The sequence below is a fragment of the Gillisia sp. CAL575 genome (genome assembly GCF_000403785.1).
Taxonomy (GTDB): domain Bacteria; phylum Bacteroidota; class Bacteroidia; order Flavobacteriales; family Flavobacteriaceae; genus Gillisia.
Map to the genome: position 1 here is coordinate 57,672 of NZ_APHJ01000054.1, position 230,686 is coordinate 288,357.

A 230,686-nucleotide genomic window follows, 5' to 3' on the forward strand; every position below is an offset into this window, starting at 1 on the left:
TCTTAAACAGCGGACACCCTTCTCCATTAAGCGCAAACAGGGGTTATTGGTTTGGAAATAAACATTTTAGCCAAACTAATAAGTATCTAATTGATAATGAAATATTCCCGATTAAATGGTAATCTAAAATCTAAAACCAAGATTCACATTAAATTGTCCAACAACCGTTGGAGAATCATCACTAAATAAATTTCGTCCAATTCCGGTACTTAAATCTAGAAAGAAACCTTGTTTAGAAACAAATTTTCCACCTAAACCAAAGCCTAGAGCAAAGTCTGTGTAATTTTTCTTTTCACGATTGGAGTAGTAGATATCATCAACATAGTAATCATTATATTGAGAGTATTCACCAGACGAAATCATTGCGAGGCCATTTACGTAAAAGCCCCATGCAGTACGATCTCCAAAGAAATGTTTGTACTTTCCTGTTAGGGAAACATCTTTGTTAAAAGCATCACCAATGTCTTCATTATCTCTATCCAGCGCAAGAACGAAGGCTTCGACCGCCCAGCTAGAACTCTGATTAATTATACGTTCATAAGCAACATCCAGTGCTCCAAATGCAACCAAGTTGAGAGTTCCAATACTTAATTCATTTTTAGCGATGTCCCTTTTATATACTTCTTCCGAAGAAGTAGTTTTAGTAGTTTCAGTTTTTTCTTGAGAGAAACTTAAAAATGAAGAAATTATAAACAGGGGAAGTAGAAGCTGATTTTTCATGTAAGTCTTTAGAATTGGGATGATTTTTAAAAGACTACAAATTATAAATTAATTTAGAAACAGCGAGTTTTTCAGTAATTAAATTTAAATTTAATAAATGGGTTTGGATATTCTCAATCTCTTCTACTGTTAACTGGGATTCACTCCAAGAGGTAATATTTAACCATTCTTTAATATCCTCCGGTTTTTGATCATATCTCTTTGCTAGTATCGATTCAATTTCAGGTATCTCTTTAAAACTGATAGTCTTTGTATTTATTACTTTCAGCATTTCTCTAACTGCATCCTTTTTATTTTCTAAAACCTCTTCTCTAACTGCGATTACAAAACATGGCCATGGAGTAGGGCATTCCCCAACACGTCTAAAGGTACCATTGTCTACCAAAGGTTTTGTTGTGAATCTCTCCCACATAAAATATTGTGCAGTGTCTTGAGCAAGAGCATTTACGGCACCATCAATGTCTCCAACAATTTCAAATTCTAAAGATTTAGTATCCCATTTAAGCTTTTCAGCATTTATATAAGCCATTAGATGAGAACCAGATCCCATTCTGGAAATGGCTGCTTTAGTGTCTTTAAGCTCCTCTACAGATTTATAAGGAGAACTAGCATCTACGTGTATTCCCCAGATTAAAGGAGAATGCACATATGTTTGCACAATTTTAGAAGGATTCCCTGCAATGATATCTTTGATGATACCTTCAGTCAAAATAATGGCAACATCTATTTCCTTATTTCTCAATGCAGCATTCATCGCGCCAGTTCCTCCTGGAAAGCTGTGCCACTCGATATGTAAATGATCATATTTAAAATCTCCATCTTCTATAGCAAGATGCCAAGGAAGGTTGAAATGCTCTGGAACTCCACCAACTCTAAGTGTTCTCATTATTTACTGTGTTTGTGTTTTAAATATTCGTAAATCTCATATTGAGAACGAATTGCTTTTTCACCAGCTTTTTTCGCAACATAGTTATTTGATTCATTTTTATCCTGAATCCGTGCCTTTACATTGTCACTTAATTGAATTTTTAAAATATCCTTAAATTCTTGTGCGATATCTTCATCAAAAATAGGAGTAATAACCTCTATCCTTCTATCTAGATTTCTTCCCATCCAATCTGCACTTCCAAAAAATATTTGCTCATCCCCATTATTTTCAAAAAGATAGATTCTTCCATGTTCTAAGAATCGATCTATAATACTTGTAATATAAATATTCTCGCTCATCCCTTTAACTCCAGGGATAAGACTTGTAAACCCACGAATTAACAAGCGTATTTTTACACCGGCATTGCTGGCTTTATATAGAAGTTCGATCATTTCCTCGTCTTCCAAACTATTCATCTTTGCAACTATGGAAGCTTTTTTACCTTCCAATGCAAATTGAATTTCATTCATTATTAATTTGGTAAAATTTCTACGAGTAGAGAATGGAGAAATGAATAGGTGTTTTTCTCTGGGAACTATCAATTTCCCGTCTAAGACTTTAAAGATTCTATCCAATTCTTTGGTTACTCTTTTATCTGCAGTAAAAATTGCGTGGTCACAATAGATCTTGGAAGTCTTACTATTAAAATTACCAGTTCCAATGTATGCGTATCTTTTCGACTTCCCATTTTCACGTCTTTTTACTAACATGATCTTGGAGTGAACTTTTATTTTAGGATAACTATAAATGACTTTGGCTCCTTTTTCTTCAAACTTTCTTCCCCAAACTATATTATTAGCTTCATCAAATCTTGCTTTGGCTTCTACGAATATGGTAACCTTTATTCCATTTTCTATTGCCTTGATAAGGCTAGAGGTTAATTGAGATTCATCTGCAACTCTATACAAAGATATTTTAATTGCCTCTACATCTGGATCTGATGCAGCTTGCTCCAAAAATTTCTCTACATAATTAAAAGACATGAATGGGAAATGCAAAGACTGATCTTTCTGTGCTATAGCCTGAAAATAATCTTCAGTATTCCCCAAAACATTATGTTTCAAGGCAGGAAGCTCTTCAAAATGTAATTTCGGATTATTAGATGGGTCTGGAAATGAAAAGAAATCACTGAAGTTATGATATCTCCCTCCTGGCATCATATCAATCTTTCCAAGGTTTAGAAGTTTACGTAATTTCTTATGTACTACTTTATCTATATCTGCATCATAAAGCAACCGAGTAGCTTGTCCATCTGTACGTTGAGCCAAAGATGCATAAATTTTTTCAGCTAAAACTCCCTCAAATTCATCTTCAATGTAGAGTTCTGCATCTCGAGACATTTTTATTTCAAAGATCCCCGATACAGATTCTTTAGGAAAGATTTCGGGAATCATATTTCTAATAATATCATCCAGAAATGTGATTGTATTATTATTAAACTGAACGAATCGACCACACTCTTTAGTAGGAATATTAACAATGCCTAGTTTATTTTCATCTTTAAACGTAACCACAAAATATAGGACATTATTAGTAAGAAATAATTCAGAATCTTTATTGAGGTCAATGATCTCAGGCTTTAAAAATTCAGTAACCTTATCCTTATAATATTTTTTAGCATGCACATGTTGAGCCTCATCAAATACTTCAGACTCTATTAAATAGATTCCATTTTCAGCTAATTGAGGAATGATTTGTTCGTGAAAGATTTCCCCGAATTTGTTTTGCTGAAGTTTAACTTCCTCTAAAATTTGCTTGGTGAATTTATTAGGGCGTAGTGCTAGTTTTTTACGAATGCTCTTTTCAACTTTTTTAATCTGGCGCAATTGTGATACTCGTACTCTAAAGTATTCATCTAAGTTGGAAGAAAAAATAGCCAGAAATTTTAGCCTTTCATAAAGCGGATTTATATCGTCTTCAGCTTCCTGTAATACTCGTTCATTAAAACTCAACCAATTTAGGTCTCGATGTCTTAAACGAGTTTCTGTAGATGCTAGCATAGGGATGTTTTTTAACAAAAATACAAAGACTCAAATGCTCTCTTCTTTAATGTTCTGTTAAATAACTTATTCTATGGTAGCTATTTTATTTAATGCATCTATAATAAGTTTCTCTACCGTTCTCGTTGGATCTTTGCTAAATTCTCCAGTGGCTCTGTTAGCAACAATCGCATTTAATGATACTGCTCTATGTCCAAGTAGTTTAGATAAGCCATATATACCGGCAGTTTCCATTTCTAAATTGGTGATTCTTCGATCTTTATAATTAAAATGAGTCATTCTATCATTTAAATTTGGATTGCTAAGCGGCAACCTAAGCACTCTTCCTTGTGGAGCATAAAAGCCACAATTGGTTACAGTGATTCCTTTAAAATAATCCTTATCAAAATGGGAGAGTAGCGTAACATCTGCATTTACTACATAAGGAAGACCATTTTCTCTTGGTAGAATTAGATGTTCTAATAATAATTTTGAAAATTTAATATCTTGAATTTCCTCACTTTTATAAAAATGAAGTAAAGAATCAAAACCTACAGCAGTTTCAGAAACTAAAAAAGCATCTATAGGGATATCTGCTTGAATAGATCCAGATGTCCCTATTCTAATAATATCTAGAGAGGTGAGAGTATCCTTGACTTTTCTTGTTTTAAAATCTATGTTAACCAAGGCATCTAATTCGTTGAAAACGATATCTATATTATCTGTTCCAATTCCTGTAGAAATTACACTAATTCTTTTTCCCTTGTACACCCCAGTTTGTGTATGAAACTCTCTTTTATGAACTTTATGTTCTATAGTGTCAAAATGCTTAGTGACATGGCTCACTCTATCTGGATCGCCAACCGTTATCACTGTTGAAGCTAATTGGTTTGGTAATAAATTTAAGTGATAAATACTACCATCTTCATTTAAGATAAATTCTGAAGGTTTTAAAGTCATTCTATAATTTTAAAATATTGTGAGATTCGGAGTCATACAAGAAATCATACATTTTAACTCCGCCAAATGACTCCTTGTTTTTTAAATCTTGATAAAAATTGCGAGAACCAGCCAATGCTTCTTCTCCTGCCTTTGTTAGTATAAGCCTTTCATTTTTAAGAGTGTAAAACTGTTTTAACTTATCCAATAATCTTTGAACTTGCCTTTCCCCATATCCAAAATATCCTTGATACTGAATGGAATAACCAAGTAACTGGTTTAAACTAGTGATAGTATTCTCTTTAATTAATCGAAGAATATTCACTTCAATAGTGTTTAAGCCTGTTTTAGAATTTGGAAAGCGTTCTATATGAGTTCTTATACAACTAGATAAATATTCAAAATTAGACTTTTGCCTAATTAAGGCTTTTAATTTTAACGGATTCTCCTCATTATAGTACTGCCAGATCAAGTTGGCCATTTCTAGATCATCTTGATCTAAATGAATCTTTTGGTCAAAGTGATTTCTTAAATGCTTCAGCGATAGTTGAGAGAGTGGCATAAATTCTTTCTCTCCTTTCAGTTTTTTGCTACAAACAAGATATACAGGGATATCAATTTTATTTTCTAATAATCTGCTTATTGCTGAGATCATATTTATATGAGAGAAAAGATCAAATTCGAACCAAAGAATGATTTCATCGGTATCTTTTATAGAATCCAATTTTCGAACCTCTTTCAAAAATTTCTCTTCATATTCTGCAGGATCAATTTGGTAGTGCCGCTTTAAAAAAGTGGTTCGAAGCTTAGTGAACTCCGGAGTACCTAACTCATAAGTTGTTGGACCTTCACATAGCATTTCTCGCCAAACAACAATTTCCCCATCAATACCCAGCTCCAAAATATTATGTGCAAGGGTGTTTCCATTAGCAATATGTAATTGTCTAGGCATTTTATGAAGTTAAAAAAACATTAGTACTATTAAACATCGATCATCCGCCAACTCGTTTCACTCTATAACCATCTTGTTTTAAAAACTCCATGACCTTGTTTCTAACATCCCCCTGAATAATGATCTCATTATCTTTCACAGATCCGCCAACACCGCATTTCTTTTTTAATGCTTTTCCTAGAGTATTAAGATCTTCATCTTTCCCTTCAAAACCTTTGATAACTGTGACTATTTTACCACCGCGACCTTTATTGCTAAAATGTGCTTCTAAATGTTGATCTTTTGGTTCAGGGGTTTCAATCTGGTCCGAATCCGCATCTACATCAAAATCATTATCTGTAGAAAACACAAATCCGCCCAAATCCTCAAAGCCTAATTTCTTTTTGGCCATTACTTATTTTTTTATAAGCCCAATCTCAACAAGGCGCTGATGTAGAAATTCCCCAGCGGTAATATCTTCATGTTGTTTAGGATTGTTTTCATCTATACATTCTTCCAAGCAATTTAAAGGCATTTCGCCTCTTGGATGCATGAAAAATGGAATAGAATATCTTGGATTGCTCCATTGCTCTTTCGGTGGATTAACCACTTTATGAATTGTAGAGCGCAATTTATTATTAGTGAGTCTTTCCAGCATATCACCAACGTTTATTACCAGTTCGTCTTCTTCTGGAATAGCATCAATCCATTCCCCATCCTTTCTTAAAACTTGAAGACCTCCAGTAGAAGCACCCATTAAAAGAGTAATCAAATTAATATCTCCATGTGCTCCTGCACGTTCAGCTCCTTTTGGTTCTTCCGTAATAGGAGGGTAGTGAATAGGTCTTAAGATACTATTCCCATTACTAGCCCAATGATCAAAATAATGCTCATCTAATCCTATATAAATTGCTAATGCACGCAGTACATAAATTCCAGTCTTTTCCAGCATTCTATATGCTTCCATCCCGGTATGATTAAAGTCCATTAACTCTTCTACAATAACATTAGGAGGATAATTTTCTTTTAGATTAGCATCGGCAGTCGGTTCTTGTCCAAAATGCCAAAATTCTTTAAGATCTCCTTCTTTTTTACCTTTTGCATGTTCTTTTCCAAAAGATATATAACCTCTTTGTCCGCCTAAACCTTCAATTTCATAGCTTTTTTTGGTCTCCTCTGGAAGCTCGAAGAATGATTTCACTTCTTTATAAAGTTCCTCAACCAAGTCATCACTTAAAAAATGGTTCTTTAAAGAAACGAACCCAATCTCTTCATAGGCTTTACCTAATTCATCTACAAATTTTTGCTTGCGCTTTGCATCTCCAGAAAGGAAATCTGCTAAATCTACACTTGGTATATTATTCATTGCCATTTTAAGGTGTCTTTATCATAGTTTATAAACAAAGTTAAATAAAATTAACGGAGTATATATTTTTCTTTACAATAATAAGGAACTCATAAAATTAATTACATTTGAAGAACTAGATTTATTTTATGAAACCAGCAACCATAGAGTTTATACCTATAAATTTTCAAAATACCAATCTTCCAAATTCCACTTTATTAAAGTTATATAGAGGAATGCTTAAGCCTAGACTTATAGAAGAAAAAATGCTTATTTTAATTAGACAGGGAAAAGTGTCTAAATGGTTTAGCGGAATTGGTCAAGAGGCTATTTCTATTGGGGTTACCATGGCAATGCAGGAGGATGAATATATTTTGCCAATGCATAGAAATTTAGGAGTTTTTACCGCAAGAGAAATTCCACTTTTTAGATTGTTCTCGCAATGGCAAGGAAAAGCGAATGGATTTACCAAAGGAAGAGATAGGAGCTTTCATTTTGGAACTCAGGAATATAAGATAGTGGGAATGATCTCTCACTTAGGTCCTCAATTAGGGGTTGCAGATGGGATTGCTTTAGCGCATAAACTTAAGAATGAGAATAAACTCACTGCTGTTTTTACTGGAGAAGGAGGAACTAGTGAAGGAGATTTTCATGAAGCTTTAAATATTGCTTCTGTGTGGGATCTTCCAGTATTATTTTGTGTCGAAAATAATGGGTATGGACTATCAACTCCAACCACAGAGCAATATAGGTGTAAGAATATAATGGATCGCGGGATTGGTTATGGAATGGAAGCACATCAAATAGATGGGAATAATATCTTAGAGGTATTTACCAAGGTTTCAGAAATTGCAGAAAGTGTTCGTAAGAACCCAAGACCGGTATTGTTAGAATTTATCACTTTTAGAATGAGAGGTCATGAGGAGGCGAGCGGCACTAAATATGTTCCAGACGAATTGATGAATGAATGGGCTGCCAAAGATCCTCTTTCTAATTTTAAAGAATTTCTAACAGAAAATAATATTCTAAGTCAAGAGGTTAATAATAAATATATTAAAGACATTAAAGCTGAAATAGACGAGAATTTACAACTTGCTTTTGATGAAGAAATAATTGTTTCTTCTGAAAGTAAAGAATTAAATGATGTTTATCAAGAGTTTAAATATCAACATTTTGAAGAAAATAAAGAAGTTGAGAATATTAGATTTATAGATGCTATTGCTGAAGGTTTAAAGCAATCTATGCAGCAACACAAAGATCTTGTTTTAATGGGACAAGATATTGCAGATTACGGTGGAGTTTTTAAAATTACCGAAAACAGCTTAAACGATTTTGGTAAAGATAGGGTTAGAAATACTCCGATTTGTGAATCTGGAATAGTGGCTGCCGCTATGGGACTTTCTATCAAGGGAATCAAATCTATGGTGGAGATGCAATTTGCAGATTTTGTAAGCTCGGGTTTTAATCCTATTGTAAACTATTTAGCAAAAGTTCATTATAGATGGAATCAGCAGGCAGATGTAGTTATTAGAATGCCTTGTGGAGCTGGGGTAGGTGCAGGACCTTTTCATAGTCAGACAAACGAAGCCTGGTTTACTAAAACTCCGGGCTTAAAGGTTGTATATCCAGCATTTCCAAAAGATGCGAAAGGATTACTGAATACTGCTTTTAATGATCCCAACCCTGTCTTGTTCTTTGAACATAAAGCGCTCTATAGAAGCATTCGCCAAGAAGTACCTACAAATTACTATACAATTCCCTTTGGAAAAGCAGCTTTTATTGAAGAAGGAAATGAAGTTAGTATAGTTACTTATGGGGCAGCAGTACATTGGGCTATGGAAGCTTTACTGGAATTCCCAGATCTTAGTGTAGATCTTATAGATCTTAGAACCTTGCAGCCAATGGATATAGAAACGGTTTTCAGTTCTGTAAAGAAAACAGGTAGGGTACTTATTATAAATGAAGATTCAATCTTTGGAAGTATTGCTTCAGATATTGCTGCTCAGATCGCCGAAGAATGTTTTGAGTATTTGGACGCACCTATAAAACGATTAGGAAGTATGGAAACACCTATTCCTTTTACGCAAAACCTAGAGAATCAATACCTTCCAAAAAATCGTATTAATGAAAAATTAAAAGAATTAATGGCGTATTAGCAAAATAATAGCGTTAGGATTTAATATTTAAGATTCCTTAACAATTTTCTTGTTAAATTATTAATAATCTTTTGTTAGATGCTTATCCGTAGAGTAATTTAGCTTTAACTAATCATTAAACTACTATTATTATGGTACGACTTATTGTTATTTTCCTGATTATTGCACTAGTTGCTGCAATTTTTGGTTTTGGAGGAATCGCAGAAGGATCTGCAGACATTGCAAAAATTATCTTTTACATCTTTATTGTATTGCTTGTTATTTCTTTAATAAGCCGATTATTCAGAAGATAATTTAAGTATAACATATAAATCCAATCAGATAAAACTAATTTATCGGGTTGGATTTTTTCTAATCTTAAAAACAAATAAAAAAAGACCCTTATGAAAAAATTAATTTTTATACTTACTGCAGCACTTTTAATAGTTTCCTGTGGCCCTAGTAAAGTGGCCACTGAGGCTCGTAAAACCTTTAAAGGTGAATGGACGCTCAATTCTGTAACATATCCTAATTCTCAGGGTACTTTTGATGTAACCTTATTTAATGATGCTTCCGCAGCTTGTTTTAAAGGTAGTAATTGGACTTTCGTTTCCAATAATAATACAGGTACTTATACTACAACCGGGTCAGATTGTACTGCTGGAGAACGTTATTTTGTATGGTCAATAGATGAAGATAATACACCAAGTGGAACTTTTGACTTTTTATTGAAACCAACAGACAGTAAGTGGAACTCTACAACAGGAAATCAAGGATTTAGAATTAAATTAGTTTCATTAACTGAAACATCTATGACTTGGGAACAAACAGTAACTTTGGAAGGATCTCCATTTGTTATTAGAATGAATTTTAATAAACTTTAAAATAAAAATTATGAAAATAGGAATCAATAAATTTTTAGCTCTAGCATTTTCTGCAACCCTTTTATTTGGTTGTGAGGCTACTAAAAACGCTAATAATAAACAAAAAGGTGCAGTAATTGGTGCTGGTAGTGGAGCCGTTATAGGTGGAGTTATCGGAAACAATGTTGGTAAAGGAAATACCGCTTTAGGAGCCATTATTGGTGGAGTTGTTGGTGGTACTGCTGGTGGATACATCGGGAGTAGAATGGATAAACAAGCAAAGCAAATAGAACAAGAAATTCCTGGTGCTGAAGTTGAAAGAGTTGGTGAAGGAATTAATGTGACTTTTGATGAGAACAGTGGAATTTATTTTGATACTGAAAAGTTTAACATCAACGAGAAATCTAAAGAAGCCCTTCATAAACTAGTTGGAATTTTTAAGGAATATCCAGATACTGAAATTTTAGTAGAAGGACATACAGATGATAAAGGAGCAGATAGTTATAATTTAACCTTGTCTAAGAATAGAGCACAAGCCGTAACAAACTTTTTAGTAAGTGACGGAATTTCTAAAGGTAGATTTGACACTAAATGGTATGGGGAATCTCAACCTAAATATGATAATACAACAGTAGATGGAAGAGCGAAAAACCGTAGAGTAGAACTTGCTATCGTTGCAAATGAGCAAATGAAGAAGGAAGCTGAGGAAGCTACTCAGGAGAACTAAGACAACTCACAAATTCATACTAAATCCCGGTTAATCGCCGGGATTTTTTTATTTCCTTTTACTACCTTCAACAAGTGAAAAAAAAATCTATAGGAATTGTTGGTGGAGGTTTATCTGGTCTAGTAGCTGCGATACATCTTTCTAGAAACAATTTCCCTGTTACAGTATTTGAGAAAGATTCATATCCAAATCATAAGGTTTGTGGTGAGTATGTTTCCATCGAAATTGTTCCTTATTTAAAACAACTAGATATTAATTTATCAGATCTTAAGCCTGCACTTATAGATAAATTACAATTTAGCGACGTTACAGGAAAAACTGTAAATACCAAGTTACCTTTGGGTGGTCTAGGAATTTCACGTTATGCCTTGGATGAATTCCTTTATCTAAAAGCATTGGCATCTGGAGTTAATTTTATTCACGCTTTAGTTACCGATGTTACTTATACTAATGATGAATTTGCAATAACTACAAATAAAAACGAACCTTTTGAATTTAAGATTGTTTTAGGAGCCTATGGAAAGCGCTCTTTATTAGATAAGAAATTAGATAGGCAGTTTATAGATCAAAAGTCTGGCTGGTTGGCAATTAAAGGACATTATAAAAAGGATGGTTTTCCAGATAATTTGGTAATGCTTCATAATTTCAAAGGCGGGTACTGCGGATTATCCAAAACTGAAACTGGTGCTATTAATGTTTGTTATCTCGCCTCTTACAATAGCTTTAAAAAACACAAAGATCCAGTCAATTTCAAAAATGAGGTTTTAATGCAGAATCCACATTTAAGAGACTTTTTTCAAGAGGCAACCCCTTTATTTGAAAAGAACCTGAGTATTGCACAGATCTCTTTTGATAAGAAATCTAGCATACAAGATCATATACTAATGTTAGGAGATGCCGCAGGGCTTATCCATCCATTATCTGGTAATGGTATGGCGATGGCAATTCATAGCGCTAAGATCGCTTCAGAAGTAATTTTAAAATATTACGAAAATGAAACCTACACCAGAGAAGCTATGGAAAAGGAATATGAGAAAAATTGGAAAGAACAGTTTAGTTCCAGATTACGAATGGGTAATATTTTGCAAAATATTTTATTAAATCCACAGCTTTCAAACATCGTTCAAAAAATAATAAGTAGCTTCCCTTCATTGCTTCCAAAAATTATTTCAAAAACCCACGGAAACCCAATATTATGATTTCTATAAATACTTCAAAACGCAGTGAAGAAGCCGAGATCATGGACGATTTCGAATTAAAAGGGGAAGAATTAGAGCAGACCCTAACCGATCTTGAAAAGATAAATAAATGGTTGGGCGGTAATAAAATCACTCTTGAAGGAATTCGAATTCTTCTGAAGGATTTGCCAGAGAAAACTACAATTAGAATTGCAGATGTTGGTTGTGGTAGTGGAGCTGTACTTCGGGAAATTGCAAATTGGGGGAGAAATCAAAAATTCGACCTAGAACTTATTGGGATAGATGCGAATCCCTATGCTATTGAAATTGCAAGACGCAGATCTGATTATTATCCTGAAATTAAATTTGAAACCCTTAATATTTTTGGTGAAGAATACAAAAAGCAGGAGTATGATATTGTTCTCTGCACCCTAACGCTTCATCATTTTAAAGATGAAGAGATTTTGGAATTATTAAACATCCTTAAGGATCAGTCTCAATTAGGTGTTATTATCAATGATTTACAACGCAGTAAAACGGCTTACGTTTTATTTCAAGCCTTTTGTAAAGTTTTTATCAGTAATGAAATTGCAAGAAAAGATGGATTAACATCTATTCTTCGTGGATTTAAAAAAAATGACTTAAAAAAATTAGCCACAGAAATTTCGGCAAAAGAACATTACATAAAATGGAAATGGGCTTTCCGATACCGTTGGATTTTAAAAAAATAATCTTCTATGAGTGTAAGAATTATAAGTGTTCAAAAGGAACTCCCACAATATTTTAGAGAAACATCAGATATTATACCCTTGGTGGAAGAATGGTTAGATGACAAGGATGAAAGATTTAAAAGAAAGATCACTAAAATATTTGAAGGTGCCGGGGTAGACAAACGATATTCCATAATGGCGCCCGAGGAAGTGTTTATTGCCACTTCTTTTGAGGAAAAAAATAATATTTATGTTAGGGAAGTAAAGAAATTAGGTAAGAACGTACTAAAAGACGCTTTAGAAAAAAATGGCTGGAAACCAGAATCTTTAGATTTTATTATCACAGTAAGTTGTACAGGGATTATGATCCCTTCTTTGGATGCTTATCTTATTAATGAATTGCAACTCAATCAAAATATCACCCGACTTCCAGTAACAGAAATGGGTTGTGCTGCCGGAATTTCAGGAATGATCTATGCTCATAAATTTTTACAAGCCAATCCGGGAAAAAGAGCAGCTATAGTTGCCGTGGAAAGTCCAACAGCGACCTTTCAGTTAGGAGACTTTAGCATGGCTAATATGGTTAGTGCAGCTATCTTTGGAGATGGTGCAGCTTGTGTATTACTTTCTTCTGAAGAGGATGCCGTAGGGCCTAAGATCATTGGAGAAGAGATGTATCACTTTTTTGATGCTACTCATTTAATGGGCTTTCATTTAGCCAATTCTGGATTGCAAATGATCTTGGATGAAAGTGTTCCTGAAACAATTTCTAATCATTTTCCAGATATTATTTATCCTTTTCTGGAGAAGAATGGTAGTTCTATAGAAAAGGTGAATCACCTAATTTTTCATCCAGGCGGAAGAAAGATAGTACAAACAGTGTCTGATCTTTTTGGTATCTTAGGGAAGAATATAGACGATACCCGGGAAGTCCTTCGTCTTTACGGCAATATGAGTAGCGTAACCGTGCTTTACGTTTTGGAAAGATTTCTTAACAAGGAGATCCCAAAAGGAGAGCAGGGCTTACTTTTAAGTTTTGGCCCTGGGTTTTCGGCACAAAGAATCTTAATAGAATGGTAGCAGAATTTAAAGATCTTAATTACTGGGCACTGATCCTTGGAGGCAGTAGCGGACTTGGACTTGCAACAGCCCGAAAACTTGCCAAACATGGCATGAATATTATAATTATCCATAGAGATAGGAGGTCTGAGATCCCTGATATTGAAGAAGCATTTGAGGATATTAGAAATTCTGGTGTTCAGTTAGAAAGTTTTAATGTAGATGCCATACAGAGAGAAAAAAGAGAAGATCTATTAAAGGAAATTACTAGTATTTTAGGAGAGAAAGGTAAAATTAGAACTTTGGTACATAGCATTGCAAAAGGGAATTTAAAGCCTATGAGCGGCGAAGGTCCTTTTTTAGAAAATATAGATTTCCAGATCACTATAGATGCGATGGCTTTAAGTTTATATGATTGGACTGAAGCTGTGTATAAAGCAGGATTATTTGCAAAAGATGCTCGGGTTGTGTCATTTACCAGTGAAGGAAATAAGAAAGCTTGGGAGAACTATGCAGCTGTTTCTGCAGCAAAAGTAGTGCTGGAATCTATTACCAGAAGTATGGCTTTGGAATTTGCGAGATTTGGAATTAGAGCTAACTGTATTCAGGCGGGAGTAACCGTTACCAGATCATTTCAAATGATTCCGGGTAATGAAACTTTGAGAATGCATGCACTAAAGCATAATCCATTTAAGCGATTAACAGTTCCAAATGATGTTGCCAATGTCGTATATCTATTAAGTAAAGATGAAGCGAGTTGGATCACAGGAACTATAATTCCAGTAAATGGAGGGGAACATCTTAAATAAATCTCCTCATAAAAGAATTCTAACTAATTATTAATTGAAATACCGTTCTCCCAATTGAATTTTAATCATATAATATCTACACTTCCATATGCAAAACCATTTCTTTTTGTAGATAATATTTTACAGATAGATGAGCAGGGGTGTACTGGAACTTATCTATTTCCTGAGGATTCCTATTTTTACAAAGGACATTTCAAAAATCATCCGTTAACACCAGGTGTTCTCTTAACTGAATGTATGGCGCAGATTGGGGTGGTTTGTTTAGGAATTTTTTTGCTGAATAATTTAGAGGATGAAAGTAAATCAGAAATTGAAGATATTCAAATTGCGCTGAGTTCTACTCAAATAGATTTCTTTTTACCTATCTATCCAGGAGAACAAGTGAAAGTAGTCTCTAAAAAGGAATATTTTAGATTCAATAAGCTGAAATGTGGGGTGGAAATGTTTAATAACAAAAATGAATTGGTTTGCCGTGGAATGATTGCGGGAATGATAAAGAATTAAATTTCAAGAATCAAGATTCAAGAATCAAGACAAAAGATTAAAGAAGAAGCTTCATCAGAATTCAGGAAATTAATAATGGAAAAAAGAGTGGTAATTACAGGCTTAGGAATTTGTTCTCCCAATGGGACAAGCATTCCTGAATTCGAAACAGCACTTCGAATGGGAAAAAGCGGAATCACTTTTCATCCACAACTTAAAGAACTTAATTTTAGTTGCCAGATAGGAGGGAAGCCTTCTATTTCTGAAGAAAAAATCGCTGATTATTTTACTCCTTTACAACTACGTGGTTTGAACAGTAGCGGAATTGTTTATGGAGTTATATCAGGAACCGATGCCTTTAAAGATGCCGGGCTTGAGTTAGCGGAAGAGGATTCTCCGGATTGGGATACAGGAATTATTTTTGGAACTGGAATCTTGGGAGTAGATAAATTTAGGGAAGCCATTCATTTAATAGATGCAGGAAAAACCAGACGTTTAGGTAGTACTAGTGTAATCCAGACTATGGCGAGCGGCATAAGTGCTTATCTGGGAGGTATTTTAGGATGCGGGAATCAGGTGACTACCAATTCTTCTGCATGCACCACTGGAACTGAAGCTTTGTTAATGGGTTACGAACGTATTAAAGCAGGAAAAGCTAAGAGAATGTTAGTTGGTAGCTGTGGTGATGATGGCCCTTACGTATGGGGCGGATTTGATGCTATGCGAATTCTTCCCGGGAATTATAATGATAAACCTGAAGAGGCATCCAAACCTATGAGCACTCTAGCTTCAGGATTTGTTCCAGGAAGTGGAGCTGGAGCTTTGGTTCTAGAAGATTTGGAGTCGGCATTAGAGCGAGGAGCGAAGATATATGCAGAAGTATTAGGAGGAGAGGTGAATAGTGGAGGTCAGAGGGGAGAGGGAAGCATGACTGCTGCAAATAATGAAGCTGTACAACGCTGCATCACGGGTGCTATATTTAATTCAAAAATAAAAGCTTCAGAAATAGATAGTATAAATGGACATTTAACAGCTACAAGTAAAGATTCTGTAGAAATTAAAAATTGGGTAGAAGCATTAAATTTAAAAGATGATTTTCCTTATATCAATTCTTTAAAGGGAATGACAGGACATTGTTTAAGTGCTTCTGGAAGTATAGAATGTGTGGCAAGTGTGTTGCAATTAGATAAAGGATTTATTTTCCCAAATATTAACTGCGAAAAAATTCACCCAGAAATACTTGCTCTTATTTCTGAAGAAAGTATTCCGAGAGAAACAATTGAAAAATCAATCAACATTTTGGCTAAAGCGAGTTTTGGCTTTGGAGATGTGAATGCCGTGGTTATATTTAAGAAATATGTTTAATTCAAAATTTTATATTCAAGAATTCGTGTTTTTTGTTTAAATTTTTAAACCTTGAACTTTAGACTTGGAACAGCAATATTTTTAACTTTTCACTTCAAATAGATTATTATATTAGCCTCATGACAGATAAAACAATTTTAGAAAAAATAAAAAACATTGTAACTCCTTATGTTCAACGCAAAGAAGGGCTGGAAGATTTTAGCGATAGTACCGATTTTATATCAGATCTAAAAATAAACTCCGCCAACCTTGTAGATGTGATTCTAGATGTAGAAGATGAATTTAATATAGAAATAGATAATACTTCTATGGAAGGGATGCTTACAGCCGGAGATGCGAAAAGAATAATCTTAACCAAAATGGAGAATTGATAGGAAATGATATTATAGATCTTGAAATTCCAATCTCTCCAAATTGGAAGAGTCCTCGTTATTTGAATAAATTATTTGCTTCAGCAGAGCAAGAGGTTATAATTAAATCTGATAAACCGACGATAATACTTCGATTGTTCTGGTCCTTTAAAGAAGCAGCTTATAAGGCACATCAGCGCCGGTTTAATTTACCAAGGAAGTACAATCCATTAGATTTTCAGTGTGAAATCATTTCAGAAGAGAAAAATAATATCCAGGGAATTGTAAAAATTAAAAGTCAGACTTATTTCACTCTGTCAAAAATCACAGCAGTTAACATTCACAGTATAGCCACATTAGAAAAAAATGTCGCTATTAATTTCAAAATTTATCAAGATGAATTTTTTTTAAAAGACAAATTATTTGCCGAATATTCCTTACTTTTAAAAGAGTCAAAATATAATTTTAGGATTAAAAAAAATAAACATGACATTCCCCAATTGTTCAGTAATGATCTATTAACCAGTCAAGTATTTTCTCTTTCTCACCATGGAAGATTTAGTGCTTTTGCAATCTCGTTAATGAACTGCTAAATGCTCGTTAAACAATATTAAAGAGAATTGCTTTAGGGATCGCCCTTTGTAAATTTAATTATAATTTAAAACCAAAATATCTTATGAAGACAGTAGATAAAATGGAAGTTTTACACAGCCAAACCGCAGAATTTATTGAACAAGGAGAGATCGGGAAATTTTTAAAATTGATTCCAGATACTTTTATCATTAAAGGTAGCGAACAAGAATCCGGATTTAATCAAGGATATGCTATTAGACATATTAATAGAAAAGATATCCTTTTAATAGATGTTGTAGAAAAAGAAACACTTAAAGCTGTAAAGCAGCTGGTAACAGATGGATATACAATAAAAGGAATTATTCTTAGTAATTCTTCTGTTTATAAAAATGCCTATGCAGATCTTAAAACCTTATCTGAAGATGCTGGAGGAGCTCAAATTTTTGCCCACCCAAGAAATTCGATCAAGGATGATTATAATTTAAAGGATATCACTGCCAAGCAGGAGATAACTAAACATTTTGGATTAACAATATATGACTTGCCGGGTAATGGTGGTGGATCTATTTTAATCTATTCTGATATTAATGATGGAATGTTATTTACAGGTGAAGATGCGGTAGGATCTAGTTATTCTACAGATGAAAATACCTTTTCCAGGCCAACAATGGAAAGTAAAAATTCTGAATTTGGTCTTGCCGAAAGTTGGGGAGCCTTTGAAGAATCTTTTACTTATCTTTTTCCTTTACATGGGAAGCCAGGATTTAATTTAGAAGATGGACCACAAACAGATATTTTAAATAAACTTAGCAGGACACAGTCTTAGACTAAATTATAAAATTTTAAAAGGACTATTCCCGAAAGATTTTCGCATTAATCACAATTTTAGTTTTCTGTTTATTTTTTGAAAAGTAAAATTCCGGTAAATGTTTATGAAAATTTTTTCTCGAGTAGTCTTTTTATTTTCCGCAAAGTCTAAAACACTTAATCAGCATTTATATTAATCTTATTTATCTTCCTTTGCCTCTTCAGCCTCTTCCTTTGCTTCCTGCTTAGCTTCCTCGGCTTCATCTTCAGCTTTTTCTATCATAGGATGATCTTTTACACCAAATCCCACAATTAAAATAACATTAGAAATTGTTTCATAAAGCATAGTTACTATAGCTACAAAACCACCACCTAAAATGGCAGCCATTGCGAGACTTATATAGTAAATAATAGTGAACCAAGAACTTGGAACTTCTTCACTTTCAGTGATCGGTAGATTCAACATTAAGAACGTTATTACCGAGACTATAATAAGTATAGTTACAAACTTCGATATAGTTAACACGTGGCTATAGTGCACTTTAGTAAGTCTAGAATTCGATCCGGTACTCAAACTTAATAATGGTAGCATAAGGGCTAGAATAGTAGAAGATCCTAAGATCACAGTATTACAAAGCATATTAATTCCCGATAGGGAGGAAGACAGTAATTCTTTTGCTTCATATCCAGAAATCTCTCCCAAGATATAAGTTCCTGTTCCCATAATAAATGTGGAAACCACACCACCAACTATGGCTCGTTTCATAATAACATTCATACTCATTCTATTTTTTAAAATAATATTTAGCCTTATTATATTTTGAAATTGATTTTACAAAGCTATAAGATATTGTTAAACAGAAAGGAAAATCCATCTAAAAATGATATTTTCAAGTGTAAATTTTATACAAATGCAAAAACTAAATGTTACTCAAAAATTAATTAAGTCACATCTTTTAGAGGGCGAAATGACTGCTGGTAAAGAAATTGGAATTAAGATAGACCAAGCTTTATTGCAAGATGCCACAGGAACCTTAGTTCAATTAGAATTAGAGGCAATGAATCTAAAAAAGGCAAAGACGGAAATTGCGGTGCAATATGTTGATCATAATCTTTTGCAAACCGATTTTAAGAATGCAGATGATCATTTATTTCTTCTTTCTGCGGCACAGAAATTTGGATTGTGGTATAGCAGGCCTGGGAATGGAGTGAGTCATCCTGTACATATGGAGCGATTTGGAAAACCGGGAAAAACACTAGTAGGTTCAGACAGTCATAGTTGTGCTGCAGGGTCTATTGGTATGCTGGCTATAGGAACTGGAGGTTTAGATGTTGCAGCAGCCATTGCCGGAAAACCTTATTTCGTGAAAATGCCTAAAGTTTGGGGTGTTAAATTATCTGGGAAATTGCCAAATTGGGTCAGTGCTAAAGATGTAATTCTGGAAATGTTACGGAGACATGATGTTAAAGGTGGCGTTGGAAAAATTGTAGAATATTATGGAGAAGGTCTGAAATATTTAAGCGCTATGGATAGGCATGTAATTGCCAATATGGGAGCAGAATTAGGAGCAACGACAACCGTTTTCCCAAGTGATAATGAAACTAAAAGATTTTTAAAATCACAAGATAGAGAGGAAGACTGGACGGAATTATTAGCAGATGAAGGTTGTGAATATGATCTTCATGAAGAGATAATATTAGATGATCTTGTACCATTAATAGCCTTGCCTACTAGTCCGGGTAATGTTGTTCCAGTAACTGAAGTGGCTGGTAAGAAAATTAGTCAAGTAGTATTAGGTTCTTCTGCGAATCCTGGATTACGAGACTTTTGGATGGCTGGAGCCATTGTAAAAGACAAATCTGTGAACAGCGATGTCTCTTTTGATGTGAATCCAACTTCTAGGCAGACCATCCAGAATATGATAGATAACAAAGCCTTTGGAAATTTAATTAAAGCAGGAGCCAGGTTTCACCAATCCGGATGCATGGGTTGCATAGGAATGGGACAGGCGCCAGCATCAGATACCATCAGCTTAAGAACGATGCCAAGAAATTTTCCAAGTAGATCTGGAACAGAAGACGATATGGTACACTTATGCAGTCCAGAAACCGCAGCTGCTTCCGCATTAACAGGTGTGATCACCGATCCCCGTGATCTGGAAAAGTTATATAACATGAGCTATCCACAATATATTCAGCCAGAAATGGAAATTATAAATAAAGATATGTTAGTAGCTCCATTGGAAGATGGTTCACATATAGAATTGAAAAAAGGGCCAAATATCAAAAGCTTACCACACATAGACAAGTTACAAGATGATTATAATGTACCTGTACTTTTAAAAATGGGAGATAATGTCTCTACAGATGAAATTTTGAAAGCTGGGGCGGAGGTGCTCCCATTTAGAAGTAATCTACCCGAGATCAGCAAATATTCCTTTACCGTGATTGATGATACATTTTATGATCGGGCAATGCAGGCAAAAAAAGAATATGGTGGACACATTGTGGTTGCCAAAGAAAATTATGCACAAGGTTCTAGTAGAGAGCATGCTGCTCTAGCACCTAAATATTTAGGTCAGGTGGCAGTTTTGGCCAAGAGCTATGCAAGGATTGCATGGCAAAACCTAGTTAATTTCGGTATTCTTCCATTGGAGTTTATAGATATCGCAGATTATGATAAAATTGATCAAGGAGACATGGTTTCTTTTAAAGATTTGCCGAGCAACGTATTAGATAGAAAAGAGATCTCGGTGATTATTAAGAAAGAAAATGGCGAGACTTTAGAATTTCCAAGCAAGCATACTTTAAGCGATAGACAAATTAATATTCTTCTTAAAGGAGGAATTATCAATGAGTTTAAGGAGAAACTTGAAGCTAATGATTTGAATAACTAGATCAATCATTACAAATAGTTTTCTGAACAAAAATTTAAGTATAACTGGAAATTCAGAAACTAAGTTTTAATAAGAAAGAGGATATTGAGAGTCCGAAAAATCATTAATTAAAAAACAAAATCATGAAAATAGGAGTTATTGGAAGTGGAAATATTGGTGGAAATTTAGGTAAGCATTGGGCTAAAGCAGGGCATGAAGTATTGTTTAGCTCAAGACACCCCGAGCAATTAAATGATATTGTTAGAGAAGCTGGTGGGAATTCTAAAGCAGTTAGTATTGAGAAGGCGTTTGAAGCAAATGCAGACGTTTATTTACTGGCAGTTCCATTTAATGCTATAGATAGATTATCTGAACTATATGCAGGAGAATATGGTGGAAAAGTAATTATAGATGCCACCAATCCATATCCAGAAAGGGATGGTGCAATGGCTCAGGAAGTTCGAGATTCTAATAGAAATGCCTCTGAGTATACTGCTATGAAATTTAATACAGCGAAAACTTCAAAAGCATTTAATACTATAAAAGCGGATCATTTAAAGAACAGAGCTTTTAATAATACAGATAAATTGGCAATACCATACGCAGCACAAGATCACGAAAGCAAAGAAATTACTAGAAAGCTAATTGAAGACATTGGTTTTGATGCTGTTTATTTAGGAGACCTTACTAAAACAAAGATCATGGATCCAGATCAAAAAATTTACGGCCAATCTGTTGATAGACAGAAATTGGAAAATATGATATCTTAGTGAGAAATAAATGGTATAAACAAACTTAAGGAATCACTTTAAAAAGTTAGTAGTAACATTCTTTAAGGACCATTAAAGAATAAAGCAAAGAAGAAGTAGAAAAAGAACAGAAACAAAAAAATATTGATTCTGAACTGGAAAACTCTAAGGGCAAAGAAAGCGATGATGAGGCTAAGCCTCTTAAACATGGAGAAATATTAAATGAGTAGCTAGGGGTAGGAAACGCCGTATTTGGTAATAGTTCTGGGAGTATTTTATTCTGTTCCTTTACCGCAGGCCTAGAGATTGGTTTTAGCTTTTTGCTAATGTGTACATTGTTTACTTTCTTTAGTGGGGAAAGCTTGCTGAAGATACCATCTTTAAATTATTGACCTTTATGTATCCTGCCGGATTTATTATGATGATTTTGGGGAAATATTTACTTTTACCGAGCAAACTTCCTTATTAAGGCTGCCTGTTTTAAATAAAAACCAATTTATCACCAATCTCTTGAAATTATGGGGATTAGTGATCTAAGGAAATCTCGCTAGAGGATGCCTAATGGCTGCACTATTAATTTGGATTGGTTTTGCTTTAGGTATTTTTAGTCTTCATGCTGTTGAAAAAATAGCAAGTCATGTTACTTCTTATTCACCTATAATTATTTTGGTAAGTGCAATATTGGTTGGTTAGCTAATGGGTTTACTTTCTTGGCTACTAAGTTCAGCTAAAGATACCGTAAGCAGGATCATGTTGATTATAATGATCACAGGAATTATGGCCTTTACCAGTTTACATCACAGAATTGTCGGGAATGTAGATGTATTTGCGGGGCTGTTAAGTTCTTTAAAGATTAGCATTAGCGATTATATAATTTTTGAAAGTCTTTTTTAATTAGGAAATGCTATTGGAGGGGTTGTCTTTGTAGCTTTATAAAAATATTGAGCTTTCGTATATAATTTTGATTAATCAAATTTAAGAGCAAAAAAAAAGGTCTAAAATAATTAAATTTCAGACCTTTTATCATTCCTTTCAAAGGATTAATGTGTATTCATTTGTGCTTTACGTTTAGATAGTTGTCTATCCAGATCACTTACTGTTTCAGCCATTGCAGCTTCGAATGATGATTCGTTAGATTCTGCAAATACTTGTGGTCCCGGAACGCTTAATTTTATATTGCAAATAAATCCTTTTGGTTCCATACCATCTTGCTTCTTAAAGAAAACATCTGCACGAATTATCCAATCATATTTATTCTCTAATTTATCTAATTTTTTTTGAGTTAATTCTTCTAAACGCTCACTTTTAGTCAGTTGAACAAATTGAAATATAGCTTCCATATTGTTATTTATTTCAGTTAATAATTACTCTGTAAGAAACCCATTTTCTTAAACTTAAACAAGCCTTAAGCCTAGAATTAGCAAAGATTTATGATAGTTTTTATCGCTAAAATCTACAGTTTAAAATACCTCTAGGTAAGATTAGGGTGGAGGTTATTGGAAGATTGAATAAATACCTTTGTAATAGTAGGTTCCTGACTTTGTATCTCGTCACGAATTGCAAGCATAGTTTTCTCGGCTTCTAACAATTCCATACTATCTATTAGATCTATTTCTACAACCATCAGGATACTATCTGGACCAAAATGCATAGTTTGTGGTAAAGTCCAATCTTTAACACTTGGATGCTCTTTCATAATTTTTTCTACGGAAGCAATCACTGCGGGATTTGCACTTTCTCCTAATAATAAACCTTTACTTTCCTTAGCTAAAAAGGTGGCTACGACCAATAGTAAAACTCCAATAGATACCGAAGCAGCGCCATCTAAATAAGGATTTTGAAGCTGCTGAGAAAGGAAAACACCAATTAAAGCGATACTTAACCCAACAACAGCCGCAGCATCCTCAATGATTACCGCAAAGGTGGCAGCGTCTTTACTTTGTATTATATTTTTTATTAAATTTCCAGAGGAAGCTCGAGATTTATTAAAAGCCTTTAATGCGATATAAAGTGCAGTTCCTTCAAAAACCATGGCTGAGATAAGTACAGCATAATTCCAGGTTGGATCCTCAATAACGTGTGGATCTTGTAAAGCATGTATCCCTTCATAGATAGCAAATCCGCCACCTAATGCAAAGATCAGAACACTTACTACAAAACTCCAGAAATATACTTCTTTTCCATAACCAAAGGGATGCAAATCATCTGGTTCCTGCTTGGATCGTTTAATTCCTAATAAAAGCAGTAATCCATTTCCAGTATCTACCAAAGAGTGAATTCCTTCAGCAAGCATTGCAGAACTTCCTGTAAAGAAAGCTGCAAAAAATTTTCCAATTGCAATTAAGATATTAGCGCCTATTGCACCGTAGATAGCAATCTTAGAATTACCCGCCATAAAGCTTAGATTTTAGTGATTTGGTTAGGAATAGGAAAATTACAATAAATAGGTTAGAAGTAGGGAAGGGGCAACAATTTTTAAAGAATATTTAGGAATGTCTTACCTAGTAATAATTGAATGCTTTCATACGCTAAAGGCTAAATAAAAACCATAAACTGTTAATAAAAAGGTGCTTGTGTCGTATATTTATAATGCCGAAGTAGATAATTACTATTAAGAATTGAAAGCTCCGGCTCTAAATTCCAGAAATCATGAAAAAGCAAATATGTTTTTTATTTTTCATTTTAATAGCACATATAAGTGTAGCTCAGAAATTAGAAAAAATTAAAGGAGATAAGGAAGTGATTTCTGTCACCAATTCTATAGATAAGGAATTTAGCATTTTAGAGATCAGCAATAATTTAAAAGTTACACTCGCACAAAGTAATAAAAATAATTATGTACTTACAACAGACCAGAACCTTGCAGAGGTTGTGAGTGTAGAGGTAATCAATGGAGTTCTAAAGTTATATACCACAGCTAAGATCACTGGTAGTAAAAAATTAGAAATCTTTTTAAGTGTAAAGGAAATTTCTACTATTATTCTAAATGATGATGCAGAACTCGAAACCCAAGGTACTTTATCTTCCGATGAATTTAGTTTTACAGGAAATGAATCCACTAAATTCGATCTGGATATTAAATCTAAAAATGCAAGCTTTATTCTAACTAAAAATTCGGGAGGTAAAATTGATCTTAAATCTAAAGATCTGACCATAAATATTGGTGATCGTTCAGATCTAAAAGGAAAAATTAGTGCCGATAATTTAACGGCACAATTATCAAAGTCGGCACAGTTAGATGTAGACGGTAAAGTGAATAATGCCAATTTTAATTTAAAGAATTCTGCAGAATTAAAAGCTAAGAAATTGAAATCTGGAACAGCAATATTAAATTCCTCTAATAATACGGATATCTATATTCATGCAACTAAAAATCTAGTTATAGATGCCGATGGAAAAAGTAAGGTTTTTGTTTATGGCAACCCAAAGATCGAAATTAAAGGTTTTACGAACAGTTCTAGAATAATTAAAAAATAAATTATTTTCTTTAATCAATTCAGTTTAATATGGCAAAGATCCTTAAAGTGAAGGCTTCCAAATTCCCAGAGATCATAGAGGTTGGTGGAGATTCCACGATAATTCCTGTACATACAGAAATAGAATTTCATGCTATTGATCTACGATTGAATATGGATTACGTATTATATCTATATGCTTACGATATTCGTGGGAAAATTGATATTCCAATCCTTCTAAATAATTGGGACGATAGCAGTATTTCTTATATTCCACAAGAAACAGAAGATGATGTGCTTGGAAAGATTTGTGAGCATATATCTGCGAATAAAAAAGTTCAAACTGTAAATAGCAAGCTTAAATTAAAGCTAGGCATTCTAGATAATAACAAGCATTATGACCACAGACACCTAAAGATCTTTGCAGAGTTAATTCCTGCTGTAGGAGTAGCTTCCAAATGGAGTGAAGCCTTTGAAGCCGGAGTAGCACACTAATTAATTATTATCGATGAAAAATGAATACTGACAATTAATATTCTGTCTAGTTTTGGTAATAACAGTTATGTTTTAGAGAGTCTCAGTAGCTCGTTTCTCGTCTGCTTTTAGATAAATAATCAGGCCAATTGACAGTGCTGCGCATATTGAAAAACCAATAAACAGAGGCAAAGCTGTATCAGAAATAAACCTTCCAATAAAAATACTGATAGGAACTGCCATAATAGTAGAAATAAAACCGGTTATGGCAGCAGCGATTCCTGCAATGTGTCCTACTGGTTCCATAGCCATAGCGCGTAAATTTCCGAAGAGAAAACCAATACTAAAAAATTGAAGTGCAAAAAATAGGAACAAAACACGAACGTCGGGATTCGGGCTATTATAAAATAAGGCAACATATACCGCCGAGACTACAAAAAATGATACGAGGGCCGTGGTGATCAATTTTTCCATCCCAAACTTTATAACAAATATTCCATTGAGGAAAACAGCCGAACCTATAGCTATTGCCAGGCCGGCAAAAATGAATGGAAATTCATCCTTCAAATTATATTGATTCTGAAATATTTGCTGGGCACTACTGAGGTATACCATAAAAGATCCAGTAATAAACCCGGCAATAATGGTAAAACCAAGGGTCCTTTTATATTTTATGAGTTCTTTAAATTCACCTATAAAACCTTTTTTGGAAAAGCTTTTCTGGTTTTTAATTGATAAAGTCTCAGGTTGTCGTTTCCAAAACCACCACGAAACCAAAATACTTATGAGTACTTGTATATAGAATATCCCGCGCCAGTTGTATTGATCAAGAACAAATTTACCCAAAGCCGGTGCAACCACGGGAACCAATATAAAAACAACAGTTACAAAAGACATGATACGCGCCATATAATCTCCACTGTACATATCGCGGATAATGGCAATACTCATTGTTCTGGGAGCTGAAAGGCCAATTCCCTGCAAGATCCTTCCCGTAACCATCATTTCTAAACTAGTTGCATTTACACAGATGAAACTGGCAAGGATAAAGAGGGTAAAACCCATGTAAACAACGGGTTTTCTCCCTATACTATCTGAAATTGGACCAAAAATCAGAGGACCAAATCCAAGGCCAAGGAAGATCATCGTGATGAGCAATTGGTTATCCACAATTTCGGTAGTCCCAATTGTAATCCCAATAATATCTAAAGCTGGCAATAGAGCATCGATTGCTAATGCCACCACAGACATCAATGACGCCATAAGTGCCACAAATTCTAATTGCGAAGTCCGGATATTTTTTTGCATTGGGCAAAAATAATCTATTGAATTTAAAAAGCTGGAACTTAAAGTGTATAAAGGCTGAAGTATAATTAGAAAGCAAAAAAAACTTAGTTTTGAGTGAATGCTAAAGTCGATAAACTATTGATCTTATTTTCAACCAGAAAATTAAGGGATGATTTATTAAAGGATTTCAGATATTCCAAACTTTAAAAATCTTAAGCTTAATAATAATTAATATTATACGGTAGGTGGAAGAAGTAGAATAAGTCATCTCTTTTCATTTAATTAAAACCCGCAACGACAATGGAGAAAAGGACTTCTATGTATTCTATTTTACATAATATAAATTATAGTACACATTTGTATTATGAGTAAATGGCGAATAGCGCATTTTCTGCGCTATTTTACATAAATGCAGATATAGCGCCTTTAGGTCTATATCGTCAGCATTTATGTAACAGCCATTTTACGACCTAGATTTCTTATATAAACAATTATCCATCGCTTGCCAACCTGCCCGTACCGAAAAGGTGCATTCGGGCGGGCGCCAAAAAAAGCTAAGCTTTTAGATTCATTTAAAAATCGCGTATTCGATAATAATCCAGTAAGATTTTTTTCTACGCGATTCTCGTGAGTTTGCCGCAAAAGCTAAAAATAATATTATATGATAATTGCTTAGCACTTGCTCGTAAAGTCTTTCAAATTAACTTTTTTGATTTGAGCTGTATAATAACATTAGAACAGAAAAATGAAATTGTAACTACCAATGTTTGATTCCTTTCTTTTTTCCTTGATAAAAAGAGAAATCAACTTTAGGAGATTCACGAACTCCAATTAAATATTAACGCGTGAGCTAAACAAAAAAAATCAAGGCTGAACAAAACTTTGGAAACAACCCGCCCGAACGTTCCTTTTCGGTACGGGCGGGTTTACGGCTCAATCGCTACACTTTAGGAAACTTTTTTAGTAGTTAACCTTGCTTTGAAATTCTTTGATTATTTTGAATTGTTAAGAAACTGTATTGCCAGATCCCTAAAGCGCTTAACGCTCATTCACCTATTGTTTTAAACAAAGTTTTCTGAGGCCATTTTGCCAACGCTGCATATGGGTAGAAACGTATTGTTTCAAATCTGTAAATTGAAAAATATAATTCATGAAATCCAAGTAAAAATCAAGTCCTTACCCTATCTCCCATTGAGATTTGCGGCTAATTCTAAATCAAAGCTTTTAAGTTCTAATTTTATGAAATCATGTTCTTTCATTATTCATCATTCATTAGTACAAGATAATCCGTTAGAGTATCTATTATCTCATTATTTGAAAAAGTAAATTTTCCTTCTAGGAATTCTTTAATATTATTTTTAAATTCTTCTGTAGTTTCTACTTTATCAAGATATCTTTGTATATCTGTGCCATACTCTTTTTCAATTTCTTCTAACCATTCGTTTTCTACCCTATTTTTTTTACTAAGTCTATTTCTATATTCCGATAATTTCCAGACATTAAACATCATTTGTGAAAACGATTCTGCATTTTCGTTTATAGGTATAGTTTTTAGAGTTATATCGTTTAATGAAACCAACATTGAGTTATCAACGTATATTGGTATTGGGTTACCATAATCACTTTCTTCAAACTCTCCAGTATCGATAAAATTTTTGAATCTCTCAAAGAACACTTTTTGAACCCTAAAACCATTACTTATTGCTTGTGAATCTTGGATATTGATAAAATTAAAGAAATCGATTTCTGTAGAAGATAAATCTACTAAACCTTCAATTAGATATAAAGAGTCTTCTTCAAAATTCTCAGGGATTAATCCAGTTATACCAATTACTACTTCGCTTAAAGTTTCTGTTTCTATTACTCTATTTGGTAGGTGAAATGAAAAATATGATTCATTTTCAAATTCTTTAATTATATGATGTATTTCTTCTAATCTATTTTTATTATATGCTTCCCACCAGTTTCTTATTGTTGTCTTAGAATTAAATAATTGAGTTCTATTTGAATCGACAAAGTACAATACATAATATGAAACAGTAATAAGTAATCTATTATACCAATTTTGTTCTTCTATTTTTAAATTAGATATATCAGAATACATAAAAGAAGATTCAACTACTTTATCAAACGAATCTTGCATTAGTATAAGTTTGTGAAAAACAGCTTTTAAGTTTATAAATGCTACATTTCTGTCATTGTCTTTCTTGGGTTTAATTATGTTACCTAATTGGTTTAGAGTATTACTTAAAGATGAACACCAATCATTTATTGCTTTCTCATTTTCAGAAAATTGTCCTTTATCAAAATATTTTTTTTGATTGCCGGTTATATCCTTTTGTTTTGCTTAATAAATTCGATAAGGTTGTAATTTGCGCTATTAATCTATTTAAAGAGGACTTAAATTTAGATTGATTTCCTTCCATTGAAGATTCGAAATACCTAACACATATTTTCGCAAAATTCAATGATTCTTCTCTTAGCTTTACGTATTGATTTTGCCATTCGTAACTGGAAGATGAACGATACTTATCAAGAATTGTATTGTTCCATATTTGATTGATATGCACATCAAAAGTATCTACAATATTTGCATTAGGCATTGCTTTAATTGAGTTTTGCAGGACTATTTTATAGATTTCTTCATTTGGAAAAGGAAGAATAATAGCTTTAGTGTAATACTTACTATAAATGGGTAATAAACTAAAAACGGTTTGAATCCTATAAACGCTAAATTCATTAGCCTTGTCAGCATCTTTATCTAATAAATATTCTATATGTACATCTTTACCTTTTTCTCTTATAGATAAGGAATTGGTTTGCTTTTTTAATGTACTAATAATTAAGTTTTTATGTGTTTTGATGAACTTTAAATACTTTTTAGGATTTGAGATATTATAATAGCTGAAAAGTTCAGAAGCTTCATTTATATTTTCTTTCTCTAAAATCTCTAACAATTCATTTTCATTCAACTCAATTTTTAATGGTATAGAAACTGATAGTTGTTTAAACCATTTAATGAGAAAACCTAAACCCTGATAACTTTCAGTCTTATTCGAACAATTATCAATATGATTTGACAAATTATTAGCAAAGTTTACTATATCAGATTCTGTTATACTATATGGAGTGAGTTCTTCTGTCTTTTCCGAAAGAAAGTTTAAACCTGTTTGCTTTTCTCCTAATGATTCACTCAGGTCTTTTATTGTATTTAATTTCGTAAATGGCAATGTTTCAGTAATGAATAACTCTATACCACCGTGATTAAAAACTTCATCGAAAACTTCTTTATTTTCTGTCCAATATTGTAACGGTTCACTATGCATTAAACCGTCAATTGCATAAACCATTTCAGAAAATTTTTGTTTTGAAACAAGCTTAGCTAAATCATCATAAAATTCATCTTTTAATTCACTTTTTATAAGTGGGGAGATTGCAATAAAATAATCATAAATAAAATCCTCTGTAATTAACTTATATAGAGATAATAAAGTTTCTGTAATAGGTACGAAATTGTTTAAGATATCTACCAAATGTTGTGACCTTACAGGATGGAGTCCTTCAATAAACTCTTCTTCAAATCTTAAGTAGAATTCTTTTTCTAATTGTTTTAAAGCCTCTCCTCTATCAGTTGTAAATCCAATATTTTCTTGAATATGATTTATAAGTTTTATTGATTTAATTTTTAAATTTAAGACATCCGCAATAGAAATAATACGAAGAATTTCAATTTTTGAATTAGCATCATTCTCAGAGTTTAATTCTTTAATCTGCGTGTTCAATCGATTAGATATCATTTCCCCTTTGGTTAATAGATATACATATTCAATTAATAACCCTTTTGACTCAATTTTTTCCCATACAGATTGCCAGTTTGAAATCTCTAAATGTATTTTACCTCTTTTTTTTAGTTCTAAAAATATCTTCTTAGCTTCATTTATAGATAAACTTATATCTATAATTTTGATGCTTGTTTTAGATAAATCCAGCCCATATCGATACCAATCTACTTGACGAGTAGTTATTAGAAACTTAACAGGTAAATTATGTGTGACATCTATTAATTCGTGATATTTTGATAAGATGTTATTCAGTCCATCAATAACAATAATTGGTAATTCGCCAATTTGTACTCGAGATTTTATAAAATCAAACAAGCCAGAAATATTACTGTTTTCATTGCAATATTTTAATTCGTAAACAGAGTAACCTTTTTGTTTTAATTCAAAACTTGTTTGCCAAACTAAAGTAGATTTTCCTTGACCGCTTGAAGATTTAATTACTATTACACTACACTCATTTAGAGATTTTAAAATTTGATTATGCCACTCATTTCTTTTTACTGGTAAATTTTGAACTATATGAATTGGTCTTGCCGCTTTTCCTTCGTAATAATCATCCCTAACGATTGAGTTATCGTTACTATCAAAATCAATTTTTTGTATCCAATTATTTTCAATTGCAGGATTGGTAGGACTTTTTGAAAAAGAATCAGTTACTGATTGAAATATTCTTTTTAAATCTAAATACGTTATTGATGTACGTTCTTTTGAACAATTAAATGAACTGTAAAAAAGAGCTTTTAAATATTGATTTTCTGTACCTAAGTTGATGTTGAATTTTTCAAGTAAATGTTTATTACAACTTTCTATTAAATAGGATTCAGAAACCTTTACAAAACCAATGTTTCTTATAAAAAAATCAAAATTAATATCAGAAATATCAAATGATGAATCTTCAAATTTCTGTTTCCAAAAAGTAACAGTTTTATCGGTTATTTTTTTTATTACTATGTCATTGAAATTTCCTTTAGTTAATTTAAAGTTATAGACAAGTTTTAAATTACAGTTGGGATTAACTTTGAATGCTTCTAAGAAGTTTTGCAAAACTCCCATTTTCCAGAAACTACCTGCATCTATTGTGTTGATAGATGATTTAAGTTGTATGTATTGATTATTATCTATCTCAATTATATCCAAGTCTTCGATACCTTCTAAACGTATAGATTTTGAAAGATTTGAACTATCCAATTCATTTAAAAGAGTAAAACCAGAATAGAGTAATTGAAACCCTACTCCTCGAAAATTTATAGCACCTCCAGTTCTCTTAATAGCTAAGTTATTGAGTGCTATATTCAAATTCTCATCTATAGAATAGGGAATATTAATAGTAGGCTTTTGTTTTTTAATTTTTTGTTTTTTTTTCTTAGATTTTGACATTATGATTTCAAATTATACTCCGAATTTAATTTACTTACCACTTGTTTTTCTATCTATATTCTTTTCATTTTTGAAATCTAAACCAGTCTCATATTGTTTAACCAAAGTTTTCTGAGGCCAATTTGCCAATGCTCCAGCCAAATTATTATTCTATTTTACATAATAGAGCAAAATGTAATATTATTTATAATTTTGGAAAGAAAAATTGCATACCTCTAAAATCTCCATTGCCCTCACCAGTTATTCTATCGTAAGTATGTTGCTTTATTTGATATAATAATACCAGATCTTTATCCTCCATATATTTTTTTAATAGATCTGTTCTCAAGTAATCTAAATTTTGCCTAATTAGGTCAGGTTCTAAATATTGATATGATTTGAACGCTAAACTTCCATCTTCATTAATGATCTGAAAATCTTTAGCATTTGCTTTTAGATTTAAGTGTTTTCCAATATTTGGAGAAGGGATATTTCCGCTTAATGTTTTAAATATCTCAGAATTTGACTCCCACACATATTCAGTAGTTGTAGCTTCTATTGTATACGCAATGTGTTCTATTTCTCCATTATCATTCAAGGTTGGAATACTTTCTTCTGAAATTACTCCTTTTGGGATATTATCTGTCCAGTATAATTCTCCAAAATAGACGTGACTTAAGTAATCCTTTGTATCTAAATCGTGACTCCAATTAATCTCTTGATTAATAATATTTTTCACATTACTTATTATTTCATCTTTCTTTACTAAGAAGGATTCAATTAAAATAAAACTACGTACATCATACGATTCATCTAACTTTTGCTCTAAATATCCTTTTAATAATGTAAAGTTTCCTTCATTAAAATCTTGATTCCATACTAATTTTGATTCTTCATAAAATGACTTTCCAGTCCAAAGTTCATTATCATTTTTATGTTTAAACAAATCAACCTTAAATAATTTATCTCCATATATTATTGGCTTTGGATTACTCACTTCTATTTCAACATCACCTAATCTGTTATAAATTCTTTCATCTTCTTCACCACTCCAAACATTAAGTAAACCTTGGTTTAATAAATGACCGGCGTAATCAAAAAATGCAATCCAAGAATATTTTTTACCAAGTCTATCTAATTTACCTTCAAAACCATAAGGTTTATTCCCATAATAAAAATCATTTTCTTTTTTGTCAATAGACTCAAAATTATCCTTAGTGACATATCCAAGCTCAATGATTCGTTTATATATATTTGCTGTTGCTGTTAACCTATTATCTGGCCCAGTCTCTCCTCTCTCTTGAAGTCGTGGAATTGTATAATGTACAAAATCTCCTCTAAGAGGATCTGAATCAGAGCTATTATGCCAGCTATTCACAATACTGGCTACATAATTAGTATCATCTTCCGTGGCTTTTTGCCATTGGTCTTCAGGATTAAAATTGTAATTATTAAATGATTTTAATTCTTGATCTTCAAGAGAGAAAACCTCTTTATATAATGCTAAATCTACAATGTGTTTTAAACTGTCTATCACTATGTAATTAAAGGAAGGTGCCGCTGGAACGCTTCCAAATTGCAGATTATATATAGATTGAACTTGGTCTTTTAATAATCCATTAATAAAGTCAGTATCATTCTGTTTTCTTAAACAAACACCATAGCAAATAGCAGCTAAACGTTCGTAAATGTATGGTCTAGATACATTTGAATACTCAAAAATTTTATTAAAGATGAATTGAGGATTTTTAGTTGCATAATCTAGTAAAACAAGAGTTGCTTTATCTCTAAAGTTTCTCGAAGTAGATTCTAAAAGCCAAATAACTAGTTCTAGTTTTAATTTAATCGTCTCAATTTTATTCTCATCAATTTTATCATTGTCTTTAAAAAAATTATCTAAAAATTCATCCCAAGAATACCATCTATCAAAAATAAACCTGGTCCATATAAGATCAAATTGAAACTGAGGTAAATCTTTTAGTTGACCTGAGATGAAAAACATATTGAATGAACTCTTTGGATTTACAAAATTCCTCATTGATTCATCTAAAAGTCCTTCCCATCCTACTCTCTTCTTAAGAAAAGGTTTTAATTTTCTTGCAACATCTTCCTTTTCTTCTATTTCAGGATTTTGAAATAAAAACTCCCAAGTATAGTTTATTACTAACTGGTCTTCAGTATAATTAATTAAATCATCTTTTTTTCTTGAATATCCTATTACTAAAAATTTTAAAATATCTGTAACTAATTGATGGGTTTTGTTATCGTCTTCAATAGGATTATAATTTAAATAAGTTTTATAATATTCTGAATCTACTAAGTCTTTGGCATTAATAAATTCTTTTAAAATATTTTCAGCAATTAAATAACCTCCTATGTGTTGAAAAATATGAAGAACTCTTTCTTCCGAAAAACCAGGTATGTACTCTTTTAAAAATAATAATTCTTCATCAAGTAATTTAATCCCAATTGATTTAGACTCTAATATATCATCTATAGCCTTATTATCTGTTACCGATAAAAATTCATCGAAATCTAATGAGGCATCAAATTCAGTTTTAAATTTTTCTGATGAACGGTCTATTGCGTTTAATATTGGAGTTTTTGATGGTCTATCTAATAAACTTGCTACCTTTTCGCTTTGCGTTTCTACAAACAACCGTAGTATTTCCTCATAAGTATATTGCCCAAGTTGTATGGTTTTTGGGTTTAATTTTTCTGGATTTGTCATTTCACAAAAAACACCAAGAATTAGAGGCAATTCGAAAAAATCTAAATTAGGATTGTCTCTTCTTACCTCATTACAAATAATTTTATAATGGTCAAAGTAATTTTCAATTGCTTGTAATCTCTTTATATCATCTTCAAATCCTTCCAGCTGGAATATGTTTTTATTAAAACCCGTATTGAGATCTATTTTTTTTAGATAAGTTTCTCTACAAGTAATAACTAAAACAAGATTATTATATTGATGTATTCTATTGCACAATAATTCAAGGTTTTCAGCCCAAATAGTACTAAAACCTTGTAATAAGTTTGTGGTCTCATTTATGCCATCTATAATTATAATAGTTTTAGTATTTAATTTTTCTGAATAATCATTAATTTTAGCTAGTGAGTTTTCAAAGGTAATAGTGTCTGGAAGTTCCAAAATATTTTTAAAAGCAGCGTGTAAATTATTTTCTCCACTAAAGGAAGAGCCCGTTATAATAATAGATTTGAAACTTTCATTTGAAAGTATTCTTTCTAAATTTATTGAAAAATGAGTCTTTCCAATTCCGGCTTTTGCTTGAACAAGGTAAAAGTTATGGAAAATTTTATTTCTTAATATTTCTATTTGAGAAAATAAATATATTAAATCGTCATGTGCTCTATATGCTTTATAAATAAAATTATAAATACTTCTTTTTTGGTTAACTGTAAATGGCTTTCCATCTTCCTCTTTCTTAATAAACAGCTTAAGTCTCTCTTCATTTATGATCTCATTAATATTATCTACATTATAAGAAACTTCTAATAATTTTGGAATAATATAGTTTTTAACATCTTCAGTTTTGTTATTGTCTATTAATACATTTAATTCTTGAAAACTAGTTTTATAGGCTGGAAAACCATCTTTTAATTCAGTAAATTCTTTATAAGGAATAGAGGCTTCATCTAAAACTAATACATCTTGTATTGTATTTACTTTGAAAAGTTCATTAATTTCAGTTTCTAATTGATTAACACCGTTTATAGCTTCATCAACTTTTTCTTTTAAGACATGAAGTTGATTTTGAGAAAGTCTAATACTAGACAAAATATCTTCTTCAACCTTACTTTTAATATGTAAGTCTTTGTTGTATTTTGTACCAATTGATGATAGTTGATTTTTATTTATGTCTGAAAACCATTCATTTGTTGGTTCCCAATCAATATTTGAATAATTATTTTCAATTTTCAAAAAATTAATTTCTGATTTTACATCGATTAATACATTCCAATTCCATTCCCAAATCCAAATATTTTTCCATTGAAAATTGAAACCCTTATCCTTATTCCATTCTAGAATTGAAAAAAGTGTAATTAAATATAATTTAATTGAAATTGTTATAACAGAATAGCCTAATCCACCAGCAAAGAAAAGGTCGATTATTGTTCTAAAAAAAATTTCCCAACCTTCACCGTAATTAGTATTTACCCAATTAAAGAGCGAACTAAATTGAGCTTCTGTTTGAATACAAACTAACTCTGTAATTAATGATAAGGTAGCTATTTTTATTCCCCACCAGAATACTGATCTTTTTCTAAATTTATAGTCAATAAGCTTCTTTAAATAATAAAGAAACATTTCCCATAACTTAGACCCTATTTTCTTTAAAATTGATTTCATAAATTAAAACGTATTGATGGTTAGGTTATTGGAAGAATAGAATGACAGGGGTAATATAGAGAACTCTTTTTCACTTATATAAAAACAAATATATTAATATAAGTAAACCAAATAATCAAATCTCAATAATGTTTTATGTCTAACAGAAATATCTAAATAATTATCTCCATTCCATACACATTCCCACTTCGCTCCTATCCTTCGACAAGCTCAGGACCGCTTCGGGCAAAGAGTATTCCATTACATTTTTAAAGAAACATTCGAGAAGAAAAAAACAAAAGGCTTTGTAGTGTTAATTCCATCGCATCAGCTCGCTCCTTTTTCAAAAGGTCTACTGGACCTTTTTCATTCGGCCGTACCAAAGCAAAGCAACATAACGCTTAACATTATAACACACCCATATATAAAGAATAGCCACTGGTTAATTTACGTATAATACTATATTGAGCAGAATTATGATTAAGTATTTAAAATACTCGTTATCGATAGACATCATTTCAAAGCCGTTTTACTAGAAAGTTCTTGGATGTTATTCAATAACTATAACTTCAATATCTCATTAATATAACAAAAATGATACGAAGATCACGCCAATCATAGCAAGAGGTAATACAATAAAACTAAATATAAAGTAAATAACACTGGCCTTTAAAAATGACACCAGCCCATTGTTTTTATAAAAGTGACGTAAGGCTAGCGTTAGATAAATAACAAAAGAGACAAATACCAGCACATCAACCCAAATGGGAATATTTAGAAATGTATTCAACAAAATGAGTATACAAAAGGTGGTAAATAAGAAAGTGAAAAAATAAAAACTAAACACTAAATGATGTGCAAATTTGCCACGCCTCCAATAAAACAGCTTTAATAACAGCGCGAATAAGGGTAACATAAAGAACATTGCTATTGGAATGGTATCATAAAGTGACTGAAGAATTCCTCCACCTCTTTGCTCATATAATTTTAAAAGTTGAGAATAAAACTTCGTACTTAAAACTCCGGCATCTTTTTTCATTCCCATCGCCTCTAATTTTTCGGTTCTTGGAGCTTCACTTATAATCAACGAGTCTAAAAGCTTTTGTTTAAAATTTAAGTCCATTACTGGGATATTATGTCCGCCTTTCACCAAAGAGTCAATTTCTCTGATCTCCTCATCGGACATTCCAGTGTTTTCCTGATTTTCTTTAAGTGCTTTTTTAACTGCTTCCATACCCTTTGGATCAACTTTAACGGGTAAGGAATCAATAGACACTTCCGGATTAAATTCTTCCTTTAATGCTTTTGTTACTTTATTGTCTGCTTCTCGTATTGTAAAGGAGAAACTGAAAAAGAACACTACAGATATGAAAAGATAGAATTGTGCTGGATGCAAATAAGACAGTCGTTTCCCATCTACAAAACACCTGGCCAACACACCGGGTTTTGTCATTAAAGGAATAAAGCTTTTGAAAAACCGAGCATCTATAGAAAAGTAATTGCTAATAGTGTTCCTAAAGAGTACACCAAAAGTTAGGTTGTCTGCGGTTTCTTGTCCGCAATAAGGACAATAATCAAAGGAAGCATCGAAGGTTTCCTCACAGTTTTTACATTGATCTATATCTGCCATGTACTATGATTTCAATAAATTTACAAAATAAATAACTTGCGGTTTTATGTAGTTCATAAGCTTACTTGTATGCTGTCTTAATTATTTTATAGAGTTAAAAAGAATTGAACCTCATTTGTATAGGGTTTATCAATAATTTCTTTACTCATAATATGTAGGCTGAACAAGCTTTGCTTCCCTCCTATCGTCGTTAGGTAAAAAGAGTATTCAATTAAAATTGCAGAAGAAACTTTTGAGAAGAAAAAAATAAGAAAATTTGAGTTGTAAATCCCCATCGCATCAGCTCGCTCCTTCTTCAAAACGTCTTCTAGACCTTTTTCATTCGGCCGTACCAAATCGAAGAATGAGATTCGCGAACACCTCTAAAACAATATTATGCAGGATTATGATGTGTTCAGAAACTGTAAGTTATAATTCAATACTATGTAAATTATCCCGGTAAATTCTGTTTTAAAGAAACCTTTGTACTTGGGCACTTAAACATTCGTATTTTTGCATCTCCTTTAATTTTAATATTCTATAACAGCTATGTAGGAATTTTTAAAATAGGTGATTCTCTTCAACTTGGCGAGTAATCTACTAATCAATAACCTCGGGGCAAGCCCACGAGATATTTAGTGGAAGAAGATTTTTTTAATGATAACCTAAGGTTTTCAAACTTTCCTTTTCGTACGATGCGAGCATCGGGCCCTTAGAGATTAAACCCTCAATGAGGGATTAAAAAAAATAGAGACCCTTCTAAAAATGGAAAATGTATATCCAATAAAAAGAAAGTAAGACATTATGATACCTAAACTACATTATATATCTCAGGGAAACTCACCAAAAGAACATCTGGAGAACATCCAAAAAGCCTGTACTTCTGGTGTTGAACTAGTGCAATTAGGTTTGAAAAATGTTTCAGAAAAAGAACTTTTGAAATTAGCCAAAGAAGCTAGAGAAATAACCTCTCACTATCAAACCAGATTAATTATTAACGATCATTACAAAATAGCAAAAGAGGTTAAAGCAGATGGTGTACACTTAGAAAAAACAGACCCTTGTCCTACTAAAGTAAGAGCGCATTTATACACTTGGCAAATTATTGGCGCTACAGCAAATACCTTGCAAGATTGCGAAATATTAATTGATAAAGAAGTCGATTATATTTGTTTAAGCCCCTTTAGATTTACAACAGCCGAAGACAATTTAAGTCCGGTTTTAGGTCTAAGTGGTTATACTGCAGTTACAGAAGCCTTAAAAACTGAAACCCCAATTATTGGATGTGGAGGCATAACCACAGAAGATGTTAAAGACATATTAGAAACAGGTATTTCTGGAATTGCTATATCTGAAGAAATAACCCAAAATTTTGATACTATAAAAACATTTAACCTATTGCTAAACGCATCTTTAACAGAAGAGAAACGTCATTCATTCAAATAAAATAAGATCAATTTAGAATAAAGTTAAAAGTGAAATATCTTTAAAAAGGCTATATTTTATTTTTTCAATGCTTTCATTTGCTGAAACAATTCTTTGAACAATCCTCGAGCTATCAATACTTTCATGATCTCATTGGTTCCTGCATAAATTCTAGCTACTCTATTATCTGCATACATTCTAGCAATTGGGTAATCCCACATATAACCATAACCTCCAAATAATTGCAGGCATATATCTACTACTTTAGAGTGCATTTCTGTTGCTGAATACTTTGCCATGGAAGCGCTTTCTGCAGTGAGATTATGCTCTGATAATAATTTTGTACAACGATCTAAAAAAGCTTGGTGCATTTGGAGTTGTGTAGCACACTCAGCAAGTTTAAATTGTGTGTTCTGGAATCCGGCAATAGGTTGCTTAAAAGCAGTTCTTGTAGAAGTATATTCAATAGTTTTTTTAATGGCTCCTTCTGCCCCACCAATAGCGTTAAGTGCTACAATTAAACGTTCTCTGGCCAATTCGGTCATCATGATTTTGAAACCTGAACCTTCTTCTCCTAATAAATTCTCTTTTGGAACTTTTACATCATCAAAAAACAATTCACAAGTATCTTGGGCTTTCATGCCAATTTTCTTGAAAGGGATTCCCTTTTCAAAACCTTCAGAATCGCTTTCTATGATCAATAAAGACACGCCTTCTTTCTTTGTCCCAGGATTAGTTTTTACTGCTACTATAGACATATCACTCATAAAACCATTAGTAATGAAGGTTTTCTGCCCGTTTACCAAATAATAGTCGCCTTTATCTACCGCGTTCGTTGTGATTGCCTGCAAGTCACTACCACAGTTTGGCTCGGTCATACCAAGAGAAGTGATCATTTTTCCAGAAGCCATCTTAGGGAGATATTGTTGCTTTTGAGCTTCTGTTCCATATTTTAAGAGATATGGAGCAATAACATCTGAGTGTAATGAAAACCCTGGACCGCTGATTCCTTCTTTTGCCAGTTCTTCAATAAACAGGGCACTAAAGCTAAAATCTAGACCACTTCCACCATACTCTTCAGGCATATCGATGCAAAGCAAACCTAATTCTCCAGCACGTTCCCAGATCTCTCGGCTCACCATTCCATTTTTTTCCCACTCTTCTGTGTGATCCATAATTTCATTTTTTATGAAATCTTGAATCATCTTTTGGGTCATTTTATGTTCTTCTGAAGAGTAAATCTCGCGTTCCAATAATACATTTTGTAACATATCTTAAATTTTGATTGAATGGTTCATTTAAAATACGCTATTTCTTCCAGCTTTTATAAAAATCAGAATTAGTCAACATTTACATTCAGGCTAAATTCTGAACGAAACATTCTAGAACAATATAATATTAAATAGAAGTATGATAAAGAAAGCTTTGTAAGCTAGAAAATTATGAGGTATAGAGACTGCTCTTCTTGCTTTATACTTTAAGCTACCTGAGGTTTATTGAAATAATTTTGTATTAAATTCAATAGCTCATCTTTATTGATTGGTTTGGAAATATAATCATTACATCCCGCTTCAATTATCTTTTCTTTAATGCCAGACAGTGCCGATGCTGTTTGCGCTATTACAATCACATCTTTGTTGAACTCACGAATCTGCTTTGTGGCCTCATATCCATCTAACTGAGGCATTTGTATATCCATCAAAACTAAATTGATGTCGGGGTTATCTCGTGCAATTTCCACAGCCTCTATCCCTGTTTTAGCATGAAATATTGTAGCGCTACATTCTTTAACCATTGTAGATATTAACTTTGAAGATATATTGTCATCCTCTGCAATTAATAATATAAGATCTAATGCTTTAAGATCAGGACTGTTTGTATCTTCTTTTGAAGCTGAGATATTTTTGACAAGGGATTTTGTTAATTGTTTTGTATGATAGGGAATGGTAAAATAAAATGTAGAACCCTTCCCTACTTCACTTTCTACCCAAATTTTTCCACTAAGCATTTCCACATAGGCTTTAGAAATAGACAAGCCCAGTCCTGCTCCCTCTAATGCCATTTTATCTGATACATCTGCCTGTATAAAACGTTCAAATATTGCATTTTGTCTGTCTTTGGGTATCCCACCTCCTGTATCTTTTACGTAAAATTCTAATTCTCGGGGCTCGCTTTGAGTCTTTACTACATAGCCCAACTCGATGGTTCCATTTTCAGTATGTTTTATAGCATTCTTAACCAGATTGGTAAGTATGCCATAGATCTTTTCACTATCAGATTTAAAGAATGCTTTTTTATCAGAAAGCGAGTTATTGATTAAAAAACGGATTCCTTTCCCTTCAATCTGAGGTTTAAAAAAGGTGTGGACGAATTCAATTTGCTTATTAATATTGGATTCCTGAATATTAAGTTCCATTAAGCCCGATTCAATTTTTGAAATACTAACAATATCATTGATAATATTGAGCATTCTCCCTCCACTCTGCTTGATAATCCCAATATATTCTTGCTGCATTTCTCCAGACAGCTCAGGTTCTCGCAATAATTCAGCAAAACCAAGAATACCATTCATAGGGGTTCTTATCTCGTGGCTCATATTTGCTAGAAATGCAGATTTCAGCAAGTCACTATGTTCCGCTTTTTCCTTTGAAAGGACTAATTCTATGGCTCGTTTTTCTTTCTCTTCATTTTGAAAGACAAGTTCTTTATTTGCAATTATTAGCTCTGCTGCTCGTTTCGCTTTCTCTTCATTTTGAAAGAGAAGTTCTCTATTGGCAATAATTAATTCTGCAGCTCGTTTTTCTTTCTCTTCATTCTGAAAAATAAGCTCTTTGTTGGCAATTATTAATTCTGCTGCACGTTTCTCTTTTTCTATATTTTGAAATACAAGCTCTTTATTGGCTATTATTAATTCTGAGGCACGCTTAGATTTTTCTTTATTTTGAAAGACAAGTTCTATATTTGCAATAACTAATTCTGCTGCTCTTTTTGCTTTTTCTTCGTTTTGAAAGACGAGCTCTTTATTGGCAATAATCAATTCGGCTGCACGCTTGGATTTTTCTTTATTTTGGAAGACAAGTTCAATATTTGCAATAACCAATTCGGCTGCGCGTTTCTCCTTTTCTTCATTCATGAATTTAAGTTCCAGATTAGCAAATATTAATTCTGCTGCTCGTTTTGCTTTTTCTTCGTTTTTTAAAGACACCCCTTGAATAGCAATGATCAACTCCTGCTTTAGTTGCTTGCGTCTTTTATCATCAATATGTTTTATTGAGATTAAAAATTCTTGCTGTAATTTATTCAACTCATCTCGAATTTCTTTTCGAGATTTAATCTGATCACTCATGATAAAATTGTTTTGTAGGGTGTCCGCAATTAGTATTTATAATCTGGGATCGATCTACTTTCTAACTAGCATTATTATTAATGAAAACCGTTTATTGTTTTAAGAGCAGTTTTTTAGAAGCAGTATTCGTTGAAATATTTTAATGTAATCATTTCCCAAATTCTAATTTGTCATGATCTGCGATCCAATATTTCGCTATATTTTAATTTTAAAAATAAGACTAAGTATGATCTTATTATTATAGAATCAGATAGAGATTTTAGGAAAAAAAAAACTCTCTCCTAATAATTACTTAATCATTATAATTTACGTTAAATATATATTAAAAATATCCGAATTTATATTAGTTGTAATATATATCAAATAAACATAAAAATTTAGCTATAAGTACTTAATTAATTCACAAAAGCTCCTAAAATTCAGGTACTTCCAATGTAAATAATATGAGATACTCAATTAATTGATCACAATAGACCTGTTTAATATCTTATTATTAATAATTGACACAAAATTTTACGTTACAGCTGTTTTTTTTAAAATATCCCCTACAAACTTTTTAGGGCCTTTCCAGTCTCTTTGAGGTTCATTTAATTCAACTCCTTCATGATCTCTGCAAATAATTCATAAGATCGAATCCTGTCTTTCAAATCATAAATATTAGTCACTGCAATAAGCTCATCGGCTTTGGTCTGCTCTATAAAATCTTTTACCTGAGCTTTTACAGTGGCTTTACTCCCAATAAAAGAATACTTCAGCATTTGGTGTATTTGAGGATGATTTAATATCTCCTCCAATTCACTGGTCATTGCTGTTGGCGGTTGTACGTAATCTCTTTTTCCAGTGAATATTCCAACGATCATGCGAATCAATGAGGTATATAAACGTTGGGCTTCTTCGTCTGTATCTGCAATAATAATGTTCACTCCAGCCATCACATAAGGTTCTTTTAAGTCTTCTGAAGCCTGGAATTCTTCACGGTAAATTTTCATCGCATCCCATAAGTGAGTCGTTGCAAAATGACTAGCAAATGCATAAGGCAGTCCCTTTTTTGCGGCTAGATGTGCACTATCTGTACTAGAACCCAAAATATAAAGGGGAACTTCCACTCCTTCTGCTACCGTAGCACGAACCTTAGCACTTGCATTCTCTGCAGAAAAGTATTTTTCAATCTTATCCAATTCGGCAGGGAAAGATTGTGCTGCTTGCATAAAATCTGATCGAATTGCTTGTGCAGTATCTCTATCTGTTCCAGGTGCTCTCCCCAAGCCTAGATCAATTCTGTTAGGATATAAAGACGCTAAAGTGCCAAATTGTTCTGCAATGATCAATGGCGAATGGTTTGGTAGCATAATTCCCCCAGAACCAATGCGAAGTGTTTTTGTACCTCCAGCTAAATAACCAATAAGAACAGAAGTAGCGCTACTTCCAATATTCGGTGCATTGTGATGTTCTGCCAGCCAATATCGGGTGTATCCAGATGCTTCAGCATGTTGCGCCAATTCAAGTGCACCATTATAAGTTTGTTGTAAAGATTGACCTTGGGAGACCAAGGCTAAATCTAGTATAGAATATTTTGTATGTTGAGTTTTCATAAATGTATAATCTATTATAATATCTGTCTAATACTAGAATAAAGCTAGTATCAAATCGGATAATTATTTAAAGGGATTTTGAATAGTATTAATCGGTATAAACACCAACAAATTACATAAAAAGTGTGCTAATTAAACATTAAGATAAGCTTTCGAATATAATTCATAGATAAATTGAATAATACCTTAAATCTCAGTAAATTAAAGTTTTCATTAGCTGATTCTTGTCATTTTTTATAAAGTCTCAAGTTTGCATCTTTATACCTAAACCTTTAAAATAGTCATCTTATGCAATCAAATATGTCTTATTACCAAAGCAAAAGGGAATTCCGTCTATTCGTAACAAAATCCTTTCCAGATCTTATTAAACTAAAAAAAGAAGACGAGAAAAAATCTTTTAATCAATTAATACTAAAGATAATTCCCGAATTAAGAAATTATATAAATAGAAGACTGAATACGGCGATAAAAAAAGGACATTTCTCCAAAGGGAAATATAAAGCCGATGATTTTATAGATCAATTATTCATTGAAATCTATGATAACATTGATGAAGTTGAAAATGAAAAGGATTTTTATCACTGGTTATTTATAAAGACCAATACCTTGTTGGAAGATACTATTATAGAAGAAGAATTTGATGATCTTTTCTTTAGAAATATCGATGATTATTCCAAACCAGAATGGGTAGAAATGCAGGAAAAATATAGCACAGATGGTGGCGGAGATCTACTTATGATCGAGGAATTGGATGATATGTCTTACAATCATAATGACTATACCTTAAATCACGTATTTATTGAGGATAAGGAAAAAGCCATGATTGAAAAAATTGATAAACATCTAAGTAAAGAGCAACTTCAACATCATATTGAAATGGTGCTACATAATTTACCTCCGGCAATGCGCCAGGTATTTGAATTATTTACTAAAGAAGAGCTAGCTCTAGAAGAAATTGCGCAAATAAGGAATAATACACTAGAAGAAGTCCATCAACTTTTAAAAGATGCTAAGAAAGCCTTACAAGTAAGTTTATTCAACAGATATTCTGCAGAATAATAATCTTAGAATATAAATAGGTTCAACTAGCAAATCATTAAAGAAGTATAGTTCTTTCAGCCATAAGCATATTGTAAAAAGTTAAGTAAGCAATGCAAAAGCCTGCTTCGCAATTTCTAATTCTTCATTGGTGGGAACAACTAGTATTTTTACCTTTGAAGTACTGGAATTAATTTCTCGCAATTCTTGAGATCTCTCTTCATTTTTGGTTTGGTCCAATTCAATTCCGAAGAAATCCAGATCTCTACATGCAAGCTTCCTTATTAAGCTCGAATTCTCCCCAATTCCTGCGGTAAAAATAATGGCATCTACTCCGTTCATTACCGCGACGTAGGTGCCAATAAATTTTTTAATTCGATAGGCATTCATCTCCAAAGCTAATATGCATTCTGAATTTCCCTTTGCAGCTTCCTTTTCTATATCTCTTAGATCATTGGAGCCAGTAAGACCTTGCATTCCACTTTCTTTTGTAAGAAGAGTATTTACTTCCTCCAAACTATACCCCAAACTATCTACTAAATAAAATATAATGGAATGATCTATATCACCACTTCGTGAGCCCATAATGAGTCCGTTAGTAGGTGCGAAACCCATACTATGATCTATACTTTTTCCGTTTTCAATTGCTGTCATACTGCATCCATTGCCCAAATGAATGCTTATAATTTTAGATTTTTCTAATTGCAGATATTCAATCGCTTTTTCTGAAACATACTTATGACTTGTGCCATGAAATCCATAGACTTGAATATCTTGGTCTTCATACAGATTATTAGGAATAGCATATTTCCTGGCCTTTTCTGGAATTGTTTGATGAAATGCAGTATCAAAAACAGCAATTTGCTTTGCAAAAGGAAAATATTCTTCGGCTACATAGATCCCTTCAAGATTGCTAGGATTATGCAATGGTGCCAAAGGAGCATATTGCTGAATCTTTTGTTTCACCTCAGGAGTAACTAAAGCAGTATTAGAAAATGAATTTCCTCCATGTACCACACGATGTCCCACTGCCTGAATTTCTTTGATATTCGAAATAACCCCATTTTCAAGATCAAGCAGGAGATCTACAATTATCTGCAGCCCTTGTTTGTGGGTAGGTATTACATGTGTTTGCTTAAGATCTACAGACTTGGTTTTGTAATTAAGAACGGCATCAGTTTCACCTATTCGCTCCACCAAACCACTGCAAATCATTTCTTCGGAAGGCATTTGTATTAACTGAAATTTTATAGAGGAACTTCCAGAATTAATTATCAATATATTCATGCTTCGTTTTTATTTTGAACATCTTGTGCTTGTATTGCCGTAACAATAACCGTATTAAAAATATCGTCTACTGTACAACCACGGCTTAGATCGTTAACTGGTTTATTTAATCCTTGAATGATAGGTCCAATGGCGAGAGCTTTAGTTTCTCGTTGCACCGCTTTGTAAGTATTATTTCCCGTATTAAGATCTGGAAAAATAAAGACATTGGCTTGTCCCGCAACTTCAGAATCTGGAAGTTTTAATTTACCTACTTTAATATCTACCGCTGCATCATATTGTATGGGACCTTCCACCTTGAGATCTGGCCTTTTCCTTTTAACAATCTCTGTTGCTTGTCTAACTCGCTCCACATCTGCACCCACTCCCGAAGAACCAGAAGAGTAAGATAACATTGCTATTTTAGGATCTATTCCAAAAGCCAAACTTGTAGCGGCAGATGAAATGGCAATTTCAGCTAATTGCTCTGAGGTAGGATTAGGATTAATCGCACAATCTCCATACACAGAAACGCGATCTTCCAAAAGCATAAAAAATACGGAAGAAACAATGGAAGCTTCGGGTTTCGTTTTTATAAACTGAAGTGCCGGAAGTATGGTATGTTGTGTGGTATGAACTGCTCCCGAAACCATCCCATCTGCATCTCCCTTATAAACCATCATTGTACCAAAATAAGAAACATCTTCCATGAGATCATTAGCCATTGATATATTTACATTTTTATGTTTTCTAAGTTCAAAAAGGGTATTTGCATACTCCTCAAAATGTTCAGATTCTATTGGATCTATGATATTGATGCTGCTTAAATCCAGACCAATTTCAAGCATCGCAACTTTTTCTTCAATCTGTTTTTTGTCTCCAAGCAAGGTGATCTTTACTGCATCCAGATCGACTAAAAGTTTTGTAGCTCTTAATATTCGTTCGTCCATTCCTTCAGGTAAAACGATATGCTTTTTAATTGATTTTGCCTGATTTAATAAGTTGTACCTAAACATTCTAGGTGTAATTCCTTTTGTTTTGAATGTAATAAGTCTTTCTATCAACGCATCTACGTCTACATATTTGTCAAAGTCTTGGATGGAAGAAGTTATCTTTTGTGTATTCTCTGCATAGATCTGTGATTTTATATTCCCAATACAATTGGTGACAGAATAGGTTCCTCCTGTTACTGAAATAATAGGAACAATCTCTGATAATCCTTCAATAAGTTTTATAATTGAATCTTCCGGAATCAATCCGCCAGTTAGTAAAATTCCAGAGATAGATGGATAGTTATCAGAAATATGTGCTTGCAGGGCTCCTAGAATAATATCTGCCCTGTCGCCTGGCGTGATCACCAAGCCATTTTCTTTTAAGTGTTTAAGATAGTTAGGTAATTGCATAGCTCCCACACTAAAACTACCAGCCTGATTATTTATATAAGACTCTCCAAAAAGTATTTTTCCGTCCAGAACATCTATAATTTCTTTGATCGACGGAAATCCTAAAACTGGATTCAGCGGAATAGCATTTACAATAACTTCTGAAGGCAAGTGTTCTTTCAATTCAGAAATCACTAAATTTTGATTTTCTACTTCTACCTTATTCGCAATCACGCATAAGACTTCTACTCCTTTATCCTTAAAAGAATCGAAAGCCATTTGCAGGTTGCCCACAAGTTCATCCAAGGATTTTCCAACTCCACTAGCTAAAATAATTGCAGGGACATTTAGATTTTTGGCGATTAGCACATTTATATCAAACTCTATAATAGAGCCCTCACCTACAAAACTAGTACCTTCTACCAAGACAAAATCAAAGCGATCTTCAATGGCTTTATACTTTTCAATGATCCTTCTTATGATCTCTTCGTCTTTATTTTCATTTTTCATTTTAATAACCTCACTGCGTTTAAAAGCATAAGCATCATTAAAATTTATATCCAAATTAAAATACGTGGAGACTGTATTTATATGGTTATCGATCTCCCCTATCTTGAAATCGTCTATTATCGGCCTAAAATAGCCGACTTTTGCTGCCTTTCCCAATAGCGCTTGCATTAATCCTAAAGAGACAATAGACTTCCCGCTGTTGGGTTCTGTGGTGGTAATATAAATGGCTTTGTTTGTTGGTTTATCGGTCATAAACTAGTAACTAAATATTAATAATATCTGTTGGAGTTTTTACTAAAATAGTAATATCACCTCTTAAAGCAATAGGTTGATTCATAATTTCTGGATTGTGCTGGATCATTTTTATCCAATCGTCTGTAGAGAATTCATGATGTTCAAATTGTGAGGTATAAGCAGGGTGTTCTTGATTTACAAGATCTGCAACTTTAAGATTTAATTTATCGGCAAGCTCTGCAATTTGAGTTCCGGTAAGTTTTGTTTTTAAGAGATCTATTTCCTGAATAGGAATGCCTTCAGCTTTTGCGTAGGCGAGAGTTTGTTTTGCTCTTCCTGAATTTGAGTTATAATATAATGTGATCTGTCTTTTTGAAGTGGCTATTTCTCCCATAATCTATACTTTACTGAAATGTTGATCCAGATGATGTTTAAAATCTTGTTTTTAAACTTTCCAGATATTCCTGCATTCTCTCTAATTATATGAGGTTTTTTTGCAGGAAATTATCTTCATAGGATTTTGTTCAAGATACAATACATCTCAGTATAATCGGTTTTATTACTTGTGGTAAGTTGAGTTATTTCAGTTAAGATCTTTTCTAGCTTCTGTTAGATAGAAAATATTTTTAATTTGAATTTATGAGAAGTAAAAGTTTGAAAAGTGGCTGTAGTAATATTGAAGTAATCTTTAAAATCTAGTTAATTCCAATCCTAAACTTTGCTAAAATTAAAGAGGTCTAAAGAGATCATTTTTATCTTGTTTAAAAATTATAAAAAATGACTAAGAAAACAATATTAATTACAGGAGCAGGATCGGGATTAGGAAAAGGAACCGCATTGGGCTTAGCAAAAAAAGGACATAAAGTTATTGCAGGAGTTCATAAATGGGAACAAAAATCCAGATTGTTAGAAGTCATTAAGAAAGAAGGTTTAGAAGATAAGATCCAGATCATAAAATTGAATATTTTAGATCCTATGGATTGCCAGAAAGCATGGGAATACGATGTAGATATCTTGGTGAATAATGCTGGAATTGGCCATTCTGGACCAGTTTCTGAAATGCCTGTAGATCTTATTCGAGAAGTAATGGAAACTAATGTGTTTTCTACTCTGGAATTTGCACAACCTTTTATTAAGAAAATGGTTGAAAAAGGAAAAGGAAAATTAATTTTCGTTTCCTCAATTGCCGGACTTACTACATCGCCTTACTTGGGAGCTTATAATGCCTCCAAACATGCGCTTGAAGCTATTGTGCAATCTTTGAGAGATGAACTAACCCCAATGGGATTGTCTGTTGCAACTATCAATCCTGGGCCTTATGAAACTGGCTTTAATGATAGAATGTATGATAACTATGTACAATGGTTTGATGAAGATTACCATTTCACCCCTAAGAAGAAGATAGAAGCTGCAGCCAAAGAAATGGGAGAAAACCAGTTTGATCCTCAAGAGATGATAGATAAAATGGTAGAAGTGATCCCACAGGATTCACATGAATTTAGAACTATCTTACCAAAAAAGTTTGTGAAGATGTGTAAAGAATATCAAGAGAATCAATATAAGGTTAAATCTACTGATGTAGATCCATCGAAGAAATAAGGTTTATTTAATGTATTTAAAGATCCCGAGAAACTTAGGTTTCTCGGGATTTTTAATTTTCTCTACATTTTCACTCCAAAATTTGAATTAATTCTGAAATTGATGCAACAAAAAAACCACCCTTTCGGATGGCTTTTAAATATAAAATGATATAATCAATTATACCGGAATAGAATCCGTAATACTTCTACGGTCCCAGTTACGGTGTTGTGCCATACTTTTCTTAAATGCTTCTGGTTGCTCATTTAGATGAACAGCTTTATCCTCCATATGATCTTTTACAAAAGTAGCTTTTAACAAGCGCTCCCCTTCTCCATCGGCAGCAATCGCCTTACAATGTTTAAAGGCTTCGTTCACAAATTTGATGAACTTGGCTTGTTTCAATAAGGCATCTACAGATTTTTTTCCATCTGGAATATAAACTGCATCAAAAAGAACACTTTCTGTGGTCATGATTGCAGCATCTAACTTGTGTTTATTATCGTCAGAATCCTTAACTGTTCCACCATGTGGTGCAATCAGTTTAGCTTTGGCTCCTTCTTTCTCTAACATATCTTTCATCGCATTAAAGCTCTTCGCATCAAAACCATCTGCCAACAACACAGCTACCTGGCGGGTAGCAATACTATTAAACTTGGTATTTGCCTGGCTTAATGCGGGAGAAGCATCCAGATAATTTTTCTTAGGTCCCGGTTCGTGCTTCTTAGGATCTGCATCTGCACCAATAGCCTGATTAATTGGTTTCTGGATATTATTAGGAACTTTCATTCCTAATCCATCTGCTACTTTGCCGGCTAGATCTTCGTCTATTTGAGCAATAAGCCACAACATACGCTCCTTAATATGGTCATGCATACATTTACCCAACTCAAAAGTATAGGCTCCTGCTACATGCTCTTGTTCCCATGATGCTAAGCTTCGGTAAAAAAGTGCAGGTTGAGAGAAATGATCACTAAAACTTTCACTTCGACTACGGATCTTTTTAGCATCTATGCGCTCTTCATAAGAATGAAATGCACCTTCAGACATTTTAGCAAGATGAGGGCATCCTCCACTTAAAGAGTTTGGAAAATAAGCAGTTTGTCCTTTTGGAATACTCGCTTGCATTTGTCCATCCCGTTGATTGTTATGAATTGGAACTACGGGTTGGTTTATTGGAATCTGATGGAAGTTAGGAGTTCCCAATCTAGAGAGTTGTGTATCTCTATAAGAAAACAAACGGCCTTGCAAAAGTGGATCGTTAGAAAAGTCAATTCCAGGAACTATATGTCCTGGTAAGAAAGCTACCTGCTCGGTTTCAGCAAAGAAGTTTTCAGGATTTCTATTTAATACCATTTTCCCAACGATTGTCACAGGAACCATTTCTTCTGGGATCAGTTTTGTAGGATCTAATAGATCGAAATCAAATTTATGTTCATCTGCTTCAGGAACTATTTGTAAGCCTAATTCCCATTCCGGGAATTGTCCAGCTTCAATAGCATCCCAAAGATCACGACGGTGGAAATCGGCATCGGCTCCATTAATTTTTACTGCTTCTTCCCAAGTTACAGAATGCACTCCTAATTTTGGTTTCCAATGGAATTTCACAAAATGAGATTCATTCTTCTCGTTAATCAATCTAAAGGTATGAATTCCAAAACCTTCCATCATTCTCAAACTCCGCGGAATAGCACGGTCACTCATTGCCCAGATATGATTATGCAAGGTTTCTGTAGTTAGCGAAACAAAATCATAAAAAGTATCGTGTGCAGAAGCTGCCTGTGGAATTTCTTTATTTGGTTCAGGTTTTACAGAGTGAATAAGATCTGGAAACTTCATAGCATCTTGAATAAAGAAAATAGGCATGTTATTACCTACCAAATCCCAGGTTCCTTCTTCTGTATAAAATTTAACTGCAAAGCCTCGAACATCACGTGCCAGATCTGGAGAACCTTTAGAACCCGCTACTGTAGAAAAACGGACAAATACGGGAGTCCTTCTATTGGTATCGGTAAGTATCCCAGCTTTTGTGAATTCCGACATGTCTTTAGATAGTTCGAAATAGCCATGCGCACCACTCCCACGAGCGTGTACAATTCTTTCTGGAATACGTTCATGATCAAAATGTGATATTTTTTCTCTCAGTAGAAAATCTTCCAACAAAGTAGAACCTCGTTCTCCAGATTTAAGAGAGTTATTGGTATCGTTTACTTTAAGCCCTTGATTGGTAGTCATGGTGCTATCTTTCATTTCCCAATGATCCTTTTTTAGCTGCTCGATCTTTTTGGTTTCAGCATTATCTTGCTTCGATTTTTTTGCCATTATTATGGTATTTAGTGATTATGATATTTGCTTTTAGAATTCTAAATTTTTGATTATTCAGAATTTGCTACTAAAATTAATCATAAAACCAACTAAGGACAATCTTTTAAGAAGCTTTTAGGTTTTGAGTAGAATTTGGTTTTTTAGTCACACTTAAAAAACATATTATTAAGATTGAAATATAATATAAAATACTGATTTTAAATAAATTGGATTCAGTAAACAAGAAGATTTATTTTTTAAAAATGAGGGAATAATAATAAACCTTGCCTTTTAAATTGCTTGAAATTCAATGTTTAAAAGACACTAATTAGGAATTTTAGCCTACTGAGCTAATAGTTATTTGAAATGTGATATTTAGTACATCGTATTTTTATTCGCAAAAGTTTTAGGAATTTGTTGGATGGAATCCCAATGTTCACATTTTTTCCCTTTTTCATCAAAACGAAAAAAGTCCATAGTAACATATTCATCATAGTCTGGCCAAGTTTGGTGGGTATGTAAAGATTCCAGGTCACCTTCTGCAATGCATCGTAAAAATTCGATGGTTTTTTCAGGATACTCTTGTTGCATTCGGTCGAAATATGCTATAAATCCTTTAGTGCCATTAGCAACATTAGGATTATGCTGAATATAATCATCACCAATATATAATTCAATGGCCTTAGAAGGATTCCCTTCATAGGCCATTTTATAAAATGCGATGGCATTCTATTTATTTTCTTCTTAAATTAACTATTTTGAAACAGAGCCATCGAGTTATCAAAATCAAGATCGCTGCGCTACAAGAACCAAGAAACTAGATTTTTTTGTCTTAAATCTCGATTCTTGAATCTTGTTTCTTAAAAGTATCGATACTAAACCGGGGCAGAGCCTTGGGGAATTCTATCGATTAAAAGAAAGATGTTTAGAATAAAATCACGGTTTTACCAATAGACTTACCAGATTCTTGAAGTCTATGTGCTTCTTTTAAATTCTCTACCGTAAAGCCATTTAAAGTAGTTGTTAAGGTAGATTTTAAAGTGCCGTTATCCAGAAGATCTGCAACATGGTTTAAAATCTCGTGTTGTCTTTCTATATCTTCTGTGGTGAACATAGATCGGGTGTACATTAACTCCCAAGAAAAAGTAACACTTTTATTTTTCAGCAGATCTAGATTTAAAGGCTTACTACTACCTGTAATAGATACAATATGCCCCTGTGGTTTAATGATCTCTGTTGCAGTTTCCCAATAGCCTTCAAGATCTACAAAATCTAAAATATAGTTAACCTGGCTATAACCAATTTTTTCTAAATCTTCTTTTAAATGATGGTGATTTACTACAAAATCTGCTCCTAGATCTTTACACCATTCAATAGAATCTTCGCGAGAAGCCGTGGCGATTACGGTTAAATTTCCTAATTTCTTAGCTAACTGAATAGCGATAGAACCTACTCCCCCAGCACCAGCCAAGATCAACACCGATTTCCCTTTGTCTTTTTCCGGGTCTATTCTGATACGGTCAAACAAGGCTTCATAAGCAGTTAAACTAGTTAAAGGCATAGCAGCTGCTTCAGCAATACTCAGGTTTTTAGGTTTCTTGCCAACAATGCGCTCATCTACCAATTGAAATTCTGCATTACTTCCGCTTCTGGTAATATCGCCAGCGTAAAATACAGCATCGCCCACTTTAAATTTAGAGGTCTTCTCTCCTACTGCTTCTACAATTCCAACAGCATCCCAACCAATAACTTTGGGAGTTTCTAAAACTTCATCTCTAGCTGCGTTCTGCCGTATTTTAAAATCAACCGGATTCACAGAATTTGCCTGAACCTTTACTAAAATGTCATATCCTTTAGGTGAAGGTGTTTCAGTTTCAAACTCAATGAAACTTTCTTTATCTGATATTGGTAATGATTTTTTAAATCCTATTGCTTTCATAATTTGTGTTTTCTAAATGCTTCAATTTACTTTTAAAGTCAGTACAAAGATATAGTAGAATTACCGGCATAATTGGTATAATAAAAGGGTATTTATGTATTTTTAAAGGAAAATTGAAAGATAATTTCGCTTTATATTCAAATATTATATAGTTTTGACCTAAAACTGAGTGATATGCAAGTTTTAGAAGCTTATAAACCTTTCGAAATACAAGAAATTGAATTATCCGATTGGAAACAACGTCCTGTAAAGAACAATTTTTTTGAATTGGTTTTTATAAAAGATGGGGAAGGCACACAATGTATTAACTATAACGAAACTCCGTATGGCAAAGACAGCATATTTTTGCTGCCATCTTTAAAGTGCCATTCCTTTAATATTAAAAGCCCTACCCAGTTTGTCTTCTTAAAATTTACAGATTCAATTTTTAAAAACTCCAATCGAATTACGATAGATAGAAATGAATGGTTTAAGGAAGCTTCCTATATCCTCTCTAATTACAATCAGTTGCCTGGAGATATTATAAAAAATGATGTAGATAGACAGCATTTGAAGAGTCTTATATCTATGATCTTACAGGAATCAAGGAATTATGGAGATGAAGCGCTTGTACTTATTACGAGCTTAATGACTAGTGTTTTGGAAATCCTCATCAGAAATATTAAAAAAGCTGATTTTTATGAGGTGAAGGAAACGAATGCTGATGAAAGAATTACAAAGATGCTCACATATATTAATAAGCATATAGATAATCCCGCTTTTTTAAGAGTGGAGCATTTGGCAAGTACATTTTCTATGTCACCAACTTATGTGAGTGAATTCTTTAGAAAACAAGTACATATTTCGCTGCGTGAATATATTATTAAAGCCAAGCTTAAGCTGGTGGAAATTCGTTTGTTGAATTCTGATTATACCTTAACTGAAATTGCAGATGAATTGGCATTTACAGATGTGAGTCATCTTTCGAAAACCTTTAAACGTTATGTAGGAATGTCCATTAGGGAGTTTAAGAATAAAGGGGAATACATGCTTTTAAAGCGTAGTGCCTGTACTAGTTAATTCTATATTTTTAAGCTCTATGTTTTACATATTTACTCCACTTATAACTCTCGACATCATTCGGGACCAACTCCACACGCTATCAATCATCAAGTCAATATAAGTGGTTGATTCATTGAAAACATTTAATGTATTATGGCTTGAAAGAATTTTTATTTACAAAAGCCAAAAAATTAGGTTTGTACTGCTCTGAAACCGTAATGCGTTGGTTGTTGATGATTATCTGACTACGCTCGATAACTTCAATGTTTTTTAAAGAAACTATAAACGATCGATGCACACGCATAAATTTAGTCTCTGGCAATTCTTCTTCTAGAGCTTTTAAACTCATTAATGTTAGAATAGGTTTTGGATTATCTTTCAGCCAAATTTTAATATAATCTTTAAGTCCTTCAAAATATAAGACATCTGATAGTTTAATGCGGAGTTGTTTGTATCCGGATTTCACGAAAAGGAATTCTTTTTCTTCGGAAATGATATTTTCCTGTTTTCCTTTTACCAACTTAAACCAACTATGTGCTTTATTGGCTGCTGCAAGAAATTCGGCGTAATCAAATGGTTTTAAAAGATAATCTAAAGCTTCCACTTTAAAGCCTTCTAAGGCATATTGATCAAAAGCAGTAGTGAAAATAACTCGAGTATCTTTAGGAAGCATTTTAGAAAATTCGATTCCGGTTAGATCTGGCATTTGAATGTCTAAGAATAATAGATCTACAGATTCGGTTTTAATAAATTCCATCGCATCTATAGCACTACTACACTTTTTTTTGAGTACTAAAAAAGGAGTTTTTTCAACATAAGATTCTACTAAATTCAGAGCCATTGGTTCATCATCTACAATAACACAAGATATTTTTATGCTACCCATATTTTAGCTGGTTTCAATTTCTAATTGCACTACAAATCGATTTTCTATTACGCTGGTTTTAAAGCTATTTTTGTTTGGATATAACAACTCCAAACGCTTCTCAACGTTAGGAAGTCCTATTCCAGAACCACTTTTATCATTTATTTTTTTGGGGAAATTATCATTTTCAATACTAAAGAATACTGTTTTATTATTAGTAGTCATGTTTATAAGAATAGAACTTTCTTTACTAGCCGACACTCCATGTTTAAAAGCATTTTCAATTAATGAAATGAATAATAAGGGCGCTATTTTAATTCCAGTTTCTTGTGAAGGAAAACAATAAGTTACTTCTGTTTTATCTGACACCCGCAATTTCATTAAATCTATATACTTTTTCATGAAATCTATTTCCTTAGAAAGTGAAACCAATTCCTCATTGGTATCATACAACATATAACGCATGAGTTTACTTAAACTATGTATAGATGATTTGGCTTGTTCTGGTGAAATATCTACTAATGCATAGATGTTGTTTAACGAATTAAAAAAGAAATGTGGCTGCAACTGATAATGCAGATGTTGCAGTTCAGACTTAAGTTTAATGTTTACAGCTTCTTTACGTTCAGCCTCTGTTTGTACCCAGCGTTTAGTAGTTTTTACAGCAATAGAAAACAATAAAGGCGCGAAATAGGAAAGCATTTGTACATAAATAAACATTTTGAAAGGTGGTCCCGCAGCATTCTTATCTTGCCGCGACTTGCGCATGAGATCTTGAAAGTAGACTTCTTCAATGTATTCTTTGAGTAACAGAAAAAAAACAATAATTACCCCATTTACAATCACAAAAAGCATGGTTTTTTTATTAAATAAAAACCGATCAATTAGAAAAAAATAATTGATGTAAAAGATCAAAGCATAAAATACCAACGGAAGCCAAAAATGTGCAATCACTCTATTCAGCTCCTGTTCTTCTCCGTATGACAATATATAAGGCATACTGAATAATACAATCCACACTAGTACATGTGATAAGATTGTTATTTTCTGGTTTTTATGCATTTGTATTTTTGAATATATTATGTGGTATAAAAACGGCTATTTTATTTCTTAAATTTCTTCGTTGAATCTAGCGACCATGCATTATAATCCAAATTCCACAAGAGAAATGCAAAAATAATAGCATGAATTAATTGAGAATCAATTACAGGCCAATTCTCCATCGCCGTACTACCAAAGACTAAAACTGTCATTGTTAGAATACTTGCAACAAGCACTTGTTTTGTTAGTAGTCCCAAAATTAAAAGAAGTCCTAATATAAACTCTGCGACTGTCAAAACGTAACCAAATGGTTCGACTAACATTTCTGGTATTATAGTGGTCTGAAATTTATCTACCATCCCATTGCTGAAGGCTTCAATTTTAGGAAGCCGCACAAGTCCGTGGCCAAACATACTCACCCCAATTATAACGCGTAAAAGAAAATAAGTGAGTTTCTGATTATTTTTCATTTTGAGCTTTTTAGGATAGTTATTTAATTAATTTACTCTTTGCTCTATCATTTGGCTTTTTCAAAAGCTATAAATCCTGAACAGGGATATTGTTTTCCTTTTTAAAATCTTTTTTTGTGATACTTGTATTGAATTTAATATCAGACCAAGTTACTCGTGTCCAAGGTTCTTCTGATACCTCAGCATCCCAGGTCGATTTTTTGTATTTGCGTTGTGTTGGTATTAAAATTCCATCAATATTTTCATATTTCAACAGCATTAAATTAGGGATTTCCATCACCCCAAAATCTGCTACAGTAAAGAGAAATTGATCTACTAAAGCTGTTTTCCTGTTTATATAAAGTTGGTAAATATCTGTTGGTTTATCGTCTTCAGTTTCAAACGTGACCTTTACGATATCATAAAACTGATTGCTTATCGTTTTCTCTCCTAAATACTCGTAATTTAAACCAGGATCCAATAATTTTTGCATCATGGTAAACCAGTAAAAATTAGTGGGACGATTAAAAATAACTTTTTTTAAAAGCGCTGTTTCATCAAGGATATTTCCATTATGTTTTAGCCAGAATTCCTTTCCGTCATAACCTTGTTCTATTAATCCTTCTAGTTCGGGTAAAGTCCTTTCGTGGGTCTTATAATTTCCGTAAGATAGCTCTCCATCAAAAAGGTAAATTTCTGTAGATACATCTTTTTTATTATCGGGGGTTTGATAGGTATAAGTATATTTTACATTTTTCTTGCTGAATAAACTATTATAGTCTCCCACTTTCTGTGACATTCCATAGACCAATTCGTGTCCCTTATTTTGAAATATCATTGAGGACTCCTCATTAGCTGATGAGTCTTCATTCGATTTTGTATTATTTTTATTATTGCATGAAACGAACAAACAACTTAAAATTACGATAGCTAAAAAATTGAATCTCATATTTGAATTTACAAATTAGTTTTTGTTTAAACATTACTCATAACGCAGCGCTGTGATTGGATCTAAAGCTGATGCTTTTCTCGCAGGGTACCATCCAAAAAATATTCCTGTTAAAGCACATACCACAAAAGATATCACAATAGAATACAAAGCTACACTGGTAGGCCAATTTAAGAATTTCTCAATGAAAACCGTTGCTCCTAGGCCTAACAATACTCCCAATATTCCGCCGGTGATGCTTATTAATATGGCTTCAATTAAAAACTGCATTAAAATATCCGACCCCTTTCCTCCTACTGCCATACGTAAACCGATTTCTTTTGTGCGTTCCTTTACAGAAACGTACATAATATTCATAATTCCAATACCACCAATTAATAATGAGATACTTGCAATTGCCACTAATAGAATAGTTAACATATCACTTGTAGAACTAAATGTTGAAATTAATTCTTCCATGGAACGCACATGAAAATCGTCTTCTTCATTATCAGATAATTTATGCTGTGTACGTAAAATTTCAGTCACTTGAGTAACGGCATCAGGTGCACTTTCTTCACTAATTGCAGATGCAACCACTTGTTCTAAATGGTCTATTGCCAAAATACGTTTTTGTACTGTAGTGTAGGGCGCAATCACCACATCATCTTGATCTTGACCAAAGGTGTTTTCTCCTTTTTCTTCTAAAACACCAATTACTTTAAACGGAATATTATTAAACCGAATCATTTGGCCTACGGGTCTTGGCCATCAGTAAAAATATTGTCTACCACCGTTTGACCAATTATAGCCACCTTTGAAGCCGATTTTACTTCTGAATCTGTAAACATGCTTCCGCTTTGTAAATCGACTACTTTAATCTTCAAATAGTCTGGATTAACGCCATAAATACTAGATGGCCAGTTGTTCGAGCCATTAATTACTTGTCCTGAGCCATCAACCACTGGGGATATGTAGGTTAATAAGCTTGCTTGTTCCTTAATGGCAAAATAATCATCGAGCGTTAATGTTTCCATAGCGCTTCGTTCTTGTCTTACGCCACCACGTACATCCGATCCTGGTCTAACAGTTATCATGTTAGAACCCATACTTGAAATGGTTTCTCTAATACTTTCTTTGGAGCCTTCACCAATAGCCAACATTGCTATTACAGATGCCACACCTATGATAATTCCTAACATGGTTAGCAAGGTTCTGGTTTTATTGAGAATGATAGCTTTGCTAGCAATTTTAAATAAATTTAATAGTCTCATAATTAATCCTCTTGTTTAGGTAATTTGGCTAATTGTTCCGCAGCAGATTGTACATTTAGATTATTATAATCTTGCATGATCTTTCCATCTTTTAATACAACCGTTCTGTTACTAAATTTCGCGATATCCGATTCGTGCGTCACAAATGTGATGGTTATGCCTTGCTTATTTAAATCTTGAAATAAGGACATGATTTCATACGAAGTTCTTGTATCTAGATTTCCTGTAGCTTCATCTGCAAGGATCATAACCGGATTGTTTACCAGCGATCTAGCAATAGCAACACGTTGTTGTTGCCCTCCGGAAAGCTGTGAAGGTGTATGATCCATTCTGTCACTTAAACCAACCATGTCTAGCGCTTTAATTGCTCGTTCTCTCCGTTCTTGTGTTGATACCTTACTGTTATATAATAAAGGAAGTTCTACGTTCTCCAGAGCAGATGTTCTTGCTAATAAGTTATATGATTGAAAAATAAATCCAATCTTTTCGTTTCTAATTGTGGCCAACTCATTTCTACTCAAATCCTTTACACGCACTCCATCAATTTCATAGATTCCTGAAGTTGGTTGGTCTAGGCAACCTAAAATATTGAGCATTGTACTTTTGCCAGAACCACTAGATCCCATAATGGTTACAAATTCTCCTTCTTTTATGCTAAACGAAATACCTCTTAAGGCATGAACAGTTTCGGTTCCCATGATAAACTCACGTTTTAAATCTTCTATTTTTATGATTTCTTTAGTCATGGTTGTTTATTTTTTTTTGCCTCCTGGGCGTTGTGGCATAAAGGGGCTTTCACTTTTACTTGCCTCAGCTGCTTCAGATTTTGAAACACCTTTTAAACTGTAAACTAATTTCTCACCTTGCTTTATACCACTTAAGATCTGCACATTTACACCATCACTTGCTCCAAGGGTTACTATTTTAGGTGTAATAGATTCATTGGTTCCTAAAACCCAAAGAGTCGTTTCGTTTTTAGAAATATTATTTCTCTTTTCAGATAAATCATGCTGACTGTTATAGCTTGCCAGAGTTTCCGTTTCTGGTTTAAAATTGATGGCTTTAGCTTCAGCAGTTAAAATATCATTCAATTCTAGTGTGAAAATGGAAATAGTTGCTGTTAAACCTGGTTTTAGCTTTAAATCTGGATTATCGGCTTTTATTACTACGGTATATGTTACTACGTTCGAGGTTACTGTAGGGTCCAATCTCACTTGTGTTACTACCCCATTAAATGTTTCTCCTATATATGCATCTACGGTAAATTCTACTCGTTGTCCTTCTTTTACTTGTCCAATATCTGCTTCATCCACATCTGCTTCAACTTGCATTTCTTTTAAATCTTGAGCGATTGTAAATAGGGTTGGTGTGCTTAAACTCGCAGCTACGGTTTGACCTTCGTCTATGGCTCTAGATAATACAACTCCATTTATAGGGGAATAAATATTGGCATAACCTAAGTTGGTTCTAGCCGATTGTAAATCTGAATAACGCTGTGTTACTGTGCCTTTTGCGGTTTCGTAATTGAACAATGCATCATCAAAATCTGATTTACTAATCACTTGATTGTCATATAAGGTTTTTTGCCTGTCGTAGATTGTTTTCATATAACTTCTTTGACTTACCGCATTATCATAGGCAGCTTGGGATTGGGTTTTGGCAGCATTTAGATTGGTTTTATCCAATTCGGCAATAAGCTGACCTTCTTTTACTTCGCTATTGTAGTCTACATATATTTTTTCTACTACTCCAGAAACTTGTGTACCCACTTCAACTTGTGTAATGGGTTCCATAGTTCCGGTTGCTGTAACCATTGTAGTCACGTTTTCTCTTTTGGCTGCAACTGTTTTAGCTTCAATTATAAGAGTATCGTTGTTCGCTATAAAACTGTAGGTTACAGCGGCAAGTACAACCATAATGATGCTGACTATTATAATTTTCTTTTTAGTTTTCATGTATTAATATTTATTGTTTTATAATTGGCACAAATGCTTTGCTAGTCTTTATTCCCTTGGTGATAAACTTTTTAACATGCGAGAATCTGGATTTTATTGATTAAAGTTTGATTTCGTTTCCTTGATAGAATTCTAATAGTTGATGATATAAAACACTTAAATATTTGGCTTGTAAATAGTTTTGCTGTGCATTGGTGTACGTGTTTTGACTAATCACTAAATCTGTTGTACTAAGACCGCCTAACTCATATTTTTTTTGTGCTAGTTTATAAGTTTGCTCTGCAGCTAGTTTAGAGGCCTCAGATGCAACCAATTGCTCTTGGGTAGATATGGAATTTTGATAGGCAGTTTCTATTTTTCTATAGACTTCTTTTACTGTCGATTGTTGACTTATCTGTGCCTTTTCAATATTAATTTGTGCAGTTTGAACAGCAGCTTTGGTTTGATTCCTATTAAAAATAGGAATGCTTAAAGACAGCCCTACTCGTTGATTAAAGTTGACATTAAACTGATCTGAAAAGGTGTTGTCTCTAATACTTGTATAACCGGAACCAAGGCTACTCACTAAGGATAGGCTTGGTAAATAAGCTCCTTTTGCAATCTCTAAGTCTTTTTCGCTCACTTCAACATCAAGGATGCTTGCATTTACCTCTGGTAGTATTCCCAAAGCTTTATTATAAATAGCCATTTTATCGAGTTCGATATTTACAAAATCCACATTATCTAAGGCTTCAATTTCCAAATCTTGATTTGGGTCCAACTCCAATAATTGTTTTAAGCTTATAATGTTTTGCTGATAGGTGTTTTTAGCAGTTATAATAGCATACTTATTTGTTGCAGCTTGACTTTGTGCTTCTGTGTAATCACTTAAGGCAATTGATCCTGCATCTAATCTCGCCTCTGCTCTTTCTACTTCTTTTTCTGAAGCGGTTAAATTATTTTCGGCAATAGCAATGCCTTCCTTCGCAAATAAGATTTGTAAATAGTTTTCTAAAATGCTTACAGTAATATCATTCCTTGCTGCTTCTTCTAAAAACAAACTTTGATTATGTAATAATTTGCTTTGTTCTATTTGATTATTAATTTGATTTCCTTGAAACAAAGTCATAGAACTATTAAGACTTGCATTAGTGCTGTAGATTTGATCTGTAACATAAGCGCTAGTTATGGGATCTATAGAGTTTCCATTAGAAAATGTTTGGGAAGCGCTACCAAAAAGATTTGGTAATCGAGAAGATTTAGACCTGCTATAATTAACCGTAGCCTGATCTACATTTAAAGCTGCATCTTTAATAATGATATTATTTTCTACAGCATATAGAATACAGTCGCTTAAGGACCAAACTTTTTGTGAATTAGAATTAATCTCTTGTGCTAAGGTAAGCTGTGAGATTAGTATAGATAAGAGGAATAAAAAACGTTTCATTTTTGAGGTTATTTTTAATTAACACTTCAAAGATGAAACGATATGTATTATTATAAAACAGTAATAGACGTTTGAGGTAATTGACTATATAAAAAGCTAGATTTTATCGATACGTTTTTTGCAATATCCAAAGAAATAATTCTTGTCAGCATTATTTCCACGCCATTCTTAACAAATTTATTTACTTGATATTCTCAAAACAATGTATTCTTGATTTGTATTTCTATCTAGTTATAAAGAACTAGAAAACTAATTTAATTAGGATGAATAAATTTATTGATGTCTTCTTTATTAATTTTCGGATTTGCACCTTCGCTTCCAGCAACTAAAGCCCCAATTGCACAGGCAAAATTTATTGCTTCTTGTGGGTCGCCTTCTGCAATTAGTTTACTAATCAATGAAGCTAAAAAAGAATCTCCAGCACCTACAGTATCTACAACATCAATTTGATAGCCACTATTATAATAATAAGTTTCATTAAAATATAAAATAGCTCCATGACGTCCTTTTGTCACACAAATAGTTTTGGTATTTGTATGTTCTGCTATAAACTTAATATTCTCCTCTAAAGAATGCGTTTTAGCATTTAAAGTTTTACCTATTTCAAAAATTTCATCATCATTAAATTTAATAAAATCTGCTTCTTTCATTAAATGATTTAAAACTTCTGATGTATAATAAGGTTCTCTCAAGTTTACATCAAAGATTTTATATTTAGCTAATTTTAATAGTTCATATAAAGTATGTCTCGATGTTTCATCTCTGGCAGCTAAACTGCCATAAATAAAGGCATCAGCTCTTTGAGTTGAATTTTTAGTGCTCTCGTTGATCTGAATCTTATCCCAAGCTCGTGGAAATTTAATATCATAGGAAGCCGATCCTTTTTGATTCAGCATTACTTGAACTTTTCCTGTTTTTAATTTCTCATCGACCTGTAAATTAGTAGTATTTATTCCTTGATCTATTATATAAGTTTCAATTTTTTTTCCTTTTTTATCGTTTCCTATCCTACTAATAATAGAAACGTTATTACCTAAAGATTGTAAACGTAAAGCAACGTTTAAAGGTGCTCCGCCTATTTTTTTATGTGTGGGAAAAACATCCCATAAAACTTCCCCAAAACAAACTATATTTTTCATTTAATCTTTGTATATCAGGTTAGTGTTCATTTCAATTACGCATTTTTCTATACCATTATTCATGATGTTTTCATAGGCCTTGGTATAAGCTTCACCGAAAGCTGGAGACTCTTTAAGTTTCCCGAAAACAGACGCTATTTCTAAAAAGGCTTTTGGATTGTTTATTGATGCTAAAGCTTTTTCATTTAAAAGAGATTTCAATGCATCTTTGATATTCAATTCGTTACCGTTTTCATCTTTCCCTAAACTATAAATTGCCCAAGCTGCGATTACAAATGCAGCCAATTTAATAGATCCGTTATTATCTAATTGTGAATTTACTGTTGGTAAAATAAAAATTGGAAACTTAGCAGAACTTTCTGAACAAATTCTGTCTATTTGATCTTTTATGTTAATGTTTCCAAACCTCTCTAATAACGACTGTTTGTAATCTTTTAAATTAATGCCTTCTAAATTGCCTAGAACCGGTGTTACTTCCACATCCATATAATTATTTAAAAAAACTCTGATGTTTTGATTATTTACGGCTTCGTCTATCGTAGAGTATCCAATCAAGGCTCCAAGAATTCCTAATACAGAATGTCCGGCATTTAGTAAGCTCAGTTTCATCTTTTCATAAGGGACCACATTCTCTACTAACTGTGCTCCTACAGTTTCCCAAGCTGGTCTACCTTCAATAAAATCATCTTCAATTACCCATTGTATAAAAGGCTCGCAAACTACTGGCCAGGCATCCTCTATTCCGGAGGTTTCTATTAAATTAGAAATATCGCTTGGAGTAGTTACAGGTGTAATTCTGTCTACCATTGCATTTGGAAAAGTTACCTTAGATTCTATCCATTGTACTAAATTAGGTTCAGCAGACTCAACATAGCTAAGAAGCATTTTTCTAGTCATATGTCCATTGCCTTGAATATTATCGCAGGATTGAATTGTACAACCTTTTAAGCCTCTATCTTTTCTAAGTTTTAAAGCTTGCGTTAAATAACCAAATATGGTCTTTGGGGACTGCGGATGCTTTAAATCATGCTGAATTAATGGGTTGCTAAAATCGAATTTTTTTGTGGCTTCATTATAATTATATCCACCTTCTGTAATGGTTAAGGTTATAATTTTTACCTCTGGACTTGCCATTTTTTCAATCACTTTTATCGGGTCTTCTGGAGCAAACAAATATTCTACTATAGAACCAATTACTCGTTTAGTGTGTGTGCCATCTAATTCTTTAACGATTAAGGTATATAAACCGTCTTGTTCTTTTAAGGTATTATATATTTTAGTATCAAAATCTAAGAGTGCCACCCCACAAATCCCCCAATCTGTAACAGATTGATCATGTAACAGCTGGTCTGTATAAAAGGCTTCATGTGCTCTATGAAAACCACCAATACCAACATGTACAATACCTGTTTTAAGTTTAGACCTATCGTATTGTGGTGTAGAAATTCTTTCAGAAATATTAGAAAGATTTTTATTGTTTAGTTTATAATTTTTCATCGAAGTATTTTATAATTATTTACTCTCAAACCTTTGAAGAAGTACTGCAAATATGATGATAACACCTTTTACTACTTGTTGTGGATAAGAGGGTACATTCAATAGATTTAATATGTTTCCTATCAATCCTAAAATAAGAACACCCATAAGCGTATTTATTGCTGTCCCTCTTCCACCATTTAAACTTGCTCCGCCAATTACTACCGCGGCAATAGCATCAAGTTCCCAAGCCATTCCCATATTTGGGGAACCCAAGTTGGTTCTGGATGCCACAATTATTGCTGCAGTTGCAGCTAAAGCACCAGAAATAGCATATACCAAAAACTTGTATTTATTTACTTTTATTCCCGATAATCGTGAGGCTTCTTCATTACTTCCAATAGCTATTATTAATCTTCCAAATACGTTATAACGCAGCATAACCATAGTCATGATCACAATAATAAAAAACACAATCGCAATATTTGGAATTCCTAAAGTTGAATTATTAGCAAAATTAGACATGAATTCTCCTCCTGGTGTTTTAAAGGTAATAGGAGATCCTTTGGAATAAATAAAACCTAAACCTCGCGCAATAGTCATTAAGGCTAATGTGGCTACAAAAGGCGCCATTTTTTGATAGGCAACTAGATACCCAGAGACGCTTCCTAAACTGAAGCCAATTATAATAGTTAGTAAAATAGCAACTGGTAGGATCACCATATTTACCAAAAGAGCAAAGATTACAGCGAGTAACGCAACCATAGACCCTACAGATAAATCTATACCCCCAGTTAGAATTACTATTAACATACCGATGCTAATAATACCTAATCCGGAGACTTGTTTTAATAAATTTGAAAGGTTAACTGAAGTTAGAAATACATCAGAAATTAATGCTGAAAATATAACCAGTACAATAAAAATAAATATAGTATTATACTTTACTAAGAACTTAAGAATTCCACCAGGACTACTAAGTTGTTGTTTTAAGGTTAAAGCCATAACGTGATTTTTAAATTAATTTTATTGTTTTAAAGGTTCCCCAATAGAGTACCGTAATATATTTTCTTCGGAAAATTGATCTTTTTGTAACTCTCCATAAAAAGTTCCTTTGTGCATAACAAGAATGCGATCTGAAATTCCCATTATCTCTGGCATATCTGAAGATATTACTACTACTCCAACACCTTTTTTAGCAACTTCATTGATCAACTTATAAATTTCGATTTTAGCGCCTACATCTACTCCTCTTGTTGGCTCATCAATAAAAATAACTTTACTATCTATGCTTAACCATTTTGCTAGAGCAACTTTTTGCTGATTTCCTCCACTTAGGTTTTTGACATTGATCTCAGAATTTGGGGTCTTAATATTTAATTTTTCAATTAAACCCAAAACTTTTTTATACTCGTTATCTACATTAATAAAACCCAGTTTGCTGGATATAGAATCGAAATTAGTTACGCTTATATTTCGTCTTATAGATAATGGCAAAAACACGCCTTCTTCTTTTCTGTCTTCAGAAACAAAACCTATTTGATGACCCGCAGCATCTACAGGAGATTTCGTTTTAATTTCTTTACCATTTAAAATTAAAGTTCCAGATTTCTTTTTATCTGCTCCAAAAATAAGCTTCGCAGTTTCTGTTCTACCGCTTCCTCCCAAACCAGCGATCCCTAAAACCTCTCCTGGTCTTACCGAAAATGAAACATCATGTACTAAAGTGTTTTTAGCTGTGAGATTTTTAACTTCTAAAATAGGTACCTCGCCAATTTTAACATCTCGTACTGGAAATAGATCTTTTAGCTCTCTACCAATCATCAACCGTATTACTCCATCTTTATTTGTGTCTGAAACAGCCATACTACCAGTATCTACTCCATCTCTAAGTACGGTTACAGAGTCTGCTATTTTAAAAATTTCATCTAGGTGATGCGAGATATAGATTATAGAGATCCCTTTCTCTTTTAATTTGAAAAGATTCTCGAATAATTTTTTAATATCTGTAGGATCAAAAACGGTAGTAGGCTCATCTAAAACTAAAACTTTTGTGTCTTCAGATAATGCCTTTGCTATTTCTACAACTTGCTTTTGAACAATACTTAGACTTCTTACTTTTGCTGAGGCATCAATTTTAAAACCTAAAGAATCAATAAGTTCTTGTGCATCCTGGGTGATTTTTTTCCAATTCATCCAGAATTTTCTCGAACCTAATTTGTGCAAATAAATATTCTCTGCAACAGACAGATCGTTTACTAAGGATAATTCCTGATACACCACACTAATTCCCAAAACCTGACCCTCATGTGGGTTTTTAGGATTGATTTCTTTACCATTTAGAACTATCTTTCCAGAATCTTTTGGATGTACACCACTTAATATTTTTATTAGAGTAGATTTTCCAGCTCCATTTTCACCAAGTAACGCGTGAATCTCTCCAGGCTTCACTTTTATATTTACATTCTCGAGCACTTTAACAACACCAAAACATTTGGATATTCCGGTCATTTCAACTCTATATTCACTCTCCGAAGTTTTCATATCAATGAAATTTAAAGATTAAAATAATGCTTTAGGGTCATAATATTTTGCGGCATTCTCTTTTGTAATTAATAACGGTGCTGTAAAGGATGTTTTAGCAAAATCTCTTTTCCCATTCATGTATTGTACAGCATATTCTACCGCATTTTTACCAATTTGTACTGGACTATTCATCGCGGTACAGCCATAAAATTCGGTATCCATAATATATTTTATGGCTTCCTTTTGTCCATCTGCAGCAGCAACAATTAAGATATCATCAGTTTTTCCAGCTTGCTTAATCGCTTTAATAGCACCTAGAACACAAACATCAGACTCGGTAATTACTACATTTATATCTGGATGAGCTACTAAAATATCTTCCATAGCTTTTAAACCTCCCGCATAAGACCATTCTGTATATGCTTGGGTTTTAACATTCAAATTAATTTTACCTTGTGTTCTTAATTGCTCTTCTGTTATTCCTTGCAATAAGCCCTGTTTACGGGTCATACCAACTGGGTTACCTGCATTTCCACTTAATAAAGCAATGTTCATTTCTTTATTACCCATTTTTTTAACTAACCACTCCCCTGCTAAAGCTCCATTTGCTAAATTGTTAGATTGAATTGTAGTGACATACTCTGCTGAAGGATCTATAGAGCTATCTATAATAAAAACAGGGATTCCAGCCTCTTTGGCAAGTTTAGTAACCCCAACCAAAGCATCTGGATCTTTGGGATTTAATAATAAAACATCAACTCCTTTGGTAATTAAATCTTCAACAGCTGCTATTTGTTTGTTGATATCGTCTTGACCATCTGCAGAGAAAAATATCATTCCATTTTTTTCTGTGCTAGACTGTATACTTTGTAATAATGCTTGATAGTACGGTGCATTTAATGAAGGGGAACAATAACCAATCTTTTTACCTGTAAGATCCATATCGCTTTGAAAAAGATCTCCTTTTTCATCGGCACTATTTACTGTTGCTTTTGTAGTGTTAGTTTCTTCTACACAACTGGACAAATTAAAAGTTAATGCAATTACCAGTATTGGTAAAAACATCTTCTTTAAAACGGGTTTTAAGTTTTGAGTCTTCATAATTGTTCGTATTTATTAAATTTAATCTGTATTGTTTTTTTAAAATAAAGTAATATCTAATTGTAGCACTGTTTTTTCCTTTTCAGGATTCCACATCGCAGTTACATCTACTGGTAATACATAACTTTTTATGGAAATCTGTTTATTAAAGGTAACACCTACATTAATAATATTTCCTTTCCCTTCGGTATAAAAAGTTTTATCGGTTATAAAAGACCACGCACCACCAGCAAAAAGAGATAGGCTAGAATCTTCGTTCTTCCAAACTTTACTGCTAATTTCAAAATAATGAGTCCAGGAATCTTTAAAAGTGCCATCTTCTTGCAATTCATAATCTCCAGAGCCACCGCCAACAATTGTGGCTAGATATAATGAGGTGTTGGGAGATATATTATATCCTAAATTTACATCTACAAAATTATAGCCTTGAGTTTTATCATAACTCCAGTACTTTAATTTATCCCCTCTTTCCTCTACTCCAGTGTAATTATTGTGAGATACTGCCTCGATGAAAAATTTATCTGAAAAACGATATTTTGAATAGATTGAAAACTCTTGGTAATAAGCACTCTCTTTTTCTCCTGTGTTTTTATTTTCAACATCTACTGTAGAAAAACTGGCGCCTCCCCAAAAACCGAATGTGAATTTTTTATTTCGGGAGTTATATTCAATGTTGGTAGCGAGCATAGCTCCAGGATGAACTACAAATCCATGCCAGGTATGCATATTTTTTAAATGAGCTCCAACACTAAAGGGTTTATAATCTTTAACTTTTTCTTGTTGGTCTTGTGCTGAAATCAAATTGAATGTGAAAAATAGAAATATGTAGAGTGATATTGAAAGTATGTTATTCGATTTATAACTTATCACATTTGAACTTTTATCTAGTTGGGATTTCATTTGATTTTCCATTTCTATAATATTTGCGAATAAATTATAAACGTCATAAATACGTTTCTTTTTCAAATGTATTATAAAAATTTTAAAAAGTGCTAATAAAATTGATATAAATGTAATTTTAACTATTATTAATTGCTAACTAGGTAATTATATAGGTGATTATTTACTATAATATCTTTATCTTAATAATGTATTACTGACGTTTAATAAGTTTATGTATATTAGCTGTAATTAAAACAAACACCTATTTTTGTAATTAAATTCGCTTATGGAACCTAAAGAAATATTAAATATATCTGTAGATTGTGTGGTTTTTGGATATGATATAAATACTAAACTCTTAAATGTTTTATTGATAAAACGTTTCTTAGAATCTAAGGATACCAACGAAATTCTGGTCGATGATTATGTGTTGACTGGTTTTCATGTTTATGAAAATGAAACCTTAGATGAGTCTGCTTCGCGAGTTTTAAAAGAACTAACAGGTTTGACCAATATCTATCAAAAACAATTTAAAGCCTTTGGTAGACCTGATAGATTGTTGAATGAAAAGGATCTTATTTGGATCAAGGATAGAAAATTTAGTTCAAGAACAATCACTATCGCTTACTACTTTTTACTAAAAACCGATAGTGTTGATATAAAAAACAACAAATATCAAGCAAAATGGTTCCCTGTTGAAGAATTGCCGGAACTAGGATTTGATCATAAAGAAATAATACTGGAAGCCCATGAGGATTTAAAAACCAAATGTCTTTCTGAACCTATAATTTTTGAATTACTCCCAGATAAATTTACAATAAATGACGTCCAAGATTTATATATCTCTATTCTGGGAATAGAAATAGACAACCGTAACTTTAGAAGGAAATTAATCAATAAAAAATATATTATTCCATTAGATGAAAAACAAGTTGGCGTTTCAAAAAAACCAGCACAGCTATATATGTTTAGTAAAGATGTTTATGAAAAGATGTTTGAAAAAAATTATTTAATAAGTATTTAATTCATAAATATCACTTTCATTAAATCGGCTCGTAGCTATGCTATTCCAAACACATTACTACTTCTCTCCTATCCATCGGCAATTATAGGATTGCAACTCGAAAGACATATTTACTCGCCCCTCTCCAGTTTTTATAAATAATAGCTCGTGAACTGCTATGGATATTATTACTCACTATTTGATTAAGCTGTATTCGTGAATATGATTAATCTAACTTCACTTTTACCCAATATTCTTACAAGTACATTTGCCTCTACTTCCGATAGCTTTCTGGATTTGATTGTTAAATTAAAATATAATTTAAATACAATCATTTTTTAAACACTCTTTAAACTTCGCGACCAATCCCTTTGCCAACCTGGCAATACCAAAAGCTACGTTCAGACGGGTGCCATAAAATACTAAGCCTTTTAAATCAGATAATTTATTCTGGTATTTGGCTTAACTTTTTTGATTTTTAAAAAAAAACCTTAACTGCTTTACTTCAAAATCAAAGCACGGGCCATCTCTAAAAGCAACTTTTTTTCTTGAATAGATCTTTGCAAAGGAAGTTGAGCTAAACCTATTAACCTGCGCATCATCTCTATTCCCGCCACTTGAGCGAGTAATTGTTCGTTCAGCCTGCCTGGATACCTACTTTTTATTGTTTGGAGACAATCTATTTTCATCGTAATCATAATACTATGTGCCGCCAATACTCCAATGTCAAATTCAGCAAATCCCATAAAACTGAATTCTGGATCTATTACGTAGATGTGGTCTTCTTTGGTCATCCAACTCCCGGGATAATAATCCCCGTGCAAAAGAGTATTGCCTTGAGTCAAGTATTGTTGTCCCACCTTTGAAATCTCTTTTTTTAATGTTTCATCAAGTTTATATTTAAGAGCGATTTCCTGAAGTCCTTCCTGAATGGCATTCAGGGAGAAATCACTTTCCTCAAGAAAAGGTAGTATAAATATGTGTTGATGATTAAGCAATCGCAATTCCATATTTTCAGGGTATTCTAAAGGTTTGGATTTATGGATTTGGGTAGCAATATCTATAAGCTGAAGGAGTTGGGAAGTTCTAATATATCTATCATCATACAGGTATGACATATCCTTACAATCCCCTAAGTCTTCCAGTATTAATAAATAGTTGTCTGCATTATAAGCTAGTATCTTAGGGATATGTGACTCAATAGCTTTATTTGTAACTGCTTTGTAAAATTGATATTCTACATCAATACGCTCAATGGGCGCAATTATCTGTGGGTATTTTTGAACAAAAGGACGCGATTGCTTTACAATAAAAGAACGCTTATTAGTACGGATTCTAAGGACAACGTTCATGTTTCCCTCACCAGGCTTTTCGACAGAGAGAATCTGTTCGTGTTTTGGATCAAAAAAACTAATCTTATTTAAACAAATCTCAAAATCTGAAATTGAAGTAGTAGCATCTACGTACATACTGTATTTTTTATATTTTTTTTAAGCTTTGCCAGAAATCTGTTTTCATAGTTTCTACATCTATTTCTGTATGGATGTTTATTAAGCGTTGCGTATTTTCTACAGGAGTTAAAAAGGCATCAGTTTTTGATAATTCGGGATGAGCGAGTGCTTCTATGATAGCGACATCCCACATAATCCAGGTTTTCTTTTCCGGATCTTCTTTGGTCCACCAGCGTTCATAGGTTTCCCATCGGTTTATCAGATAATCGGAGATACCTCCTTTATTTTTTAAATTGACATCTACTTCTGCTTTTTTAAACACAAGGTGCTGGCTGGTAGTTGCTGTCATTATATTAAGATCAAGACCTTCGGTATTTAGAAGAATCTCTACCGCTTTAGGGTCATTTCCTGTATTGAATTCCTTTTTGTCATAAGTATTGGTTTCCACATTATGCCAAAAACCGAGATAGTGTACTTTCAATTTTTGTATAATGGATGGATCCTCCAAAATTGCACTGGCAACATTGGTACTGGAACCTAATACAACTACATTCAATTTTTGACCGACAGGCAATTTATGCGCCATATCAACTATAAAATTCGAAGCAGGAGAACTAGCTGGTTCTGCACTATTCTTTATGGGTACATTACTCCCCAAAGGAAGCGGAATAGTATTCTGACCCATTAACCGAAGTATTCTTTCATTAATTCTTTGGCTTTCATAAACACTACTATCTGTTGCCAATGGTGACGTATGAAACTGCGCTGAAGTTATGCCCAGAATATTGAATTTGGGCTCTGAAATTGCCCGTACAATGGCATAAAGATCATCTATTTCATTTGCCGTATCAGCATCAATAATGATGGGTAAACGCAGTTCTTTAACCTGTGCTTCTACAGTTATATGTACGAAAAGGCATACTGGAATTATAAATTGAAGCAAAGAGATTTGAATAGCTTTATGAAAATTCTGGGTTCTAAATATCCGGAGTTTATTATTTTGCTTCTGCATTTATTCTTTCTTTCTATAATTGTTGTAATAGTTGGTATTTACAATATACAGGATAAAAATGTGCTTAATTTAATGGTGTCTATTTTTATTATGTACATCTATTTTGGTCAAAAACAAATGTATAGCACAAATTGAAACTGTCCGGTTGACCCTGCGTTAGGTCGTACAAATTGATGGAACATTACTTATCCTAAAATTGAAACATATATTTTTTATAGGTCTTTCTGGATTCCCATAAATATAGAGGCGAATTGCGCCTTTTGTTTTGACCACCCCGAAGCTTTAGGGTAGGATGCCCAATTTTAGCCTTTGAATTAACAGGTTAGATTGGTAGCAATAAAAATTGCAGGTCGATAAAAAGAATAAGAATACTAATTAGGTGTTGCTCTGAATTTAAAAATTGGGAAGAAAAGATTAGTGCAAGATTAAATAATATTAAGTTGGTAATTTGAAATTTAATAGAAAGTAGAATTATAATTCTATTAAAAGATTCTTATTGAATCAAACCCCAACCTCTTCATTCCTATTTAAAGAAACTCGAGATTGGGGTTGAAAACATTTTGGCTAATCCGCTATTTTTTAGACCATTTAGTAAGATCTAGCAAATAGACTTTTTTTCTTCATAGACGCTTATTCTATTTTTAAAGTTTGTATATCGGCAATTAGTTGATTTTAAAATTCAACTTTTAGTATTTATCTAATCCTTTAATTCATTTCAGATTTTAGAAAACAGATGTTTATTTATTTTTTTTAAAATTAATATGCCACATGACATTACTATTAAAATGCCCATCACAGCTAATAGAATTCTTGAGAAAGAAAAGGTGGTTTTATTACCAACTATTTCTACAAATTCATTTTTTCCTACCTCTAAACTTAAGCTATGCTCATTAGATTTATTTAGTACAAAATGCTCTTTATTAAAACCATCTTTCAATAATACTAAGGCACTTTGATTTTTATAGATCTCTTTAAAAGCAGTGTTTTTTACATATACTGAATTTATATTTGTAGGTACCCCAAACACCTCGAATATAACTTTGGTTTCATGACCTAACTTTACAATTCCCGCACTCAAAGTGATTTCTTGCTCTTTATTAAATCGTATTGTAAGATTCTTTTTTATGTGTTCTAATACCATTTGCCGAAACTCATCCGGTGTTTTATAAGGTGTTTCAGAATAATGTGTCCTAATTTCCTGCTGAAAAGCAGTTAAAGAAGCACTTATTTGTAAGATCCAAACGTTATTTTCCTTTTCTACCAACATCGTTGTAGATACATTTGGTTGATGGGCTTTTGCCGTAATGGAGGTTAGGAAAAAAAATAAAAAAAAGATTGTTTTAAACATGATTTTTATATTTTTAGTTGGCGTATGCGCCATATAAACAGTTTATAAAGTTGTTATTTCCTGGTGCATCTGCATGATAGTGATATCCTCGGGTTTCATCATAATGACCTCTACAATCATCCAAATCTGTTGGTTCATTAGCATTAGCATCCAATTGTGCAAACAACCCATGACCATCTAGAGCATAACCAATCATTGCTGCGTGATTATCTATTTGACTAATTTTAGTAGATACGCCTGTTGCAGCATGATAATGATATCCAGCATTTAAATTGATATGTCCTCCAGCATCATCAAAAGGTGCCAAAGTATAGGCTCCTAAAATAGCATCTGTTGGCGCAGGAGCATCAAATACAACTCCGTTAAAAGCTATTCCTCTTTGCGATGGTCCTTGTTCTCCCATACCTGGAAATCCTCCTGGTCCTCCAAAGGCAACAGAACTAGATAATTTAACAGGTGTAATTGGTATAAGGTAGGTTTGTGTTAGATCTGCAACATATGATGGTAAACACTCTACGCAAAAATTCTCATACTCGGCTCCCACATTAGGATTTGCAGCATTTGCACAGTCATCTTCGGTTGACGTTTTATAAATATCTCCATTAGCATCATACATTTGCCAAGTCGTATCGTTGTAAAATGTTGCCATATTTTCAATAAACGCGCCATCTACATCATATACTTGTCCGTTTTCTAACCAAATTCCACCGGCAGTTGCATCATCAGAAATATTATCTGGACACCAAGGACCCATTTCATGATCTGAAGGGGTGCTGTTTGCAACTATCTGATAGCAATCTGTTACAGTTCCATCAGATAGTGTACATGGAACTGTTGTGATTTTTACTGCTGAAGTGTTTGTTAAAAATAATGATGAATCTACATCTAGAACAAGACCTTCAGCTGGATCTATAGTTATATCATTATTGTCGCTCTCACAACCACATGCAACACAAACTAGAAGAGCGAAAACTATCGCGGAAAATTTTATTGGGATTTTAATCATTTTACTTTTCATTTTTTTACTGTTTATTTTGATTATTTAGAGGTTAAGTTTTATAATAAAGTGCGCTTTAACCCAACCAATTCTTATCAAAGATGTGGATTTGTTTAAGAGGAATTTTGAGATTTCTGTGAATCATCCAAACTTTTAAGTGAATCTGTGATTGTACTCAATTAAAAAAAAAATAGCCATTAAAATCATCTTAGTTTCAATGCTTGTTTCAAATATGTCTACCACATTGTTAATAAAAATCAAACCCCAACCTCTTCGCTCCTATTTAAAGAAACTCGAGATTGGGGTTGAAAATATTTTGGCTAATCCGCTATTTTTTAGACCATTTAGCAAGGTCTAGCAAATAGACTTTTTTTCTTCATAGGCGCTTATTCTTTTTTTAAGGTTTGTATATCGGCAATTAGTTGCTGAATTGCTGTTTTATTTAATCCATTATAAATTCCTCTTATGTGTTTGTTTTTATCTATTAACACAAAGTTTTCGGTGTGTAAAAAATCTTCCTCGGTTTTGGTTTCTCCTAGATCTTCTTCTACAAAATAGGAGTTTCGGCCCAAATCATAGATTTCACTTCTTTCCCCAATTACCAAATGCCATTTTTCAGAAATCACCTCATTCTCAACGGCATACTTCTTAAGGATTGCTACCGAATCATAATCTGGTGTAACCGAATGTGACAGTAATAAAACTTCATTATCTTTTTTAAACTCCTCTTGCAACACGCTCATATTATCTGTCATCTTCAAGCAAATTCCCGGGCAAGTGGTAAAGAAAAAATCGGCTACATAGATCTTACCATCAAATGATTCATTGGTAATAGTAGCTCCTTCCTGATCTATTAAACTAAAATCTGGAATCTTATGGAATGCTTCAACCTGTATACTGTTCGGTTTTAACCATTGTGGAGTAAAACTAGCTTCGTTATAATAAGGAAGTGATTCTACCCTACTTGTTTGCTCTTCTGTATTTTCACAACTTACTACGAGAATAAGCAAGCTTAGCATTCCGAAAATTTTATTGATATTGTACATTTTCATCTTTTAATTGATAACATAAATTCGTTCTTTTCATTCCAAAAACACGTCCGTTCTTAGCTTCGTAATTCACATAGATTTTCCCGTTTTCTAACCAAGCTTGTTGCAAGCCATTCTCTTTACCATCTAGATAAGTAGTTTTCCTTGCAAGCTGCCCGTTAGAGAACCATTTTTTTTGTATTCCATGGCGAGCTCTATTCTTATAATTGGATTCTGCACTAAGCGTTCCATCGGGCCACCAACTTTTAAGCGAACCTTCTAGTTGGTTTTCGTTATAAAGTGATTGCTTAGCAAGAGTTCCATCTATATACCAAGCCTCGGCAAGTCCTTGTTTTTTGCCATCAAAATAACCCATCCTTGACTCTAATTGACCTGAAGTATAGTGACTTATTGCATATCCATTAAAGACTTTACCATCGTAGTACCACCTTCCCTCCAGAGGATTTAGTTTTAGCTCTGCCTTATCGATTTGAAAATCGCTAATTGTAAGCATATTATCTTTTTGTTTCTGGCAAGCAGAAAGCAGCACTAAACCAATGATCAGTAAGAACTTAATTAATAGAACTTGGTGTCCCTTGATATGCTCCCGGAAAAATAATGTAATACTGGTTGTTGTATAATTCATTTTCTATGTGATAATGGTATTCAGTTTCTGTGTTATGTTGTGTAATGCTCGTATGTCCTCCTGAAGCATCTAAATCTGTTGGATAAGTTCCTGTAGAATTACATTTTCTTCCGTAGATAAAAAAACCATCTGCCAGGATCCCTACCAATTTATCGTCATCTTCTGTCCAAGCTTTCGGTTCTAAATGATAATGATACTCTTGTGGCCCAATATGCCCACCGGTATAATCTAAACTTGCAGCAGCCTGATCTAAGGCTCCATTTCCTTCCTGATCATTAAAAATAGCGGCACCACTTATTGCAATTCCAATTGCTCCCAAACTTGTTGAAGTTGGGGAACTCGCTTTTTGAGGATCTTGTGAAACCGTTAAAGTTGCAGATGCATCGTAATTTGGGATAATACTCGGTGTTAATGCAACATTAGGTTCTTCTATATATAATGCATTTCCTTCTCCCCAATAAACGCTGGTATGATTTGGATTTCCGGTGGTCTCAATAACTACATTACTTCCACTTAAATAGATAGAAGTTTCATCGGTATCAAATTCTGCAAATGCAGCATGTAGTTCTCCTGTTGTAGTAACTTCATCGATGCTTTCATCATCATTACTGCAAGCAATAAAGGCGAAAACGATCATTGTAATTGTGCTTAAAACGGCTAGTCTGGTTTTGTTTTTCTTAATCATGATTTCTATTATTAAATTTTAGTTTACTTTTTAATTATTTGTTATATATCTTAAGTTATAATGACTTATTTGTATAATGCTCTTGTTAATTATCTAATTCTTTATTTAGTTTGAATGCTATCATTTGAGTTTTTTCTCTTAAACTATTACTTATAATCAATTGATTTTCTGTTTGTAATAATCTATCCACTAGGATATTTTGAAATTTTCGGCTATTCAACAATTCCTTATAATCAGATTCATTTGAAACGAACTTAACCTCTGTGTTTTTTTTATCTCTTATTAAAAGAATATCTAATAGTGAAATATGGGTTTCCAATACAGGTTGCAAACGGTTAACAATTAGATTATTAATTTTTGCCTCCTGAATTTCGAAATTGTCTAGTTCGTTTGGGTAGGCTGCAATTAGATCTCGTAACGAGTCACTTTCAATAAATTCAAATTTGTTAGTACTATTAATGGAACTCATGGATCCACTGTGCAATTTTGTGGGTGTATAATTCACTCTAATAATTCCATCTTTTATTTCTTCGGTTAATTTCTGGGGCTGAGAACGAATACTGTTGATCGTGTTTTGAATAGTTTGTATATTTTCTGCATATCTGAAAATGGAAGAATCGAGAAGGCTTAAATTAGAATTCAATTCATCATTGAGACTTTGGTAGATTTTTACTTCTACAATTCTATTTTTATTTATTTCATTTAAATCATTGATTTTCCAGGCAATTAATATCCCCACAACTATCAAAAAAATTTCTCCAAAAGCATAGATCAAGTAACTTTTGGTTTTCCCTGAAATCAATAAGTTTTTTCTGATTTTTCTGAATAATTTCATAATTAGACCTCCGAATTAGACTTTTATATTCTTAACTATTTTTAAAAAAGGCTCCACGAGTTCAACATCGTGAAGCCTTTAACCACTAACCACAAAAATCATTTTAACCTTTAACTTATAACCACTCAAAATCACTTAAACGTATTATTTCTGTCTTGCGTTTTCTTATAAAACTTGTTCGGCTGGCATAGTTTCATCAACTTCTTCCACCATGGTATATACTCCAAAATACTGTGCCCCTTCCCCATGGTCTACATAAACAGTATAAAATGCCTTGTGAGAAGTTTCTAAAACTTCATCGCTAAGTTCACTGGTTGCTGTTTTATCTTTCAAAATTAATTTATCACTAAAATTATTTTTCAGAATTAGTTTATTAAAGCCATAAAACCGCTGATTTTCAATTTGGGGATAATCCTCTTCAAACTCATCAAAATCTAATTTGTAGGCTAATTTTAAAATTCCGCTTTGCCAACTTTTTTGTAAATCTGAAGTTTCCTTAAAACCTACCCCAACACGATACCATTCCAGTCCATTATAAAATACCTCTGCAGGCATAGAAATGGGATCTATGTCCCCACCACTTGGACTGCTTGGTACTCCAAAAGCACCATAGATCGCTGTCATATCATCTAGCATATTTTGCCAACGCGCTTCAGTAATAACTATATCTAATCTTTTTACAGCATTATCTCCGAAAACTTCCTCAAAATCTGGACTTACACCATCACTATGTGTTTCTACTGTCCAGTCTGTTGTCTCAAAATCTGTGTCATCTACTTCTCCTAGTTCGTTGATTATACTATCATCGCTACTACATGAGTTAAGACTTATTAGCAGTGCACCAAAGCTTAAGACTTTAAAGAATAGGCTTATATTCTTTTTTATTTTTTTCATATACTGAGGGCTCCAATTTTTTCTAAAATTTTATTTACTTTTTCTCTTTTCTTTTTGGTTTCGGCGCTTTTTCTAATTCCTTGATAGTTAAAAAGCCATCCTCATTAGTATCTATCTTTTTAAAATCGTCTTTTAAGGGTCCTTTTACTTCTGCTTTAGAAAGTTTTCCGTCTTCATTTTTATCCATTTGTTTGATAAGTTCCTTAGCCGTAGGAGGCGTTTTAGGTTGTTTGTTATCTTTAGATTGTGCATTGGTGGAAACTATTCCAAAAACCATTAATAGTGTACTAAAAATCAGTTTATTTATTGTTTTACTTTTCATGATAAAATATTTATTGTTATTGTTTTACACTTCAAATATCATAAATAAAGACATACACTTTCTAGGCTTTCAGTGGATAGCCATAGGTTTTAAGTGAATGGGCAAAAGCATTCAGTTAACATTAATCCGGAATGTCTTAAAAGCCCGATTCTTTATGTTTTTCGGCTTATTCTCTTATCTTTCATATATCTAAAAAACTTTAAAATAGTATTATCCCCTGGCCATTACTTGACTAAAATTATATGTTATAGCAGATTGAAATCTCAATATTCTTCCTTAATAGTTTCCTATTAGATCTAGAAACTATGGATTGAATTTTATCTCTCAAACTATTTCCGATTTTTAACTGGTTTCCTATTTGAAATGACCAACCTATTAAAATGTTTTTTGATTGTTCGCAAAGTATCCTAAACTGAAAAAAGACGTTATTCTGAACTAGTTTCAGAATCTCATTTTATTGTAAATCAATAGAATATTGAGACCCTAAAATAAATTCAGGCTGACCAAAGAATTGTTAGGACAAAAAACGGATATGCCTAAATGTTTTCTGCTATTCAATAATGCAGTAATTCCAGAATCAGTTGAAAAAATTTTGATCTTATTTACTTTTATATCACTATTTAAATGAATATTGATAAATGATATAATCGCTTTTAGTTCTAGTTTAAATCGGTTAATGATATGGTTATTGATTTTGAATTCCTGATCTTCGGAAATATCTAATTCATTCTGGTACGCAGCAATTAGATCACTTTATATAAATTCGAATTAATTTATGCTATCACATAATCCAAGTAGCTTTTAAATTCTCCTGAAGCCATTAGTTCCCTTCTTATTTTTATAAATTTTTTCAAGTCAAGGAATTCTTTTTTTATATTCAAAATTTTAATTTTATATAGAAAAAGGCTCCATGAATTTTACTTCATGAAGCCTTCAACTTCTAACCAAAAAAAACTTATAAAAAATAAAGAAGCTCAGGGCTAGCCCACGAGCTATTCTTTGAAAGATATTTTTTAAAATTCGAGGCAAGCCTCGGGGAATTAAATCCTCAATCAGGGATTAATCTAAATAATTACTTACCACAGTAGTTCGGGATGTTACATGGGAGTTTAATTGATCTACCGCTATTTGAAAATCTGAGCTATTATATAGAAATGTATATCCAGGTATTTCTGATGTTGCATAAGGTTCTATTAAAGCAGCGTATTTAGAGTATTGAGCTTGAATAGATGTTACATTAAATGCATCTTCAACAACTTCTTTTACATAAGTGTCATATTTTTCTTTATACACTGGATCTTGGTATAGATATCCAATTAAAGGCCATTCTGATGTAGTTACATTGGAAAAATCTAATGTTGCGGCACTTTCTCTCTTCCCATCCTGTAAGGCTTCGTTATTATCCCAAGGAATCCAGGTTAGTTTATTGGTATCTGGATTGTTATATAAAAAATAATTATGTGTCATTTTTCCATAAGTATCCCAGTTTTGAATGACTGTGTTTGCTGCCAAGTATTTTAGAAAGACATCTGTGTCAAATATGGGTTCAAGGTTCGCTCTCCATGTCGCTGCATCGGTGGTTCTTGAGTCATCATGTAACGCATCTAATAAGCTCTGAACATCAGAAAAATCAGCTTCGTCTTCATTATTTTTCTTTACATATTCTTCTTCGTTATAACTCCCAATTGCAAAACTTGCAGCTTCACCATCTGGTTTGTATATATTTCCATCATCATCAGAAAATTGTGTATCCAAAACAGTATCATCAACTTCTTCAACCATAGTATATACACCAAAATATTGTGGTCCATCTCCGTGATCTACATATAAGGTGTAAAATGCAGTATGAGAACCAACTAAGCCTGCATTTCTAAAAACATCTCCAGCTACTTTTTCCCTTAGCATAGACTTGTCATCATAATTATTTTTAAGGCTTAACTTTTTAAATCCATAAAAGCGTTGATTGTCTATTTGTGGGTAATCATCTTCATATTCATCAAAATCCAGTTTGAATGATAATTTTAAAATACCGTTTTGCCAGCTGGTTTGTAAACTAGAGTTTCCCTTAAAACGAACTCCAACACGATACCATTCCAATCCATTATAAAACACCTCTGCCGGTACAAAAATAGGATTCTCGTCAGTGTCAGATAATCCTCCCCCTGGACCTCCGCCTCCAGCTCCAAATGTTCCATAAGTTTCAGTCATGTTATCTAACATTTTTTGCCAACGCACTTCACTGATTACAATATCTAGTCGTTTTACTGCATTGTCTTGAAATACTTCATCAAAATTTGGATCTGCATCTTTACTGTGTGTTTCTGTTGTCCAATCTGTAGCTTCAAAATCTGTATCGTCCACTTCCCCTAATACTTCCACTACCTCGGTTGTAGCATCATCGCTGGTACATGCATTAAAAGTCATTAATATTGTGCTAAATAGCAATGCTATAAATAATTGGTTTAAGCTCTTTTTAAATTTTCTCATCAATTTTATTTTATTAAATTTTTAGAATTTTTAACTATTTAGTTTCGCTCTTTTCTTTTTAGTTTTGAGGCTTTTTCTAGTTCTTTTTTCGAAATAAAACCATCCTCATCTGGATCTATCTTCTTGAAATCCTTCTTTAATTGCCCTCTCACTTCTTCTTTAGATAGTTTTCCATCCTTACTGGTATCTAATTCTTTTAAAATTTCTTTAGCCCTTGGTGGGGTTTTAGGCTTTTCATTATTCCTTAATAGTGCATGGGAGGTTCCTATTCCTAAAATCAGTAGTGAGGTACTAGGTAGGAGTCATTTTATTGTTTTTACTTTTCATGATTAAAATTTTAATTTTTCTTGATTTCCACTTCAAAGGTCATTAAATGAAACATGCACAATTTTTGTTTTCTGTGAATAGGCGAAGCTTTTAAGTGAATGGGTTAAAGCCTTCAGTAAACATCTATTCAGAAGCTCTTAAATGCCCTCCATTTTAGAATATGCTGATTTTTAATTCCCTTTATTTGTACTATGAACAAAACTATAAGACTCCTATTTCAAGTTATAATCTGGATATTTATTTGGCTTGCATTATGGTTTGCAGCAGATAAGAACCCAAGGTTTTTCCAAAGCAATGTCGTGGCATTTGGTTTTCAAATTCTATTAATTACAGGTTTAATATTCTATGCAGCTCCGACCCTGTTATTCAAGAAAAAATATTGGCTTTTTGTGCTAGTTTCTGTTTTGGCACTTGGAGTAAGTTTGTATTTTGCTACCAGTTTTTCCCAATCCCCTCCAATTCCAAAACCTGAAAATTTTCCTGATCTACCCAGAAATGGAATTAATGAGCCTATAAATAGACCACCTCCTGGCGGTGGATTTTTAATTCATCTTTTATTGCTTACAATATCTTATAGTATTGCAACCTTTTTAGAGACTTTTATATTCGCACAAAAGAAAGAAGAGGAAATAATTATAAATAAGAATGAAGGTCTGCAAACCGAACTTAAATTTTTAAAATCGCAGATCAATCCTCATTTCTTATTTAATTCTTTAAATAATATTTATGCGCTTTCTGCGATAGATACCACCAAAACTCAACAAAGCATTAGCTATTTATCAGATATGTTACGCTATGTACTTTATGAATGTGATAAAGCCTTGGTTTCAATTAAAAAGGAAATTTTGTACATAGAAAATTACATCAGCTTATTCAGCCTTAAAAGCAGTAAACCCTATCCCATAGCAATCGATCTTCAATTAGAAAATCCAAATGTCTCGATAGCTCCTATGTTGCTAATTCCTTTTGTGGAAAATGCCTTTAAGCATAGTAATATTGAAAAGCGAACCGGATCATTTATCAATATTTCAATAGTTTCTAATAGCAAAGAGATCATTTTCAAAATTGAAAATTCGAAACCGGAACAAACTATGAACAAGGATGATGTTGGCGGAATAGGCATAATTAATGTAAAAAAAAGATTGTCTATATTATATCCTGAAACCCACAATTTATTAATTACAGATACTACCGAAATTTATAAAGTAGAATTAAAACTGAATGTCTAGAACAAAATGTTTAATAATCGACGATGAGGAGTTAGCAAGAGGCTTACTTAAAACTTATGTAGCGAAAATAGATTCTTTAGAATTGGTTGGTTCTTTTGAAAGCGCTCTAGATGCTTTGCAGATCATAAAAACTGAAACTATAGATCTTATTTTTTTAGACATACAGATGCCGGATCTTAAAGGAACCGATTTTGCCAAGCTAGTGGATGCTAAAACTAAAATAATCTTTACTACGGCATATTCTGAATATGCTCTAGATGGTTTTGAATTGAATGCCTTGGATTATCTTTTAAAACCGATCACATTCGAACGTTTTTTAACTGCTGTAAACAAATTAGAAGCCAATAATTCTAACGAATCACAAACTACCATAACTGTAAAGTCTGGGTACGACTTACATAAACTTAATTTAGAAGAAATTACACATATAGAAAGTGATAGCGAATATGTGATTTTTTATACCGGCAATAACAAAGTGATGAGCAATCAATCTCTAAAATCTTTAGAGCGAACATTACCGAATAATTTTATGCGAGTGCATCGATCTTATATAGTAAACAAGAACAAGGTAACTGGTTTAAAAAGCCGGGATCTTCTGCTTTCTGATCTTAGGATCCCGGTAAGTGATTCTTATTTTGAACTGGTAAAAAAAGAATTGTTTTAATCCATCAATTAGGGTGTAATTTCAAATCCCAACCTAATATTTTAATAAATGAATTTACTAACCTTCTTAGTGATAATTTCATTACTATCATTTTTATTCTTTGGAATAAGTTGTTTTTTCACTGAACAAATGCGAAAGGAATTCATTAGATACGGTCTCAGTGAGTATTTGAAACTGACAGGAGCATTACAAATTTTGGGAGCCCTTGGGCTGGGTTTTGGATATTTATATATGCCATATTTGAGTGTTGTGTCTGCCGCTAGTTTATCTCTTCTAATGTTATTTGGATTCGGGGTTAGGCTGAGAATCAAGGATAGCTTTATTCAATCTGCACCTTCAATAATTTACGCTATAATGAATGCCTATATAGCTATAGCGATATTATTAAGCTTATAATTATAAAAACTTTTATAATATAAAAACCAGTACTAAGCAAAGAACTAAAAATAGTAATGCTGGAAAAGATTTTTTAAATGGATCCTTAATCTTAATATGCATCAGGACAGAGCCTGCAAGAAGAAAAGCAAGTCCAATTGCTGCCGGCTTTATAAGTTCTGGAAACCATATACCGCAAATAAGCGCAATAGCCAGTGTCACTTTTAAAAATCCAATTACATATAGACTCCACGACGGTAAGCCGTATACGGAAAATTCCTCTTTAATTGTTGTTGCACTGCCCCCCCGCCATTGCGTGTCTTTATTATACTGAATAAGCCACACATTTAGGATACTAAGACCTATAATAAGTTGTAACGCTATAGACACATATTCCATTTTTAAGATTTTAATTTTACTGGAAATTAAAACAGATACTCTAATCTACTAAGATTATTTTAATTTTTAAGATTTGTTCCCATCTCAATTGTCTGACTTGGAATATTTTAATCGATAGGCCTTTGAAGATTTTGCTTCTAACTGTAATTCCATCAATAAGAACTCAGTATAAAACTTAATTTATAATTGAACCGTCTTCTCTAAATTCAACATCCATATTTTTACCTTTTTGCTTAAACTCCACATCGTAGAAAATTCCTTTTTTTGCACTATCTACACGTTCTACTTCAGTGATCTCATAATTTGAATATTTTTCGGCAATTACGTTTTTAACGGCTTCGGGTAATTCGCCATCTTTTATGCTATTCTCGGTTTCAACCCAAGAACCATTTGCATTAAAATCGGCGCGGTATTTTTCTCCATCTTTTTTAAAATGAGATTCCCAGTAGCCGTGTTCATCCTGTTTCCAGTCCGGGTCGGTCTCCCCCGGATATTTCTTTTGAAAGGTAATTTGTACTGCTTCCGGTACCTTGTTCTTTTCCACATCCTTCTTCTTATTCTCCTGACAGCTTACAACTCCAATAGTTAAAAAGCTAAGCAGTACCAAATATCGTTTCATATCTATTTGTTTAGATAGTAAAACTAGCAAGACCAGTTAGAAAATTCACTTAAGAAATTCATAAAATCTTGTGAGATACTCAATGTGTCATGCTCAACTTGTTTCAGCATCTCAGTAGTAATAGAGAAGATCCTGAAACTAGTTCATGGTGACGAAGTGGTGAGACGTCAAGCTGTCCCGACGCATCGGGAGTTTCAGCATCTTAGTAATAATAAAATAGACACTTAGACAAGCTCAGTGTGACAGAGTGGTGAGGCGTCATGCTAAACTAGTTACCACTCTGACTATTGCCACGAATTCACGAATAATTTTCCTGTTTTTAATAAACCAATAATTCGTGCATTCGTGGCTAAAGATTTTATTTATTGCAAATAAGACTTTCTTAAGATGATATATCTGCCAGGGCTTATTTCAGAGATACTTAATAGGAAGCTTGCTATCAACATTCAGTAAAAAACTACCAGCTAATAGGCCTGTAATCTTTCAGGAATTTACCACACCAATGTTTCCCGGTATTGATGCCATCGAATAAAGGATCCATTACTCTTGCAGCTCCATCTACGATATCTAAAGGTGGCTGAAAATCGTCTCGTTCTTGTTTCAGCTTTGCCAAGGCTGCCGGATCTTCATCTGTAACCCAACCGGTATCTACCGCATTCATAAAGATTCCATCCTTAGCTAAGGTACCCGAAGAGGTGTGTGTAAGCATATTTAAAGCTGCTTTAGCCATATTGGTATGTGGATGACGATCTTCTTTGAAACCTGGATAAAACTTCCCTTCCATCGCCGAAACATTAATAATATGTTTTTTTCCTGTGTTGTCCTTTTTCATTATTTCGGAAAGTCTATTGCATAAAACAAACGGCGCTACTGAATTTACCAATTGTACCTCTATCATCTCTGTAGTTTCAATTTCACCTAATTTTAAGCGCCAGGAATTAGTTTTTCTAAGGTCAACTTGCTGCAAATCGGCATCCAATTCTCCTTCCGGAAATACTTCTTTGGCAACCAGGGTATTGTCGAAACTATAAGGGATCTGGGATAATTTTGCTGAAGCCCGCAATCCAATTCCGGGTTCAGGGCCATGCCAAGTAACCGGCATGTTAGTATTGGATGATGCTCCCGTAGTTAGCACCTTTAATTCTTGCAAACAATCACCATGATCTGCTAATAGATCTCTAGCATATTCTGGCAAGGAAGCAATGGATCGTTCTTCATTTGGCATAAGGTGCTGATAAAAGCCAGAAGGTCGACGCACTGTTTGTGCTGCATTATTAATGAGGATATCCAATCGCTCATATTTGTTCTCGATAAAATTGCAGAAGATCTCTACACTTGGAATATGTCGTAAATCGAGTCCGTGAATTTTTAAGCGGTGTCCCCATTCGGTAAAATCTTCTTCTTTAGAAAATCTCAAGGCAGAATCTACCGGAAAACGAGTAGTCGCGATCACGGTTGCTCCGCCACGCAAAAGCATTAAACTAATATGATATCCTATTTTTAATCGGGAGCCGGTAATTACGGCCACTTGTCCTTTTACATCCGCATTCTGAAAACGCTTGGCATAATTAAAATCGCCACAGCTAGTACACATAGAATCGTAAAAATGATGCATTTTGGTGAATTCTGTACTGCAGACATAGCATTTTCTGGGAGTTTCTAATTCCAGTTCCGTTTTATTTGCCAAATGAGCCATGGGAAGCAATTTGGGAGCTACAAATACCGAAGCTTCCCTAGCATTTCTAATTCCGGTTTCTTTACGTGCAGTTTTATCCTTGGCTTCCTGTTTGCGCTTTGCTGCTTTTTTTCCATCCTTTTTTCGTCTGGAAAATTCATCGCGATCTGGTCTCGAGAACATTCCAGCTACTTTTAAAAGTTCAGTTCTTTGTTCTTTTGGGATATCGAAGATCTGATCGGTATCTTCAACTAATTTCGCCAATACCGCAATACAGTTTTCAATTTGTGTTGAAGTGATCGCATTTATAACTTCTGTTTCATTCTCCTTCATAACCTTTTAGCTAAGCTTAATTCAGCAGAAGATCGAGCAAAATGCTACAGAAACCAGTGCTGAGTTTCTCGAAGCGCAAATGTAGTTTTTAAAAAGCAAACCCACTTTAAACAATTTTCAAGATAACTATCTAGTTCCTTAATAATACACTCTACTTTTTAAATATTCCTGCAATCTGATTATAATCTAAAAAGTATTGAAGTTTCAATGAGAACACATTATTTATAGGTTGTTTAAATAAGGTATCTATACTTTGTGTGTAAGAATCTCGAGCGGCAGTATCAAAGTTAAATAACTGATTACGATACAGCGCAGTCACAAAACTACCCGGTGCAAACTGCCAAGAATAGCTAAGATCGAAATTCCAGGTTGAGAAATTGATATCTGGATTATCTGGAATGCTCGTTGTGGTATATCCTGTAGTATTAGTAACTCGCCCATCTTTTTGCAAGCTGAATAATTGATCCTCATACTTTACAGTTCCCCAGTAATTTCTTAGAGTAAGTGACAAAGTATGATTTGGATTAAAGTTATAACTCGCATTAAAAGTTTGTTCTATTTCTTCTCTATCCCGATCTCCAAAAATCACATCGTCATCTACTTGAGTTACATATCCTCTGTCTCCCAAGTAATGATCTCGGTAGAAAAAATAGGAGATCATGAATTTATCATTAAATCGTATTTGAGGACCAAGGCCAAACCAATAATCAAAATAATCACGTCCGTCTTCAAGTAAGGTTTCAGCTCCTATATTAACACTTAATGAAATCTTTTTATTATTATTAGAATTCCACCATCCATTAAGATTCACTCCATTTTCTCGAATAAAAAAACTTCCTTCTTTTCGAGGTTCAAAATAATCATATTGTTTTCCAGGAAGTAGATTGATATTCCCACCTATGTCATTCAATTTTTTTGTAGTTCCGTTAGCACTTAGTCCCAATCCAAATCCTGTGAAGGTGTTTGGTTCTGCCAGCATAGTATAATTCACATAAAAGTTTGCGAAATAGCGATTCCAGATTCCAGATGGCTCAAAAGTTCTATAATTGATATCTATCCCCAAATTATTATAATTGTTCCTGAACTGCAGACCTAGATCATTTGGGTCAAATTTAGTATCGGCATAATTGTGATCTATACTATATCTAAAATTTCCATGTGCTTTACGAGCGGCTACAAAGGAGCTAAATCCTGTTAATGTTCCAGTTTCCAGATTAATATTACTCATCTTAATATCCCCACGAATTTGGTATGTGTTTCTTTTGTTGGTAATATCTGAGGTAATCGCCGTGACATTGGCATCTCTAAAAGATCCTTTTCTGGTAACATTTGTATTGATAATCCCGATGGAGGAGTTACCGTTAAATTGCTGGTCCACTACTATAATATTATAATTGGTAAATGGCTCTACGACTTCTTTCCTTCTATCTCCAGTATCTATATTCTCTATAGTAGCTTCTGATTTTTCTGTAAATGAATTAAAAAATCCCAATCCAAGTCCACCCTTAGTTCTTCCTGAAACTTTTATAGCATTTAGCACTTTCACAGATTCTGGAAAATCTACTACCTCTTCGTTCGCTGAAGTTACAGGATCTGTAATAGGTGCGCTACCTACTCGTCTAGAAAAGAACAAATCTCCTTTAGAGAAAAGATCTACTCCTTCAGTAAAAAATTGTCTTTGTTCAGAAAAAGTTTGTTCGAATGGTCCAAGATTCAAGGTGATATTATCGAATCCTGCTTGCGAGAAATCTGGAATAAGTGTAGCATCTAATGTGAAGTTTTCTGTAATACCATATTTTACATCTAAACCTGCATTGAAATTAGATTCATAAACGCCATCAAAATCATTTTGAACAGTGGAAACAAAAGGATATAAGGAAAGTCTTGTTGGAGGATCTAAATCACTCAAGCCCTTTAATTCTCCATGGTACAATCCAAAATTCCCTTTAGAGACATCTATAGGGTTCCAAGTATATTGTGACTCATCTCTTCTAAAACGCCTATGAAATTGAATTCCCCAGGTTTCTATATTGTTATTATCAAATCTAAGGCAGCGATATGGAATTTTCATCTCTACGATCCAACCGTCTGCCACGATTTGTACAGCACTACTCCATACGCTGTTCCATCCAAAATCTTCCCCGACACTGGGGCTAGATATTGCATCTGCTTGAGTTCCCGAAGCTAAAACGAAAAATTCGGTATCATTTTGAGCATCATTATTTGGGTTTACAATAAATCCGAAGAAATCTGCATTTCCAAAATTATCCCGACTAGAAAGTTGTTTGGCGATTTTTGTAGGATCATCGTATAAATGAGCCGAGACGTACAAGGCAGAGTTATCATAAGCTAACTTAACTACAGTTTTATTAACTTCAGTCTCCTTCACGTTAATATTGGGACGAAACTGGATAAAGTCCCCTGCTTCTTGAGCATTGGCCCATATAGCATCATCTAAAACTCCATCTATTTTTGGAGCTACTTCTGCTCTTTCAATTTTGAGTTGTTTTTTAGAAGTTTGTGCGGTTGCACAAATGCATAACGAAAACATGATAAAGCTAAGGTGGAATAATTTCATTTGATGGTATTTGATTGATGTACCTAAAAGACCACCTATATCACTAAATGTTACAAGAAATTAAAAAAAAGAATCAAATTTTTTCTAATATCCTTGGAAATCAATCTATAATAGTTGAAAAAATTATGGAATGTATATTATAAAAGAAGTGAAGAATCAATCCTCATTGTTGAATAATTAAAATTTGTGTCAGCATTAAATGCTCTATAATCTAAATTTGGTTATCGAGGTAATGAAAAAAACTTACAAGTCCTCTTTCTTCACTTCTCTTTTTTGTTTATTAGGCATTAACCCAGAAACCTTTTTCGGGATTAAACTGTGTTTTCTTGCCCTTTTTATCGTTGACCATCTCATGCTCTCTAGTCACCAAATTTTTCCTTACCAAAATAAAAGTGACTACAGCGACAACAATTCCAATAACTATATAAATGGCAATATCCATGAGTGTTATTTTAAGATTGATTATTATTTCAATACTCAGATAGAATATTGACTTATTTATTTAAATCAGCCAAGAGCTACCTGCCTAACAGAACAGTATAAATTTAATCTTTAAGCTTAAAGAAGCCATTGTATTAAGAGTTTTTTAAATTTATATATCTAGAATTTGTTTCTTTATCTAGTCTAACTCACTTAGAAAAGAGTTTACGAACCATCATCAGTAATAACTTCGGTAAAAAAATTATTAAGAGGCTGCATAGTTTTCCAATAGTCCATTACTACCGAATCTAAATTATTAATGGTAATCATTTCTGGTGGTAAGGTAGTACCATAATAAAACTGTTTATTGGCAATAAGTGGTTCAACTTTATACGCTTCCTGAAACTCTTTTGGAATCCGCTTATTAACCGCTCCCTTCACTGTACCCAATTTCTCTTTGAAATCTTCATTCTCTATCAAAGCTCGAAATGCCTTTGGATCTGCACTTATTTTAGATCTTATTTTACGAAGCTGTACTATAGATGGTTTATAACAGCGGCCCATAATAGTAATATTCTCTGGTGATAATCTTAAATATACGCCAGGTAGACTTTTATCTTTTCTTCCATTTTTAGTTATTGCTGCAGAAGAAAATAATTTATAAGAAGATTTGTCTTTAGAGAACCTAACATCTCTATGTAGCCTAAAAATACACTCTTTTGTAGTAGTTCTATAGTTAGGATCCAATTGGCTGATTTCTGATATTATTTTGCCTATGAAAGATACAAATGGTTCTTTTACACTATTCTCATAGCGTGACTTGTTAGCATGGAACCATTCCGTGTTATTATTTATCGCCAGCTCCTTAAAAAACTGCGAAAAGTCTTCAGTAAAATACTTCATATTATAAATTAAGATTTTTGAGAAAATCGTTTCTTAGCTGATTAGTAATAAATCGATTGAGGATTATTAAATTAATCACTACGTGTCAATTCAAAAAAGTGCAACCTATCTATCTGAATAGCTCATCGATAATAGACCAATGGAACCAACCTCCGATTCATTTCTCTCGCTCCTTTTGAAAGTGTCAATTATAAATTCCCCATTTTCAAAGCTAGCTGAAAATTCATCTAATAATTTGTGTAAACTTAATTAGATAAAACATTAAGTAAAAACTGCTGATGATTTTAAGTTGAATTTAAGAGTATAAATTGACGTAGATCAATCAAACGGGTTAAACTAATCCTAATCTCTAATACCACTACTTTAAAGCCTTTAATAAGCCATAAATTTGCATAGAATTAAAAATTAAATTAAAAACATACAGATATGGAAAATAATATAAAAGGAAAAGTTGTTGTAATTACTGGAGCAAGTAGTGGTTTGGGAGAGACAACAGCAAGACATTTAGCAAGCAAAGGAGCCTCTGTAGTTTTAGGAGCTCGTAGAATAGAGAATTTAGAAAAAATCGCAAAAGAAATCCGAGAGAATGGCGGTAAAGTTGAAGTTCTAAAAACCGATGTTACAAAACCTGAGGATGTAAAAGCTTTAGTTGACAAAGCTGTTTCTGCTTTTGGTAAAATAGATGTATTAATTAATAATGCTGGATTAATGGCAATTGCTCCTCTTTCTGAAACTAAAGTTGAAGAATGGGATAAAATGATTGACATTAATATTAAAGGAGTGCTTTACGGAATTGCGGCCGTATTACCTATATTCCAAAATCAATCTTCTGGACATATAATAAATTTATCTTCTGTTGCAGGAATTAAAGTTTTTAGCCCAGGTGGAACTGTTTATAGCGGAACAAAATATGCTGTTAGAGCAATAACCGAAGGACTAAGACATGAAGTAGGTGGAGCTATTAGAACTACTTCTATAGAACCGGGAGCTATTGATTCTGAATTAAAACATGGAAGTTCTCATGAAGAAAGTTCTGAACATGTTAAAGAATTTTACAAACAAGCTATTCCTTCTGATTCTATTGCTCGTGCAATTGCATATGCAATTGAGCAACCAGATGATGTAGATGTAAATGAAATTGTAATTAGACCTACTGTACAAGAATTCTAGATAGCAATTATATTAAAAGTAAAAGGGTTTAAGGAACTTAGTTCTTTAAACCCTTTTACTTTTAATATAGGATAGATCTTTCGGATCTTTAATTTTTACAAGTGGATTTAATGTTTTCAGAAAATTGCTCCAGTAAGACATTTAGTTTTGGAGCTATAAATGTTTTACAAAAAGGTTTTTGAGGATCTTTGAGGTAGTAGTTATGAAGTTCTTCTCTAGAGGCTTTAAATTCTCTAAAGGAAAAAATTTGTGTTATTAACTGATTATTAAATTCTGGCTGAAAATTCTCTAAGATCTTCTTAGCTTCTGCTTTTTGAATTTCGGAATAGGTGTACACTGCAGATCTATATTTTTCCCGCATGCTATGCATGGATTTACTTTGATGGGTATAAAGATGAATTTCTATAAGTCGTTTTAGAGGTATGACATCTGAATTAAAGTGAACTATTACAGCTTCAGAAAAACTTGAATTATCAGCATGAGATGCGACATAGCCCTGCTCTACTTTTTTCACCCCTAGTAAGGATTGAAATACTGCTTCAGTACACCAATGGCATCCGCCACCTAATGCAATTTTTTTAAAGTTATTTAACATATAAAATAAGCTAATAGATTCAAGAAAAATAAACAAATTTATTAGAATGCTTATCTTATTCAATCTCAACTTTCTTCGGCCTTAACCTCCCTTTGAATCTGGATAAAAGAATTAATTTCTTCTTAGTATTTATAAAATAGACTCCGGTTAAAAGAACAATGGCAGCGATTGATGATTGCATGGTAATTTGTTCATTCAAAAAATACCAGCCTAAACTCATCGCAATGATTGGGTTCACATAAGTAGAGGTTGCAACTTTCTCTGGAGATACTGCTTTTAATAAATAGTTGAAAGAGGTAAAAGCAACAATACTTCCAAATAATATTAAAAGGATCATAGAAATCTGTACTTCTCCGCTCCAGGTTGTAGGAAGAGACCAAGATTCTCCAAAAGCGAAGCTTCCAAGCATCAGCATAATACCACCAGAAATCATTTGATAGCCGGTATTCACAAAATAATTAGCTGGCAGATCGGCCTTACTAACAAAAATGCTTCCATAGGCCCAGCTTACCAAACAAATAAAGATCATTCCCATTCCAATAATAGAATCCGAATCACTTATTATTTGCTTCTGACTTACTAAAAGATACATTCCTATAATGCCTAGGCCTACCCCAATTAGAGACATAGTCTTTATTTTTTTACCATCTATTACACGTAAGAGGAACAACACTATTAGAGGTTGAGCGGAAATCTCCAATGCTGCAAATCCGCTGTCTACAAATCTTAGAGCCCATACCACGATCCCATTTCCAAAAGTAAGGAATAGAAAGCCTGCAATAATAGTATTTTTAAGCTGCGTTTTGGTAATGGAAATTTTTATTCCTAAGAACTTACAAAGTATAAAAATTAAAACACCAGCAGTTATAAACCGTATAGCTGCGAGCATAAATGGAGCTAACTCACTCACGGCAATTTTATTTAAAAGATATGTAGAGCCCCAGATTACATAAATGGAGAAAAATGCGAGTACAATTAGTAATTTATTTGGAGTTTTCTCCATGGATTTCCTTTTTTAAATAAAGTTCAAAATTAAGCAATAACTGCATCTCGGCATTTAAATTAATCTTTGATTTTAGAGCGATTATTTAGTTATACTCATTATTCATTAATCAGTTTTATTTTCAATGATTTATCACCAACTGTTCTTAAGCTGTTAAGGCTTAATTAACAATACTTTATATGAACTTTATTAAAATTAAAAATTTATCTCTTTAATTTTATTAATCTAATAATCAATCAGAATATATTATGGCTGAAATAAAGATCACCAAAAAATCACCTGTATGGCCTTGGATTCTTCTTGTGTTAATTATAATTGGAGGACTATTTTTCTTATTCTTTTATGGAAATACAGATGAAGATGAATTTACAGACGATAATGAAACAGAGTTTGAAGAAGTAACTTCTACTAATCTTCAGTATAATAACTTAGTTTCTTTAGAAATTTCCGAAGAGGCTTAGATATTATTTAGAGTATTAACTCTAATATATGGGCAATTATTAAAGCTATTCTAGTTTTTATTCAAATCTAAATTGAATAGTTATATAGTATCATCATTAGATTAAAATTTCCTACTGACAACTTAAAAAGTATTCATTACTATAAAAAATTTATATTATGAAAGAACATAAAAAACATTTGTATTACCTCAATGAATTATCAGATTATAAAGTAGACAGTCATTACGCAGATGTCCGCGGATGGCCAGTGAAAGACAATGATAACAGAGTTATTGGAAAGGTTGACAACCTTTTGGTAAATAAAAACTCAATGAAGGTTGTCTATCTGGATGTAGAAGTAGATAACACAATTATAGATGCAAATTACGATCCATACAGTAAATCTCCAAATTCAGATGTTCGTGAGTTTGTGAATAAGGAAGGAGAAAATCACATAATTGTGCCAATTGGAATGGTACACATTCATGAAGACAAAAAATATGTACATACCCAAAGTATAGATCATCAAACTTTTGCAGAAACAAAACGCTTTAGAACAGGAGATAATGTAGATAGGGATTATGAAGTAGCCGTTATGGATAGTTATAATCGGGACAGAGATAGACATGGAGTTCAGCATACCAGCGAGGATACCCATAACCACAAAGAATCTCCATATCGTGCAGATAGGGAAGCAGATCCTGTTCAAAAAGACATGAACACAGATGCAGAATGGAGTGAGGAACGCCGCAAATTAGAATTGGAGCGTCATAAACTAAAAGAGGAAAGATTAAAATTAGAAGAGGAACGTCGAAAACTCGAAACTGAAAGAAATAAAAGAGAAAATCTTGATCATAACAGGGACAACAGTAATGATGCTTCTATTTTTGATACCGATGGTGCTAGAAGATACTCATCTGATAATGACTACCCATCTGATGACAGCTTTTATGACCGGGGAGAATTTGATGGAGTAAATTATAGAAACAGTTAAAATTTAATGATTTAGAGATAGTTAACTTATTGAAATATTTATGAATAGGTTTCAATTTATTTCGAATTAAATAATTTATGATATAATCCAAAAAGGGAAATAACTACCAATTAATATTGATAGTCATTTCCCTTTTTATGCTACTTGAGCAAACTTATATTTCAGAAAAAACATACTTCATTTCAGTTGCAATTTGCAAACTTCTTTGCATATAAATCCTTTGCTTTTCCAAAGTCCCATCTGAAGATTTTGGGTCTTCATAGGTGATTGGAATCCGTGTTTCTGCTCCCTCAATAAATGGACAATTCTCATCGGCATCAGAGCATGTGAGAATAGCAGCAAAATTAGATATCGGATTTATTTCAGAATCAAAAGTCTTTGAGAATCCCGTAATTGGTGGCGCATTATCTGAATACTTAATACTGTATATTGGATTTGTATCGTTAGAAGTTGCTTTTACAATAAAACCAGATCGCTTTAAGGTTTCAACAACCATAGGATAAAGCGCAGTAGCCTCTGTCCCACCCGAATAACAAAATACATTATCTACGTTAAAAAATTTCGCAATTGCCTGCGCCCAAACTTGAGAAAAATGACTTCTTCTAGAATTATGAGTACAAATGAAATTTAAACTAATCTCACTTTCTTTATTTTCCTTGGATCGTATATAATTTATCAAAGGTTTTAATACTTGCTTACGATCCTGAGTGATAGATGTAGTATCCAAGGAATTAATAACAGATTCAATTTTGGGTAGTATCATTTTATTATTTAAATAAGTAGTAAGGCATGTAAATATCTAGTGACAGGCTAACAACAACCAGATCCTGGGGCACATGAATTTCCTTCTTCTTTATTTATAAAAGATAAATTTACCTTAGTTTTTTCAGCAGGAATTCCGCATTTATCCTTAGCAAGGCAGTCGGTTAATTTATTGGTTAGTAGAAAGCTTTCACCTTTAAAATCCAAACCGTATTTTCCAATTGTCTCACCTTGGTACTCCACTTCAATCTCCAGATCTTCCATCTCAAGTATTTTTTCTGAAAGCTCAATAATACTCACTAATTTTTCTGGATTTAGTCTGTGATCGTAATCATCTGCCTCCCAAAGCTGAAAATTAGCCACCTCTTCTTTTCTTAAAGTTCCGCCGCAGTCAATAAAGTGTTTAGAAACTTTTCCAACTTCTGTAACATGAAAATGACGAGGTACTAATGAGCCATCTGGTAGTTCAAAGGCTATAGTTTCTAAACTGTTAAGTAATTTTTTTATTTCTGATAGTTTCATTATTCTAATATTTTAAATTCTTAATTCATCAAGCAGTTGACTTTACTATTTACAGGTATTATTACTATTTGGTTGTAGCTCCAAAAAATCTCTAAATAATTGTAGAGACTCATTCCATTTATCTTCATTAATGCAATAACATACACTTGTTCCTTCTACATTTCCTTTTATAAGTCCTAAGTTTTTAAGCTCTTTTAAATGTTGAGAAATCGTAGGTTGTGCTAGGCCAATTTCCTGAACAAGATCTCCACAAATACATTTTTGGATTTTAAATAGATGTTGTAAAATAGCAACTCTAGCAGGATGTCCAAAAGCCTTAGCAATTAAGGCGACCTTGTTTTGTTGTTCTGTAAAGATTTCTGTTTTAGTAATTCCCATATAACTTTATAAGTATATAGCAATATTACGATTAATATATTTAAATGTTCCTCATTATAACAAAAAATTAAATGCCTCCTATTCTCGGGATGACAATCAATAATCTAAGTAGTTATTCTGAAAGGAGTATAACGTACTGAAGAATCTCCATTCCAAAACAGATTTCTCGACTTCGCTCGAAATGACATTAGCTCATGATTTTTTTTATCTAAATCGATTTGGAAGCTCACTACTTAGGTCAATCTGAACTTGTTTCAGATTCTAATTTTATTACTAGTTCAGATAATTATAACCCAAAATATTCGATAATATCGAGACTCCCGAAAAATCGCCGAGATCCCTCCTATTACGGGATAACAACGTAGTCATTCTGAAAAGAGTAAACGTACTGAAGAATCTTCATGCCAAAACAGATTTCTCGACTTCGCTCGAAATGGCATTACTACATTATAATGATCGGATATTTATTTTATTAATCTGTGACTATAAAATTACCTCCGCCTTATATAAAACAATGCTAAATCTTTATATATCGAAATTGAAACTTATTAAAATGTACTTAAAATTAAAATAGCGACTCTAAATGAGTCGCTATTAATTTATTTAAAAAATATAATTAGGCTTTAGGTAACATTACTGAATTTACTACGTGTATCACTCCGTTAGATTGATTAACATCTGCAATAGTTACCATAGAAGTTCCTCCATTAGCATCTGTAATAATTACATTACTTCCTTTCATCATTGCAGTTAACATTCCACCATTAACGGTAGTAAATGTTGCTTTCCCATTTCCTTTTTTTATAGCATTTACAATATCCTTAGAAGAATATTTGCCAGCTACTACATGGTAAGTAAGTACATTTTGCAATTTCATTTTATTTTCAGGCTCTAAAAGAGTTGCTACCGTTCCTGCTGGTAATTTATCGAAAGCTGCATTTGTTGGAGCGAATACAGTAAAAGGACCATCACCTTGTAAAGTGCTTACTAGGTCTGCAGCTTTTACAGCAGCAACCAATGTGGTATGATCTTTAGAATTCACAGCATTTTCTACGATATTTTTAGTTGGATACATTGCTGCACCCCCAACCATCACTGTCATATCTTTAGACATATTCATATCATCTTTCATAACTTTATCTTTAGAAGACGAACATGCTCCTAATGATAGGATAGAAACGAATAAAAAGGCTTTAAAAATGTTTGTAGTTTTCATAATTGTTGATTTGTTATTGTTATATGTGTCTAGATAAACGCATATAAGATTGAGGCGGTTTTAAATAGGTGTCTATTTAGCCTTTCTTTAACAATCATGAAAATTGTAATAGTCATTTATAACTGACTATCAATTTTTTATGTGATTTTATTATAGTTTGGCTTTCTCGAATTTTTTGAATATTTAAAAACGAAAGCAACTTGTAATAAATACCAACCACCTAAATTTTCTTTTAAGGTGATTTTAGGGTATAGGATGTTATATAAAATTTTATTTCTTTTTATTTAATCTAGAAATTAAATAACTACTAGTTACAATAAAGGCTCCTCCTAAAAGAATGTTCCAGGTAATTGCTTCATCCAGAACAAAATATCCTAACAGAATAGCACTAACCACTTCTAAATACATCAAAGTCGTTGCAGTAGCAGCAGTTAATTCTTTGAGTCCGTAGAAGAAAAGTTTAAAAACCACGATTCCTATCAGAAATCCGTAGAAAACACCTATACCTAAATCTGGCAAAGTAGCTGAAGGAATGGCAGATAGAAAAGGTATAAAAACGATTGCTCCTACTATATTCTGATAAAAGACCATTTGGTTCTGGCTATATCTAGAATTTTCTGCCTTAAAAAGTACAACCGTTATAGCGTATCCTATGGAAGCTCCAACGGCTGCAAGCATTCCTATAAAATCGTTTGATTGAAAACTAAATGGCTTACCAATATAAGTGATCACAATTCCCGTGAATGCTAGTAAAAGTAGTAAGGTTTGTTTACGCTCTATTTTTTGTTTGAAAGCAATAACTTCTATTATGGTAACGAAAATGGGATATGTATAAAAAAGCACCACTGTATTTCCTATGGATGTATAGATATAAGCAAGTAAATAGAGATACATTCTCGCAGCATTTATCAAGGAGGCAAGTAACATCTTCTTATTATTTCCTCTAAAATGTAGCTCTCCATCTTTCCACAGAAAAGGGATTAATATCAAGACTGGAATTCCAGTTCTAAACCACGCAATAGTTCCAGTGCTCAAACTTGTCATAGATTTTATGAGCAAGCCATTTGCACCTGCAAGAATAGCACATATTATAATTGCATAGATCGCCTTTCTATTCATGCTGAAAATTTAATTAGAGTAATTAGGAATGCTAAGTTTCTAAACTAGTAATTAGGTTGTTGTATAAATTGATTTAATAGAAAAATTCCAAAAACAGCAAGTGCTTCTGGAATTTATAATATTGTCTTATTTTAAGAACCTTAGGGCATTAAACCTTATGAGCTATAAAACTTATGCTGGCTGTAGCTCTTGATCTTTTTTAGACTTTCTGTAAAGGAAAGAATTAAAAATGTTTCTTTTTGCAAATCTAAACTGTCTGTCAGAGTTTACAAGCTTAACAAATAATGGTTTGTTTACTCCAAAATATTCGTAAGTAGTTCCATCGGTAAAAGATATTTCTAATAGATTACCTTTATGTTGGAAATCGGCAATTCCAGCTTCAGAGGTTGTTTTATTATATTCTTCAAGATTAGCTGCTTTAGTCTCTGGAGCTATACTCACTAAAAAGTGGTAACCATCGATTATCTGCTTGCTTTTCATTTCAGCTTCTGCGTGCTTTTCATCACTCTCCTGAAATTTATCTGGATGCCATTCTTTTACCAGATTTCTGTAAGAAGTCTTTAATTGTTTAAGATCGTAACCTTTTTCAACATTAAATAATTTCTTGTATTCGTTAACACGCTTCATAAATGCCTCATTTTAAATAAGGCGCGAAATTACAGCTTTTTATCTAATTATAAGAAACTATTTTTAAATCCTGTAAAATCAACTTATTCCATAGGAAGTTCCATTAAAAGTACTTTCGCATTTGTATCTGTAGTCACGGTTAAACTCTCTATTCCCCAAATTCCAAATCCATCTCTTTTTTCGAGTTTATGGTTGTCAATTTTCACAGAACCCTCGAGAACAAATATATAGACTCCATTATTTTTTTCGTGAAGTGAATATTCCATAGATACACCCCTCTCGAATTCTCCTATTGAAAACCATGTATTCTGATTGATCCATACTCCATCATCATCTGGATTTGGTGAAAGTACTTGATAGAATTCATTCTTTTTCTGAAGATCTCTTATCGAAATTTGGTCATAACGAGGAGCAAGATCTTTACTGCTTGGAAAAATCCAAATCTGTAAGAACTCAACCTGCTCATCTTTATTTCTGTTGTATTCAGAATGCGCAATACCGGTTCCAGCGCTTAAGATCTGAATATCGCCCTCGCGGATCACGCTTAAATTCCCCAAGCTGTCTTTATGTTCTAAATCACCTTTTAGCGGAATAGAAATAATCTCCATATTCTCATGTGGATGAGTTCCGAAACCCTTTCCTCCACTTACTACATCATCATTTAAGACTCTCAACACCCCAAAATTCATTCTCTCAGGATTATGATAATTAGCAAAACTGAAACTATGATGGCTATCTAACCAGCCGTGATTTGCATGTCCCCTTGTATCTGCTTTATGAATTACGTATTTCATAGCCCTGTATTTACTTGTGAAAATTTAAATTTGGTTTGCCTATTTATAATTAATGATCTCAGAAAAAACAAGAAAAATGGATTCTAGCTTGTAACAATATTCGATTTAAGTTCATTCCTTCTTATATATAGAACCACATATCTTAAGTTTTAAAATTCATTTTTCAGAACTAAAATCATAGATTATCTACCTGTGCTTCTTCTTATTCGACTCTTCTATAGGAGCGCTATCATTTTTATTTTGAATCATATAAGAGGCAAGCATTTTCTCTATTAATTCATCTTTAGTTAAGTGATGAAAAATGGTTTTTATATTCTCTTTTAATTCTGAAGAAAGATTGTGATTGGGCTTGGTTTTAAAGATCTGCTTCGCCCATAATAGAGTGTTATTATCTTCAACACTTTGTGCATCAGGTTTAGAATATTCTTTGAATACAATTCCTAACTCATCCTGAAATTCAGCAATATCTGGAATTTCCTCATTTTGGATCACAGTTAAAGAAAGGCCTTTCGCTCCTGCCCTAGCGGTTCTTCCACTTCTATGCACATAAACTTCATAAACATCTGGTAAATGATAATTTACTACATAAGAGATTTCTTTAACATCTATTCCCCGAGCAGCAAGATCTGTAGCAACAAGAATATTAATGTGCCCTTCTCTAAATTGCTTCATAATGCGATCCCGAATTGGCTGGGATAAACTACCATGTAAAGCTCCCGAAGAAAATTTATTAATTGCCAAATTCTTAGCTAATTTATTAACTGCAGCTTTGGTCTTACAAAATATAATTCCGCGTTCTCCTTCTTTAGAGGATAAGAAATGCATTAAAACCTCCAATTTCTCGATAGGTTCTACTACCACAAATTGGTGATCTATTTCTTGATTTCCAATAGTCTCCATATTAGCGCTTATTTGGATTACATGTTTAGACATATAATTCTGAATAAGTTGCTTAATTGTTCCAGGAAGAGTTGCAGAGAATAATAAGGTTCTTCTTTTCTTAGGAAGTTCTGCCACGATCTCATCTAGGCCATCTTTTAATGAAGTCACCATTTCATCGGCTTCATCTAATATCAAATAGTTTACTTTAGAAAGATCTATAGCCTCGCGTTTAATAAGATCTATAAGCCTCCCAGGAGTTGCAATTACAATATGCGTAGGCTTAGTTAATCTTTCAATTTGTGGTTTTATAGGAATTCCTCCACAGGTAGCAGTAACCGAAATATCCGGTAAGTTCGTAGCATAACTTTCTATATTACTCAAGATCTGGTGACCTAATTCTCTTGTTGGAACTAGAATTACCGCTTGAATATGAGAGTCTTCGGCATTTATAAGCTGAAGTAGTGGTAAGCCGAATGCCGCAGTTTTACCAGTTCCAGTTTTTGCCAGACCAACAAAGTCCTCAGTTTTTGTTAGCAGAATAGGAATGGTTTTCTCTTGTATCTCTGTGGGAACGGAGATATTTAGCTGATCTAAACTTTTAATGATTTCTGCTGATATTCCTAAACTGGAAAACTGATTTGACATAAAAATTATTTTTGACAAAGGTAAGCACTCTTTTCACTTTTAAGCATTGAAAAAACCTCCATTATTTTCAACGAAAATTTAGCTGAAGGTTATTTCTTTAAAATGATGTTTTAAGATTCTTAGTGTTTGGCAAGGTTTCTAAGAGCAATCCATTGCTTAAGCATATCCTTAGAATCACATGCTGGATAACCCAAAACAGTTTTTCCTGCAGCAACATCGCTCATTACTCCAGATCCTCCGCCTACAACAGCACCAGAATGTACTGTTATATGATCTTTTATAGATGCACTACCTCCAATAATCACTCCATCTCCTAAAGTTACAGAACCTGCAAGACCACTTCCTCCAGCCATAATACATGAACGACCCATAACTGAGTTATGCCCAATTTGAACCAAATTATCAATTTTACAACCATCTCCAATGATCGTAGAACTGAATTTTCCACGATCTACACAAGAGTTCGCTCCAATTTCTACTTGATGTCCAATAACAACATTTCCAATTTGTGGAATTTTCACCAATCCGCGGCCATCATCACTTGGTCTATAACCAAAACCATCAGATCCTATACTCACGTTACTGTGAAAAATACAATAGCTTCCAATTTCAGTTCTTTCTCTGATTACCGTTCCAGACCAGATGGTTGTGTTGTTTCCAATAGTTGTTTCATCTAGAATAGTCACATTGGGATATAAGAAAACATGATCGCCCAAGACAACATTTTTCCCGACATAACATCCTGCTCCTACTACACAATTTGCTCCTAAAGTTGCAGTTGGATGAATAGTTGCAGTAACATGGATACCAGATTCTAATTGCGGCTGCCCCGGGTTAAAAGCTTCTAATATTTTAACCATTGCCAGATCTGCATTTTTAACCCGTATTAAAGCTTTTCCAGTTTCAGGTTCAAGTTCTATATTATCGTTAATTATAGCAGCCATTGCCTTAGAAGCATTCCAAGCCTTTATATATTTTCTATTTCCAATAAATGAAATATGACTGTTTTGTGCTCTTTCTAATTGTTCTGGCCCTGAAATAAGCAAAGTAGAATCTCCTATTAATTCTCCATTAACTAATTCGCTTAATTCGGTGATTTTTATTGTTTTCATTTTAAGGTAATTATGTGTGTAAGTATTGATTGGAAATTATTAAAATGTATCCAATTGATGATGACCAAAGGTAATTTCTATAATCAAGTAATAATGCACTAAATCATTTTAATACTTTAACTCGAAAATTATTACAATTTAATAACACGCACTCCATGAGGAATTGGTGGAACAAAGTTTTTTTTCTCTTTATTTCCCTTCTTTATAATTTCGTAGTAATCATCATCTGGTAATTTTTTATCGAAATCTAATTCTAAGTAATGTTGCTCCAATTGATCGCTGGACTGATTGTAGATAAATGTATGAATCTTTGTTTTTTCATTTTCATCAAATTCGATAGCTCCAAAATTTTGAGCTACAATAGATTTTCTCACCATTGGGTACAAACTTGCCCGATTCCCCTCGTATTGAAAATCTATAAAACCATCTCCAATATTCTGACTTTCCAGTAAACGAAATATAGATTTAGAAAGACCTGTTTTTATAAACTCATGAGAAATCCCACTAGCTACTACTTCATAGCCTAAAATCATTGTTTCTGCAATGTCATGTTTGCTATTTCTTTTAACATGGGTATCCACCCAAATTTCAATTAATGCAGATTTATGTACATCTCCACTTACAAAAATGGGTTTAATATCCCTCTCCATCCTGTGTTTTACCAGTAAGGATATTAGTCTATTTCTCTCGGCGACATTGTTTTTAGAGGACCAGCCATCGCGAACATCATCGCGTAATTCTGGTTTAAATAATTTGGCGAAGTCTTCAAAGAATTTTAATGGTCTTAGAGTAAGTGGAATAGAGGTAATTAAAATTATTTCTTGATCTCTTTCTAATTTATTGAGCCAGCCTTCGAAATCTTCCCACTGCTTCTCACCTAAAACTTGGTTGTTATTTATATTTCTAGCGCTCCGTAGATCGAAAACATACCCTTTTTTACCATTTACTTCGAAAGAGTATTCCATAGACTTATTCTCTTCTAGCAAGTCCCTAACTTCTTCAGAAGATTTATTTGAAAGCAATAATTGATGCTCTAAAAAGGCTTGCTTTCCTAAGTTGTAATGATCTTCTAAAATCGGATTCATTTTTCCATTTTCATATTCATCTTTTTGGGATCCCCAACCATCTCTTAGCTCATGATCGTCTATAGTACTTAAAGTTGGTAATTTACTATGTGCCGCTTCAATCTCATTAAAAGAATATGATGCATTATAAAGCTTATTTAAATACTCAATATAATGAGTTTCAGAATTATTAAAAGGTAAAGGTCGCCTCTTAGTTTCCCATGCAGACAAAGGGTGAATAATATCTTTTTTCATCTTCTCGCCATAACCAGCATCTACATATACCTGGTCTCCTGTAGTTATTATGAGTTTTGGAGCACCTTTTAATAGACTTGTATCTTTATCACCCATATGTTGATATTCCTGCTTTACCTTAACTGAATCCTCAAATTTCATTGATTGCTCCATGGCGACATTCTTGAAGAGACTGCGCAGTTGAAAACTCGAATTTTTTTCGCCTTCATAAATTTCGGTAATTGGGGTTCCATCATCTTTATAAGCAATATGGAAGGGTTCCATACAGCCATATAATAAAATTGAAAAATTGTCCTTAGCAATAGCATTATAAGTGCCAGGATGTAATTTACCATATCCGATACATTTTTCACTATAACCGCAAAACTCCACATTAACTATATTAGATTGAACAGCAATTACTGAAGTATAAAAAGGAGGTTGTAAGGTAGTTTCTTGAATAATAACATTAGAAGTATCCGAGATTTTTACATTAGGGTATGTAGCAGAACCTTTTATCCATATTCTATTGCTACCCTCAGATGGGTAAGCAACCCGAGCATGAACCTCCTTATATTCATATCCTTTCGTAGGATCGCTTTCTGGGAAATTGATCTGAGAAAATCCAACCTCAGCAAAGAATAAAGAAATGACTGAAAATATTATTAGGGGGTTTTTCATCTTAAGAAATAATATAAAAAGATTTATTCAATTTAATAAAGCATTTTAAAAATGCAACTTCAGGAATTCTATGTAGATTTTAAGATTGTAAATATCTCAATTAATATTAATCTAAACCTTCTAAAATAAAATTAGAACTATGAGCTTTTTGTAATTCTTGATAATATTGATCTATAGAGGATTTTAATATGGCCTCAATAATCAAAATTCCACTAAAAAGCAGGCTAATTATTATACAAACTCCAGATATGTACGGGATTTTAAACGAGATAATAACTCCAATAGCCAAAATAATTATTAGGGTGAAAATGGTCTGAAAGGAAGAGAAATTATCCAGTACTTTCTCCATTCTTAATGTTTCCTTATTTAAGAATATTACTCTATCATTCAGGTAATCATTTTCAACCGAAAGAAAAATTTTAGTGTTGGAATTTCTATAAGTTATTCCTAATAAAATTATTAAAATTCCAAATGTCAAGCTTCCGAAGAATAGACCTTGAAATAATGAATCATTATAATTATAAAATCTACAAATCGCAGAAATAAGGAGCAAAAATATACCTAAGAATATATAATAGGAACTAATAGTCTTCTTTGAAATAATATAATTTTGAAGTGAGGTATAAGGATTCATGAGGGCTTTATAAAGGCGAAAATTTAAATTTAGTTGAAATATAAATGATTTTTAGGTTTTAAAGCAAAAGTAGTCTGTTAAGACTGCTTTTTAAACTACTTTTTAAAAGTCTTATAGAAAATTCCCATAGTTTTCCAACATGATCAATTAATTACCATGCTTTTCAATCTCAGCTAATTGGGTCGCATTATCTTCAACCACCACATTAATTAATTTTTTATTCTTCCCCGAAATCCATTTACATAATTTTTAACCCTTATAATTTTGATATAATAATACTAAGGTTGCATTAGCTCGTATGCTTGAGGAAACATAAGATAGAGAAGACTTATAGATAAAAACTTATTCAAATTTATCTTTGCTCAAAAGAATCCTAGAAGGTTTTAATTCTTTAATATTAAAAACTACTTGGCTCAAAATCATAGCTGTTATTAAAGGAGCGAAAAAGTTTTTTGCTTCAGAAAGCCAAGGATTAAAAATAATTGGAAAGAATTATTTCAGTAGAATATAATAGTACTTCTTTTTATTATTCATTCGGTTAGCAATCAATTGAGATCATTTAAATCTCTTAAATGTTTTAGCATTTTATATAACAGAAATCTAAAAGCATCCTATGAAATTAAAATTTTTGTGCTGTTTAGAAACTTTCAGATTATATTTTTATAAATTAATCAGGCTAATTAAACTTAAATAAAGGCTTATCAAAGATTTTTTAAGACATATTTTGGTAATAATAATTACTTTAATTTTAAAGATTTAATCCTCGATAAGAATTCCCATTTTACCCATTTGATAATCTCTCATAGCTTCTAAAACCTCTGTTTGCGTATTCATTACGTAAGGCCCATGTTGGGTAACTTTTTCTTCTATAGGTTTTCCTGAAAGCAATAAAAATTGAGAATCCTGCTTTAGTGTAACTTCAATACCATTTCCATTAATTTCGTAAACTACAAGTTGTTCTGCTTCTACAATTCCGTATCCTTTTATAAATAGGCTGCCTTTTATTAGATATAGTATACAATTAAAATCATTAGGAATTTCAAATTGCTCAAATCCAGTATCTTTTCCGCTTACCCAGAGAACTAATAATTCACTTTTTGGAGTTACTTTTCCTCGCTGATCCTTATAAGTTCCTGCTATTAGTTTTGTCTCTATTTTTTTGTCTTCAGAAACTATTAAAGGCATGGCTTCTTTAGAAAGGAAGGTATATTCTGGCGGTAACATTTTAGCCGAACTTGGACTGTTTATCCAAAGCTGAATAATCTCTTGTCTAGCTGAATCCTGCAACAGATCTTCTGAAGGTCTTTCGCTATGTACTATTCCCGCTCCTGCATTCATCCACTGCACTTCCCCTTTCTTAGCGACTTGGTCGTGACCCCAACTATCCCTATGTCTAACTTCTCCATCAACTATAAACGTTACTGGTGAAAATCCTCGATGTGGATGTGGACCTACTCCTTGATGTCTTGCTTCTCTATTCTTATTAAATTTTACCGAAGCATGATGCAACAATAAAAAAGGATCTACCTGCTGAATTTTATGAGTTGGTAATGCCTGCTTAACCGGAAAACCATCCATATCAATTTTCTCTGCAGGTAATACATATTCAACATCTTTTAAAATTACCTCACTCATAGCAATTTGTTTTTAATCTTTTAATTCTTCTGTTCCGTCTGCATACAATGCAAACCTACCTTTATCACGGGGATGTGCTTGCTCTGTTTCGGGCCATGGCCATCCTCCAAATTGAGTTTGTCGAAAATCTTGTAATGCCTGCTGTATTTCACTCTGAGAATTCATTACAAATGGACCATATTGAGCAACTGGTTCATTAATTGGTTTTCCTTGAAGCACCAAAAGATATCCATCAGTTATGCCATTTTTTAATTCCAAATCTTCTGTAGAAACCACATTGATAACATGAGCTTCAGAGATCTCTTTTCCTTCAACAGTTATACTATTTCCTTTGTAAAAATACAGTCTTCTATTAATATCTTCATTGCATGCAGGTAGTGTATATACCGCATTCGCTTCCATCTTAATGGTAAGCACCATAACCGCATTTTTAGGATTGGCAGCCCAAGAGTCTGGAGTTGGGGAAAGTGCAGAAAATTCTCCTAGCTTTCCAGCTATTAGGTTGATCTCTACTTTATTGCCATCTGAATCCTCCATTATAATAAGTGGAATGTCCTCTGCCCATAACATTTTAAAATGAGGAGCTACCATTTTATTTGCTTTAGGAAGATTTAACCATATCTGAAAGATCTCAAGGGGGTTTCCTTCATTTTCCTTAATAAGTGGGAACATTTCTGAATGTTGTACTCCTTTCCCTGCTGTCATCCATTGTACATCCCCTGCTCCAAATCTTCCTGCTGCACCTAATGAATCTGTATGATCTACAAAACCTTCTTTATTTATGGTAATGGTTTCAAATCCACGGTGTGGGTGAATAGGAAAACCTGGTATTGTATTACCATGATACATTCTCCAACCATCTCTTATAGAAAAATCTTGTCCTATATTTCTACCATCCAAAGAAACCCCTGGTCCCATTTTATTATTACCCTTAGGATATTCATCTCTGTGGTGAGCACAAAATAAAAATGGATCATTAGTTTCCCATGGAAAGCCAAGAGGTTTTATATTTTTGATCCTAGTATTGTTCATATATGTAAAGTATAAATTCTAAAAACAACAATAAAGTTACATTTTTATAGCTTTATTGTCGTCAAATTTGATATTACTATACAATTTCATTTTATGAAAAAAGGATGTTCTATTCTGTCAATCCATCTTCAAAAAATAACTCCCTTTCTTTTAAAGGTTTTAGTGGCGTTTTTTTTGATGAGATCTGAATATAAATGAGCGTTCCTATTAACAAAAACCAAAGATACCATACGTTGCTTACTAAGTCCAAGTAGTTTATTTTTCCTCCAGCTAAGCTCAAAATTATTAGAGATTGTGCTCCATATGGCAATAAACCTTGTACAATGCATGCAAAAATATCTAAAACCGAGGCTACTTTTTTTGGATTCAATTTGAATTGATCATTCAGCCGTTTAGCGATGGGACCGATTATTATAATTGAAACTGTATTATTGGCTATGGCCATATTAGTAACACCTACCAAACCTGAGATTCCAAAATAAGCACTTTTAGAATTCATCTTAGTTGTAATAAAATTAATTAGAAATGTAATTCCTCCTGCTCTAGTCACTAATGCCGCTAAACCACCGGTTAATAAAGAAAGCAGAAAAATCTCTGTCATACTTGTAAAACCTTCATAAGAGAGTTTGGCAAATTCCAATAATCCGAAATCTCCATAATAAATCCCCAAAATACCTGCGGCTAGTATTCCTATAAAAAGTACTACAAAGACATTCAATCCTACAACAGCGAGGGTTAACACTAATAAATAAGGAATTATTTTAATAATTTCTATAGTATCAGAGGTGTCTAATTTAATGCTATCATTTAAAGAGAATCCTTGAAATAATAAGACTCCAATAGTTATTAAGGCTACTGGTCCCGCAATAAGAATATTTTGCTTGAATTTGTCCTTCATATTTACTTGTAAAGATTGGGTAGCAGCGATCGTGGTATCTGATATAATAGACAAGTTATCACCAAACATTGCTCCTCCTAAGAGTGAGGCGCTTAAAATAGCTAGAGAAACCTCTGCAGTATCAGCAAAACCAATGACTACAGCTCCTAAAGCTACAATTGCTCCTACAGAAGTTCCTGTGGCTATAGACAGAAATGCTGCTATAATAAATACCCCAGCGTATAACCAATGGATGGATATATATTGTAATCCAAGTTGCACAATTGCATCTACACTTCCTGTTGCCTTACAAACAACAGTAAAAGCACCTGCTAATAAATAGATAAGGCACATGGTTAATATTTTGTCATCTCCGCAGCCTCTTAAGAGAGTAGCTATTTTAATGTTCATTGAGTCTTTGAACATAATTAAAGCTAATACGATCCCTAGTAAAACTGCAATTGGAGATGGCAAGGCATAGAAATCATTAAGATAAATACCAGCACCTAAAAAAGTTAAAACAAATAAAAATAAAGGGAGTAATGCATAAAAGTTCCCTTTGTTTTCTGTCTCAATATTATTATTCATAAAATAAATATTTATGAATCTCAAAAAAAAGGAATTTAAAGCAATAAAAAGGAAGTAGTGATTAACATTTGTTCCAAAGAAATGGCTTATCATATTTAGCACCTTGCTTGTTATTGCAGGTTGCTATCTCTTTTGAGATTCTTGATAATTAGCCGCAAATATATAATTTTATTAAATTATGAGTTCTTAAAAGAAGATTAATTTTTTCTTTAAAATTTAAAGAGATTAATACGTCTCCATATTCTATAAGCTTAAAATTTATAAGGCTTTTTCTTCAATATGCTAATCAATAAACTTAAACCCAATTATATGTTAGTTAGATTTCTATTACATTTATAGAACTAATAAAAAATTCGAAGTTATGTTCAAAAAATTAATGTTAACAAGCTGTTTAGCTATGCTATTGATTGGCTGTAAGGATGAAGTTAAAACTGAAGATAAGTTAGAAAGCAACAAAGAAATGAGTGCCAATTTTAATTCTCTTCTTGAGAACTATTATGAAGATGGCTTAAAGTTGAATCCGTTAAGCGCAACAGCGGCAGGAGATAATAGGTATAATGATCAATTTCCTAATACCCTATCTGATGCATATGGAGATTCCTTAGAGAATTATTATACTGCCTATAAAGATTCACTTTCCAATTATAAGGACACTGAACTGAACGAAACAGAACAAATGAGTAAAGCTATTTTACTATGGGAGTGTGATATGAATCTGGAAACTTTGACTTTTAAAAATTACAAGTTTTTTCCAATAGATCAAATGTGGTCTGTGAATCTTAATATGGGCCAATTGGCAAGCGGGATGAGTTCTCAACCTTTTAAGACTGTAGAAGATTATGAAAATTGGGAAAAGCGAGTGGATGGTTATTTAGTTTGGATGTCTTCTGTAGAGGAGAAAATGAAAGAGGGAATGAATGAAGGGTATGTTTTACCAAAATCCCTAATTGTGAAGGTTATTCCACAACTGGCGGCAATGACTGAACAGGATTTGAATAAACATTTGTTCTATACTCCAATCACTAATTTTCCTGAAGGTTTTTCTGCTGAAGAGAAATCAAGATTAAAAGACGAATATTCTAAAATGATTGAAGAAGAAGTAATTCCAGCTTATCAAAAATTACATGACTTTGTTAAGAATGATTATTTACCGGCAGGAAGAACTTCAAGCGGTATTGCCGATGTTCCAAATGGTGAGGCTTATTATAAGCATCAGATAAAGTTGTATACCACTACAGATATGACGGCTGAAGAGATCCATCAATTAGGACTGGATGAAGTTGCCCGCATTTCTTCAGAAATGAAAAAGGTAAAAGAACAAATTGGTTATAAAGGAGATCTAAAATCCTTCTTTAACAATGTTAGAGAGAATAAGGAATTAATGCCATACAAAACTCCGGAAGAGGTCATTGCTAACTTTGAGGCGATCCATGAAACGATGAAACCTCAGTTGGAAAAGTTATTTGATATGACTCCAAAGACTGCTTTTGAAGTTAGAAGAACAGAAGAATTCAGGGAAAATTCTGCTAGCGCTGAATATAACCAAGGTTCTTTAGACGGAACTAGACCAGGGATTTTTTATGTGCCAATTCCAGATGCTTCGAATTACAACATATATTCAGATGAATCTCTATTCTTGCATGAAGCAATTCCGGGACATCACTATCAGATCTCTTTGACTCAGGAAAGTAATGTATTGCCAGATTTCAGAAAAACATTATGGTATAGTGGTTATGGGGAAGGTTGGGCATTATATTCAGAATCTTTAGGAAAAGAATTAGGTCTTTATACAGATCCTTATCAATATTTTGGAACTTTAGGTGCAGAAATGCATCGAGCAGTAAGATTGGTTGTAGATACGGGCTTACATTCTAAAGGATGGACTAGAGAGCAAGCAATACAGTATTCATTAAATAATGAAGCTGAATCTGAAGCAGGAATCACTTCTGAAATTGAAAGATACATGGCCAATCCAGGGCAGGCGCTTTCTTATAAGATCGGGCAATTGAAAATAATCGAATTACGAGAAAAAGCTAAAAAAGACCTTGGTGATAAATTTGATATTAGAAAGTATCACAATCAGGTTCTAGAAACTGGATGTGTGCCTTTAGAATTGTTAGAGAATAAAATTGACAGATGGATCGTAGAAAGTAAATAATGCAGCTCAATAACTTAATAAAAAATGTCCCGATGCTCAATAGAGTATCGGGACATTTTTTGTTTGTCATTCCGACAAAGGAGGAATCTCTTATAATAATTCCCTCATAGCTATAGAGATTCTTCAATCCGATATGCTACCTTCAGAATGACAATTACAAGGCTTTTGTCATTCCGACATTAGGAGGAATCCCTTATGAAATAGACATCATAATCAATTGATAGTCTTCAGTTCACTTAGCTGCCTTCAGAATGACAACTATTGTTTTTGTAAATCCTGCATATAGATCTTCTCCACCTTATCTCTTGCCCAAGGTGTTTTTCTTAAGAACTTTAAGCTAGATTTCACTGAAGGATCGTGAGTGAAACATCTAATAGGAAGCATTTCTCCCATCTTTTCCCATCCATGCTTTTCTACCAAACGCTCAATAATATCTACCAATTTCACTCCGTGTAACTGATTGTTATGTTGTTTTTGAGGTATCTTATTATCCATAAATTTTCAATTTTAACTTTCTTATGTTTTACCAATCTATTGGTCTATAATCTTTAAGGAATTTTCCGCACCAATGTTTGCCTGTATTAATTCCATCGAATAATGGATCCATCACTCTTGCAGCACCATCAACAATATCCAAAGGAGGTTGGAAATCATGGACTTCCACTTTTTTCTTAGACAATTCTGCAGGATCTTCATCTGTAACCCAACCAGTATCAACCGCATTCATAAAAATTCCATCTTTTGCAAATGTTCCTGCAGAAGTATGCGTCATCATATTCAATGCAGCCTTCGCCATATTGGTATGTGGATGTCTATCTTCTTTTTTGAATCTATGAAATTTTCCTTCCATAGCAGAAACGTTAATAATATGTTTTTTACCTGTATTGTCCTTTTTCATTAAGTCTGAAAGCCGATTACATAGAACAAATGGAGCAACCGAATTCACCAATTGAACCTCGATCATTTCTGTAGTTTCTATCTCCCCTAGTCTTAATCTCCAACTATTGGTCTTTCTAAGATCTACTTGCTGCAAATCTGCATCTAGTTCTCCTTCTGGAAACACCTCTTTTGTAGAAAGTGAATTATCAAAACTATATGGAATCTGAGATAATTTAGCTGATGCTCTTAATCCTATTCCAGGTTCGGGTCCATGCCATGTCACTGGCAAAACATTATTTTGATTATTGGAAGAGCCTTCTGTTAAGGATTTTAATTCTTGTAAGGAATTAAAATGATCTGTTAATAGGTCTTTCGCAAATTGCGGTAAAGAATCATATGGTAACTCTTCCTTTTCCATTAAATGTGCAAAGAACCCTGAAGGTCTACGTACAGTTTGAGCTGCATTATTTATAAGAATATCTAAACGTTCATATCGCTGCTCTATAAAATTACAGAAGATTTCTACACTAGGAATATGCCTTAGATCTAATCCGTGAATTTTTAAACGATCTCCCCATTCTTGAAAGTCATGTTCTTTGGAAAATCGCAATGCGGAATCTACAGGGAACCTGGTGGTTGCAACTACTGTTGCTCCTGCCCTTAATAACATTACGGTAATATGATAACCTATTTTAAGCCTCGAGCCCGTTACCACGGCAACTTGTCCAGTGAGATCTGCAGTTTGATAACGCTTTGCATAGTTGAAATCACCACATTCTGTACACATGGTATCATAAAAATGATGCAATTTAGTGTACATAGTCTTACAAACATAACAGTTACGCGGGGATTCTAATTCTGGGCGTTCATCTGCTGGAATGTCAACAATACTAGGTGCAATAAAAATAGTCGCTTCTCTGGCACTTCTAATTCCGGTTTCTTTTCGGGCATGCTTATCTCGCTCTATCATCTTCCTTTTCGCAGCCTTTTTAGAATCTTTTTTCCTCTTAACAAATTCGTCTCTACTTGGGCGTGTTAATGCTCCAGCGGCCTTCATTAAGGCGATTCTTTTTTCTTCAGAAAGATCGAAAATCTGATTAGAATCTTCAACTAAAGACTCTAACATAGCAATGCACAAATTGATATCTGCTTCACTTAAATTTTCTTTTATTTCATCTTTAACAGAACTCATCACATAAAATTTTCAGTCTGCAAATATAATTTTATTATCTACCATTAAGTATAGGCATACTTTAAAATGTTTATCTCTAAGTTAAACCCTAAATATCTGGGTGTTTCCACATAAGTGTATTAATAAAATTTTCACGGTATTATCCGGTTTCGGACACTATTTTAAGTTGACATTAATAAAAAGAAAATATCTAAACTTTATCTTTATACAGAATTAAAAAACATAACTATGAATAATTTTGAAAATAAGAATATACTAATAACAGGAGGTTCTAGTGGAATTGGGAAGGCACTAATTGCGGAATTTCATAAAAACGGCGCTAACACTTTTGCCGTTGTTGGTAGAAACGTTGATAAAATGAAGAAACTCCAGTCAGAATTTCCAGACGTAAAATTTAGTTTTATTCAAGCAGATGTTTCAAAATTAGCAGATATTAAAGAAATCATTAATTCGGTAAAAAAGGAATGGAAACAAATTGATATTCTTATAAACAATGCCGGTGTGGTAAGTGCTGGTGCTTTAGAGGAAACTTCAGATGAGGATATAATTGCTCAACAAAACATAAATACCACAGGACTTATACTGCTCACCAAATATGCACTTCCTCTACTTAAGAAAAGTGAAGATTCTGCCATTATCAATATATCTTCAGGTTTAGGATTAATAGGAATGCCATTTTACGCAACCTATGCTGCAACTAAAGCCGCAGTAAAACAATTTTCTGAAGCATTGAGGAGAGAATTGAAAGATTTTCCAATTCATGTAATGACGGTTTATCCAACTGCAACAGATACTCCAATGATGGAAAGTGCCTCATCTAAAAACATGGATACTCCTAAAATGGTTGCAGAAGACACTGTTAAAGGTTTAAAGAATACGGAAATAGATGTTATTATGGGAGGTAAAGAGCGCAAAGAAAACAATATAGAGAACTTTGAGAACCCTTTAGAGTTTGATAAAAAAGTGAGTTCTATGTTTGATTCTATGAAGGAAAGAGCTTCAAAACATAGATCTATGTAAACTGATTTTTGTAGAGAATGTAAAAAAAAGACGAATGCATTAAAAATCTTTTTAATGCATTCGTCTTTTTAATAGTATAATATTTCCTGCTTAATAATTATCTGAAGGTATCAGAATAGAATATTTAAAGAGTTTAATTCTAGATCCTCGTAAAATTTTTCGAGAACTTATCCAACTTTAGATTTTTAGTTAAATATAGAACTAAACCATTTTTATTCTTACTTTCTTCTTTTTCAGTTTAGTATTGTTAAGCTTGGAGATAAGTTCATTTGCCTTAGATGCGGGTACAGATACAAAACAACAATCCTGTTTCAATTCAATCGCCCCTAATTCCTCTTTTTCTAATTTACCTTGTTTCAGAAATAAACCAGCAATATCACCTTTGGAGATCTTATCTTTTCTTCCGCCAGAAACAAATAAGGTTTCCCATATTGTATTGTTAGATGATTGACTTGTTTTTAAATTTTTGAGTTCATCCATTTCTATAAAATCAGGAAGGTCTTCCTTTTCCCATTTTATAACATACGCATTACCACTCGAATTCATTCTCGCTGTGCGGCCATTTCTGTGTGTAAATTCTTCTTCTTTAAGTGGGAGTTGATAATGAATAATAAAATTTAATTCAGGAATATCCAATCCTCTTGCTGCAAGATCTGTAGCCACAATTATGTTATGAGTTCCATTTCTAAATTTAATTAATGATCGTTCTCTGTCCTGTTGCTCCATTCCTCCATGAAAACAACCGTGGCCAATGTTATTAGCAGTTAAATAATCACTTACCCTTTGAATGCTATCTCTAAAATTACAAAAAACAATACCTGGCTTATTTCCAATATGATCTAAAACTTCTTTTAAAGATTCCAGTTTATCTTTGGAAGCAGAATTTATGGTTTTTACCTGTAGCTGGGACTTCTTTTTGCTATCCAGATAATTAATATGTGCAGCATCCTCAAGTTCTACAAAGCGAGGAATTTCTATTTGTTGGGTAGCAGACGTTAAAATACGTTTTTCAATATTTGGTAGAGCATTAATGATCTCTTTCATTTGTTCTTCAAATCCAACTTCCAAAGATTTATCAAATTCATCTAAAACCAAGGTTTTTATTGAATTCACAGAAAAAGTTTCTCTTCTTAAATGATCTGAAATTCTACCTGGAGTTCCAATTAAAATTGCAGGCTCATGCTTTAACTCAATTTTATCTTTAGAAAATGCTCTGCCTCCATAAACGGCGTTGGTTTTATAACCTGTCCCCATTTCTCTAACCACTTGTTCAATCTGGATGGCAAGTTCTCTAGAAGGAACCAATATCATAGCTTGAACTTCCTTAGAATTCATATCCAACTGGTCTATAATTGGTAATAAGAATGCTAAGGTTTTTCCTGTTCCAGTTGGAGATAACAAAACTACATTAGCATTTGTGCTTATAACTTCGCAAGCCTCTTCCTGCATAGGATTAAGTTTTGCTATCCCCATCTTTTTCAGGATTTCGCTCTGATCTTTTATTGTGTTTGCCATTTGGCAAAAGTACAGCTAAATCCTAAACTTCTAGAGGTTTCTGAAGTTGTGGTAGGTAAGTTATTTCATCCATAATAAAGGTCGTATCTTTGCCCTTCAATTAATCTCACACATTTGCATCCAAATAATAAACATAACGAAGCATATAATTTTGACGAACTTGAGAAAGTTCAGCCAGAATTATCAAAATACATAATAGCCAATCAAAACGATGAAAAAACCATTGATTTTGGTAATAATCAAGCGGTTCTTCATTTGAATAAGGCACTCTTAAAGCATCATTATAAGGTGACGGACTGGAATATTCCACCGAAATACCTAATTCCGCCAATACCAGGAAGGGCAGATTATATTCATCACCTAGCCGATCTATTAGCTGAAGAGAAATTAACTCCAGAAGTTAAAGGACTTGATATTGGGGTTGGTGCTAATTGTATTTACCCTATTTTGGGGAACAGTATTTATCACTGGAAAATGGTTGGTGCAGATATAGATGAAAATGCTGTGGCAGCCGCACAACATAATATAAATACCACTAAGAAACTGAGCCAGAATATTGAAATAAGATACCAAGATGATCATTCTAATATGTTTAAAGGAGTGATCAAAGAAGGGGAATATTTCAATTTTAGCATGTGTAATCCTCCTTTTCATTCTTCAAAAGAGGAAGCAGCAAAAACGAGTAGAAGAAAAACTAAGAATTTAGGAAGGGAAATTGGAAGTCCGTTAAATTTTGGTGGCGAGTCAAATGAATTATGGTGTAATGGTGGGGAAGCTTTGTTTTTAAAGAGAATGATCAAGGAAAGTGCCGATTTCAAGACTCAAGTAGGTTGGTTTACGTCTCTTATTTCTAAAAAGGAAAGTCTTTCAAAAATATACAAGCAATTGGATAAATTAAAAGCTACTTATAAGGTAATTCCAATGAGTCAGGGGAACAAAAAGAGCAGATTTATCGCTTGGAAATTTTAATGTCGTATTGAGGTTTTAAGTATTCCCAGCCTGTCTCAATTAAAAAAATATTCAACACATTCAACTTCGAAAATTCTATATTTGAAGTAATTATAAAAAAAAGCTCTTCAAAGTTAATTGAAGAGCTTTTTTCTATTTTAAAGAGATTGTTATTGTAGAACTGCTTCTCTTTCTGTCTTTACTTTATAATCTATATACCCTTCTGGGCCTCCACTATAGAAAGTATCAGAATCCCATTCATCTACAGCAACATCTTGTTCAAATCTTTCAACAAGATCTGGATTGGAAATAAACAATTTTCCAAAAGCCACAAGATCTGCATTTCCTTCTTCAATCACTTTATTCCCTTTTTCCTGATCAAAACCGCCGTTAATCATTAATGTACCATTATATATTGGTCTATAACGTTTAGCGATATTTGGCTCTGCAAAAGGAACTTCTGAAACATCTGTAAAAGGTTCAGACAAATGTAAATATGCCAGATCGTAGCTATTCAACTTTTCGATAATGTAATCGAAAGTAGGGATAGTTTCTTCATCTACGGTTATTCCAAACAGATTGTGCAAAGAGGGGTTTAGCCTCACTCCTATTTTATTAGATGGAATTACTTCTTTAACAGCATCCAATACTTCAAAAAGAAGCTTGGCCTTATTTTTAATACTTCCTCCATATTCATCTGTCCTATGGTTCGAACAATTACTAAAGAATTGGTGAAATAGATACCCGTTAGAAGAATGAATTTCAACTCCATCAAATCCAGCTTCCACTGCATTCTTGGCTGCGTTCTTAAAGTCTTGAACCGTAGATTTAATATCTTCGATGGTCATTTCCCTTGGGGCAACAGTATCTTTAAATCCTTCTGGAGTAAAAGATTGTGCATGAGGATTTATAGCTGAAGCCGATACAGGTAATTCACCATTATGGAAGTCTGGATGGGACATTCTTCCCACATGCCATAGTTGAATAAATATTCTTCCGTTTGCCTCATGAACTGCCTTCGTTACTTTCTTCCATCCTTCCACTTGCGCTTGAGAATGAATACCAGCTGTATTAACATAACCTACAGCTTGTTTAGACACCTGAGATCCTTCAGTAATTATAAGACCAGCACTTGCTCGTTCTTTATAGTATTGAAGATGTAAATCTTCTGTAGGTTTATTCTCAGAGTTATTTGCTCTACTCCTAGTAAGGGGAGCCATCACTAACCTATTCGGCAGTTCTAGATTCCCCATTTTATAGGATTGTAATAATGCTTGCTTACTAACCATATTCTATTTTAATCTATTCATTAATAATTTTGCAACCTTCGTTGAAGATGCTGGGTTTTGACCTGTGATTAAAAGACCATCTTCTAATGCATAAGGTTCCCAATCTCCAATTTTACTATAATCTGCTCCTTTTTCTTTCATCATATCTTCAATTAAGAAAGGAACAACATCAGTCAATTGAACTGCTTCCTCTTCCCCATTAGTGAATCCAGTAACTTTTTTTCCTTTTACCAAGGCATTACCTTCAGTATCTTGAATATTCTTTAAAATTGCAGGAGCATGGCATACAAAAGAAACTGGTTTGTCATTAGCTATAAACGATTCTATCAATTTTTTTGAAGTTTCACTCTCAACTAAATCCCAAAGAAGTCCATGACCACCTGGATAGAATACAGCATCAAAATCTTCTTGATTTACATCCTCTAATCTTTTAGTATTTGCTAAAACTTCCTGAGTTTTCTTATCCTTATCAAAACGTTTTGTGTCTTCAGTAGCAGCATCTTCTGTATCACTATTAGGATCTATTGGTGGTTGACCTCCTTTTGGTGAAGCCAAAGTTACATTGTATCCCGCATCAGTTAAAATATAATATGGTGCAGCAAACTCTTCCACCCAAAATCCGGTTTTCTTACCGCTATTTCCCATCTCATCATTGCTGGTCAATACAAAAAGTACATTTTTCATAATATTTTAATTTTGTTGATTAATGAGAACAAAATTACGGCGGAGGCTTATGGATATACTTGATGTAAGTTAGGAGGTAGTGTTAAAAAAAGTTAAGCTAGACTACGTCTTTTCTAATTCTACTTAGGCTTTCAGGTTTTAAGCCGAGATAGTTAGCTATATGATAATTTGGTACGCGTTGTTCTATTTTTGGATAAGATTCGCAAAACTCCAAATATCGCTCTTTTCCACTTTTTTGAAGTGTAGATAATATTCTTGTGCGTAGAGAAACAAAAGCATTGGTAGTTTTAATTCTAAAAAAACGCTCGAACTTAGGAATTCTACTATATAGAACTTCTAATGCTTCTCGATTAATAGCTAGAAGAACAGAATCCTCTATAGTTTCTACATATAATTTTGCAGGAACTTTATTAAAAAATGATTCAAAATCTGAGATCCACCAATCCTCTACTGCAAACTGAATAATATGTTTATCTCCTGTTTCATCCAAATAATAAGCCTCCATGCAACCAGAGACCACGTAATATTCGGAATTTACCAGATCTCCAGGTTCTATTAAAAAGCTCTTTTTAGAAATCCTTACTTCTTCTAAGATGCTGGTAAATTCTTGTTGCTCACTTTCTGTAAGGCTTATCACCTTAGTTAGATGAATTAAAATATTCCTATGTATATTCTCTGCCTTCATTTATCTCTTCAATAATTAAGAAGTACTAATCTTCCTCTACTATTTCTGCATCATTATGAGTTGTCCCTTCAAAGCCTTCAGTATATTTTAAATCTATGAAGAAATATTTAGAGGAAATTATGCTAACCAATACCATATCGTCAGATTGTATAGTAGTATCCATTTGCCAAATAATGTTTTCTGCCTCTTCAAAGGATTCAGAACTTAACTTTTCAGTAAATAATCTATTGATCAACGTGTTCTTTGGCATTCCTTGAGCTAGTAATCTTATTATAGCTGCTTCAGAAATTTTATTATCTATTAACAGATCTTTTAATTTATCTGAAGTTATTTTCACCTCAAACTTTACTGCTTCGGGATGTGGGAATTTTCCGTTAAACGCATCATATAGAATTTGTCCTGTATTAAAAAAGTCTTCATGGTAGCCTATTTCAGCATATTCTTCCCACATTTTCTCTTCTCTCATTTCATTCGAAAGATTATCAATCTGTCCAGAATTCAATCTATCATTAAAAACATAACCCAAAATAAGTCTAGCGGCTTCTTCTGGTTCATTTTCAGTAATAGACATATAACACATGTCTTTTAGTTCAGCATCGGCAATTTCAGAAATATCGCCATATTCCATCACTCCAAGCAATTCTTTATATTTTTGCTTATCCCAATAATTGGGTAATGCTAAAATAGTTTCGAAGTTTATTATCTCTGCTTTATATATTGTATTCATCTGTCTTTAAAATTTTAATGTTGTAATTATCCAAATTTTTTAGATCTGCCAAAAGTGACTAATTACAAGTGATTTCTATCACAATACAAGGTTAATTTACCTAGTAGTCTCCTCTAAAACTGGAGCTTTCCATTTAGTTGTTCCTACTTTTATACTATTGGCTTCTTTTAGTGCTTTAGATGATCTTCGTTTATCGTAGATCATAGCGAATGTCATAATTAGACTAGTTCCTATAATTACAAATAATAAGATTCCAGGTTCAAAACTTTCAATTTGAGCCTCCACCGGAATTGCATAAAATAAGAGAACAGTGATTAATCCTCTTGGCGCTATAAATAACTGCGGAAGAATATCTGCACCAATGAAAATTCTGAGTAATACAAACCTAATTCCATATATAGAAGCAATAATCATCAAACTTATTAGTGCCACATCTAGATTCCAAAGAGAAGTGATAGCAATGGTTAAACCAAAGATCACAAAAAAGAATGTTCTTACTACAAAGGCAGTTTCTGCAGTGATAGTATGCAATTCATGATAAATATGGTGGGCTTTTTCAAAATGGAGATATTTTGAAAGTTTGCCTTTAAAGAACAATTTCATATTTGCTATTACCAATCCAAAGATCAAAATAATGATTAAAGATGATAAGTGCATTTTCTTTCCTAATGCGTATAATAATAACAATACTCCAATTAAAAGAAATAATTTTACCTGACTTTTAATACGTTGAAATATTAAGATAATACCATAACTGGCAACTAAGGATATCACAATTGTCAAAATTAAATTCCCACTAAAACCTGCTATTCCTCCATCTTCTGCCGGATTTAATTTTCCCGTTAAAAAATAGAACATCATAATACCCATAATATCAGAGAAGGTACTCTCGTAAATATGAAATTCTCTCTTTGCTCCCGTTAATCCTAGTACGCTAGGAATAATAATGGCACTAGATAGGATGGATAATGGCGTAGCATACAACCAAGCAGATTGCATGGTCATTTCTGGGATAAAATTATATAGAATAAGTGCAGCAGCCCATGCCGAGGCCAATAAACCAATTAGAGCTATTCCCATTGCCTTTAATATGGGGAAAAGTTTTTCTCGTTTCAACTCTAGCTCCAATGCTGCTTCAAGAACGATCATAATAAGTCCTACGATTCCTAAAACTTCCAGAACAGGAAAAAAGTTAACATTCCCAGCATCCCAATAATCCAATAGATATTGAAGTCCGACCCCGAGAATAATTAACATTAAAACCGCAGGAATATTTGTTTTTTTAGATAACCCATTAAATAGGAAGGAAAGTATTATAATTACTGACACTCCAATTATTAAATTATAAGAGGATAAAATTTCCATATATTAATTCACTTTACGGTTTAGGTTTGTTTCTATTTCTTTTGAATTTAGAAAAGAAATAAGGTCTTTAGTAGTAGCTCCAGATTCTAAGGTGTATTTTAAAATAAGATCTTCTGGTAGAACTCCACTTTTAAGCCTAGGTTTTTCTTCGAATTTGAGAATAGGATTATCAAACATAATATCTAAAACGGCATCTTGAGTAAGATTCGTTTTAAGATAAAGAGTTTGTCTTAACGCACTACTTTTATTGGAATTAATGGTGAATCCAGATTCTTCAACTTTGATATAATTAAAATACTGCTCTCCATGTTCTGTGTTAACAATCATTCCTAAAACCATTAAGCGTTTAATCTCTCCTTCTAAATTAGGAGCTTTAATTAAGGCTCCTTCACTAACTATAGGATTAGACTTAAAGATTATTCCACTTAGATAATTGCGGATAAATGGAAAGCCAAATACTCCAATTATAATTATTAGAATACTATGTGTAATATAATTAATAGATATAAATCCAAGTACAAAAACTATTACAGCCACTGGAACATAAAATAAAAGGCTATTCCTTAACCAGAATATAAATTGTTTATTAGCTAGATTTTTCTTTGCTGAATTTTCTATAAGCTGAATTATTATTTTTATAACACCATATAAAGCTAGTAGGCCTATAAAAAGATAAAATAATCCTTTCCATGAATAAAAAGTTGTGATAGATTCCATTTAATTAATAATTCCTCTATATCTCAGAATTTCAAAAACATCTGAAGTTATTACTCGGTTTAAAATAAGATTACCTTTGGAGTTTCGCCATAAAACTTTTGTATTTACAAGCCTTTTAATCCCTAAATCAAAATTGATATTATAGCCTTTCCCTAAGAAATTCTTTAATAATACTTCATTTATATATTTATAGAGATACACATATTTAAGAATGATAAGTTCCTCTGAGCTGAAAAAATCTTCAAAACTACAGTCTGCTTCCTCAAATATCACCAGATTATTATCCATCATCTTTGTACTATAAGCCCAGGCTTGGAGAACTTCACCAATGTTATTCTTAAAATTACTGGATAATTCCTGAACTTTTTGCTCAATTTGTTTTGGAGACATGAGATTCCTATCCTTATTAACCAATTTTTTATGAGAAGCTCCATGTCTTATTAGAACAGCCTTGAATATTTCTTCAGGATTAGTTTTATTCAAATCTATACGAGTAGTAAATGCATTGGAAAATGGCAGCCTCTGATCTAAATGTTTTTGCATGGCTTTAGATATAGAAACCATTACAAAGATCCTGTCAGATTCTGAAAGCGCAAAATTCACCAATGCTCTAACATTGTCTAAAAAGCTAATTTCATCTGACCTCCAAAATTCTAAATCGTCAATTAATAATACTGGTTTTGTATTATAAATATTCTTACTCACCTCTTGTAAAGATTCTTTTAAGTTCTGGGTAGTTTTAAATTTTCTACCTTCAATGGTAATGGTACTATCTGTTTCTAAGAGAACTATATCTTTACCAAAATGTTTTTTAGCGAAATCTTCCATTAAAGTGGATTTACCACTTAAATTATTTCCGGTAATTAGCACCGACTTATTAAAGCCTTTTTGCCAATTATTAAAGGACACATCGAGTTTGTTCTCTTCTTCTATTCGAGGCACAAGAAATAGATCTCCAATAAAGTTCTTATTTAAGAATAAGGTGTCATAATGCGCATTCTCCTCCTTAACCATTCTAAAATTAATACAGTTAATCGATTTTTCAACTAAATTATCTGGAGATGTTGAAATAGTTTGCTCATAAGAAGAATTCAGGGAATTAATGGTTGATTTAATCTTTTGAAAACTTCTCATTAAGAATCCACTACTTCCCGAAGTATATTGATTTAATGAAGATTGAAAAGATACTTCCAAAAATTCCTCTGTGCCATAAATATTTGTTGCCAAAAGTTGATTGAAAAGTTTATTCTCTATTTGAGAAATAATTTGCTGTTGCCTCTCAATATTTACTACAATGGTATTTTGAATTTCCTTAAGCGTAGCTATTTGAGAGTGTACTGGAGATAAAGATTTATTGTTTCTAATTAATTTGAGACTGCTCTTTAAATTCAAAAGGCTATGTTTATAGAAAGAAGCCAGATTATTCTGATTTTCCCATAGGTCAATTAGATATGGTAATAATTCATAGTCTAACCATTTTTTAACAGATCTATTAAAATCAATTTTTTTAATAAGTAATAGGCCTTCATTTGTAGCTGTTGGAAAGTTTAAAGTGACCAAGGATTTAACTTTCTCTTCAACCAAATCTGCAAATCCTTCCAATTTTCTACCCGAAGTTTCAATCTTTTTTACTGCAAAATCAATTTCGGTTAAAACAATAGCGATATCTTCATTATCATCCATTTTCTCCAAAGACTGCGCAACGGCCGCAATGGATGCTTTAGAATTTTGAGCTTCTTCTAAACTACTTTCATAAGAATTTACAGTATAATTTTTAATAGAGTTAAAGATCTCTATTACCTTTTGAAAGGTTAAACCTGCAGTTTCTATGAGCTGAAACTGTTCAAGAATATTTTCAAATTGAACCTTATACACGGGCCAAGGGTTTTGATGATGTTTCGTTTTATTACAGATATCCTTATTACCTTTTTCGAACCTAGCAATAGTTCTATACTCTTGCTCTATAGATTTATGAAATCCGTTTAGAGCTTGTAAAAGAATAGATTTAGACTCTGTAAAATGTGCAGCAATAGATTCATTTTCAACAACATTCTCCTCTGCCTTATGTGATGCAATTTGGAGTTGAAGAAAAACATCTCGATGTATTAGCATGAGATCTTTAAAAGATTTGGCTAAGGCATAATGTAAAATGTAGCACTCCTTAGAATCCTCATTTTTAGAAGTGATTTCCTGAAAATGATAAGCTGAAGTTGAAATATAGAAGTTAGCTAATTCTGAAAAGTTTAAAAGAATAGTTCTTCTTAACCTTTCAGAATTAGTAATAGTATCTAATGTATATTTATATTCATCAAGTTCCGACTCGAACTTTTTTGAAGAGTAATCAGATGTAACCTCAGAAGTTTCTAAAACTTTTGTTTCCATTTATTGATAAACAACTTAGATGTATTTAATAATTTAATATCATCTAAAGTTACATACATTTTATCTTAAATGACAATTAAAGCTTTATTCCAACATAAAAGATATAAAACTTAAATCAACTAATACATGATAGTGGTAAGTGCCAAATCAAATATTAATTTCTAAAAAATTTAAAATGATAGGTTTAAAAAAAGAATTATCCTTTCTTAACTCTAACGGCATTCATTCCTTTCATTCCACGTTCAATTTCAAAAATCACATTATCCCCTTCTTTTACTTCATCTACAAGTTCGCTAATGTGAACGAAATATTTTTCTTGAGAATCTAGATCATTTATAAATCCAAATCCTTTGGAATCGTTAAAGAATTCAACTTTTCCTTTATGGAAAGGATCTTCTTCTACATATTCTTTTTTAGGAACACCAATTATAATACTCTCTGCATCTATTTTTTCCTTCTTTTTATTAGGATCTGGTGGAGTATCAGTTAATTGTCCGTTTTCATCAACATAAACCAACATATCTTCCAAGTCGCCGCTCTTCGCTGAAGATTTGCGCTCTTCTTTTTTACGTTGCTTTTCTTCACGTTTCTTTAAACGTTTTTTTTCTTTTTCTTTTTTACCAAAACTTTCTTGTGGTCTCGCCATTCTTACTTAAAATATTAATTATTATTTATCTGCTCTGCCTGAACAGTCTGGCAACACGTAAAAACACTCGATTAGAAAGCAAAAAAGATCTCAAAAAAGATAAAATAAATCCTTATTGAGGGTATTAAAATTACTTGAAGGGCATTAATACGTTTACCGTGGTGTAAAAGTACAATAATAATTGCATAAATCATTATTCATTTAACATCTGCTCCACTAAAATTTAATATATTCCTGTGATTATTTCCTTCAATAGTTCTTAAACTTCTTCTCGAATTTATTTGTCTATAGGCATTGCATCTAAAGAATCCTCTAATGCAATAAAGAGCAAGCAAGGACCTGCATTTCCACATTTTCCGTAATGAGGTTTTTTGGCTGGACCATAAGCATAATTGCCCTGCTTCATTGTCTGTGTATTCTCTCCTTCATACGTAATTTCTAATTCTCCAGACAATAGAACCATTCGTTCTGGAGAATTATGCCAATGATTCGGAAAATCAGTGTTTGCAGGTAATCTAAATAGAATGTCAGCATTTTTTTTAGTTGGATCTCCATGTAAAATTGCAACTTCACAACCCTCAGGCATAAACTCAGGACATGGTCCCCATATTATTTTGGAGCTACTAGGATTTATTACCACAGAATTTTCCAATATAGTTTCATCAGATTCTTGGGCATAGGTGATTACCGGAGAAAAAGCTATTATGAAAAAGTATAATCCAATATTGCTAAATAATTTAATTTCTCTTTTCATTGTAATAGTATTAAGGTTTAATATTCTGATTTACTCTAAATAAATTTTTAGGATCGTACTTTCTTTTAATTTCCACTAACCTATCGTAGTTCCCTTTATAACTAGCTTTTACTCGTTCTTCACCCTCATTCATTAAAAAATTAGAATATGCACCGCCTGCAGAATGTGGGTGAAGTGCTTCCCAGTAATCTTTACACCACTTAGTAATTTTAACAGCATTGGCGGGATCAGGGTCTACTCCTACTATCACTCCAGCATATTTTGCATCTCGATAAGCCCAGGCAGTTTCAGCGTTCTTTTTTCTACTTGCGGCTCCATTAATAGGGTATAGATGCATTTGAGATAAAGGAGTTGGAATTTGAGATCCGAATTTCTTATGCTGCTTTCTTAATTCTGGACCTAATTCATTAAAAAAGTCTGCTCTCCAATACCATTGCAATCCCGGTGGGAATAAGCCATCAAAAAGAGTTTGAATTGCAGGGTAAGGCATCTCTCCTAAGTGTTCAAAAATAGGTTTCATTTCTCTTATAGGCTTAAATACATCTTCCGCATTTTTTTTGTCACCTAAATAACACCAAACAATTCCGCAGAATTGTTTATTATGAAGGAATTCTGGAAAAGGTGGTCCTGGAATTATCATAGTTGCAATAAACCCATTTAGATCTTCTTCTGCAGTTTCGATAAATGCATCGTACCATTCCATTACTTCTTCCACTTGGTCTATAGGCCATAATGTAGGACCTCCAAAAACTGTTTTTACAGGATGCCCTTGAAATTTAAAAGAGGTGATAATTCCGAAATTTCCTCCACCCCCACGAATTCCCCAAAAAAGATCTGGGTATTGATGGTTATTCACAGTGAGATAAGTACCATCTGCCATAACTATATCTACTTCTAAAAGGCTATCTATAGTTAAACCATACTTTCTTGCCAAATAACCAACACCACCGCCTAAGGTAAGACCAGCAACTCCAGTAGATGAAATTATTCCAGATGGAATGGCTAATCCAAAGGCATGTGTGGCATGATCCACTTCTCCCCATAAATTACCTGCACCTACAATTACCGTATTATCTTCAGCATTAACACGTACAAATTTGATCTCAGAAAGATCTATGACCATTCCCCCATCACATGACGCGAGCCCACCTCCATTATGACCGCCTCCTCTTATTGCAAGTAGTAATTTATTATCTCTCGCAAAATTCACAGCTGAAATTACATCGGCGGTATCTATACATTTAATAATCACACCAGGATGCTTATTGATCATTCCATTGTATAGCTTTCTGGATTCCTCATAATCTTTATCATCTGGAAAAATAATTTGACCTTTAATCTCTTTTGATAATACCTCCTTCATACTGGTATTTACTGTTCCCGTTAACTCCATATCTAAATTATTTATTAATAAAATTGAATTTGATAAGCCTAACGTTCAAAATGATTGTTACTCATTATGAAAGTTCTAAATTGTGGGGAAATATATTCGTGAGGTTATGGAGGGAATTAGTTGATTTTCAGGATATTAAAGATAAGTAAAATTTAATCCATATCTGGATATAAATTAGTAATCCTTAAAAAAGGGAGATTGATTATTTAGAACTTGGAGGTTTTAGCTGGAAGTTGTCTCGGATTCAATATTTTTGGTTTGCCACGGAAATTTTCCTTCTATTTCAACTTGTAGAGAGATGCTTAAAAAGGTTCTTATAAGAACGATCACTCCAAGGGTAAAAACTCGCTTAAGGGTAGGTTCTGTAACAACAGTTGCAATAATATCTGCTGCAACTAGTACTTCTAGACCTAATAAAATTGCTTTACCGAGTTCACGTCTTAATCTAGTATACAAATGATTTTTAAATTTTAATTGAGAGAAAAGAAAACGAGATATTGCTATTAAAGCTCCAATGGAAATAATAATGACGCCTATGGCTTCCAGACCTTTTGCAACGTATTCTATATATAGTTTTACTTCGTCCATATTTTCTTATAACCTTTTACTAATTATAATATCTAAGCTTTATTTTTAGTGGGAACCATATATACAGGAACCCTCGTGTTTTTTAGAACTTGCGAAGCAACGTCTCCAATAAAAATTTTCTCTAGAATATTATGACTATGTGTGCCAATAACAATGGTGTCTGCCTTCCATAAAGTTGCATATTCTAATATCACATTTGCAGTACTTCCTTCAACTACTTTAGTTTCTACCTTGCTATCATTAAGGTGATTTCTTACAGTGCTCAAAAAATTTTCTGCAACCTTATTCATTTCCTTATTAATATTTAAATCTACTTCCGCATCATAGCCATCATAACCCATAAATGTAGGATATTGAACACCATAATATTGTAAATCTGCTATTACATGGAGCAGGCAAACTTCAGCATTTAAATATTTAGAAAGTTGATATCCAGCATCTGCTACAATTTCTGAAGTTGGATTATAATCTATACAAATAAGAACTTTTTTCATAATCATGTTTATTAAGTAAACAACTAATATATAAGCCTAGAAAGTATTACTAATTTCGTTAATAATTAGATCAACACACTAACATTAAAAAGTTTTTTATTTCAATTGAAGAATTCCTTAATAATTTTCAACTTCTTAACATATAGTGTTAAACCATTGCAAAATATGATTTTGGTTATTTTTTTTCGATAATTATCATAGTATCTTTATAAAAGTTTATATAATTAACAAAAATAAAAATATGAAAACAACCAGAGAAGAAGCAAGAGAAGAAAGTCATGATGAAGTTGTAAATAACCTTAATGAACTTTTAGAGAAAAATTATGACGCGGAAAAAGGCTTTAAAAAAGCATTAGAGGATGCAAAGAATCCAAGTCTTAAACAATTCTTTAAGCAACAAGCTGTGATAAGAAGCAGATTTAAAACCGAAATAGAAAAAGAGCTTCATGATCTGAATGCTCATCCAAAGGTAAAAGAAGGTAGTACTACTGGAAGTCTACACCGAACTTGGATAGATATAAAGACTGCCCTTTCTGGAAATGATGATGAATCTGTTTTGGAAGAATGCATTAGAGGCGAAAAAGCTAGTGCTAAAGAATATGAGGAAAAATTGAGCAAAGGTCATTTTCCTCCTAATGTAAAAACAGTGTTAACTAGCCAGTTACACGAAATACAAAATACCATATCTAAAGTAAAAAGATTAGAAGATATCGCAGACGATTAAATAGTTTGTAAACCCGAAAAAAAGCCACAAATTTCTTTATTTGTGGCTTTTTTAAATTCTAAACTGTTTTTATATTTTAATTATTGCTTAACTACTATCACACTGGCTTTAGCTCCTGTGAGCAAATTCCATTCGTTTGTAGTTATTAATTCCCCTTGATCACCATATATTTTGAATGCCGCGGTATTTGGTCCTGAACTCCCTTGATTCAGCGCCTCAATCTCAATCGTATTAAAACCGCTTTCCAACTTCACTAAAATTGGTGTGTAATTTGCCTGTAATTGAATAACCGATTCTATCATTTTGCCATTTACATATACCCTTACTTTATCTCCATCTACATATTGATAATCTCTACACAAAACCTCGACATAACTTCCACTTGTTTTAAAATCACCTAAATATTGGTCTTTTCTAAATTCTTCACTAATCCTCTTATCTTCAGTCCATTTTTTTTCGATATAATCTCCAGCAGTTAACAGATCATTGCCGGTTTTCATACTAAAATTTTCCTTTTTCTCTGAAGGTAAATTAGAAGTTCTCTCTTTAGCCTTAAAAAATGGATTAGCAGATTTTGTAGTAGGAATTGCAGATCCTTCAGAAGGAGGTGGAAATGAAGTCCCCGCACGCTCAATAGGGGTAGATTTAATTGGTGTTTCTTGAGAAAACACAAAACTAGAACTAATAATAAATAAGAAAAAAAATAAATATATTTTCATTTAATGAAATTAAGTAATTATTAGAAAAATCATAATATCAAAAATAGCACCATGAATATAAAAATCAGATATTATATGGATGAATAAGGACCTAACTAAAAATTCTGCTTAAATTTATCAAAAAAATCTTTCCATGCAAGTTATCAATCTAGGCAAACAACAATCTATACTAAATAAATTTATATCAGAATTAAGGGATGTATCTATTCAATCTGACAGAATGAGATTTCGTAGAAATATTGAGAGAATAGGGGAAGTTTTAGGTTATGAATTAAGCAAATCCCTTTGCTACAATAATGTAGATATCAAAACCCCTTTAGGGATCTCAAAATGTAATATTCCCGAAGAAGATGTTGTTATCTGCTCCATTCTTAGAGCTGGTTTACCGCTACATCAAGGATTATTGAATTATTTTGACAGAGCTGAAAATACATTTATTTCTGCATATAGACATCAAATTTCTGAAACAGAGTTTGAAATTAAGGTAGAATATTTAGCTTCTCCTTCTTTAGATAATAAAATTTTAATCTTAGCTGATCCCATGTTGGCTACAGGACGTTCTTTTGTAAACGTTTATAAGGCTTTGAAATCTATGGGAACTCCAAAGCAAATACATCTGGCTTCAGTAATAGGTTCTGAGGAAGGTATCACTCATATTGCTGAACATTTCCCTGAAGACACAAGGCTTTGGATAGCAACTGTAGATAAAGAATTGAATGATAAAGGTTATATTGTTCCAGGTTTGGGAGATGCTGGAGATTTAGCATACGGCGTTAAACTTCAACATTAAAAAGGATATCCTATTGCAAAGTTTAGTACTGGATTTTGGTAATCAAAATTAAATTGCTTTCCATCTGTTGGTCTTTTTACCGCAGTAGCAAGATCGAACCTAATTACAAAACTTTGAATATCTATTCTTAGTCCTGCTCCTACTCCAATTCCAAGCTCGTTAATAAAATCACTACTAAATTTACCACCTTCTAAAGAATCATTGGTATTCCATACATTGCCTGCATCTGCAAATAAAGCACCTTTAAAAAAAGAATAAATTGGAAAACGATATTCTACATTGGCTTCCAATCTAATATTTCCAGTCTGATCAAAATAGGAAAGGTTATCTTCAGATTCTTCTGGCACATAAGTTCCAGGACCTAATGATCTTGTTTTAAATGCTCTAACACTATAAGGTCCGCCAGAGAAATATTGTCTTGTATACGGCATAACATCCGAATTCCCATAAGGCATTCCCAGTCCTGCAAATAATCTAGTTGCAATCTTTTGCTCTTTGGCAAAATTAAAATGATACCTAAAATCTATATCAGCTTTTGCATATTGAGCATATTCAAGTCCTGCAAACTTTTTAGGTTCACCATCATCTGAACTGGAACTAACAAGATCCAATGTGTTTCCTGCGATATCTACATTAAAACTTGTAAAGACTTGATGAGTTTTTGCGATATCTACCATTCCATTATAGGTAAAGGTATACGTAAGACCAGCTATAAATTGCTGATCAAAACTAGTTTTTAGAAAAGGATTTGCAGTTAAAATATCATCAAATGCTTGTGTTGTATTTGCTAGTTTAACGTAATTAACAGCTATTGGATTAAATTCGTGCGTGATATATTTGTTGGCATTCCAATAGTAACCGAAGCTTCCATAAAATGACATAAGACTAAATAGATTAGTTCTTGTTAAGTAATCTGCTCCTAGGCTAATCTTGGTTTTTGGGATGGCATACTTAAAAAAGTCTTTACTAATAGATATTGGAAACAACAATCTTGGATAAATAAGATCTGCTCCTATTCCAAACTCTAAACTATTAAATCCAGATTGATTTCCTTTTGCAAGTTGAAACTCATACCCAAATTTCGCGGTTAAATTCAAAATTTCTCCACCTTTAAAAAGGTTACGGTTTACATAAGTTAGGGCTAAATTAGGACCGGCAAAATTATTAGATTTGGTAACTGCCTGCAGTTCTGCTCTTATTGCTCTTTTATTTAAAGGAGACAGGAAGATATTCGCTTCCAGAATCCCTAAACTATCTGTAGAAAGTGAGTCTATTTCATCATATCTAATATTCACAAATTTATATGCGCCAATGGTGGACAAACGCCTACTAGTCGCGCTAGAATTGCTGGGACTAAAATATTGTCCTTCTTCAATTAATAAAAAAGGATCTAATTTATTAGGTTTGAAATATTCAACATCTTGAATAAAGTTCTTTTCAGCAAACCGAATGGTATCTTTAAGAATACTGTCGTTACCTATCACATGGTTGGGAAAGATATTAACCTTACTTATTTTGTAAGGAACAATCGTGCTTTTAGGTACATCCTTTTTTAAACGTAAAAAAATATCAAATCTTTTATTTGAATATTGATTAGTATCTGCTTCAAAAATCAAAAGGCCTGGACCAAAATTATAATAACCTCTCTGCTTTAAATCAAGATCTATTCGCACTCTTTCTTTTTTTAATTCGGAAAGATCATATCTCATACCTTTTTTTAGTTCAGTATTTGATATTCCAGCGGCAATGTCTTCATAGACTAGGGAACTATCTGAATCTATCTTGTATTGCTCCATAAGATATGGTTGTGATAACCTTACACTATAATCTACCCTTGCCTCTTTCTCGATAGAATCTTTTTCTACTCTTGAAGTAACTTCACTAAAAAAGAATCCTCTATTTTCTAATCTATTTAATATTAAACTTTCAGTTTGTGCCTGGTCTATTCTTGTAGAATATACAGGTTCCTCCCCAAATTTCTTGTTCAGGAATTTATTAATGAAACCAGGCTTCTCTTTTTGAGCTTTATAATGAAAATAAAGTCCCGGTCGCATTCCTAAAAACTCTTTATTCTTAACTGGTTTTAAAACTTTTTCTAATTCTGTTTTAATAGTCTCTATATCCCTAATGGTATCTATTTTGGTACTAAATTCAACATTAGCACCAGCATATAAAAGTTTATCTTCAGGAATATATTTTTCAACACTACAACTAAAGATAAAGCCTAATAATAGTAGCAAACTACTAACTTTAAGAATTGAAAACATCCCAAAGAATGTATTAAATATGTTATTTCTTTTCATCTCTCTTAGCTTCATCAATTATGGCTTTTTCAAATAACTCTTTGAACTTATTAAATTCTTGTGTGAAAATAAGTGCAATACCACTTACTATAAGTTGACCATCTATAACATTATCAAATCTATTCACTCTAAAACCTTTAAGCCTAAATCTTCCGTTCTCAGTTAGCAGATATTCCAAACTCACATTACCTATAATTGCATTGCTTTCTCCACTTTGATCACTACCTTGAATATCAACATTACTTCCCACTCTAACAATTAATCTATCATCTAGTAGTTTCTTTTGCGCTGCCACTTCCAATTGAGTTCTATCTTCAGGATTTGCTCCCTGGTAATCTGTAAAACTATCCAATCCAAAATCCAGCTCTAATCCAGATTTTCCAAGTATTTTATTCGATAGTAAGTTTAACTGATCTGAGAGTGCCTGATTTAGGTTATCACGAGCCACTGTTGCTACTCCACCACCACTACTATCAGTTCCAGATTCTGGGAAGAATTTGTTCAATACTAATAAAGAGAATACTTGTTTGTTTAACTCCCCTTCTTGTTTATTTAATTGTTGGACTCTTCCATAAACTTCACCCCCTATAGCACCTTGCTCATCTTCAGGCATATCCAAATTAAATGTTAGCACAGGTTGCATTAATTCTCCATCTACATTTAAGTAAACTAGGAAATCTAGTTCTTGTCTAAATCTATTTTGGTCTCTCTGATCTGCTCCGGAGAGCTGCGCGGCCATTAAACTGCTGGCTGAGGTTTCTACTTTATAAACTGCACTAGCATTTAAATTGGCATCGTAAGGATCTCCAGACCAGGTTATTGTACTACCATCCACAATTTCAAAACGTCTTTTCACCAAATTATAAAGACTCATTTCATAATGCCCAGAACTAATGTCTATTCGGCCAGATAAAGTTGTTCTTCCATTTGGAAGGATACTAAAAAGCAGATCTCCCTCTCCAGATGCTGCTAGATTGTCCCCAGTTTCCTGATCTACTATCATATTGAAAACAGCCTCATCATTAATTGAAATATTCGCGTTTACTTCATATCCAGAGATTACCACAGATTCTTCTTTGGTTTTAGTTAAAATATCATCTGGATCTTCTCTATTTACAAAAATCACAACTCCATCTCGCTCTACAATATCCAATGCTGCTTCTGGTACAACATAAGTAATATTTGTATCTGGCCCAACTTTTAGGTCTAAATCCAATTTCGGTAACAAGAGATCTCCAGTTAATTTAGCTTTTGCATCAAAACTCGCAACTCCATAAAATAAATCATTATCTTCTTTAGTAGAATTCAGGACTTTGAAATTATTAGCAACAAAATTTAGATCGAAGCTAGGATTTAAATAGGTTTCAGTAAGAATTGAACCATCCATTACGAAGGAGTTACTATTTTCATCCTGGATCTTAAAATTATTAAAGTAGATTCCCTTATTGTCAAGTTTCAACAATTCATTTTCAAATAGAAAGTTAGCATTTAACATTGACACCTCAAACTGGGCATTGTTGAAGTTGAATTCTCCATTATATTGTGGTTCTAGGGTTGTTCCACTCACCTTCATCTTTCCTGAAATATATCCTTTCCCATTCGTGATCTCTCCACCAGACAAGCCATCCAGTGCAATCATATTAAATTTATTAAGACTTAAGTCTAAATTCAACTTCGCTGCAACTTCGTTAGCCAAATAATCCCCAGTTACATCTAAGTCTACATTTCCATCTTTTACTGCTAAGTTAAAATCGTAGCTATTGTTTCCAATAGATTTTGCATCTAGTGTTAGCCTGCCAAGTGGTGCTCCTAAAACTTCAAGATCTAAAATTTCCAGATCTGCTAAAATTCCTGTCTCAAGAAATGGATCTTCAATCAATAGATCTCCGCTCATGATACCTTTAGCCAGATATTCATCTGGGTTTAAATAGCTAAGGAATGTTTGCAAAGTGAAATTTTTAAAATTTACTCCTATATGCTCCTTTGCAATTCCAAATTTATCTGAATAAAAATCAACTAGTTGATTCTCATGAGAGAAAGAAAAATCTTTAAATTGAATTCTATTTTCATAAAAAGAAACTTCATTTGTTGCTGGGATCTCCCAAGCTTGTTGGTTGAGAATAATATTATCTGGCACTATATGCAAGTATAAGATATCGTTAGCTTCAAATATCTCTGTTTTCATATGCACTAGTTGCTTATCATCATTATATGAACTAAAATCCATAAATAATTTCCTGTCGGTTATTCGCCCGTCCAGAAGTGTCTTCTTAATTGCTAAAGGTCCGGCGGTGAGAGAATTCAGTCCAAAATCGAATTTAAGGTCTGACGCGTCAGAATTTATGTTGAAAGCAAGGCTATCTATCTCTGTTCCCCAAAAATCTATATAAGGTATATTTACAGATCCAATCAGAGTTCGTTCCTTTTCACTAAAATCCATTTTGACATTGATGGTGTCCAACTCTGTTAATCTGGTTACAAACACATCACTTAAGATTGGAGCATCTATAATTTTTCCTCGAACTATTACAGAGACTGGATTTACAGCGGTATCTCTAATTTTTTCTGGATGTAAATAACTTGTAAAATGTGTTTGTAGTGAGGCAGAAAGGTCTGCAGGGTTTGCATTAGATCTTAAAGTAAGATCTAGCATTTTATTATTTATATCTAAAGAAGTGGAATCTGGCAATACATAAGCAGATAGTCCTACATCCCCAAGTAAATAAGATTGATTATCATAAATTGCTAATCCATCGGTCACTGCAGCATTTATTTTGTAAGTCTCTAAATCCCCTTTAAAAGTTGCATTTATTTTCAGCGCGCTTGTTATTTGTTTTTCAGTAAAGCCTAGGGCATTTAGATTGGCACCTTTTACATCAATATCCATATCAATTTGACTAGCGATTGTATCTAAATTCACATAGCCATTAAGGGCAATATCTAAATTCTCATCTTTATAATTAGCAGTAACTGGTCCCTCCCCATCCAAAAACTCCCCATTAATCTTGAGATCTTTAATGCTATAATTATTTAAGGATAGGTCGGTAATAGTAGCATCTAAATTGGCATTTAAATGATTTAGATCTTTCCCATTCCCACTTGTAGTGATTTTAAGATCTAAGGTGCCTAAATTATCCATTTTGAGCAAATTCCCAAGATTTAGCTTTATAGTTTCAAATTGGGCATTGAAAGAAATTTCATTTTCAAAATTAAAATCACCAATCATCTTGATATCACCATTGGAAGTAGTTAAATAAGAATTGGTCTTTAATGAGCTTAAGTCTCCAGAAAAACTTCCTTTCAATGATACTGAATTTGGTATTTCTATTCCTAGATCTTCCTCCTTCACAAAGCTATTTAAATCCTTTCGTATAGATCTAAAATTCACATTACTGAAGTTGTAGCTTAAATTATCTACATCCATGGGATTAGAAATAGTCCCATTTGCATATAATGAAGTACTATTTCCCCAATTAATAGAAGCATTAGAAACACTTAAACCTTTACCAGATCCATCTATATTAAATTGTCCAGATAAATTTTTGGCACTTAATGCCTTTATATATTCATTCTTTTTCAACTCGGGCATATAAACAAATAGATCCTTCATGTCTACTGCGAAATTCGAAATTTCTGCATTTAGATCGATTTCTTCAGGAGTATTGATAAGCTGTGTAATACTTTTATATGCAAGAGCAGCATTTCCATCTATTACATTGTCATTCAATTTAAGTTGAAGACTGTTTAAATTTAAATTAGTATCTGTAACCTCTAAATTTCCCTTGAGTTCTCTAAGATTTAACCCTGAACTTTCCTCAAATGTGAGTTTATCAATTGAAGCACCTACAGTTTCATTTTTTAAATAAATATTAGTTGCTTCAAAATTAAGATTAGAAACTGCCAGAGCATTTGCATTGTAAGTTTCAGCCTGAATCTTAGCTCCATCTACCAGATATGTAAATTCATCAGCAATGAAAGAAACCTTATTGACCTGAACATCCCAATTTGGCCAAGCAAATTCTTCCAAAGATTTTTCGATGTCTTGAGGAACTTCCCGTACTTTTTCGTCAGCAATAGAATTGACTTCTAAAATAATATCCGATTCCTTTAAAAGAAGATCTTCAATTAGAACTATATTATTTTGAAGATCCATTTTTGGAATAGAAGTCTTTAATTGACCTATATCTAATTTGGCAGCCAAGCCATCTGGTGCAGAACTATAATAGGTAGAAACATTTTCTATTTCTAAACCCTTTAAAATAATAAACGGCATTGGAGATGAAGATTCTTCCTCCGACTCTGGAAAAGGTTTAGTTTGTATATAAACAATAGAAGAATTTCTTAATCGAGCTTTAGAGATGTTAAACCTCATGTTCTCCATATTGGTCTCTTCCATTTCCAAAAGAAATTCTTCTATATGAAGATCAGCTTCAATTCCACCAACCTGATCTTTAAAAGATATTTTAAAATCATTGAATTTGAAATCACCTAATTTTAAGCTCATAGGATCAGAAGCGGTAGAAGTATCCACTACTGTGCTGTCGGTAGTGGCAAAGGCATCAACTAAGAATTGATAATTAAAACCATCTAAAGAATCTTTTCTTATAATATTGGCTTTAAGTCCCTCCCAATCTAGAGAGTTAACAACTACTCCACTTCCCTTAATTAAGGGCATGAATGGAATATCGGCGTCCAGTATTTTAGAATAAATTAAGGTATCCCCGTTCTTATCTTCCAGATATAGACCTTCTATTTGAATATCGCCGGAAAATGTAATGAACGCTTTGTCTAAACGAACAATAGTATTCGTTTTGTCTGAAATATAAGAAACAAGCTTATTAACGATAATCCCCTGTCCCCAAGGACTTCGGATAAAAAGTAAAATGGTAATTATTAGAATTAGGAGACTTAAAAATATCCAGCCAACTACTCTTAGGAATTTATTTTTACTTTTCTCTTTCTTTACTTCCTTTTCCAATCTTTCTTATGCTTGAACTCCAAATTTAATTTATAAACAGAGTATATTAAAGAATTGAACTCTTTAATTTTGGATGGCTACTAATAATTTTTTGTTAAAGAAGATTTTCTTACTGCAGCTCTATTGTGGTTATTAGAGGAAATCCCATAAAAATTACAAGCCAGTAGATGCTAATTACCATATTTCCAGAATTTGGCATAGTTTCTCTTTACTAATAGGAGTACGATTTTAGTACATCTGTGGTAATTTTTCCCACATAATTTAAATTTTCCACAGAAAAGAATGCACAAATTTTTCCAAGAATGACATTAACAAGTACCTTAAAAAGCATCAAAATATTATAAAAGAAATACCATAATATTATGATTTACAACTATTTATAAAAATATTTTAGTGTTTTAAAAAGAACTAAATATGGCATTAAAGAATTTTGGACATGTGCACTGGCACTGTTATCGCAATAAGAATCAACAGGGTCTATGAATAAACCAGAATAAAAATATTAACAAGTAACTAAGGACCTTTAAATTAAAACTATAATATGAAAAAAACAGTATTAGTAAGCGTATTGTCTCTAGCTATGTTCAGTTCTTGTGTCTCTAAGAAAAAATATGTAGAACTTGAAACTGAATTATCTAACACTCAAAGCAATTTACAGCGTACTGCCATAGAGAAAGAAGAAGCGCAGGCAAAATTAGATGCTATTGAAGCTCGTGTTGCAGATTATAATGCGAAGATCAATTCTTTAAAAGAATCTAATGACGAAAAAATGGAGATGAACGATCTTACCGTGATGTCCAATAAAACTAAACAACAAATGAGAGCTACTTTAGCAAAAGTAGATCAAAGTGAATTAAGCCAAGCTACTTCTCTTGAAGATTCCATTAATCTTGCAGTTTCCTATAATTTAAAACAATCTATCACTGATGATTCACAAAGTGATGATGTTCAAATTACTGTTGACAAGACTGTAGTTATGATAAATGTTTCTGATAAATTACTTTTTAGAAGTGGTAGCTATAGATTGAATAACAAAGCTGATGGATTAATGAAAAAATTAGCAGAAGTAATTAATTCTGAACCTAGCATGGAAGTAATGGTAGAAGGTCATACAGATTCTCAAACTATGGTACCTGGATCTCATATTCAAGACAACTGGGATTTAAGTGTAAGAAGGTCTACCTCTATTGTAAGGGCTTTACAAGATAAATATAATGTAGATCCAGCAAAATTAATTGCTGCAGGAAGAAGTAGTTATGTTCCTTTAGTAGAGAACTCTAATAAAGAAAATATGGCTAAGAATAGAAGAACTAGAATAGTTATAATACCAAATCTAGATAAATTCTTTGCAATGATGGATTCTGAATAAATTAAAATCTATCCCTATAAAAAGGCGTAATACAAATATGTATTACGCCTTTTTTGATTTTTGTACACTTATGGTTATACAGCAGAAAGTATCTCGATCTTTTTAATAGTTGGCGGCTCACTTAATAACTCTGAAGCTTTTTCCATAAGTGCTGAAGCAATTTCACCATTTAAATGTGCTTCTCTCCCAGATTCTTTTTCAAAAGTATCAAAAATTCCGAAAGTAGATTCATCTATTTTAAACGAATACCAGGTTATTGTTTTCTCTTCTTTTCTTGCTAAATTCACTGCCTCCTTTATAAAATTAGCAACTTCCATTTCTTTCCCTTCTTTAGCTTTTAAAGTAGCTAGCAATCCTAAATTTTTCATTTTTATAAATTTTATTTAAAGCTATTGTTTTCAAAGGGCTTTACCATCTCCTTAACACAAGATTATATATTTACCTTTTCAATAAATAATAGTCCAAGGCATATTTACCACTTCCAACAATCCCTATAAAGGCATATACTACTAGATAGAACAATGCCAATTCCTTATTTTGAAAAGGATCATTTGCATGAACAACAAAAAAGGCGATAGCCATTGTGAGGCATAAAAATATTGATGCTATTCTTGTCCCTAATCCTACTGTAATTAATAGAGAACAAATTACTTCAGCAAAAACAGCTAAAGTTAGGCTAGCTGTTTGACCAATTCCGATGGGATCTAGAAAAGAAATTTCTTCTGAACTAAATAACATTATCAATTTAGGAATTCCATGTCTAAGCATAAGGGCAGCTAAACAAATTCGTAAGAATAAAAGTCCGTAATCTGTGAGTGGAAGATTCAAACTTGTGCTGTAATTGTTTTTCATTAAATATAAATTTTGAGGAGAAGTTACAAAATATTAACTGTACTGACTTTGACTTATAATGAAAGCTAGATTTAATCCATAATGAGAGGTAACAACAGCGTTCTTAGTAAAGCACTAAAATGTAAGAATATACCCTACACTAAAAAATGAGAATATATTGATATTTCATCCATAAAAGAAGTGTTTGCTAGCTATTTAACTAAGATATCAGTCTAAATATTCAAAATAGAAAGATCAAAGAAAGGTTAAAGTTTTATGTATTTCATCGATTATTAATGTCTTTAGTCGATTTCAATAAAAGTTCTCTCTATATTTGAGTACCTACTTATTTATATGCTATCTATTATGAAAAACATAAATGCACTTATCCTAATATTATTATTATGTTTTTCCAGCATGAGCTTTGCACAAGCGACAGCCACTTTTAATGCTTCCGTTACTATTATCCAACCAATTGGGATTACTACAACATCCGATCTTAAATTTGCCAACATTGATGCGAAGAATGGTGGAGAGGTTACTTTAAGCCCAAATAGTACTAGAAGTACTGCTGGAGAAGTACTGTTATCAGATGGAGGAACAGTTTCAGCTGCATCATTTGAAATCACTGGAGAACCTGGCTATACTTATGGAATTACGTTACCAGGAGATAACCATGTTTTATCTAACGGGACTGAAACTATGGTAATCAATAATTTCACAACAGATTTTAATGGGGATAACGCACTAGCATCAGGACCGCAAACTATTAATGTTGGCGCAACTCTTAAAGTAAATCCTAATCAAACCCCAGGGAACTATATTAACCAGGGTGGATTTAATGTTACAGTAAACTATAATTAAAAGTTGGCGACCCAACTTTCGATAAACACATTTCTCTATTTAGTTCCTAAGCAGCATTCTTACAATTATCTCTAAAATTAATAGAATTCTTACCTTTTTAAATAATTATCTTGTTTTAACAGAAAAGGCTAATAAATAAGTCTTCATCCATGAGATATTAACTTAAAAAACGAAGGCTGATCCTACTTTATTTGCATTTACTACTATATCTTGGCCTTCTCGCTTACACTTTATCGATATAATATTGTCTTTTAACGAGTAATTGAATGTTTTTAGTTTTGGTATATTTATAATAAGTCATATTTGTAGTGTTATTATAAAACAACCCAAATTACCTACATATGAAAAAAATTACTTTTATTTTGTTCGCTTTAATAGCTGGAACAACTTTCGCACAAGATGCTGCATCTGCAGTTGTAAATGCTGCAATTGTAAGTCCAATTACCATTGTTAAGGTTGGTGATTTAAATTTTGGAACTATTAATGGAACTGCTACTGGTGGTAATGTAACTGTAACCAATGGTGGTAACAGATCATTTGCAAATGACGATATGGTTATTACTTCAGCTACCCCAATTACTGCTGCAATTTTTAATATTACTGCAGCAAGTTCTTATAGCTATTCTATTAGCATCCCTCCTTCTACCTTAGCTGGTGGTTCTGGTGGAGATCCTATGAATGTAACCTTTACTCATAGTAGAGAAGGTTCAACAAAAAGAATTGGTGATGGTTTAGAACAGGAGTTAAGAGTTGGAGGTACATTAGTAGTTAATAATGCTCAAAAGGTGGGAGCTTATACTGGAACAGTTGAAGTTACAGTTGCTTACGAATAAATAGAACACATACTATATAAAAAGCCGCCCATGTGGCGGCTTTTTTTTTGTTTTATCCTATTTCCATTCAACTAATTAAATATTATATGAAATCAATTTTTATACTATTATTATTTTTTGTTTGTTTAGGGAAGGCTTACTCACAGGCTTCAGCTTCAGCAAATGTGAATGCAAGAGCCTTAGTAGTGGATCCTATTGAAATCTCGAAATCTGTAGATCTAAATTTTGGGAATGTTATTGCTGGTTATACATCAGGTACAATTATCTTATCTCCAGATGGAACAAGAACAGCTAACGGAGTTCAAATTTCTAATGCAATCCCAGGAGAAGTATCTGCTGCGGAAGCAGTAGTTACTCATGGGGAATATAATTACTCTATAAGTTTACCAGAATCCCTTACCTTATTTAATGAAAGTAATCCTAATCAGATAATGATCATAAATCAGTTTCAAGTAACGCCATTACCAGGAATTTCAAATTTAGGCGATGATATTTTAAAAATCGGAGCTACTCTTAACCTCGAAGCGAATCAGTTACCAGGTTATTATACCAATTCAGCTGGATTTAACGTTACGGTTTCGTATAACTAAAAACTGGGTTTACCATTTTTCAATTGCTTATATTTGAACCTCAGTAACATAACATTTTAACAAAATAGATATCTAATCCCAACTATGATATTAAAATTACTTCAGCCTACCTCTGCATTCTTATTAATCTTATTTCTATTCAGTTCTACCGGGTTCGCCCAAGGAGATTTGATGATTATGCCCAAAAGACTTGTTTTTGACGGCACTCAGCGTTCACAAGAAATTAATCTAATAAATACAGGATCCGATTCTGCCACTTACGCAATCTCCATAGTCCAATACAAAATGACCGAAAAAGGAAATTTTGAAGAAGTAACAGAACCTGAAGAAGATCAACGTTTTGCGACAGATTATTTACGTTATTATCCTAGACAAGTAGTTTTAGGACCAAAGGAAGCTCAAACAGTACGAATTCAATTAACCAGAACGGGAAATTTAGAACAAGGAGAATACCGCTCTCATCTTTATTTCAGGGCTATTGAAAAACAAACTGCACTTGGAGAATTAAATTCAGAGCAAGCAGATGGGATTTCAATAAATATTAAAACCGTTTTTGGAATTAGCATTCCAGTAATAATTAGAGAGGGTTCCTCTACTACATCAATAGAATTGAGTGGAATAGAACTTAATAAAGAAGAGGAGGAAATTATCTTATCACTGATCATCAACCGAACTGGGAACATGTCAGTTTATGGAGAGCTTAGTGTAGAACACATTTCTCCAGATGGAACAAACACAGAAATAGGAAAAGTGCGTGGAATGGCTGTTTATACACCTAATACAAAACGAGATTTTTCGATGAAGCTTCAAAACGTAGAATTGATAGACCTGACTAAAGGGAAATTAAATATTATCTATAAAACAGAAGAGGGAAAACTTTTAGGCGAAGCCAAATTTGACTTGAAATAAACGAGAAATATTTTATAATTCAGAAAGATTGACCTACAGTTTTGAACTGTTTGTAAAATAGATTTTTATGGTAAAAAATTACCTTTTGAATAAATCAACATATAAATTAGGGAAGTGTTTTTATCTAATTAATATCTTGTTTACATTTTTTCTCACTGCGAACATTTCAATTTATTCTCAAGGTCAGCCTGTTATCCAAGCCCCGGCAATTAATAATTCAATTTGTGCAGGGACCACAGCTAACATCGTGTTTACAACTGTTGATGGAAATGGTGCAAATGCGAACAATGGTAAAGGTTTTACTACAAATACTTCTTATAGAGTTTATACTACGAATAATGCTGAATTTACAGTTGTATCTTCTTCCACGGCAAACAATTATTCAACTAGTTCAGAAATAGTTACATTATCCATACAAATACCAAATAATTATACTCCAGCGTTATACCAAATAAGAATTGAAAGTAATCAACCAGATGTAGTTTCAGAACCATCAAATCAATTTGAGATTAAAGCCAAACCTTTAGCCCCAACGGCAAATAGTAATAGTCCTGTATGCTCTGGGGGAATAATTAATTTAACAGCGAGTACTATTACAGGTGCGAGTTATGAATGGACAGGGCCAAATGGTTTTACAAGCAGTACCCAAAATCCAATCATCACAAATTCAACAGTTGCAATGTCTGGAATTTATAGAGTAAAGGCTATCGTAAATTCTTGTTCAAGTAATCTGGGAACTACTACTGTGGTTGTGAATGCAAATCCATCAATCAATTCTACTACCCCAAGATCGAGATGTGGTGCCGGTAGTGTAATTTTAAGCGCAACTGCCTCAACTGGAATATTAAAATGGTACTCTGTAGCATCTGGAGGGAGCATTCTCGGTACAGGATCTAATTTTACAACTCCAAATATTTCGACATCTACAACCTATTATGTAGATGCAACATCAAATGGATGTATTTCGGGTTCGAGAACTGCTGTACTAGCAACAGTAAATACCATTCCAACTATTACAGGTACAACACCAGGATCAAGATGCGGTACAGGCACAGTTGTTTTAGGAGCCACAGCTTCTATAGGGACGATTAATTGGTATGTAGCTGCAAATGGTGGAGCGAGTTTAGGTACAGGTACTACATTCACAACTCCAAGTATTACCTCAAATACCACTTATTATGTTGATGCAATATCAAATGGATGTACTACGGGCTCAAGGTCTGCTGTACTAGCAAAAGTAAATCCCATTCCAACAATTACAAGTTCAACACCTAGATCGAGATGTGGTACAGGTACAGTTGTTTTAGGAGCCACAGCTTCTACAGGGACAATTAATTGGTATGCAGCAGCAACTGGTGGAGCGAGTTTAGGAACGGGTACGACGTTCACAACTCCAAATATTTCCTCAAATACCACTTATTATGTAGATGCAACATCAATTGGATGTATTTCGAGTTCGAGATCTGCTGTATTAGCAACAGTAAACACCATTCCAACCGCACCTATTGTTAGTAGTAATAGTCCTGTGTGTATCGGAGGAACTATTGATTTAACATCAAGTTTTATTTCAGATGCGACCTATTCCTGGACAGGCCCAAATGGTTTTACTTCAAATTCACAAAACCCATCACTTGCCAATGCAAATGCATTAATAGCAGGAAATTATATGGTCACGGTAACTGTGGACGGTTGCACAAGTATTGAGGCAAACACTGATGTGGTTGTGAATAATACATTTAACTGGACAGGTGCAACAAGTACAGATTGGAATACAGCGTCTAATTGGTCTTGTAATACAGTTCCAAGCCTTCAAACCAATGTTATTATAAATTCAGGATTAACAAATTATCCTGTTTTAAATTCTGGTGCAAATGGAATGGCTAAGGATCTTGAATTGCAAATTGGAACTTCATTGACTGTAATGGATAATACAATGCGAATAGCTGGATCTATTACTAATACGGGAACTATTAATAGTCTAAGTGGTACAATTGCAATGGAAGGAGTGAACTCACAAACAATTCCTGCTAATACGTTTGTTTCCAATAGGATTAGAAATTTAATTATAAATAATAATGCTGGAGTTAATTCTAATAATGCCTTGGAAATAACAGGATTCCTTAGAGCTGAGAATGGGCAATTTAACACAGGAAATTTGCTTAGCCTTATTTCAAACAGTACTCAGACAGCATTAATAGATGGTTCTGGAAATGGGCAAATTGTTGGATCTGTAAAAATGCAACGTTACTTAGATTCCGCTATAGGATATAAATATTTTAGTAGTCCATTCAACAATACTACTGTGGGAGATTTTTCATCTTATGTAGATCTTAACGCTACCTTTCCTCAGGTTTATTCTTACAGTGAAGATAATACCGATGGTAGTGGGAATGATATTACTGGTTGGAAATCTTATAATAATTCTACTTTCGGATTAGGCGTTCTGGAAGGATATGCATTTAATTTTGGGACTGCTGGATTAGAAGTGACAGTTGAACTTAACGGGATTGTAAATAATGGGAATTTTCAACGTCAATTAAAAAATACCAATGGAACCTATACAGATGGTTACAACTTAGTAGGAAACCCCTACCCTTCTCCAATAGACTGGGATGCATCGAGCTGGACCAAAACTAACATTGATGATGGCATCTATTTCTTTTCTGCAAACAGCCAATACAAAGGAACATATACCTCTTACGTAAATAATGTTTCTAGTGATGATGGTGGTTCTTCTAATATAATTCCATCAATGCAAGGTTTCTTTGTACATGTAAGTGATGGTGGAGATGATAGTTCAGAAACTAGTGGAATTTTGGCTTCAACAAATGAAGTAAGAGTAAATAATTTTACGCAACAATTCATTAAAAAAACAGAACCCAACCCAATTTCTCTTATTAGACTTTCTGCAGGAATTAAGGATAACCTCGCAAAGGATGCCATGGTTATCTATTTTGATTCTTATGCAAAAGAAGGTTTTGAAAAGGACATGGATGCGTTAAAATTAATGAATACAGATGAGCGTGTTCCCAATCTTTATAGCATCTCCTCAAAAAGTGTAAAATTATCCATTAATGCATTGCCTGCCTCTTTTAAAACTGCAAATCAGAGAATTCCTTTGGGAATACGTTCTGAAATGGATGGAGAAATGAGTATCCGTCTTAAAAACATAGAAAATCTCCCGTCTAATTTCTTTGTGTATCTTATTGATGACGTTAAAAGAATTGGTCAGAATCTTTCAGAAATACCAGAGTATAATTTCCGTATTAAAGCTGGAGAACATAACTCAAGATTCTTTTTAATATTTTCTGAATATGAATTAACAGATCCAGCCTTAGCTTTCGATGAACCATTCAGTATAGAAACATTAAATGGAAAGGTATATGTTAACTTGAATCTAGAAAATGGAATGTCTGGAGTATTAATGGCAACTACGGTAACTGGTCAAATTTTAGATATCAAGAAGGTATCTGGTAATGAAACTATTAGTTTAGATGGGATAAAAAGCTCAGGGCTTTACTTTATTAACTTAAGCTGGGAAGGCCAGAAATTCTCTAAAAAGATAATAATTCAGAAATGAAAAATTTAAATTTATCATTTGCACGTAAAATAAACCTGGTTAAAAATCTGGTATTCGCACTATTCATGTTTTCATCTGGAGTCACAGTTTTCGCTCAAGAAAATCCACCTATTCCTATTCAAGTTGAAGTTCGAACTGCCCGTTATCTAAATTTTGGAACTTTCACTGTTGGGGTCTCAGGTGGTACTGTAATAGTTTCACCCGACGGACTTCGAAATCCCACCGGTGATGTGGTACTTTTAAATCTTGGACCCACTGTTACTTCCGCCCTTTTTGAAGTTACAGCAATTCCAGGAACTTTGGTAACTATATCTCATCCTCCAAGTTTTATTTTAACTGGAACAAGCGGAGATCAGATAGTTTTAAAGGATTTAACCTATAGTGAAAATAAAACATTTATTACGACAGCCCAATCCACAAGCATAAATGAAATTAAAATAGGTGGCACTTTACAATTAGGTACAATTAATAGCAACCGGGCGGGTTCATACAGCGGTACTATTGATATTACCTTTATTCAACAATAACTACCCTATAGAAAGCAAGTCTTGATCCACAAACAATTTTCTCTTTATAATTTATTTATTGAAAGCAAAAATACACTTAAGGTCTATTTGGTACTTCTCACCGTTATATTTTTAGGTAATATTAATTGTTCTGCGCAGGAATATGATGAATTTCCAGTTGAATTGCGAGTTTCTAAATTAGGAGTTACCGAGATGCCAGTTGCAATTAAAAATCAAGAGGCTTACATAGCGGTTGCAGATTTTTTGGATTTTTTAGATTTAAAAAATGACGTAGGAAACAGCCCGGCAGAAATTACTGGGTTTATTATAAACCCTAATAATTCATTTAAATTCGATATTCAGAAACTAAAAGTTATATATAAAGGGGAAGATTTTATAATTAAGCCAACAGATTATATTCTTACCGCAACTACATTCTACTTTAGATCTTCACTCTTTGGTGAGATATTCGGGCTTTATACTAAATTTAATTTCCGTGATCTTTCCATTAATTTAGAGACCGATATTGAACTTCCAAAGGTAAAAGAACTACGACTATTAAATATTCGCCAAAATCTAAATGAACTTAGAGGCTTTGTGACTCCCGATACATTAATAGAAAGAAAATACCCCTTTTTTAGGGCAGGAATGGCAGATTGGTCGGTAGTAACAACTCAGCAAACTAATGGAACTAATGATAATAGATTTAATCTTGGTCTGGGAACTATGATAGCTGGTGGGGAAACCAATGTTCTCTTAAACTACTCCACACGTGTCCCATTCACTGCTAAAAATCAATTTTATCAATGGAAGTATGTAAACAATAATAGTAAACTTTTCAAACAAGTTACTGCGGGTAAAATCTTTTCTAGAGCTACTTCTTCTCTTTTTGCCCCTGTAGTTGGAATACAATTAACTAATACACCAGTAATTAACAGAAGATCTTTTGGTTCCTATACTCTTACAGATGTCACCGATCCTAGATGGACAGTTGAATTATACGTTAATAATGTGCTGATAAATTTTACAGAAGCAGATGCATCTGGATTTTTTAGCTTTGAGGTTCCATTAATGTATGGAAATACCATTGTAAATCTGAGATTTTATGGGCCTTATGGAGAAGAACGAACGGAGGAACGTATAATTAATATTCCTTACAACTTTATACCTAAAAAGGAACTTGAATACACCTTTAGCGCTGGAATAGTAGAAAACGAAGATAATGATCGTTTCTCCAGATTTAATTTGAACTACGGTATTTCTAATGGTTTTACCTTAGGTGGAGGAGTAGAATATTTGTCTGATGTTACTTCCGGTGAATTTATGCCTTTTTTGAATACTTCATTAAAAATCTCTTCCAATTTACTTTTCTCTGGAGAATATATGCATGGTGTAAAATCTGAAGCTTTATTAAGCTATAGAACTCCTTCAAGTTTTCAAATAGATTTTAATTATATAAATTATAATAAAGATCAGACTTCTATTAATTATAATTATTTAGAGGAGAGAAAAATAAGTTTATCGCTACCTATTAGAACTAAATTTTTTACCACTTATTCTAGATTCAGTATAAATCAAATTATACTTCCTACAACAAAATTCACATCAGCTCAATTTTTAATGTCTGGATCTTTTTTCGGAATTAGTACAAATCTTACAACGTATGGATTGTTTAATGAGCGATCTAAAACTCCTACAATTTATAGTACTCTATCTCAAACCTATAGATTACCATATCAATTGCTTTTATCACCTCAAATACAATATGATTTTAGTGACAATGCTATTACCAATATGATAGTAAGATTAGAAAGACCCTTTTTAAAACGTGGATTTGTTAATGTTGGATTCGAAAACAATTTTTTAAGAAATACACAGATTTTTGAGATCGGTCTAAGGTATAATTTGAATTTTACCCAAACATCATTTACATCGAGAATAGGGAATTCAAATTCCACTTTTATTGAATCTGCAAGAGGAAGCTTCCTTTTTGATGATGCAACCGGGTATATTTCCTCGAATGATAGAAGCAGTGTAGGAAAAGGTGCTGTGACAATTATTCCGTTTTTAGATTATAATGATAATAATGTACGAGAAGAATCGGAACCTAGTGTTCCAGGATTGACAATAAAAAACCTTGGAGGTAGTGTTACTTATAATAAAGATAAAACTCAACTTAGAATTTATGACTTACAACCTTATACCAATTTTATAATTCAGGTGGATACATTAAGTTTAGATAATATTGCTTGGAAAATTAATAACCCAATAATAGCACTAGAGACTGTTCCAAATCAATTTAAAACTATCTATATACCTGTAAAGGTGTTGGGAGAAGTTTCGGGAATGGTTTACGTAAAGGATGAAAACGGAACTAAAGGACAAGGGAGAATTTCTGTTCACATATTTAACATGAACAATGAGTTAGTAGGAAAATTTCTAACAGAAGGCGATGGTTACTTTACTTATTTGGGTTTAAAGACAGGAAAGTATAAGGCTGTAATAGATCCTGAACAACTGGAAAAGATCGGCTATATAGCAAATCCTGCTGAACTAGAGTTTACTATAGAAAAATCTGAATTTGGAGATATTGTGGATGATTTGGAATTCATTTTAGAAAAGCAATCCAACTAATATTTTATACTAAGTATTTCTAACTCCTGCATCTTGCCTGCCATAAATACTTCCGTTTTCTCATCTACTTTTTTACCTGTTAGCGCCTTTGCTAACGGTGCTACAAATGCAATCTTATTTTCCTTAATATTTGCTTCATCTACACCCACTATCTGAAATTCTTTAACTGATCCCTTTTGATCACCTGTTAAAAATTTAAAAGAGATCAAGGCTCCAAACCTAATTTCATTTTTAGCTTGCGCTTTTGGATCTAAGATTCTTGCAGATGAAATTCTATCATTCAATAAATTTAATTTTCCATTTAAAATCGCCAACGTATGTCTTCGCTCCTTACCTTCCTCCAACTCTAAATTAACAATACTGTTATCCAATTCTTCCTTTTCCTTTTTTAGATTATCATAACCAATTGGAGTGACATAATTTATTTCCCCAGGAGGCAAAACCGATCTTGCTGGTATAAAAGGTGCTTCTTCTTGATCCTCTTCCTTCACAAATCCTCTACTCATAATTTAATTTTAGATGTTTTTTCAAATTAGGAAACATTTAATATAATTACAACATAAAGTTGTTGCACCGTAAAAGTAAAAATTATAATATTTCGGCAGAAAAAGTAATAACATAATAAAAGGTTAAAAAGTTTAATTAACTGAAGTATTACCTGAAATCTCGTAAATTTAGAAACGAAGTTTTGTTATTAGTTCTTCTCAAATTTTATATAATAAAATCGTTTAAAGATTTTAGAAACTGAAATAATATTTACAAATGGCTCTTAATTTTTTAAAAGGATTTAATAAAACGAATTTAGTTTCTAAGACTTATGAGCATTGTATCGATTTTTTAAATAATAGTCGGTGTAAAACACTTCCTTTTCATAGTGTTCAGCATACAGATGATGTATATCAATATGTAAAAACTATTGCCAATTATGAGGAAGTTTATGGGTCTGAACTGGAGCCAATTTTAATAGCTGCATTATTTCATGATACGGGAATGGCGGAAACTTATATGAATCATGAAGAGCAAAGTGTTATTCATGCTACAGCATTCCTTAAAGAAAATGATTATCCCGAAAGCAAAATAGAAATTGTACAGAACTGTATAATGGCAACAAAAATGCCTCAAAACCCTAAGACAAAGGCTGAGAAAATCCTTTGTGATGCAGATCTGTATCATCTAGGTTTGGAAAGTTATATTTTCAGAAATGAGCGGCTAAGAGCAGAATGGGAGCATTTTTTTAATAAAGAATTTTCAGATGAAGAATGGTTTGCGTTAAATGTAGACTTTTTAGATACCCAGAAATATCATACATGGTTTGGAAAAACAGTTTTAAATAATAGAAAAGATCTTAATTCTAAAATGCTTAAAGAAAGACATGCAAAGTATAAGCATTAAATTACGATTGCCTCTCATTATTTGAACACGAATTTTTATCTTATCTATCCCAAGCTTAGCATAACGTTAAATATTATAGGGTATGTCTATTGAAATTATCTTAATTTTTATAATTCTTGGTATTGTTATCATCCTTTTTGCGCTGGAGGTTTTCCCTGTAGATAAAATTGCATTTTTCATTATGGTTAGCCTCTTGCTAACTAAATTGATCACTCCTGAAGAAGCAATCTCTGGTTTTGCTAATCCCGCCACAATTACCGTATTAGCTTTAATGATAATCGCTATTGGATTAGAGACAAATGGGGTGATAAGCTGGCTTTCTAATGGATTAAAAAATTTAAAGGGCCTTCCTATTTATTTAATGATCCCTGTTTTTATGCTAATTGCGGGAAGTGTTTCTGCTTTTATCAATACTACCGCTGTAGTTATTGTATTTATTAAAGTAATTACAGAACTCTCTGCAAAATATAATATACCAAGCGAAAAATTATTATTACCAGTATCTTTTGCTGGAATTATTGGTGGAAGTTGCACCTTAATGGGGACTTCTACTAATCTTATTGTGAATGCAATAGCTATTGAAAAAGGTGTAGAACGCTTTACCTTTTTCGAGTTCACTAAATATGGGGTAATATTTTTATTTATTACCATAATCATTGTTAGTCTCTTATATAAATTTCTACCGAACAAAGGAAAATCAGATATTAATAAAATTTATAACCTAGATGAATATATTACTAAAGTAATCATCAATAAAAATTCTGAAGTAATTGGTAAAAAGATCATGGACACATTTTTCCATGACAATATGGACATAGAGATATTACGTCTAAAAAGAGATGGAATCATTAACGATAGACCAGGTAAATACACTATTCTTAAAGCCAAGGATCAATTACTTTTAAGGTGTAATCTTGAAAATCTTGTCGTATTTAAAGAACACGAAGGTTTCTCTGTAATTAAAGAGGACACAAAAAAGTTCACTCTTCCAATTACAGATGCTGAGGGTCTGGAAGAAAATATACAAGTTGTTGAGATCTTAATGTTACCCAACTCCCCGTTAATAGGCAAAAGCATTAAATCTGTTGGGAATTTCGATCTACAAGGAGCCATACCGCTGGCTATTAAAAAAAGAAGCAGTTTTAGACATCCAGAGGATAGAATTTTTAGTAAAAAGAGAGATGAGATAGAACTTCGTGTGGGAGATAGATTACTGGTTGAAGTATCTGCCAAAACACTTTCTGCACTGGGAAAAGTAGATAATATCACAATTCTACAGCAACACCAGGAAATAGAAGTAAAGAAGAAATCCAAGAGACTCATCTCTTTGGGTATTTTAATAGTTGTAGTTTCTCTATCTGCATTTTCAATATTCCCAATATTACAAAGTGCTTTGGTTGGAGTATTCTTAATGATCTTCACAAAATGTCTTGATCTTGGGAAAGCTTATTCTCAAATTAATTGGCAGGTGATCTTTTTATTGGCTGGAATGATCCCTCTAGGAATTGCAATGAGTAATAGCGGTGCAGATATGTGGATTGCGAGCCATTTATTAGCCGTTTTCACAGAGCAATCTAGCACCATCATTATAGGAATTCTATTTTTAGTTACTATGATCTTAAGTGGCTTTGTTTCTAATAATGCAACAGCTATAATTATTACGCCTATTGCCATAACCATCGCAACCACTATGAATTTAGATCCAAAACCTTTTATTTTGGCAATTATGTTTGCCGCTAATTTTAGTTTTTTCACTCCCGTAGGTTATCAAACAAACACCTTAATTTATGGGATGGGGATGTACAAATTCAAGCATTTTTTAATAATTGGAGGATCGGTATCTTTAGTACTTTGGATCGTGGCTTCGTTACTACTTTCGGGAACTTTCACGGTTTAGACTCTATCACTTAAAAATAATCAAGTATTTTTGAAGAAAAAAAATGTCTACTGTATTAGTGATAGGTTATGTTTGGCCAGAGCCAAATTCTTCTGCAGCTGGAAAGCGAATGCTTCAGTTATTGGAATATTTCACTTCTTCTAATTATACAGTGATTTTTGGAACTACAGCTGCACCTTCTGTATTTGCATCAGATCTAACAGAACTTGGAATCTCTTCAGTAAAAATTGAATTAAATAATAGCAGTTTTGATACCTATATTGAAGAACTTCAGCCGGAGATCGTTCTTTTTGATAGGTTTATGATGGAAGAACAGTTTGGATGGCGAGTTAGTAAAAATTCTCCAAATTCAATAAAAATATTAGATACCGAAGATTTACACTTTCTGCGGAACCATAGAGAGAAAGAAGGTAATACGGTAAGTTCTATTACTAATTCTGAATTAGCAAAACGCGAAGTCGCAAGTATTTATAGATGCGATATAAGTCTAATTATTTCTGAAATAGAAATGAATTTGTTAAAAGAGACTTTTAAGGTTCCAGAAAATATTCTGCTTTATATTCCTTTCTTATTTAACAACTTAACTGAATTAGAAATTGAACTTCTCCCCTCTTTTGAAAAAAGACAAAATTTTATTAGCATCGGGAATTTTAAACATAAACCTAATGTAGATGCTGTGAGGTTTCTAAAAAAGGATATCTGGCCGATAATTAGAAAAACACTTCCAAATGCTGCACTCCAAGTTTACGGAGCATATCCTATTGCTTCTATACTTCAATTAAATAATTCTAAAGAAAATTTTCATGTAAAAGGAAGGGTTGAAAATGCTGAAGTAGTTATGAGAGAATCCAGAGTTAGTCTTGCTGCATTAAGATTTGGAGCTGGATTAAAGGGCAAACTCACCGAGGCCATGCTATGTGGTACCCCAACAGTTACCACTAGTTTAGGTGCCGAGGGTATGCAAGGAGGACTTCCATGGAACGGCTTTATAGAAAATAATCCAGAAGGCTTTGCTGAGGCAGCCATTAAGCTTTATACCACAAAAACGCTCTGGCAAGAATCTCAAATTAATGGATATCAGCTTATAAATAAACGCTACAATAAAGAGGTGTATTATACAATCATGGACAACCGATTGAATAAGATTAAAGAGAAGCTAACTAAGCATAGAGAAAACAACTTTATTGGTAATATGCTTATGCATCATAGGCTAAAGAGTACTCAGTATTTATCCAAATATATTGAAGTAAAGACAGAATTAGAAAATTTAAAATCTTCAATTGATAATTAAAATTATTGTTATTGATAGATTCTGTTTACTGAAATCATTAATCCATATACTCTAGTAATAGAACTTTCCGCGGTTAAATATTTTGTAAATCGAATACTGCTATTATTACAGAGAATACACAAAATTAAGTTGTAATTCTTCGGTAATCAAGATTTCTCATCAACGCAATTTTGCTAAATGAATTTTCTGTTTTTGTATAAAAAGTTTCAGATCATTATGATATTCTAAAGAGAAACCAATTCTTTTTCTTTCTGAAGAAATAGTGTTTTATGTAATGCTTTTAATGCACTTACCTTATTTTCTGTGGAAACTAAAAGAGACACATTATTAAAGCTTCCACCATAAGATATCATACGTACAGGTATTTCATTTAAAATTTCGAATAATCTAAAAGTATTTGGATCATTAATAAGATCTTCTCCAACAATACAAATAATACTATGGTTCATTTCTACGGTAATATCCCCACATCCCTCAAGTTGATCCAAGATAAGGTCTAAATTTTTTGTATCATCTATGGTCAGGGAAATTGCTATTTCTGAAGTGGTGATCATATCAATTGCAGTTTCCAAATTATCAAATATTTCGAATATTTTCTTTAGAAAACCATGAGCCATCAACATTCTATTAGACTTTATTTTTATAGCCGTAATTCCATCCTTTGCTGAAATTGCTTTGAGTCCACTTGCATTAATTTCTGAAGATATTTTAGTTCCCGGCAATGTTGGTGTAAAAGTATTTTTTAGATAGATTGGAATGTTCTTATCTATGACTGGAGAAATGGTTTGCGGGTGTAAAATTTTAGCTCCAAAATACGCAAGTTCGGCTGCCTCTTCAAAGGTTAGATTAGATAGAGGGTGTGTGTCTTCCACATATCTTGGATCGTTATTATGAAAGCCGTCTATATCTGTCCAAATTTGAACTTCCTCTACATTTAATGCAGCCCCGAGTATAGTAGCAGTATAATCACTGCCTCCTCGTTTTAAAGTACTCACACGATTATGTTTGTCTATTCTTACAAATCCTTGAGTTATATATATTGCATCATTGCCCGTGCTTTTTAATAAAGGTGCAATTCTACTTGCGATCTTACTCGTATCAGGATTTTCCAGATTTGCTACATACATAAAGCGTTTAGCATCCAGAAGAGTATTAGCTATATTAAAAGTAGATAGATATTCTGAAAAGATGTATGTAAGTAAACTTTCCCCATAGGTTAGAATTCTATTTGTATTATTTTCAGAATACTCTTCTAATAATAAGTCATCAAATTCTTTAAATAAAATATTTAAACCATTCCTAACAGCCGTATTATTAGTTTGATTAGTTATCAATTTATCTAGAAGCTCAAAATGTTTAGTTTTAAGTTCAGTATTTAATATTTGTATTTGCTGCTGATCTTTCGATTTAATTAAGTTGGTTATATCTACCAAATAATTAGTAACTCCAGACATTGCTGAGAGTACGATCATTTTAGGTCCTTGTATGGACTGAATAATCTCACGAACATTTAATATACTTTCTGCAGTTCCTACAGAGGTTCCTCCAAATTTTAATACACGCATATTTTATAATTTAAAGTGCATAATTAGTGAGAGTTGGAACAATGAAGAAAAAACAATTAGAATTTATATATATTTACACAAAATGTATATTATTTAACAATGAACACTATAACCTCCTGTGTACACAGCATGCTTAGACATCAACCATTTTTAGATGATGCCTTATCAAAAGATCTCATAAATTTTAGCGCATTGGCAGAGCATTTACAGCCAGAAGTAGAAAAGATCTTGAGAAAACCTGTTAAGCAGGGCTCTATTATTATGGCTTTGCGAAGATATTCTCCACAACGAAATCTTTTAAAAAATGCAAATTTAAGGGAAATGGGAGATATTGTGGTTAGATCTGGAATCACAGAGTTCACTTATTTAAACTCAAATACCTTGCTTGGAAATCAGGCTTTACTAATGAATTCAGTTAAAGATCAAATAGGAGTTTATTTAAATTACTCCAGTACTTACCAAGAGAGTAATATTTTGGTTTCTACAGATCTCAAAGAAAGAGTTGCAGATTTTTTTAAAAATGAAACACTGGTATCTGTAAAAAGTGAATTATCTAGTATTACTATCGCATTACCAAAAAACAGTTCTAAAACTGTAGGTCTTTACTTTTATATTTTTAAGCTTTTAGCTTATGAGGGAATTCCTGTTTTTGAGATGATCTCTACTTCCAATTATTTTGCATTATTCCTTGAGAAGGAATATATAAATCAGGCATTTTTATTACTTAATGAAATAAAAATATCATGATAATTTAATCTTACCAAACATCAAAATAAACACCAGTCATTGCAACACCTGCTGCAAGAATAACTAATACTATTAAAATAAAGAAAACTCCAAATTTTGTTTTCTTATTATTTTGTAAAATATAATCTTCAGATTGGTTGTCTTCTTTATCTCTGATTTGCATAAAATAATTTTTTTTTCAAATTTAATTAAATTAATCTTTAAGAATTGTAAAAAAAATATAAAATGAGAAGGCATTTATTTATAATTAATTAAATTTTTCTTAAACACTAAATGTAATTTACACCTTCTTTCTATTTTTAAACAATTAAAAAATTAAGGTAATGAAAAATATTTTAAGAGCACTATTAGCAGGCTGGGGTGCCAAGAAATTTGGTGGAGGATGTGGTTGTTTTGGTATTGTAATAGTATTTATAATCTTATGGTTTCTCTTAGGACATTTAGGACTTAACTAATTATTTGGAGACCTTAAGCTTTACGTTCTTCTTCTCTTCGGAAAAGATCAATAATATTGAATATAAGCACACAAAACATAACCCAAATAGTTCCTGCTATTATACCTCCGGCAATGTCGGAAGGGAAATGAACTCCCAAATAAATTCTACTTATACCAATACTAACAATAAGAAAGGAGCATATAAAGATTAGAATTCCTTTTAACCACTTATTGATCTTCAGAAAATAACATAAATAAATTAAAAAACCGTAAAATGCTGTGGCACTCATAGCGTGACCACTTGGATAACTTAGGGTTTGAACAGAAACTAAGTGTTCTGCAGTCGGTCTCGCACGATTTATCACTTCCTTTAAAGCAAGATTTGAAAGTCCCGAAACGATTATAACAAATACTAGTTGAGCGACATAGCGCCAGTTCTTAAATTTGAAAAAGAAGAAAAGTGAACATATTGTTGTTACTACGATGTAACCATAAAGGTCGCCAAGATTAGTTATAAATTGAAGAATTTTATTTAAAAAGGGGGTTCTAAAAGATATCACATATTCTGTAATAGCCGCATCGTACTTAGCAATAAGATCACTATTAAGGGTATTGGTTAATTCTATAAAAACATTAATCCCCACAACAACTATAATCAATGCCAAGATAATAGATATTATATAGGGCAGTTTGTGATTGTACTGGTGGAATTTATTCCTTAAAATAGATTGTAGTCCGCGTAAGAAATCAATAATCTTTTCTCTCATATTTATTTTACTAACAACCTACCTAAATTAATTAATTAGAAAGCGCTAATTTAAAAAGTAAAACTAAAGAAAATCTAAGGATTTTAAAATAAGATAGAGAAACACTATTGGTTGCCATGAAATTTTTTAAGATTTATAAATCTAAGTTTTCCACTAGACTATCATTTTGAGCTAGATACTGTATACTTATTTTCTTTCTTCCCCAGTTCTTTGCTTTTTGAACATCTACTCCCATATAAATGTCAATTTTATTTCTCCAGCGATGATGCATTTTATCTTTAACGAAAAAAATTCCAGATAAACCATCAATCTTCACGGGAGTATTATAAACCATCCCCTTTTTCATTAGATCTCGAGAGATCGCAATCACATTCATTCCTGGTTTTAAAGTATCTCCCCAAGCGGTTATTTTTGGATTACCTTGATTTTGATATGTCAAAGAATTATATGCACTAGCAGTAACTTCTACCGTTTTCCAATTCATGGCTTCTACATTAGTTTCTTTAGGTTCTTTACAACTCACATATAGTGTCATAAAAAATGCGAAAAAAGAAATAGATGAAATTTCCAGAAATAATCTAGTCATTGCTCTTATTTTTTGAATATAGATAATAACTGACATAATTACCGATTATTGTTAAAGCCTGTAATAATAGCATCTTTAAAACTCAATTTACAAAATATATGCACTATTATAGGCAGTTTTTAGGCTCAAAAGTATGATTATAGCTTTTATATGAGTAGAAATTGGTCTTAAATGATGTCTCTAGACTTTGGCAAGGTTATGGCACCTTAAGAAATAACAACATGTAAATCTCAATATTGAAGTTTGCATATTTTTAGAAATTGAAAAAACACATTTATGAGTCAAGTTAAAGAGAAAGACACGGTAAAAGTACATTACACAGGAAAATTAGCAGACGGACAAGTTTTTGACAGTTCAGAAGGAAAAGATCCTATCGAATTCACTTTAGGTCAAGGTCAATTAATACCTGGTTTTGAAAATGGTCTTATCGATATGAAATTGAATGAGAAAAAAACAATCAATATTCCAATGACTGAAGCATATGGCGAGCCACGTGCAGAATTGATCCAGGAAGTTGAAAAAAGTCAATTACCACCAGAAATCTCTCCAGAAGTTGGAATGGGATTAGTTTCTAAAGGACCTGATGGTCAAGAAATGAATCTTTTGGTTGCTGAAGTTAAAGATGAAACTATTGTAGTAGATGGAAATCATCCTTTAGCAGGAAAAGACCTTATTTTTGATCTTGAAGTAGTAGAGATCAAGTAATAATCGATCATTAGATTATTTACCTCATAATTTGATTTTGTACAAGTAATACAAATCTAATTATGAGGTTTTTTTATTTTTAGAATTATTTAACTTCTCTGAGCTTGAGCAAAGCATTAAAAATTGCTGATTTCAATTTTGGTGGAAACATATTGTCTATTCCTATAAATTTCTGATTGATTTCCAACTCAATCCCAGCATAGTTTTCGGGAAATTTCTTTCTTAAATAAGTAGTAAAGCCATCGGCTGTACCTAAATAAGGATAATTATATCTAATATTAAAATCGGGTAATTCATATTGAAAATATTCCTTCAGTTTTTTACTGAGTAGTTTTTCAGAATTACTGAATGGATCGTATAATATGCCAATATCGGAATTTCTGATTTTTTCATTTAAAACAGGTGTAAAACTATGAAATGAAATATGTGTTACCTCCTCCCCTGTTTTAATGAGTTTTAAAATTTCGGCTTCAACCTTGTCTCTATAAGGCGCATAGATTACAGATATCAAATTATCTTTGGTTTCTAAATTTAGGGTTGCTGAGAACTCTGAAAATAATTTTGGATGGTGTTTAGATCTATTTAGCTCAATTAATAATCTACTTACAGTATTAGATTTAGAAAAATCACTTAAAGATTTACAAAATTTAAAAAGATCTAAGGACCCATAATCTATTCCTCGATGAGAATTAAGAGCATCAATAGCATTCACAAATAAGACTTGGTATTTTTTAGGAATTTCATTCCCACCATGCTCACAGGTAAAAACTAATTTCATGGATTATAAAATTTATTGTTTTCTAGGCAGCTAACTAATTCTGAATAGACAGAATTTATATGAGCATGGGAATAATCATTCAAAAGTCCTTTTTGAATTCTTGTTGCTAAACTTCCTTTAGACAGAATAAATTCAATAGATTTTCTATGTTTTGGAGAAATTCCATCTGAAACCCTCTGGTATAAAGATTCCCACAATTCACCTGCGGTGCATTCTGAAGTAACATCAAATAAATTTAAGAATCTGGAATCAGTTATTTGGGTGTTTTCAGCATCCTCTATTATATCATTAAAGATGGCAAAAAGATCATTCTCATGCCAATTCTTCTGATCCTGTAGAGAAACTAGTTCTTCTGAAACTAAGAGTTTTAAAGTTTCAATTATTAAAACCGCTATAGCGATATCTGCCTTTGGGCATTCTTGTATATCTATAACTCGAATTTCAATTGCATTTCTATCAAATCTAGCTATTGCACCTCGTGAATTAAGGAAATGTTTGTCGAGAATTTTATCTGTATCATAAGGGGCAATGGCTTTATTAATAGGCTCAAAGATCCTTTTAATATAATCCTCCTTAGTAAATACTTGTTCTGGAATTACCTTCCCTGTCATTTCAGGAATTTCCTTCTGATTGGTTTTATAGACTTCCATCCTACTATCTAAAAAGCCCGTAATTTTTCCATCAAAAATAGGAGAACTGGCACTTAGAGCAGGAATAATGGGAAGTAGAACCCTAATAGCAGCATGTAATTTTCCAAACTCTTCGTCTCCAAAAAAAGGTAAGTTAAGGTGCATACTTTGCACATTACTCCACCCATGCCCTCTACAATCAAAGATCTTGTTATATAAAGAATAAATCTCACTATAATCATGCTCCCATAGTTTCATTTCCTTTTCAGGATCCATTAGAGGGTGTGAGGCAGTTGGCATTAATGTTGCGTCTTCTGCAAGCAGTAATTTATTGATCTCTTTGATGTTTTTATGAAATAATTCATCCAGATCTTCCAATTGTCTTGTTGGTCCATTTGTTTTAAGTTCAACCACATGAGCAACCAACTCATTACTCCATTCTATTTTGCCATTAGAAACGTCTGAAGTTATAGAACCATTTTTAAGAATCATTAATTTGTCTACGATTGGGGTAATCTTAAGATTGGTAGTCTTTACGAGCATGTATTCCAATTCTATCCCAAATACTTCAAAAAGCCGATAACTCATATTATTTTTTTTCTAATCTGTTCTTTAATGCCGTAAGGATTTTAATATAAACTTCATCGCCATAATATCTATCTTCTACTCCAGCATCGATATTTGGATTATCGTTTATTTCTATAACTAAAGCTTCCCCGTCTACTTCTTTAACATCTATCCCATATAAACCTAATCCCATAAGTTTAGCAGATCTTAATGCAACATCCATCACGTTTTTAGGCACATCTTCTATAGCTAAACAATCTGCATTACCATCTTGATCGTCTTTTATGGAAGCATCCCAGTTATAGATTTGCCAATGTCCTTTAGCCATATAGTATTTACATGCAAAAAAAGGCTCGTTATCTAGAATTCCAATTCTCCAATCATATTCAGAAAAAGAAAATTCTTGAGCTATTATAAGTTCAGATTTTTTGAGCATGGAGTTAACTAACTCATTATATTCTTCTACGGTTTTAGCTTTTTTAACTCCAAAAGAAAAAGTTGAATCTGGCGATTTCAATACACATGGCAATCCTGTGATCTTTAATACTTCAGCTTTATTGTTTTTATGTACAATAACCGTTTTAGGAGTTGGAATATTGGCATTTTGCAAAGCCTCTGCCATAAATACCTTATTGCAACACTTTAAGATAGCACTGGGATAGTCTACAATTGCAATCTCTTCTTGCTGCGCTTTTCTTGCAAAAGTATAGGCTTCATTATTAACCTCTGTACTCTGTCTAATAAGTAAGGCATCAAAAGAAGATAACCTGGAGAGGTCCTTTGGGGTGACAACTTCTACATAAAAGTTCATTTTTTCTGCCAACTCTGTAAATTTCTTTATTGCCAAAGTATTACTAGGAGGAGCAGGATCACCAGACTGTACAAGAATTGCTAAATCATATTCTGCAGCATTAGATTTTGCTGTATCATATCGTTTCTTCGCAAAATATTCTGAAGCAAATAAATGCATACTATCTTTATGGTCTTCAGGAATTTCAGATTCTGAAATAGCCCTGATATTTTTAATATTCCATTTCGTGGTATAATTAAAATTAATCCTCAAAAAGGGAATCTGAAAAGACCTGAAAAACATCGAGCTTAATTCTTTGTATTTATGCGCTACATTTTGCCCAAAATATACACTTAAGGTAAACTCAGAAGACTTTATATTTTTAAGACTTTTTTGAATTAGGTCATCAAAATCATCTGCAACAATTTTAACTAGTTTGGGCTCTCTAAGATCTACAATATTTTTTACTGAAGGAATTGCTCTATGATCCCTAGCCTCTGCAAGTAACGATACATAATATCCTTTTGACTGGTAAGAATAATCTTTGCATAAATTAAAAACTCGTGCTTTTTTAAGATTGGAAAATTCAGGATTTGTAAGATAATCCTGAGAAGATATTACTGCGATATTATCTACAGCAATTTTCCATTTTTCCGGGTGGTTAACTACAATTAATTTTTTCATTTATAGTTTTAAAATCGTATCAAATTTAGGTGAAAAACCATTTCAATATTAATAATTATGGTAACAAGTAAAATATAATTATTAAATTCCGAAGAAATTAATAATTAACACACTTTCTATGAAATTCCCATCTGTTCTTGTAATATGTATATTAAGTTTCCATTCCTTTTACGGCCAGAATGAAGAACAATCTGAAATGTGGAAAAAGGCTAAAGAAATTCACGAAAAAGTGATCACTATAGATACTCATAATGATATTAATATCAACAATTTTACCGCCGCTAAAAATTACACGCAAGATCTTAATACCCAGGTGAACCTTCCTAAAATGATGGATGGCTGCCTAGATGTCGCTTGGTTTATAGTTTATACAGGTCAAGGCAAATTAAATGAAGCTGGTTATGCTGCCGCATATAAGAATGCGATGTCTAAGTTTGAAGCGATCCATAGACTAACAGAGGAGATCGCTCCAGATAAAATTGGACTGGCAACTTCCTCTAACGAAGTCAGAAAATTAGTGAATGATGGGAAATTAGTAGCTATGATAGGAGTAGAAAATGCTTACCCTGTTGGAGAAGATCTTACCAACATAGAAAAATTCTATAATCTAGGAGCTAGATATATGTCACTATCTCACAATGGCCATAGCCAATTTAGCGATTCTAATACAGGGGAAGCAGATAATGTATGGCTTCACAATGGTTTAAGCGAATTGGGAAAAGAAGCCGTTGCAGAAATGAATAGATTGGGAGTTATGATAGACGTTTCGCATCCATCTAAGGAAGCAATTAAACAAATGTTCAAACTTTCTAAAGCTCCATTAATCGCATCTCATTCTTCTGCCAGAGCATTAAGTAACCATAGCAGGAATTTAGATGATGAGCTTTTAGATTTATTTAAAGAGCATGGTGGTGCAGTACAAACTGTTGCCTTTAGTTCCTATGTAAATCTTGACAAACATAATGGCTATTATGCAGCGGTTAACGCAATCTATAATCAAGAAGGGAAAAATTCTGGATTCATGGTATTGTCTAGAGATAGTATAAGAAGTTTAGACGATGTAGAAAAAGCTATTTACGAGGAGGAGTACTCTAAAATAGTGGATAAGTCTTCTCAAAAAATTAAAAGACTGAGACAAACAAATGGCCCTGTAGATGTTTCAGATTATGTAGATCATATAGATTATCTAGTTGAAAAAATAGGAATTGATCACGTAGGAATTAGCTCAGATTTTGATGGTGGCGGTGGAATTGAAGGGTGGCGTGATGCTTCACAAACTTTCAATGTTACTCTGGAATTGGTAAAAAGAGGATACAATGAAGAAGATATTGCAAAACTTTGGGGAGAAAATCTTTTGAGAGTTTTAGATGAAGTTGAAGCGGTAGCTAAAGAAATTCAGAAAAGCTAGAAATTATTTTTTCTCTGGAACTTTATCCAAGTTTACTTTTAGGATATTTCCTAAACCTCCAGATCCTTCATTTGAAATATAAAGATTTCCCTGATCATCAAAAGTAAGACCCTCTGGTTGCCCAAACTGTTCTTCTCTAAGAACATGAAGTTTTTTAATAGTTCCGTTCGAATTTAAAATTAAGAGCTTAGGCTTATTTGCTTCTAAAACATAAATCTCTCCTGTAAAAGGATGCACTGCAACTTCTGAAGGTTCTATAATTTGCTGATTAATTTCTTGTTCTAGAATTTTAAATGCAGGATCATTGAAATTTATTTGATATGCTGGCTTCTCTTCTACCATTTTAGTTTTTAAATTAAAAGCATAGATTGGTTTGGATTCTTTATCTGCTTTATCTTTAATGCTTAATAGTAATCTATTCCTTTTTTTATCCCAAGTAATTCCCTCCCATTCATATTCTTTAGTCATTCCTGTAGAATATTCATTTATTACAAGAGAATCATTTTGGAAATTTAAAACTTCAAAAATAACTCCGTCACTTCTAAGCACATATGCATCGCTATCTACCAATGCTATTCCTTCATAATCACCATCCTCTCCAAATACTATTTGTTTTTCAATTTTAGAAGTTGTTAGGTTATAAATAAAAATAATTGCTTCTTCATCTTCCACACATGCAATGTGATCTTTATCCATCCAGGAAATTCCAGAAATTTCTTCCAGAACAATTGGCATATTCCATTTTTTATCTATTTGGATATTTTTGGCCCCAGGGAAATCTCTATTAGGCGCAATACCATCAAAAGAGTAATATATAAGGGCAACCAATGCAAATACCCCAAAGATAATTAAGATTGCTATTTTGTTCATATTTCAAAAATAAACATTTAATGCTATTGTGAAGTTAAGGTATTCCAAAAGTTACATTAGCCAAAATGAAGATAATGCTAAAATAAAATACTTAAAAAGTTAAAGAAATGTTAAATAGTACTATTTTATACCTAGTACTGTAACAAATTGATTTTCTATGCGTCTATTAAGTATAACATTTAAAAACATTCATCATGAGAACATCAGAAAACATCAGTCAGAATTTTAGCGGAATCAAAGAAGGAGATTTAACTCACAAAAGACACTTCTTAAATCTTAGACAATCTACCAGAGACAATTGGTACGGAAGAAGAAGGTTTGGAGTATAAACTTTAAATTGATACATCTAATGCAATTGAAATTCAAAAATAGCCGGACAAATTCTGTTTCGGCTATTTACATTTTATCCCTTTATTAAAACTTTATCAACTAATTTTTCAACCATTATCTCTTTAATTTGGTTTCACTATAAGTTTTCATTTTCTTAAAATTAACTAAACACCATCTATAAATTTTATTAGTATTCGTTTATTTGTATACCTTAACTTATACAATGTTTCAGCGAATTAAGAATTCCCCAAAATTAAAATGGTCTCTAATAGTACTAACAGCTATTTTTACTGTATTTATCTTATTTTATTTCAGCATTTATTTTGGAGTTTTTGGTGAAATTCCTTCTACACAAGATTTAAAGGATCTTAAACAAAACCAGGCTACACAGGTTTTATCTTCGGATGGCGATCTAATTGGTAAATATTATATTTTCGATAGACAGCCGGTTACTTCTAATCAAATCCCTAAGCACTTAATAAACGCATTGGTAGCTACTGAGGATGTTCGATTCTATGAACATAATGGAATTGATAGCCGAAGCTTACTAAGAGTATTCTTTAAATCCTTAATGCTACAGGATAGATCTTCTGGAGGTGGAAGTACCTTAACATTACAACTTGCTAAAAACCTATATGGCAGAAAAGATTATGGCTATTTTGGAATTGTAGTAAATAAATTTCAGGAATCTATAATTGCTAAACGTTTAGAAGATATATATAACAAGGAAGAAATTCTAACACTTTATCTCAACACAGTGCCTTTTAGTGATAATACATTTGGGATAGAAAGTGCTGCGATGAAATTTTTTAACAAGAGCACTAACAATCTTTCCTTAGAAGAATCGGCGGTTTTAATTGGGATGCTTAAAGCTAACCATTCTTATAATCCAAGAATTTTTCCTGAAAAAAGCAGATTCCGTCGTGATGTTGTTTTTCAACAAATGGAAAAATATGGGTATTTAACTAAAGCTGAAATGCAGCGAGCAAAACAATCTGATATTAATCTGGACTACCAGTATTATAGTCACGATCAAGGATTAGCTCCATATTTTAGAGAACAACTAAGAAAAGATGTAACAAATATTTTAGATACTTTAAAAAATAAAAATGGGGAGAGTTTTAATATTTATAGAGACGGTCTAATAATACATACAACTCTAAATTCCAAAATGCAGGAATATGCAGAGGCTTCCGTAAGCTTCCATATGGCCAAATTACAGGAATCTCATGAACGCTCGTACGGAGCTCGAGCTCCTTGGCTTACAAATAAGACGTTAATCTTAGATGCTGTTAAACGTACAAAATCGTATAAAAAATTAAAGAAAGATGGATTATCTGATGACGAAATTTTAGTAGAGTTAGATAAAAACCCTCAGGAAAGAGAGCTTTTTAATTATGGGAAAGAAGACTTGGTAAAAGTGTCTACTTTAGATAGCATTAAATACTACCTCAAATTTTTAAATACTGGTTTTCTAGCTGTAGATCCATCATCAGGAGCTGTGAAAGCTTGGGTTGGCGGCGTAGATTTTGAGAATTTTAAGTACGATCATATTTCGCAAAGTAAAAGACAAGTAGGTTCTACGTTTAAACCTATCGTTTATACAGCAGCCTTAGAAAATGGAATACTGCCTTGCTCCTATTTTTCTATTCGGGAAGTAACCTATCAAGGAGGATGGACGCCCTCCAATTCTGGTTCCACCGGTGATGATCCAGATATGAATTATAATATGAAATATGCTTTAAGTAACTCTATTAATACCATTGCAGTAAAAGTCTTAATGGAAACTGGAGTTGGAAATGTTATTTCTCAAGCAAAAAAAATGGGTATTGAATCTAAACTACCTCAAGTTCCCTCCATTGCTTTGGGGACAGGGGAAATTAGTTTAAAGGAATTAGCCAAAGCTTATACTGGTTTCGCAAACAATGGGAGATCTTCTGAACCATACTATATTTCAAAAATTGAAGATGGTAAAGGTAATTTACTTGTCGAATTTAAGCCTGACATACAAAACAAGGCAGCATACACTGAAACCACTCGTGAAATAATGATCGAGATGATGAAGGCCACAGTTAATGAAGGTACAGCGACAAGACTTAGAAATACCTATGGATTACAGAATGATATCGCTGGGAAAACAGGAACTACTCAATCTAATAAAGACGGTTGGTTTGTGGGTTTAACTCCTAAATTACTAGCCGTGACATGGGTGGGTTCAGATGATCATAGAATTGGTTTTAATAATACTGGAATAGGTCAAGGTGCTAATTCTGCCTTACCCATTTTTGCGTTATTTCTACAGAAAATAAACGAAGATCCTGATTTTAGTGCTATAAGTAATGCCAAATTTGGTTATCCTTCAGCTGAAGTTGTTGCCTTAATGGATTGTGAAGCATCACAAAAAGATGGATTCTTTGATAAACTATTCGGAAAGTCAGATAAAAAGAGAGATCGTAAAAATGATGACAAAAAGAAGAAAGGATTTTTTAATAAACTTTTTGGAAAGAAGGAAAAGAATCAATAAGTAACAAAGAAGTTTTCCGCCCAATTTTTAGCGTCATCTAGGTTTTCAAAAAATGCAAATGATCTATTAAATTTTTCCTGCTCCTGAATAGCTCTTTTTCTAACTTCTTCATTTTTTGATACAATAGCAATACCTTTAACTTTTTTAAATATGCCTGAAGAATAAGCATCTGGTTGCAAAGTATAGTTTGATTTTCTATTCGAAATAATAACAAACTTTTCCCCGTTAAAATGATTGATGACAGTTTTTAAGGTCTTTTCTGCAATTATGGAGTTGACTACAATATCAGCATTAGATTCTATTATAACGTAGGAATCATAAAATTCCATCTTATAAAACTCAGTGAGTTTTTCTATCATAGCAGAAAATTAGAGTGTAAAATTAATGAAAATCATTCGAGAATGTTAAGATTGTATTAAAAACGTTAATAAAAGTATTTAATATGTTAATTTTTATTAATGGTTTATAATAAAAATTAACATAAACAGATAAGTATCAAATATGTATGAAAGGACCAGGTATCAGTTTGAAGGATTCATAAACACAAGTTCCATTTTCAGAGATTCAAAGTTTATGGGATTAAATTTATTTAAATTTCCTGAAAACTTAACTTATTTACCATCCAAAGGCATTTTAGAAAAGGGAGTTTTTAAAAATTTAGTACTCGGGAAGAGAGTAGAAAACTTTTTTTTGGAAGCAATAAATACTTCCAAAAATTATCAGATTGTTGCAAATAATATTCAGATTAGAGATAAACATAGAACATTAGGAGAGTTGGATTTTATTCTAAAGGAAATCGAAAGTTCCAGACTGCTCCATATTGAATTAATGTACAAATTCTATATTTTCGACCCAGAAATCACTACCGAAATGGAACGATGGATAGGTCCAAATAGAAAGGATTCTTTGCTTCAAAAAATTGAAAAAGTTAAAGAAAATCAATTCCCATTATTATATAAGTCTGAAACTAAAGAATATCTTCAATCAATTAATATAGACTCTGGAGATATTCAACAGGAAATTTGCTTTAAAGCGAGCCTATTTATTCCTAAAGAATTGAAATCTTATAATTTTCCACATATCAATGAAGAATGTATTCTGGGTTTTTGGATACGTTTAAAGGATTTCAGGGCGTACAATCAAGAAGGTTTTCAATTCTTCTCTCCGGAAAAGCAAGACTGGCCTATAGAACCAAAGTTCGGGGAAGAATGGAATAATTACACTACAATTTACAATCAAATCCAAGATCTACATTTAAGAAACAAATCTCCACTTATATGGATAAAAAATCCAGATGGAAATTTTGAAAGAATTATCGTGGTTTGGTGGTAATCTTTATTTTCTTTGCCGAATTAAAAATAATATCTTTAACATCTTCTCATTTTAACCAGTACTGATATAGGTTTATGAATTCTAATTTTGAAGAAGCAGTAAAAACTACCTATTTAAGCATTTTGGGGAATTTAGTCTTGGCAATAGTTAAAGGCATTACAGGAGTTTTAGGTAATTCTTATGCTCTAATTGCAGATGCTATAGAATCTACCACAGATGTTTTCTCCTCCATTTTCGTATTATTGGGAATTAGATATGCAAATAAACCTGCAGATGCCAACCATCCTTATGGTCATGGGAAAGCGGAACCTTTAATCACATTTGCTGTGGTTGGTTTTCTGGTAGTATCTGCTACGGTAATAGCTTACGAGAGCATTCAACACATTAAAACGCCACATGAGGTTCCTGAGTCTTATACCCTTATAGTTTTAGGGATTATTATAATTATAAAAGAAAGCTTTTATAGAATTGTATCTAAAAAAAGCGACGAAATTAATAGCACTGTTCTAAAAGCTGATGCTTGGCATCATAGAAGTGATGCTATTACATCCTTGATGGCTTTTATAGGTATTTCTATCGCCCTATTTATGGGAAAAGGCTACGAAACTGCAGATGACTGGGCGGCGTTGTTTGCTTCCGGATTTATACTATATAATGCGTACCTCATTATGAGACCTGCTTTGGGAGAAGTTATGGATGAACATATGTATGACGACCTTATTGAAGAGATAAGAAAATATGCAGAAAATATTCCAGGAGTACAGGAAACCGAAAAATGCTTTGTCAGAAAAGCTGGAATGACATATCATGTGGATCTTCATATTGGAGTAAACAGAACAATTACTGTAGAAGAAGGTCATGATATTTCACATAATGTGAAGAATGAAATATTAATGAAGCTACCACAAATCGCAGATGTCCTCATTCATATTGAACCAGTTTAAAATTTGAATGGAGTAGATTTTAAACGATGGTTATTTTAGTTTATGAATTATCTACTTAAGTTTAGTAAGATGTTTGATTTATTTAAAGATTATAAGCATCATGACATGAATAACACAAAGTGAGCTGCACTTAAAAACAAGTTTAGTTAATTATAAAAATCAAGGCAGGTCTTAAAATTCTAAATACCTAAAGAGGGATTAAAATCTTAACTTAGCCTACAAAATTTAAAAAGAAATGGAAAACAATTTAGCCGTACTTATAGATGGAGATAATATTCCTTCAGCATATGTAAAAGAGATGATGGAAGAAATTGCAAAATACGGTAATCCTACAATCAAGCGGATTTATGGCGACTGGACCAAGCCACAACTTTCTAAATGGAAGAATGTTCTGCTGGAAAATGCCATCAATCCAATTCAGCAATATGGATATACACAAGGTAAGAATGCAACAGATTCTGCAATGATCATCGATGCGATGGATATTTTATATTCAAATAAGGTACAGGGATTCTGTCTGGTATCTAGTGATAGTGATTTTACAAAACTTGCAACGAGATTAAGAGAATCTGGCTTAAATGTGATTGGAATTGGAGAAAAGAAAACACCTGAACCTTTTATAGTTGCTTGCGATAGATTTATTTATATTGAAATTTTGGGATCACACCCAAAACAGCAAGAATCTGAAAACAATGTTGAAGTAGATAAAGACAAAAAGAAACAAAACGTAGATAAGATAACTCCTAAAGTACTTAATTTAATATCCAGCACTATTTCTGATGTTGCAGATGAAGATGGCTGGGCATTTTTGGGAGATGTTGGAGGTTTGCTTCAGAAAAAGCAACCAAATTTTGACTCCAGAAACTATGGGTTTCAAAAGTTAACTCCTATGATTAGTTCTATCAGTAATTTTGAAGTAGAATCAAGAGAGAATCAAAATGGTAGGTTCAAATTGATCTACGTAAGAAACAGAGCATAATAAATTTTGGATTTGCTATTGTCATTTCTACTGCAGAGGAATCTCAATGAAAATTTAGAACTTCATTGAGATTCTTCAGCTCGAGGCATTCCTTCAGAATATCATAATTGTCATTTCGAGCGGAGTGAGAAATCTTATTTGTGTTGAAGATTCTTCAGTTTGCTGCACTCCTTCAGAATGACTTTTATTGAAAGTAAGTCTTATAAAAACTACTTTTTAGCATGCCGCTTTTCCAGCACATCAACAATATCTCTTAAACCAAAACCTTTGGCCTTTAATAAAATCATGTAATGAAAAAGTAAGTCGGCACTTTCATTTAAGAAAAGATCATCATTATCATCTTTTGCTTCAATAACTGTTTCTATGGCCTCCTCTCCCACTTTTTGTGCGATCTTATTCATTCCATCATCAAAGAGTGAGATCACATAACTAGCATCCTCTTTAGCTCTTAATTCCGGTGCTATTTCGCTTTTCTTCTTGCGATCTTCAATAATTCCTTCTAGTTCAGAAAGAAATCCGAAATTAGGCTCATTCGTTTCTCCCCAGCAAGTATCTGTTCCCTTATGACATGTAGGACCATTTGGAATTACGGAAATTAGCAAGGTGTCATTATCACAATCATTCTTGATATTCACTACTTCTAGGAAATTTCCACTTTCTTCTCCTTTCGTCCAGAGTCTATTCTTAGTTCTGCTGAAAAAAGTGACTTTGTTAATTTCATTGGTTTTCAAAAAAGCTTCCTCATTCATATACCCCAACATCAACACGTTTTTTGTGTAATTATCCTGAATGATTACCGGTACTAAATCATCGTTATTTTTATTGAAATCTATTTCCATAGTATTATATTTTCTTATGAAGGTGAATTTTTTTGGTATTCTGAATTCTAGTCCTATTATATATAAATGTCACATCGAGCGTTGTCGAGATGTTTTAATGACCCTTCGACTCCGCTCAGGGAGACAAAAGCATGAAGTTTAATATTTCATTTCAATTTATAGCCTTACTGGAATTCCTTTATTTTTTAATTCTTCTTTTAAATCCTTTATCTCGATCTCTTTAAAATGAAAAACACTCGCTGCCAAAGCGGCATCGGCCTTTCCTTCTATAAATGCATCACAAAAATGTTGCATATTTCCGGCTCCTCCAGAAGCAATTATTGGGATATTTAATTCTGTAGATAATTTAGCCAAGGCTTCGTTTGCAAAACCATTTTTGGTGCCATCATTATTCATAGAAGTGAATAATATTTCACCTGCACCACGCATTTCCACTTCTTTAGCCCATTCGAATAAATTCAACTCTGTTTGAACCTTCCCTCCTACTAAATGCACGATCCATTCTCCATCTATAAGTTTAGCATCTATTGCAACCGTAATACACTGACTTCCAAATTTAGCGGCTAATCTGTTTATAAGATCTGGATCTTTAACTGCGGAAGAATTAATAGAAACTTTATCTGCTCCATTTTGAAGTAATATATCTACATCCTCTACAGAAGATATTCCACCTCCAACAGTAAATGGAATATTTACCTTTTCTGCAACCTTTAAAACTAAATTAGCTAAGGTTTTTCGTCGTTCTTCTGTTGCAGAGATATCTAGGAAAACCAATTCATCTGCTCCAGATGCTGCATAAATTGCTGCTAATTCAACTGGATCTCCGGCATCCCTAAGATCTACAAAATTTATTCCTTTTACTGTTCTTCCATTTTTGATGTCTAAACAAGGAATTATTCTTTTAGTTAACATAGTCTCAAGTTATTTGTAGTTCAAAATAAAGCCTTCTAGTTGCTTCATACTAATCCTGTTCTCATAGATAGCTTTTCCAATAATCGTCCCTTCACAGCCCATTTCTGCAAGCCTTGGAAGTTCATCGAAAGTAGAAATTCCGCCGGAAGCAATCAGTTTAATAGCCTTATCGTTTTCAGAGGTTTCCGCAAGGATCTTCTCATAAAGATTAAAAGAAGGGCCTTCCAACATTCCATCTTTAGAAATATCTGTACAGATCACATACTGCAATCCCTCTTTTAAATACGTATTTATAAATGGAACTAGTTCTTCTTTAGATTCTTCCAACCAGCCACTAATAGCTACTTTTTCATCTTTAGCATCTGCTCCTAAAATTATTTTCTCACTTCCGTATTTTTCAATCCAGGAAATAAATAGATCTCTATTTTTCACAGCGATACTTCCTCCCGTGATTTGATGTGCTCCACACTCAAAAGCGATCTCCAGATCTTTATTAGATTTTAAACCACCACCAAAATCAACTTGAAGGTTGGTGTTGTTCGTGATTTGTTCCAAAATATTATAATTCACAATATGGCTGGACTTTGCACCATCAAGATCTACCAGATGAAGAGATTTTATACCATGGGCTTCAAACTCTTTTGCAACCTCAAGAGGATTCTCATTATATATTTTTTTAGTATTGTAATCTCCTTTAGAAAGTCTAACGCATTTACCGTCTATAATATCTATTGCGGGAATAATTCTCATTTGCTATTTAATTATAATTCTAAAAAATTCTTTAAAATATGTTCTCCAGCATTGCTGCTTTTCTCAGGATGAAATTGTACTCCGTAAAAGTTATTCTTTCTCAAGGCTGTACTATATTTCACTCCATACTCAGAAGTCGCTATAGTTTGTTCACATTCGGATACGTAATAACTATGAACCAAATACACATATTCGGACTCCTTAATATTCTTGAATAAAGGCGAGCTCAATTCACAAATCTGATTCCATCCTATTTGGGGCACTTTAACTGAATTATTGAATTTTATTACCGGAACATCGAAAATACCTAAGCCAGTAGTTTCTCCCTCTTCACTTTTGGAGCACATCAACTGCATTCCCAAACAAATACCCAAAACTGGTTGTTTCAAAGTGGGAATAAGGATATCTAACTTGGATTGCCTAAGCATTCGCATTGCGCTACTCGCCTCTCCCACTCCTGGAAATATCACTTTATCGGCATTCTTTATTTCTTCTTCGTTACTACTCAAAACAGCTTCAAAACCCAATCGCTTAATAGCAAACTTGATGCTTTGTATATTTCCTGCTCCGTAATCTATAATTACTATTTTCATTTTAAGTACTTCATCTAGGCTTTTTACCTATTAAAATTTATAGCATTCCCTTTGTTGACGGAAGGATCATCTTTTCAGTATCTCTTTTTACAGCCATTTTAATTGCCTTCGCAAAAGATTTAAAAATGGCTTCTATTTTGTGATGCTCATTATTGCCTTCTGCTTTGATGTTGAGATTTGCTTTAGCTCCATCTGTAAAAGATTTAAAAAAGTGGAAAAACATCTCTGTTGGCATTTTCCCTATCATTTCACGTTTGAATTCGGCATCCCAAACTAACCAGTTTCTTCCACCAAAGTCGATTGCCGCTTGAGCAAGACAATCGTCCATAGGTAAGCAGAACCCATAGCGTTCTATACCAAGTTTGTTTCCTAGGGCTAGACTATAGGCTTCTCCCAAAGCAATAGCAGTATCTTCTATAGTGTGGTGTTCATCTACTTCCAAATCACCTTTCACTTTTATTTCGAGATCCATTTGCCCATGTCTAGAAATTTGATCTAACATGTGATCGAAGAAATCCAGTCCTGTAGAAATATCAGATTTTCCTGTTCCATCTAAATTAAGCCTGATAAAGATATCTGTCTCATTAGTTTTTCTGCTAATTACTGAAGAGCGTTCTTTAAGCTTCAAAAATTCGTAGATCTTTTCCCAACTAGAAGTTCTAATCGCAATAGAATTATCAATTTTCTTCTGGTCATTTTTTAATTCATCTTTTGCAAGCTCCTCATGTGTATCAATAAAAATCCCTTTTCCACCAAAGTTTAGAGCAAATTCCATATCTGTCATTCGGTCTCCAATCATATAAGAGCCGGCAAGATCGTATTCTTTATTATTGAGATAATTTTCTTCCAACAAACCTGTATTGGGTTTTCGGGTTGGGGAATTATCCTTTGCAAAGGTTCTATCCATAAGAACTTCATTAAAAATCACCCCTTCATTTGAAAAGGTTTTTAAAACAAAATTCTGAATTGGCCAAAAAGCAGTTTCAGGATAAGCATCGGTTCCTAATCCATCTTGATTGGTAACCATTACAAATTCATAATCCAGCTCCTTTGCTATTTTAGACAAATAGAATAATGCTTGAGGGTAAAATTCTAATTTTTCTATAGTATCTACTTGATAATCTTCTGGCTCATGAATCAGTGTGCCGTCACGATCTATAAAAAGTAATTTTTTCATGTTGTTATATTCTTGATTTCAGTTGATAAAATTTGAAATCCGCTTTTAATAAATTATTTCTTTAGTCTCCCTGAATTTATTTCAGGGTCTGAAATTATGATAGTGATTATTAGTGTTTTTAGATTCTGAAACAAGTTCAGAATGACGCCATTATAGTAATTGTAATTCCTTAAGGATAAATATTAATTATTTGATGCATATTATCAAGCATCAAATAACAAAAATAACTCGAGGTACTACTTCAATCCAAACTTTTTAAAACCTCAATTAATTTCAAATTTTCTTCTTTTGTACCAATCGTTAATCGCAATGTGTTTTCACAAAGTGGCTGATTAGTTCGGTTTCTAATAACGACACCTTTATTTAATAACTGACTATATCTTTTTGAAGCATCATCAACCTTTATCAAAACAAAATTAGCATCAGACCTATAAATTTCCTCAATATATTTAAATTCAAGTAAAGCTTTAGATAACAACTCTCTTTGTTCCAATATACCAGCGATTTCCCTATTTACTTCGGATATATTCTGAAGTCGATATTGAGCTCTGTTTTGAGTTAACTCATTTACATTATACGGCGGTTTGATCTTATTCAAGACCGCAATTATTTCTTCTGAAGCATAACAAATTCCCAATCTTATTCCTGCCATTCCGAAAGCTTTAGAAAGTGTCTGAGTAATGATTAAGTTAGGATATTTATCTAGTTCCTCAATCCAACTTGCCTGTTCAGAAAAATCGATATAGGCTTCATCTATAACCACAAGACCTTCAAATCTTTCTAATATTTCAGTAATTTTCTTTCTGCTGAAAGAATTCCCTGTGGGATTATTCGGAGAACATAAAAAGATCAGCTTCGTATTACTATCAACATTCTTAAAGATTCCTTCAACTTTCGGCTGAAAATCTTCAGTTAATAATACTTCCTTACTTTCAACATTATTAATTCCTGCCAACACATTGTACATCCCGTAAGTTGGAGGTAAAGTAATAATATTATCTTTTGCAGGCTCACAGAATGCTCTAAAAATAAGATCTAAAACTTCATCACTACCATTCCCTAAAAGAATATTTTTAGTAGAGATATTCTTGATCTCCGATAATTTAGTTTTTAATTTCTTTTGTTGCGGATCTGGATATCTGTTCACTCCAGTTTCATTGGGGTTTTCATTAGCATCTAAAAAGATCATTTTTGATCCTACAGAAGTATATTCATCTCTAGCAGATGAGTAAGCTTCGAGCGCCAATACATTGGGACGCACCAACTTTTTTATATCAATAACTTTATCCATTATTTCTTCAGCTTGTTAAGTCTTAAAGTAACTGCATTCTTGTGCGCCTGCAAGCCTTCTGCCTCTGCCATGATCTCTATGGAAGGACCAATATTCTTAATACCTTCTTCAGAAATTTTCTGAAAAGTCATACTCTTCATAAAACTATCTAAATTTACGCCACTGTATTGTTTAGCATATCCATTGGTCGGTAGCGTATGGTTTGTTCCAGATGCATAGTCTCCTGCGCTTTCTGGAGTAAAATTACCAATAAACACTGAGCCAGCATTCTCAACATTCTCAATATAAAAATCGTCATCTGCAGTGCAAACAATAAAATGCTCTGGACCGTATTCATTAATTATTTCCATCGCTAATTCTTTATCCTCTACATAAATGAGTTTAGAATTCGCTATTGACTTTTGAGCCATTTCTTTTCTTGGTAATTCCTCTAGCTGAAGTTCCACTTCTCGCTCCACAGCCTCGATCAATTTTTCTGAAGTAGAGATAAGAATTACCTGACTATCTGAACCATGTTCTGCCTGACTAAGAAGGTCTGATGCAACAAACGCAGCATCGGCAGTAGCATCTGCCACCACAAGTAATTCAGAAGGCCCAGCCGGCATATCTATCGCAACTTGAAACTTTGTAGCTAACTGCTTTGCAACAGTCACAAATTGATTCCCAGGGCCAAATATCTTATAAACTTTAGGAACAGTTTCTGTCCCAAAAGTTAGTGCCGCGATTGCTTGAATTCCGCCAATCTTAAAAATCTTATTTACTCCACAAAGTGCAGCTGTATAAAGAATAACTGGATTAATTTCTCCATTCTTGTTTGGAGGTGTACACAAAACGATCTCCGTGCAACCAGCAATATTAGCAGGGGTTGCGAGCATTAAAATGGTTGAAAATAAAGGTGCGCTTCCCCCAGGAATATATAATCCTACTTTTTGGATAGGTCGTTTTTCCTGCCAACATTCCACTCCTACCGAAGTAGTTACCTCTAATCTAGATGTTTTTTGTGCTCCGTGGAATTTTTCAATATTTGATTTTGCTAATTGTATAGCATTTTTCAATTCAGAAGAAACAATTTTTTTAGCGGCCTCAATTTCATCAATAGTAACTTTAAAATCATTTAATTTTATTCCGTCAAAAAGATCTGTATACTTCGAAACGGCAATATCTCCTTTAGCTCTTACCTCAGAAAATATTTCATTTACCGTTAACTCTATTTCTTCTAGAGTTTGAGTAGGTCTTTGGAGTAATGATTCCCAATCTTCCTTTTTCGGTTTATATATTTTATTCATTGTCTACAGAATATAAAATTAGAGTACCATTTTTTCTATCGGGGCAACTAAAATTCCTTCTGCTCCAAGTTCTTTTAGTTCTTGTATAATCTCCCAAAATCGTTTTTCCTGAATTACGGTATGAATGGAACTCCAACCTTTTTCTGCTAAAGGAAGCACCGTAGGACTTCGCATACCTGGCAGTAATTTAATAATTGCTTCTAATTGCTCATCTGGAGCATTCAAAAGAATATATTTTGAAGACCTAGCATTAAGTACAGATTTCAGTCTAAATTCTAATTTATTTAAGATCTCTCTTCTAGCTTCAGAAATATTGGGAGCGACCGCTAGAACAGCTTCACTCTTCATCATTACTTCAACCTCTTTTAAATTGTTCTTAAATAAAGTATTTCCACTAGATACTATATCACAAATAGCATCTGCTAAGCCAATGTTTGGGGCAATTTCTACAGAACCATTAATTATATGAAGGTCGGCAGTAATTCCTTTTTTCTTCAGGAATGAGTTTAAGGTGTTTGGATAAGAAGTGGCAATTCTCTTGCCTTCAAGATCTTCCAATCCATTGTATTTAACAGATTTTGGAACAGCTAACGAAACTCTACACTTAGAAAACCCCAATTTTAAAGATTGAAATATATCATCTCCTTTTTCTTCTAGCACATTCTCACCTAGAAATGCGATATCTACAACACCATCTCTAAGGTATTGAGGGATATCCCCATTCCGAAGATATAAGACCTCCATTGGGAAATTAGACGATGTTGCTTTTAATTGTTCTTTTCCGTTGTCTATAGATATACCGGCATCCTTAAGTATTTTTAGGGAATCCTCATTTAATCTTCCTGCCTTTTGAATTGCAATTCTTAGTTTTTCTTTACTCATCTTTTAAATTTCTTAAAGTTTATTTTGAAAACCGAACAGGAAATAAAAAACCCGTTCGATTGCTCAAACGGGTTTTTATATATGTTGAAATTACTACATATCAAAATCACCTCGCCAAAGCGCAGTAGTGAAAATGATGATGATGTAGTTGAATTGTTCTCATAATTAAAGCAAATCTAGTATATTTTTTTAGAAACAAAAACTCGTTTCGAAAATTTTATGACTTGATTAAACATATTTTAGTTATTTCCAAGGATCAACGGCAATCCTGAATCACCAGATCCAATTACTACCACCTTGGCATTAGGGGATTTAGCAAGTTCTACAGTTGCCTGAATTCCTTTTTCTTTTAAAATCTGATCGTTCAACGAAGCACTAAGAATTTCATTGGCTTTAGCTTTACCCTCAGCATCAATTTTTTGACGTTGCGCCTCTTGTGTAGCCTTAGTTAATCTAAACTCATATTCTAGAGATTCTTGCTCTTGTCTCAACTTACGCTCAATTGCTTCCTTAATATTTTGTGGAAGAGAAACATCCCTTACCAAAACTTCATTTACCTGAACATATTGATTTTTTAGAAGAATTCTGGTTTCTTCCAAAATCTCTCTCTGAATTGCTTCTCTTTTACTAGCATATAATTGTTCAGGAATATATCTTCCCACTACTGCTCTAGCAGCAGATCTAACTGCAGGTTGTAATACTCTTGCAACATACATTTCCCCCTTTTCTTGGTGTAAAGATCCTAATTGTTCATATAAAGGCTCATACCAAACCGATACGTCTAGCTTTATTTCCAAACCATTAGAAGAAAGCACTTGCATTTTTTCTTCTAAAGCTTGTTGCCTAACTTCATAAACAATTACTTTGTTCCAAGGAGCAACAACATGAAAACCTTCACCTAATGGAGGTTGATCTGTAACTACACCCTCATCAAAGGTTCTATATAAAACTCCTGCTTCACCAGAATCGATGGTAACAGTTGACTTAGCGATTAAAATGATTAAAAAAATGACAAAAATTAAAATTGGTAAACCAATCTTTGGTAACTTATCCATAAATATTATTTAGTGATTATTAAATTAATCCGAAATACTTCCTTGTAAACCACTCGGCGCTAAGACTTAGCACCAACAGGATAAGTAAATATTTCCAATCGATTAAAGGTACGGCTTTTTCACGGCTTTTTTGCACTGAAACAAAGCGTTTATCCTCTGTGAGATCCTTAATTAATTTAACCTCCTGTCCCATTAAATATGTTTCGCCGGAATTGTTCTTAGCAAGGTATTCCATTTTACCATAATTTGCAGATGAGAATTGTTGCTCCACATTATATTCCAAAACTTCAAATCTCCCTTTTTTCTGAATTCCTGAAATCGCTTCCTTAATTATGAATTCATACTTGCCCCTACTAAGTGCATTTAAATCAACATTATAAAAATTTGCATTAGGTAACATCTGAGCCTCATAGATCTCTTTGGAATCTAAATTCTTAATGGAAATATTAAGGTTTACACTTGTTGAAACAACATAATTTTGGTCAAAGAACTGCGCAGTTATCAATATTTCATCATTCTCCAAGTAAACAGGTTCCGACTCATAAGTCAACCGATCGCGCTTCTTTGAGGAGGATAAATACTGAATAAACTTATTCCAAAAGTCATCTATGAGCTCGAAGTTTTCATTTATTCTATAGTTTTCTAATCTCCATTTCCAAAGATTTTCACCAAATAATACTCCTGTTTTGGTGTTGTTTTCTTCAAATATGCTTAATAATGCTTGCTGTGTTGCAATCCCTTCAATCTTTTGATACAAGAGAGTGTTGAAATTTTTAGTAGTGACATTCAAAGTTCCAAAGGCGTCTTCTAAAGGTGGAAAATCCTTAAAATTAACATCTTCAAATTGGTATTGAAGGAAGTTTTGGTTGTAAACAGGAAACAGATCCTGCGTTTGATTCGAAGAGGCTTTCGAAAAATATTGCTGAGTATTATTAAGATAATTCCAATCAGTTTTGGTTCCTGTAACTATAAATCGATTAATTTTCTGCCTATCTAATTCTTTAAAAACCGAATTAAACTTATTATTTGGCTGATAGAGGATAACTAATTGAAAATCTTTTAATTCTGAAATATTAAATTTATCAATATTCTTGAAAAATACCTTTCTTTGCTTATTACTTTCAATAGATTTTTTAAGTGCTCCAATATCCGGGTGGGAAATATCAGATAGCAAAAGAATATTAGTTCTTTCGTCTATTACTTCAACTGCAAACCTTCTCTTATTATTAATCTGGTTCTTTTCATTTTGAGGGGAAGTAATAATTGCCTCATAAATATTTGTCCCCAGTTGCTTTGCTGTTAAAGTTGCATTTATAATCTCAGAAGAATTGTCCTTGTCGAAATCCAACGTTTTACTCAAGAACGTAGTATTTCCCTCTTTCAATTGAAAATTAGCTTTTACCGCATCTTTCCCTGAATAATTAAGAAAAATCTCTACAGGAAATTGATTATTTAGAAATGCATATTTGTTAACATTAAGCGCATTTATAGAAAGATCGAAAGTCGTTGTGGTATCGCCTGTTACCACAGAATTTAGTATAACATTCTTATTCAGCTTAAAGAATTCATAATCTTGGCCATAAGTGGAATTTCCATCTGAAAACAAAACCAGAGCAGATGGTTTGTCTTTGTATAACTTATTAAGTTGAGCGATCGCTTTGTAAATATCGGTCTTGTTTCTATCGACTTGCAAACTATCATCATCTCCAAGTTCTATATCCCCTCCAAAGTTATATACCGAAATTTCGAATTTTTTCTTTAAAGTTTCATTTTCCTTTAATCTCATGGCCAAAGCCTGAAGACTGACTCGTTGTTCTAAATTCTCAATAGATTTAGAAACGTCTATAGCCATCACCAACTCAGGCCTTACTGTTGTATATTCTGTGTTTTTAATTGTGGGATTTATAAGTAGGACCAACAGTGTAAGAATACTAATAAAACGCATTAGTCCTAGAAAATAGGTTCTTCTCTCCCTATTAATATTCCTAAATAAATACGCATAAAAAACAAACCCTAGCGCAAAAATTGCAGCTAGGGTTATATATAAGATTGTTGCTATTGGCATTTCTAAAAATTGAATTCAGCAAATAAGTAATTTCATTTACCGTTAAAAATTAATTCCCCCATACGAACCGGGAAAAATAAGTTTCAATTCTAAATATTTCTAAGTGAGCATTCCACCATTTACGTGAATTACTTGTCCGGTAATATAACTACTTAAATCACTTGCAAGAAAAACACAAGCATTAGCAATATCTTCTGGGGTTCCACCTCTTTTTAAAGGAATAGATTCTCTCCAGCCTTCCACAGTTTTCTCATCCAGTTTTTCGGTCATTTCGGTTTCTATAAAACCTGGTGCGATCACATTGGTTCTAATGTTCCTTGAACCTAACTCTAAGGCCATAGATTTAGAGAAACCAATGATACCAGCCTTAGAAGCTGCATAATTAGATTGTCCCGCATTTCCTTTAACTCCAACCACAGAACTCATATTTATAATGCTACCCGAACGTTGCTTTAACATAGTTCGTTGTACCGCCTTGGTCATATTAAATACAGACTTCAAATTCACATCTATTACTGCGTCAAAGTCTTCTTCGGTCATCCTCATAAGTAGATTATCCTTGGTTATTCCTGCATTATTAATTACGATATCTATTGCTCCAAATTCTTCAGCCACATTCTTAATTAGCTCTTGAGCTTCTTCATAATTTGCAGCATTAGATTTATAGCCTTTAGCTTTTACACCGAGGCTGCTTAATTCCTTTTCCAGCTCATTGGCCGCGTTTACAGAGGAAGCATAGGTGAAAGCTATATTTGCTCCATGCTTAGCAAATACTTCAGCAATTCCTTTCCCAATACCTCTACTACCACCTGTAATGATGGCGTTTTTACCTTCTAATAACTTCATATAAAAAAATTTAATTCCGTTTTGTGAATTTATAACTTCAGGAGTTCTCCTCCATTTTAAAATCGATTTTACCTAATCAAGATGAATTTTGAATGAAAAATATTATATCCTGCAAAAGATAATGTGTGAAATCATTATCTCAAGCTTTATCTAGATTCATCTAATTATCAGATTCAAATATAGCAAAACCAAAAAGCAATAAAATAATAAAACCTCTTGAAATTACTCATTTACTGAGGAATTAAGAGGTTTTATTAAAATATATTGAAATGTAGTTAACTATGCATTCACAGAGTTAAGAACTTCTGCAACTTTTTTACCAATTTCTGCAGGTGAATCTACTACATGAATTCCGTTTTCACGAAGAATTGCTTTTTTAGCCTGTGCAGTATCTTCACTTCCACCTACAATTGCTCCTGCATGTCCCATTGTACGACCTGCTGGTGCAGTTTCTCCTGCAATAAATCCAATAACTGGTTTTCTATTACCATTAGCCTTGATCCATTGAGCAGCATCTGCTTCCAATTGACCTCCAATTTCACCAATCATAACGATACACTCAGTTTCATCATCATTCATCAACAATTCTACTGCTTCTTTAGTAGTTGTTCCAATAATTGGATCTCCACCAATACCAATTGCAGTAGAGATTCCTAAACCTTGTTTTACAACCTGATCTGCAGCTTCATAAGTAAGCGTTCCAGATTTAGATACAATTCCTATTTTTCCTTTTTTGAAAACAAAACCTGGCATAATTCCAACTTTCGCTTCACCTGGAGTAATTACCCCTGGACAGTTAGGTCCAACAAGTCTACAAGATCTATTTTTAATATAATTACTTACTTTGATCATATCAGAAACCGGAATACCTTCAGTAATTGTAATAATTACTTCAATTCCAGCATCTGCAGCTTCCATTATTGCATCTGCAGCAAAAGCAGGTGGTACAAAAATTATGGAAACATTTGCTCCGGTTTCTTCTACTGCCTGAGAAACAGTGTTAAAAACTGGTTTATTTAAATGAGATTGTCCACCTTTTCCTGGAGTTACTCCTCCAACAACATTGGTCCCATATTCTATCATTTGTTCAGCATGAAACGTACCTTCGCTCCCTGTGAAACCTTGAACTAATATCTTTGAATCTTTATTGACTAAAACGCTCATAATTGTTATAATTTTTGCTTTGCAAAAGTAAGTGTTTAAATAGAAACCTTAAAACCTTTTTATAAGTTTATTGCCATAAAAGACCTTAGATTATCTGGAGAATCGTCTGCAGGTTGGCTCATTTGATATCCTTTATACATTTTTCCATCCTTTATTTCCCAAATAGCAACCATATGTGTCAATGGAATTTCTTCATCTGGATTCTCTATGGTTTTTGTATAAAAAGTGATTCTAATAGTAACCGATTTATTATCTTGTAATAAATGACTTATTTCGGGTCTAATATATTCAAAAGACTTAGCCATTTCTGTACAGATCTCCTCTAGATCTTTGACATCCATTTTATTAAAACCTGCACTGCTGTTCCAGAATAACTCTGCATCAGGGTGAAAATGTTTAGATACTTGTGAAGGATCTTTATAAAATTCTGAAGTATAAAAGGATTCTACAAGTGCTTTTTCGCTTGAAGCCATATTATTTCTATTTTAATTTATCTATAATTCCGGGCAGCATTTTTACTGCCGCCATTTGTCTTAATTTTGTTCTAAATTCTTGAGCTGGAGAACCCCAATAACTTGTATTTTCTTCAGTAGTTTTAGAAACTCCAGACTGAGCCATTAATACGGTTCCTTTTTTAATCCTTATATCACTTCTAATTCCAACTTGTCCCCAAATAGTAACTTCATCTTCAATAATTACACAACCTGCAATTCCCGCTTGTGAAGCTATAAGACATTTTTTACCAATAATAGTATCGTGACCAATTTGAACCTGATTATCTAACTTAGTACCAGCACCAATAAATGTATCTCCAGAAACACCTTTGTCTATGGTACACAAGGCTCCGATTTCCACATCATGATCTATCACCACTCTCCCACCAGAAAGAAGTTTATCATAACCGCTTGGTCTGTTTTTAAAATAGAAAGCATCTGCTCCCAAAACAGTGCCTGCGTGTACAATTACATTATTACCTATTATGGCATTATCGTAAATACATACATTAGAATGGATCACGCAATTATCTCCAATTTTAACATTATTACCAATGAAAGCATTTGGTTGAATGATCGTATTTTGACCTATTTGAGCTGAATCTGCAATTTTAGATGAAGCTTTTTCAAAAGGTTTAAAATATTCAGTTAGTTTATTAAAATCTCTAAAAGGATCATCGGAAATAAGAAGCGCTTTTCCTTGAGGGCAGTCCACTTCTTTATTTATGAGAATAATGGTAGCAGCAGAATTTAAAGCTTTTTCGTAATATTTAGGGTGATCTACAAAAACAATATCACCATCTGTAACTACATGGATCTCATTCATTCCAAAAACCGGAAAATCGGACTCACCAACATAAGTTGATGCAATGATTGTAGCTATTTGCTGAAGCGTATGTTGCTGAGGAAATTTCATATTTTAATCAAACAATTAAGTTATTTTAAAGTAGACCAAACTTAAGTGATATTCATTAAAAAACAAAAGTTAGGAACATTAATTATAAATGCTCCTAACTTTAATAAGTTATAATGATAATTTAATAAAATTATTCTTTTACACGCTCCTTGTAAGTTCCTTTTTCTGTCTCGATTTTTATCTTGTCTCCTTCATTTATAAAAAGAGGAACATTTACCTCTGCCCCGGTTTCTACAGTAGCAGGTTTAGTTGCATTTGTTGCCGTATTCCCTTTTACTCCAGGTTCTGTATGGGTAACCTCAAGAATCACACTTGCCGGCATATCTACAGTAAGAGGCATATTATCTTCAGTATTTATTAATACCGTAACAACTTCACCTTCCTTAAGAAGTTTTGGCATGTCTAAAGCATTTTCCAATAAACGAATCTGGGTATAATCTTCAACATTCATGAAGTGAAAAAATTCTCCATCATGGTATAAGAACTGAAATTTATGAGTTTCTACTCTTACGTCTTCAATTTTATGTCCTGCGGAAAAAGTATTATCTAAAACTTTTCCAGAGGTAACACTTTTTAATTTAGTTCTAACAAATGCAGGTCCTTTTCCTGGTTTAACGTGTAAAAACTCTATTACCTTATAGATGTCATGATTATAACGGATACATAATCCATTTCTAATATCACTTGTACTTGCCATTCTTATATAATTTAATTTGAACTAAAATATCCTTTCATAATTCCACGTTGAGAGTTCTTGATAAATTCCAAGATCTCATCTCGTTCTGCTGTTGCTTGCATTTCTGCTTCAATTATAGCTACTGCCTGAGAATTATTATAATTTTTTTGATATAATATCCTATAGATATCTTGAATCTCTCTAATTTTTTCAACGTTAAAACCTCGGCGTCTTAGGCCTATAGAATTTATACCAACATAAGAAAGAGGTTCGCGCCCAGCCTTTACAAATGGCGGTACATCTTTTCTTACCATAGATCCACCTGTTACAAAAGCATGATTTCCAATACTACAAAACTGTTGGATAGCAGCCATTCCTGCTAATATAACATAGTCTCCTACATTAATATGTCCTGCCAAGGTACTATTGTTAGAAAAAATACAGTTATCTCCCACTATACAGTCATGCGCAATATGGCAATAAGCCATTATCCAACAATTCTTGCCAATTACGGTCTTCATCCTATCTGTAGTCCCTCGATTAATAGTCACACATTCCCTAATGGTGGTATTATCACCTATCTCTGTTGTAGTTTCCTCGTCATTAAATTTCTTATCCTGAGGTACTGCAGAAATTACTGCTCCGGGAAAAATACTGCAATTCTTTCCAATTCTGGCACCTTCCATAATGGTTACATTAGAACCTATCCAAGTTCCTTCCCCTATAACAACATTGTTATGAATAGTAGTAAAAGGCTCTATAACAACATTTTTCGCAATTTTTGCTCCAGGATGTACGTAAGCTAAAGGCTGATTCATAATGACTTATTTATTTTTTACAATTTGAGCCATCAAAATAGCCTCTGTTACTAATTTCCCATTTACATAGGCATATCCTTGCATCTGGCAAATTCCTCTTCTAATTGGAGCTAATAATTCTAATTTAAAAATCAAAGTATCTCCCGGAACCACTTGCTGTTTGAATTTTACATTATCTATTTTCATGAAAAATGTAAGGTAATTCTCTGGATCTGGTACAGATTTCAAAGCAAGAATCCCACCAGTTTGTGCCATTGCCTCCACTTGTAATACACCTGGCATTACCGGTTTCCCAGGAAAATGACCAACGAAAAAAGGCTCATTCATCGTAACATTCTTCATCCCAATAACACATGTTGGTGTAAGAGAATAAATTTTATCTACCAATAAAAATGGAGCACGGTGAGGCAAAATATTCATGATGTCATTAACATCCATCAATGGCGGTTTCTCAAAATCTATTTTAGGAACATTATTTCTGCGCTCCGTTTTAATGATCTTAGCTAGCTTTTTAGCAAATTGAGTGTTTACTTCATGTCCCGGTTTTGTAGCAATTACCTTCCCTCTAATACGAGTACCTATTAAAGCTAGATCACCAAGTACATCTAGTAATTTATGCCTAGCTGCTTCATTTGGATAATGTAAGGTAAGGTTGTCTAGAATTCCATTTGGTTTTACTGAAATGTTATCTTTTTTAAAAGCAGTTCTCAGTTTAGCCATTGTTTCCGGACTAAGTTCTTTGTCTACATAAACAATTGCATTATTTAGATCTCCACCTTTTATAAGGCCATGTTCTAATAATGTTTCAATTTCATGTAAAAAACTGAAAGTACGAGCATCAGCTATTTCAGATTTAAAATCGGATAACTTATTTAGCGAAGCATTTTGAGTCCCTAATACTTTAGTTCCAAAATCAACCATCGTAGTAACTTGATAAGTCTCGGAAGGCATTATGATCAATTCACTACCAGTTTCTTCGTCTTTAAAACAAATAACTTCACTAACTATAAATTCTTCTCTTTCTGCATCTTGGGTAACTATTCCCGCCTTTTCTAATGCTTCTACAAAAAATTTGGAAGAGCCATCCATAATAGGAGGTTCAGAGGCATTAAGCTCTATTATAAGATTGTCAATTTCTAAGCCTACACAAGCTGCAAGAACATGTTCTGAGGTTTGGATAGTTACACCATCTTTTTCAAGATTGGTACCACGCTGTGTATTTACAACATAAGTAACATCTGCCTCAATAGTAGGTTGGTTTTCCAAGTCCATTCTCTTAAAAACATACCCTGTATTTTCAGCTGCCGGTTTAAAAGTAATTGTTACTTCTTTACCTGTATGAAGTCCAACCCCTTTTAAAGAGATCTCATTCTTTATAGTTTGCTGTTTTGAAAGGATTTCACCCATTCTATATTTTTTTTTCTAATTTATTTAATCTATTAACTATTTTCGGAAGGTTCTTAAAGTGTACATAAGACTTATTAAAATCTCCATATCCAAATGCGGGCGAACCTTGAATTACTTCATTGTCTGCTATATTTCTTCCAATTCCAGACTGCGCCTGAATTTTAACTCTATCTCCAATTGTCAAATGTCCCGCTAAACCGACTTGTCCACCAATCAAACAATTCTTGCCAATTTTTGTGGATCCAGCAATTCCGGTTTGTGCTGCAATTGCAGTATTATTCCCAATTTCTACATTATGAGCAATTTGGATTTGATTATCCAGTTTTACACCACTTCTTATAATTGTAGAACCTAAGGTAGCTCTATCTATTGTTGTGCCCGCTCCAATGTCTACATTATCTTCTATAATAACATTTCCTATTTGAGGCACTTTTTGATACTCTCCATTTTCTCCCGGGCTAAACCCAAAACCATCTGCACCCACTACTACTCCAGCATGAAGCACACAAAATTTCCCAATTATCGTTTCAGAATAAATCTTAACTCCCGGGAATATAACTGTGTTATCTCCTATTGTAACATTATCTCCTATATATGTATTAGGAAAGATCTTTACATCATCTCCAATTTTTACATTTTCACCAACATATGAAAATGCCCCTAAATAAATATTCTCCCCATAAGTAGAGGATTCTGCCATAAAATTTGGTTGTTCTATTCCTGTTTTATTCAATTTCACTTGATTGTAATATTCCAGTAAAGTAGAAAATGCTTTATATGGATCTTTAACCCTAATTAAGGTTGTATTAATTTCTTGATCTATACTAAACTCATCACTAACTATTGCTATAGAAGCATTAGTAGAATAAATATAAGAAGTATACTTAGGGTTACTTAAAAAAGTAAGAGAACCTTTTGTGCCTTCTTCAATTTTCGCCAACCTATCAACTTCTGTTTCGGGATTCCCATCAACAGTACCATTTAATAATTCAGCTATTTGTAATGCAGTAAATTTCATTCTGGCAAAAGTAAAAAAAATTGTTAACGTATAGACTTTGGATAACAGATATAATATTTAGTCACTTCTGTAGAAAGTGCAACCAGATTTAATTGATCTGAAGCTTTGGCTACATCACTTATTTTTCCATTTCTGTGTAATATCTGAATCTTATCATTTTCACTGGAATAAGCAACATTGGAAATCTCACCACTAAAAACAAAATAATTCGCTTCTTCTTCTGTTATAGAATATTTCTTCTGAAGCGCTTGTGCATGCTTTTTAAGTTTTTCTGGGTTGATCTTTTTCTTTTTCAACTTTACTTTCAATAAGTCTCGATTGAGTAACATTTTACAAAGATTACTCAGTACAAAGTCGTCATATTCCATCCATTCTTTCATGGCTGAAACAATATCATAATCATCCAACTTTGCAAATGTTCCTAAAGTATCTGAATCAAACTTATCTAAAGTTACCTTATTATGTAAGAAATAAGATAATGCTGGGCTGCTAGATAGGTTTTCTCCACGCTCTATTAACTCTTTAGCTCTCATTAATACTCTTATGAGTAATTGTTCCGCAGCAACGCCAGTCTTATGTAGATAAACCTGCCAATACATCAACCTTCTTGCAACTAGGAATTTTTCTACAGAATAAATTCCTTTTTCCTCAATAACTAAATGATCATCCACCACATTCAGCATAGTGATAATTCGCTCACTATTTATATTACCCTCAGGCACTCCAGTATAAAAACTATCGCGCTTTAAGTAATCCAATCTATCCATATCTAATTGACTAGATACTAACTGATTCATAAATTTTCTGGAATAACTACCCTTAAAAATGTCAATTGCTAAAGTTAAACTTTGGTTAAATACAACATTCATTTCTTCCATAAATAGGAGAGAAATACATTCATGTGATACCCCTTCTACAATGCTATGCTCCATGGCATGAGAAAAAGGTCCATGCCCAATATCATGTAATAAAATAGCTATTTGTAATCCCTCTTCCTCTTCTGCATTTATCTTAATACCTTTAAAACGAAGAATTTCTATTGCTTGTTGCATTAGATGTAAACCACCTAATGCGTGATGAAACCTTGTATGATGGGCACCAGGATAAACCAAATAAGACATTCCCATTTGTGAAATACGGCGCAATCTTTGAAAGTAAGGATGTGCAATAATCTTAAAGATACGTTCCGATGGAATAGTAATAAAACCGTAAATTGGATCGTTAAATATTTTGAGTTTTGTTCTTTTGGTCAAGCTTAAAATTCTTTAGAATTATAACAAAGATACATATATGATGTCCAAAATGGACATATGAACACTAATAGCAAGAAAACGGCAGATTTATTGTGTTGTTTTAGCTAATAAATTTAATATAAATGAATAAAATAAAAATACTTTGGGCAGACGATGAAATCGACATGCTTAAACCACATATTATCTTTTTAGAATCTAAAAATTACGAGGTGACTACTTGTAGAAGTGGTACCGAAGCGATTGAGCAAATCGATATTCAGAATTTTGACATTGTATTCTTGGATGAAAATATGCCAGGATTAACAGGATTGGAAACTTTATCTGAAATAAAGGAAAAGAGAGCCGATTTACCAGTTGTGATGATCACAAAAAGTGAAGAAGAATATATTATGGAAGAAGCTATTGGATCTAAAATAGCCGACTACCTTATAAAACCCGTTAATCCCAATCAAATTTTATTGAGTTTGAAGAAGAATCTGGATCACTCCAGATTGATTACAGAAAAAACTACTTCTAATTATCAGCAAGAATTTCGTAAGATATCTATGGATATGAATGACGTAAATTCTTTTGAAGGATGGGCAGAATTGTATCAGCGACTTATCTACTGGGAATTGGAATTAGAAACTATAGAAGATAGTGGAATGTTCGAAATTTTGGAGTCTCAAAAGCTAGAAGCCAATAATCAGTTTTGCAAGTTTGTAGATAAGAACTATCCAGATTGGTTTGAGAAAAATGCGGATGCACCAATTATGTCTCATACCTTGTTCAAAGAAAAAATAGTCCCAGAGATTAATAAAAGTCAGCCCACTCTTTTAATAGTGGTTGATAATATGAGGTATGATCAGTGGAAATCTTTTGAACCAACTATTAACAACTATTATAAAAAGGAACAAGAATCCCCGTTTTATAGCATACTCCCTACTGCAACCCAGTATGCTCGAAATGCAATATTTAGTGGATTAATGCCAAGCGATATGGAAAAGTTGTTTCCAAATTACTGGCTTAATGATACTGAAGATGGAGGGAAAAATATGTTTGAAGCAGAATTTTTAGATTCCCAATTAAAAAGATTAGGATTAGACATTAAATCTGAATACCATAAGATCACAAGTCTTAAAGCAGGTAAAAAGTTGGTAGAGAATTTCAAGACGCAAAAAGATAATGACCTAACCGTAGTGGTTTATAATTTTGTGGATATGCTTTCTCATTCCAAAACAGAGATGGAAGTAATAAAGGAATTGGCATCAAATGATAAATCTTATAGATCCTTAACACAAAGTTGGTTCAAGAACTCACCTTTACTTGAAATTATTCAACAGGCGCAACAGCTAGGATTTAAATTGATATTAACGACAGATCATGGAACTATTAATGTAAAGACACCCTCTAAAGTAATAGGAGATAAAAACACTAGTTTAAATCTTAGATATAAGACAGGTAAAAGCCTCACTTATGATAATAAAGATGTTTTAGCTGCAAAAGATCCCAAGAAAATTCATTTACCAACAATCAATATGAGTAGTTCTTTCATATTTGCAAAAGGAGATTCCTTTTTTGCCTATCCAAATAATTACAATTATTATGTAAATTATTTCCGGAATACGTATCAACATGGAGGGGTTTCTATGGAGGAGATGATCATCCCGTTCGTGGTCTTATTGCCTAGGTAATAATAAATTACATATCTTTACAGAGCCTTAAATCTAATTTTGAATGACGTTAACCTACGAGCTATCAGAAATTGATGGAATTGCTGCGCAAATACTTTCCGAAGTTAAAAGCAAAACGCTTTTATTTTATGGGGATATGGGAGCAGGGAAAACCACTCTTATTAAAGCGCTTGTAAAAGCACTTGGAGCGCCAGATTTGGCGTCTAGCCCCACTTTCTCACTAGTTAATGAATATCAAACAGATCAAGGCAAAATTTTTCATTTCGATTTTTATCGAATTGAAGACGAAATGGAGGCTTTAGACATGGGTATTGAAGATTATTTGAATTTAGATACCTGGAAATTTATTGAATGGCCACAAAAAATAGAGAAATTATTAGATGAAGATGTTCAGAAATTGGAGATTTCTATCAAAGATAATGAGTTCAGAATGTTAAAGTTTTGTTAATGATTCCAATAAAACGTCTATACCATCGGGAAACAGTGGTGTAAGAAAAATAACACAAAATGAGCCCATTTGAAAGGTGGGATTTTAAATTTTTCGTAATTCAACGAAAGATGGTGATTTTTAGCTTATTTTTGACAAGTAAAATAGTCGAAAATACAGGCTATTTTTGCCTCGAAAAAAGGTGCAAAGGTACAATTAAGGCGTTTAATATTAGCATATTATAATGTTATAGGTTTGTTTCAGAAATCAATACGAAACATAACTTTAAAACCTATACTTATGAAAATCAAAGCTATCTTATTCGCAGCCGCCATTTTTGGTGCAACTTTTTTTGTAACTTCATCTACAGAAAACGATAATAATGACTCAATACAAAAAACCGCAGTTGATAAAAGGCTCATCAGGGTTCCTTCTGCTGGGTAGTATAATAGCACTATCAATAGCATTTTCACCTTATATATTTTATTTATATGAAATTTTCCCAAACGGTCCAGTTTGGGAAAATTCTTTTTTTACATATGAAAGTAAATATTACGAAGATGTACTTACTGCTGCATGGACTTATCTCGGTAAAATTACGCCATTATTTTTATTGTTTATTTGGTTCTTTACATGCAAACATTGGTGGTATCATTCAATATTAGTACCAATAGTAATGTATTTATATCAATTAGTTATTATTGTATATGATGATGTATACTTAGATAGTCAATTTTTCATGGATACAGATGGTTTAATCTATTTAGCGCCTTTTTTTATTGGAATATTAGTAATCGTTTATTTAGTTAGAATTCAAATTTTCGATCGTATTTATGGCATTGATCTTAGTGAGTTAAATGAAACGGATGTTTCTGTTTTCTCAAAAGCCATGTCTACGAGTGAGCAGAATGAAATAGATACTATGCGCCACCAAGGTTTTAATTTTAGACCAGAACCTACAGAAGATTATTACCGTAAACTTTAATTAAATAAGACTTCTTTATTTGCCCAAAAATGTTGTAATTTGAATCTTTTGTACAACTATAGGCATGATAGACAAACCATCTCCATTTACCAAAGAACAATTAATTCCGCAGGAAGAAACTCTGGAAATTTATAAGCATAAAGGAGAGCTATTTATTGGCATTCCAAAAGAAACTTCCTATCAAGAAAAAAGGGTTTGTTTAACTCCAGATGCTGTAGCTGCAATTACCGCTCACGGTCATAGAGTGATTATAGAATCTAATGCAGGAAAATGGGCAAGATTTAGTGACAAAGACTATTCAGATGCTGGTGCAGAGGTAACAAAAGATACAAAAAAGGTATTCTCCTGCCCTACTATACTTAAAGTAGAGCCACCTTCCAGTGAAGAACTGGGAATGATTAATCCGCAAACTACCATAATTTCAGCATTGCAATTAAAAACTCAATGTAAAGAATATTTTCAAAAATTAGCAACCAAACGTATTACGGCACTCGGTTTCGAATTTATTAAAGATGAAGATGGGTCCTATCCCGCAGTTAGAGCTTTGAGTGAGATAGCTGGAACTGCTTCAGTTTTAATAGCTTCAGAAATAATGAGTAATTATGCTGAAGGGAACGGATTAATGTTTGGAAACATTAGTGGTGTTCCGCCAGTAGAAGTTGTTATTTTAGGAGCTGGAACCGTAGGAGAATTTGCCGCTCGTTCTGCGGTTGGTTTAGGAGCGAATGTAAAAGTATTTGATAGTAGCCTTACACGCTTGCGCAGTATACAGACAAATATCGGCAGGACTCTTTATACATCTACAATTCAGCCTAAAAATTTATCTAAAGCATTAAGGAGATGTGATGTTCTTATTGGTGCAGTTAGAGGAAAGAATCGCTCTCCTATTTTAATTTCTGATCAAATGGTACAGAGCATGAAAAATGGTTCTATCATTATAGATGTTAGTATAGATATGGGTGGTTGTGTAGAAACTAGTGAGATTACAACCCACGACAAGCCTATCTTTAAAAAACACGGAGTTATACATTACTGTGTTCCTAACATTCCTTCCAGATATGCTAGAACAGCTTCAGTTTCAATAAGTAATATTTTCACTCCATACCTTTTGCATATTGCCGAACAGGGCGGACTCGAAAATACTTTGAGATATGACAAGGGTTTGCGAAATGGATTGTACTTTTACCATGGAATTTTAACCAATAAATCTATTGCAGACTGGTTTGATCTTTCTTACCGGGATATCAATTTACTTATATTTTAATTTATGAATTTTATTCAAAGACTAGGTTTTTTCTCTGTGGGTTTAATCATGGGAATAGGGATACTTATGTTCTTTCTAGGAGGAAAAAAAGCTTCTTGTGACTACTCTCCAAATGCCAGAACCCTTAAAAATATTAGAAATAAGGAGCGTGTTTTTTCTGAAAATGCTCTTGTATATTTCTCTGATAACAACCTGGATACATCTGCAGTTACAATCATACTTAAAAGCGGGAATGTAGATTTTGGTAAAAGTGATACTAAGAGAGAGCGATGCAAAATCTACTTTATTTCTGAAGAGCTAGAATCTGGTGAATTTGAAATTGAGATAGAAAATTGTAAGGATAAGGCAATTATAAAATCTGTTAATAAGATTCAATAATTCAATTATCGTAAATGAGGTTTCTACTATTGAAGAATCTTAATGAAGCCAAATCTAATTTCATTTTAAAACTTAAGAAATCCTCTATATGATGACATTCTAAGCTTGCCGAAGGGTTTAAAGAAAACTAAACGGTAATCATTAACTGTAAACATCGACAAGCCCAGTTTAAAAAAGGCAAAAAATGTCATTCTGGCTTATCGAAGAGTTCATGAAATTCGAATCTTCTTGTTTAGAAATCCCTCCTCTCGTCGGGATGATATAACATATATTGTCATTTCGAGAGAAGTCGAGAAATCTCAATGGACGTTGAATCCTGAATATGCACAAAAAACTCACTCTCACGCTCAGAAAGTCAAAATGTAACTTCCTTTACAATATCTGCGCCGAGTGATCTTTGGTTTTTACCTTAGTAATAATATCTTCAATAAGACCATTTTCATCTATCACAAAAGTAGTTCTATGAATTCCATCATATTCTTTCCCCATGAACTTTTTTGGTCCCCAAACTCCATAAGCTTCTATAAGTTCCTTGTCTTCATCTGCTAATAATGGAAATGGCAATTCATATTTATTTTTAAAATTAGATTGTCTTTTTTCTGTATCGGCACTTACGCCTAAGATTTGATATCCCTTTTCCTGAAACTGCTCCCAATTATCTCTCAAATTACATACTTCTGCAGTACACCCTGGAGTACTTGCTTTGGGATAGAAAAACAAAACAACTTTTTTTCCTTGGAAATCTGTCAGATTAACAATATTCCCATCTTGATCTTTTACCGAAAATTGTGGAGCAGTATCTCCTACCTTTAATTTTATCATTATTCTTATTTTAGCCATAAATTTAAGCATTATGAATAAGCAGGAAAAGGTAAAATTCGTTATAGATACATTAAATGAAATTTATACTGAAGTTCCTATCCCTTTAGATCATAAAGATCCTTACACTTTATTGATCGCCGTGCTTATGTCTGCACAATCTACAGATGTAAAAGTGAATCAAATAACCCCATTATTATTTGAAAGAGCAGATAATCCTTATGCAATGATAAAACTATCTGTAGAAGAAATTCGTGAGATCATAAAACCTGTTGGACTATCTCCTATGAAAGCCAAAGGCATTTACGGACTTTCACATATTTTAATAGATAAGTATAATGGCGAAGTTCCTGCTAGTTTTGAAGCTTTAGAATCTTTACCCGCAGTTGGTCATAAAACGGCAAGTGTGGTAATGTCACAGGCATTCGGAATACCCGCTTTTCCCGTAGACACTCATATTCACAGGTTAATGTACAGATGGAATTTAACCAATGGAAAAAACGTGGTTCAAACAGAAAAAGATGCTAAAAGACTGTTCCCTAGAGAACTTTGGAACAAATTACATCTTCAAATTATATTTTATGGAAGGCAATATTCCCCTGCAAGGGCATGGAATTTAGAAAAGGATATTATCACGAAGACTATTGGAAGAAAACAAGTTCTTGCGGAATATTACAAGAAAAGAGGAATCTAAAATTTTGAGATTTTAAATTCCTTATCCACTAAAAAAATAAAAAAGACCCGCATAAAACGGGTCATTATATTAATTTAAAATAGTCTCGAAACTCAATTGCTTATACTTAGTAATTCGCAGAGCTTTAGAATAATCTAAAAGAAACTGAAGTGTTTCTTTTTTAGGGTTCAATGTGTTCAATTTTTCTCCTTTCGAAGGTTTAGTGTAAAGGTGCTTCATTTGGTCAACTTTTAGTTAGTTTAAATGAAGAACGTATTTAAAGTACTCTTATTATAAATTAATTTGTTAAAATTAAGTTATGTTTCTCAATTAATTTTCGCAAATTGATTAAAGCATATCGCATTCTTCCCAAGGCAGTATTAATACTTACCCCCGTACTTTCCGAGATCTCCTTAAAACTCATGTCTTTATAGATACGCATAGTTAAAACTTCCAACTGATCCTCCGGAAGCTCCTTGATTAATTCTTGAACATCTAATTCAATTTGGTCTTTAATAATTTGCCTTTCAATATTAAGATCGCCATCACTCAAAACAGAAAAAATATTGAAGTCACCATGATTCTCGAACTTGGGCATTCTTTTATTTCTTCTAAAATGATCTATAACCAGGTTATGCGCAATTCGCATTACCCAAGGTAAAAATTTACCTTCTTCATTATACTTTCCTTTTTTGAGGGTATTGATGACTTTTATAAACGTATCCTGAAAAACATCATTAGAGATATCTTTATCAAATACCTTGGAATAGATGAAACTATATATACGTTGTTGGTGTCTATTTATTAAAGTAGAAAGTGCATTTTCATTCCCTTGAATATACTCTTGCACAAGCGCAGCATCAGTTGCCTTAATGTAATTCATAATAGTTACTTTATTTTCGGGTATATAAGAATACCGTCAGGTTAGATTTTTTAACTTAAAAAGTAACTTTATGCAATAGGCAATAGATTTTTAGAATGTTCGTTGATGCTCCAAATATAGCAACATATATTTTACATAAGCAAACTTAAACCTGATTTTTTAACAAATCATATAGATTTTGTTTGCTTTTTACACTGATTCTTATTGAGTACCTTTGCATTTATTTCGATAAGACAAATCCATGGCAGTAGATATTTCAAAGGTTAACCCCAAAGAAAACATAATAATCAAAGGAGCAAAACTTCATAATTTAAAGAATATTGATGTTATAATTCCTAGAAATAAATTAGTGGTGATCACTGGACTTTCTGGTTCGGGAAAATCAAGTTTGGCTTTTGATACTCTTTATGCTGAAGGGCAACGCCGATATGTAGAAAGTTTATCCTCTTATGCGAGACAGTTTCTTGGAAGACTAAATAAACCGAAAGTAGATTATATAAAAGGAATCGCTCCAGCTATTGCTATAGAGCAAAAAGTAAACTCTACCAACCCTCGTTCTACTGTGGGTACTTCTACAGAGATCTATGATTATTTAAAATTATTATTTGCCCGTATAGGAAGAACCTATTCTCCTGTTTCTGGAGATGAAGTTAAAAAAGACACAGTAACAGATGTTATAAATTATGTGAAGTCCTTTCCTGAGGGAGAAAAGATGCTATTGCTCTCCCCTATTCATTTAGAAAATGGAAGAATTCTAAAGGAGAAACTAAATGTCCTCTTTCAACAAGGCTATAGTCGAATTAAAGTTAAGGAAGAGGTGGTACGAATAGATGAAACCGCCTTAGATGAATTAAATTCTGAAGATGTTTCCTTGGTGGTAGATAGAATAGTAACAAAGGATGATGAAGATTTTCTAAATAGGTTAGCCGATGCAACCCAGGCGGCATTTTTTGAAGGAAAGGGAGAAATTTATCTTCAAAGTCTATCGGATAAAAAACTTCGTCATTTCAGCAATAAATTTGAATTGGATGGAATCTTGTTTTTAGAACCTAATGTTCACCTTTTTAGTTTTAATAATCCGTACGGCGCGTGTCCTAAATGTGAAGGTTATGGAGATGTAATTGGTATAGATGAAGACCTCGTTATTCCTAACACAGGTTTATCTGTATATGAAAATGCAATATTTCCTTGGAGAGGTGAAAGTATGAGTTGGTACAGAGATCAATTGGTAAACAATTCACACAAATTTGATTTTCCAATACATAAACCATATTTTGAACTTACACAAGATCAAAAAGATCTAATTTGGAATGGAAATTCTCATTTTGAAGGACTAAATACTTTCTTCGCTTTTTTAGAATCTAAAGCTTATAAAATTCAGAATAGAGTAATGCTTTCCAGATATAGAGGAAAAACCAAATGTACAGTTTGCAAAGGGAAAAGACTTAGACTGGAAGTGAATTATGTGAAAGTTGGTGGAGCTACAATTACAGATCTTGTTGAGAAACCTATAGATAAAGTCCGGGAATTCTTTAGTGCGCTTCAACTTAATGAATATGACACTCAGATTGCCAAGCGACTATTAATTGAAATTAATAATCGTCTGCTATTCCTTTCCAATGTTGGATTGGATTATCTAACATTGAATAGAAAATCTAATAGTTTATCTGGAGGAGAATCTCAACGAATAAATTTAGCGACTTCTTTAGGAAGTAGTTTAGTAGGATCTATGTACATTTTAGATGAGCCATCAATAGGCTTACATCCAAGAGATACTAAGAAATTGATTGAAGTACTCAAAAATCTAAGAGATCTTGGGAATACAGTAATTGTTGTAGAGCATGATGAGGATATTATGCGGGAAGCAGATGAAATTATAGATATAGGACCAGAAGCTGGAACACATGGTGGAGAAGTAGTTGCAACAGGCTCTTTTGAAGATATTTTAAAGGCTAACTCCTTAACTTCTCAATATTTAAATGATACTATGCGAATTGAAGTTCCTAAGAAAAGAAGAACATCTAAGCAATTCGTGAAAATTATTGGAGCCAGAGAAAATAATCTTAAAAATATTGATGTAAAATTTCCATTAGGAGTTTTTACTGCGGTTACTGGCGTCTCAGGAAGTGGTAAAAGTACTTTGGTGAAGAGGATACTATATCCTGCATTGCAGAAAAGCATAGGTGGCTATGGAGAAAAAGCTGGACAGTTCACAAATCTTGAAGGAGAATATAAAAATACTAAATCTATAGAATTTGTAGATCAAAATCCAATAGGTAGATCTTCCAGATCCAATCCTGTTACTTATATTAAGGCTTACGATGATATTAGGAATCTTTTTGCAAATCAGAAATTATCTGTTATTCGCGGATTTAAAGCGAAGCATTTTTCTTTTAATGTAGATGGAGGAAGATGCGAAACTTGTAAAGGAGAAGGTGAAGTTACCATAGAAATGCAATTTATGGCTGATGTTCATTTGGAATGTGAAACCTGCAAAGGAAAAAGATTTAAAAAGGAAGTTTTAGAAGTTCAGTTTGCAGATAAGAATATAGATGACGTTCTCAAAATGACAATTAATGAGGCAATCGATTTTTTTACTGATAGTGATATTCCAAAAATCACCAAGAAACTTCAGCCCTTACAAGATGTTGGATTAGGATATGTACAACTGGGCCAAAGTAGTTCTACTCTATCTGGTGGGGAAGCACAGCGAATTAAATTAGCTTCATTTTTAGTAAAAGGAACCACTAAAGATAAAGCGCTTTTCATCTTTGATGAACCTACTACTGGATTACATTTTCATGATATACAAAAATTATTGAAATCCTTTAATGCTCTAATAGAAAAAGGTCATTCTGTAATTGTTGTAGAACACAATATGGATCTGGTGAAATGCGCAGATCACATTATAGATCTTGGATTAGATGGAGGGGAAAATGGAGGATATCTAATTGCTGAAGGAACACCTGAAGAAGTTTCCAAAAACAAGAATTCTTATACAGCTCCTTTTCTTAAAGAGAAATTATAAAATTTTACACCTTTAAATTATATGGTTAAATCCATTATTAACTACATTTAATAAACCGACAATTTCAGGTTAATTAATAAAACGGGGCGCGGCATCCGGATTTTGGCACGCAGTTTGTATTAAGTTGAGACAGTGACACCCAACTAAAATTAATCTGTATTAACCTAAAATCACCCCTATGAAAAATATAGCAGTTTTATTTACTTTGCTCTTCGTTGGATGGTCGGCTTCAGCCAGTTCTACTGATAATTCTAGTACTTATCCATTCAATAATTATGGAGAGTCTTTCATCTTTGTTGAAGGCGGTGTTGAGTTCGCTATTTATCCAAATGGAGAGTTTGACTTCTACTACGATGCGCAATATTCAAGAAATTCAGCATATATCTCTGCTCCAAACGGAAATGTAAGTTATAACTCTGGTTATAATTATGATCCTTATGTACAATATGATGATTATGGCGCTGTGATCCAAATTGAAAATGTACCTGTTTATTATGACTTTTATGGAAGAATCATCCAAGCGGGTAATATTTTTATTGATTATAATAGACATGGAAATATTTCTAGATTAGGTGGTTTACGTATCCAATATAATAGCTTTCAAAGACCTGTACATTATTCAGGTTATATAAATGCATATAATTCAAGATACGTTTATCAGCCTTGGCATAAATACTATACGCGTCCTCACAATTCTTATAGGGTTGTTTATTATGAGCCTTATAGAGCTTACTATGAACCAATAAGGGTTAATTATGTGCAGTACAATACTTATTATAACAGTAACACATATCATCCTAAAAAGAAGAATGATTACTATAGACCAGGTCATAGTAATGTAGCTTACAATAATGGAAGAAGGACCTCAGAAATTAGAAGTATTTCTTCATCTGGGAGATCTTCAGCAAGTGAGGGTAGAAATAATAATACTCTTTCTGCAAGAAGTAATAGAGATGTGAGTAGAAATGTATTGATGGAAAGAAGTTCTAATCCAAGAGATATTTCCAGAAAAGAAATTTCTAATAATGAAAGACATGAGGCTGCTGTAAGGTCTAACAGAAATTCTACTGGTGTAGCTACAGAAACTACAAGATCTAGCAGCGTTGGAAGAATTATTTCTAGAGACAGTAGAAGTACAAGTGCTAGATCCAATAATGATACAAGTAGTCAGCAGGAAACTAGAACCGTGAGTAGAATTCCTCAAAATAATGGAAATAACGCTTCCACAGCAAGAACTAGTTCTCCCACAAGAACAGTTACAGTTCAAAGAGGTCGTGCAACAAATAGTTCTTCAAGAACTGCGACTTCAACTCAGACACAAAATAACAACAGAAACGAAAGCGTTAAAGAAGTTAAAAATACAGAAAATTCAAGATCAGGAAGATCATCTTCTTCCCGAGATGATTCTAGAATTTAGATATAAAAAGTAAGTTTTTGGTTGGTTAGTTAGAAAATCTCCATAGATATTGAAAAATGTCATGGGGATTTTCGTTTTAGTCCTCATAGTAATTATTCTTAAATTAATCCCTAATTGAAATTTTAATTCGCATTGTGATAGGTAATATGCTAGCTCCATATTTGATATTTGTCATCTCGTTAATGGGTGGAAATCTCACTTCTACCTCAATTCTGCTTTCTTGAAATTTTAGGCTTCATTCAGAATGATTTTTTATAAGGAGATAGGGAGACAGCTATTCTTGTGATATACCAGATTTATTCCTTACGGTCTTAATTAAGGCAAGTAGCGTGGAGTAGGAACACGTTCTTGTCGGCTTTATTGTTTTTTACTAGGTGTCTAAAATAGCACTTTTCATCAGATTGCCCGCTATTTTCGCTTAACCGATGTTGTGTTTTAGTTTTTCTCCACCAAATTTATAAGGAAGCACCAAATCATTTTTTCAATCGGCTTTTAACATCCATTCTTTGATGTAGAATTCTAATTACTTCCATTAATCCATTATCATTTTTTTTATAAAAAATCAGATGTGATTTAATTTTAGTTACTTGATATCCTATTCGAATATGGTCAATAGATTTTCCAGTCAAATAATTGTCAGAAGTAAAAATAATCTCATCAATTATCAAATTATAATATCTGTCGGCTTGCTCAACAGACCATTTTTTTAATGTAAACAACCAGATATTTTCTAAATCCTCAATAGCTTTTTTACTTATGAGATAATTGTTCTTACTCATAAGTTTTTACGATGTAATTCTTTTAAGTGTTCAGATGAATTGAAATTGTCAATAGAACCAGAATTTTCTCCGACTTCAAGAGCTTTGATCAGTTCTTGTTCTTTAATTTCTTCTCTTTCTAAAAGTCTAAGAGCAGAGCGAATTACTTCACTTACCGAGTTATATTTTCCTGAATTAATTTCATTATTTATAAAATTCTCAAAATGATTACTTAAAGATATAGACGTGTTTTTTCCCATTTTTCAGCTTGATTTATTCAAAAGTACCAAAAATTGGTAACTAATGCAAATTGAAAAATTTAACACAACATCTGTTAAACCGCAATTATATCTTGATATACTTTCTTAATAATTGATTAATATCTTCAGAAAAACTAAACCTAAGCGCCACGAATCCGTAAATGGCTGTTACAATCGTAGATTTTAGAATGATGTTTAAAATTGGGTGAAATGGAAATTCCCAAAAGTAGAAAGTGGCTGTTAAGGTTGCTGTGAAAAATAATATATAAACTGTTTGTAGCGTAAATGGCTGCATCTTAAACTTATTGAGGACGATCAATAATTTTGAAACATTGTATACAGCAAATGCCAGAAAGCTTGCAATTGCAGCTCCAAGAATTCCATAAGCAGGAATTAGAAGTAAATTAAAAACAAACGCCACTATAGATAGGACTACCCCAAAGACCAGTACTAATCTATAGTAATCTGAATTAAATAGAATACTATTATTATTACCCAGCATATTATCAAACAATTTAACTATTGCCAGAAGCAAAATTATAAATGTGCTTATTTGGTATTCTTTAGGAATTAGAAGATAAAGTTGATTGATATTAACCAGTATTAGAACAAAAATTATTGCACTTACTACCAACAGGGTTAATGAACTTCGCTTATAAAGATCTTCTAAGGATTTCTTATCGTTGCTATTCAGCAAACTTGCTGTAAGCGGATGGATTATTTGATGCATCGCTTTTTGAGGCACAGAAATTACGGTAGCAATATATACTGCAATCCCATAGATAGCTACATTCTCTATTGGTAGATAATGCTCGATCATCACTTTATCCAGATCTAATAAAATGGTTGCTACAGATCCTGCAATAAGAATTAGAGCTGAGTATTTTAAAACTGTATTATGATTGTTGGGAAGTGAGAAATTAAAATTGGGCTTGTACAATGAAAAAGCATACAATTGCATAGCGATGGCTCTAAACACAAAGACCAGAACCATGGCATAAATAAAATATTCCACATTAATCACAGAGAAGTAAACCAAGAACAATAAAATAGTAATACAAAGCCTGTGAAAAACTTCTTTCATAAAATTACCAAATACGCTTTGATAGTTAATTTTAGACCACGCGAAGAAAACTTCAAAATAGGCGGTAGCAAAAGCTATGATAAAAATAAGCCAGATATAAGGCTGTACCAGTTCATTCCCCGTTTCAAAGTAAGCCAACAACCATTTATAACTTAAAACCCCTACAAGACCCAATAGAACAGAAACTCCAAGAGGTAAAACCAATATAAGGTTTAACAATTTATCTTTTTCATCTTTTGTTTTATAGGAGGTGTAAAATTTCACAAGGGTGTTATGAACTCCAAATGCCATAAATGGCCAAACGAGATTTGCTGCAGATAATAAAAAACTAACAAGTCCGTAATATTCCTTTTCCAGAAAGTAGGTAAACAAAAAAAGCGTGTTTATTGCACCAATCCCAAACCCAAAGTAGGTGGTGATCATGTTTTTAAAAGACTGCTTTATTATGACTCCCATTAGTTAAATCTACTCTGTTAAAAGTTTAGCCAATTCTCCAGTAAGATTCTTTCGGCTATATTTTTCAATATTTACAGAGCTTACATTTAATTGCTCAGTTTTATATAATTTATACATACTCAAAATATGCTCTTTTAAACTGGTTTCTTCCTGATATCCGAAATAAATTCCTGCATTGGTATGCATCAAAATATTGGTCACATCCCAATCTTCTGGACCAATGGCTAGAATCGGGCGTTTTGCAGCTATATATTCAAACAATTTTCCTGGGATAATTCCTTTGGTTTCAATACTATCGATTTCTACTAAGAGTAATATCTGAGAAGTTTGCTGAATTTTATTCGCCTCGCTATGAGAAACATATCCTGGTAATTCTAAATAAGCCTCTAGATTGTGTTCTTTAATTGACTTTAATACATCATTACTTATTGTTCCGACAAGATTTAAAACAAGATTTTCTTTAAAATCTTTGCTTTCTGAAGTCAGCTCTTTCAAAACTTTCCAAAGATTATTAGGATTTCTTCCCGAAAGTAAAGAGCCAATATGTGCTATGCTGAATTTTTTATTTAATTCTGAAGAATTGCCTTCAATAGAATCATAACCATTTGTAATAACTGTGATAGGTTTCAAGGTTTTAGATTGAAATTCTTTCTGTGTGGTAAAACTTGTAGTTATAATATGATCTGCGGAAGTTAAAACTTCTGATTCTAAAGCGATATGTTTAGCTTCGGCTAAAGCAGATAATTTCAGTTTTTTATGATATCCTATTTCTGTCCAAGGATCCCGAAAGTCTGCAATCCATTTTATTTCAAGCTTTTTCTTTAAACCAAGACCAATAAGATGTAAACTATGAGGTGGGCCTGTAGTTATAATTATGTCAATTTTATTTTCTGATAGATATTCAGAAAGAAAATTAACCGAAGGTTTAATCCAGAATTTCCGAGCATCTGGAATAAAGAAATTTCCACGGATATATAAAAATAGTTTTTGAAGGAAATTTTGACTTTTTGCTTCTTTAATAATTCCACTACTTATCGATGAAGTTTCTTTTTTAGAAAATATCTTAGCCAGAAAATAAGGTTCAAATATACGCTTTTGTACAATAGTTACTCCTTTCGGAATCTCTGCTAAAAGGCTTTCATCTATAATTGGATAATCTGGATTTTGCGGAATATATACTATAGGTTCTATATCAAAATCTCGCAAATATTTTACAAATTTTAACCAGCGCTGCACTCCAGGACCTCCTGCAGGTGGCCAATAATAAGTTATGATTAAAACTTTTTTCATAATGCCACTTTAGAACCTGCAATTTAATCTCGTTTAGTCCTTCCTTTTAAAAGAAAAGTAAATTCCTCCAAGTGTTAGTAATCCAAGCAAAACTGAACTGGCAAGTGCAATACTACTTCCCGTTTTAATAACCTGTGGCTCAAATTTAAAGGTTATGGTATGGTCTCCTGCTGGAACTTGCATTCCTCTCAAAACATAGTTTACATTATAATGAGGTGTTCCCTTCCCATCTATGTATGCATTCCAGCCATTTTCGTAATACATTTCAGAGAAGACTGCGTATTGCTCTTTAGAGGATGTAGATTTATAAACTAATATATTTGGCTGTTGTGAGATCAGCTTTATGCTTGCAGTGGAATCTTGTGCTTTGCTCACTACTAATTCAGAATTCTTAAACTCAGAATTAATGATTGCAGTAGTATTGATATCTGTATCTGCAAGACTCAGAATTTCTTCATTCGGAGTATTTACCCATTTAATGGTATTCACAAACCAAGCATTCCCCATAGCCTCAGGATTTTGCTGAGCAGTTGGCCCTTCCTCCGTTGGGACTATAAAATACTTCACATTAAGCATATTAAGCATCGACATATTATTCTTAGAAATATAGAAATCATAAAGATCCTGAATTCTTCCCGGTTTGGCGGCATGATAACCACCAATGGAATTATGAAAATAGGATGTTCTCCCGGTATTAAATGGACTTTCCGCAAGATCAAAAACACGATAATGCCCTTTATCTTCTAAAATCTTTTCATCTGCAGAAGTTTTCTGGAATGGCTTATTCATAACTCTAGCTGCAACAAAATCTTCATTGTTCACATATCTTCTATCTACTCCAACTAAGTCAAACAAGACCAAAAAGATAAAACCTAAAATAATAAAGTTGTTATTAGCCAGCTTCTTTAGGTAAGCATAAATAAATCCAGCAGCTATCAATACTAAAATTAGAGACCTTAAAGCATCTTCTGTGAAAATAGATATTCTATCTTCCTTCAAGGCACGGACGAACTCTGCTCCCATTTGCTCAATATAAACCGAATCACTTCCTCCACTAAAACTAAATAAAGTAGATTTTAGCACCAGTAGTATTAAAGCAAAACCACCTGTAATTATCGTTGCCCATTTAAGCGCATAAAGTTTTTCTTCTTCACCTTCAAAATTATTGAAGAGTTTATGCAAACCAAAAACAGCAAGAATAGGAATACACAATTCGGCAATAATTTGAATAGAGGAAACTGCTCGAAACTTATTATAAAGAGGTACAAAATCTATAAAGAATTCAGTAACAAAACCAAAATTCTTGCCCCAGGATAAGATTAGTGATAAAATAGTTCCTCCCACGATCCACCATTTTAATCTTCCTTTAATTAAGAATAGAGCAAAGACAAATAAGAAGATAATACTAGCACCGATATAGGCAGGTGCTCCAACAAAAGGTTGATCTCCCCAATAAGTAGGAGCGTTCTCTGCAAAATCTTTTGCCTGCACAGGAGATGCACCCATTTTTAATAATTGGGCATACATTTCTGAATCTTCATCAAGTGTTTCTGAACTGGAACCACCCATAAATCTAGGAATAAATAGATTTAATGTTTCAGCAATCCCGTAGCTATATTCAGTGATATAGTCATAATTTAATCCAGCAGTTTCCTTCTGTTTTCCTTCCGCAGTAATACTTAATCCAGTATCTCCTCGAGTACTATGTTGTGTATATTCTTGAGTGGCTAACAAATTAGTCGCATTGGTAGCAATTGATAATAAAACAGCCAGCGTCATTACACCTAATGCCTTAAAGAAATGTGGTAATTGCTTTTTTCTGAAGGCATCAAATAAATAAACTAATCCCAGAACTATAACAAGCAATAGTAAATAGTAGGTCATCTGAAAGTGATTTGCTCCAATTTCTAATGCCATTGCAAAAGACAAAAGTAAAAACCCACCGATGTATTTGTTTCTGAAGCAAAGCAATATTCCCGCAAGAACCATTGGCATATACGCAATTGCATGTGCTTTGGCATTGTGTCCTACTCCAAGAATAATAATAAGGTAAGTTGAAAAGCCGAAAGCCAAGGCACCCAAAAAGGCAATTTTATAATCTAATTTTAAAACCAATAGAAGTATATAAAACCCTATAAAATATAAGAATAAATAATCTGCCGGCCGTGGTAGAAATCGTAAGGCAGAATCTAGTTTTTTAATATAATTATGAGGATAATAAGCACCTAATTGATAGGTTGGCATCCCACCAAATGCAGAATCTGTCCAGTAAGGTTCTTCTCCAGTTTGGGCTCGAAAGTCATTTTGCTCTTTAGCCATTCCGGTATACTGAACAATATCACTTTGAAAAATTTCTTTTCCTTGAAGAACAGGATTAAAATATGCTAGGGAGATAATGAGAAAACCAAAAACCACAAGAATGTGTGGTAAAAAACCTTTTAAGGATCTAATCATAGATAGAATTTAATAGGACCGAAAATTAATCAATTTCTTCGAAATCAATGTACTCCCCTACTTTTTTATTAGAACTACTTGTTTTTGGTTTATCTGAATCTAGAATAACCTTTCCCTTCTTTGGAGCTTTTGGAGCAGCTGTGCCATTAAACTGTTGTTGGAATTTTTGTCCAATTCTTTTGAGGAACCATTTTAAGATGAGTGGTCCAAACCATTTTATAAAAATTTTAAAACCGAAATATATTAAAAGGATTATTAATACGGTCTTTAAAACACTTTCGAATGATGCTTCGTGCATTTGTATATAGTTTATGCAAAATTACTATTCTGATGAGACAAATTGGGTATCTATATCCATAAAAAAATAATAAAATCTTCTATATTTGATTCGACTAACAACAACTTATATGAAACACTTACCAATCAATATATTTACATTCATTTTATTAATTGCCTCAGGTTATTCAAGCTATGCTCAATACACAGAGACCATAAATTCCAACAGGCCTGGAGCATCTCAAGGAGCATTTTCTGTAGGTACTGGAGTTATACAATTAGAAGCGGGTGCTTACTTTGGAAATGAAAGTCATACTTTGTTACGTACAGATACAGATATATTAGGAGCCGATTATTCTCTACGTTACGGGTTATTCTTTGAAGCTCTAGAAATTAGTTTAATAGGTTCATTTGAAGATAATACAGAATTCATAAGAATTGGTGCAAATGATGTAGAGTTCAAAACTCGGAATTTTAAGACAAATACCTTGGGTGCTAAATATTTGATATTTGATCCAAGTAGATCTATAAAGCCAGATAAACCGAATCTTTATAGCTGGAAGGCTAATCAGAAATTTAAATGGAAAACTTTAATACCAGCAGTTTCTATATATGCTGGAGCTAATATCTCTCAGGCTATTAATCCATTTCTTTATGAAGGCGAAAAATCTATAACACCAAAAGTCGCACTTATCACTCAAAATAACTGGACAGGAAGCTGGGTATTAGTGATGAATCTTATTTTGGATAAATTAACTGAGGAGTTTCCTAGCTATACGGGAATTGTTACCCTTACTCATGCATTCACCCCTAAGTTTGCTGGGTTTATGGAGTACCAAGGTATTATAAGTGATCTGTATGCAGATGATATCGTTAGAACTGGAATGGCCTATTTAGTAACAGATGATCTTCAATTTGATGTTTCTGGGTTGATCAACTTCAAGAATACACCAGATAGATGGCAATTAGCCGCAGGAGTTTCTTATAGATTAGATCTTCATAAAAAAGAAGAATACCTAGATGATTCTTATGAAGGTGATAGAAGGAGAAAGCGAACGGAGAAAAGTGAAGAAATCGAACCAGAAATTGACGATCAGAAATAAAAATTAAACAAAAAAATCCGCTTTAATAGCGGATTTTTTTTTGTTTAAATATCTAAGTAATTACTCTCCTAATGAAGCTGTAACTGCTGCAGATAATCTTTTATATGTTCCGTTCTCCAGTCTTTCTCTAATTATAGAGAAAGCAGTTAACGTAAGTTCTATATCTTCTAAAGTATGTGTTGCAGTTGGGATCATTCTAAGTAAAATCAATCCTTTTGGAATAACTGGATAAACCACAATAGAACAGAAAATTCCATGATTCTCTCTAAGATCCCTAACAAGAGCCATTGCTTCAGGAATACTTCCTTTTAAATAAACTGGAGTTACACAACTTTGAGTAGTTCCTATATCGAAACCATTCTCTTTCAATCCACTTTGTAATGCGTTAACATTTTCCCACAATTTAGCCTTTAGTTCAGGCATTGTTCTAAGCATATCTAAACGCTTCAAAGCACCTACAACTAATTGCATTTGTAAGGATTTCGCAAACATTTGAGAACGTAGATTATATTTTAAATAATCCATGATTTCCTTGTCCCCTGCTATAAATGCACCTGTACTTGCTAATGACTTAGCAAAAGTTGCAAAATATACATCTATATCATCTTGAACTCCTTGCTCTTCTCCTGCTCCTGCTCCCGTAGCTCCTAAAGTTCCAAATCCGTGAGCATCATCAACAAAAAGTCTAAAATTATATTTCTTTTTAAGTTCAACAATTTCTTTAAGTCTTCCCTGCTCTCCACGCATTCCAAAAACACCTTCAGAGATCAAAAGAATTCCCCCTCCAGTTTGTTCACATATTTTAGTTGCTCGTTGTAAATTCTTTTCGATACTTTCCATATCGTTATGCATATAGGTAAAACGTTGACCCAAATGCAATCTTACTCCATCTATTATACAAGCATGAGCATCTACATCATATACAATAACATCTTGCTTAGATACTAATGCATCAATGGTAGAAACCATTCCTTGATAACCAAAGTTTAAAAGATAAGAAGCCTCTTTATTAACAAATGAAGCCAATTCATCTTGTAACTTTTCATGAAGATCTGTGTGTCCACTCATCATTCTGGCTCCCATTGGGTAAGCAGAACCATATTCGGCTGCAGCTTCTGCATCTACTTTTCGTACTTCAGGATGATTTGCAAGACCTAAATAATCATTGATACTCCAGGTAATTACTTCTTTACCACGGAATTTCATTCTATTAGAAATTGGTCCTTCTAACTTTGGGAATACAAAATACCCTTCAGCCTGTTGTGCCCACTTACCTAAAGGTCCTTTATCCTTATATATTTTATCAAATAAATCTCTCATAGATTTTTTTTATTTACATGTTGCAAAAGTACTGAAATGCAACTCAATTTTACAATAATAATATTTAACCACTAGCTCCCACTAAGAAACCTAAAAGCATCCTGTTAAAAGGATGCTATCAGTTTTATATATTATAGAGGGTGCATCCTATCCTTATTTTATAATTTCTATAGGCTGCGATTCCGCTTCTCTCTTAGAGTCAAAAAATCCTTGCGCCTCCATCCAGTCATCACTATATATTTTACTCATATATCTAGACCCGTGATCTGGAAAAATAACAACAACTTTACTATTCTCATCAAATTCTCCTTGCTCTTGTAATTGTTTTATTCCCTGCATTGCTGCTCCACTTGTGTACCCAAGAAATAACCCTTCAGTTTTAGCAAGTTCTCTAGCAGTATGCGCACTATCTTCATCTGTTACCTTGACAAATTCGTCTATGATATCAAAATCTGTAGCGGAGGGAATTAAATTTTTTCCTAAACCTTCAATTCTGTAAGGATAAATTTCATCTTTATCAAAAGCTCTGGTCTCATGATATTTCTTCAAAACAGATCCAAATGCATCTATACCAATAACTCGGATATTAGGGTTTTGCTCTTTTAAAAATCTTGCCGTTCCTGAAATTGTTCCTCCTGTTCCACTACAAGCAATTAAATGAGTTAGCTTCCCTTCTGTCTGATTCCAGATCTCAGGACCTGTAGTTTTATAATGTGCTTCAATATTTAATTCATTAAAATATTGGTTAATATACACTGAACCTTCATTTTCTTTATGCAATCTTTTAGCAACCTCATAATAAGAGCGCGAATCGTCTGCAGGAACGTGTGCAGGACATACATAAACTTTAGCTCCCATGGTTTTAAGCATGTCAATCTTATCATTAGAAGACTTCGAACTTACCGCAAGAATACATTTATAGCCTTTTATAATACTTACCATTGCAATACTAAATCCTGTATTTCCAGAAGTAGTTTCAATAATAGTATCACCCGGTTTTAATATTCCTTTTCTTTCTGCTTCTTCAATAATAAATAAAGCGATTCTATCCTTGGAAGAGTGACCAGGATTAAAAGATTCAATTTTCGCGAAAAAATCTCCACTAAAATTTTTGGTAATGGAATTCAACCGAACTAAAGGAGTGTCTCCTATTAACTCTAATATATTCTCGTATACCTTTTTCTTTTCAGTCATAAAATTAAATTCATTTTCCAATTTAAGGATTAATTGTTTATTCTTAAATGTTAAAACAATCTTAATCCAAAAATCGCCCAAATTTAAGGCAAATTTTTCAATTACTCGGTAATTCCTTCTAAGTCTAATAAAAAGGCATATTCTTCTGCTACTTCTTTTAATGCTTCAAATCTTCCGGATGCGCCTCCATGTCCAGCATCCATGTTAATATGGAAAAATAATTTATTGTTATCGGTTTTAAATTCCCTTAGTTTCGCTACCCATTTCGCTGGCTCCCAATATTGAACCTGAGAATCATGCAATCCAGTTGTAATTAGCATATTAGGATAGGAGTGTTTACCAACATTATCATAAGGCGAATAAGAGAGCATATACTTATAGTACTCTTCCTCATTTGGATTTCCCCATTCATCATACTCCCCAGTTGTAAGAGGAATTGTATCATCCAGCATTGTAGTCACTACATCTACAAAAGGGACTGCAGCAATGATCCCATTATAAAGTTCTGGAGCAAGATTCACAACAGCTCCCATAAGTAGACCACCTGCAGACCCGCCCATCGCATATAAATGTTCTTCTGAAGTATATTTTTGATCTATTAAATATTTTGAAACATCTATGAAATCTGTAAAAGTATTCATCTTTTTAAGCAACTTTCCATCTTCATACCAAGCTCTTCCTAGATATTCCCCACCCCGAATATGAGCAATAGCATAAACAAAACCTCTGTCTAATAAACTTAGCCTAACACTAGAGAAATAAGGATCTATCGTAGATCCATAAGATCCATAAGCATATTGCAATAATGGATTAGAACCATCAAGTTTGAGGTTATTCCTGTAAACAAGAGAAACCGGAATTTTGGTTCCATCTGCTGCAGATGCCCAAATTCGTTCTGATGTATAATTTTCTTTATTAAATTCCCCTCCTAATACTTCTTGTTCTTTAAGTACCACTTTCTCTTTTGTGGTCATATTAAAATCAATAACCGAGGTAGGATTATTTAAGGAGTTGTATGTATACCTTAAAATATCTGTATCAAAATCTGGATTTATACTGGTATAGGCTGTGTAAGTTTCATTGTTAAATGGTAGATAATAGCTTTCATCTGAATGCCATTTAGTGATCTTTATTTTATTTAAGCCTTCGTTTCTCTCACTTATTACAAGAAAATGCTCAAAAATATCTACATCTTCCAGTAGGTAATCTTCTCTATGTGGAATTACCTCAACCCAATTTTCTTGTCCGGTTTTATCTTCCGGAGTTTTCATTAATTTAAAATTTGTAGCTCCATCTTTATTAGTTAAAATATAAAAGGAATCTTCAAAGTGCGTAAGACCATACTCTAGGTTTCTCTCTCTAGGTTGCACTACTCTAAATTCGCCATGAGGATTATTTGCCTCTAAAATTCTAAATTCACTTGTTAGTGTACTATGACAACCTATAATTAAATATTTTTTCGATTTAGATTTATAAATGTATGTGTTATAAGTTTCATCCTCTTCTTCAAAAACCAACTGGTCGTCTACAGATTTAGTTCCTAATACATGTTTATAAATTTGATTGGAACGTAAAGTTTTATTATCTTTTTTGGTGTAAAAAAGAGTTTTATTATCGTTTGCCCAAGTAGAACCACCAGTAGTAGTTTTTATTTTTTCTTTAAGTATCTCTCCTGTCTGTAGGTTTTTAACCTGAATGGTATATTTTCTTCTACTAACAGTATCCACACCAAATGCTATCAACTTATTATCTGGACTTACATTTAATCCACCCAAACTATAATATTCATGTCCTTTTGCCATTTCATTCACATCGAATAAAATTTCTTCAGGTGCTTCTAAACTTTCCTTTTTTCTGGAATAAATCGGATAATCTTTACCTTTTTCAAATCTGGTTAAATACCAGTACCCATTCAATTTGTAGGGAACAGATGAGTCATCTTCTTTGATCCTAGCTTTCATTTCATCAAAAAGATCCAACTGAAATTGCTTGGTATGAGCAGTCATTTGCTCATTATACTCATTTTCCTGCTCTAGATAACTAATAACTTCTGGATTCTCTCTATCCTTCAACCAATAGTAATCGTCGTTCCTAATAGTATTATGAGCTTTTAATTCTTTGGCAATCTTTTTAGCCTTTGGAGGATAAATTTCAGTTTTCAATATCGGGTAATTTTGTGCTATTATATTAGAACTGACAAAGGTAAGGCTTCCTAATAAAAAAAGTATGAGTCTTTTCATTTTTAGTATTATATCGTCTTGTAAATTAATAAATTTGTATTTAATAATTTATAAAACTAAAAACTATGTTTGGAGATATGATGGGGATGATGAATAAAATCAAAGAAACCCAAGAGAAAGTAGAAGCTACAAAAGAACGTCTTAAGACCGTTTTAATAGACGAGCAATCCAGCGATGGTCTCTTAAAAGTAACTATTACTGCAACTAGAGAAATTAGAAATATTTCTATTGCAGATGAGTTATTAGAAGATAAAGAACAATTAGAAGATTATCTAGTATTAACTTTGAACAAGGCGATAACCAAAGCTTCAGATATCAATGAAGCTGAGCTAGCTGCTGTAGCTAAAGACGGAATGCCAGATATTCCTGGTTTAGATATGTTTAAATAATAATAGGCTTCAGTAGAAACCTCTCGACTATAATTAAATTGAGCCAATCGAAATACTAATAGTATCTCAATTGGCTCAATATATATTTTCAGAAATAAGACTAAGCTTCTCCTCTTGCAGGATAATCTTCATTTAAAACAAATGAAATAGATTTTAACAGCTCATCAAATTTTGGTCTCGCAAACGGCATACTTTGAATTGATGCTGCATAAAGAGTTCTGTCTGGTTTAATTAAAAACAGAGCTGGTTCAAAGAAAACATCTGGTTCGTTATCACTTATACCATCAGATATAAAAAGATCCCATTTTCTTGCATTTTCAATTGAAAAATCAAAACCTATAGTTAATTTTTCAACATCCCATTTCATTGTAGTCTCTTCTGCTATTGACCTTGTGTTGGTGCTAATACATATAACGTTAACACCTTTATCTCTAAAACTATCTATTTTAGAGTTTAATTCTTCTAAATAAGACTTACATACAGGACAGTGCAGACCTCTATAAAAAACAACCATTGTAAAATTCTTAGGTTGTTGGTCACGAAGATCCCATGTCATTCCGTTTACTGTGTCTACTACAAGTTCCGGAACTTCTTTCCTCGGTATTAAATTCTTCATAATTCTAGCTAATTTTATTTGTTCTGAAAAATATAGAAATTAAAGGGTTTAAGCCTCTTCGATTTTTATAATCTTCTGTTAAGCTTTACTACATCTAAAATTGAATTTCCTTCAGAACTTGTAAAAATTTCTGATGCTGTTCTTCCGAATAATCCAAATGCGTAACAACTCTGAGCTTTCCTTGGCCCATATTACTGATTCTTATATTCTCTTTCTGAAGCTGTTTCATAAAACTCTGCTCATTAGAGGCATCTTTTAAGTAGAAAATGGCGATGTTAGTTTCCACATATTCCACCTTAAGAATATAGGGTAAACCAGCTAAAATCTCTCCTATCTCTTTTGCTCGCTTATTGTCATCGGCAAGTCTTTCCACATGATTATCTAATGCGTAAATACCCGCGGCTGCCATAAATCCAACTTGTCTCATCCCACCACCTAGCACTTTTCTGACTCTAATAGCGTTTTTCATAAGATCTGAATTTCCAATTAGTACAGATCCCATTGGGGTTCCAAGTCCTTTAGAAAGACATACAGAGATAGTATCAAATAACTTACCGTATTCCTTAGGCGATTCTCCTTTAGCAACGAGTGCATTAAATAGTCTTGCCCCATCTAAATGCAAACCTAGACCATGAGTATTACAAACTTTACGGATCTTCTTGATCTCTTCTAGATCGTAACAGGCACCCCCGCCCTTATTGGTGGTGTTTTCCAAACAAACCAGACTGGTTAACGGACTATGGTAAAAATCTGGCGGATTAATATTCTCTTCAACTTGCGCTGCAGTAATCATTCCTCTATCTCCATCTATTAATTTACAGGAAACTCCGCTGTTAAAGGAAACTCCTCCGCCCTCATAGTTATATACATGCGCCCATTTATCACATATCAATTGCTCGGCAGGTTGGGTGTGTAATTTAATTGCAGCCTGATTAGCCATACTTCCCGTTGGGAAAAATAAAGCTTCATCTTTCCCAAACATATCGGCTAACTTCTTCTCCAACTCATTTACAGAGGGATCTTCTTTATAAACATCGTCTCCAACTTTTGCACTCATAATAGCTTGCAACATTTCTTTAGTTGGACGAGTAACTGTATCGCTACGTAAATCTATTTCCTTCATATATTTTTTCTGAATATTTTTTAATACTAATGTTATCTAATTATAACTTCCAATTGGTGAACCATCAGGAATTTTTGGTGCTGGTTGTATTGGCTCAAATAATTCTGGCTTTGTTTTAAATTGTTCTATTTCTCTTAAAAGTTGAGATCTAAAAACTTCGCTTTTTGAATTCGATTCTAACCACGATTGTAATGAAGAAATCGCAGAGTTAGCAATAGCCTTCACTTGTGGAATAGATTTCTTATTAACAGCCAAATTAAAAAGATGTTGCAAAACGTTATAATTTATACTGTTTTGAACTTCTTGCAAATATGAGTTTTTATATGTCTTTTTAAGGCTGGCAGTAATTAATTCCTCCAACACCTCATTTAAACCCAATTGAGAATTATCTAAAGCTTTTTGCTGAATTAACCTTGCCGCTCGTTCTGGATGTAATAAATATCCTAAACTAAGATCACTGGCAGTCCCTGCAGCTCCTAACGCATCAAATGCAACTCCTGTATTGCTTTTAAAAGACTCTCTGCTCCTTTCAAATCCATAAGCTCTAGGCGGAAATAAATCTAACTTATCTTTAGGAATAGCTAAAACTTCAGCATCTAATGTTTTTAAATATATGGAAAGTGCTTCTTTTTGATCTTCAACAGAAGCTATTTTTACAATGTTTTGATTATCGCCTTTTACAGCATACGTATAATCAAGTCCTCCAATAACTTTCGCAACGGCTTCAGTTTGATATCTATGAAGAAAAAATAAGGGAACAAACACATCTTCTAAAACGGAATATGATTCTCCTGTTCTTATATTTTCTATACAAAAATTGGAAATTGCTTTATTTCTTATTTCTAATAGTTCCTTTAAACCTTCGGAAGCCGAACTTCCATTATCCCATAAATGTCCGAATGCATTAGCTCCTCCAGAAGCTCTTGCATCACTATCTGTTATAAAACGAAGATTTTGATTTTCTGCTTCAGCTAAAACACCATTTAAAAATTCTTTTTCTTTTACTTCCGAAGGTAAATCTGCATAAGAATATTTTACTGTAATCTTATCCCATGCTCCAATCCCAACACTATAAGCATCCTCTACTACGATCTCATCATTTTCAATTTTAAACTGAGGATGAGGATAATCCATAACCGAAGAATTCTCATTGGTACTCGCAGCAAAGTTATGCGCAAATCCTAAGGTATGTCCTACCTCATGGGCAGACAATTGTCGAATTCGGGCAATTGCCATTTCCATCATTTTATTATGATTTTCATCTTTTTCAGCAAAAGGTTTATTCAATAATGCTTGGGCGATCAAGAAATCCTGACGAATTCTTAAACTCCCTAAACTTACATGTCCTTTAATGATCTCTCCGGTTCTTGGGTCTATAACACTCGCCCCATAGCTCCAGCCTCTAGTAGATCTATGCACCCATTGTATTACATTATATCTCACATCTAATGGATCTGCCCCATCTGGCAACATCTTTACCTGAAATGCGTTTTTATAACCAATTGATTCATAAGCCTCATTCCACCATCTAGCACCATCTAAAAGGGCAGATTTTATTGGTTCTGGAGTTCCAGGATCCAGATAATATATAATAGGTTGCACCGCTTCACTTATTTCTTTATTAGGATTTTTCTTTTCCAAACGATGTCTTGTGATGTATCGCTTTTCTATAGGTTCAAAAACAGGTGTGGAATAGTCTAAGTAAGAAATATAGATAGCTCCGCTTCTGGGATCGAATGCTCGTTTTTTATAATTATCATCTGGCAACTTAACAAACGAATGATGTTGAGTTACGGTGATAGAATTATTATTTGGTAGCACATCTTTAAGGGTTTGGCTTGTCGCATTTCCATCAAAGGTCAATAAAGCTTCAAACTCCACGTTATCTGGAAAAGCTTTGGTTCGGTCTAGAGATAATGCACTCTTAGATTTATTCAAACTAAAACTCCCATGATTCCCGCTTCTTAATCTATCTGAAACACCATGAGCATCCTCCATTAAAAAAGAAGTTAGATCTATAAAGTAACTACCACCTTTTACCTCCTTAATTTCGAATCCATATAATACAGAGGTTGCAAATGCTTCCTCTACACTCTTTTTCTCTAAATCATTCTCTGTAATGGCTCTATATTTTAAATTTGGCTGAATTAAAAGCAATTTATTTCCAGCTTTAAAAAATTTTACAACCGCTTCATTACCTAACTGCCCTCTATCCAAACCAACATCATTAGAACCAATTCCTGTGGTTAAAGAGTGTACATACAAGAATTCAACATCAAGATCTTTTACTTCTAAAAATATTTTATCCTCTTTCTCTGAATATTCAAAATTGAAAAACCCTTTATATTTCTTAAGATTTTCTTTATCTGATGTAATTTGTGCGTAAAAAGAGCTTGAAATACTGAGGCACAGGAAAATAGCGAAAAATGACTTCATAGAGAGATATTAAATGTTGTCTAAAACTATAAAATTATTGTAAAATAGTTTTAAGAACCTATGTTTAATTCTATTTTTACTAAAATTAATAACAGATATGATCACTTCAGAACATATAAAAGATCTTAAAGATCGCCTGGTAGCGTTAAGGAGGTATCTTTGACGTTGATGCCAAACAGATAGAAATCTCCAATTTAGAGGAAAAAACATATGCGCCAGATTTTTGGGACAATCCTAAATCTGCAGAAACTCTTATGCGTGATCTAAACGCTGAAAAAAAATGGGTGGATGATTATTTAGCAGGTGAAACTCTTGTTGAAGATCTCGAAGTTATTTACGAGTTTTATAAAGAGAAAGAAGCTAGTGAAGAAGATGTAGAAAACCGACATGAAAAGGCTCTGGAATTAATTGAAGATCTCGAGTTTAAAAATATGCTTTCTGAGGAAGGCGATAGTTTAAGCGCAGTTTTACAAATAACCGCAGGAGCTGGAGGAACAGAAAGTTGTGATTGGGCAGAAATGCTCATGAGAATGTATCTTCGTTGGGCAGAATCTAAAGGTTTTAAACTCAAAGAGCTCAATTATCAAAGTGGTGAATCTGCGGGAATTAAAACGGTAACTATAGAAATTGAAGGCGAATATGCTTTTGGTTGGTTAAAAGGCGAGAACGGCGTACATAGATTAGTACGTATTTCTCCATTTGATAGTAATGCCAAAAGACACACTTCCTTTGCATCGGTATATGTGTATCCTCTTGTAGATGATAGTATAGAAATAGATGTAAATCCTTCTGAGATCTCTTGGGAGACGATGCGCTCTTCTGGAGCTGGGGGACAAAACGTAAATAAGGTAGAAACAGCGGTAAGGTTACGCCATGCTCCCACCGGAATCGTTATAGAAAACTCTGAAACTCGTTCTCAATTAGAGAATAAAACCAAAGCAATGCAACTTTTAAAAAGTCAGTTGTACGAAATAGAACTTCAAAAACAACAGGCACAACGTAGGGAAATAGAAGATTCTAAAATGAAAATAGAATGGGGATCACAAATAAGAAATTATGTGATGCACCCTTATAAATTAGTGAAAGATGTTCGTACTGCAGAGGAGACTGGAAATGTAGACGCAGTTATGGATGGGGCTATAGATCCCTTTTTAAAGGCCTATCTTATGATGATGGGACAACGGCATGAAGATTGATATTATGTCCCCTAATATTGAAAATTTAATTTTAATTGCGTATTTTAATCTCAGCTAATGATTACAGTTTATCATAACCCCCGATGTAGTAAATCTAGAGAAGGATTGGCATTAGTTCAAAGTTCAGGTAAAGATTTCTATGTAAGAGAATATTTAAAAACTCCCCTCTCTGAAGAAGAATTAGAGAAATTGATTAAAAAACTTGATATGTCTCCACTTGAATTGGTGAGAGAAAATGAAGAAATTTGGAAAAAAGAATTTAAGAATAAGGAATTAAGTAGTGAGGATGTAATGTTAGCTTTAATAAAATATCCTAAACTAATTGAAAGACCAATTGTGGAAAATGATGAAAAGGCAATTGTAGGAAGGCCCTCATCAAAAATAAAAGAATTATTATCCTAAATTGGATTATATATAATTATTAAAATGCTGAAAATGAAAGTTAAAAATAGAATTCAACTATTAGGTCTTTCTACTATATTGGTTGGAGGCTTTGTAGTTGCACAAATATATATTCACAATAAAAATTCTAAGGAGATTAGAGAGATCGCTGCGGAAATCGCTCTAGAGTGGAATGAAAAATTAGGTCTTACTGCTGCACAAACTAAAAAACTGGAGGCTACTATTGTAGAATTTACTATTCTTAAAAACGAGATCATAAATTCGAATAGATCCCAAAAGTTTATTATTAGAGATCTTAAAGTCACTCAAGAGAGGGAGCATAAAAAATTAAAAAAATTCTTCAACAGTGCACAATTCACTGCTTATGTAGGGATTAACAAAAAAATTCCTAATCAATTAATGGATGTCTAAATTCATTTTTAAGTTTAGTGGATATTTAACACTTGTCATTTAAACCTTCTCCTTCTAAATAGGTCTAACAATAAAATATTGTTATGACCTTCAAAAAAGTGCTCCTATTCAGCTTTTTGCTGATTTTTTTTATTTCCAGCCCGTACTCGGGATACTCACAATCCAAACAATTCACTATTTCAGGAAAAGTTATAGATGATGCTTTGAACGTTCCTTTGGAATATGCAACCATTGCTATTACTAGACCTAATGACCCGAAGTTTTTAGATGGAGGAGTGACAGATATAAATGGAGAATTTTCCATTAAGGTTCCACCGGGAGTATATAATATTACTATAGAATTTATATCCTATACTTCACAAAATTTCAAAAATAAAACTGTAGAATCTGATCTTGATTTGGGAACTATTAAATTAGGAATAAGTTCTTCTAGTTTGGATGAAGTTGTTGTTCGTGCAGAAACTACCCAAGTAGAGGTGCGATTAGATAAGAAGATCTATAACATCGGGAAAGACCTTACAACTAAAGGAGGAACTGTGAGCGACGCCTTAAGCAATGTGCCCTCTGTGGCAGTAGATGTAGAAGGTGCAATTAGTCTTCGTGGAAATGAAAATGTACGTGTATTAATTAATGGAAAGCCTTCTGCAATGGCTGGCTTTGGTTCTACTAACGTATTAGGACAATTACCTGCAGATGCTATAGATCGTGTAGAAGTGATCACCTCGCCATCTGCTCGATATGATGCTGAAGGTACCGCAGGAATCATCAATATTATATTAAGAAAAGAAAAAACCCTTGGTTTTAATGGTTCTGTAACTGCAAATATTGGAAATCCAGATGATTATGGAGTTACCGTTAACGCTAATTTGAGAAAAGATAAATACAACCTTTTCACCACTACTGGTTTCAACTATAGCAATGCCCCAGGAAATGCTTTTTTTGATACTCAATATTTCAATGGTACATTTGATAGGGTAATAGAAAACAGAGATTACGATAGATTAAGAAGAGGATTCAATACAAATCTTGGAATGGAATATTACATTACAGATATGTCCTCACTTACAGCAAGCGTATTTTATAGATTAGGTAATAATAGCGATGTTACTAAGAATTATACTAATAGATTTATAGATAATGAATTAGTAGTGCAAACCTTAAGAAAAGAGTTTGAATCTGAAGATGATAACAGTTATCAATTTGCGTTAAATTATGTCAATAAGTTTGATGAAAAAGGACATAAATTAACTGCAGATTTTCAATATGAATATGACAAGGAAAAGCAACCTTCTTTGATTTCTGAAGATATTACTTTCTCTGATGATGCTCAAAACATAGGTTTCCTTGCAGATGAAGAAACCAATTCTATAGAAAAGCAAAATGAATATCTTATTCAAGTAGATTACGTTCGTCCAATTGGTGAAGATTCTCAATTTGAAGCAGGATATAGGGGTAATTTCGAAAATCAAATTACTGATTATACACTTAGACAGCAAGACCCTGAGAGTCTTCAGTTATTAGTTAACGATACACTTACAAATATTTTTGATTATACTGAAAACGTAAATGCTCTTTACACCCAATATGGAACAAAATTTGGCGATTTCTCTTTTCTTTTAGGACTTAGATTAGAAAACACTCAATTAAAAGGTAAGATCGATTCCCAATTAAGTGATGAAGAGATTACTGAATCTTTTGGATTCCCTATAGACACGGATTTTGATAATAATTATTTAGGACTTTTCCCTACAGTGAATTTAATCTATGAGATTGCTAAAACTGAAAATATAACTTTAGGTTACAACAGAAGAATCAATAGACCAAGAGGATGGTTTATTAACCCTTTCCCATCTAGATCTAGTAGAACCAATGTTTTCCAAGGAAATCCTAATTTAGCTCCAGCCTATTCTAGTGCATTTGACCTTGGATATTTAAAAAGATGGGAGAAGCTTACTCTTACTTCTTCTGTTTACTATCAATATGAGACTGATGCTTTTGAACGCGTTCAACAAGGTACAGGTGAATTTATTGACGGTATAGAAATTATTAGAACCATTCCTATTAACTTAGGTACTAATGAGCGTATAGGTGCAGAGGCCGGAGTTTTATACAATCCTGCCAAATGGTTGAGACTTAATGGAAGTATTAATTTCTTTCAATTTAAAACTGAAGGAGATTTTAATGGGATAGATTATGGCGCTAAGAATAATAGTTGGTTTGGAAGATTTAGTTCTAAAGTAAGTTTACCTGCAAAAATTGATTGGCAAACCAATGCTTTTTATAGAGGTGCTCAAGAAAACTCCCAAACTAAAACAGATGGGATTTTTAGTTTAGATGTTGCTTTAAGCAAAGAGATTTTCAATGAAAATGCAACATTATCCTTAAATGCACGTGATCTTTTAAATTCTAGAAAACGTTCTTCTGTAACTACTACAGATAGATTTATTCAGGAAAGTGAGTTTCAATGGAGACAAAGACAAATTACGTTGTCCCTTACTTATAGATTTAATCAGAAGAAAAATCAGCAACGTAAAAGAGAAAATAACAATGCAGGTGATGATGGAGGAGACTTTGAAGGCTAATCTCTAAAACGTTATTAAAAATTAAAGGTTGTCAAAATTGGCAACCTTTAATTTTTTTGCACAAAAAAAGATACAATAGCAAGAACTACCGTATCCTATATAGTTAAAATTAAAAGCTAAATACTAAGCTTTCAACTCTTTTTCCTTTTTTCTTTTTTCTCTCTTTTCCTTAATCAATTCAGTAACAGATCCACCTATCCAATATGGAACGATTGCTACCAAAAATATCATTAACCAAAATCCCATGGTTAAAATAACTAAAAAAGCTAGAAAGCCTAAGTATTGATCAAATTCAAACATATCTTCTGAAGATTTTTATATCGAAGCAAAGATAGTAAGTCTTACTACGTTCTGCCAAATAAAAATTGATTTTTTAGATTAAAAATCAATTTTTTGATAAATCCAACCTAAATAAAGGATTCTATATAAAAACTTAAAAAATTTGTATAAAAATTAAAGAAATAAAAATCTTGAAAATGTAAATTTGTAATCTAATCGAAAAAAATTATGGATTACAGAATAGAGAAAGATACAATGGGGGATGTAAAAGTCCCTTCAGATAAATTGTGGGGAGCACAAACCGAACGTTCTAAAAATAATTTTAAAATTGGTGCAGCTGGCAGTATGCCTCTAGAAATAGTGTATGGTTTTGCCTATTTGAAAAAGGCAGCAGCCTTTACAAATTGTGAACTTGGTGCTCTACCTGTAGAAAAAAGAGATTATATAGCAAAAGTATGTGAAGAGATTCTAGCAGGAAAACATGATGATCAATTTCCTTTGGTGATTTGGCAGACTGGAAGTGGAACTCAGAGTAATATGAATTTGAATGAGGTGATTGCAAATCGTGCGCATCAATTGGCCGGGAAAACTATTGGAGAAGGTGAGAAAACTCTTCAACCAAACGATGATGTGAATAAATCACAATCATCTAACGACACTTTCCCTACAGGAATGCATATTGCTGCTTATAAAAAGGTAAGTGAAGTTACTTTACCAGGAATTCTGAAATTAAGAAATACCTTAAAGAAGAAATCAGAAGAATTTAAGGATGTGGTTAAAATTGGTCGTACTCATTTTATGGATGCCACTCCCCTAACCCTAGGACAGGAGTTTAGCGGATATGTTGCTCAATTAGATCACGGAATTAAAGCTTTAGAAAACACATTGCCTCACTTAGCAGAATTAGCTTTGGGTGGCACTGCCGTAGGAACTGGATTAAATACTCCAAAAGGATATTCTAAAAGAGTAGCGGAGTTTATAGCGAAATTCACAGGGCTTCCTTTTGTTTCTGCTCCTAATAAATTTGAAGCATTAGCTGCTCATGACGCTTTTGTAGAATCTCATGGTGCTCTAAAACAATTGGCAGTTTCATTGAATAAAATTGGAAACGATATTAGAATGCTTTCGTCTGGTCCTAGAAGTGGAATTGGAGAGATAAGTATTCCTGCAAACGAACCGGGGTCTTCTATTATGCCTGGAAAAGTGAATCCTACACAATGTGAAGCCTTAACTATGGTTTGTGCTCAAGTGATGGGGAACGATGTTGCTATTACTGTTGGAGGTATGCAGGGTCAGTTTGAATTGAACGTATTTAAACCAGTTATGGCTGCAAACTTTTTACAAAGTGCACAATTAATTGGTGATGCATGTGCTTCTTTTGATGAGCATTGTGCTCAAGGTATTGAGCCTAACAAGAAAAGGATCAAAGAGCTTTTAGATAATTCTTTAATGTTGGTAACTGCTTTAAATACCAAAATTGGATATTACAAAGCTGCCGAGATCGCAAACACTGCACATGCCAACGGAACTACTTTAAAACGGGAGGCTGTGAATTTAGGTTATGTTACCGAAGAGGAGTTTGACGAATGGGTTAGACCTGAAGATATGGTTGGAGGATTGAAGTAATTGATTTTTCAAATCCTTATAAGTTAAAAGCCGCCTCGAACGAGGTGGCTTTTTTTTATTAGAACTATCGACAGGCTCAGTTTGACAATATAAAATTAATTTGTTGTCATTCCGACGCAGGAAGAATCTCATAGAATCCTATTACATTTAAAATAAGTTAAAAATAAGTGAGATTCTTCATTTCGCTTCGCTTCTTTCAGAATGACAACTAAACCAATGTCTAGCTTCCCGAAGCACAGGGAAGTCGAAGACTCTTTTGGTTAAAAGCACACTTTGATAGGGCTCAGTGTGACAATACAGTATAAATTTATTGTCATTCCGACGCAGGAGGAATCTCATAGAATCCAATTACATTTAAATAAGATAAAAATAAGTAAGATTCTTCAATCCGTTTCACTCATATAAGAATAACAAAGGCTAATAAATGTACGGCTTCCCGAAGCACAGGGAAGTCAAAGCCTTTTCATAAGTTCAAGTACACTTCAAGCTCAATTTGACAATTCCGTTAGCTATCCGTAACTTGTGCCACATTCCATTTCTTGTCCTTTCGAACGGAGTCGAGAAGTTCTTGGAACAAAAAAAGCCTACTTCAAATTGAAGCAGGCTTTTTTTATATCGATTATTAGAATTACTTAGCGTAATGTTTTTTATATTTCCAGTAGGAAACTGCTCCTAGTACTGCAACACCAGCCACCGCATAATATATAAATGTTGGTGTGATCACTTTATCTCCACTTGCATATGAATGTAATCCAGCCAAATAGAAGTTAACTCCAAAATAGGTCATCATAATACTTGCAAAAGCTATAATTGCCATTAAATTAAAGAACCATCTGCTTCTTAATCCAGGAACTAAACGCATATGTATTACAAAAGCGTAAACCATTATACTCACTAAGGCCCAAGTTTCTTTTGGGTCCCATCCCCAATATCTCCCCCAGCTTTCATTAGCCCATTGTCCTCCTAAGAAGTTTCCAATAGTTAACATTACCAATCCAACAGTTAATGCCATTTCAGTAATTATTGTGATCTCTTTAATATTCAATTTCATTTTTTCTTTATTCTTATCGGTAGTAAGAATCATAAGAATAAGAGATACCGCTCCTAGTATCATTCCTAAGGTGAAAGGTCCATAACTACCAACAATAACAGATACGTGGATCATTAACCAGTAAGAGTCTAGTACAGGCTGTAAATTCGCGATTGCAGGATCCATCCAGTTCCAGTGAGCAATCATTAATATCATAGCGGTCACAAAGGAAGTGGAAGCGATCGTTAAAAAGCTTTTTCTTCCGAAAGCCAAACCAAAGAACATCGTTGCCCAAGCAACATAGATCATAGACTCATAAGCATCACTCCAAGGTGCATGACCTGAAATATACCATCTTGCAGCAAGTCCTAAGGTGTGTACTATAAATAAAAGCAAGATCACAATTGCACTGGTTTTGATCAGACCTCTAATTATTTTAGAATCTTTAAAAATTTGTGTGATTACCAAAATAAGCATAATTAACCCTGCAAACATGTACCACATAAATAGACTTCGGAAAATATCATATTTATTATAAAGCACTTCTGCATTTATCTTATCTTCTGATGGCATAACATCTGCTCCAAACTTTTTTTGATATCCTGTTATACTACCAAGTAATTCATCAGATTGTGTATAATCTCCTGAAACTTTGGATTCCCGAAGAGTATTCATATAAATTGGTAAGATCTGCCTTGCATAAACAGAATCCATTCCCGTTAATTTTGATTCTGCTACCTCTGGAAAAGAGATCCATTTGTTATTCTCATCTCCTGGTACAGGGAAAATCCTCAATACTTTACCTTGTAAAGCATTATAGAGTAAATTTACTTTTCTATCGGTTTCTATGAAATCCTTTTGAAATTGATTTGGAACACTTGCTTTATATGCTCCTTCTAAATAAGGAGAAAGTTTGTAAGCTCCAGATTCATCAAAGAAATTGGTCAACGCAAGGTATTGTTCATCTACATGTACCCCAGCAATATGCCTAATGCTATCGTTGTTAGGTTTCACATAAATTAATGGAACATTAT

The 230,686-nt window shown here is 33.0% G+C and carries 206 protein-coding genes, 1 pseudogene and 1 riboswitch (2 of these 208 only partly in view); of the genes and pseudogenes, 69 read left to right on the forward strand and 138 right to left on the reverse strand.

Annotated features, from left to right (window positions below; all coding sequences use genetic code 11):
* On the forward strand, positions 1-122 hold the 3' portion of the coding sequence (locus I130_RS14970) for a uracil-DNA glycosylase (RefSeq protein ID WP_034925095.1). Its footprint begins 547 nt before the window's first position; only the last 122 of its 669 coding nucleotides appear in the window; the start codon falls outside the window, past its left edge; it ends in the stop codon at positions 120-122.
* A 1-nt stretch (position 123) separates the two neighbouring features.
* Here I130_RS14970 and I130_RS14975 read toward each other — a convergent pair whose 3' ends face one another.
* From I130_RS14975 to I130_RS15005, 7 genes are all read right to left on the reverse strand, one after another.
* A complete protein-coding gene (locus tag I130_RS14975; protein ID WP_034925097.1) occupies positions 124-720 on the reverse strand; it encodes a hypothetical protein in 597 nt (198 codons plus the stop codon).
* 34 nt (positions 721-754) lie between these two features.
* On the reverse strand, positions 755-1,606 hold the full coding sequence (locus I130_RS14980; protein WP_034925099.1) for a substrate-binding domain-containing protein: 852 nt from the start codon (positions 1,604-1,606) through the stop codon (positions 755-757).
* On the reverse strand, positions 1,606-3,648 hold the full coding sequence (gene ppk1, locus I130_RS14985) for a polyphosphate kinase 1 (RefSeq protein WP_034925102.1): 2,043 nt from the start codon (positions 3,646-3,648) through the stop codon (positions 1,606-1,608). Before ppk1 ends, I130_RS14980 begins: the two co-directional genes overlap by 1 nt.
* 66 nt (positions 3,649-3,714) lie before the next feature.
* The gene (locus tag I130_RS14990) at positions 3,715-4,587 is read right to left on the reverse strand and encodes a nucleoside phosphorylase (RefSeq protein WP_034925104.1); all 873 of its coding nucleotides are present in this window, start codon (positions 4,585-4,587) and stop codon (positions 3,715-3,717) included.
* Between the two features lies 1 nt (position 4,588).
* On the reverse strand, positions 4,589-5,518 hold the full coding sequence (locus tag I130_RS14995) for a DUF1835 domain-containing protein (protein ID WP_034925108.1): 930 nt from the start codon (positions 5,516-5,518) through the stop codon (positions 4,589-4,591).
* Between the two features lie 40 nt (positions 5,519-5,558).
* Positions 5,559-5,909 carry a translation initiation factor gene (locus I130_RS15000; RefSeq protein ID WP_034925110.1) on the reverse strand — a complete coding sequence of 117 codons (351 nt, stop codon included), beginning with the start codon at positions 5,907-5,909 and terminating at the stop codon, positions 5,559-5,561.
* Between the two features lie 3 nt (positions 5,910-5,912).
* Entirely contained in the window at positions 5,913-6,863 is a 951-nt protein-coding gene (locus I130_RS15005) for an isopenicillin N synthase family dioxygenase (protein ID WP_034925695.1), read from the reverse strand.
* A gap of 128 nt (positions 6,864-6,991) precedes the next feature.
* On the opposite strand from I130_RS15005, the gene I130_RS15010 reads away from it, so the two are divergent.
* From I130_RS15010 to I130_RS15070, 13 genes are all read left to right on the forward strand, one after another.
* Entirely contained in the window at positions 6,992-8,998 is a 2,007-nt protein-coding gene (locus tag I130_RS15010; RefSeq protein WP_034925112.1) for a dehydrogenase E1 component subunit alpha/beta, read from the forward strand.
* A 131-nt stretch (positions 8,999-9,129) separates the two neighbouring features.
* The gene (locus I130_RS16540; protein WP_010228413.1) at positions 9,130-9,291 is read left to right on the forward strand and encodes a DUF1328 domain-containing protein; all 162 of its coding nucleotides are present in this window, start codon (positions 9,130-9,132) and stop codon (positions 9,289-9,291) included.
* Between the two features lie 90 nt (positions 9,292-9,381).
* The gene (locus I130_RS15020; protein WP_034925116.1) at positions 9,382-9,861 is read left to right on the forward strand and encodes a lipocalin family protein; all 480 of its coding nucleotides are present in this window, start codon (positions 9,382-9,384) and stop codon (positions 9,859-9,861) included.
* 10 nt (positions 9,862-9,871) lie between these two features.
* Positions 9,872-10,567, forward strand: coding sequence for an OmpA family protein (locus tag I130_RS15025; protein ID WP_034925119.1), 696 nt, complete (start codon positions 9,872-9,874; stop codon positions 10,565-10,567).
* A gap of 74 nt (positions 10,568-10,641) precedes the next feature.
* Positions 10,642-11,766 (forward strand): NAD(P)/FAD-dependent oxidoreductase, encoded by a 1,125-nt coding sequence (locus I130_RS15030; RefSeq protein ID WP_034925122.1) that lies wholly within the window; start codon positions 10,642-10,644, stop codon positions 11,764-11,766.
* Positions 11,763-12,476 carry a methyltransferase domain-containing protein gene (locus I130_RS15035; RefSeq protein WP_034925124.1) on the forward strand — a complete coding sequence of 238 codons (714 nt, stop codon included), beginning with the start codon at positions 11,763-11,765 and terminating at the stop codon, positions 12,474-12,476. The genes I130_RS15030 and I130_RS15035 overlap by 4 nt, the downstream gene beginning before the upstream one ends.
* 6 nt (positions 12,477-12,482) lie before the next feature.
* Entirely contained in the window at positions 12,483-13,535 is a 1,053-nt protein-coding gene (locus I130_RS15040) for a type III polyketide synthase (protein ID WP_034925127.1), read from the forward strand.
* Positions 13,529-14,323: an SDR family oxidoreductase gene (locus I130_RS15045; RefSeq protein WP_034925130.1), complete on the forward strand. Its 795-nt coding sequence runs from the start codon at positions 13,529-13,531 to the stop codon at positions 14,321-14,323. The genes I130_RS15040 and I130_RS15045 overlap by 7 nt, the downstream gene beginning before the upstream one ends.
* A gap of 54 nt (positions 14,324-14,377) precedes the next feature.
* On the forward strand, positions 14,378-14,827 hold the full coding sequence (locus tag I130_RS15050) for a 3-hydroxyacyl-ACP dehydratase FabZ family protein (RefSeq protein WP_034925133.1): 450 nt from the start codon (positions 14,378-14,380) through the stop codon (positions 14,825-14,827).
* A gap of 75 nt (positions 14,828-14,902) precedes the next feature.
* Positions 14,903-16,171: a beta-ketoacyl-[acyl-carrier-protein] synthase family protein gene (locus tag I130_RS15055; RefSeq protein ID WP_034925136.1), complete on the forward strand. Its 1,269-nt coding sequence runs from the start codon at positions 14,903-14,905 to the stop codon at positions 16,169-16,171.
* Positions 16,172-16,290: 119 nt separating this feature from the next.
* The gene (locus I130_RS15060) at positions 16,291-16,542 is read left to right on the forward strand and encodes an acyl carrier protein (RefSeq protein ID WP_034925138.1); all 252 of its coding nucleotides are present in this window, start codon (positions 16,291-16,293) and stop codon (positions 16,540-16,542) included.
* Positions 16,539-17,114, forward strand: coding sequence for a 4'-phosphopantetheinyl transferase superfamily protein (locus tag I130_RS16330; RefSeq protein WP_051119738.1), 576 nt, complete (start codon positions 16,539-16,541; stop codon positions 17,112-17,114). The genes I130_RS15060 and I130_RS16330 overlap by 4 nt, the downstream gene beginning before the upstream one ends.
* A gap of 83 nt (positions 17,115-17,197) precedes the next feature.
* Positions 17,198-17,920, forward strand: coding sequence for a hypothetical protein (locus tag I130_RS15070; protein WP_034925141.1), 723 nt, complete (start codon positions 17,198-17,200; stop codon positions 17,918-17,920).
* A gap of 180 nt (positions 17,921-18,100) precedes the next feature.
* Here I130_RS15070 and I130_RS15075 read toward each other — a convergent pair whose 3' ends face one another.
* Complete coding sequence (locus tag I130_RS15075) at positions 18,101-18,679, reverse strand: hypothetical protein (protein ID WP_034925143.1); 579 nt, start codon at positions 18,677-18,679, stop codon at positions 18,101-18,103.
* 133 nt (positions 18,680-18,812) lie between these two features.
* Between I130_RS15075 and I130_RS15080 the strand changes: the two genes are divergently transcribed.
* Positions 18,813-20,798 carry an aconitate hydratase gene (locus tag I130_RS15080; protein ID WP_034925146.1) on the forward strand — a complete coding sequence of 662 codons (1,986 nt, stop codon included), beginning with the start codon at positions 18,813-18,815 and terminating at the stop codon, positions 20,796-20,798.
* A 122-nt stretch (positions 20,799-20,920) separates the two neighbouring features.
* A complete protein-coding gene (locus I130_RS15085; RefSeq protein WP_034925147.1) occupies positions 20,921-21,547 on the forward strand; it encodes an NADPH-dependent F420 reductase in 627 nt (208 codons plus the stop codon).
* 1,019 nt (positions 21,548-22,566) lie between these two features.
* Here the strand turns inward: I130_RS15085 and I130_RS15095 are convergent.
* Positions 22,567-22,866 carry an HPF/RaiA family ribosome-associated protein gene (locus I130_RS15095; protein ID WP_034925150.1) on the reverse strand — a complete coding sequence of 100 codons (300 nt, stop codon included), beginning with the start codon at positions 22,864-22,866 and terminating at the stop codon, positions 22,567-22,569.
* 131 nt (positions 22,867-22,997) lie between these two features.
* Positions 22,998-23,921, reverse strand: a complete 924-nt coding sequence (locus I130_RS15100) for a cation diffusion facilitator family transporter (RefSeq protein WP_034925152.1) — start codon at positions 23,919-23,921, stop codon at positions 22,998-23,000.
* A gap of 254 nt (positions 23,922-24,175) precedes the next feature.
* On the opposite strand from I130_RS15100, the gene I130_RS15105 reads away from it, so the two are divergent.
* Complete coding sequence (locus I130_RS15105; RefSeq protein ID WP_034925155.1) at positions 24,176-25,003, forward strand: GIN domain-containing protein; 828 nt, start codon at positions 24,176-24,178, stop codon at positions 25,001-25,003.
* A 29-nt stretch (positions 25,004-25,032) separates the two neighbouring features.
* Entirely contained in the window at positions 25,033-25,476 is a 444-nt protein-coding gene (locus I130_RS15110) for a hypothetical protein (protein WP_034925158.1), read from the forward strand.
* 72 nt (positions 25,477-25,548) lie between these two features.
* On the opposite strand, the gene I130_RS15115 is transcribed toward I130_RS15110, so the two are convergent.
* The 5 genes from I130_RS15115 to I130_RS15135 form a co-directional block, all read right to left on the reverse strand.
* Positions 25,549-26,763: a multidrug effflux MFS transporter gene (locus I130_RS15115; RefSeq protein WP_034925161.1), complete on the reverse strand. Its 1,215-nt coding sequence runs from the start codon at positions 26,761-26,763 to the stop codon at positions 25,549-25,551.
* A gap of 1,237 nt (positions 26,764-28,000) precedes the next feature.
* Positions 28,001-28,846 (reverse strand): hypothetical protein, encoded by an 846-nt coding sequence (locus I130_RS15120; protein ID WP_157480598.1) that lies wholly within the window; start codon positions 28,844-28,846, stop codon positions 28,001-28,003.
* A 199-nt stretch (positions 28,847-29,045) separates the two neighbouring features.
* Entirely contained in the window at positions 29,046-31,961 is a 2,916-nt protein-coding gene (locus I130_RS15125) for a hypothetical protein (RefSeq protein WP_034925166.1), read from the reverse strand.
* Positions 31,962-32,145: 184 nt separating this feature from the next.
* On the reverse strand, positions 32,146-36,312 hold the full coding sequence (locus I130_RS15130) for an ATP-binding protein (RefSeq protein ID WP_034925169.1): 4,167 nt from the start codon (positions 36,310-36,312) through the stop codon (positions 32,146-32,148).
* Positions 36,313-36,871: 559 nt separating this feature from the next.
* The gene (locus tag I130_RS15135) at positions 36,872-37,921 is read right to left on the reverse strand and encodes a DUF3667 domain-containing protein (protein WP_034925172.1); all 1,050 of its coding nucleotides are present in this window, start codon (positions 37,919-37,921) and stop codon (positions 36,872-36,874) included.
* A 783-nt stretch (positions 37,922-38,704) separates the two neighbouring features.
* On the opposite strand from I130_RS15135, the gene I130_RS15145 reads away from it, so the two are divergent.
* Positions 38,705-39,346 (forward strand): thiamine phosphate synthase, encoded by a 642-nt coding sequence (locus tag I130_RS15145; protein ID WP_034925178.1) that lies wholly within the window; start codon positions 38,705-38,707, stop codon positions 39,344-39,346.
* A gap of 56 nt (positions 39,347-39,402) precedes the next feature.
* Here the strand turns inward: I130_RS15145 and I130_RS15150 are convergent, their stop codons facing one another.
* The 3 genes from I130_RS15150 to I130_RS15160 form a co-directional block, all read right to left on the reverse strand.
* Positions 39,403-40,596, reverse strand: a complete 1,194-nt coding sequence (locus tag I130_RS15150; protein WP_034925181.1) for an acyl-CoA dehydrogenase family protein — start codon at positions 40,594-40,596, stop codon at positions 39,403-39,405.
* 206 nt (positions 40,597-40,802) lie between these two features.
* On the reverse strand, positions 40,803-42,671 hold the full coding sequence (locus I130_RS15155; protein WP_232224193.1) for a hybrid sensor histidine kinase/response regulator: 1,869 nt from the start codon (positions 42,669-42,671) through the stop codon (positions 40,803-40,805).
* Positions 42,672-43,258: 587 nt separating this feature from the next.
* Positions 43,259-44,263, reverse strand: coding sequence for an LLM class flavin-dependent oxidoreductase (locus tag I130_RS15160; protein ID WP_034925183.1), 1,005 nt, complete (start codon positions 44,261-44,263; stop codon positions 43,259-43,261).
* A 288-nt stretch (positions 44,264-44,551) separates the two neighbouring features.
* On the opposite strand from I130_RS15160, the gene I130_RS15165 reads away from it, so the two are divergent.
* Positions 44,552-45,322, forward strand: coding sequence for an RNA polymerase sigma factor (locus tag I130_RS15165; protein ID WP_034925186.1), 771 nt, complete (start codon positions 44,552-44,554; stop codon positions 45,320-45,322).
* An 81-nt stretch (positions 45,323-45,403) separates the two neighbouring features.
* Here the strand turns inward: I130_RS15165 and I130_RS15170 are convergent, their stop codons facing one another.
* The 3 genes from I130_RS15170 to I130_RS15180 are packed head-to-tail and all read right to left on the reverse strand — an operon-like array spanning position 45,404 to position 49,087.
* The gene (locus I130_RS15170; protein WP_034925189.1) at positions 45,404-46,588 is read right to left on the reverse strand and encodes an acetate/propionate family kinase; all 1,185 of its coding nucleotides are present in this window, start codon (positions 46,586-46,588) and stop codon (positions 45,404-45,406) included.
* Positions 46,585-48,711: a phosphate acetyltransferase gene (gene pta / locus I130_RS15175; RefSeq protein ID WP_034925192.1), complete on the reverse strand. Its 2,127-nt coding sequence runs from the start codon at positions 48,709-48,711 to the stop codon at positions 46,585-46,587. The genes I130_RS15170 and pta overlap by 4 nt, the downstream gene beginning before the upstream one ends.
* Before the next feature lie 10 nt (positions 48,712-48,721).
* Positions 48,722-49,087 carry an arsenate reductase family protein gene (locus I130_RS15180; RefSeq protein WP_034925194.1) on the reverse strand — a complete coding sequence of 122 codons (366 nt, stop codon included), beginning with the start codon at positions 49,085-49,087 and terminating at the stop codon, positions 48,722-48,724.
* A 383-nt stretch (positions 49,088-49,470) separates the two neighbouring features.
* Between I130_RS15180 and I130_RS15185 the strand changes: the two genes are divergently transcribed.
* Positions 49,471-50,292, forward strand: a complete 822-nt coding sequence (locus I130_RS15185; RefSeq protein ID WP_034925197.1) for an SDR family oxidoreductase — start codon at positions 49,471-49,473, stop codon at positions 50,290-50,292.
* Between the two features lie 159 nt (positions 50,293-50,451).
* On the opposite strand, the gene I130_RS15190 is transcribed toward I130_RS15185, so the two are convergent.
* From I130_RS15190 to I130_RS15200, 3 genes are all read right to left on the reverse strand, one after another.
* A complete protein-coding gene (locus I130_RS15190; RefSeq protein ID WP_034925200.1) occupies positions 50,452-52,593 on the reverse strand; it encodes a catalase in 2,142 nt (713 codons plus the stop codon).
* Between the two features lie 357 nt (positions 52,594-52,950).
* Positions 52,951-53,283, reverse strand: coding sequence for a nuclear transport factor 2 family protein (locus I130_RS15195; RefSeq protein ID WP_051119739.1), 333 nt, complete (start codon positions 53,281-53,283; stop codon positions 52,951-52,953).
* A 217-nt stretch (positions 53,284-53,500) separates the two neighbouring features.
* On the reverse strand, positions 53,501-54,514 hold the full coding sequence (locus I130_RS15200; RefSeq protein ID WP_034925205.1) for a zinc-binding alcohol dehydrogenase family protein: 1,014 nt from the start codon (positions 54,512-54,514) through the stop codon (positions 53,501-53,503).
* Between the two features lie 174 nt (positions 54,515-54,688).
* On the opposite strand from I130_RS15200, the gene I130_RS15205 reads away from it, so the two are divergent.
* A complete protein-coding gene (locus I130_RS15205) occupies positions 54,689-55,573 on the forward strand; it encodes an AraC family transcriptional regulator (RefSeq protein ID WP_034925208.1) in 885 nt (294 codons plus the stop codon).
* Between the two features lie 133 nt (positions 55,574-55,706).
* On the opposite strand, the gene I130_RS15210 is transcribed toward I130_RS15205, so the two are convergent.
* From I130_RS15210 to I130_RS15275, 14 genes and pseudogenes are all read right to left on the reverse strand, one after another.
* A complete protein-coding gene (locus I130_RS15210; protein ID WP_198012063.1) occupies positions 55,707-56,441 on the reverse strand; it encodes a LytR/AlgR family response regulator transcription factor in 735 nt (244 codons plus the stop codon).
* A gap of 3 nt (positions 56,442-56,444) precedes the next feature.
* The gene (locus tag I130_RS15215) at positions 56,445-57,482 is read right to left on the reverse strand and encodes a sensor histidine kinase (RefSeq protein ID WP_034925210.1); all 1,038 of its coding nucleotides are present in this window, start codon (positions 57,480-57,482) and stop codon (positions 56,445-56,447) included.
* A 41-nt stretch (positions 57,483-57,523) separates the two neighbouring features.
* On the reverse strand, positions 57,524-57,931 hold the full coding sequence (locus I130_RS15220; protein WP_034925213.1) for a DoxX family membrane protein: 408 nt from the start codon (positions 57,929-57,931) through the stop codon (positions 57,524-57,526).
* Between the two features lie 67 nt (positions 57,932-57,998).
* The gene (locus I130_RS15225) at positions 57,999-58,859 is read right to left on the reverse strand and encodes a DUF6503 family protein (RefSeq protein WP_034925215.1); all 861 of its coding nucleotides are present in this window, start codon (positions 58,857-58,859) and stop codon (positions 57,999-58,001) included.
* Positions 58,860-58,892: 33 nt separating this feature from the next.
* A pseudogene (locus I130_RS15230) lies at positions 58,893-60,112 on the reverse strand (ABC transporter permease).
* Between the two features lie 2 nt (positions 60,113-60,114).
* A complete protein-coding gene (locus I130_RS15235) occupies positions 60,115-60,858 on the reverse strand; it encodes an ABC transporter ATP-binding protein (protein ID WP_034925218.1) in 744 nt (247 codons plus the stop codon).
* A 6-nt stretch (positions 60,859-60,864) separates the two neighbouring features.
* Positions 60,865-62,067, reverse strand: coding sequence for an efflux RND transporter periplasmic adaptor subunit (locus I130_RS15240; RefSeq protein ID WP_034925220.1), 1,203 nt, complete (start codon positions 62,065-62,067; stop codon positions 60,865-60,867).
* 100 nt (positions 62,068-62,167) lie between these two features.
* Entirely contained in the window at positions 62,168-63,493 is a 1,326-nt protein-coding gene (locus tag I130_RS15245; RefSeq protein WP_034925223.1) for a TolC family protein, read from the reverse strand.
* Between the two features lie 254 nt (positions 63,494-63,747).
* Complete coding sequence (locus tag I130_RS15250) at positions 63,748-64,632, reverse strand: carbohydrate kinase family protein (protein WP_034925225.1); 885 nt, start codon at positions 64,630-64,632, stop codon at positions 63,748-63,750.
* The gene (locus I130_RS15255) at positions 64,633-66,129 is read right to left on the reverse strand and encodes a mannitol dehydrogenase family protein (RefSeq protein ID WP_034925228.1); all 1,497 of its coding nucleotides are present in this window, start codon (positions 66,127-66,129) and stop codon (positions 64,633-64,635) included. It abuts the gene before it with no gap.
* 15 nt (positions 66,130-66,144) lie between these two features.
* Positions 66,145-67,113: an ABC transporter permease gene (locus tag I130_RS15260; protein ID WP_034925231.1), complete on the reverse strand. Its 969-nt coding sequence runs from the start codon at positions 67,111-67,113 to the stop codon at positions 66,145-66,147.
* Between the two features lie 21 nt (positions 67,114-67,134).
* Complete coding sequence (locus tag I130_RS15265) at positions 67,135-68,652, reverse strand: sugar ABC transporter ATP-binding protein (RefSeq protein ID WP_034925234.1); 1,518 nt, start codon at positions 68,650-68,652, stop codon at positions 67,135-67,137.
* Positions 68,653-68,670: 18 nt separating this feature from the next.
* Positions 68,671-69,735: a substrate-binding domain-containing protein gene (locus tag I130_RS15270; RefSeq protein ID WP_034925238.1), complete on the reverse strand. Its 1,065-nt coding sequence runs from the start codon at positions 69,733-69,735 to the stop codon at positions 68,671-68,673.
* A gap of 39 nt (positions 69,736-69,774) precedes the next feature.
* Positions 69,775-70,647 carry a hypothetical protein gene (locus I130_RS15275; protein ID WP_232224195.1) on the reverse strand — a complete coding sequence of 291 codons (873 nt, stop codon included), beginning with the start codon at positions 70,645-70,647 and terminating at the stop codon, positions 69,775-69,777.
* Positions 70,648-70,903: 256 nt separating this feature from the next.
* On the opposite strand from I130_RS15275, the gene I130_RS15280 reads away from it, so the two are divergent.
* Entirely contained in the window at positions 70,904-71,641 is a 738-nt protein-coding gene (locus I130_RS15280; protein ID WP_034925241.1) for an NUDIX hydrolase, read from the forward strand.
* A 479-nt stretch (positions 71,642-72,120) separates the two neighbouring features.
* On the opposite strand, the gene I130_RS15285 is transcribed toward I130_RS15280, so the two are convergent.
* From I130_RS15285 to I130_RS16545, 12 genes are all read right to left on the reverse strand, one after another.
* The gene (locus tag I130_RS15285) at positions 72,121-73,089 is read right to left on the reverse strand and encodes a phosphotransferase (protein WP_034925244.1); all 969 of its coding nucleotides are present in this window, start codon (positions 73,087-73,089) and stop codon (positions 72,121-72,123) included.
* A 10-nt stretch (positions 73,090-73,099) separates the two neighbouring features.
* A complete protein-coding gene (locus tag I130_RS15290; RefSeq protein WP_034925248.1) occupies positions 73,100-74,083 on the reverse strand; it encodes a nucleoside hydrolase in 984 nt (327 codons plus the stop codon).
* Between the two features lie 715 nt (positions 74,084-74,798).
* Positions 74,799-75,431: a DUF6702 family protein gene (locus I130_RS15295; protein ID WP_034925250.1), complete on the reverse strand. Its 633-nt coding sequence runs from the start codon at positions 75,429-75,431 to the stop codon at positions 74,799-74,801.
* A gap of 13 nt (positions 75,432-75,444) precedes the next feature.
* A complete protein-coding gene (locus I130_RS15300) occupies positions 75,445-76,449 on the reverse strand; it encodes a YHYH protein (RefSeq protein ID WP_051119740.1) in 1,005 nt (334 codons plus the stop codon).
* Between the two features lie 365 nt (positions 76,450-76,814).
* Positions 76,815-77,474 carry an SCO family protein gene (locus I130_RS15305; RefSeq protein WP_316928468.1) on the reverse strand — a complete coding sequence of 220 codons (660 nt, stop codon included), beginning with the start codon at positions 77,472-77,474 and terminating at the stop codon, positions 76,815-76,817.
* Complete coding sequence (locus I130_RS15310) at positions 77,458-77,970, reverse strand: toxin-antitoxin system YwqK family antitoxin (protein WP_198012064.1); 513 nt, start codon at positions 77,968-77,970, stop codon at positions 77,458-77,460. Before I130_RS15310 ends, I130_RS15305 begins: the two co-directional genes overlap by 17 nt.
* 58 nt (positions 77,971-78,028) lie before the next feature.
* Entirely contained in the window at positions 78,029-78,787 is a 759-nt protein-coding gene (locus I130_RS15315) for a YHYH protein (protein WP_034925257.1), read from the reverse strand.
* Between the two features lie 85 nt (positions 78,788-78,872).
* The gene (locus I130_RS15320; protein WP_034925261.1) at positions 78,873-79,622 is read right to left on the reverse strand and encodes a hypothetical protein; all 750 of its coding nucleotides are present in this window, start codon (positions 79,620-79,622) and stop codon (positions 78,873-78,875) included.
* Between the two features lie 165 nt (positions 79,623-79,787).
* A complete protein-coding gene (locus I130_RS15325) occupies positions 79,788-80,516 on the reverse strand; it encodes a CotH kinase family protein (protein ID WP_051119742.1) in 729 nt (242 codons plus the stop codon).
* A gap of 34 nt (positions 80,517-80,550) precedes the next feature.
* Complete coding sequence (locus I130_RS15330) at positions 80,551-80,838, reverse strand: hypothetical protein (protein ID WP_051119743.1); 288 nt, start codon at positions 80,836-80,838, stop codon at positions 80,551-80,553.
* A gap of 1,059 nt (positions 80,839-81,897) precedes the next feature.
* Positions 81,898-83,325 carry a CotH kinase family protein gene (locus I130_RS15335; protein ID WP_034925264.1) on the reverse strand — a complete coding sequence of 476 codons (1,428 nt, stop codon included), beginning with the start codon at positions 83,323-83,325 and terminating at the stop codon, positions 81,898-81,900.
* 38 nt (positions 83,326-83,363) lie between these two features.
* Entirely contained in the window at positions 83,364-83,606 is a 243-nt protein-coding gene (locus tag I130_RS16545) for an EF-hand domain-containing protein (protein ID WP_083932940.1), read from the reverse strand.
* 237 nt (positions 83,607-83,843) lie between these two features.
* On the opposite strand from I130_RS16545, the gene I130_RS15345 reads away from it, so the two are divergent.
* Genes I130_RS15345 through I130_RS15355 form a run of 3 tightly spaced genes read left to right on the forward strand, consistent with a single transcriptional unit; the run spans position 83,844 to position 85,941 of the window.
* A complete protein-coding gene (locus I130_RS15345; protein ID WP_034925269.1) occupies positions 83,844-84,881 on the forward strand; it encodes a sensor histidine kinase in 1,038 nt (345 codons plus the stop codon).
* Positions 84,874-85,545: a LytR/AlgR family response regulator transcription factor gene (locus I130_RS15350; RefSeq protein WP_034925272.1), complete on the forward strand. Its 672-nt coding sequence runs from the start codon at positions 84,874-84,876 to the stop codon at positions 85,543-85,545. The genes I130_RS15345 and I130_RS15350 overlap by 8 nt, the downstream gene beginning before the upstream one ends.
* A gap of 48 nt (positions 85,546-85,593) precedes the next feature.
* On the forward strand, positions 85,594-85,941 hold the full coding sequence (locus tag I130_RS15355; RefSeq protein WP_034925274.1) for a DoxX family protein: 348 nt from the start codon (positions 85,594-85,596) through the stop codon (positions 85,939-85,941).
* A 12-nt stretch (positions 85,942-85,953) separates the two neighbouring features.
* Here the strand turns inward: I130_RS15355 and I130_RS15360 are convergent, their stop codons facing one another.
* The 6 genes from I130_RS15360 to I130_RS15380 form a co-directional block, all read right to left on the reverse strand.
* Complete coding sequence (locus I130_RS15360; protein ID WP_034925277.1) at positions 85,954-86,319, reverse strand: DoxX family protein; 366 nt, start codon at positions 86,317-86,319, stop codon at positions 85,954-85,956.
* Positions 86,320-86,494: 175 nt separating this feature from the next.
* On the reverse strand, positions 86,495-86,938 hold the full coding sequence (locus tag I130_RS15365; protein WP_034925279.1) for a PepSY-like domain-containing protein: 444 nt from the start codon (positions 86,936-86,938) through the stop codon (positions 86,495-86,497).
* A gap of 457 nt (positions 86,939-87,395) precedes the next feature.
* Positions 87,396-88,946 carry an SDR family NAD(P)-dependent oxidoreductase gene (locus I130_RS15370; RefSeq protein WP_034925282.1) on the reverse strand — a complete coding sequence of 517 codons (1,551 nt, stop codon included), beginning with the start codon at positions 88,944-88,946 and terminating at the stop codon, positions 87,396-87,398.
* A gap of 151 nt (positions 88,947-89,097) precedes the next feature.
* Positions 89,098-91,524, reverse strand: a complete 2,427-nt coding sequence (locus I130_RS15375) for a DUF5916 domain-containing protein (RefSeq protein ID WP_034925285.1) — start codon at positions 91,522-91,524, stop codon at positions 89,098-89,100.
* Positions 91,525-91,804: 280 nt separating this feature from the next.
* The gene (locus I130_RS16665) at positions 91,805-91,966 is read right to left on the reverse strand and encodes a hypothetical protein (RefSeq protein WP_157480600.1); all 162 of its coding nucleotides are present in this window, start codon (positions 91,964-91,966) and stop codon (positions 91,805-91,807) included.
* Positions 91,967-92,169: 203 nt separating this feature from the next.
* Positions 92,170-92,847: a DUF2461 domain-containing protein gene (locus tag I130_RS15380; protein ID WP_051119744.1), complete on the reverse strand. Its 678-nt coding sequence runs from the start codon at positions 92,845-92,847 to the stop codon at positions 92,170-92,172.
* A gap of 426 nt (positions 92,848-93,273) precedes the next feature.
* Here I130_RS15380 and I130_RS15385 point away from each other — a divergent pair, with 426 nt between their 5' ends.
* Positions 93,274-94,017, forward strand: a complete 744-nt coding sequence (locus tag I130_RS15385) for an SDR family oxidoreductase (RefSeq protein WP_034925287.1) — start codon at positions 93,274-93,276, stop codon at positions 94,015-94,017.
* Between the two features lie 88 nt (positions 94,018-94,105).
* On the opposite strand, the gene I130_RS15390 is transcribed toward I130_RS15385, so the two are convergent.
* Together I130_RS15390 and I130_RS15395 are read right to left on the reverse strand one after the other, a co-directional pair.
* A complete protein-coding gene (locus I130_RS15390; RefSeq protein WP_034925290.1) occupies positions 94,106-94,612 on the reverse strand; it encodes a peptide-methionine (S)-S-oxide reductase in 507 nt (168 codons plus the stop codon).
* 55 nt (positions 94,613-94,667) lie between these two features.
* Entirely contained in the window at positions 94,668-95,615 is a 948-nt protein-coding gene (locus I130_RS15395) for an EamA family transporter (protein ID WP_034925293.1), read from the reverse strand.
* Between the two features lie 248 nt (positions 95,616-95,863).
* On the opposite strand from I130_RS15395, the gene I130_RS15400 reads away from it, so the two are divergent.
* A complete protein-coding gene (locus I130_RS15400) occupies positions 95,864-96,076 on the forward strand; it encodes a hypothetical protein (RefSeq protein ID WP_034925296.1) in 213 nt (70 codons plus the stop codon).
* Between the two features lie 157 nt (positions 96,077-96,233).
* Entirely contained in the window at positions 96,234-97,049 is an 816-nt protein-coding gene (locus I130_RS16335; protein ID WP_051119745.1) for a PRC-barrel domain-containing protein, read from the forward strand.
* A 154-nt stretch (positions 97,050-97,203) separates the two neighbouring features.
* On the opposite strand, the gene I130_RS15410 is transcribed toward I130_RS16335, so the two are convergent.
* The 14 genes from I130_RS15410 to I130_RS15475 all read right to left on the reverse strand — a co-directional run bounded on the left by I130_RS15410 (position 97,204) and on the right by I130_RS15475 (position 111,851).
* Entirely contained in the window at positions 97,204-97,812 is a 609-nt protein-coding gene (locus I130_RS15410; RefSeq protein ID WP_034925298.1) for a protein-tyrosine-phosphatase, read from the reverse strand.
* 47 nt (positions 97,813-97,859) lie between these two features.
* Positions 97,860-98,333 (reverse strand): DUF6428 family protein, encoded by a 474-nt coding sequence (locus I130_RS15415; protein WP_034925301.1) that lies wholly within the window; start codon positions 98,331-98,333, stop codon positions 97,860-97,862.
* Between the two features lie 45 nt (positions 98,334-98,378).
* Complete coding sequence (locus I130_RS15420; protein ID WP_034925304.1) at positions 98,379-98,711, reverse strand: ArsR/SmtB family transcription factor; 333 nt, start codon at positions 98,709-98,711, stop codon at positions 98,379-98,381.
* A gap of 616 nt (positions 98,712-99,327) precedes the next feature.
* Positions 99,328-99,927 carry a fasciclin domain-containing protein gene (locus I130_RS15425; RefSeq protein ID WP_034925308.1) on the reverse strand — a complete coding sequence of 200 codons (600 nt, stop codon included), beginning with the start codon at positions 99,925-99,927 and terminating at the stop codon, positions 99,328-99,330.
* Positions 99,928-100,197: 270 nt separating this feature from the next.
* Entirely contained in the window at positions 100,198-101,046 is an 849-nt protein-coding gene (locus I130_RS15430) for a DMT family transporter (RefSeq protein WP_034925311.1), read from the reverse strand.
* Positions 101,047-101,217: 171 nt separating this feature from the next.
* Positions 101,218-101,673 carry a KTSC domain-containing protein gene (locus I130_RS15435; RefSeq protein ID WP_034925313.1) on the reverse strand — a complete coding sequence of 152 codons (456 nt, stop codon included), beginning with the start codon at positions 101,671-101,673 and terminating at the stop codon, positions 101,218-101,220.
* 83 nt (positions 101,674-101,756) lie between these two features.
* Positions 101,757-102,467: a pirin family protein gene (locus I130_RS15440; protein ID WP_034925316.1), complete on the reverse strand. Its 711-nt coding sequence runs from the start codon at positions 102,465-102,467 to the stop codon at positions 101,757-101,759.
* Between the two features lie 186 nt (positions 102,468-102,653).
* Positions 102,654-103,994 carry a DEAD/DEAH box helicase gene (locus I130_RS15445; RefSeq protein ID WP_034925318.1) on the reverse strand — a complete coding sequence of 447 codons (1,341 nt, stop codon included), beginning with the start codon at positions 103,992-103,994 and terminating at the stop codon, positions 102,654-102,656.
* Between the two features lie 119 nt (positions 103,995-104,113).
* A complete protein-coding gene (gene lpxD / locus I130_RS15450) occupies positions 104,114-105,106 on the reverse strand; it encodes a UDP-3-O-(3-hydroxymyristoyl)glucosamine N-acyltransferase (RefSeq protein ID WP_034925321.1) in 993 nt (330 codons plus the stop codon).
* A gap of 131 nt (positions 105,107-105,237) precedes the next feature.
* The gene (locus tag I130_RS15455) at positions 105,238-107,085 is read right to left on the reverse strand and encodes an alkaline phosphatase D family protein (RefSeq protein WP_034925323.1); all 1,848 of its coding nucleotides are present in this window, start codon (positions 107,083-107,085) and stop codon (positions 105,238-105,240) included.
* Between the two features lie 106 nt (positions 107,086-107,191).
* Positions 107,192-107,719, reverse strand: coding sequence for a hypothetical protein (locus tag I130_RS15460; protein ID WP_034925326.1), 528 nt, complete (start codon positions 107,717-107,719; stop codon positions 107,192-107,194).
* Between the two features lie 756 nt (positions 107,720-108,475).
* Positions 108,476-109,354 carry a pirin family protein gene (locus I130_RS15465; protein ID WP_034925329.1) on the reverse strand — a complete coding sequence of 293 codons (879 nt, stop codon included), beginning with the start codon at positions 109,352-109,354 and terminating at the stop codon, positions 108,476-108,478.
* 12 nt (positions 109,355-109,366) lie between these two features.
* Positions 109,367-110,386, reverse strand: a complete 1,020-nt coding sequence (locus I130_RS15470) for a pirin family protein (protein WP_034925333.1) — start codon at positions 110,384-110,386, stop codon at positions 109,367-109,369.
* A gap of 109 nt (positions 110,387-110,495) precedes the next feature.
* A complete protein-coding gene (locus tag I130_RS15475) occupies positions 110,496-111,851 on the reverse strand; it encodes a Na+/H+ antiporter NhaC family protein (RefSeq protein ID WP_034925336.1) in 1,356 nt (451 codons plus the stop codon).
* A 57-nt stretch (positions 111,852-111,908) separates the two neighbouring features.
* Positions 111,909-112,004: riboswitch (SAM-I-IV-variant riboswitch) on the reverse strand.
* Positions 112,005-112,212: 208 nt separating this feature from the next.
* Between I130_RS15475 and I130_RS15480 the strand changes: the two genes are divergently transcribed.
* On the forward strand, positions 112,213-114,009 hold the full coding sequence (locus I130_RS15480; RefSeq protein WP_034925339.1) for a DUF885 domain-containing protein: 1,797 nt from the start codon (positions 112,213-112,215) through the stop codon (positions 114,007-114,009).
* Between the two features lie 258 nt (positions 114,010-114,267).
* On the opposite strand, the gene I130_RS15485 is transcribed toward I130_RS15480, so the two are convergent.
* The gene (locus I130_RS15485) at positions 114,268-114,504 is read right to left on the reverse strand and encodes a VF530 family DNA-binding protein (protein WP_034925342.1); all 237 of its coding nucleotides are present in this window, start codon (positions 114,502-114,504) and stop codon (positions 114,268-114,270) included.
* A gap of 28 nt (positions 114,505-114,532) precedes the next feature.
* Positions 114,533-116,080 (reverse strand): SDR family NAD(P)-dependent oxidoreductase, encoded by a 1,548-nt coding sequence (locus tag I130_RS15490; RefSeq protein ID WP_034925344.1) that lies wholly within the window; start codon positions 116,078-116,080, stop codon positions 114,533-114,535.
* A 228-nt stretch (positions 116,081-116,308) separates the two neighbouring features.
* On the opposite strand from I130_RS15490, the gene I130_RS15495 reads away from it, so the two are divergent.
* Positions 116,309-117,100 (forward strand): SDR family NAD(P)-dependent oxidoreductase, encoded by a 792-nt coding sequence (locus I130_RS15495; protein ID WP_034925347.1) that lies wholly within the window; start codon positions 116,309-116,311, stop codon positions 117,098-117,100.
* Between the two features lie 201 nt (positions 117,101-117,301).
* Here the strand turns inward: I130_RS15495 and I130_RS15500 are convergent, their stop codons facing one another.
* Positions 117,302-118,615, reverse strand: coding sequence for a DEAD/DEAH box helicase (locus tag I130_RS15500; RefSeq protein ID WP_034925350.1), 1,314 nt, complete (start codon positions 118,613-118,615; stop codon positions 117,302-117,304).
* A gap of 114 nt (positions 118,616-118,729) precedes the next feature.
* Between I130_RS15500 and rlmF the strand changes: the two genes are divergently transcribed.
* The gene (rlmF, locus tag I130_RS15505; RefSeq protein ID WP_034925354.1) at positions 118,730-119,584 is read left to right on the forward strand and encodes a 23S rRNA (adenine(1618)-N(6))-methyltransferase RlmF; all 855 of its coding nucleotides are present in this window, start codon (positions 118,730-118,732) and stop codon (positions 119,582-119,584) included.
* A gap of 149 nt (positions 119,585-119,733) precedes the next feature.
* Here rlmF and I130_RS15510 read toward each other — a convergent pair whose 3' ends face one another.
* The 12 genes from I130_RS15510 to I130_RS15565 all read right to left on the reverse strand — a co-directional run bounded on the left by I130_RS15510 (position 119,734) and on the right by I130_RS15565 (position 131,287).
* Positions 119,734-120,852 carry an alkene reductase gene (locus tag I130_RS15510; RefSeq protein WP_034925357.1) on the reverse strand — a complete coding sequence of 373 codons (1,119 nt, stop codon included), beginning with the start codon at positions 120,850-120,852 and terminating at the stop codon, positions 119,734-119,736.
* A 3-nt stretch (positions 120,853-120,855) separates the two neighbouring features.
* Positions 120,856-121,536, reverse strand: coding sequence for a type 1 glutamine amidotransferase domain-containing protein (locus tag I130_RS15515; protein WP_034925360.1), 681 nt, complete (start codon positions 121,534-121,536; stop codon positions 120,856-120,858).
* Between the two features lie 97 nt (positions 121,537-121,633).
* On the reverse strand, positions 121,634-122,221 hold the full coding sequence (locus tag I130_RS15520; protein WP_232224199.1) for a Crp/Fnr family transcriptional regulator: 588 nt from the start codon (positions 122,219-122,221) through the stop codon (positions 121,634-121,636).
* A gap of 25 nt (positions 122,222-122,246) precedes the next feature.
* Complete coding sequence (locus I130_RS15525; protein WP_034925364.1) at positions 122,247-122,948, reverse strand: hypothetical protein; 702 nt, start codon at positions 122,946-122,948, stop codon at positions 122,247-122,249.
* 96 nt (positions 122,949-123,044) lie between these two features.
* Positions 123,045-124,313 carry a cation:proton antiporter gene (locus I130_RS15530; RefSeq protein WP_034925367.1) on the reverse strand — a complete coding sequence of 423 codons (1,269 nt, stop codon included), beginning with the start codon at positions 124,311-124,313 and terminating at the stop codon, positions 123,045-123,047.
* Between the two features lie 3 nt (positions 124,314-124,316).
* Positions 124,317-125,030 (reverse strand): hypothetical protein, encoded by a 714-nt coding sequence (locus I130_RS15535; protein ID WP_034925370.1) that lies wholly within the window; start codon positions 125,028-125,030, stop codon positions 124,317-124,319.
* Positions 125,031-127,412 carry an AAA family ATPase gene (locus tag I130_RS15540; RefSeq protein ID WP_034925373.1) on the reverse strand — a complete coding sequence of 794 codons (2,382 nt, stop codon included), beginning with the start codon at positions 127,410-127,412 and terminating at the stop codon, positions 125,031-125,033.
* A gap of 196 nt (positions 127,413-127,608) precedes the next feature.
* Positions 127,609-128,058 carry a cold-shock protein gene (locus tag I130_RS15545; RefSeq protein ID WP_034925377.1) on the reverse strand — a complete coding sequence of 150 codons (450 nt, stop codon included), beginning with the start codon at positions 128,056-128,058 and terminating at the stop codon, positions 127,609-127,611.
* A gap of 277 nt (positions 128,059-128,335) precedes the next feature.
* The gene (locus tag I130_RS15550) at positions 128,336-128,812 is read right to left on the reverse strand and encodes a cupin domain-containing protein (RefSeq protein WP_034925380.1); all 477 of its coding nucleotides are present in this window, start codon (positions 128,810-128,812) and stop codon (positions 128,336-128,338) included.
* A 10-nt stretch (positions 128,813-128,822) separates the two neighbouring features.
* Positions 128,823-130,205, reverse strand: coding sequence for an FAD-binding oxidoreductase (locus I130_RS15555; protein ID WP_034925383.1), 1,383 nt, complete (start codon positions 130,203-130,205; stop codon positions 128,823-128,825).
* Between the two features lie 222 nt (positions 130,206-130,427).
* A complete protein-coding gene (locus I130_RS15560; RefSeq protein WP_034925386.1) occupies positions 130,428-130,793 on the reverse strand; it encodes a DUF1622 domain-containing protein in 366 nt (121 codons plus the stop codon).
* Positions 130,794-130,825: 32 nt separating this feature from the next.
* The gene (locus tag I130_RS15565) at positions 130,826-131,287 is read right to left on the reverse strand and encodes a universal stress protein (RefSeq protein WP_034925389.1); all 462 of its coding nucleotides are present in this window, start codon (positions 131,285-131,287) and stop codon (positions 130,826-130,828) included.
* Positions 131,288-131,528: 241 nt separating this feature from the next.
* Here I130_RS15565 and I130_RS15570 point away from each other — a divergent pair, with 241 nt between their 5' ends.
* Positions 131,529-132,011 (forward strand): ferritin-like domain-containing protein, encoded by a 483-nt coding sequence (locus I130_RS15570; RefSeq protein WP_034925392.1) that lies wholly within the window; start codon positions 131,529-131,531, stop codon positions 132,009-132,011.
* Between the two features lie 80 nt (positions 132,012-132,091).
* On the opposite strand, the gene I130_RS15575 is transcribed toward I130_RS15570, so the two are convergent.
* On the reverse strand, positions 132,092-132,730 hold the full coding sequence (locus I130_RS15575) for a hypothetical protein (protein WP_034925396.1): 639 nt from the start codon (positions 132,728-132,730) through the stop codon (positions 132,092-132,094).
* A 133-nt stretch (positions 132,731-132,863) separates the two neighbouring features.
* On the opposite strand from I130_RS15575, the gene upp reads away from it, so the two are divergent.
* Complete coding sequence (gene upp / locus I130_RS15580) at positions 132,864-133,520, forward strand: uracil phosphoribosyltransferase (protein WP_034925399.1); 657 nt, start codon at positions 132,864-132,866, stop codon at positions 133,518-133,520.
* Here upp and I130_RS15585 read toward each other — a convergent pair.
* Together I130_RS15585 and I130_RS15590 are read right to left on the reverse strand one after the other, a co-directional pair.
* Complete coding sequence (locus tag I130_RS15585) at positions 133,517-135,787, reverse strand: BamA/TamA family outer membrane protein (protein ID WP_034925729.1); 2,271 nt, start codon at positions 135,785-135,787, stop codon at positions 133,517-133,519. The genes upp and I130_RS15585 overlap by 4 nt on opposite strands.
* Before the next feature lie 22 nt (positions 135,788-135,809).
* On the reverse strand, positions 135,810-140,801 hold the full coding sequence (locus tag I130_RS15590) for a translocation/assembly module TamB domain-containing protein (protein WP_034925401.1): 4,992 nt from the start codon (positions 140,799-140,801) through the stop codon (positions 135,810-135,812).
* Positions 140,802-141,342: 541 nt separating this feature from the next.
* Here I130_RS15590 and I130_RS15595 point away from each other — a divergent pair.
* Positions 141,343-142,170 (forward strand): flagellar motor protein MotB, encoded by an 828-nt coding sequence (locus I130_RS15595; RefSeq protein ID WP_034925404.1) that lies wholly within the window; start codon positions 141,343-141,345, stop codon positions 142,168-142,170.
* A 74-nt stretch (positions 142,171-142,244) separates the two neighbouring features.
* On the opposite strand, the gene I130_RS15600 is transcribed toward I130_RS15595, so the two are convergent.
* Together I130_RS15600 and I130_RS15605 are read right to left on the reverse strand one after the other, a co-directional pair.
* Positions 142,245-142,538 carry a putative quinol monooxygenase gene (locus tag I130_RS15600; protein ID WP_034925406.1) on the reverse strand — a complete coding sequence of 98 codons (294 nt, stop codon included), beginning with the start codon at positions 142,536-142,538 and terminating at the stop codon, positions 142,245-142,247.
* 70 nt (positions 142,539-142,608) lie between these two features.
* On the reverse strand, positions 142,609-143,022 hold the full coding sequence (locus tag I130_RS15605; protein ID WP_034925411.1) for a DoxX family protein: 414 nt from the start codon (positions 143,020-143,022) through the stop codon (positions 142,609-142,611).
* 345 nt (positions 143,023-143,367) lie between these two features.
* On the opposite strand from I130_RS15605, the gene I130_RS15610 reads away from it, so the two are divergent.
* The 7 genes from I130_RS15610 (at position 143,368) to I130_RS15640 (ending at position 152,917) form a co-directional block, all read left to right on the forward strand.
* Positions 143,368-143,865, forward strand: a complete 498-nt coding sequence (locus I130_RS15610; RefSeq protein ID WP_034925414.1) for a DUF4402 domain-containing protein — start codon at positions 143,368-143,370, stop codon at positions 143,863-143,865.
* Positions 143,866-144,206: 341 nt separating this feature from the next.
* Positions 144,207-144,698, forward strand: a complete 492-nt coding sequence (locus I130_RS15615; protein ID WP_051119746.1) for a DUF4402 domain-containing protein — start codon at positions 144,207-144,209, stop codon at positions 144,696-144,698.
* Positions 144,699-144,784: 86 nt separating this feature from the next.
* Positions 144,785-145,288, forward strand: coding sequence for a DUF4402 domain-containing protein (locus I130_RS15620; RefSeq protein ID WP_034925417.1), 504 nt, complete (start codon positions 144,785-144,787; stop codon positions 145,286-145,288).
* 84 nt (positions 145,289-145,372) lie between these two features.
* Positions 145,373-146,197: a molecular chaperone gene (locus I130_RS15625; RefSeq protein ID WP_034925420.1), complete on the forward strand. Its 825-nt coding sequence runs from the start codon at positions 145,373-145,375 to the stop codon at positions 146,195-146,197.
* An 85-nt stretch (positions 146,198-146,282) separates the two neighbouring features.
* Positions 146,283-149,777 (forward strand): T9SS type A sorting domain-containing protein, encoded by a 3,495-nt coding sequence (locus tag I130_RS16340; RefSeq protein ID WP_198012065.1) that lies wholly within the window; start codon positions 146,283-146,285, stop codon positions 149,775-149,777.
* Positions 149,774-150,304 (forward strand): DUF4402 domain-containing protein, encoded by a 531-nt coding sequence (locus I130_RS15635; protein WP_034925423.1) that lies wholly within the window; start codon positions 149,774-149,776, stop codon positions 150,302-150,304. Before I130_RS16340 ends, I130_RS15635 begins: the two co-directional genes overlap by 4 nt.
* Before the next feature lie 21 nt (positions 150,305-150,325).
* Complete coding sequence (locus tag I130_RS15640) at positions 150,326-152,917, forward strand: hypothetical protein (RefSeq protein WP_157480604.1); 2,592 nt, start codon at positions 150,326-150,328, stop codon at positions 152,915-152,917.
* Here the strand turns inward: I130_RS15640 and I130_RS15645 are convergent.
* Positions 152,914-153,423: a GreA/GreB family elongation factor gene (locus tag I130_RS15645; protein WP_034925426.1), complete on the reverse strand. Its 510-nt coding sequence runs from the start codon at positions 153,421-153,423 to the stop codon at positions 152,914-152,916. The genes I130_RS15640 and I130_RS15645 overlap by 4 nt on opposite strands.
* A gap of 256 nt (positions 153,424-153,679) precedes the next feature.
* On the opposite strand from I130_RS15645, the gene I130_RS15650 reads away from it, so the two are divergent.
* The 3 genes from I130_RS15650 (at position 153,680) to I130_RS15660 (ending at position 157,497) form a co-directional block, all read left to right on the forward strand.
* Positions 153,680-154,309: an HD domain-containing protein gene (locus tag I130_RS15650; RefSeq protein WP_034925429.1), complete on the forward strand. Its 630-nt coding sequence runs from the start codon at positions 153,680-153,682 to the stop codon at positions 154,307-154,309.
* A gap of 82 nt (positions 154,310-154,391) precedes the next feature.
* Complete coding sequence (locus tag I130_RS15655) at positions 154,392-156,206, forward strand: SLC13 family permease (protein WP_034925432.1); 1,815 nt, start codon at positions 154,392-154,394, stop codon at positions 156,204-156,206.
* Positions 156,207-156,249: 43 nt separating this feature from the next.
* Positions 156,250-157,497 (forward strand): glycosyltransferase, encoded by a 1,248-nt coding sequence (locus I130_RS15660; protein WP_034925436.1) that lies wholly within the window; start codon positions 156,250-156,252, stop codon positions 157,495-157,497.
* Positions 157,498-157,721: 224 nt separating this feature from the next.
* Here I130_RS15660 and I130_RS15665 read toward each other — a convergent pair whose 3' ends face one another.
* Entirely contained in the window at positions 157,722-159,062 is a 1,341-nt protein-coding gene (locus tag I130_RS15665) for an aspartate kinase (protein WP_034925440.1), read from the reverse strand.
* A 99-nt stretch (positions 159,063-159,161) separates the two neighbouring features.
* Between I130_RS15665 and I130_RS15670 the strand changes: the two genes are divergently transcribed.
* On the forward strand, positions 159,162-159,809 hold the full coding sequence (locus tag I130_RS15670) for a hypothetical protein (protein ID WP_034925445.1): 648 nt from the start codon (positions 159,162-159,164) through the stop codon (positions 159,807-159,809).
* A 10-nt stretch (positions 159,810-159,819) separates the two neighbouring features.
* On the opposite strand, the gene I130_RS16740 is transcribed toward I130_RS15670, so the two are convergent.
* Positions 159,820-159,972: a hypothetical protein gene (locus I130_RS16740; protein WP_198012066.1), complete on the reverse strand. Its 153-nt coding sequence runs from the start codon at positions 159,970-159,972 to the stop codon at positions 159,820-159,822.
* A 160-nt stretch (positions 159,973-160,132) separates the two neighbouring features.
* On the opposite strand from I130_RS16740, the gene I130_RS16915 reads away from it, so the two are divergent.
* The gene (locus I130_RS16915; protein WP_034925447.1) at positions 160,133-160,264 is read left to right on the forward strand and encodes a hypothetical protein; all 132 of its coding nucleotides are present in this window, start codon (positions 160,133-160,135) and stop codon (positions 160,262-160,264) included.
* 13 nt (positions 160,265-160,277) lie between these two features.
* Here the strand turns inward: I130_RS16915 and I130_RS15680 are convergent, their stop codons facing one another.
* Together I130_RS15680 and I130_RS15685 are read right to left on the reverse strand one after the other, a co-directional pair.
* Positions 160,278-161,012: a phosphatase PAP2 family protein gene (locus I130_RS15680; RefSeq protein ID WP_034925450.1), complete on the reverse strand. Its 735-nt coding sequence runs from the start codon at positions 161,010-161,012 to the stop codon at positions 160,278-160,280.
* A gap of 133 nt (positions 161,013-161,145) precedes the next feature.
* Complete coding sequence (locus I130_RS15685; RefSeq protein ID WP_410503378.1) at positions 161,146-161,598, reverse strand: 3D domain-containing protein; 453 nt, start codon at positions 161,596-161,598, stop codon at positions 161,146-161,148.
* A gap of 276 nt (positions 161,599-161,874) precedes the next feature.
* On the opposite strand from I130_RS15685, the gene I130_RS15690 reads away from it, so the two are divergent.
* Complete coding sequence (locus I130_RS15690; RefSeq protein WP_034925453.1) at positions 161,875-162,303, forward strand: peptidylprolyl isomerase; 429 nt, start codon at positions 161,875-161,877, stop codon at positions 162,301-162,303.
* A gap of 85 nt (positions 162,304-162,388) precedes the next feature.
* Here I130_RS15690 and I130_RS15695 read toward each other — a convergent pair whose 3' ends face one another.
* From I130_RS15695 to I130_RS15705, 3 genes are read right to left on the reverse strand one after another with little or no spacing between them, the layout of a single operon-like run.
* A complete protein-coding gene (locus tag I130_RS15695) occupies positions 162,389-163,081 on the reverse strand; it encodes an N-formylglutamate amidohydrolase (RefSeq protein ID WP_034925455.1) in 693 nt (230 codons plus the stop codon).
* On the reverse strand, positions 163,078-164,298 hold the full coding sequence (locus tag I130_RS15700; RefSeq protein WP_034925458.1) for a glutamate-cysteine ligase family protein: 1,221 nt from the start codon (positions 164,296-164,298) through the stop codon (positions 163,078-163,080). Before I130_RS15700 ends, I130_RS15695 begins: the two co-directional genes overlap by 4 nt.
* 1 nt (position 164,299) lies before the next feature.
* Positions 164,300-165,751, reverse strand: coding sequence for a RimK family protein (locus I130_RS15705; RefSeq protein ID WP_034925460.1), 1,452 nt, complete (start codon positions 165,749-165,751; stop codon positions 164,300-164,302).
* A gap of 118 nt (positions 165,752-165,869) precedes the next feature.
* On the opposite strand from I130_RS15705, the gene I130_RS15710 reads away from it, so the two are divergent.
* On the forward strand, positions 165,870-167,159 hold the full coding sequence (locus tag I130_RS15710; protein WP_034925462.1) for a dipeptidase: 1,290 nt from the start codon (positions 165,870-165,872) through the stop codon (positions 167,157-167,159).
* Positions 167,160-167,162: 3 nt separating this feature from the next.
* Here the strand turns inward: I130_RS15710 and I130_RS15715 are convergent, their stop codons facing one another.
* Positions 167,163-168,029: an SdiA-regulated domain-containing protein gene (locus I130_RS15715; RefSeq protein WP_034925464.1), complete on the reverse strand. Its 867-nt coding sequence runs from the start codon at positions 168,027-168,029 to the stop codon at positions 167,163-167,165.
* A 194-nt stretch (positions 168,030-168,223) separates the two neighbouring features.
* Between I130_RS15715 and I130_RS16920 the strand changes: the two genes are divergently transcribed.
* Both I130_RS16920 and I130_RS15720 read left to right on the forward strand, forming a co-directional pair.
* Complete coding sequence (locus tag I130_RS16920) at positions 168,224-168,358, forward strand: hypothetical protein (RefSeq protein WP_262489277.1); 135 nt, start codon at positions 168,224-168,226, stop codon at positions 168,356-168,358.
* Between the two features lie 224 nt (positions 168,359-168,582).
* A complete protein-coding gene (locus I130_RS15720) occupies positions 168,583-170,883 on the forward strand; it encodes a penicillin-binding protein 1A (protein ID WP_034925466.1) in 2,301 nt (766 codons plus the stop codon).
* Here I130_RS15720 and I130_RS15725 read toward each other — a convergent pair.
* Positions 170,877-171,242 (reverse strand): hypothetical protein, encoded by a 366-nt coding sequence (locus I130_RS15725; protein WP_034925468.1) that lies wholly within the window; start codon positions 171,240-171,242, stop codon positions 170,877-170,879. The two genes, I130_RS15720 and I130_RS15725, sit on opposite strands and share 7 nt — an antisense overlap.
* A 214-nt stretch (positions 171,243-171,456) precedes the next feature.
* Here I130_RS15725 and I130_RS15730 point away from each other — a divergent pair, with 214 nt between their 5' ends.
* The 3 genes from I130_RS15730 to I130_RS15740 all read left to right on the forward strand — a co-directional run bounded on the left by I130_RS15730 (position 171,457) and on the right by I130_RS15740 (position 174,138).
* Positions 171,457-172,215, forward strand: coding sequence for a DUF1853 family protein (locus I130_RS15730; protein WP_034925470.1), 759 nt, complete (start codon positions 171,457-171,459; stop codon positions 172,213-172,215).
* Positions 172,216-172,289: 74 nt separating this feature from the next.
* A complete protein-coding gene (locus I130_RS15735) occupies positions 172,290-173,159 on the forward strand; it encodes a cation diffusion facilitator family transporter (RefSeq protein WP_034925472.1) in 870 nt (289 codons plus the stop codon).
* A gap of 235 nt (positions 173,160-173,394) precedes the next feature.
* Positions 173,395-174,138: an NYN domain-containing protein gene (locus tag I130_RS15740; RefSeq protein WP_034925473.1), complete on the forward strand. Its 744-nt coding sequence runs from the start codon at positions 173,395-173,397 to the stop codon at positions 174,136-174,138.
* 209 nt (positions 174,139-174,347) lie between these two features.
* On the opposite strand, the gene hisIE is transcribed toward I130_RS15740, so the two are convergent.
* The 19 genes from hisIE to I130_RS15835 form a co-directional block, all read right to left on the reverse strand.
* The gene (gene hisIE / locus I130_RS15745; RefSeq protein WP_034925476.1) at positions 174,348-174,977 is read right to left on the reverse strand and encodes a bifunctional phosphoribosyl-AMP cyclohydrolase/phosphoribosyl-ATP diphosphatase HisIE; all 630 of its coding nucleotides are present in this window, start codon (positions 174,975-174,977) and stop codon (positions 174,348-174,350) included.
* 156 nt (positions 174,978-175,133) lie between these two features.
* Positions 175,134-175,889 (reverse strand): imidazole glycerol phosphate synthase subunit HisF, encoded by a 756-nt coding sequence (hisF, locus tag I130_RS15750; RefSeq protein WP_034925479.1) that lies wholly within the window; start codon positions 175,887-175,889, stop codon positions 175,134-175,136.
* 9 nt (positions 175,890-175,898) lie between these two features.
* On the reverse strand, positions 175,899-176,639 hold the full coding sequence (gene hisA, locus I130_RS15755) for a 1-(5-phosphoribosyl)-5-[(5-phosphoribosylamino)methylideneamino]imidazole-4-carboxamide isomerase (protein WP_034925482.1): 741 nt from the start codon (positions 176,637-176,639) through the stop codon (positions 175,899-175,901).
* A gap of 11 nt (positions 176,640-176,650) precedes the next feature.
* Complete coding sequence (hisH, locus tag I130_RS15760) at positions 176,651-177,232, reverse strand: imidazole glycerol phosphate synthase subunit HisH (RefSeq protein WP_034925484.1); 582 nt, start codon at positions 177,230-177,232, stop codon at positions 176,651-176,653.
* Positions 177,233-177,269: 37 nt separating this feature from the next.
* Positions 177,270-178,409: a bifunctional histidinol-phosphatase/imidazoleglycerol-phosphate dehydratase HisB gene (gene hisB, locus I130_RS15765; protein WP_034925487.1), complete on the reverse strand. Its 1,140-nt coding sequence runs from the start codon at positions 178,407-178,409 to the stop codon at positions 177,270-177,272.
* Between the two features lie 241 nt (positions 178,410-178,650).
* On the reverse strand, positions 178,651-179,700 hold the full coding sequence (gene hisC, locus I130_RS15770; RefSeq protein WP_034925490.1) for a histidinol-phosphate transaminase: 1,050 nt from the start codon (positions 179,698-179,700) through the stop codon (positions 178,651-178,653).
* Complete coding sequence (gene hisD / locus I130_RS15775; protein WP_034925493.1) at positions 179,700-180,986, reverse strand: histidinol dehydrogenase; 1,287 nt, start codon at positions 180,984-180,986, stop codon at positions 179,700-179,702. The genes hisC and hisD overlap by 1 nt, the downstream gene beginning before the upstream one ends.
* 18 nt (positions 180,987-181,004) lie before the next feature.
* Positions 181,005-181,868 (reverse strand): ATP phosphoribosyltransferase, encoded by an 864-nt coding sequence (gene hisG, locus I130_RS15780; protein WP_034925495.1) that lies wholly within the window; start codon positions 181,866-181,868, stop codon positions 181,005-181,007.
* 239 nt (positions 181,869-182,107) lie between these two features.
* The gene (locus I130_RS15785; protein ID WP_034925498.1) at positions 182,108-182,923 is read right to left on the reverse strand and encodes a prohibitin family protein; all 816 of its coding nucleotides are present in this window, start codon (positions 182,921-182,923) and stop codon (positions 182,108-182,110) included.
* Positions 182,924-182,942: 19 nt separating this feature from the next.
* On the reverse strand, positions 182,943-184,988 hold the full coding sequence (locus I130_RS15790; RefSeq protein ID WP_034925500.1) for a VWA domain-containing protein: 2,046 nt from the start codon (positions 184,986-184,988) through the stop codon (positions 182,943-182,945).
* Positions 184,989-185,087: 99 nt separating this feature from the next.
* Positions 185,088-185,834, reverse strand: a complete 747-nt coding sequence (gene fabG, locus I130_RS15795; protein ID WP_034925503.1) for a 3-oxoacyl-[acyl-carrier-protein] reductase — start codon at positions 185,832-185,834, stop codon at positions 185,088-185,090.
* A 279-nt stretch (positions 185,835-186,113) separates the two neighbouring features.
* Complete coding sequence (sucD, locus tag I130_RS15800; protein WP_034925505.1) at positions 186,114-186,998, reverse strand: succinate--CoA ligase subunit alpha; 885 nt, start codon at positions 186,996-186,998, stop codon at positions 186,114-186,116.
* 59 nt (positions 186,999-187,057) lie between these two features.
* Positions 187,058-187,471 (reverse strand): nuclear transport factor 2 family protein, encoded by a 414-nt coding sequence (locus tag I130_RS15805; RefSeq protein ID WP_034925508.1) that lies wholly within the window; start codon positions 187,469-187,471, stop codon positions 187,058-187,060.
* 7 nt (positions 187,472-187,478) lie between these two features.
* Positions 187,479-188,408 (reverse strand): UDP-3-O-(3-hydroxymyristoyl)glucosamine N-acyltransferase, encoded by a 930-nt coding sequence (locus I130_RS15810; protein WP_034925511.1) that lies wholly within the window; start codon positions 188,406-188,408, stop codon positions 187,479-187,481.
* Positions 188,409-188,538: 130 nt separating this feature from the next.
* The gene (gene efp / locus I130_RS15815) at positions 188,539-189,105 is read right to left on the reverse strand and encodes an elongation factor P (protein ID WP_034925513.1); all 567 of its coding nucleotides are present in this window, start codon (positions 189,103-189,105) and stop codon (positions 188,539-188,541) included.
* Between the two features lie 11 nt (positions 189,106-189,116).
* On the reverse strand, positions 189,117-189,902 hold the full coding sequence (gene lpxA, locus I130_RS15820; RefSeq protein WP_034925516.1) for an acyl-ACP--UDP-N-acetylglucosamine O-acyltransferase: 786 nt from the start codon (positions 189,900-189,902) through the stop codon (positions 189,117-189,119).
* Positions 189,903-189,908: 6 nt separating this feature from the next.
* A complete protein-coding gene (locus tag I130_RS15825) occupies positions 189,909-191,309 on the reverse strand; it encodes a bifunctional UDP-3-O-[3-hydroxymyristoyl] N-acetylglucosamine deacetylase/3-hydroxyacyl-ACP dehydratase (protein WP_034925518.1) in 1,401 nt (466 codons plus the stop codon).
* A 1-nt stretch (position 191,310) separates the two neighbouring features.
* Entirely contained in the window at positions 191,311-192,327 is a 1,017-nt protein-coding gene (gene lpxD / locus I130_RS15830; RefSeq protein WP_034925521.1) for a UDP-3-O-(3-hydroxymyristoyl)glucosamine N-acyltransferase, read from the reverse strand.
* A 23-nt stretch (positions 192,328-192,350) separates the two neighbouring features.
* Positions 192,351-193,580 (reverse strand): HD domain-containing protein, encoded by a 1,230-nt coding sequence (locus I130_RS15835; protein WP_034925523.1) that lies wholly within the window; start codon positions 193,578-193,580, stop codon positions 192,351-192,353.
* A gap of 122 nt (positions 193,581-193,702) precedes the next feature.
* Here I130_RS15835 and I130_RS15840 point away from each other — a divergent pair, with 122 nt between their 5' ends.
* The 5 genes from I130_RS15840 to I130_RS15860 all read left to right on the forward strand — a co-directional run bounded on the left by I130_RS15840 (position 193,703) and on the right by I130_RS15860 (position 198,307).
* On the forward strand, positions 193,703-195,253 hold the full coding sequence (locus I130_RS15840; protein WP_034925526.1) for a bifunctional response regulator/alkaline phosphatase family protein: 1,551 nt from the start codon (positions 193,703-193,705) through the stop codon (positions 195,251-195,253).
* A gap of 43 nt (positions 195,254-195,296) precedes the next feature.
* Positions 195,297-195,701 carry a tRNA (adenosine(37)-N6)-threonylcarbamoyltransferase complex ATPase subunit type 1 TsaE gene (gene tsaE, locus I130_RS15845; RefSeq protein ID WP_034925529.1) on the forward strand — a complete coding sequence of 135 codons (405 nt, stop codon included), beginning with the start codon at positions 195,297-195,299 and terminating at the stop codon, positions 195,699-195,701.
* A gap of 361 nt (positions 195,702-196,062) precedes the next feature.
* On the forward strand, positions 196,063-196,665 hold the full coding sequence (locus I130_RS15850) for a hypothetical protein (RefSeq protein WP_034925532.1): 603 nt from the start codon (positions 196,063-196,065) through the stop codon (positions 196,663-196,665).
* Between the two features lie 64 nt (positions 196,666-196,729).
* Positions 196,730-197,929: an alanine dehydrogenase gene (locus tag I130_RS15855; protein ID WP_034925534.1), complete on the forward strand. Its 1,200-nt coding sequence runs from the start codon at positions 196,730-196,732 to the stop codon at positions 197,927-197,929.
* A 3-nt stretch (positions 197,930-197,932) separates the two neighbouring features.
* A complete protein-coding gene (locus I130_RS15860; protein WP_034925537.1) occupies positions 197,933-198,307 on the forward strand; it encodes a hypothetical protein in 375 nt (124 codons plus the stop codon).
* 372 nt (positions 198,308-198,679) lie between these two features.
* Here the strand turns inward: I130_RS15860 and bcp are convergent, their stop codons facing one another.
* Positions 198,680-199,129 (reverse strand): thioredoxin-dependent thiol peroxidase, encoded by a 450-nt coding sequence (bcp, locus tag I130_RS15865; protein WP_034925742.1) that lies wholly within the window; start codon positions 199,127-199,129, stop codon positions 198,680-198,682.
* A gap of 31 nt (positions 199,130-199,160) precedes the next feature.
* On the opposite strand from bcp, the gene I130_RS15870 reads away from it, so the two are divergent.
* On the forward strand, positions 199,161-199,820 hold the full coding sequence (locus I130_RS15870; protein ID WP_034925540.1) for an endonuclease III domain-containing protein: 660 nt from the start codon (positions 199,161-199,163) through the stop codon (positions 199,818-199,820).
* Between the two features lie 69 nt (positions 199,821-199,889).
* Here the strand turns inward: I130_RS15870 and I130_RS16745 are convergent, their stop codons facing one another.
* Positions 199,890-200,039 (reverse strand): hypothetical protein, encoded by a 150-nt coding sequence (locus I130_RS16745; protein WP_198012067.1) that lies wholly within the window; start codon positions 200,037-200,039, stop codon positions 199,890-199,892.
* Between the two features lie 58 nt (positions 200,040-200,097).
* Positions 200,098-200,682, reverse strand: a complete 585-nt coding sequence (locus tag I130_RS15875; RefSeq protein WP_034925543.1) for an RNA polymerase sigma factor — start codon at positions 200,680-200,682, stop codon at positions 200,098-200,100.
* A gap of 241 nt (positions 200,683-200,923) precedes the next feature.
* Between I130_RS15875 and uvrA the strand changes: the two genes are divergently transcribed.
* Entirely contained in the window at positions 200,924-203,710 is a 2,787-nt protein-coding gene (gene uvrA, locus I130_RS15880) for an excinuclease ABC subunit UvrA (protein ID WP_034925546.1), read from the forward strand.
* A 178-nt stretch (positions 203,711-203,888) separates the two neighbouring features.
* Entirely contained in the window at positions 203,889-205,127 is a 1,239-nt protein-coding gene (locus I130_RS15885; RefSeq protein WP_034925549.1) for a hypothetical protein, read from the forward strand.
* Positions 205,128-205,600: 473 nt separating this feature from the next.
* Here the strand turns inward: I130_RS15885 and I130_RS15890 are convergent, their stop codons facing one another.
* The 6 genes from I130_RS15890 to I130_RS15915 form a co-directional block, all read right to left on the reverse strand.
* A complete protein-coding gene (locus I130_RS15890; RefSeq protein WP_034925552.1) occupies positions 205,601-205,906 on the reverse strand; it encodes a type II toxin-antitoxin system RelE/ParE family toxin in 306 nt (101 codons plus the stop codon).
* Complete coding sequence (locus I130_RS15895; RefSeq protein ID WP_034925555.1) at positions 205,903-206,145, reverse strand: type II toxin-antitoxin system ParD family antitoxin; 243 nt, start codon at positions 206,143-206,145, stop codon at positions 205,903-205,905. Before I130_RS15895 ends, I130_RS15890 begins: the two co-directional genes overlap by 4 nt.
* A gap of 85 nt (positions 206,146-206,230) precedes the next feature.
* Positions 206,231-207,685, reverse strand: a complete 1,455-nt coding sequence (locus I130_RS15900) for a lipopolysaccharide biosynthesis protein (RefSeq protein WP_034925564.1) — start codon at positions 207,683-207,685, stop codon at positions 206,231-206,233.
* A 9-nt stretch (positions 207,686-207,694) separates the two neighbouring features.
* On the reverse strand, positions 207,695-208,975 hold the full coding sequence (locus I130_RS15905) for a glycosyltransferase family 4 protein (protein WP_034925567.1): 1,281 nt from the start codon (positions 208,973-208,975) through the stop codon (positions 207,695-207,697).
* Positions 208,976-209,008: 33 nt separating this feature from the next.
* Positions 209,009-211,429 carry a YfhO family protein gene (locus I130_RS15910; protein ID WP_034925570.1) on the reverse strand — a complete coding sequence of 807 codons (2,421 nt, stop codon included), beginning with the start codon at positions 211,427-211,429 and terminating at the stop codon, positions 209,009-209,011.
* A 25-nt stretch (positions 211,430-211,454) separates the two neighbouring features.
* Positions 211,455-211,727: a hypothetical protein gene (locus I130_RS15915; protein WP_034925572.1), complete on the reverse strand. Its 273-nt coding sequence runs from the start codon at positions 211,725-211,727 to the stop codon at positions 211,455-211,457.
* Positions 211,728-211,836: 109 nt separating this feature from the next.
* Between I130_RS15915 and I130_RS15920 the strand changes: the two genes are divergently transcribed.
* The gene (locus tag I130_RS15920; RefSeq protein ID WP_034925574.1) at positions 211,837-212,808 is read left to right on the forward strand and encodes a transporter; all 972 of its coding nucleotides are present in this window, start codon (positions 211,837-211,839) and stop codon (positions 212,806-212,808) included.
* Positions 212,809-212,868: 60 nt separating this feature from the next.
* Here the strand turns inward: I130_RS15920 and I130_RS15925 are convergent, their stop codons facing one another.
* The 3 genes from I130_RS15925 to I130_RS15935 all read right to left on the reverse strand — a co-directional run bounded on the left by I130_RS15925 (position 212,869) and on the right by I130_RS15935 (position 217,562).
* A complete protein-coding gene (locus I130_RS15925; RefSeq protein WP_034925577.1) occupies positions 212,869-214,128 on the reverse strand; it encodes an aminotransferase class I/II-fold pyridoxal phosphate-dependent enzyme in 1,260 nt (419 codons plus the stop codon).
* Between the two features lie 153 nt (positions 214,129-214,281).
* Complete coding sequence (locus I130_RS15930; protein ID WP_034925745.1) at positions 214,282-215,322, reverse strand: PLP-dependent cysteine synthase family protein; 1,041 nt, start codon at positions 215,320-215,322, stop codon at positions 214,282-214,284.
* Between the two features lie 101 nt (positions 215,323-215,423).
* Positions 215,424-217,562: a S9 family peptidase gene (locus tag I130_RS15935; protein WP_034925580.1), complete on the reverse strand. Its 2,139-nt coding sequence runs from the start codon at positions 217,560-217,562 to the stop codon at positions 215,424-215,426.
* 65 nt (positions 217,563-217,627) lie between these two features.
* On the opposite strand from I130_RS15935, the gene I130_RS15940 reads away from it, so the two are divergent.
* Positions 217,628-217,951 carry a YbaB/EbfC family nucleoid-associated protein gene (locus I130_RS15940; protein ID WP_034925583.1) on the forward strand — a complete coding sequence of 108 codons (324 nt, stop codon included), beginning with the start codon at positions 217,628-217,630 and terminating at the stop codon, positions 217,949-217,951.
* Between the two features lie 100 nt (positions 217,952-218,051).
* On the opposite strand, the gene I130_RS15945 is transcribed toward I130_RS15940, so the two are convergent.
* The 3 genes from I130_RS15945 to I130_RS15955 all read right to left on the reverse strand — a co-directional run bounded on the left by I130_RS15945 (position 218,052) and on the right by I130_RS15955 (position 222,126).
* Positions 218,052-218,567 (reverse strand): redoxin domain-containing protein, encoded by a 516-nt coding sequence (locus I130_RS15945; protein ID WP_034925587.1) that lies wholly within the window; start codon positions 218,565-218,567, stop codon positions 218,052-218,054.
* A gap of 94 nt (positions 218,568-218,661) precedes the next feature.
* The gene (locus I130_RS15950; RefSeq protein ID WP_034925589.1) at positions 218,662-219,690 is read right to left on the reverse strand and encodes a threonine aldolase family protein; all 1,029 of its coding nucleotides are present in this window, start codon (positions 219,688-219,690) and stop codon (positions 218,662-218,664) included.
* A 36-nt stretch (positions 219,691-219,726) separates the two neighbouring features.
* The gene (locus tag I130_RS15955; protein ID WP_034925592.1) at positions 219,727-222,126 is read right to left on the reverse strand and encodes a zinc-dependent metalloprotease; all 2,400 of its coding nucleotides are present in this window, start codon (positions 222,124-222,126) and stop codon (positions 219,727-219,729) included.
* 97 nt (positions 222,127-222,223) lie between these two features.
* On the opposite strand from I130_RS15955, the gene prfB reads away from it, so the two are divergent.
* From prfB to I130_RS15975, 4 genes are all read left to right on the forward strand, one after another.
* Positions 222,224-223,322 (forward strand): peptide chain release factor 2 gene (gene prfB, locus I130_RS15960; protein WP_157480607.1). Its coding sequence is split into 2 segments (ribosomal slippage): positions 222,224-222,286 and positions 222,288-223,322, totalling 1,098 coding nucleotides; the frame shifts between segments, so codons are not numbered across the junction.
* A 57-nt stretch (positions 223,323-223,379) separates the two neighbouring features.
* The gene (arsC, locus tag I130_RS15965) at positions 223,380-223,724 is read left to right on the forward strand and encodes an arsenate reductase (glutaredoxin) (protein WP_034925598.1); all 345 of its coding nucleotides are present in this window, start codon (positions 223,380-223,382) and stop codon (positions 223,722-223,724) included.
* A 33-nt stretch (positions 223,725-223,757) separates the two neighbouring features.
* Complete coding sequence (locus tag I130_RS15970; protein ID WP_034925747.1) at positions 223,758-224,135, forward strand: hypothetical protein; 378 nt, start codon at positions 223,758-223,760, stop codon at positions 224,133-224,135.
* Positions 224,136-224,218: 83 nt separating this feature from the next.
* Positions 224,219-226,717, forward strand: a complete 2,499-nt coding sequence (locus I130_RS15975; RefSeq protein ID WP_034925601.1) for an outer membrane beta-barrel protein — start codon at positions 224,219-224,221, stop codon at positions 226,715-226,717.
* 123 nt (positions 226,718-226,840) lie between these two features.
* On the opposite strand, the gene I130_RS16750 is transcribed toward I130_RS15975, so the two are convergent.
* Positions 226,841-227,017 (reverse strand): hypothetical protein, encoded by a 177-nt coding sequence (locus tag I130_RS16750; protein WP_034925605.1) that lies wholly within the window; start codon positions 227,015-227,017, stop codon positions 226,841-226,843.
* Positions 227,018-227,224: 207 nt separating this feature from the next.
* On the opposite strand from I130_RS16750, the gene fumC reads away from it, so the two are divergent.
* Positions 227,225-228,622 carry a class II fumarate hydratase gene (gene fumC / locus I130_RS15985; RefSeq protein WP_034925607.1) on the forward strand — a complete coding sequence of 466 codons (1,398 nt, stop codon included), beginning with the start codon at positions 227,225-227,227 and terminating at the stop codon, positions 228,620-228,622.
* A 628-nt stretch (positions 228,623-229,250) separates the two neighbouring features.
* Here the strand turns inward: fumC and ccsA are convergent.
* Positions 229,251-230,686 carry the 3' end of a cytochrome c biogenesis protein gene (ccsA, locus tag I130_RS15990; RefSeq protein WP_034925610.1) on the reverse strand. Its footprint extends 1,735 nt past the window's final position, so the window shows 1,436 of its 3,171 coding nt (coding positions 1,736-3,171); its start codon lies beyond the right edge, outside the window; the stop codon is at positions 229,251-229,253.

Bases quoted from the DNA above. Each gene is read 5' to 3' on its own strand.
- hisIE (WP_034925476.1), bottom strand. From the start codon at position 174,977: ATGGAAATAGATTTCAATAAAAATAACGATGATTTAGTACCGGTAATC.
- fabG (WP_034925503.1), bottom strand. From the start codon at position 185,834: ATGAAGTTATTAGAAGGTAAAAACGCCATCATTACAGGTGGTAGTAGA.
- I130_RS15310 (WP_198012064.1), bottom strand. From the start codon at position 77,970: ATGCTTACAATTAGCGATTTTCAAATCGATAAGGCAGAGCTAAAACTA.
- I130_RS15705 (WP_034925460.1), bottom strand. From the start codon at position 165,751: ATGAAAAAATTAATTGTAGTTAACCACCCGGAAAAATGGAAAATTGCT.
- I130_RS15265 (WP_034925234.1), bottom strand. From the start codon at position 68,652: ATGAAAACTTCGGAGAGTGAATATAGAGTTGAAATGACCGGAATATCC.
- I130_RS15010 (WP_034925112.1), top strand. From the start codon at position 6,992: ATGAAACCAGCAACCATAGAGTTTATACCTATAAATTTTCAAAATACC.
- I130_RS15225 (WP_034925215.1), bottom strand. From the start codon at position 58,859: ATGAGATTCAATTTTTTAGCTATCGTAATTTTAAGTTGTTTGTTCGTT.
- I130_RS15245 (WP_034925223.1), bottom strand. From the start codon at position 63,493: ATGAAACGTTTTTTATTCCTCTTATCTATACTAATCTCACAGCTTACC.
- I130_RS15540 (WP_034925373.1), bottom strand. From the start codon at position 127,412: ATGGAAACAAAAGTTTTAGAAACTTCTGAGGTTACATCTGATTACTCT.
- I130_RS15480 (WP_034925339.1), top strand. From the start codon at position 112,213: ATGTTCAAAAAATTAATGTTAACAAGCTGTTTAGCTATGCTATTGATT.
- I130_RS15415 (WP_034925301.1), bottom strand. From the start codon at position 98,333: ATGAAACTATCAGAAATAAAAAAATTACTTAACAGTTTAGAAACTATA.
- I130_RS16740 (WP_198012066.1), bottom strand. From the start codon at position 159,972: ATGCAAATCAGAGATAAAGAAGACAACCAATCTGAAGATTATATTTTA.
- I130_RS15430 (WP_034925311.1), bottom strand. From the start codon at position 101,046: ATGAATAGAAAGGCGATCTATGCAATTATAATATGTGCTATTCTTGCA.
- I130_RS16665 (WP_157480600.1), bottom strand. From the start codon at position 91,966: ATGGATATTGCCATTTATATAGTTATTGGAATTGTTGTCGCTGTAGTC.
- I130_RS15910 (WP_034925570.1), bottom strand. From the start codon at position 211,429: ATGATTAGATCCTTAAAAGGTTTTTTACCACACATTCTTGTGGTTTTT.
- arsC (WP_034925598.1), top strand. From the start codon at position 223,380: ATGATTACAGTTTATCATAACCCCCGATGTAGTAAATCTAGAGAAGGA.
- I130_RS15460 (WP_034925326.1), bottom strand. From the start codon at position 107,719: ATGAATCCTTATACCTCACTTCAAAATTATATTATTTCAAAGAAGACT.
- I130_RS15470 (WP_034925333.1), bottom strand. From the start codon at position 110,386: ATGAACAATACTAGGATCAAAAATATAAAACCTCTTGGCTTTCCATGG.
- I130_RS15425 (WP_034925308.1), bottom strand. From the start codon at position 99,927: ATGAAAACTACAAACATTTTTAAAGCCTTTTTATTCGTTTCTATCCTA.
- I130_RS15615 (WP_051119746.1), top strand. From the start codon at position 144,207: ATGAAAAAAATTACTTTTATTTTGTTCGCTTTAATAGCTGGAACAACT.
- I130_RS16745 (WP_198012067.1), bottom strand. From the start codon at position 200,039: ATGAAGCACCTTTACACTAAACCTTCGAAAGGAGAAAAATTGAACACA.
- I130_RS15110 (WP_034925158.1), top strand. From the start codon at position 25,033: ATGGCAAAGATCCTTAAAGTGAAGGCTTCCAAATTCCCAGAGATCATA.
- I130_RS16920 (WP_262489277.1), top strand. From the start codon at position 168,224: ATGAGAACATCAGAAAACATCAGTCAGAATTTTAGCGGAATCAAAGAA.
- I130_RS15185 (WP_034925197.1), top strand. From the start codon at position 49,471: ATGACTAAGAAAACAATATTAATTACAGGAGCAGGATCGGGATTAGGA.
- I130_RS15510 (WP_034925357.1), bottom strand. From the start codon at position 120,852: ATGGTTAGTAAGCAAGCATTATTACAATCCTATAAAATGGGGAATCTA.
- I130_RS14990 (WP_034925104.1), bottom strand. From the start codon at position 4,587: ATGACTTTAAAACCTTCAGAATTTATCTTAAATGAAGATGGTAGTATT.
- I130_RS15240 (WP_034925220.1), bottom strand. From the start codon at position 62,067: ATGAAAACTAAAAAGAAAATTATAATAGTCAGCATCATTATGGTTGTA.
- I130_RS15670 (WP_034925445.1), top strand. From the start codon at position 159,162: ATGAACACTATAACCTCCTGTGTACACAGCATGCTTAGACATCAACCA.
- I130_RS15235 (WP_034925218.1), bottom strand. From the start codon at position 60,858: ATGACTAAAGAAATCATAAAAATAGAAGATTTAAAACGTGAGTTTATC.
- I130_RS15435 (WP_034925313.1), bottom strand. From the start codon at position 101,673: ATGAAGCGTGTTAACGAATACAAGAAATTATTTAATGTTGAAAAAGGT.
- I130_RS15300 (WP_051119740.1), bottom strand. From the start codon at position 76,449: ATGAAAAGTAAAATGATTAAAATCCCAATAAAATTTTCCGCGATAGTT.
- I130_RS15905 (WP_034925567.1), bottom strand. From the start codon at position 208,975: ATGAAAAAAGTTTTAATCATAACTTATTATTGGCCACCTGCAGGAGGT.
- I130_RS15680 (WP_034925450.1), bottom strand. From the start codon at position 161,012: ATGAGAGAAAAGATTATTGATTTCTTACGCGGACTACAATCTATTTTA.
- I130_RS15145 (WP_034925178.1), top strand. From the start codon at position 38,705: ATGATACCTAAACTACATTATATATCTCAGGGAAACTCACCAAAAGAA.
- I130_RS15515 (WP_034925360.1), bottom strand. From the start codon at position 121,536: ATGAAAAATGTACTTTTTGTATTGACCAGCAATGATGAGATGGGAAAT.
- I130_RS15895 (WP_034925555.1), bottom strand. From the start codon at position 206,145: ATGGGAAAAAACACGTCTATATCTTTAAGTAATCATTTTGAGAATTTT.
- I130_RS15945 (WP_034925587.1), bottom strand. From the start codon at position 218,567: ATGAAGAATTTAATACCGAGGAAAGAAGTTCCGGAACTTGTAGTAGAC.
- I130_RS15625 (WP_034925420.1), top strand. From the start codon at position 145,373: ATGATATTAAAATTACTTCAGCCTACCTCTGCATTCTTATTAATCTTA.
- lpxD (WP_034925521.1), bottom strand. From the start codon at position 192,327: ATGAAATTTACTGCATTACAAATAGCTGAATTATTAAATGGTACTGTT.
- I130_RS15375 (WP_034925285.1), bottom strand. From the start codon at position 91,524: ATGAAATTATTCCACCTTAGCTTTATCATGTTTTCGTTATGCATTTGT.
- I130_RS15955 (WP_034925592.1), bottom strand. From the start codon at position 222,126: ATGAAGTCATTTTTCGCTATTTTCCTGTGCCTCAGTATTTCAAGCTCT.
- I130_RS15445 (WP_034925318.1), bottom strand. From the start codon at position 103,994: ATGTCAAATCAGTTTTCCAGTTTAGGAATATCAGCAGAAATCATTAAA.
- I130_RS15170 (WP_034925189.1), bottom strand. From the start codon at position 46,588: ATGAATATATTGATAATTAATTCTGGAAGTTCCTCTATAAAATTTCAG.
- I130_RS15330 (WP_051119743.1), bottom strand. From the start codon at position 80,838: ATGAAAAGTAAAACAATAAATAAACTGATTTTTAGTACACTATTAATG.
- I130_RS15900 (WP_034925564.1), bottom strand. From the start codon at position 207,685: ATGGGAGTCATAATAAAGCAGTCTTTTAAAAACATGATCACCACCTAC.
- I130_RS15545 (WP_034925377.1), bottom strand. From the start codon at position 128,058: ATGGCGAGACCACAAGAAAGTTTTGGTAAAAAAGAAAAAGAAAAAAAA.
- I130_RS15530 (WP_034925367.1), bottom strand. From the start codon at position 124,313: ATGGAAATTTTATCCTCTTATAATTTAATAATTGGAGTGTCAGTAATT.
- I130_RS15850 (WP_034925532.1), top strand. From the start codon at position 196,063: ATGACTCAATACAAAAAACCGCAGTTGATAAAAGGCTCATCAGGGTTC.
- I130_RS15875 (WP_034925543.1), bottom strand. From the start codon at position 200,682: ATGAATTACATTAAGGCAACTGATGCTGCGCTTGTGCAAGAGTATATT.
- I130_RS15495 (WP_034925347.1), top strand. From the start codon at position 116,309: ATGAATAATTTTGAAAATAAGAATATACTAATAACAGGAGGTTCTAGT.
- I130_RS15935 (WP_034925580.1), bottom strand. From the start codon at position 217,562: ATGAAAAGACTCATACTTTTTTTATTAGGAAGCCTTACCTTTGTCAGT.
- I130_RS16750 (WP_034925605.1), bottom strand. From the start codon at position 227,017: ATGTTTGAATTTGATCAATACTTAGGCTTTCTAGCTTTTTTAGTTATT.
- I130_RS15085 (WP_034925147.1), top strand. From the start codon at position 20,921: ATGAAAATAGGAGTTATTGGAAGTGGAAATATTGGTGGAAATTTAGGT.
- I130_RS15475 (WP_034925336.1), bottom strand. From the start codon at position 111,851: ATGAATAATAATATTGAGACAGAAAACAAAGGGAACTTTTATGCATTA.
- I130_RS15215 (WP_034925210.1), bottom strand. From the start codon at position 57,482: ATGCATAAAAACCAGAAAATAACAATCTTATCACATGTACTAGTGTGG.
- I130_RS15860 (WP_034925537.1), top strand. From the start codon at position 197,933: ATGAATTTTATTCAAAGACTAGGTTTTTTCTCTGTGGGTTTAATCATG.
- I130_RS15325 (WP_051119742.1), bottom strand. From the start codon at position 80,516: ATGAAAAAAATAAAAAAGAATATAAGCCTATTCTTTAAAGTCTTAAGC.
- I130_RS15930 (WP_034925745.1), bottom strand. From the start codon at position 215,322: ATGACTGAAAAGAAAAAGGTATACGAGAATATATTAGAGTTAATAGGA.
- I130_RS15685 (WP_410503378.1), bottom strand. From the start codon at position 161,598: ATGACTAGATTATTTCTGGAAATTTCATCTATTTCTTTTTTCGCATTT.
- I130_RS15655 (WP_034925432.1), top strand. From the start codon at position 154,392: ATGTCTATTGAAATTATCTTAATTTTTATAATTCTTGGTATTGTTATC.
- I130_RS15730 (WP_034925470.1), top strand. From the start codon at position 171,457: ATGGGATTAAATTTATTTAAATTTCCTGAAAACTTAACTTATTTACCA.
- I130_RS15520 (WP_232224199.1), bottom strand. From the start codon at position 122,221: ATGAAGGCAGAGAATATACATAGGAATATTTTAATTCATCTAACTAAG.
- I130_RS15600 (WP_034925406.1), bottom strand. From the start codon at position 142,538: ATGAAAAATTTAGGATTGCTAGCTACTTTAAAAGCTAAAGAAGGGAAA.
- I130_RS15105 (WP_034925155.1), top strand. From the start codon at position 24,176: ATGAAAAAGCAAATATGTTTTTTATTTTTCATTTTAATAGCACATATA.
- I130_RS15045 (WP_034925130.1), top strand. From the start codon at position 13,529: ATGGTAGCAGAATTTAAAGATCTTAATTACTGGGCACTGATCCTTGGA.
- tsaE (WP_034925529.1), top strand. From the start codon at position 195,297: ATGACGTTAACCTACGAGCTATCAGAAATTGATGGAATTGCTGCGCAA.
- I130_RS15255 (WP_034925228.1), bottom strand. From the start codon at position 66,129: ATGAAAAATTATAAACTAAACAATAAAAATCTTTCTAATATTTCTGAA.
- I130_RS15150 (WP_034925181.1), bottom strand. From the start codon at position 40,596: ATGTTACAAAATGTATTATTGGAACGCGAGATTTACTCTTCAGAAGAA.
- ppk1 (WP_034925102.1), bottom strand. From the start codon at position 3,648: ATGCTAGCATCTACAGAAACTCGTTTAAGACATCGAGACCTAAATTGG.
- I130_RS15005 (WP_034925695.1), bottom strand. From the start codon at position 6,863: ATGAATAATATACCAAGTGTAGATTTAGCAGATTTCCTTTCTGGAGAT.
- I130_RS15195 (WP_051119739.1), bottom strand. From the start codon at position 53,283: ATGGCCTATGAAGGGAATCCTTCTAAGGCCATTGAATTATATATTGGT.
- I130_RS15825 (WP_034925518.1), bottom strand. From the start codon at position 191,309: ATGGGTGAAATCCTTTCAAAACAGCAAACTATAAAGAATGAGATCTCT.
- I130_RS15950 (WP_034925589.1), bottom strand. From the start codon at position 219,690: ATGAAGGAAATAGATTTACGTAGCGATACAGTTACTCGTCCAACTAAA.
- I130_RS15365 (WP_034925279.1), bottom strand. From the start codon at position 86,938: ATGAAACGATATTTGGTACTGCTTAGCTTTTTAACTATTGGAGTTGTA.
- I130_RS15970 (WP_034925747.1), top strand. From the start codon at position 223,758: ATGAAAGTTAAAAATAGAATTCAACTATTAGGTCTTTCTACTATATTG.
- I130_RS15345 (WP_034925269.1), top strand. From the start codon at position 83,844: ATGAACAAAACTATAAGACTCCTATTTCAAGTTATAATCTGGATATTT.
- I130_RS15135 (WP_034925172.1), bottom strand. From the start codon at position 37,921: ATGGCAGATATAGATCAATGTAAAAACTGTGAGGAAACCTTCGATGCT.
- uvrA (WP_034925546.1), top strand. From the start codon at position 200,924: ATGGCAGTAGATATTTCAAAGGTTAACCCCAAAGAAAACATAATAATC.
- I130_RS15390 (WP_034925290.1), bottom strand. From the start codon at position 94,612: ATGTTAAATAACTTTAAAAAAATTGCATTAGGTGGCGGATGCCATTGG.
- I130_RS15120 (WP_157480598.1), bottom strand. From the start codon at position 28,846: ATGTATTCTGATATATCTAATTTAAAAATAGAAGAACAAAATTGGTAT.
- I130_RS15280 (WP_034925241.1), top strand. From the start codon at position 70,904: ATGGAACCTAAAGAAATATTAAATATATCTGTAGATTGTGTGGTTTTT.
- I130_RS15485 (WP_034925342.1), bottom strand. From the start codon at position 114,504: ATGGATAATAAGATACCTCAAAAACAACATAACAATCAGTTACACGGA.
- hisC (WP_034925490.1), bottom strand. From the start codon at position 179,700: ATGGATAAAGTTATTGATATAAAAAAGTTGGTGCGTCCCAATGTATTG.
- I130_RS15735 (WP_034925472.1), top strand. From the start codon at position 172,290: ATGAATTCTAATTTTGAAGAAGCAGTAAAAACTACCTATTTAAGCATT.
- I130_RS15535 (WP_034925370.1), bottom strand. From the start codon at position 125,030: ATGGAATCTATCACAACTTTTTATTCATGGAAAGGATTATTTTATCTT.
- I130_RS16540 (WP_010228413.1), top strand. From the start codon at position 9,130: ATGGTACGACTTATTGTTATTTTCCTGATTATTGCACTAGTTGCTGCA.
- I130_RS15715 (WP_034925464.1), bottom strand. From the start codon at position 168,029: ATGAACAAAATAGCAATCTTAATTATCTTTGGGGTATTTGCATTGGTT.
- I130_RS15275 (WP_232224195.1), bottom strand. From the start codon at position 70,647: ATGGAAAATCAAATGAAATCCCAACTAGATAAAAGTTCAAATGTGATA.
- upp (WP_034925399.1), top strand. From the start codon at position 132,864: ATGCAAGTTATCAATCTAGGCAAACAACAATCTATACTAAATAAATTT.
- I130_RS15395 (WP_034925293.1), bottom strand. From the start codon at position 95,615: ATGGAGAAAACTCCAAATAAATTACTAATTGTACTCGCATTTTTCTCC.
- I130_RS15915 (WP_034925572.1), bottom strand. From the start codon at position 211,727: ATGCACGAAGCATCATTCGAAAGTGTTTTAAAGACCGTATTAATAATC.
- I130_RS15025 (WP_034925119.1), top strand. From the start codon at position 9,872: ATGAAAATAGGAATCAATAAATTTTTAGCTCTAGCATTTTCTGCAACC.
- I130_RS15290 (WP_034925248.1), bottom strand. From the start codon at position 74,083: ATGCAGAAGCAAAATAATAAACTCCGGATATTTAGAACCCAGAATTTT.
- I130_RS15720 (WP_034925466.1), top strand. From the start codon at position 168,583: ATGTTTCAGCGAATTAAGAATTCCCCAAAATTAAAATGGTCTCTAATA.
- I130_RS15035 (WP_034925124.1), top strand. From the start codon at position 11,763: ATGATTTCTATAAATACTTCAAAACGCAGTGAAGAAGCCGAGATCATG.
- I130_RS15925 (WP_034925577.1), bottom strand. From the start codon at position 214,128: ATGAGAGATTTATTTGATAAAATATATAAGGATAAAGGACCTTTAGGT.
- I130_RS15665 (WP_034925440.1), bottom strand. From the start codon at position 159,062: ATGCGTGTATTAAAATTTGGAGGAACCTCTGTAGGAACTGCAGAAAGT.
- fumC (WP_034925607.1), top strand. From the start codon at position 227,225: ATGGATTACAGAATAGAGAAAGATACAATGGGGGATGTAAAAGTCCCT.
- I130_RS15940 (WP_034925583.1), top strand. From the start codon at position 217,628: ATGTTTGGAGATATGATGGGGATGATGAATAAAATCAAAGAAACCCAA.
- I130_RS15060 (WP_034925138.1), top strand. From the start codon at position 16,291: ATGACAGATAAAACAATTTTAGAAAAAATAAAAAACATTGTAACTCCT.
- pta (WP_034925192.1), bottom strand. From the start codon at position 48,711: ATGACCGATAAACCAACAAACAAAGCCATTTATATTACCACCACAGAA.
- bcp (WP_034925742.1), bottom strand. From the start codon at position 199,129: ATGATAAAATTAAAGGTAGGAGATACTGCTCCACAATTTTCGGTAAAA.
- I130_RS14995 (WP_034925108.1), bottom strand. From the start codon at position 5,518: ATGCCTAGACAATTACATATTGCTAATGGAAACACCCTTGCACATAAT.
- I130_RS15805 (WP_034925508.1), bottom strand. From the start codon at position 187,471: ATGGCTTCAAGCGAAAAAGCACTTGTAGAATCCTTTTATACTTCAGAA.
- I130_RS15080 (WP_034925146.1), top strand. From the start codon at position 18,813: ATGCAAAAACTAAATGTTACTCAAAAATTAATTAAGTCACATCTTTTA.
- I130_RS15555 (WP_034925383.1), bottom strand. From the start codon at position 130,205: ATGGAGTTAACGGGAACAGTAAATACCAGTATGAAGGAGGTATTATCA.
- lpxA (WP_034925516.1), bottom strand. From the start codon at position 189,902: ATGAATCAGCCTTTAGCTTACGTACATCCTGGAGCAAAAATTGCGAAA.
- I130_RS15455 (WP_034925323.1), bottom strand. From the start codon at position 107,085: ATGAAAAACCCCCTAATAATATTTTCAGTCATTTCTTTATTCTTTGCT.
- I130_RS15355 (WP_034925274.1), top strand. From the start codon at position 85,594: ATGAATTTACTAACCTTCTTAGTGATAATTTCATTACTATCATTTTTA.
- I130_RS15500 (WP_034925350.1), bottom strand. From the start codon at position 118,615: ATGGCAAACACAATAAAAGATCAGAGCGAAATCCTGAAAAAGATGGGG.
- I130_RS15740 (WP_034925473.1), top strand. From the start codon at position 173,395: ATGGAAAACAATTTAGCCGTACTTATAGATGGAGATAATATTCCTTCA.
- I130_RS15075 (WP_034925143.1), bottom strand. From the start codon at position 18,679: ATGAATGTTATTATGAAACGAGCCATAGTTGGTGGTGTGGTTTCCACA.
- I130_RS15870 (WP_034925540.1), top strand. From the start codon at position 199,161: ATGAATAAGCAGGAAAAGGTAAAATTCGTTATAGATACATTAAATGAA.
- I130_RS15920 (WP_034925574.1), top strand. From the start codon at position 211,837: ATGAAACACTTACCAATCAATATATTTACATTCATTTTATTAATTGCC.
- I130_RS15130 (WP_034925169.1), bottom strand. From the start codon at position 36,312: ATGAAATCAATTTTAAAGAAAATAGGGTCTAAGTTATGGGAAATGTTT.
- I130_RS15250 (WP_034925225.1), bottom strand. From the start codon at position 64,632: ATGAAAAATATAGTTTGTTTTGGGGAAGTTTTATGGGATGTTTTTCCC.
- I130_RS14980 (WP_034925099.1), bottom strand. From the start codon at position 1,606: ATGAGAACACTTAGAGTTGGTGGAGTTCCAGAGCATTTCAACCTTCCT.
- I130_RS15575 (WP_034925396.1), bottom strand. From the start codon at position 132,730: ATGAAAATATATTTATTTTTTTTCTTATTTATTATTAGTTCTAGTTTT.
- I130_RS15565 (WP_034925389.1), bottom strand. From the start codon at position 131,287: ATGAAAAAAGTTCTTATTTGTATAGATTATAATCCAACTTCAGAAATT.
- I130_RS15785 (WP_034925498.1), bottom strand. From the start codon at position 182,923: ATGGATAAGTTACCAAAGATTGGTTTACCAATTTTAATTTTTGTCATT.
- I130_RS15055 (WP_034925136.1), top strand. From the start codon at position 14,903: ATGGAAAAAAGAGTGGTAATTACAGGCTTAGGAATTTGTTCTCCCAAT.
- hisH (WP_034925484.1), bottom strand. From the start codon at position 177,232: ATGAAAATAGTAATTATAGATTACGGAGCAGGAAATATACAAAGCATC.
- I130_RS15295 (WP_034925250.1), bottom strand. From the start codon at position 75,431: ATGTTTAAAACAATCTTTTTTTTATTTTTTTTCCTAACCTCCATTACG.
- I130_RS15635 (WP_034925423.1), top strand. From the start codon at position 149,774: ATGAAAAATTTAAATTTATCATTTGCACGTAAAATAAACCTGGTTAAA.
- I130_RS15305 (WP_316928468.1), bottom strand. From the start codon at position 77,474: ATGTACAATATCAATAAAATTTTCGGAATGCTAAGCTTGCTTATTCTC.
- I130_RS15260 (WP_034925231.1), bottom strand. From the start codon at position 67,113: ATGGCTTTAACCTTAAAACAACAACTTAGTAGTCCTGGTGGAATTCTT.
- I130_RS15465 (WP_034925329.1), bottom strand. From the start codon at position 109,354: ATGAGTGAGGTAATTTTAAAAGATGTTGAATATGTATTACCTGCAGAG.
- I130_RS15725 (WP_034925468.1), bottom strand. From the start codon at position 171,242: ATGATAGAAAAACTCACTGAGTTTTATAAGATGGAATTTTATGATTCC.
- I130_RS15040 (WP_034925127.1), top strand. From the start codon at position 12,483: ATGAGTGTAAGAATTATAAGTGTTCAAAAGGAACTCCCACAATATTTT.
- I130_RS15000 (WP_034925110.1), bottom strand. From the start codon at position 5,909: ATGGCCAAAAAGAAATTAGGCTTTGAGGATTTGGGCGGATTTGTGTTT.
- I130_RS15370 (WP_034925282.1), bottom strand. From the start codon at position 88,946: ATGAAGGAGAATGAAACAGAAGTTATAAATGCGATCACTTCAACACAA.
- efp (WP_034925513.1), bottom strand. From the start codon at position 189,105: ATGGCAAGTACAAGTGATATTAGAAATGGATTATGTATCCGTTATAAT.
- I130_RS15380 (WP_051119744.1), bottom strand. From the start codon at position 92,847: ATGAAGTATTTTACTGAAGACTTTTCGCAGTTTTTTAAGGAGCTGGCG.
- I130_RS15180 (WP_034925194.1), bottom strand. From the start codon at position 49,087: ATGGGAGAAATAGCCACTTCAAAAAGACAGATCACATTATATTATAAC.
- I130_RS15360 (WP_034925277.1), bottom strand. From the start codon at position 86,319: ATGGAATATGTGTCTATAGCGTTACAACTTATTATAGGTCTTAGTATC.
- I130_RS15695 (WP_034925455.1), bottom strand. From the start codon at position 163,081: ATGAAATTAGTTTTTACCTGTGAGCATGGTGGGAATGAAATTCCTAAA.
- I130_RS15335 (WP_034925264.1), bottom strand. From the start codon at position 83,325: ATGAGAAAATTTAAAAAGAGCTTAAACCAATTATTTATAGCATTGCTA.
- I130_RS15210 (WP_198012063.1), bottom strand. From the start codon at position 56,441: ATGGGTAGCATAAAAATATCTTGTGTTATTGTAGATGATGAACCAATG.
- I130_RS15605 (WP_034925411.1), bottom strand. From the start codon at position 143,022: ATGAAAAACAATTACAGCACAAGTTTGAATCTTCCACTCACAGATTAC.
- hisF (WP_034925479.1), bottom strand. From the start codon at position 175,889: ATGTTAACTAAAAGAATAATTCCTTGTTTAGACATCAAAAATGGAAGA.
- lpxD (WP_034925321.1), bottom strand. From the start codon at position 105,106: ATGAAAACAATAAAAATCACCGAATTAAGCGAATTAGTTAATGGAGAA.
- I130_RS15585 (WP_034925729.1), bottom strand. From the start codon at position 135,787: ATGTTTTCAATTCTTAAAGTTAGTAGTTTGCTACTATTATTAGGCTTT.
- I130_RS14975 (WP_034925097.1), bottom strand. From the start codon at position 720: ATGAAAAATCAGCTTCTACTTCCCCTGTTTATAATTTCTTCATTTTTA.
- I130_RS16915 (WP_034925447.1), top strand. From the start codon at position 160,133: ATGAAAAATATTTTAAGAGCACTATTAGCAGGCTGGGGTGCCAAGAAA.
- I130_RS15620 (WP_034925417.1), top strand. From the start codon at position 144,785: ATGAAATCAATTTTTATACTATTATTATTTTTTGTTTGTTTAGGGAAG.
- I130_RS15710 (WP_034925462.1), top strand. From the start codon at position 165,870: ATGAAATTCCCATCTGTTCTTGTAATATGTATATTAAGTTTCCATTCC.
- I130_RS15645 (WP_034925426.1), bottom strand. From the start codon at position 153,423: ATGAGTAGAGGATTTGTGAAGGAAGAGGATCAAGAAGAAGCACCTTTT.
- I130_RS15890 (WP_034925552.1), bottom strand. From the start codon at position 205,906: ATGAGTAAGAACAATTATCTCATAAGTAAAAAAGCTATTGAGGATTTA.
- hisD (WP_034925493.1), bottom strand. From the start codon at position 180,986: ATGAATAAAATATATAAACCGAAAAAGGAAGATTGGGAATCATTACTC.
- I130_RS15165 (WP_034925186.1), top strand. From the start codon at position 44,552: ATGCAATCAAATATGTCTTATTACCAAAGCAAAAGGGAATTCCGTCTA.
- I130_RS15350 (WP_034925272.1), top strand. From the start codon at position 84,874: ATGTCTAGAACAAAATGTTTAATAATCGACGATGAGGAGTTAGCAAGA.
- I130_RS16335 (WP_051119745.1), top strand. From the start codon at position 96,234: ATGAAAGAACATAAAAAACATTTGTATTACCTCAATGAATTATCAGAT.
- I130_RS15810 (WP_034925511.1), bottom strand. From the start codon at position 188,408: ATGAAATTTCCTCAGCAACATACGCTTCAGCAAATAGCTACAATCATT.
- I130_RS15125 (WP_034925166.1), bottom strand. From the start codon at position 31,961: ATGTCAAAATCTAAGAAAAAAAAACAAAAAATTAAAAAACAAAAGCCT.
- I130_RS15790 (WP_034925500.1), bottom strand. From the start codon at position 184,988: ATGCCAATAGCAACAATCTTATATATAACCCTAGCTGCAATTTTTGCG.
- I130_RS15855 (WP_034925534.1), top strand. From the start codon at position 196,730: ATGATAGACAAACCATCTCCATTTACCAAAGAACAATTAATTCCGCAG.
- I130_RS15650 (WP_034925429.1), top strand. From the start codon at position 153,680: ATGGCTCTTAATTTTTTAAAAGGATTTAATAAAACGAATTTAGTTTCT.
- I130_RS15525 (WP_034925364.1), bottom strand. From the start codon at position 122,948: ATGAATACAATATATAAAGCAGAGATAATAAACTTCGAAACTATTTTA.
- sucD (WP_034925505.1), bottom strand. From the start codon at position 186,998: ATGAGCGTTTTAGTCAATAAAGATTCAAAGATATTAGTTCAAGGTTTC.
- I130_RS15190 (WP_034925200.1), bottom strand. From the start codon at position 52,593: ATGGCAAAAAAATCGAAGCAAGATAATGCTGAAACCAAAAAGATCGAG.
- I130_RS15205 (WP_034925208.1), top strand. From the start codon at position 54,689: ATGCAAGTTTTAGAAGCTTATAAACCTTTCGAAATACAAGAAATTGAA.
- I130_RS15385 (WP_034925287.1), top strand. From the start codon at position 93,274: ATGGAAAATAATATAAAAGGAAAAGTTGTTGTAATTACTGGAGCAAGT.
- I130_RS15400 (WP_034925296.1), top strand. From the start codon at position 95,864: ATGGCTGAAATAAAGATCACCAAAAAATCACCTGTATGGCCTTGGATT.
- hisA (WP_034925482.1), bottom strand. From the start codon at position 176,639: ATGAGAATTATTCCCGCAATAGATATTATAGACGGTAAATGCGTTAGA.
- I130_RS15560 (WP_034925386.1), bottom strand. From the start codon at position 130,793: ATGGACGAAGTAAAACTATATATAGAATACGTTGCAAAAGGTCTGGAA.
- I130_RS15100 (WP_034925152.1), bottom strand. From the start codon at position 23,921: ATGGCGGGTAATTCTAAGATTGCTATCTACGGTGCAATAGGCGCTAAT.
- I130_RS15690 (WP_034925453.1), top strand. From the start codon at position 161,875: ATGAGTCAAGTTAAAGAGAAAGACACGGTAAAAGTACATTACACAGGA.
- I130_RS15160 (WP_034925183.1), bottom strand. From the start codon at position 44,263: ATGAAAACTCAACATACAAAATATTCTATACTAGATTTAGCCTTGGTC.
- I130_RS15220 (WP_034925213.1), bottom strand. From the start codon at position 57,931: ATGAAAAATAATCAGAAACTCACTTATTTTCTTTTACGCGTTATAATT.
- I130_RS15440 (WP_034925316.1), bottom strand. From the start codon at position 102,467: ATGAAATACGTAATTCATAAAGCAGATACAAGGGGACATGCAAATCAC.
- I130_RS15155 (WP_232224193.1), bottom strand. From the start codon at position 42,671: ATGAGTGATCAGATTAAATCTCGAAAAGAAATTCGAGATGAGTTGAAT.
- I130_RS15840 (WP_034925526.1), top strand. From the start codon at position 193,703: ATGAATAAAATAAAAATACTTTGGGCAGACGATGAAATCGACATGCTT.
- I130_RS15020 (WP_034925116.1), top strand. From the start codon at position 9,382: ATGAAAAAATTAATTTTTATACTTACTGCAGCACTTTTAATAGTTTCC.
- I130_RS15550 (WP_034925380.1), bottom strand. From the start codon at position 128,812: ATGAAAAGAGAAATTAAATTATTTAGCAATATTGGATTATACTTTTTC.
- I130_RS15200 (WP_034925205.1), bottom strand. From the start codon at position 54,514: ATGAAAGCAATAGGATTTAAAAAATCATTACCAATATCAGATAAAGAA.
- I130_RS15320 (WP_034925261.1), bottom strand. From the start codon at position 79,622: ATGAAATTATTCAGAAAAATCAGAAAAAACTTATTGATTTCAGGGAAA.
- hisB (WP_034925487.1), bottom strand. From the start codon at position 178,409: ATGAAAAAATTACTTTTTATAGATCGTGACGGCACACTGATTCATGAG.
- I130_RS15315 (WP_034925257.1), bottom strand. From the start codon at position 78,787: ATGATTAAGAAAAACAAAACCAGACTAGCCGTTTTAAGCACAATTACA.
- I130_RS15660 (WP_034925436.1), top strand. From the start codon at position 156,250: ATGTCTACTGTATTAGTGATAGGTTATGTTTGGCCAGAGCCAAATTCT.
- I130_RS15610 (WP_034925414.1), top strand. From the start codon at position 143,368: ATGAAAAACATAAATGCACTTATCCTAATATTATTATTATGTTTTTCC.
- I130_RS15975 (WP_034925601.1), top strand. From the start codon at position 224,219: ATGACCTTCAAAAAAGTGCTCCTATTCAGCTTTTTGCTGATTTTTTTT.
- I130_RS15270 (WP_034925238.1), bottom strand. From the start codon at position 69,735: ATGAAGACTCAAAACTTAAAACCCGTTTTAAAGAAGATGTTTTTACCA.
- I130_RS15700 (WP_034925458.1), bottom strand. From the start codon at position 164,298: ATGAGTTATCGGCTTTTTGAAGTATTTGGGATAGAATTGGAATACATG.
- I130_RS15095 (WP_034925150.1), bottom strand. From the start codon at position 22,866: ATGGAAGCTATATTTCAATTTGTTCAACTGACTAAAAGTGAGCGTTTA.
- I130_RS15570 (WP_034925392.1), top strand. From the start codon at position 131,529: ATGAAAACAACCAGAGAAGAAGCAAGAGAAGAAAGTCATGATGAAGTT.
- I130_RS15070 (WP_034925141.1), top strand. From the start codon at position 17,198: ATGAAGACAGTAGATAAAATGGAAGTTTTACACAGCCAAACCGCAGAA.
- I130_RS15490 (WP_034925344.1), bottom strand. From the start codon at position 116,080: ATGAGTTCTGTTAAAGATGAAATAAAAGAAAATTTAAGTGAAGCAGAT.
- hisG (WP_034925495.1), bottom strand. From the start codon at position 181,868: ATGAGTAAAGAAAAACTAAGAATTGCAATTCAAAAGGCAGGAAGATTA.
- I130_RS15115 (WP_034925161.1), bottom strand. From the start codon at position 26,763: ATGCAAAAAAATATCCGGACTTCGCAATTAGAATTTGTGGCACTTATG.
- I130_RS15595 (WP_034925404.1), top strand. From the start codon at position 141,343: ATGAAAAAAACAGTATTAGTAAGCGTATTGTCTCTAGCTATGTTCAGT.
- I130_RS15410 (WP_034925298.1), bottom strand. From the start codon at position 97,812: ATGATACTACCCAAAATTGAATCTGTTATTAATTCCTTGGATACTACA.
- I130_RS15285 (WP_034925244.1), bottom strand. From the start codon at position 73,089: ATGTACGTAGATGCTACTACTTCAATTTCAGATTTTGAGATTTGTTTA.
- I130_RS15420 (WP_034925304.1), bottom strand. From the start codon at position 98,711: ATGGGAATTACTAAAACAGAAATCTTTACAGAACAACAAAACAAGGTC.
- I130_RS15885 (WP_034925549.1), top strand. From the start codon at position 203,889: ATGAAAAATATAGCAGTTTTATTTACTTTGCTCTTCGTTGGATGGTCG.